199 protein-coding genes, 1 tRNA gene and 2 pseudogenes (2 of these 202 cut by a window edge) are annotated in these 230,686 nt (G+C 30.9%); 76 read left to right on the top strand and 126 right to left on the bottom strand.

Annotated features, from left to right (window positions below):
* The 6 genes from A8C32_RS03810 to A8C32_RS03785 all read left to right on the top strand — a co-directional run.
* Positions 1–917, top strand: partial view of a beta-ketoacyl-ACP synthase III gene (locus A8C32_RS03810; RefSeq protein WP_069829107.1) — the 3' portion only. It extends 85 nt beyond the left edge of the window; 917 of the gene's 1,002 nt are visible here — the last part of the coding sequence; its start codon lies beyond the left edge, outside the window; the stop codon is at positions 915–917.
* A 26-nt stretch (positions 918–943) separates the two neighbouring features.
* Positions 944–1,432: an acetyl-CoA carboxylase biotin carboxyl carrier protein gene (gene accB / locus A8C32_RS03805; RefSeq protein WP_069829106.1), complete on the top strand. Its 489-nt coding sequence runs from the start codon at positions 944–946 to the stop codon at positions 1,430–1,432.
* 86 nt (positions 1,433–1,518) lie between these two features.
* Positions 1,519–2,871, top strand: a complete 1,353-nt coding sequence (gene accC, locus A8C32_RS03800) for an acetyl-CoA carboxylase biotin carboxylase subunit (protein WP_069829105.1) — start codon at positions 1,519–1,521, stop codon at positions 2,869–2,871.
* Between the two features lie 260 nt (positions 2,872–3,131).
* Positions 3,132–4,247, top strand: a complete 1,116-nt coding sequence (locus A8C32_RS03795) for an NAD(P)/FAD-dependent oxidoreductase (RefSeq protein ID WP_069829104.1) — start codon at positions 3,132–3,134, stop codon at positions 4,245–4,247.
* A 3-nt stretch (positions 4,248–4,250) separates the two neighbouring features.
* Positions 4,251–4,940, top strand: coding sequence for a monofunctional biosynthetic peptidoglycan transglycosylase (gene mtgA / locus A8C32_RS03790; protein WP_083253230.1), 690 nt, complete (start codon positions 4,251–4,253; stop codon positions 4,938–4,940).
* Positions 4,937–5,386 (top strand): 3-oxoacyl-ACP synthase, encoded by a 450-nt coding sequence (locus tag A8C32_RS03785; protein ID WP_069829102.1) that lies wholly within the window; start codon positions 4,937–4,939, stop codon positions 5,384–5,386. Before mtgA ends, A8C32_RS03785 begins: the two co-directional genes overlap by 4 nt.
* 48 nt (positions 5,387–5,434) lie before the next feature.
* Here the strand turns inward: A8C32_RS03785 and A8C32_RS03780 are convergent, their stop codons facing one another.
* The 6 genes from A8C32_RS03780 to A8C32_RS20170 all read right to left on the bottom strand — a co-directional run bounded on the left by A8C32_RS03780 (position 5,435) and on the right by A8C32_RS20170 (position 12,741).
* Complete coding sequence (locus A8C32_RS03780; RefSeq protein WP_069829101.1) at positions 5,435–6,820, bottom strand: glycosyl hydrolase family 8; 1,386 nt, start codon at positions 6,818–6,820, stop codon at positions 5,435–5,437.
* A gap of 478 nt (positions 6,821–7,298) precedes the next feature.
* The gene (locus A8C32_RS03775) at positions 7,299–7,937 is read right to left on the bottom strand and encodes a hypothetical protein (RefSeq protein ID WP_069829100.1); all 639 of its coding nucleotides are present in this window, start codon (positions 7,935–7,937) and stop codon (positions 7,299–7,301) included.
* Positions 7,938–8,425: 488 nt separating this feature from the next.
* A complete protein-coding gene (locus A8C32_RS03770; RefSeq protein ID WP_069829099.1) occupies positions 8,426–9,088 on the bottom strand; it encodes a response regulator in 663 nt (220 codons plus the stop codon).
* A gap of 1 nt (position 9,089) precedes the next feature.
* The gene (locus A8C32_RS03765) at positions 9,090–11,054 is read right to left on the bottom strand and encodes a tetratricopeptide repeat-containing sensor histidine kinase (protein ID WP_069829098.1); all 1,965 of its coding nucleotides are present in this window, start codon (positions 11,052–11,054) and stop codon (positions 9,090–9,092) included.
* 73 nt (positions 11,055–11,127) lie between these two features.
* Positions 11,128–11,286, bottom strand: coding sequence for a hypothetical protein (locus tag A8C32_RS20500; RefSeq protein WP_165605781.1), 159 nt, complete (start codon positions 11,284–11,286; stop codon positions 11,128–11,130).
* A 1,275-nt stretch (positions 11,287–12,561) separates the two neighbouring features.
* Positions 12,562–12,741: a 3'-5' exonuclease family protein gene (locus A8C32_RS20170; protein ID WP_240491680.1), complete on the bottom strand. Its 180-nt coding sequence runs from the start codon at positions 12,739–12,741 to the stop codon at positions 12,562–12,564.
* A gap of 65 nt (positions 12,742–12,806) precedes the next feature.
* Between A8C32_RS20170 and A8C32_RS03760 the strand changes: the two genes are divergently transcribed.
* Positions 12,807–12,986 carry a hypothetical protein gene (locus A8C32_RS03760; RefSeq protein WP_069829097.1) on the top strand — a complete coding sequence of 60 codons (180 nt, stop codon included), beginning with the start codon at positions 12,807–12,809 and terminating at the stop codon, positions 12,984–12,986.
* Between the two features lie 123 nt (positions 12,987–13,109).
* Complete coding sequence (locus A8C32_RS03755; protein WP_069829096.1) at positions 13,110–16,106, top strand: endonuclease/exonuclease/phosphatase family protein; 2,997 nt, start codon at positions 13,110–13,112, stop codon at positions 16,104–16,106.
* Positions 16,107–16,221: 115 nt separating this feature from the next.
* Here A8C32_RS03755 and A8C32_RS03750 read toward each other — a convergent pair whose 3' ends face one another.
* From A8C32_RS03750 to A8C32_RS03740, 3 genes are all read right to left on the bottom strand, one after another.
* Entirely contained in the window at positions 16,222–16,518 is a 297-nt protein-coding gene (locus A8C32_RS03750) for a hypothetical protein (protein ID WP_069829095.1), read from the bottom strand.
* Positions 16,519–16,616: 98 nt separating this feature from the next.
* Positions 16,617–17,528 carry an ABC transporter ATP-binding protein gene (locus A8C32_RS03745; RefSeq protein WP_069829094.1) on the bottom strand — a complete coding sequence of 304 codons (912 nt, stop codon included), beginning with the start codon at positions 17,526–17,528 and terminating at the stop codon, positions 16,617–16,619.
* Between the two features lie 88 nt (positions 17,529–17,616).
* Positions 17,617–19,752 (bottom strand): prolyl oligopeptidase family serine peptidase, encoded by a 2,136-nt coding sequence (locus A8C32_RS03740; protein WP_069829093.1) that lies wholly within the window; start codon positions 19,750–19,752, stop codon positions 17,617–17,619.
* 166 nt (positions 19,753–19,918) lie between these two features.
* On the opposite strand from A8C32_RS03740, the gene A8C32_RS03735 reads away from it, so the two are divergent.
* Positions 19,919–20,572 carry a hypothetical protein gene (locus tag A8C32_RS03735; protein WP_123803311.1) on the top strand — a complete coding sequence of 218 codons (654 nt, stop codon included), beginning with the start codon at positions 19,919–19,921 and terminating at the stop codon, positions 20,570–20,572.
* 99 nt (positions 20,573–20,671) lie between these two features.
* On the opposite strand, the gene A8C32_RS03730 is transcribed toward A8C32_RS03735, so the two are convergent.
* The 4 genes from A8C32_RS03730 to A8C32_RS03715 form a co-directional block, all read right to left on the bottom strand.
* A complete protein-coding gene (locus A8C32_RS03730) occupies positions 20,672–21,661 on the bottom strand; it encodes an aspartate-semialdehyde dehydrogenase (RefSeq protein ID WP_069829091.1) in 990 nt (329 codons plus the stop codon).
* A gap of 230 nt (positions 21,662–21,891) precedes the next feature.
* Positions 21,892–22,293, bottom strand: a complete 402-nt coding sequence (gene mscL / locus A8C32_RS03725; protein ID WP_069829090.1) for a large conductance mechanosensitive channel protein MscL — start codon at positions 22,291–22,293, stop codon at positions 21,892–21,894.
* A 65-nt stretch (positions 22,294–22,358) separates the two neighbouring features.
* A complete protein-coding gene (alr, locus tag A8C32_RS03720; RefSeq protein ID WP_069829089.1) occupies positions 22,359–23,465 on the bottom strand; it encodes an alanine racemase in 1,107 nt (368 codons plus the stop codon).
* Positions 23,458–24,111: a thymidine kinase gene (locus A8C32_RS03715; protein WP_069829088.1), complete on the bottom strand. Its 654-nt coding sequence runs from the start codon at positions 24,109–24,111 to the stop codon at positions 23,458–23,460. The genes alr and A8C32_RS03715 overlap by 8 nt, the downstream gene beginning before the upstream one ends.
* Before the next feature lie 109 nt (positions 24,112–24,220).
* On the opposite strand from A8C32_RS03715, the gene A8C32_RS03710 reads away from it, so the two are divergent.
* The 5 genes from A8C32_RS03710 to A8C32_RS03690 all read left to right on the top strand — a co-directional run bounded on the left by A8C32_RS03710 (position 24,221) and on the right by A8C32_RS03690 (position 29,718).
* A complete protein-coding gene (locus A8C32_RS03710) occupies positions 24,221–24,964 on the top strand; it encodes a DUF8457 domain-containing protein (RefSeq protein WP_069829087.1) in 744 nt (247 codons plus the stop codon).
* Positions 24,965–25,120: 156 nt separating this feature from the next.
* Positions 25,121–25,807, top strand: a complete 687-nt coding sequence (gene rsmI / locus A8C32_RS03705) for a 16S rRNA (cytidine(1402)-2'-O)-methyltransferase (protein ID WP_069829086.1) — start codon at positions 25,121–25,123, stop codon at positions 25,805–25,807.
* Between the two features lie 14 nt (positions 25,808–25,821).
* Entirely contained in the window at positions 25,822–26,166 is a 345-nt protein-coding gene (locus tag A8C32_RS03700) for a HopJ type III effector protein (RefSeq protein ID WP_069829085.1), read from the top strand.
* A 330-nt stretch (positions 26,167–26,496) separates the two neighbouring features.
* Positions 26,497–27,072, top strand: a complete 576-nt coding sequence (locus A8C32_RS03695) for a uracil-DNA glycosylase family protein (RefSeq protein WP_069829084.1) — start codon at positions 26,497–26,499, stop codon at positions 27,070–27,072.
* Between the two features lie 189 nt (positions 27,073–27,261).
* Positions 27,262–29,718: a hypothetical protein gene (locus tag A8C32_RS03690; protein ID WP_165605780.1), complete on the top strand. Its 2,457-nt coding sequence runs from the start codon at positions 27,262–27,264 to the stop codon at positions 29,716–29,718.
* 13 nt (positions 29,719–29,731) lie between these two features.
* Here A8C32_RS03690 and A8C32_RS03685 read toward each other — a convergent pair whose 3' ends face one another.
* Positions 29,732–30,949 carry a sensor histidine kinase gene (locus tag A8C32_RS03685; protein WP_069829082.1) on the bottom strand — a complete coding sequence of 406 codons (1,218 nt, stop codon included), beginning with the start codon at positions 30,947–30,949 and terminating at the stop codon, positions 29,732–29,734.
* Between the two features lie 190 nt (positions 30,950–31,139).
* Positions 31,140–31,730 (bottom strand): carboxymuconolactone decarboxylase family protein, encoded by a 591-nt coding sequence (locus A8C32_RS03680; protein WP_069829179.1) that lies wholly within the window; start codon positions 31,728–31,730, stop codon positions 31,140–31,142.
* Positions 31,731–31,790: 60 nt separating this feature from the next.
* Between A8C32_RS03680 and A8C32_RS03675 the strand changes: the two genes are divergently transcribed.
* From A8C32_RS03675 to A8C32_RS03665, 3 genes are read left to right on the top strand one after another with little or no spacing between them, the layout of a single operon-like run.
* Positions 31,791–32,213 carry an OsmC family protein gene (locus A8C32_RS03675; protein WP_069829081.1) on the top strand — a complete coding sequence of 141 codons (423 nt, stop codon included), beginning with the start codon at positions 31,791–31,793 and terminating at the stop codon, positions 32,211–32,213.
* Positions 32,214–32,269: 56 nt separating this feature from the next.
* Positions 32,270–33,964, top strand: a complete 1,695-nt coding sequence (gene recJ, locus A8C32_RS03670) for a single-stranded-DNA-specific exonuclease RecJ (RefSeq protein WP_069829080.1) — start codon at positions 32,270–32,272, stop codon at positions 33,962–33,964.
* A gap of 5 nt (positions 33,965–33,969) precedes the next feature.
* Positions 33,970–35,244, top strand: coding sequence for an MFS transporter (locus A8C32_RS03665; protein WP_069829079.1), 1,275 nt, complete (start codon positions 33,970–33,972; stop codon positions 35,242–35,244).
* A gap of 379 nt (positions 35,245–35,623) precedes the next feature.
* On the opposite strand, the gene A8C32_RS03660 is transcribed toward A8C32_RS03665, so the two are convergent.
* The 3 genes from A8C32_RS03660 to A8C32_RS03650 form a co-directional block, all read right to left on the bottom strand.
* The gene (locus A8C32_RS03660; RefSeq protein WP_069829078.1) at positions 35,624–36,376 is read right to left on the bottom strand and encodes a UDP-2,3-diacylglucosamine diphosphatase; all 753 of its coding nucleotides are present in this window, start codon (positions 36,374–36,376) and stop codon (positions 35,624–35,626) included.
* A 310-nt stretch (positions 36,377–36,686) separates the two neighbouring features.
* Complete coding sequence (locus A8C32_RS03655) at positions 36,687–37,142, bottom strand: 6-pyruvoyl trahydropterin synthase family protein (RefSeq protein WP_069829077.1); 456 nt, start codon at positions 37,140–37,142, stop codon at positions 36,687–36,689.
* 132 nt (positions 37,143–37,274) lie between these two features.
* A complete protein-coding gene (locus tag A8C32_RS03650; RefSeq protein ID WP_069829178.1) occupies positions 37,275–38,609 on the bottom strand; it encodes an MATE family efflux transporter in 1,335 nt (444 codons plus the stop codon).
* 86 nt (positions 38,610–38,695) lie between these two features.
* On the opposite strand from A8C32_RS03650, the gene A8C32_RS03645 reads away from it, so the two are divergent.
* The gene (locus A8C32_RS03645) at positions 38,696–39,490 is read left to right on the top strand and encodes a universal stress protein (RefSeq protein ID WP_069829076.1); all 795 of its coding nucleotides are present in this window, start codon (positions 38,696–38,698) and stop codon (positions 39,488–39,490) included.
* A gap of 38 nt (positions 39,491–39,528) precedes the next feature.
* On the opposite strand, the gene A8C32_RS03640 is transcribed toward A8C32_RS03645, so the two are convergent.
* Positions 39,529–40,404, bottom strand: a complete 876-nt coding sequence (locus A8C32_RS03640) for an AraC family transcriptional regulator (RefSeq protein ID WP_069829075.1) — start codon at positions 40,402–40,404, stop codon at positions 39,529–39,531.
* Positions 40,405–40,509: 105 nt separating this feature from the next.
* Here A8C32_RS03640 and A8C32_RS03635 point away from each other — a divergent pair, with 105 nt between their 5' ends.
* On the top strand, positions 40,510–40,869 hold the full coding sequence (locus tag A8C32_RS03635; protein ID WP_069829074.1) for a DUF983 domain-containing protein: 360 nt from the start codon (positions 40,510–40,512) through the stop codon (positions 40,867–40,869).
* Between the two features lie 43 nt (positions 40,870–40,912).
* Here A8C32_RS03635 and flxY read toward each other — a convergent pair whose 3' ends face one another.
* The 33 genes from flxY to flxA all read right to left on the bottom strand — a co-directional run bounded on the left by flxY (position 40,913) and on the right by flxA (position 72,566).
* Positions 40,913–42,205, bottom strand: coding sequence for a flexirubin biosynthesis putative acyl-CoA ligase FlxY (flxY, locus tag A8C32_RS03630; RefSeq protein ID WP_069829073.1), 1,293 nt, complete (start codon positions 42,203–42,205; stop codon positions 40,913–40,915).
* Positions 42,202–43,860 (bottom strand): C45 family autoproteolytic acyltransferase/hydrolase, encoded by a 1,659-nt coding sequence (locus tag A8C32_RS03625; RefSeq protein ID WP_083253229.1) that lies wholly within the window; start codon positions 43,858–43,860, stop codon positions 42,202–42,204. The genes flxY and A8C32_RS03625 overlap by 4 nt, the downstream gene beginning before the upstream one ends.
* Before the next feature lie 42 nt (positions 43,861–43,902).
* Positions 43,903–45,453: a phytoene desaturase family protein gene (locus A8C32_RS03620; protein ID WP_069829071.1), complete on the bottom strand. Its 1,551-nt coding sequence runs from the start codon at positions 45,451–45,453 to the stop codon at positions 43,903–43,905.
* A gap of 7 nt (positions 45,454–45,460) precedes the next feature.
* Positions 45,461–49,141: an MMPL family transporter gene (locus A8C32_RS03615; protein WP_069829070.1), complete on the bottom strand. Its 3,681-nt coding sequence runs from the start codon at positions 49,139–49,141 to the stop codon at positions 45,461–45,463.
* Positions 49,134–50,327 (bottom strand): DUF2062 domain-containing protein, encoded by a 1,194-nt coding sequence (locus tag A8C32_RS03610; protein ID WP_069829069.1) that lies wholly within the window; start codon positions 50,325–50,327, stop codon positions 49,134–49,136. Before A8C32_RS03610 ends, A8C32_RS03615 begins: the two co-directional genes overlap by 8 nt.
* A gap of 20 nt (positions 50,328–50,347) precedes the next feature.
* A complete protein-coding gene (locus A8C32_RS03605) occupies positions 50,348–50,845 on the bottom strand; it encodes a hypothetical protein (protein ID WP_069829068.1) in 498 nt (165 codons plus the stop codon).
* A 7-nt stretch (positions 50,846–50,852) separates the two neighbouring features.
* Positions 50,853–51,215 (bottom strand): ApeI family dehydratase, encoded by a 363-nt coding sequence (locus A8C32_RS03600; RefSeq protein ID WP_069829067.1) that lies wholly within the window; start codon positions 51,213–51,215, stop codon positions 50,853–50,855.
* Positions 51,216–51,221: 6 nt separating this feature from the next.
* Positions 51,222–51,818 (bottom strand): outer membrane beta-barrel protein, encoded by a 597-nt coding sequence (locus A8C32_RS03595; protein ID WP_069829066.1) that lies wholly within the window; start codon positions 51,816–51,818, stop codon positions 51,222–51,224.
* A 40-nt stretch (positions 51,819–51,858) separates the two neighbouring features.
* Positions 51,859–52,443 (bottom strand): outer membrane beta-barrel protein, encoded by a 585-nt coding sequence (locus A8C32_RS03590; protein WP_069829065.1) that lies wholly within the window; start codon positions 52,441–52,443, stop codon positions 51,859–51,861.
* Entirely contained in the window at positions 52,444–53,049 is a 606-nt protein-coding gene (gene lolB2 / locus A8C32_RS03585; protein WP_083253228.1) for a flexirubin biosynthesis protein LolB2, read from the bottom strand.
* On the bottom strand, positions 53,030–53,647 hold the full coding sequence (gene lolA2, locus A8C32_RS03580) for a flexirubin biosynthesis/transport protein LolA2 (RefSeq protein ID WP_069829063.1): 618 nt from the start codon (positions 53,645–53,647) through the stop codon (positions 53,030–53,032). Before lolA2 ends, lolB2 begins: the two co-directional genes overlap by 20 nt.
* Positions 53,640–54,374, bottom strand: coding sequence for a polysaccharide deacetylase family protein (locus A8C32_RS03575; RefSeq protein WP_240491679.1), 735 nt, complete (start codon positions 54,372–54,374; stop codon positions 53,640–53,642). Before A8C32_RS03575 ends, lolA2 begins: the two co-directional genes overlap by 8 nt.
* Positions 54,375–54,409: 35 nt before the next feature.
* Positions 54,410–55,474 (bottom strand): beta-ketoacyl synthase N-terminal-like domain-containing protein, encoded by a 1,065-nt coding sequence (locus A8C32_RS03570; RefSeq protein ID WP_069829061.1) that lies wholly within the window; start codon positions 55,472–55,474, stop codon positions 54,410–54,412.
* Positions 55,471–56,673 (bottom strand): beta-ketoacyl-[acyl-carrier-protein] synthase family protein, encoded by a 1,203-nt coding sequence (locus A8C32_RS03565; RefSeq protein ID WP_069829060.1) that lies wholly within the window; start codon positions 56,671–56,673, stop codon positions 55,471–55,473. Before A8C32_RS03565 ends, A8C32_RS03570 begins: the two co-directional genes overlap by 4 nt.
* Before the next feature lie 159 nt (positions 56,674–56,832).
* The gene (locus A8C32_RS03560) at positions 56,833–57,090 is read right to left on the bottom strand and encodes a phosphopantetheine-binding protein (RefSeq protein ID WP_069829059.1); all 258 of its coding nucleotides are present in this window, start codon (positions 57,088–57,090) and stop codon (positions 56,833–56,835) included.
* 1 nt (position 57,091) lies between these two features.
* Entirely contained in the window at positions 57,092–57,709 is a 618-nt protein-coding gene (locus A8C32_RS03555) for a 3-oxoacyl-ACP synthase (protein WP_069829058.1), read from the bottom strand.
* Positions 57,710–57,716: 7 nt separating this feature from the next.
* Positions 57,717–58,778 (bottom strand): methyltransferase, encoded by a 1,062-nt coding sequence (locus A8C32_RS03550; protein WP_069829057.1) that lies wholly within the window; start codon positions 58,776–58,778, stop codon positions 57,717–57,719.
* A gap of 9 nt (positions 58,779–58,787) precedes the next feature.
* Positions 58,788–59,939 carry a beta-ketoacyl synthase N-terminal-like domain-containing protein gene (locus A8C32_RS03545; RefSeq protein ID WP_069829056.1) on the bottom strand — a complete coding sequence of 384 codons (1,152 nt, stop codon included), beginning with the start codon at positions 59,937–59,939 and terminating at the stop codon, positions 58,788–58,790.
* Entirely contained in the window at positions 59,932–60,375 is a 444-nt protein-coding gene (locus tag A8C32_RS03540) for an acyl-CoA thioesterase (protein ID WP_432416485.1), read from the bottom strand. The genes A8C32_RS03545 and A8C32_RS03540 overlap by 8 nt, the downstream gene beginning before the upstream one ends.
* Complete coding sequence (locus A8C32_RS03535) at positions 60,365–61,639, bottom strand: ABC transporter permease (protein WP_069829054.1); 1,275 nt, start codon at positions 61,637–61,639, stop codon at positions 60,365–60,367. Before A8C32_RS03535 ends, A8C32_RS03540 begins: the two co-directional genes overlap by 11 nt.
* The gene (locus A8C32_RS03530; protein ID WP_069829053.1) at positions 61,632–62,375 is read right to left on the bottom strand and encodes an ABC transporter ATP-binding protein; all 744 of its coding nucleotides are present in this window, start codon (positions 62,373–62,375) and stop codon (positions 61,632–61,634) included. The genes A8C32_RS03535 and A8C32_RS03530 overlap by 8 nt, the downstream gene beginning before the upstream one ends.
* Before the next feature lie 9 nt (positions 62,376–62,384).
* The gene (darH, locus tag A8C32_RS03525) at positions 62,385–63,380 is read right to left on the bottom strand and encodes a BtrH-related acyltransferase DarH (RefSeq protein WP_069829052.1); all 996 of its coding nucleotides are present in this window, start codon (positions 63,378–63,380) and stop codon (positions 62,385–62,387) included.
* Positions 63,370–63,777 (bottom strand): flexirubin biosynthesis protein DarG, encoded by a 408-nt coding sequence (gene DarG, locus A8C32_RS03520; RefSeq protein ID WP_069829051.1) that lies wholly within the window; start codon positions 63,775–63,777, stop codon positions 63,370–63,372. The genes darH and DarG overlap by 11 nt, the downstream gene beginning before the upstream one ends.
* Positions 63,774–64,238: a hotdog family protein gene (locus A8C32_RS03515; protein ID WP_069829050.1), complete on the bottom strand. Its 465-nt coding sequence runs from the start codon at positions 64,236–64,238 to the stop codon at positions 63,774–63,776. Before A8C32_RS03515 ends, DarG begins: the two co-directional genes overlap by 4 nt.
* Complete coding sequence (locus A8C32_RS03510) at positions 64,238–64,669, bottom strand: hotdog family protein (protein ID WP_069829049.1); 432 nt, start codon at positions 64,667–64,669, stop codon at positions 64,238–64,240. Before A8C32_RS03510 ends, A8C32_RS03515 begins: the two co-directional genes overlap by 1 nt.
* Before the next feature lies 1 nt (position 64,670).
* Entirely contained in the window at positions 64,671–65,807 is a 1,137-nt protein-coding gene (darB, locus tag A8C32_RS03505) for a dialkylresorcinol biosynthesis protein DarB (protein WP_069829048.1), read from the bottom strand.
* 11 nt (positions 65,808–65,818) lie between these two features.
* Positions 65,819–66,742 (bottom strand): hypothetical protein, encoded by a 924-nt coding sequence (locus tag A8C32_RS03500; protein WP_069829177.1) that lies wholly within the window; start codon positions 66,740–66,742, stop codon positions 65,819–65,821.
* Between the two features lies 1 nt (position 66,743).
* Positions 66,744–67,631, bottom strand: a complete 888-nt coding sequence (locus tag A8C32_RS03495; protein WP_069829047.1) for a lysophospholipid acyltransferase family protein — start codon at positions 67,629–67,631, stop codon at positions 66,744–66,746.
* Between the two features lie 16 nt (positions 67,632–67,647).
* Complete coding sequence (locus A8C32_RS03490) at positions 67,648–67,890, bottom strand: acyl carrier protein (RefSeq protein WP_069829046.1); 243 nt, start codon at positions 67,888–67,890, stop codon at positions 67,648–67,650.
* Entirely contained in the window at positions 67,883–69,115 is a 1,233-nt protein-coding gene (locus tag A8C32_RS03485; protein WP_069829045.1) for a beta-ketoacyl-[acyl-carrier-protein] synthase family protein, read from the bottom strand. The genes A8C32_RS03490 and A8C32_RS03485 overlap by 8 nt, the downstream gene beginning before the upstream one ends.
* A 12-nt stretch (positions 69,116–69,127) precedes the next feature.
* Complete coding sequence (gene flxB, locus A8C32_RS03480) at positions 69,128–69,877, bottom strand: flexirubin biosynthesis SDR family reductase FlxB (protein WP_069829044.1); 750 nt, start codon at positions 69,875–69,877, stop codon at positions 69,128–69,130.
* A gap of 14 nt (positions 69,878–69,891) precedes the next feature.
* Positions 69,892–71,031, bottom strand: a complete 1,140-nt coding sequence (locus tag A8C32_RS03475) for a WG repeat-containing protein (RefSeq protein WP_069829043.1) — start codon at positions 71,029–71,031, stop codon at positions 69,892–69,894.
* Complete coding sequence (flxA, locus tag A8C32_RS03470) at positions 71,031–72,566, bottom strand: flexirubin biosynthesis tyrosine ammonia-lyase FlxA (RefSeq protein ID WP_069829042.1); 1,536 nt, start codon at positions 72,564–72,566, stop codon at positions 71,031–71,033. Before flxA ends, A8C32_RS03475 begins: the two co-directional genes overlap by 1 nt.
* Positions 72,567–72,672: 106 nt before the next feature.
* Between flxA and A8C32_RS03465 the strand changes: the two genes are divergently transcribed.
* The gene (locus tag A8C32_RS03465) at positions 72,673–73,920 is read left to right on the top strand and encodes an NAD(P)/FAD-dependent oxidoreductase (RefSeq protein WP_069829176.1); all 1,248 of its coding nucleotides are present in this window, start codon (positions 72,673–72,675) and stop codon (positions 73,918–73,920) included.
* Between the two features lie 90 nt (positions 73,921–74,010).
* Here the strand turns inward: A8C32_RS03465 and A8C32_RS03460 are convergent, their stop codons facing one another.
* From A8C32_RS03460 to A8C32_RS03390, 15 genes are all read right to left on the bottom strand, one after another.
* Complete coding sequence (locus tag A8C32_RS03460; RefSeq protein ID WP_069829041.1) at positions 74,011–74,616, bottom strand: hypothetical protein; 606 nt, start codon at positions 74,614–74,616, stop codon at positions 74,011–74,013.
* 147 nt (positions 74,617–74,763) lie between these two features.
* Positions 74,764–76,443, bottom strand: coding sequence for a hypothetical protein (locus A8C32_RS03455; RefSeq protein WP_069829040.1), 1,680 nt, complete (start codon positions 76,441–76,443; stop codon positions 74,764–74,766).
* 270 nt (positions 76,444–76,713) lie between these two features.
* Positions 76,714–80,031 (bottom strand): VCBS repeat-containing protein, encoded by a 3,318-nt coding sequence (locus A8C32_RS03450; protein WP_069829039.1) that lies wholly within the window; start codon positions 80,029–80,031, stop codon positions 76,714–76,716.
* A gap of 16 nt (positions 80,032–80,047) precedes the next feature.
* Positions 80,048–81,739, bottom strand: coding sequence for a glycerol-3-phosphate dehydrogenase/oxidase (locus tag A8C32_RS20495; RefSeq protein ID WP_240491678.1), 1,692 nt, complete (start codon positions 81,737–81,739; stop codon positions 80,048–80,050).
* Positions 81,736–83,217, bottom strand: a complete 1,482-nt coding sequence (glpK, locus tag A8C32_RS20490) for a glycerol kinase GlpK (RefSeq protein WP_069829038.1) — start codon at positions 83,215–83,217, stop codon at positions 81,736–81,738. The genes A8C32_RS20495 and glpK overlap by 4 nt, the downstream gene beginning before the upstream one ends.
* A gap of 17 nt (positions 83,218–83,234) precedes the next feature.
* Entirely contained in the window at positions 83,235–84,890 is a 1,656-nt protein-coding gene (locus A8C32_RS03435) for a solute:sodium symporter family transporter (RefSeq protein WP_069829037.1), read from the bottom strand.
* Between the two features lie 6 nt (positions 84,891–84,896).
* Positions 84,897–86,666, bottom strand: a complete 1,770-nt coding sequence (locus A8C32_RS03430) for a glycoside hydrolase family 36 protein (protein ID WP_069829036.1) — start codon at positions 86,664–86,666, stop codon at positions 84,897–84,899.
* Between the two features lie 149 nt (positions 86,667–86,815).
* The gene (locus A8C32_RS03425; protein WP_069829035.1) at positions 86,816–88,426 is read right to left on the bottom strand and encodes a RagB/SusD family nutrient uptake outer membrane protein; all 1,611 of its coding nucleotides are present in this window, start codon (positions 88,424–88,426) and stop codon (positions 86,816–86,818) included.
* A 15-nt stretch (positions 88,427–88,441) separates the two neighbouring features.
* Positions 88,442–91,456 (bottom strand): SusC/RagA family TonB-linked outer membrane protein, encoded by a 3,015-nt coding sequence (locus tag A8C32_RS03420; protein ID WP_069829034.1) that lies wholly within the window; start codon positions 91,454–91,456, stop codon positions 88,442–88,444.
* A 176-nt stretch (positions 91,457–91,632) separates the two neighbouring features.
* Positions 91,633–92,649 carry a GntR family transcriptional regulator gene (locus A8C32_RS03415; RefSeq protein WP_069829033.1) on the bottom strand — a complete coding sequence of 339 codons (1,017 nt, stop codon included), beginning with the start codon at positions 92,647–92,649 and terminating at the stop codon, positions 91,633–91,635.
* 57 nt (positions 92,650–92,706) lie between these two features.
* A complete protein-coding gene (locus tag A8C32_RS03410) occupies positions 92,707–93,549 on the bottom strand; it encodes an alpha/beta hydrolase family protein (RefSeq protein ID WP_069829032.1) in 843 nt (280 codons plus the stop codon).
* Position 93,550: 1 nt separating this feature from the next.
* Positions 93,551–96,310, bottom strand: a complete 2,760-nt coding sequence (locus A8C32_RS03405; RefSeq protein ID WP_069829031.1) for a PD-(D/E)XK nuclease family protein — start codon at positions 96,308–96,310, stop codon at positions 93,551–93,553.
* Positions 96,311–96,455: 145 nt separating this feature from the next.
* Complete coding sequence (locus A8C32_RS03400) at positions 96,456–97,832, bottom strand: OmpA family protein (protein WP_069829030.1); 1,377 nt, start codon at positions 97,830–97,832, stop codon at positions 96,456–96,458.
* Between the two features lie 123 nt (positions 97,833–97,955).
* Positions 97,956–99,149, bottom strand: coding sequence for a glycine C-acetyltransferase (gene kbl / locus A8C32_RS03395; RefSeq protein WP_069829029.1), 1,194 nt, complete (start codon positions 99,147–99,149; stop codon positions 97,956–97,958).
* Positions 99,150–99,170: 21 nt separating this feature from the next.
* Positions 99,171–102,302, bottom strand: a complete 3,132-nt coding sequence (locus tag A8C32_RS03390; protein WP_069829028.1) for a UvrD-helicase domain-containing protein — start codon at positions 102,300–102,302, stop codon at positions 99,171–99,173.
* 124 nt (positions 102,303–102,426) lie between these two features.
* Here A8C32_RS03390 and A8C32_RS03385 point away from each other — a divergent pair, with 124 nt between their 5' ends.
* Positions 102,427–103,035: a superoxide dismutase gene (locus tag A8C32_RS03385; protein ID WP_069829027.1), complete on the top strand. Its 609-nt coding sequence runs from the start codon at positions 102,427–102,429 to the stop codon at positions 103,033–103,035.
* A gap of 892 nt (positions 103,036–103,927) precedes the next feature.
* On the opposite strand, the gene A8C32_RS03375 is transcribed toward A8C32_RS03385, so the two are convergent.
* From A8C32_RS03375 to purN, 6 genes are all read right to left on the bottom strand, one after another.
* The gene (locus tag A8C32_RS03375) at positions 103,928–105,826 is read right to left on the bottom strand and encodes an amidophosphoribosyltransferase (RefSeq protein WP_069829025.1); all 1,899 of its coding nucleotides are present in this window, start codon (positions 105,824–105,826) and stop codon (positions 103,928–103,930) included.
* A 134-nt stretch (positions 105,827–105,960) separates the two neighbouring features.
* Positions 105,961–106,887 carry a PfkB family carbohydrate kinase gene (locus A8C32_RS03370; RefSeq protein ID WP_069829024.1) on the bottom strand — a complete coding sequence of 309 codons (927 nt, stop codon included), beginning with the start codon at positions 106,885–106,887 and terminating at the stop codon, positions 105,961–105,963.
* A gap of 76 nt (positions 106,888–106,963) precedes the next feature.
* Positions 106,964–107,569, bottom strand: coding sequence for an START domain-containing protein (locus A8C32_RS03365; RefSeq protein WP_069829023.1), 606 nt, complete (start codon positions 107,567–107,569; stop codon positions 106,964–106,966).
* Between the two features lie 72 nt (positions 107,570–107,641).
* A complete protein-coding gene (locus A8C32_RS03360) occupies positions 107,642–108,283 on the bottom strand; it encodes a ribonuclease H1 domain-containing protein (protein ID WP_069829022.1) in 642 nt (213 codons plus the stop codon).
* A 128-nt stretch (positions 108,284–108,411) separates the two neighbouring features.
* A complete protein-coding gene (locus A8C32_RS03355; protein WP_069829021.1) occupies positions 108,412–108,975 on the bottom strand; it encodes a hypothetical protein in 564 nt (187 codons plus the stop codon).
* 13 nt (positions 108,976–108,988) lie between these two features.
* Positions 108,989–109,555, bottom strand: a complete 567-nt coding sequence (gene purN / locus A8C32_RS03350) for a phosphoribosylglycinamide formyltransferase (protein ID WP_069829020.1) — start codon at positions 109,553–109,555, stop codon at positions 108,989–108,991.
* A gap of 184 nt (positions 109,556–109,739) precedes the next feature.
* On the opposite strand from purN, the gene A8C32_RS03345 reads away from it, so the two are divergent.
* The 5 genes from A8C32_RS03345 (at position 109,740) to pyk (ending at position 114,029) form a co-directional block, all read left to right on the top strand.
* Entirely contained in the window at positions 109,740–109,973 is a 234-nt protein-coding gene (locus A8C32_RS03345) for an acyl carrier protein (protein ID WP_007647141.1), read from the top strand.
* Positions 109,974–109,983: 10 nt separating this feature from the next.
* Positions 109,984–111,234 carry a beta-ketoacyl-ACP synthase II gene (gene fabF / locus A8C32_RS03340; RefSeq protein WP_069829019.1) on the top strand — a complete coding sequence of 417 codons (1,251 nt, stop codon included), beginning with the start codon at positions 109,984–109,986 and terminating at the stop codon, positions 111,232–111,234.
* 7 nt (positions 111,235–111,241) lie between these two features.
* A complete protein-coding gene (gene rnc, locus A8C32_RS03335) occupies positions 111,242–111,982 on the top strand; it encodes a ribonuclease III (RefSeq protein ID WP_069829018.1) in 741 nt (246 codons plus the stop codon).
* Positions 111,983–112,101: 119 nt separating this feature from the next.
* Positions 112,102–112,587: an IPExxxVDY family protein gene (locus A8C32_RS03330; RefSeq protein WP_069829017.1), complete on the top strand. Its 486-nt coding sequence runs from the start codon at positions 112,102–112,104 to the stop codon at positions 112,585–112,587.
* Positions 112,587–114,029: a pyruvate kinase gene (gene pyk, locus A8C32_RS03325; RefSeq protein WP_069829016.1), complete on the top strand. Its 1,443-nt coding sequence runs from the start codon at positions 112,587–112,589 to the stop codon at positions 114,027–114,029. The genes A8C32_RS03330 and pyk overlap by 1 nt, the downstream gene beginning before the upstream one ends.
* Positions 114,030–114,174: 145 nt before the next feature.
* Here pyk and dinB read toward each other — a convergent pair whose 3' ends face one another.
* Positions 114,175–115,272 (bottom strand): DNA polymerase IV, encoded by a 1,098-nt coding sequence (gene dinB, locus A8C32_RS03320; protein ID WP_069829015.1) that lies wholly within the window; start codon positions 115,270–115,272, stop codon positions 114,175–114,177.
* Positions 115,273–115,332: 60 nt separating this feature from the next.
* Here dinB and A8C32_RS03315 point away from each other — a divergent pair, with 60 nt between their 5' ends.
* From A8C32_RS03315 to A8C32_RS03305, 3 genes are read left to right on the top strand one after another with little or no spacing between them, the layout of a single operon-like run.
* Complete coding sequence (locus tag A8C32_RS03315) at positions 115,333–115,800, top strand: CYTH domain-containing protein (RefSeq protein ID WP_069829014.1); 468 nt, start codon at positions 115,333–115,335, stop codon at positions 115,798–115,800.
* 19 nt (positions 115,801–115,819) lie between these two features.
* Positions 115,820–116,368 (top strand): YciI family protein, encoded by a 549-nt coding sequence (locus A8C32_RS03310; protein WP_069829013.1) that lies wholly within the window; start codon positions 115,820–115,822, stop codon positions 116,366–116,368.
* Positions 116,368–117,243, top strand: a complete 876-nt coding sequence (locus tag A8C32_RS03305) for an endonuclease/exonuclease/phosphatase family protein (protein ID WP_069829012.1) — start codon at positions 116,368–116,370, stop codon at positions 117,241–117,243. The genes A8C32_RS03310 and A8C32_RS03305 overlap by 1 nt, the downstream gene beginning before the upstream one ends.
* 40 nt (positions 117,244–117,283) lie before the next feature.
* Here A8C32_RS03305 and pbpC read toward each other — a convergent pair whose 3' ends face one another.
* The gene (pbpC, locus tag A8C32_RS03300) at positions 117,284–119,632 is read right to left on the bottom strand and encodes a penicillin-binding protein 1C (RefSeq protein WP_069829011.1); all 2,349 of its coding nucleotides are present in this window, start codon (positions 119,630–119,632) and stop codon (positions 117,284–117,286) included.
* Positions 119,633–120,030: 398 nt separating this feature from the next.
* Here pbpC and A8C32_RS03295 point away from each other — a divergent pair, with 398 nt between their 5' ends.
* Positions 120,031–122,301 carry a T9SS type B sorting domain-containing protein gene (locus A8C32_RS03295; RefSeq protein ID WP_165605779.1) on the top strand — a complete coding sequence of 757 codons (2,271 nt, stop codon included), beginning with the start codon at positions 120,031–120,033 and terminating at the stop codon, positions 122,299–122,301.
* A 40-nt stretch (positions 122,302–122,341) separates the two neighbouring features.
* On the opposite strand, the gene A8C32_RS03290 is transcribed toward A8C32_RS03295, so the two are convergent.
* The 9 genes from A8C32_RS03290 to A8C32_RS03250 form a co-directional block, all read right to left on the bottom strand.
* Complete coding sequence (locus A8C32_RS03290; RefSeq protein WP_069829009.1) at positions 122,342–122,797, bottom strand: Fur family transcriptional regulator; 456 nt, start codon at positions 122,795–122,797, stop codon at positions 122,342–122,344.
* A gap of 17 nt (positions 122,798–122,814) precedes the next feature.
* The gene (locus tag A8C32_RS03285; protein ID WP_069829008.1) at positions 122,815–123,171 is read right to left on the bottom strand and encodes a hypothetical protein; all 357 of its coding nucleotides are present in this window, start codon (positions 123,169–123,171) and stop codon (positions 122,815–122,817) included.
* A gap of 6 nt (positions 123,172–123,177) precedes the next feature.
* Entirely contained in the window at positions 123,178–123,534 is a 357-nt protein-coding gene (locus tag A8C32_RS03280) for a DUF6686 family protein (protein ID WP_069829007.1), read from the bottom strand.
* A gap of 10 nt (positions 123,535–123,544) precedes the next feature.
* The gene (locus A8C32_RS03275) at positions 123,545–125,728 is read right to left on the bottom strand and encodes a PepSY domain-containing protein (protein ID WP_069829006.1); all 2,184 of its coding nucleotides are present in this window, start codon (positions 125,726–125,728) and stop codon (positions 123,545–123,547) included.
* 20 nt (positions 125,729–125,748) lie between these two features.
* Positions 125,749–127,128 carry a DUF4374 domain-containing protein gene (locus A8C32_RS03270; protein ID WP_069829005.1) on the bottom strand — a complete coding sequence of 460 codons (1,380 nt, stop codon included), beginning with the start codon at positions 127,126–127,128 and terminating at the stop codon, positions 125,749–125,751.
* 18 nt (positions 127,129–127,146) lie between these two features.
* Positions 127,147–129,570, bottom strand: a complete 2,424-nt coding sequence (locus tag A8C32_RS03265; protein WP_069829004.1) for a TonB-dependent receptor plug domain-containing protein — start codon at positions 129,568–129,570, stop codon at positions 127,147–127,149.
* 141 nt (positions 129,571–129,711) lie between these two features.
* Positions 129,712–130,215 carry a DUF2271 domain-containing protein gene (locus A8C32_RS03260; RefSeq protein WP_069829003.1) on the bottom strand — a complete coding sequence of 168 codons (504 nt, stop codon included), beginning with the start codon at positions 130,213–130,215 and terminating at the stop codon, positions 129,712–129,714.
* Between the two features lie 3 nt (positions 130,216–130,218).
* On the bottom strand, positions 130,219–131,706 hold the full coding sequence (locus tag A8C32_RS03255; protein WP_069829002.1) for an ankyrin repeat domain-containing protein: 1,488 nt from the start codon (positions 131,704–131,706) through the stop codon (positions 130,219–130,221).
* A 33-nt stretch (positions 131,707–131,739) separates the two neighbouring features.
* On the bottom strand, positions 131,740–132,645 hold the full coding sequence (locus A8C32_RS03250; protein WP_069829001.1) for a DUF6607 family protein: 906 nt from the start codon (positions 132,643–132,645) through the stop codon (positions 131,740–131,742).
* A 158-nt stretch (positions 132,646–132,803) separates the two neighbouring features.
* Between A8C32_RS03250 and A8C32_RS03245 the strand changes: the two genes are divergently transcribed.
* The 4 genes from A8C32_RS03245 (at position 132,804) to A8C32_RS03230 (ending at position 138,102) form a co-directional block, all read left to right on the top strand.
* On the top strand, positions 132,804–134,882 hold the full coding sequence (locus A8C32_RS03245; RefSeq protein ID WP_240491677.1) for a TonB-dependent receptor plug domain-containing protein: 2,079 nt from the start codon (positions 132,804–132,806) through the stop codon (positions 134,880–134,882).
* A 12-nt stretch (positions 134,883–134,894) separates the two neighbouring features.
* Positions 134,895–135,983 (top strand): HmuY family protein, encoded by a 1,089-nt coding sequence (locus A8C32_RS03240; RefSeq protein ID WP_069828999.1) that lies wholly within the window; start codon positions 134,895–134,897, stop codon positions 135,981–135,983.
* A 426-nt stretch (positions 135,984–136,409) separates the two neighbouring features.
* A complete protein-coding gene (locus A8C32_RS03235) occupies positions 136,410–137,150 on the top strand; it encodes a metallophosphoesterase family protein (protein WP_069828998.1) in 741 nt (246 codons plus the stop codon).
* 277 nt (positions 137,151–137,427) lie between these two features.
* Positions 137,428–138,102, top strand: a complete 675-nt coding sequence (locus tag A8C32_RS03230; protein WP_069828997.1) for an ankyrin repeat domain-containing protein — start codon at positions 137,428–137,430, stop codon at positions 138,100–138,102.
* A gap of 77 nt (positions 138,103–138,179) precedes the next feature.
* On the opposite strand, the gene A8C32_RS03225 is transcribed toward A8C32_RS03230, so the two are convergent.
* A complete protein-coding gene (locus tag A8C32_RS03225) occupies positions 138,180–139,154 on the bottom strand; it encodes a hypothetical protein (RefSeq protein ID WP_069828996.1) in 975 nt (324 codons plus the stop codon).
* A 208-nt stretch (positions 139,155–139,362) separates the two neighbouring features.
* Between A8C32_RS03225 and A8C32_RS03220 the strand changes: the two genes are divergently transcribed.
* The 7 genes from A8C32_RS03220 (at position 139,363) to A8C32_RS03190 (ending at position 145,514) form a co-directional block, all read left to right on the top strand.
* A complete protein-coding gene (locus A8C32_RS03220) occupies positions 139,363–140,442 on the top strand; it encodes a sensor histidine kinase (protein ID WP_083253227.1) in 1,080 nt (359 codons plus the stop codon).
* A gap of 17 nt (positions 140,443–140,459) precedes the next feature.
* Entirely contained in the window at positions 140,460–141,152 is a 693-nt protein-coding gene (locus A8C32_RS03215) for a LytR/AlgR family response regulator transcription factor (protein ID WP_069828995.1), read from the top strand.
* Positions 141,153–141,245: 93 nt separating this feature from the next.
* Positions 141,246–143,048 carry a serine hydrolase domain-containing protein gene (locus A8C32_RS03210; RefSeq protein WP_083253226.1) on the top strand — a complete coding sequence of 601 codons (1,803 nt, stop codon included), beginning with the start codon at positions 141,246–141,248 and terminating at the stop codon, positions 143,046–143,048.
* 25 nt (positions 143,049–143,073) lie between these two features.
* A complete protein-coding gene (locus A8C32_RS03205; protein ID WP_083253225.1) occupies positions 143,074–143,925 on the top strand; it encodes a helix-turn-helix domain-containing protein in 852 nt (283 codons plus the stop codon).
* A 66-nt stretch (positions 143,926–143,991) separates the two neighbouring features.
* Complete coding sequence (locus tag A8C32_RS03200; RefSeq protein WP_069828992.1) at positions 143,992–144,405, top strand: DUF6326 family protein; 414 nt, start codon at positions 143,992–143,994, stop codon at positions 144,403–144,405.
* A 276-nt stretch (positions 144,406–144,681) separates the two neighbouring features.
* A complete protein-coding gene (locus A8C32_RS03195) occupies positions 144,682–145,083 on the top strand; it encodes a DUF695 domain-containing protein (RefSeq protein WP_069828991.1) in 402 nt (133 codons plus the stop codon).
* 77 nt (positions 145,084–145,160) lie between these two features.
* Positions 145,161–145,514 carry a DUF4386 domain-containing protein gene (locus tag A8C32_RS03190; RefSeq protein WP_069828990.1) on the top strand — a complete coding sequence of 118 codons (354 nt, stop codon included), beginning with the start codon at positions 145,161–145,163 and terminating at the stop codon, positions 145,512–145,514.
* Positions 145,515–146,000: 486 nt separating this feature from the next.
* Here the strand turns inward: A8C32_RS03190 and A8C32_RS03185 are convergent, their stop codons facing one another.
* Positions 146,001–151,577: an alpha-2-macroglobulin family protein gene (locus A8C32_RS03185; protein WP_069828989.1), complete on the bottom strand. Its 5,577-nt coding sequence runs from the start codon at positions 151,575–151,577 to the stop codon at positions 146,001–146,003.
* Between the two features lie 169 nt (positions 151,578–151,746).
* Positions 151,747–152,787 (bottom strand): isoaspartyl peptidase/L-asparaginase family protein, encoded by a 1,041-nt coding sequence (locus tag A8C32_RS03180; protein WP_069828988.1) that lies wholly within the window; start codon positions 152,785–152,787, stop codon positions 151,747–151,749.
* Between the two features lie 133 nt (positions 152,788–152,920).
* On the opposite strand from A8C32_RS03180, the gene amaB reads away from it, so the two are divergent.
* The 7 genes from amaB (at position 152,921) to A8C32_RS20485 (ending at position 159,007) form a co-directional block, all read left to right on the top strand.
* Complete coding sequence (gene amaB, locus A8C32_RS03175) at positions 152,921–154,462, top strand: L-piperidine-6-carboxylate dehydrogenase (protein WP_069828987.1); 1,542 nt, start codon at positions 152,921–152,923, stop codon at positions 154,460–154,462.
* Between the two features lie 138 nt (positions 154,463–154,600).
* Entirely contained in the window at positions 154,601–155,206 is a 606-nt protein-coding gene (locus A8C32_RS03170) for an OmpA family protein (protein WP_083253223.1), read from the top strand.
* A gap of 16 nt (positions 155,207–155,222) precedes the next feature.
* Entirely contained in the window at positions 155,223–155,456 is a 234-nt protein-coding gene (locus A8C32_RS21425) for an OmpA family protein (protein ID WP_083253240.1), read from the top strand.
* 81 nt (positions 155,457–155,537) lie between these two features.
* Positions 155,538–156,038 carry a hypothetical protein gene (locus A8C32_RS03165; RefSeq protein WP_069828986.1) on the top strand — a complete coding sequence of 167 codons (501 nt, stop codon included), beginning with the start codon at positions 155,538–155,540 and terminating at the stop codon, positions 156,036–156,038.
* Between the two features lie 220 nt (positions 156,039–156,258).
* Positions 156,259–157,644, top strand: a complete 1,386-nt coding sequence (locus tag A8C32_RS03160) for a DUF1800 domain-containing protein (protein WP_069828985.1) — start codon at positions 156,259–156,261, stop codon at positions 157,642–157,644.
* Positions 157,645–157,646: 2 nt separating this feature from the next.
* A complete protein-coding gene (locus A8C32_RS03155) occupies positions 157,647–158,837 on the top strand; it encodes a DUF1501 domain-containing protein (protein ID WP_069828984.1) in 1,191 nt (396 codons plus the stop codon).
* Positions 158,838–158,851: 14 nt separating this feature from the next.
* The gene (locus A8C32_RS20485) at positions 158,852–159,007 is read left to right on the top strand and encodes a hypothetical protein (protein ID WP_165605778.1); all 156 of its coding nucleotides are present in this window, start codon (positions 158,852–158,854) and stop codon (positions 159,005–159,007) included.
* A 688-nt stretch (positions 159,008–159,695) separates the two neighbouring features.
* On the opposite strand, the gene A8C32_RS03150 is transcribed toward A8C32_RS20485, so the two are convergent.
* The 3 genes from A8C32_RS03150 to A8C32_RS03140 all read right to left on the bottom strand — a co-directional run bounded on the left by A8C32_RS03150 (position 159,696) and on the right by A8C32_RS03140 (position 162,265).
* Positions 159,696–160,829, bottom strand: a complete 1,134-nt coding sequence (locus A8C32_RS03150) for an ATP-binding protein (RefSeq protein ID WP_069828983.1) — start codon at positions 160,827–160,829, stop codon at positions 159,696–159,698.
* A gap of 195 nt (positions 160,830–161,024) precedes the next feature.
* Entirely contained in the window at positions 161,025–161,489 is a 465-nt protein-coding gene (locus tag A8C32_RS03145) for an HD domain-containing protein (protein WP_240491676.1), read from the bottom strand.
* 14 nt (positions 161,490–161,503) lie between these two features.
* Entirely contained in the window at positions 161,504–162,265 is a 762-nt protein-coding gene (locus A8C32_RS03140; RefSeq protein ID WP_069828982.1) for an SDR family NAD(P)-dependent oxidoreductase, read from the bottom strand.
* Between the two features lie 477 nt (positions 162,266–162,742).
* On the opposite strand from A8C32_RS03140, the gene A8C32_RS03135 reads away from it, so the two are divergent.
* The 16 genes and pseudogenes from A8C32_RS03135 (at position 162,743) to A8C32_RS03070 (ending at position 178,779) form a co-directional block, all read left to right on the top strand.
* Entirely contained in the window at positions 162,743–163,744 is a 1,002-nt protein-coding gene (locus tag A8C32_RS03135; RefSeq protein ID WP_069828981.1) for an AAA family ATPase, read from the top strand.
* Positions 163,745–163,822: 78 nt separating this feature from the next.
* Positions 163,823–164,689: a DUF58 domain-containing protein gene (locus A8C32_RS03130; RefSeq protein ID WP_069828980.1), complete on the top strand. Its 867-nt coding sequence runs from the start codon at positions 163,823–163,825 to the stop codon at positions 164,687–164,689.
* A gap of 15 nt (positions 164,690–164,704) precedes the next feature.
* A complete protein-coding gene (locus A8C32_RS03125; protein ID WP_240491675.1) occupies positions 164,705–166,390 on the top strand; it encodes a BatD family protein in 1,686 nt (561 codons plus the stop codon).
* Positions 166,390–167,394 carry a vWA domain-containing protein gene (locus A8C32_RS03120; protein ID WP_069828979.1) on the top strand — a complete coding sequence of 335 codons (1,005 nt, stop codon included), beginning with the start codon at positions 166,390–166,392 and terminating at the stop codon, positions 167,392–167,394. Before A8C32_RS03125 ends, A8C32_RS03120 begins: the two co-directional genes overlap by 1 nt.
* Before the next feature lie 26 nt (positions 167,395–167,420).
* Positions 167,421–168,461 (top strand): vWA domain-containing protein, encoded by a 1,041-nt coding sequence (locus A8C32_RS03115; protein ID WP_069828978.1) that lies wholly within the window; start codon positions 167,421–167,423, stop codon positions 168,459–168,461.
* Positions 168,462–168,539: 78 nt separating this feature from the next.
* The gene (locus A8C32_RS03110) at positions 168,540–169,385 is read left to right on the top strand and encodes a tetratricopeptide repeat protein (protein ID WP_069828977.1); all 846 of its coding nucleotides are present in this window, start codon (positions 168,540–168,542) and stop codon (positions 169,383–169,385) included.
* A 120-nt stretch (positions 169,386–169,505) separates the two neighbouring features.
* Positions 169,506–171,278, top strand: coding sequence for a BatD family protein (locus A8C32_RS03105; RefSeq protein WP_069828976.1), 1,773 nt, complete (start codon positions 169,506–169,508; stop codon positions 171,276–171,278).
* Between the two features lies 1 nt (position 171,279).
* Positions 171,280–172,038: a tetratricopeptide repeat protein gene (locus tag A8C32_RS03100; RefSeq protein WP_069828975.1), complete on the top strand. Its 759-nt coding sequence runs from the start codon at positions 171,280–171,282 to the stop codon at positions 172,036–172,038.
* Positions 172,039–172,091: 53 nt separating this feature from the next.
* The gene (locus tag A8C32_RS03095; protein WP_069828974.1) at positions 172,092–172,397 is read left to right on the top strand and encodes a hypothetical protein; all 306 of its coding nucleotides are present in this window, start codon (positions 172,092–172,094) and stop codon (positions 172,395–172,397) included.
* Positions 172,398–172,479: 82 nt separating this feature from the next.
* Positions 172,480–174,069: a SulP family inorganic anion transporter gene (locus tag A8C32_RS03090; protein ID WP_069828973.1), complete on the top strand. Its 1,590-nt coding sequence runs from the start codon at positions 172,480–172,482 to the stop codon at positions 174,067–174,069.
* Positions 174,070–174,090: 21 nt separating this feature from the next.
* Positions 174,091–174,720, top strand: coding sequence for a carbonic anhydrase family protein (locus A8C32_RS03085; RefSeq protein WP_069828972.1), 630 nt, complete (start codon positions 174,091–174,093; stop codon positions 174,718–174,720).
* 11 nt (positions 174,721–174,731) lie between these two features.
* Positions 174,732–175,409 (top strand): DUF2490 domain-containing protein, encoded by a 678-nt coding sequence (locus tag A8C32_RS03080; RefSeq protein WP_083253222.1) that lies wholly within the window; start codon positions 174,732–174,734, stop codon positions 175,407–175,409.
* 96 nt (positions 175,410–175,505) lie between these two features.
* The gene (locus A8C32_RS03075) at positions 175,506–177,374 is read left to right on the top strand and encodes a SulP family inorganic anion transporter (protein WP_069828971.1); all 1,869 of its coding nucleotides are present in this window, start codon (positions 175,506–175,508) and stop codon (positions 177,372–177,374) included.
* Between the two features lie 745 nt (positions 177,375–178,119).
* On the top strand, positions 178,120–178,194 hold the full coding sequence (locus A8C32_RS21420; RefSeq protein WP_432416487.1) for a DUF6686 family protein: 75 nt from the start codon (positions 178,120–178,122) through the stop codon (positions 178,192–178,194).
* 22 nt (positions 178,195–178,216) lie between these two features.
* A pseudogene (locus A8C32_RS21415) lies at positions 178,217–178,294 on the top strand (DUF6686 family protein); the annotation flags it as partial.
* 137 nt (positions 178,295–178,431) lie between these two features.
* Positions 178,432–178,779, top strand: coding sequence for a hypothetical protein (locus tag A8C32_RS03070; RefSeq protein ID WP_069828970.1), 348 nt, complete (start codon positions 178,432–178,434; stop codon positions 178,777–178,779).
* Between the two features lie 3 nt (positions 178,780–178,782).
* Here the strand turns inward: A8C32_RS03070 and A8C32_RS03065 are convergent, their stop codons facing one another.
* On the bottom strand, positions 178,783–179,298 hold the full coding sequence (locus tag A8C32_RS03065) for a CvpA family protein (RefSeq protein ID WP_069828969.1): 516 nt from the start codon (positions 179,296–179,298) through the stop codon (positions 178,783–178,785).
* A 168-nt stretch (positions 179,299–179,466) separates the two neighbouring features.
* Here A8C32_RS03065 and A8C32_RS03060 point away from each other — a divergent pair, with 168 nt between their 5' ends.
* From A8C32_RS03060 to A8C32_RS03050, 3 genes are all read left to right on the top strand, one after another.
* Positions 179,467–179,823: a hypothetical protein gene (locus A8C32_RS03060; RefSeq protein WP_069828968.1), complete on the top strand. Its 357-nt coding sequence runs from the start codon at positions 179,467–179,469 to the stop codon at positions 179,821–179,823.
* A gap of 168 nt (positions 179,824–179,991) precedes the next feature.
* Positions 179,992–181,011: a phenylalanine--tRNA ligase subunit alpha gene (gene pheS, locus A8C32_RS03055; protein WP_069828967.1), complete on the top strand. Its 1,020-nt coding sequence runs from the start codon at positions 179,992–179,994 to the stop codon at positions 181,009–181,011.
* 239 nt (positions 181,012–181,250) lie between these two features.
* Positions 181,251–182,462 carry a CapA family protein gene (locus A8C32_RS03050; RefSeq protein WP_083253220.1) on the top strand — a complete coding sequence of 404 codons (1,212 nt, stop codon included), beginning with the start codon at positions 181,251–181,253 and terminating at the stop codon, positions 182,460–182,462.
* A gap of 11 nt (positions 182,463–182,473) precedes the next feature.
* Here the strand turns inward: A8C32_RS03050 and A8C32_RS03045 are convergent, their stop codons facing one another.
* The 6 genes from A8C32_RS03045 to A8C32_RS03020 form a co-directional block, all read right to left on the bottom strand.
* The gene (locus tag A8C32_RS03045; protein ID WP_069828966.1) at positions 182,474–183,061 is read right to left on the bottom strand and encodes an alpha-ketoglutarate-dependent dioxygenase AlkB; all 588 of its coding nucleotides are present in this window, start codon (positions 183,059–183,061) and stop codon (positions 182,474–182,476) included.
* Positions 183,062–183,091: 30 nt separating this feature from the next.
* A complete protein-coding gene (locus A8C32_RS03040) occupies positions 183,092–184,090 on the bottom strand; it encodes an SAM-dependent methyltransferase (protein WP_069828965.1) in 999 nt (332 codons plus the stop codon).
* Between the two features lie 320 nt (positions 184,091–184,410).
* A complete protein-coding gene (locus A8C32_RS03035; protein WP_123803305.1) occupies positions 184,411–184,998 on the bottom strand; it encodes a hypothetical protein in 588 nt (195 codons plus the stop codon).
* A gap of 230 nt (positions 184,999–185,228) precedes the next feature.
* On the bottom strand, positions 185,229–185,690 hold the full coding sequence (locus A8C32_RS03030; RefSeq protein WP_069828963.1) for a hypothetical protein: 462 nt from the start codon (positions 185,688–185,690) through the stop codon (positions 185,229–185,231).
* A 113-nt stretch (positions 185,691–185,803) separates the two neighbouring features.
* On the bottom strand, positions 185,804–186,937 hold the full coding sequence (locus A8C32_RS03025; protein WP_069828962.1) for a hypothetical protein: 1,134 nt from the start codon (positions 186,935–186,937) through the stop codon (positions 185,804–185,806).
* Positions 186,938–186,956: 19 nt separating this feature from the next.
* Positions 186,957–187,739 (bottom strand): hypothetical protein, encoded by a 783-nt coding sequence (locus A8C32_RS03020; RefSeq protein ID WP_069828961.1) that lies wholly within the window; start codon positions 187,737–187,739, stop codon positions 186,957–186,959.
* Positions 187,740–187,867: 128 nt separating this feature from the next.
* Here A8C32_RS03020 and A8C32_RS03015 point away from each other — a divergent pair, with 128 nt between their 5' ends.
* On the top strand, positions 187,868–188,263 hold the full coding sequence (locus tag A8C32_RS03015) for a hypothetical protein (RefSeq protein ID WP_069828960.1): 396 nt from the start codon (positions 187,868–187,870) through the stop codon (positions 188,261–188,263).
* Positions 188,264–188,405: 142 nt separating this feature from the next.
* Here the strand turns inward: A8C32_RS03015 and A8C32_RS03010 are convergent, their stop codons facing one another.
* Both A8C32_RS03010 and A8C32_RS03005 read right to left on the bottom strand, forming a co-directional pair.
* Positions 188,406–188,657 (bottom strand): hypothetical protein, encoded by a 252-nt coding sequence (locus tag A8C32_RS03010; RefSeq protein WP_069828959.1) that lies wholly within the window; start codon positions 188,655–188,657, stop codon positions 188,406–188,408.
* Positions 188,658–188,777: 120 nt separating this feature from the next.
* Positions 188,778–189,779 carry an NAD(P)H-dependent glycerol-3-phosphate dehydrogenase gene (locus A8C32_RS03005; RefSeq protein WP_069829170.1) on the bottom strand — a complete coding sequence of 334 codons (1,002 nt, stop codon included), beginning with the start codon at positions 189,777–189,779 and terminating at the stop codon, positions 188,778–188,780.
* Positions 189,780–189,911: 132 nt separating this feature from the next.
* Here A8C32_RS03005 and A8C32_RS03000 point away from each other — a divergent pair, with 132 nt between their 5' ends.
* Positions 189,912–190,847, top strand: a complete 936-nt coding sequence (locus A8C32_RS03000) for a nicotinic acid mononucleotide adenyltransferase (protein ID WP_069828958.1) — start codon at positions 189,912–189,914, stop codon at positions 190,845–190,847.
* Between the two features lie 530 nt (positions 190,848–191,377).
* Here A8C32_RS03000 and nadD read toward each other — a convergent pair.
* From nadD to A8C32_RS02985, 3 genes are read right to left on the bottom strand one after another with little or no spacing between them, the layout of a single operon-like run.
* On the bottom strand, positions 191,378–191,956 hold the full coding sequence (gene nadD, locus A8C32_RS02995; RefSeq protein WP_069828957.1) for a nicotinate (nicotinamide) nucleotide adenylyltransferase: 579 nt from the start codon (positions 191,954–191,956) through the stop codon (positions 191,378–191,380).
* Positions 191,957–191,962: 6 nt separating this feature from the next.
* Positions 191,963–192,550, bottom strand: coding sequence for a guanylate kinase (gmk, locus tag A8C32_RS02990; RefSeq protein WP_069828956.1), 588 nt, complete (start codon positions 192,548–192,550; stop codon positions 191,963–191,965).
* 40 nt (positions 192,551–192,590) lie between these two features.
* A complete protein-coding gene (locus A8C32_RS02985) occupies positions 192,591–193,448 on the bottom strand; it encodes a YicC/YloC family endoribonuclease (protein ID WP_069828955.1) in 858 nt (285 codons plus the stop codon).
* 144 nt (positions 193,449–193,592) lie between these two features.
* Between A8C32_RS02985 and A8C32_RS02980 the strand changes: the two genes are divergently transcribed.
* Positions 193,593–194,729 carry a formylglycine-generating enzyme family protein gene (locus A8C32_RS02980; protein ID WP_069828954.1) on the top strand — a complete coding sequence of 379 codons (1,137 nt, stop codon included), beginning with the start codon at positions 193,593–193,595 and terminating at the stop codon, positions 194,727–194,729.
* A gap of 161 nt (positions 194,730–194,890) precedes the next feature.
* Here A8C32_RS02980 and A8C32_RS20885 read toward each other — a convergent pair whose 3' ends face one another.
* From A8C32_RS20885 to A8C32_RS20480, 14 genes are all read right to left on the bottom strand, one after another.
* A complete protein-coding gene (locus tag A8C32_RS20885) occupies positions 194,891–195,262 on the bottom strand; it encodes a hypothetical protein (RefSeq protein ID WP_069828953.1) in 372 nt (123 codons plus the stop codon).
* Positions 195,263–195,265: 3 nt separating this feature from the next.
* On the bottom strand, positions 195,266–195,724 hold the full coding sequence (locus A8C32_RS02970) for a thermonuclease family protein (RefSeq protein ID WP_069828952.1): 459 nt from the start codon (positions 195,722–195,724) through the stop codon (positions 195,266–195,268).
* Positions 195,725–195,802: 78 nt separating this feature from the next.
* The gene (locus tag A8C32_RS02965; protein WP_083253218.1) at positions 195,803–196,708 is read right to left on the bottom strand and encodes a hypothetical protein; all 906 of its coding nucleotides are present in this window, start codon (positions 196,706–196,708) and stop codon (positions 195,803–195,805) included.
* 5 nt (positions 196,709–196,713) lie between these two features.
* On the bottom strand, positions 196,714–197,976 hold the full coding sequence (locus A8C32_RS02960) for a hypothetical protein (RefSeq protein WP_069828950.1): 1,263 nt from the start codon (positions 197,974–197,976) through the stop codon (positions 196,714–196,716).
* A 2-nt stretch (positions 197,977–197,978) separates the two neighbouring features.
* Complete coding sequence (locus A8C32_RS02955; protein ID WP_240491674.1) at positions 197,979–198,326, bottom strand: hypothetical protein; 348 nt, start codon at positions 198,324–198,326, stop codon at positions 197,979–197,981.
* A 210-nt stretch (positions 198,327–198,536) separates the two neighbouring features.
* The gene (locus tag A8C32_RS02950) at positions 198,537–198,785 is read right to left on the bottom strand and encodes a DUF4236 domain-containing protein (RefSeq protein WP_069828948.1); all 249 of its coding nucleotides are present in this window, start codon (positions 198,783–198,785) and stop codon (positions 198,537–198,539) included.
* Positions 198,786–198,795: 10 nt separating this feature from the next.
* Positions 198,796–199,038: a hypothetical protein gene (locus A8C32_RS20235; RefSeq protein WP_123803303.1), complete on the bottom strand. Its 243-nt coding sequence runs from the start codon at positions 199,036–199,038 to the stop codon at positions 198,796–198,798.
* A gap of 6 nt (positions 199,039–199,044) precedes the next feature.
* Positions 199,045–199,320 (bottom strand): membrane protein insertion efficiency factor YidD, encoded by a 276-nt coding sequence (gene yidD, locus A8C32_RS19745; protein ID WP_083253217.1) that lies wholly within the window; start codon positions 199,318–199,320, stop codon positions 199,045–199,047.
* The gene (locus tag A8C32_RS02945) at positions 199,317–199,553 is read right to left on the bottom strand and encodes a hypothetical protein (protein WP_069829169.1); all 237 of its coding nucleotides are present in this window, start codon (positions 199,551–199,553) and stop codon (positions 199,317–199,319) included. The genes yidD and A8C32_RS02945 overlap by 4 nt, the downstream gene beginning before the upstream one ends.
* A gap of 4 nt (positions 199,554–199,557) precedes the next feature.
* Positions 199,558–199,875 (bottom strand): GIY-YIG nuclease family protein, encoded by a 318-nt coding sequence (locus tag A8C32_RS02940; RefSeq protein WP_069828947.1) that lies wholly within the window; start codon positions 199,873–199,875, stop codon positions 199,558–199,560.
* A 99-nt stretch (positions 199,876–199,974) separates the two neighbouring features.
* The gene (locus A8C32_RS02935; protein WP_069828946.1) at positions 199,975–200,157 is read right to left on the bottom strand and encodes a YegP family protein; all 183 of its coding nucleotides are present in this window, start codon (positions 200,155–200,157) and stop codon (positions 199,975–199,977) included.
* Between the two features lie 159 nt (positions 200,158–200,316).
* Positions 200,317–200,982 (bottom strand): response regulator, encoded by a 666-nt coding sequence (locus A8C32_RS02930; RefSeq protein WP_069828945.1) that lies wholly within the window; start codon positions 200,980–200,982, stop codon positions 200,317–200,319.
* Between the two features lie 2 nt (positions 200,983–200,984).
* Complete coding sequence (locus A8C32_RS02925) at positions 200,985–202,595, bottom strand: tetratricopeptide repeat-containing sensor histidine kinase (RefSeq protein WP_069828944.1); 1,611 nt, start codon at positions 202,593–202,595, stop codon at positions 200,985–200,987.
* A 104-nt stretch (positions 202,596–202,699) separates the two neighbouring features.
* Positions 202,700–202,852, bottom strand: a complete 153-nt coding sequence (locus tag A8C32_RS20480) for a hypothetical protein (RefSeq protein WP_165605777.1) — start codon at positions 202,850–202,852, stop codon at positions 202,700–202,702.
* A 370-nt stretch (positions 202,853–203,222) separates the two neighbouring features.
* Here A8C32_RS20480 and A8C32_RS02920 point away from each other — a divergent pair, with 370 nt between their 5' ends.
* Positions 203,223–203,912, top strand: coding sequence for a hypothetical protein (locus tag A8C32_RS02920; protein ID WP_069828943.1), 690 nt, complete (start codon positions 203,223–203,225; stop codon positions 203,910–203,912).
* Between the two features lie 16 nt (positions 203,913–203,928).
* Here the strand turns inward: A8C32_RS02920 and A8C32_RS02915 are convergent, their stop codons facing one another.
* From A8C32_RS02915 to A8C32_RS02900, 4 genes are all read right to left on the bottom strand, one after another.
* On the bottom strand, positions 203,929–207,276 hold the full coding sequence (locus A8C32_RS02915) for a VCBS repeat-containing protein (protein ID WP_069828942.1): 3,348 nt from the start codon (positions 207,274–207,276) through the stop codon (positions 203,929–203,931).
* A 14-nt stretch (positions 207,277–207,290) separates the two neighbouring features.
* Complete coding sequence (locus A8C32_RS02910) at positions 207,291–210,620, bottom strand: VCBS repeat-containing protein (RefSeq protein WP_069828941.1); 3,330 nt, start codon at positions 210,618–210,620, stop codon at positions 207,291–207,293.
* A 105-nt stretch (positions 210,621–210,725) separates the two neighbouring features.
* Entirely contained in the window at positions 210,726–212,141 is a 1,416-nt protein-coding gene (locus A8C32_RS02905) for a RagB/SusD family nutrient uptake outer membrane protein (RefSeq protein WP_069828940.1), read from the bottom strand.
* A gap of 18 nt (positions 212,142–212,159) precedes the next feature.
* A complete protein-coding gene (locus A8C32_RS02900) occupies positions 212,160–215,171 on the bottom strand; it encodes a SusC/RagA family TonB-linked outer membrane protein (RefSeq protein ID WP_069828939.1) in 3,012 nt (1,003 codons plus the stop codon).
* Positions 215,172–215,384: 213 nt separating this feature from the next.
* Between A8C32_RS02900 and A8C32_RS02895 the strand changes: the two genes are divergently transcribed.
* Together A8C32_RS02895 and bglX are read left to right on the top strand one after the other, a co-directional pair.
* Positions 215,385–216,260: an AraC family transcriptional regulator gene (locus A8C32_RS02895; RefSeq protein WP_069828938.1), complete on the top strand. Its 876-nt coding sequence runs from the start codon at positions 215,385–215,387 to the stop codon at positions 216,258–216,260.
* Positions 216,261–216,701: 441 nt separating this feature from the next.
* A complete protein-coding gene (bglX, locus tag A8C32_RS02890) occupies positions 216,702–219,008 on the top strand; it encodes a beta-glucosidase BglX (RefSeq protein WP_069829168.1) in 2,307 nt (768 codons plus the stop codon).
* Positions 219,009–219,340: 332 nt separating this feature from the next.
* On the opposite strand, the gene A8C32_RS02885 is transcribed toward bglX, so the two are convergent.
* The 3 genes and pseudogenes from A8C32_RS02885 to A8C32_RS02875 all read right to left on the bottom strand — a co-directional run bounded on the left by A8C32_RS02885 (position 219,341) and on the right by A8C32_RS02875 (position 222,281).
* Positions 219,341–220,951 (bottom strand): MFS transporter, encoded by a 1,611-nt coding sequence (locus A8C32_RS02885; RefSeq protein WP_069828937.1) that lies wholly within the window; start codon positions 220,949–220,951, stop codon positions 219,341–219,343.
* Positions 220,952–221,067: 116 nt separating this feature from the next.
* Positions 221,068–221,852 (bottom strand): annotated as a pseudogene (locus A8C32_RS02880) (SMP-30/gluconolactonase/LRE family protein).
* 347 nt (positions 221,853–222,199) lie between these two features.
* A tRNA-Leu gene (locus tag A8C32_RS02875) sits at positions 222,200–222,281 on the bottom strand.
* Positions 222,282–222,428: 147 nt separating this feature from the next.
* Between A8C32_RS02875 and A8C32_RS02870 the strand changes: the two genes are divergently transcribed.
* From A8C32_RS02870 to pth, 3 genes are all read left to right on the top strand, one after another.
* Entirely contained in the window at positions 222,429–223,370 is a 942-nt protein-coding gene (locus A8C32_RS02870) for a ribose-phosphate pyrophosphokinase (protein WP_069828936.1), read from the top strand.
* Between the two features lie 60 nt (positions 223,371–223,430).
* Positions 223,431–224,054 carry a 50S ribosomal protein L25/general stress protein Ctc gene (locus A8C32_RS02865; RefSeq protein WP_069828935.1) on the top strand — a complete coding sequence of 208 codons (624 nt, stop codon included), beginning with the start codon at positions 223,431–223,433 and terminating at the stop codon, positions 224,052–224,054.
* A 126-nt stretch (positions 224,055–224,180) separates the two neighbouring features.
* The gene (gene pth / locus A8C32_RS02860) at positions 224,181–224,747 is read left to right on the top strand and encodes an aminoacyl-tRNA hydrolase (RefSeq protein WP_069828934.1); all 567 of its coding nucleotides are present in this window, start codon (positions 224,181–224,183) and stop codon (positions 224,745–224,747) included.
* A 36-nt stretch (positions 224,748–224,783) separates the two neighbouring features.
* Here the strand turns inward: pth and A8C32_RS02855 are convergent, their stop codons facing one another.
* The 3 genes from A8C32_RS02855 to A8C32_RS02845 all read right to left on the bottom strand — a co-directional run.
* Entirely contained in the window at positions 224,784–225,281 is a 498-nt protein-coding gene (locus tag A8C32_RS02855; RefSeq protein ID WP_069828933.1) for a cysteine hydrolase family protein, read from the bottom strand.
* 256 nt (positions 225,282–225,537) lie between these two features.
* Complete coding sequence (locus A8C32_RS02850) at positions 225,538–228,594, bottom strand: zinc-dependent metalloprotease (protein WP_069828932.1); 3,057 nt, start codon at positions 228,592–228,594, stop codon at positions 225,538–225,540.
* Between the two features lie 66 nt (positions 228,595–228,660).
* Positions 228,661–230,686: the 3' portion of a zinc-dependent metalloprotease gene (locus tag A8C32_RS02845; protein ID WP_069828931.1), read on the bottom strand. Its footprint extends 1,046 nt past the window's final position; 2,026 of the gene's 3,072 nt are visible here — the last part of the coding sequence; its start codon lies off the right edge, out of view; it ends in the stop codon at positions 228,661–228,663.

Raw genomic sequence — 230,686 nt, 5'->3', positions numbered from 1 at the left:
TTGATACCAATGACGAATGGATTACTAGTAGAACAGGAATCAAAGAACGTCGAATTCTTAAAGATGAAGGAAAAGGAACCTCTTTTCTTGCAATCAATGCAGCCCAAGATCTTATAAAGAAAAAAGGACTTAACCCCAAAGACATAGAACTTGTTATTGTTGCTACAGCAACTCCAGATATGAAAGCTGCTTCTACAGCATCATATACGGCTTCAAAAATAGGGGCGGTAAATGCATTTTCATTTGATATGGATGCAGCCTGTTCAAGTTTTTTATATGGAATGTCTGTTGCGGCTAGCTATATTGAATCTGGAAGATATAAAAATGTATTACTCATAGGAGCAGATAAAATGTCTTCTATTGTTAATTATAAAGATAGAGCAACTTGTATCATCTTTGGCGATGGTGCTGGTGCTGTATTATTCGAGCCTACAGAGGAGAACTTAGGACTTCAAGATGAATATTTAAGAAGCGATGGTACAGGAAGAGAATTTTTGCAAGCCACTTACGGAGGCTCTTCATTCTCTTTAACTCCTGAAGTTTTAGAAAAAGGAGGTCAGTATGCTTTTCAAGAAGGTAGAACAGTGTTTAAAAATGCCGTATTTAATATGGCAGATGCAACATCTAAAATATTAGATCGAAATAATTTAACTAAAGATAATGTTGATTGGCTTGCTGCACATCAAGCAAATAAGCGTATTATAGATGCAACAGCACAACGTATAAATTTAGAAGAAGAAAAAGTGATGATGAATATTGAAAAGTATGGGAATACAACATCGGCAACGATACCATTACTTTTAAATGATTATGAATTACAACTTAAAAAAGGAGATAATGTAATATTTGCCGCTTTTGGAGGCGGATTTAATTGGGGGTCTATTTATTTAAAATGGGCATATAATTCAGTAAAATAACCACATAACTAATTAATAGCAAAATTATGGATATAAAAGAAATTCAAAATTTAATCAAGTTTGTTGCTAAATCAGGAGCAAGTGAGGTTAAATTAGAAATGGATGACATAAAGATTACCATTAAAACAGGCTCAGAATCAGAAACAACTATTGTACACCAAGTTCCTGCAAATCAAATGCCTCAGATGTCTCAACCAGTAGCTGCTCAACCTGTTGTAGCAGAAGTAGCAACTCCGGCAAGTCAACCAGCAGCTCCCGCTAATGAAGACTCAAAATATATCACTATTAAATCACCAATAATAGGTACCTTCTATAGAAAGCCATCTCCAGATAAACCATTATTTGTTGAGGTAGGACAAACTATAGCAGAGGGTGATGTACTTTGTATTATAGAAGCTATGAAACTTTTTAATGAAATAGAATCTGAAGTTTCAGGAAAAGTTGTTAAAATATTAGTTGATGATTCTTCTCCAGTAGAATTTGATCAACCATTATTTTTAGTAGATCCGTCATAACATATTAAAAATTCCAATATACAAATCTCAGAATCCAGTATTTGGAATTTGGCGATTGGAATTTGTAATTTTTAATTCAAAAAGTTATGTTTAAAAAAATATTGATTGCCAATAGAGGGGAAATAGCACTACGAGTTATTAGAACCTGTAAAGAAATGGGTATTAAAACAGTAGCTGTATATTCTACTGTTGATGAAGAAAGTCTGCATGTAAAATTTGCAGACGAAGCAGTATGTATAGGACCTGCAGCAAGTAGCGAATCGTACTTAAAAATGTCTAATGTTATAGCAGCAGCAGAAATAACAAATGCAGATGCTATTCATCCAGGATATGGTTTTTTATCTGAAAACGCTAAGTTTTCAAAAATCTGTGAAGAACACGGAATAAAATTCATAGGCGCTTCAGCAGAGATGATTGACAGAATGGGAGACAAGGCTAATGCCAAGGAAACCATGAAGGCAGCTGGAGTACCATGTGTACCAGGAAGTGACGGTATCATTAAAGATTTTGAAGAATGCGAAAAACTAGCTGTAGAAACAGGTTACCCTGTTATGCTTAAAGCTTCTGCAGGCGGTGGTGGAAAAGGTATGCGCGCCGTATGGAAACCAGAAGAGCTTAAAGATGCTTGGGATTCTGCAAGACAAGAATCTAAAGCAGCATTTGGAAATGACGATATGTATATGGAAAAGCTTATTGAAGAGCCAAGACATATTGAAATTCAAATTGTAGGAGATTCTAAAGGGAAAGCATGCCACCTTTCAGAAAGAGATTGTTCTGTACAAAGACGTCATCAAAAATTAACAGAAGAAGTACCTTCTCCATTTATGACGACAGCTTTACGTAAAAAAATGGGTGAAGCAGCAGTAAAAGCAGCAGAATTTATTAAATACGAAGGCGCAGGAACTGTAGAATTTCTAGTAGATAAGCATAGAAATTTCTATTTCATGGAAATGAATACGCGTATTCAAGTAGAGCATCCAATTACCGAACAAGTAATAGATTTCGATTTAATACGTGAGCAAATATTAGTGGCTTCAGGAGTACTAATTTCGGGTAAAAACTACAATCCAAAATTACACTCTATAGAATGTCGTATTAATGCTGAAGATCCATTTAATGGCTTTAGACCATCTCCAGGAAAAATAACAACACTACATGCACCAGGAGGCCATGGAGTACGTTTAGATACGCATGTATACGCAGGATATACAATTCCGGCAAATTACGATTCTATGATCGCTAAGTTAATTACGACAGCACAAACTAGAGAAGAAGCTATCAGTAAAATGAAGCGCGCATTAGATGAGTTTGTTATAGAAGGTATAAAAACAACCATTCCTTTCCACAGACAGTTAATGGATCATCCAGATTATATAGCCGGAGATTACACTACGAAGTTTATGGAAGACTTTGAAATGCAAAAACAAATAGAAGAATAATAAAAAACTCCGAAAGTAATTTCGGAGTTTTTTATTTTGGTATTTAATACAGTTTAGATTTACTTCAATGTCGTTTATGGTGTTACTTTTGCAAAAAAGCAAAAGTCAGGCTTTCGCAAGTCGCTTTTTTGCGTTGTTAATTAAGTGAATTACATTTATTTTGACAATTTTGAATATAACAAGATTACGGTTATTTATTAAGGAAAAAAAGAGCTCCAACAATTGCTCTATCCTTAACACGAAAATAGTAACTTCGTAATATGAGCTTATCTTATTGGGAAATAAAATCTTGGTTATCTAATATAGACTATACCATAATAGGAAGTGGTATTGTAGGACTTAATTGTGCTTTGCAATTAAAAAAACAAGCTCCTAAAGCTAATATACTAGTGTTGGAAAAGGGAGTATTGCCACAAGGAGCAAGTACCAAAAATGCAGGATTTACTTGTTTTGGAAGTTTAAGCGAAATAATAGACGATTTAAAATATCATAGTGAAGAAGAAGTCTTAACATTAGTACAGCAGCGGGTAAAAGGATTAGACTTGTTAAGGAAAACATTAGGAGATAAAGCTATTAATTATAAATGTTTAGGAGGTTACGAGTTATTTGGAGAGAAGGACGATATGTTTTTTAATAGCTGTATTTCTCAAAAACAATATATAAACAATATGCTAAAACCATTATTTAATGAAACCGTTTTTAGTTTAAGACCAAATCATTTTAATTTTAAAACTATAAAGAATCAACTTGTTTTCAATTCATTTGAAGGACAAATTGATACAGGAAAAATGATGGAAAACTTGCTTTTAAAAGTGCAATCAAAAGGCATTAAAATTTTAAACAATGTTACAGTTAATGAGTTTTTTGAAGACGGTAATTCGGTTAAAATAAAAACGAATGATTTTGAATTCTCAACCTCAAAGCTATTAATAGCAACTAACGGTTTTACATCACAGCTTTTAAATGAAAAAGTAAAACCAGCAAGAGCTCAGGTAATTATAACAAAACCAATTAAAAATTTGCATATAAAAGGGACATTTCATTTAGATAAAGGTTATTACTATTTTAGAAATATAGATGATAGAATTTTACTTGGAGGAGGTAGAAACCTTGATTTTAAAACAGAAGAAACAATAATATTAGGAGAAACAGAAATGATACAAAATAAGCTGGAAATACTTTTAAAAACTGTTATTTTGCCAGATATACCTTTTCAAATAGAACATAAATGGAGTGGGATTATGGGAGTAGGTATCCAGAAAAAACCAATAGTAAAACCAATAAGTAACCATGTTTTTTGTGGTGTGCGTTTAGGAGGAATGGGTATTGCTCTTGGGAGTTTAGTAGGGAAATCATTAGCAGATTTAGTAGCGTAAATAATGAAGAGATTTTTTCGTTTTATATTTAAATTATTATTTTGGATTGTTGTTTTATCTATAGGCTTAGTTGTCTTATTTAAATATGTTCCAGTACCAATAACACCATTAATGGTGATTAGGTATTTTGAAAATGAAACAGCTCATAAAAAGAATAACTTCCAGCACGATTGGGTGCCAATAGATAAAATTTCAAAAAAAATACAATTAGCGGTAATTTGTAGTGAAGATCAGAAATTTAAAAAGCATAACGGTTTTGATATAGCAGCTATCGAAAGAGCTTATAAAAATAATAAAACAGGGAAAAGAATAAAAGGAGGAAGTACTATTAGTCAGCAAACAGCAAAAAACGTTTTTTTATGGCCAGAACGTAGTTGGTTACGCAAAGGTCTAGAAACTTATTTCACTTTTTTAATTGAAAAAATTTGGACTAAAGAACGTATTCTAGAAGTTTATTTAAATAGTATTGAAATGGGAGATGGTATTTATGGAGCCGAAGCCGCATCTCAATATTGGTTTAATAAGCCAGCTGTAAAATTAACGGCTTATGAAGCTGCGGCTATTGCTTCTATATTACCAAACCCAAGAAGGTATCGTGCTAATCCAGCTTCAGTTTATATTCAAAAGCGAAAAGAATGGATTGTATCTCAGATGCATTTTTATGGGACATTAGAATTTAAAGCTCAAAAATGAATATAAAACAAAACTTGTATAACCAATGTCTTGAGTTTATAGATAATCGTCTTAAAACGGTTCAAAAAACGATGCAAGAAATTCAAGAATCCTTACTTTCCGAAACTAAAAGTAGTGCTGGAGATAAACATGAAACAGGTAGAGCCATGTTGCAATTAGAACGCGAAAAAGCAGGGAATCAATTAGCAGAAATTAATAAAATAAAAGAGAATTTTTCTAAAATTGACATAGAAAAATTCTCTAATATTATTGGTTTAGGTACCGTAGTTTATACGTCTCAAGCAAATTATTTTATAGCTATAAGTGCAGGTGAATTAAAAGTAAATAAAGACACCTTTTATGCTATTTCTCCAAATACACCTATTGGACAGTTGTTAATAGGTAAAAATATTAATGATATTGTTGTATTTAGAGAACAAAAGTTTAAAGTAATTAATATCGATTAATGTTTTAGTGTATTCAATCAAAAGTTTAAATTTCTAAAAGCTTAATATTTATTGTTTAATCAATTTGTATTTGATATTATTTATAGAAATAAAATAAAGCCCTCTGCTTAAATTTTCAATATCTAATGTCGAAGACTTTATATTATATTCATATTTAGAGACTAATTTTCCATTTATATTATAAATTTTAACTTGATTATCCTGTGGAGTTTCAAAGGTCATTTTTATTTCTCTTCTAGCAGGATTAGGATAAAATGGATTATTTTGTTGGTTAACATTAAAATTAGAAGTTCCTAATACTGATAAATCTTCGGGGTTATAGAAGTTACCACTCATAGCTAATAAGTAAAGTACACGAAGTGTAGATCCAAAATAGGCATTAGTAGTCATATTTACAACTTGACTATAAGCAGAGTTAACAAAATTTTGATCTGTAGATGCCATTGCAGCAACAGCATAAGCGCCTGTAAATGTAATATCTTTATAATTTACATCTCCTAGTTGTGTGCCATCAAGATTGTATCCTGCATATATATTGTCTAAACCTCCTTTGTCATTAATAAAATCGATAGATTTATTAGAGTATGTTAACGCAGCATTATTTCCATACCATAAATAATCTACAGCGATTCTCCATGGTGTTCTTGCTGCATCATAAGAATAAGTTTTACCTTGGTTTTTTGCCCAACCGACTTCAGAAGAAAATCCTCCATTTGCATTACACCAATCTGAAACTAAATTATGAACGGCATTGTTTACAGATTGATTTAAATTGATAATCTCATAACTTTTTGAGGCTATAGCAGCCCAATTAGAATCATTAGTGTAAGATCCGTAGGCTCTATAATATCCTGGAGAATAATATGATATATTGGTTGTTTGAGAACCGCCCCATGCATCACCAGGCTTTAATACATTTGTTCCAGATTCTACCTCGTGAGTTTTAATAATATCTATTAAATTAGTAGCGGCTGTACCATAATTAATAGTTCCAGTATTTCCCCATCTACGTTCTGCTACCATTAAGGCAATAGCAGCGTCTAGTTCGGCATCTGTGGCTCCGTTCTGTCCATCAACAGATGAACACCCATTAATTTTCCAGTTCATCACTCCATTTCCATTTAAAAAATTGATGTAATATTTCCAAAGACCATCTAATAAAGTTTGGTCTCCTGCATAGGCAGCAATTAACATTCCATAACCAATACCTTCAGATACTGTTTGGGCTGGATTGTCAAATTTCACACGTATGCGATCGTCTCCACAACTTTCTGTGAATTTTGTTTTCCACGTTGTGTAAGCTGAAGTAACATCAGTTGGTTTTAAATTTGTTGGAAGTGTTCCATGTTTATAATTAAGATTTAATAGTGATTGTGCATCATTAAAGTTTATGCATAGTAATACTAAGATAACGGCTAAGTTGATTTTTTTCATGAATGAATTTTTTTAGGCTAAGTTTTTAAAGTGAAATATATATACGATATTTTTTACTGAACCAGATGTTGTGTTGTCTGAAAAAACATAATCACTTGTAATTAATTATTCTTATAGTTTTGTTTTTATGTAATTTTTCATTCTTTAAGGACGTTGAGGAGAAGAGTCTTATATATTAATGAAATGTTTATGTACTTGAATAGTATACTTATGTCAGTGAAATAAAGGGTTGATTCTTTGACTGGATGAACACTTTAAGTTAATGAGTTAGCTAAGAAAGATTGATATAAATTCTTTTCTTTCTGAAGAAGTTGCTAATATAATAGTTTATAATTGAAATTAATAAAATAAAAACTCTCTAATGTTATTGGATTATACTAATTGGTAAAAGGCTAATGCTTTTTAAATAACTTGTTGTTTGCGTTAAGTTTTTATAGAGTTTTTAATTAGATGTTATTTTATAATAATCAATTCGAATTTAATGAAGCGTTTTAAGTTTAGATGTAATCTTAAAACGTAATCTATTAATTTCATTTTGTTTAATTATAGATTTAATAATTTTTCCTTTATTTAACAATAGGTAAATTGTGTTGCGTTTTTTTAATTCATTTAAAGATTTGGTAAAATGGCTATGGTATTCGTCAAGTACCATATTGATTTTTGTATCTGTTTTTATTTCTACTTTTTCATAAGCTTCATGAATACTTCTTATGGTATTTTGGTATTGACTTTTTGTAGTAAGATACTTTTGCTTCCAGTCTTCAGCGTCAAAAGGAACAACATTTTGTTTTATACTTTTAGCACTAAGTGTTATTTCCTCAATGCATTCTGGGGTAAAGCCTTCTTTTAAAACAGCGATATCTAATAAATCATTACTATCAATAAATATTTTTAATGCTGTTTTATTTAGTAATTCATATTTATATGGAATTTGAAATTCAAAATCCTGTGTTTTAATAATGTATTCAAGGTGTTTAGAACTTGTAAAATTCTGTAGGTCTATAAGGTCTACAACTAAGTGTGAAAATTCATTTTTATAAATTTTAAAAACGAGTTTTAGGTTGTTGTCCTTTAATTCAAAGCTCTTAAGTTTTATAATTCTGCTTGTAAAATTCATTTCTCATGGTAAAAAGTAATTTATTGATCTTTTCAAGATTTGTTTTTTTAATTAAACTTGAATTACCATAAATTACAAAGGTTTTTTATGTTTCCTTTAAGCACCAATTTAAAATTTTAGCAATGTTATTAGTAATGTCTATTCCTTTAGAGTATCCGGATAAACATAGTATATAAAACACTGTTAGGTTTTTAGTGTGATACTTATATTTGTCTAATACCGACTTAAGTATAAAATGTCATATTAAAGACGATTCCATTTTATAATTAAATTGTTATAGTAGCTAGAATGTTATGTTGTATCAAAATCACATTCTGTTTTTTACCTGTTGTACTTTTTGAGAATTTATCCTGATGGTATATGTTTTTGAGTCATAATAAATTTTTAAAAACTAATAATAGCTCAACAAACTTAACGACATTACATATTAATCCTTTACGGATATCTGTAAAGAGGTGAGATTTTTTTAGAAAATACTATAATTATTTTTATAAAACCCCTATTTTAATAAGTTTAGAGATAAGATGTGTGGTATTTTTTGCTTCAAAATGATCAAAAAGCTTACTTATTTTTTTGTCTATCGTACTTTCACTATTTGGAGTAATATTTTGTTCTTTAAATTTTTGAACAATTTCTTTTTTGTTAAACCCGTTAGCAAGTTCTTTTAAAATTGATAAGTCAAAATTGTCTAATTCGAATACATCATTATCTACAAGGTTTATTTGAGGAGAGAGATATGTTTTATTTTGATAGATGTTATATATGGCACTTATAAGTTCTGTTAGTCCGTGACGTCCTTTACAAACATAGCCATTAATGTTTTGCTCTTTAAAAAGGGTATTTATTTGGGTAACATTATCTACCATAGAATACACAATAACTTTTATTTTAGGCTGTATAAGTTTTATAGCATTTATAAGTTCAATTCCAGAAGAGAGTTTTCTAGAGACTAGACTTTCTTTAAAATGTAAATCTGTAATTAATAACTCAAAAGGAATATTATTTGTCTCAGCAATTTTAAACCTGTTGTATGCTTTATCGCAATATAGTTCGTTTTGTATTTCTACACCTTTTAATTTTTCTGTAAGTGTTTGAATAATACCAAGATTTTCTCCTCCAAAATCTTCTGCGACTAATATTTTTTTAAACATGTTAATTGGGGATTTGTATTTGGGCTTTAAAGCCTTTTCCTTTTTCTGAGTCAAATATAATAGTTCCTCCAATAGCTTTAATACGGTTTTCTGTATTCTTAAGTCCGTTTATATTGGTTAAATGATCTAAAGAAACTCCAATGCCATCGTCTGAGTAATTGATTTTTAATAGATTATCCTCGTTTTTAAAAATAATAGAAATTATGGTGGCTTTACTATGTTTTTTCATGTTAATCATTAACTCCTGTAACACTTTATATAGCGAAGTCTTTTCTAAGTCTTTTACGGTAGACCAGTTTATATCTTTTAACCCTGTAATGTAAAGTTGTGTTGTAACAGGTTTTAGTGTGCGCATCATTCCTAAAAGTTCGTCTTTATAGTTTGGTCCCGTATTAACTTCGTTTATTTCTCTAGAAAAATTTCTACTTTGGTTGTATAAGCCTTCTAGTTTATCGAGTACAGTGGTTTTGTTGGTGTTGTTTTCTATTAACATCATGGCTTGATTAATAATGCCTCCAAAATCGTCATGAACTCTTCTAGATAATGATGCTTCAGTCTCATAAGTCGCCTCAAGTTTCTCTATTTTGTTTTTCTGTGCTAAATAGTCAGCTCTTTTTTTTAGGTTTTTAGTGCGTTGTTTAAAAAAGTAAATAGTAAAGCAGGTTATTAAAAGTGCAATAATTAAAGCAAAAAGAAATAAGAGTTTATAGCTACGCTCTTGTGTTGCTATAACTTCCTTTTCCGCTTTTTCTTTTTGTAAACGCAGTATAGACTCTTGTTTTTGCTTATCATCATATTTATACTTGGCAAATTGCGTTTTAACTTTTAATTCTTGCTCATATAAACTGTCTTGTAAAAAAACATAACGGTCGCGTAATTCAATATTTTTGGGGTAGAGCTGCATTAAAATTTTAATGGCACCTTTTTCTGCTCGAGGCACTTTTATTGCTTTTGATAGGTGAATTACAGAATCAAAATATGACGATGCTTTTTTTATGTTATTTTTAGAATAAAACTCTCCTAAATGAGAATAACTATAAATTTGACCTAATTTATCATTGTTTTTGATTCTTATTTTTAGTGCATTTAATAAAGTGAGTTCGGTATTGTTTTGTCCTGATAGCCACTTAGCATAAGATAAATTATCAATAATCCTAGCATAATTATTATTGTCGTCTCTTGTTAGTGAATCTTTACTAATACTATCTAGTATTGTGATTGCGGTCTTGTATTGTTTGTTTTCTATATAAGCAGTCGCTAAATTATTTTTATATACTAGCTTGTCTTTTTCAGATAATGTGATTTTTATGGCTTTATTGTAGAAATTAAAAGCATCATCATAATTAAGTAAATATCCGTGATTTGTAGCTAAAATATCATACGAAGAAGCAATATATTTAACATCTTCTTTTGGGTGTAAATATTGTAACGCTTCTGTGATAGTTTCTTTGCTGCCAAAAAAATCATTTTGATCTTGTTGAATCATTGCCATAGTTAAAAGGGCTTTTCCTGTCCAACTATGGTTTTTAATTTGTTGAAAATGATTTTTTGAAAGATTATAATTTATAAATGCACTATCAGGAATATGTGCAACCTCATCAAAATAATAAGCTTTTAAATAAAATTGTTTTGCTAAGTTATATTGATCATTACTATATGTTGCATGATTGATTAAAATTTTATCATAAAACAATAGGCTGTCGTATTCTTTCATTGAAAAATGAAGAAAGTTTTTACGATACAAGACGTCAGCTAATAAAGTATCTTTATCTCTGTTTTTTGCTAAATAAAAAGCTTGATTTATGGCTTTAAGTTTTTCTTCTAAACTAAGCGTTTCGTTTTCTGATGCATTGTAATAATATAAAGTATTATTATAAATAGGGTTCTTTAGTTGAGAGCTAAAGTGATCATCGGAGGTACAAGATAAAAACAGAGTTATAGTAAAATATGTTAAAATTTTATTCAATTTAAGTTTTATGTTAAATGTTTTAAAAAAGAGTCATATCATAGAGATATGACTCAAATTAATAATATTTTTATTACTGGAAAGAAGGAGGGGGTTTAATTTTTCCTGTACCTCCATCTGTTGCCTGTACCTGCTCAAAAAGTGCATCTTCTTCAGCAATTGAATCATTAGTACAAGAAAATAAAAATATATTAAAAACGATTACCATTAAGGCTATAATTATTTTTTTCATAGTTTAGAAACTTTAGAATTAAACATAGGGGTGGCTGTCCGGCGGTTTTCCAGATTTGCTTTTTAAGCTATCACCCGTTGTTTTTTTGGAAAGTAAAAATCTTATGCAGTAGTGTTTAACTACTTTCCATTTGGCTAAAAACCAACTGCATTATAGACTTTTGTTAGAACAAATTTTTTAGAATTACTATGTTAGTTTTACATAGTAATTATTTGTTCTACATGAGGTTATTATGGTTTATGTAAATCATATTCATAGGTCTTTGTTTAAATAGGTTAGTATTTGTTTTAAGAGATGCCTTTTTTAGCGTATAAAAACTGACCGGATTGAATAATTGGAATAAAAAATCCGAGCAGTATTTGTCCTCGGATTTTTTCTATAAAATTAATTATAGAAAAAGCCGAAGTTTGTTGTGTGAGTGCGAGTCACAACTAAATTTTTGAAATGCAATTTTATGTATCATGATGTTCTATATAAGTATACTTAAACCTTAAAATGTTACACTTTTTTTAACTTATTTAGTCGTTTAAAGTTCAATATATTAATGCGTTGGCTTTTTATATGCTTTATTATTTATCAGAAATAATATTTTTAAATTAAGACATAAAAAAAGCATCTCTTTTTGGGAGATGCTATATTTAAAGTGCTATATGATTTTAATTAATTCATATATACTTATTCTCCCTTTTTATTAAAATTGCTTGTTCATCAATATGAAGTTGCCCTACGCTTTTTGGCGAACTAAAACAGCTATATAATGACGTATTATGTATTAGGAGATTTTTCATTATTTTTATTTTTCGTTATTATTTTTTGACACTGCAAATATCTAATCGTTTTTTGAATTACACAAGAGAAGTATGATTTATTTTATTGATTATAAGATAGTTATGTTTGTTTTTAGGCAAAGGTATTCCTATCCGTTTTCTACAGATATTTAACATTTTACATAATAAACTGTCTCTTAGTTATTTCTTGTTTCAATGACTCTATTTTACTTTTTTAACTTTTCAAACATTATTTTTAAATTTTTATAAAAAAAACGTCCAATATTAATTGGACGCTTATAATTTATGATGATTTATGTTTAGTTATCTGTTCAATTACCTTTTAAAATCACATAGCATCCGTTTGGTTCAATATAAATTGAACTAAAATCAAGGGAAAAATTCCCAGCATTTTTGCTTTTATGTAATCTTTGCGGTATCATAAATATGCGGCAAAGATCTTCATTATTATTTTATTAGCACTTTATTTTTGTTATAAAATTGTTTTCTAATTTTTTAAACACCAATGAAGAATTTTAGCAATATTATTTGCATCGTCTATTCTTCTATGATGAGTGCCTTCTAAAGGGATATTTAGTAGGCCTAAAGCGCCTTTCATACCTACTTTTCGTTTTAATCCTTTGGTTTCGGAAAATAGTGTTTTTACGTTGATATGATTTTGAGACAAAGGGTATTCTATATCTCGTATTTTACATTGATTTTCATCATATTTAAATCGTATGTTGGCACTCTATGTCATACAATTGCGAAGTTGATTTGGGGGGAATTCAAATTTTAAAACCTTTATTATTACATGTGTCTTCTAAAAACACAAGTGGAAAATATCGTCGTGTTTTACATTTAGAGTTTTCTTCTGTAGAATTATCTAATGAATTAGAGTACGCAGAAAGAGAAAACCTGAAAAATGAGTAAGAATTAATTTCATTATTTACATAAATTTAATACATAACTTTTGGATTATGAGTAGTTTTGAAAACTAACTTATTCTTGAAATAAGAAGAAGTGGTTAATTAATATATAAATATTTTAAATTTTATGAAACAAAAGTTATTTTTCATTTGGGCATGTTTTTCAATATGTTTTGCTTTCTCTCAATCAGTTTTTATTAATGAAGTTGATACAGATACAGAAGGTAGAGATACCGAGGAGTTTATTGAATTATATGATGGAGGTGTAGGAAATACTTCTTTAGACGGTTTGGTTGTTGTACTTTACAATGGAAACAGTAATTTAAGCTATAAAGCTTTTGATTTAAATGGTTTTTCAACTAACGCAGAAGGGTATTTTGTATTAGGAAATACAGGTGTTCCTAATGTGTCATTAGTATTTGGTGGTAACGGGCTTCAAAATGGAGCAGATGCCGTGGCTCTATATAGTGGGAGTGTATCTGAATTTCCTAACAATACAACTATAACTACAGATAACTTAATTGATGCTATAGTTTATGATACTAACGATGCTGATGATGCAGAGCTTTTAGTATTGTTAAATGCAGGTGAAATGCAAGTAAATGAAAATGAACTAGGGGAAAGTGCCTCTCAATCATTACAACGTATTCCTAATGGAGCTGGAGGTTTACGAAATACAAATACATATGCACAAGTAGTACCAACTCCAGGTGTTAAAAATGGTGCTGTTATTGCAATTCCAGGGGAGATAATTAGTATTAAAGAAGCAAGAAATGTTGCCGAAGGAACTGCTGTAACAATAACAGGGGTTTTAACTGTAACCGATAATTTTTCTGGACCTGCATTTATTCAGGATGCTACAGGTGGTATTGCTGTTTTTGATGAGTTAGTTCATGGCGAAGGTGTTTTTACAGTTGGAGATTCTATAACATTAACAGGTTTTAGAGCAGTTTTTAATGACCAAATACAAATAACATCTGTTTTAAATGTTGAAAATAATGGATTACCCATAAAACCAATAGAGCCAGCAACTATCACATTAAGTGAATTAAGTGAGCATTCAGGAGAGTTAGTTAGAGTTGTAAACACGACATTTCCTGAGCCAAGAAATTTATTATTTGGTAACTCTAATTTTATATTAACAGATGCAAGTGGTACAGGGGCGTTACGTATAGATAATGATGTTGCAGAGATTGTTGGGTTAGCGCAACCTGAACAGTGTAGTGAACTTACTGGGGTTATTGGAAGGTTTAGAGACTTCTTTCAATTATTACCAAGATTTCGTAAAGATATTCCTTGTGCGGAAGAGTTTGTTCCTGGCGGCAGCACATCAAATATTCCTAGAGTACAAACTTTAGATGTGGTGACTTGGAATATAGAATGGTTTGGAGATGAGAGGAATTCGCCTGCAGCTGGAAATTCAAATTCTGATGCTATACAACGAGATAGTGTGAAAACGGTTATTAGGAACTTAAAGGCAGACGTTATTGCGGTTCAGGAAATTACAGATGTTGCTTTGTTTACTCAAATGATTAATGAATTAGATGATTACAGTTTTATTTTATCAGAAGGAACGTCTGGAGGACCAAATTCAGAGGGAGCGCAGCATGTAGGGTTTATTTATAAAAACAACACTGTTTCACCAGTATCTTCAAGACCGATGTTTACTTCAATTCACCCGTTGTATAATGGAGGAAATGCTTCTGCATTATTAGATTATCCAAATACACCAAGTCGTTTTTATGCTAGTGGACGTCTTCCTTTTTTAATGACAGCCGATGTGACTATTGAGGGGGTTACAGAACAAGTAGATTTTATAGCATTACACGCTAGGGCTAATAGTAGTAATGGACAGCAATCTAGGTATGATATGAGACGTTATGATGTTGAGGTTTTAAAAGATAGTTTGGATGCTAATTTTGCAGACAGAAAATTTGTTATAGCTGGAGATTTTAATGACGATGTAGATGTAACGGTGGCTAATGTAAATACTACAGAGACATCGTATTTAGAATTTGTAAAAGATATTGAAAATTATAGCATTCCTACTGCTGCTTTAAGTGAAGCAGGGTTAAGGTCTTATGTTTTTAATAATAATGTGATTGATCATATTGTATTATCAAATGAGTTAAGTGACTATTTTGTTGAAGCATCGTCTACAGTACATTTTGAGTTTTTTGATAATGATTATAGTTCAACGACTTCAGATCATTTCCCAGTTTCTGTACGTTTACAATTCGAAAAAGTAGAACCATTAGTTGTAAATATAGAACATGATAATATTACTTGTAATGGGGCAGGAAATGGACAAATTATTGCTATGCCTACTGGAGGAGTAGCTCCGTTTTCTTATTTATGGAGTAATGGGAAAACAACAAAAAGTATATCTAATTTAGCAGCAGGAACATATTATGTTATTGTTACTGACGCTTTGGGAGAAGAAGTAATGTCTGAGGATATTGTAATTTCTCAACCAGAAGCTATTACGTTCGATGTTACTGAAGATCAAAAAATAGTAGTTGGTTATGGAGCTAAAAAGGTTATGATTTTAGAAGTTACAAATATTATAGGAGGTGTTTCAGGGTACACTATGTTATGGAGTACAGGTGATACAGGAGAAAGTATAGAAGTGTCTCCAGAAGAAACAACAGTTTATGCGGTAACGGTAACAGATGCTAGTGGATGTTCTGTGGTAAAAGAAGTTACAGTTAATGTAGAAGATGTTAGTTGTCCTAATTATTTTGGAAAAGGGGTGACTGTTTGTTTTAAAGGGCAGGCGCTTTGTGTCTCTAAATATACAGTGAAATATTTTTTAAGAAAAGGAGCTGTTTTAGGTTCTTGTATGGAGGATATTGAAACACCAGTGGTGGTTAAGGCTAAAGTATTTCCAAACCCTATATATTATAATTATACCAATGTGTTTTTAAGAGCAAGGTTTAATAGTGAGCTAATTTTTAAAATTTATACTAAAGAGGGTGTTTTAGTTGAAATAAAAAAAGCACAAGTTCATAAAGGGTTTAATAGAATACCATTAAAAGTATCTTCGCTAAAAAGAGGTTTATATATTTTAAAAATTATTGATGCTGGTGAGAATATAAACGGCATTCGTATTCTTAAGTTGTAATTAAGTTTTATAAATGCAAGTTGAAAAATAGAAGTGCTCGATTTTATCGGGCATTTTTATTTTTGTTTATGATGTTTTTATTAGAATATATGGTGTTTTTTTTCTTGAATAATGTCTATGACATTGGTAATATCTCTATTACTTTTCCATAAACATGTTTTGTCCAACCGTTAATTCTTCCGTGATTATTACCAATTAATAAGCCACGTTTGTTATTTTTTCCTTTAACAAGATGTGTAAAGCAATTGCCTCTAACTTTACAATAAACAATATCTCCGGGTTTACAATCTTCCCATATAATGGGTTTCAGTTTTACGGGTTGTTTAGATTTTAGTAGAGGTAACATAGAATTACCGGGTTCTTTTGAAATAATAGTTTCCCCATTTTGTAGTTTTTGAATTTTCCAATTCATAATATTTAATTTTAAATGTTATGTAAGTCATTTTTGGCTTACATAGCCTTCAAAATTTTTCAAAAGACTTTCAATGAACTAAGGCAAAGATATATAAATTAATCTATACGTTTTAAAAAGACGGTTTTTCCTTTATCAATATCTACGTGATGTTCGAAAAACACTTTATTTCCATTTAAGTTTCCTTCAACTAAATAATAATTCCCTTTAAAGTAAGATTGCGTTATTGTGGCTTTTAAGGTTGAAGTTTCTACCACTTGTAATTGATTCGCGTAGATAATAGTATTATTAATAATATTAAACTCTCCAAAAAATGAGGCTATTAAAGGTTTTTCAGGGTTACTATATAAATATTGAGGGGTGTTATTAGCATGGATTTTTTTATCATTTAAGACAATCATCTTGTCTGCAAAACCTAAAACATCGTCTTTATCATGAGTAGCAACAATACAAGCAATATTTTTGTCTTTTAGGTATTTAAAAATACTTCTCCGTAGAGATTGTTTTTTAAAATTATCGATATGACTAAAAGGTTCGTCTAATAGGATAATTTCTGGTTGTTTTGCCAAAGCTCTTGCTAATGCGACACGTTGTTTTTGTCCGCCACTTAATATTTTAACTTTAGTTTTTGCAAAAGAAGTGAGTTCTACAACTTCAAGTAATTCTGCGGTACGTTGCTTTTTTTCTTCTGGAAAGAAATTAGAAAGAAATTTACCTACATTTTCTTCTACGCTTATAAACGGCATTAAATCGAATTCTTGAGCGACATATTTCATGAAATCATAGCCAATAACCAGATTATATTTTGGACCTAAAACCTCTTGGTCTTTCCAGAATATTTGTCCGTTATCTAGATCGTATTCACCATATATAACTTTTAATAGTGTGCTTTTTCCAGAGCCACTTTCGCCAATAATAGAAAGATGTTCGCCTTTTTCTACTACAAAAGATATGTCTTCTAAAACAGTTGTTTTATTGTAACTAAAAGTAATGTGCTTTGCTTGTAACATTTTTAATTTTGAAGTGCAAAAATACTATAAAAAAACGCGCTTAATAATCAAGCGCGTTTATAATATTTACTTTTAAGGTGTTATCCTTTTATTTTTCTTCAGTTTTATTTGGTAATACATTAAATCCCATATTGTATAACGTAAATCCAAAAATATCTGCATATTGTTCAATAGTTTTACTTACTGGTGTGCCAGCTCCATGACCAGCATCAGTTTCAATTCTAATAAGTGTTGGATTATTTCCAGATTGTTTACTTTGTAGTTCTGCTGCAAATTTAAAACTATGGGCAGGCACAACTCTATCATCATGATCTCCTGTGGTTACTAAAGTCGATGGATATTCAACTCCCGATTTCACATTGTGGATTGGTGAATAATTTTTAAGATATTCGAACATTTCTTTGTTGTCTTCTGCAGTACCGTAATCGTATGCCCAACCTGCTCCAGCAGTAAAGGTATGATAGCGAAGCATATCTAAAACGCCTACGGCTGGTAATGCTACTTTTGCTAAGTCTGGACGCTGTGTCATGGTTGCTCCGACTAATAAACCACCATTTGATCCTCCTCTAATCGCTAAGTATTCTGTAGATGTATATTTGTTAGCTTTTAAATATTCCGCAGCAGCGATAAAATCATCAAATACATTTTGTTTTCGTAGTTTAGTTCCTGCATCGTGCCAAGCTTTTCCGTATTCACCACCTCCACGTAGGTTGGGAACAGCGTAAACCCCGCCTTGCTCCATCCAAACAGCATTAGTAATGCTAAAGTTTGGTGTTAAGCTAATGTTGAAGCCTCCGTAGCCATATAAAATTGTTGGGTTTTTTCCATTTAGTTCTAGTCCCTTTTTATGGGTAATAATCATAGGAACTTTTGTGCCATCTTTTGATGTGTAAAAGACTTGGTTGCTTTCATATTCATCACTATTGAATGTTATTGATGGTTTCCAATGTAATTCACTTTCACCTGTATCTATATTTAGTTTGTATATGCTAGATGGTGTGTTGTAATTTGTAAACGAAAAGTAATCTGATTTTTCTTCTTTTTTAGCTCCAAAACCATCAGCAGTTCCTAAGCCAGGAAGTTTAATGTCTCTAATAAAATTACCGTTATAATCGTATTGTTTTACTTTAGAAATAGCATCAACCATATAATGTGCTAAAAAATAGCCTCCACTAGTTGATGCTTTTAAAACATGTTTAGTTTCTGGGATAACGTCTATCCAGTTTTCTGGCGTTGGGTTAGTTATATTGGTAGAAACAATTTTTTTATTTGGAGCATTTAAATTTGTGACAAGAAATAATTTACTGCCTTCGTTTTCGATAATTTGGGTATCGCTATCTGTGTGATTTAGAATGGTAATAAATGGACCACTTGGGTTAGAAAGATCTTTTATAAAAAGTTTATTTCCAGAGGTAGATATGCTAGCAGATATTATTAGATATGTATTGTCTTCGGTTACTGCAGCGTATATATAACGATGTTTTTCTTTAGGGGTTCCTCCAAAAATTAAAACATCTTCTTTTTGTGGTGTTCCTAATTTGTGGTAGTATACTTTGTGCTGATCTGTTTTTGCAGAAAGCTCACTGCCCTCAGGTTTATCGTAGCTAGAATAATAGAAACCTTCATTTTTATACCAAGAGATATTACCAAACTTTACATCAATAATGGTGTCTTCAATAATTTCTTTGGTTTCTGTGTTCATGGTTAAAATTTTCCTCCAATCACTTCCACCTTCAGAAATGGAATATGCTAACAGGCTGCCGTCTTTTGAGAAACTCATACCTCCTAAAGAAACCGTTCCGTCTTTTGAAAATGTGTTAGGGTTTAGGAAAATTTCAGGGTCGTCATTATCTATGTTTCTGTAATAAACATTCTGATTTTGAAGCCCGTCATTTTTTGAAAAATAAGTGTATTTGCCTTTGATAAATGGTGCGCCTACTTTTTCGTAATTCCATAAATTAGAAAGACGTTCTTTTAGTTGTTTTCTAAAAGGAATGTTTTCTAAATAATTATTAGTTGTTCTATTTTGGGTTTTTACCCAAGTTTCGGTTTCTGGACTTCTGTCATCTTCTAGCCAGCGATATGGATCTTTTACTTCAACATCAAAATAAGTGTCTTTGGTATCTATGGTTTTGGTCTTCGGGTAATTCACAGTTAACTTGTTTTCTTTCTTGCAGCTTACTAATATGATTAGACATAATAGGCTAAGGATTAATTTTTTCATGATTGAAATTTTGGTTATAAAAATACAGAAAAAGGAGAAGAATTGCTTTTGTATATTTATATAAAGCTTAGATTTGGAATACAAACTAAAATAAGCGCACATCATGAAGTATTGTTTTTTTATTTTCATATTGTTTTTAAGTTTAGAAATGTTTTCTCAAAATTGTATGAATAAAAAGCTTAATGATAGAGATGGTAAAGGGCGGTTAGTTTTTTCTGATGATTTTAATAGAGAAGAAACAGATGATACCAGGGAGGAGTTAGGAAAAGATTGGGTTACTAATAGTTTAAAAAGAGCTAAGGGTATTAAACAAGCAGATTTAAAGGATAATCAATTGCACCTATTTAAGATAAAAGAAGCTAATCATGCTGTTTCTGCTAGGCATAATGCACCATTTAAAAATGGCTTTGTAGAAGTGAAATTTATGATTACAGATAAGAAGGGAATAAATTTTAATTTTAATGATCCTTCTATTAAAGATTTGGCGTGGGCTGGTCATGTCTGTCAAGTTAAAATTACACCAAATGATCAGAAAGAAGGTGTTTTTAAAATGTCGACACATATAAAAAGAAAAGCAGGAGCGAGTAAAGAGGAAGTGAATAAATTGATTAAAGGAACGATTAACAAAGTTAAGAATGAGACTCTTTTTAATACCTGGTATGCTATTAAAATACAATTTACAGAGCATATATTAACGTTATATATTCATGGAAAAGAAATAGGCTTACACACATCTTCTGGTTTTGCGAATATTAAACAGAATATTGCATTTGTAGTTGATAGTTATGCTATTATAGATGATTTAGTAGTTTATAGTTAGAATAGATTGCTCATTTTAATATAAAGTGAGTTAAATCTAAAAAAAGCCTCTATAGAAATAAATCTATAAAGGCTTTTTATTTACAAAGTAAAGGTGTTTTTATACTAAGTTATTTTCAACTAAATACTCAGCAATTTGAATGGTATTGGTTGCAGCTCCTTTACGTAGGTTATCTGCAACAATCCACATATTTAATGTATTTGGTTGTGTTTCGTCACGACGAATACGTCCTACAAAAACATCATCTTTATCATGTGCATAGATTGGCATTGGGTATGTGTTTGTGTCTGTATTATCTTGAACTACAACACCTGGTGTTTCGCTTAATAGTTTACGAACATCAGATAAATCGAAATCATTTTCAAACTCAACATTTACAGATTCAGAGTGTCCACCAGCTGTAGGAATTCTAACAGCAGTAGCAGATATAGAAAATGTACGATCATTCAATATTTTTTGAGGCTCTCTTGCAAGCTTCATTTCTTCTTTAGTATATCCATTATCTTGAAATACATCACAATGTGGTAATGCGTTTCTACCAATTGGGTAAGGATAAGCCATTTCCCCGTCAATACCAGCGATTTCATTTTCTAATTGTCTTACAGCTTTAACGCCTGTACCAGAAACCGATTGATATGTTGAAACCACCACACGTTTCATTTTATATTTATCATGAAGTGGAGACAATGCCATTACTAATTGAATTGTAGAACAATTTGGATTGGCTATAATTTTATCGTCTTTTGTTAATTCATTTGCATTAATTTCTGGAACGACTAATTTTTTAGTAGGATCCATTCTCCATGCAGAAGAATTATCAACAACTGTAGAGCCTGCTTCAGCAAATTTTGGAGCCCATTCTAAAGATGTGTCTCCGCCTGCTGAAAACAATGCGATATCTGGACGCATAGAAACAGCAGTATCTAAACCTACTACTTTGAAATCTGTGCCTTTATATGTAATTATCTTTCCAATAGATCTTTCTGAAGCTACAGGAATTAATTCAGTTATAGGAAAATTACGTTCTTCAAGAACTTTTAGCATCACTTCGCCAACCATACCAGTGGCACCAACTACAGCTACTTTCATCTGTGTTATATTTAATGTTATTTAATTTTATGACGTAATATCCATGTTAATATTTGATAGTTAATGACTAAGCTAATTAGTATGGATATGTCATCTTAATTTTTATTTAATCAAATTCTATGGCAAAACTAAGTATTAATTCTTTTTTAGAATCTAAAAAAAGCCCTCATTTTATAAAAACAAGGGCTTTTTAACAACAAATAACACTGTGTTGTTTATTTTACAATTTGTTATTTTTTTAACAAATCTCTTATTTCTGCAAGTAAATCTTCTTGAGAAGGCCCTGTAGGAGCTGCAGGAGCAGGTTCTTCTTTCTTTTTTAACTTATTAACACCTTTTACAATTAAGAACATAACAAAAGCAACAATAATAAAATCAATAACGTTGGTTAAGAATGCTCCCCAAAGTACAGATACTTCACCTTGTATAATACCATCTGCATTGGCAACACCTTCTTTAATAACATATTTTAAATCTTTGAAATTTGCATTGAATATTAATCCAATAAGAGGAGAAACTATGCCTCCTGTAAAAGCGGTGACTACTTCTTTAAAGGCTGCACCCATAACAAAACCAACAGCAATGTCTACAAGGTTGCCCTTCATTGCAAATTCCTTAAACTCTTTTAACATGATTTTTAAATTTTAGTTAGTGAAATACTAAAATAATCAAAAAAAATTAACATGTGGTAGGTTTCTTATTTTAAGAATGAGCGTTTAACTCTCTGAGAAATAGATGTTATAAGCTCGTAAGAAATGGTTTTAGCGCTTTTTGCTAAGTGTTCTGCTGTTTGGTTTCTGTCAAAAACAATAACTTCATCACCTTCTTTACAATTAATATTAGTAATATCAACCATTATCATATCCATACAAACATTACCTATAATATAAGCCTTTTGTCCATTAATAGTCACAAAGCTATTACCGTTTCCGTATTGTCTGCCAATACCATCTGCATGACCAATAGGAAGTGTTGCTGTTTTTTGAAAAGAATGACTTTTAAAAGCTCTATTGTAACCAACAGATTCACCTTTTTTAATGTTATGAATTTGAGAAATTATGGTTTTTAATGAGGCAATAGGCTTTAAATGTGTATTTTCTTTTTCAGAATTTCCAAAACCATATAAACCAATGCCTGTTCTAACCATATCAAAATGTGCTTCGGGATAGTTTAAAATACCAGATGTGTTACAGATATGTAATATGGGTTTGTAACCAATAGTTTTTATAAAATGATTACTTATAGTTTTAAAGGTTTCAATTTGATTTAAAGTAAATATTCTTTCGTTTAAATCTTCACTAGCTGCCAAATGCGAAAATATTGAAGTTACTTTTACTGCGTTAGTTCCTTTAAGTTTGTGAGTTATTAAATGAACATCATTTTCAGAAAAACCAAGTCGGTTCAACCCTGTGTTAAACTTAATATGGATAGGATAGTCTGTTTGTTTTTCCACGGAAGCGATAGTAATAAATTCATTTAGAATCTTAGTGTTATATAAACTAGGTTCTAAAGTATATGCTATAAGCTTTTTAAAGTTTTTTGCTAAAGGGTGTAATACTAAAATGGGTTTGGTGATACCAGCTTCTCTAAGTGTAATGCCTTCATTAATATACGCTACAGCAAAATAATCCACACCTTGTTCTTGTAGATAGGTAGCTGTTTCTGCGGAATCACTACCGTAAGCATATGCTTTAACTACTGCTAAAAATTTTGTATTGTTTTGTAATTTAGATTTAAGGTGCTGGTAATTATGGTTAAGTGCTTTTAAATCTATTTCAAGCACGGTTTCTTGTGCTTTAAGCATTGGAATCTTTAGGTTTAGAGTTGGCTTCTTCTTTGGCGGCTTCCTTAGCTTTCTTACGTCTATCTTTGTCACGCATCATAGCCTTGTAATAAGCAGCTCTACTTAAAGGTTCGTATTCGTCAACTTCGCCTATTAGGACTAGATCATCGCTTTTTGCTTTTCGGTAACTATATTGTGCTAAGTTCCCTGTTCTTGTGCAAACAGCGTGTACTTTAGTAACATAATCTGCTGTAGCCATTAAGAAAGGCATGGGGCCAAAAGGGTTACCTTTAAAATCCATGTCTAATCCAGCTACAATAACACGTATACCTTTGTTTGCTAAATCGTTACAGATGCGTACAATTTCATCATCAAAAAATTGAGCTTCATCTATGCCAACAACATCACAGCCATCTGCTAAAATAGGAATGTTAGCAGCGGCAGGAACTGGTGTAGAGCGTATTTCGTTATCGTCATGAGAGACTACCATATCTTCATTATAACGTACATCTATAGTAGGCTTAAAAATTTCGACGCGTTGCTTGGCAAATTGAGCGCGTTTAAGTCTTCGGATTAATTCTTCGGTTTTTCCAGAAAACATAGAGCCACAGATAACTTCTATCCATCCAAATTGTTCTTTATGATTTACTGTATTTTCAAGAAACATTTCGTAATTTTAACACTAAAATAAAGCTATTATTGATTTGTATAAAGGTGACGTAAATTTATTAAAAATCAAAAGCCTAAATAGCAATAATTAATAAAATTATAAATAAATGAAGAAGAAGTTAGAATCTGAACTCATTAGTATAGCCCATAGAATTCTGAAATTGAAGGGTAAAGAGGATGTTGTAAAGATGCATGCAGAAGTATCTGTTCTTTATGAAAGATTGTCTGTGTTGAAGTTTGCGTATGAAAATTATGAAGGAGATGCACCAACTATTGGGAGTGATTCTTCTTTTTTTGGAATGCTAGATAGTGCTTTTAATAATAAAGTTAGCGATAATATTGAGGTTGAAGATAAAATATATGTTAATCTTGATGAGGTTGAGGATGAGGCTATTATGGAGCCTGTGATGGAGAAAATTAAAGATATGGTAGCGCAAATGCCTCAAGAAGCAGAGATTGTTGATACCATTTTTGAAGAAGCTGTTCCTAAAAGTATACCTCAGAAAACGGATTTAGAAGATCTTACAGCTGGATTTAAGGATATGCCTATTTTTGAGCCTGCTTCTAAAATACAGAACGGGATTTCAAATGATAAAAAATCATTGAATGATAAACTAAAAAGTGGCGGGCTTAATATAGGACTTAATGATAAGATCGCTTTTATAAAGCATTTGTTTGATGGTAAAAGTGAAGATTATGATCGCGTATTATCACAATTAAACACTTTTGTTTCTCATGATAATGCAGTAAACTTTATTAAAGATATTGTAAAGCCAGATTATAATAATTGGGAAGGAAAAGAAGAGTTTGAAGTGCGTTTAATGGAAATTATAGGAAGTAAGTTTCTTTAATTAGAGTGTTTTAACACTAAAAAAGGGTTGTACTTTACTTATGATTATTATATTCTTAGGTTAAGAAACTTATTAATAGTTTCATTACTTGCTTTTTTAAAAAACCCTCAAAACTTATTGTTAAATCACTAATAATATAGGAGTAATTAGTAATAAATGAGTAAACTCTACATTGTACCAACGCCAATAGGTAATTTAAAAGACATGACCTTTAGAGCGGTTGAAGCTTTAAAAGATGTCGATTTAATTCTTGCTGAAGACACCCGAACATCGGGGAAATTATTAAAACATTTTGAAATTTCAACCCATATGCAATCTCACCATATGCATAATGAACATAAAACGGTTGATGCAATTATACAAAAACTAAAAAGCGGAACAACCGTTGCGCTTATTAGTGATGCAGGGACACCTGCTATTTCAGATCCAGGATTTTTATTAACGCGTGCTTGTATTGAAAATAATATAGAAGTTGATTGTTTACCAGGAGCTACAGCATTTGTACCTGCTTTGGTTAATTCTGGTTTGCCTAACGATAAATTTGTGTTTGAAGGTTTTTTACCTGTTAAAAAAGGACGACAAACACGACTATTATTACTAGCAGAAGAAACGCGAACCATTATTTTCTATGAAAGTCCGCATAAATTGGTAAAAACCTTAGGGCATTTTTGTGAATATTTTGGTGAAGACAGGCAAGTGTCGGTATCGCGAGAATTAACAAAGCTGTTTGAAGAAACGATTCGTGGTACAGCAAAAGAAGTGTTAGATTATTATACCAATAAACCACCAAAAGGTGAAATAGTTGTTATTGTTGGTGGTAAAAATAAACCCCTAAAGGGTTAGTTAAAAAATATAAAATGAATTTAGAAGTATTTAAAAATAAATTAAAAAACAATCCAAAGGATATTGATTTTTCTGAAACAATGAGTACTATTGAAGCTAATTACGAGTTTACTCCAACAGCTTTTACTAATGGAACATTGATTAATGGAGTAGGAGAAAATTCAGGATCATGTAAATTATTTGCATTTGCAAAAGTTCAAGGTTTTACAAAAGATGAAACGTTAGCTTGTTTTGGTAAGTTTTATTTTGACGATGTTTTAAATAATCCTAATGGAGCTGGACACCAAAACATTAGAAATTTTATGAATACTGGTTTTGATGGTTTAGCTTTTGATGGTGAACCGTTAACGGAAAAGTAAATATTATTTTGAGGATAGTGAAAGTTCTCTAAAAAGTTAAATACACGGCTGTTATTAAGGAGGTAAAACTAAGAGGATGTGTCGAATAGTAGTTTTATAATTAATGTTTTTGTTAAGCAATAGGCAGATTGCTACGCCGCTAAAAAAAGTGTCTCGCAATGACTAAACTATAATGTTTTGGTGATTAAGGGGGTGCGACTGAAGTAACCTGTTAGATGATAGGCCTTAGTTAAAAGGTGTTCTTTTATTAACACTTTTGGTAAGTAATAAACAGATTGTCATGTTGCAAAAAAGAGCTTTAAAGTAACAGTATACATAACTATTTTTATCATGCAAGATTTACTTAAAAGTATAAAACAATGCACCATTTGCGAAAAACATTTGCTTTTAGGTCCTCGCCCTGTAGTATCTGCACATCCAGAATCTAAAATTGTGATTATAGGTCAAGCTCCAGGAACCAAAGTGCATGAATCCGGAATTCCTTGGGATGATGCCAGTGGTAAACAATTGCGAAAATGGTTAAACGTATCTGAAGAAGATTTTTACGATATAACTAAATTTGCTATAATCCCTATGGGGTTTTGTTACCCTGGAAAAGGTAAAACAGGTGACCTGCCGCCTAGACCAGAATGTGCACCTCAATGGCATAAATTATTACTGGAAAAATTACAAAATGTAGAATTGATACTTTTAATTGGCATGTATGCCCAAAAATACTATTTAGGTAAAACAGCTAAGAAAACATTAACAGAAACAGTAGCAAATTATAAAGAATATCTTCCTAAATATTTGCCCTTACCACATCCGTCGCCTAGAAATCGTTTTTGGTTAACAAAGAACCCTTGGTTTGAAGTTGAAGTCTTGCCAGAGTTAAGGGAACGAGTTTTCAAAGTTTATATAAATTAAATTTCAATGTTAGAAACATTTAATTACTTGAATTAAATGATGATTTTACTTATATATACATTTTATTTACTAGAGACTATAAAACACCTTGATAACTGTTTTAAATTTATTCTTCTATAGAGGTTAATTTACTTTATAAAATAGATTTTGTATTTAGTAAAGTAGGTTAAAGGTTAAATTTGAAAAATGATGATGAAGTATATTAATAATGTTATTTGTTTGTTTCTGTTTCTAAATGTAAGCTGTCAGAATAGTATAAAAAATAGTGTATTAGAAAATAGTTTGGTTAAAGTAGATTTTAACGGATTTACAGGAAATTATTCAGTATACGATAAAAGAGACGGTAGTTTGGTTATTAGTAATGCTTCATTTTCTGTAAATGAAAATGTATCTACAGATGGATATCAGTTCACTTTTTCAAAAAATAAAGTTAACGATATTATTGGTAAAGGTGAGATGTTAGTGATAAAGGGGGCTAAAAAAGGTGCGTCCTCACTAATTTTAGAACTGTCTCTTTTTAAAGATAAAACCTTTTTAGTACTAAATCAAGGTATAGAAAATAATGAAGATAGCGCTTTAGTGGTCAAAAAATTTACACCTATTAATGGAGTAGCGTTTAGCAATTTTTCTTTTGAAAATTATAAGACTTTAGATGGTGATAATGGACAAAAACTAACTCAGGTTACCAGTGGTAAAAGTTTAAAATCTTCAAACAATATCTTAGTTACTTTTGGTAAAAAAGGCGCTAGAAAGCATGCTTTAGTTTTTGGTGGCTTAACGTATAATGAATTTCAGAAGTTTGCAGAAGTCGATAAGCTAGATAAATATTTGAATATTAAATTAAAAGCTTCAGATCCTGTAGGGAAATTGGTTGATGCACATACTTCTTATGTATTTAAAGATAAGTTTTATTTAGATTTTGCTACAGATAACCGCTTTGAGGCTCTTGATAAATATGGTAAAACATTAAAGATTGCTAATCATGTAGACTTACGAGGTATAGATTATCCAGTACTTAATTTCTGGTATTGTTATAAAGATTTTTTTGGAAATGGAAAGTTTCGTAATAATTCTTTAGGAGTGATTGAAGAGTTAGAGGAAATTAAAAAAACAGGTTTTTTAAAGTATGGTCCAATTGCGCTACGATTAGAACCAGACGATTATGCAAACCCTAATAATCAACAAGGTTGGTGGGATGATAAACACTGGCAGATGTACAAAGGCGGACAATTGTTAAAGCCTTTAGAAACTATAAAAAAATGGGGAGAGAAAGTACAAGAACTAGGAGGTATTCCTTATTTCTATTGTCAGACTGCGAGAAGATCAAACGATTATTGTACAACCTATCCAGAGCATACTTTATTTAATAATCCATTAGCCAAAAGGTCTAATGGAGGTGGTTTTGGTAAGAATAAAAAAGGCTTTTGGTCTTACGATTTTACCGATAAAGGTTTTATTAGTCATATGAACGATGTATACGCTAATTTAAAAAGCGGAGGCTTAAAAGGAATTAAGTTTGATTACCCTTTTACAGGATGGGCTTATGATGGTGGTTTCGAAGATAAATACGCTACAACAACGTCTGCTTACAGGAATATCTATAGGTTGGCTTACGAAGGCTTAGGCAATGGTAGCGATGTGCAAGAGCGAATTCCTCCTTTTGGAGATGTAACCTTAGGGCTTTCTACAACACAACGAACCGAAGGCGATTGCGATTGGGTATATCCTGGTAGAATTACCAAAACAGGTTTAAGGTGGTATAAAAATAGGGTGGTAACCAATTACGATCACGATCCTATAAATCCATACCATATATATCCAGCAAATACAGATCGTGGTTGGCAAACAGCAATTACTATGACTTATCTAACAAGTGGACGTTTGGAAGTTGGGAAGTATTTAGAAGAAATGACCGACAAGATGCGTTACGATTTATCGCGTGCAGTACCTTTGTTTACCGAAGAAAAAAGCCCAAGACCTTTAGATGCTTTTTCAGGAGGTATGTATCCTTCTATTTATGATTTAGAATTAACGCCCTCATGGCATATTTTAACGTTTTATAATCATAAAATAGAAAAACAGAAATGGCCTAAAAACTCATATCATTATGGACATATAGCTAAAGATCCTAATAAAAAGCAATTTGAGCCTAATAAATTATTACCTAACACTGTTTCTGTATTACTTAGTGATAAAACTGATGACGGAGGATTAGGGTTAGATGCTTCAAAAAAATATCATATCTATGATTTCTGGAATTGGAAGTACTTAGGGAATCACGATGCGAATTCTAAATTTAGTCAAATATTAGAGCCTGGAGAAGCCAGAATTATGGCTGTTCATGAAGTGAAAAATCGCCCTCAGTTTTTATCAACGAATAGACATTTGTTACAAGGATATTTAGATATGGAAAAACAGCCCTCTTGGAGAGAAAATAATAAAACTTTATCTGGAGCTTCAAAGTTAATTGGTGGAGAGGACTATAAAATTATTATAGCAAGTAATGGTTTTAATTTAAAAATGATAGACATTAAAAATGCAACTTATAAAATAAACAAAAAGGAAACTTTAAGTGAATTATTGTATGAAGTTGTGTTGCATTCTAAAGTGAATAATACTATTTCATGGCATGCTGTTTTTGAATAAGCACTAGCAAGAATTATTTAGGCAATCTAAACTTTTTAGATAACGAAAATTGAAAAATACTACCTTCTCCCATAATAGAAGATACAGTGATTTTTCCTCCAAGGTTTTCAACTATTTTTTTAACAGTAGCTAATCCAATACCAGTACCAATATTTCCGTCTTTATCTGGAACGCCTACAACAGAGAAAAGTTCGAATATTTTGTTAAGGTGCTCTTTTGGGATGCCATCTCCATTGTCTTTTACAGTGAACTCGTAAAAATTATCTATTTCTAATAAGTTTATATTTATAACTTTTTTAGGTTTCGAATTGTATTTTATAGCATTAGTAATAAGGTTTATTAGTATTTGCATTAAAGCAGCTTTGTTGGTGAAAAACACATCAATTTCTGAATGTAAATTGAGAACTGTATTAATACTTATGTTAGTAATCATTTTTACTTCTTGCAACAATGATTTAATATTTGTTTTTTCCTGCTTTTGTAATAATAAATCGTCACTATTATAGAATCTTAAAAGACCATCTATATAGTTTTTTAAAGAGTTAGATGAGGTTTTTAAATATTCTATATACTGTAAAGATTCTTCATTAAGAAACCCTTGGTTTTCTTCTTCTAATAGTTCGGTTAATGAAATAATATTAGATAAAGGAGATTTAAGGTCATGAGAAACTATACGTGCAAATGTTTTTAGGTTTTCGTTTCTTTTCCTAAGTCTTTCTTGATATTGTAATAGTTTTAAGTTTTGGTAGCGTTGTTCAAATAAACTAACAACTTGTTTAGACATAGATATTAATGCTTTTATTTGTTGCTTAGTTAATTGTCTTGGTTTGTGGTCGTAAACACATAATGTGCCTAGTTTATAGCCATCTGAATCGACAAGAGGAGCTCCTGCGTAAAAGATGGCTTTATATTCACTTACTAAGGGATTATCTATAAATCTAATGTCTTCTCTAGCATCTTTTATAATTGTAATTGGAGATTCTGAATTTATAGCATGACCGCAAAACGAAATATCTCTAGGAGATTCATTAAAAGGAATGCCATAGTGTGATTTTAAAAAATTACGCTTTTTATCTAAAAGGGTAATTAATGATATTGGAGCATCACATATATAAGACATAAGTGTTGTAATGTTATCATAATTATCTTCTGGTAAAGTGTCTAATAATTGATATTTTTCAACAGCATTTTGTCTATACTTTTCATTTTCAGGATATTGTGGTGATATCATAGTTTAGTTTAGTAGAATTTAAATAATAAATAACTACATATTTAGATATCGCAAGGTACTAAAAATAATGTTTAATCGTAATAATTATATTTTATAATAATCTGATATAGAGTGTATTATGATGTGGTAGAATCTCTTTTTTGTTTGTTGGTCTTTTAAACATTTTCTGTAGGTTAGGTTTTATGTAAATTTAAATATGTTTTCCTTTTCCCCAACCATGTTTGCCTAAATATTGGTTGCCACTTTCTACGGCTCCATTTTCAATAGAAGTTCCCATACTATCATTCCATCTATTTAAGTAGCCAAATAAAGAAATAACACCTAGCATTTCAACAATTTCACCCTCATTCCAGTGTTCATATAGACGTTTTTTTATGGTTTCATCAACCCCATTTGGTACTTGAGATGCTTGTAATGAAAAATCTAATGCAGCACGTTCGGCTTCACTAAATGCAGGATGTGTTCTGTATTCCCAAATATTATCTAATTGCTCTTGTTCGGCGCCATAACGTTCTGCTGCTCTAATAGCATGAGCTTGACAATACCTGCAACCTGTAGAGTTACTACTTACCCAAGCAATCATGCGTTTTAAAGCAGATGTTACACGTCCTTCATTAGCCATAACAGCTTTGTTTAAATTAATAAAAGCCTTGCTAATGGCAGGACGACGTTGCATGGTTAATACAGAGTTTGGACAAAAGCCAAGGGTTTCGTTAAAAAACGTTGCTAGTTCTTTTGTTTCTAAATCATGATCAGCAGATAAAGGTGTTACTAAAGGCATAGTTTTATTTTTTAGTGGTATTTTTGAAGTTACAAGAAACGAAAAATAATTCATAGAAAGATGACAAATCATATTACAACAACTTGGTTGGGAGACATGAAGTTTGAAAGTACTAACCCATCAGGACATAATTTATTTATTGATGCGGGCGAAGAAAATGGAGGTAAAGGTGAAGGGTATCGTCCTAAAGCTTTGATGCTTTCGGGTTTAGCGGGTTGTTCAGGATTGGATGTGGCTGCTTTAATAAAAAAGATGAAGCTAAATGTTGATAGTTTTAAGATAGATACTGAAGCTAATCTTACAGAGGAACATCCTAAGTTTTACGATAAAGTAGCTATGCGTTTTCATTTTTATGGTGATGATTTAAATGAAAAAAAATTACAACGCGCTGTTGATTTATCAATAGAAAAATATTGTGGTGTTATGGAAATGTTTCGTCAGTTTGCAAAATTAAGCATAGAAACTCACTTTCATAAAAAGTAATGCCTCTTTTGGAATTTCAAAATCAAATATTTTAAGATTTATTTCTGAAATAAACTATGCGTTGGACTATAGAACCAAAACCGAAAACTAAAAAAATTGAAGCATTACAAAAAGCACTTCAAGTAGATACCATTACAGCAACATTGTTAGTGAAACGAGGTATTGAGACTTATGAAGCAGCTAAACGTTTCTTTAGACCTAGTTATAGCGATTTACATGACCCTTTCTTGATGAAAGATATGGATAAGGCTACAGCACGTATTGAGAAAGCAATTTCAAATAATGAAAATATTTTAGTGTATGGCGATTATGATGTAGATGGTACGACTTCAGTAGCGCTTATGTCTTCGTATTTAAAAACAATTCATCCTAATATTGCTACTTATATTCCAGATCGCTATGATGAAGGTTATGGCGTGTCTTATAAAGGGATAGATTTTGCTAATGATAATGGTTTTTCGCTTATTATTACTTTGGATTGTGGTATTAAAGCTATTGAAAAAGTGGCTTATGCCAAAGAGCAAGGAGTCGATTTTATTATTTGTGATCACCACAGGCCTGGAAATGAAATACCAGAAGCTGTTGCTGTTTTAGATCCTAAACGAGAGGATTGCGATTATCCTTATAAAGAATTATGTGGTTGTGGTGTTGGCTTTAAGCTTATACAAGCATTAGCTTCAAAAGAAGGAAAAACAGCCGAAGATTTAACGAGTTATTTAGATTTGGTGGCTACTGCAATTGGTGCAGATATTGTTCCAATTGATGGAGAAAACAGAGCGTTAGCTTATTTTGGATTACAAGTTGTAAATACTAATCCAAGACCAGGGATAAAAGCTATTCTCGATCAAGTAAAAAAAACAGAATTTACTATTACTGATGTTGTTTTTATTGTAGCACCTCGTATTAATGCCGCTGGACGAATGAAACACGGTAATTATGCGGTAACGTTATTAACAGAAACAGACAATAATTTAGCAGTAAAATATGCTGCTGAAATTAATAATTATAATCTTGATAGGCGTGAAACAGATAAACGAATTACAGAAGAAGCTCTTAAGCAAATTGAAGAACAAAAAGAACAGGAACGCTTTACTACTGTTGTTTATCATGAAACTTGGCATAAAGGTGTTATTGGTATTGTGGCTTCTAGATTAATTGAAACCTATTATAGGCCTACTTTAGTTTTTACTATGAGTGGAGATAAATTAGCGGCTTCGGCAAGGTCTGTTAAAGGGTTTGATGTGTATAATGCTTTAGAGGCGTGTAGTGACCATATTGAGCAGTTTGGAGGACATAAATATGCTGCTGGTTTAACACTTAAAAAAGAAAATTACGAAGCTTTTAAACAGGCTTTTGAAGATGTTGTTTCTAAAACAATTGATAGCGATTTATTAACTCCAGAAATTAAGATAGATGATAAAATAGATTTAAAGGATATCACTCCTAAGTTTTATAGAATTTTAAAGCAATTTGCGCCTTTTGGTCCAAGTAATATGACGCCTATTTTTGTTACTGAAAATTTAACAGATACAGGTTATGGCAAATGTGTAGGAGCAGATAAAACGCATTTAAGATTAACGGTAACTCAACCAGAGTCATCAAGTAATTTTGTTGGTATTGGTTTTGGTATGGGAGATAAAATAGATGTCATTTCTAATGGTAAACCTTTTAATGCTGCTTACTCTATTGATGAAAATGAATGGCAAGGCAATGTGAGTTTACAATTAAAATTAAGAGATATTAAAGTTTAATAAATATGACCAAAAAAGACCCATATGCTGCTCTAAGATTTAAAGAATTTAATATATTTTTATTAGTTCGTTTTTTGTTAGTTTTTGGGTGGTCTATGCAATTTATTATCATAGAATGGCAGGTGTATAGTATAACCAAAGATCCGTTATCTTTAGGAGTAATTGGACTAATGGAGATAATCCCTGCATTTACTATGGCTTTGTTTGCAGGACATATTGTAGACCAAAAAGAGAAACGAAACCTTTTAGCATTATGTATTGCTGCGTTTTCATTAATTAGCTTAGGCTTGTTTTTATTAACATGGCCAGAAATGGTAGCAGGTTGGGCAACAAAAACGATATTATACTCTATTTATGCATTAGTATTTTTTGGTGGTTTTTTGCGTTCTTTTTTTGGACCAACTATATTTTCGTTAGTTGCTTTAATAGTTCCTAAAAAAGTATATCCAAATGCTGCTACTTGGAATAGTTCCACATGGCAAATGGCAGGTGTATTAGGTCCTGCTTTTGGTGGTTTTTGTATTGGTTGGTTTGATGATAATGTACATTGGCCTCTTTGTATTGTTTTTGGCTTGGTAATGTTATCATTAATTGTTTTATTTCAGATAAAAAAGAAACCTATTTTAAATCCTAAAATAGGAGAATCTGTAAAGGAAAGTTTAAAAGAAGGTGTTCGTTTTGTGTTTAAAACAAAAGCTATTTTAGGCGCTATGACTTTAGATATGGTGGCAGTTTTATTTGGAGGAGCCATTGCTCTATTACCTGTTTTTGCACAAGATATTTTAAAGGTAGGGAGTGAAGGTTTTGGAGTTTTAAGAGCTGCACCTGCTGTTGGTGCATTTATAACTATGTTAATTACGGCTTATATACCTATAAGTAAAAATGCAGGAATGAAATTATTAGCAGCAATATTTGGTTTTGGAGTTTGTATTGTTGTTTTTGGACTGTCTTCTGTGTTTTGGATATCATTACTGGCATTGTTTTTTAGTGGTATGACCGACGGGGTTTCGATGGTAATACGTCAAACTATTTTACAACTTAAAACACCAGATGAAATGCGCGGTCGTGTATCTTCTGTAAACTCTATGTTTGTTGGTTCTTCGAACGAACTAGGAGCTTTTGAAAGTGGTTTAACTGCAAAACTTATGGGAGCAGCTACAGCTGTTGTTTTTGGAGGTACGATGACTTTGATTACGGTAGTTACTACAGGCTTAGTTTCTCCGTCATTTAGGAAATTAGATTTAACCAAAGACATGGAAGCTCACGAAAACGAAGAATAATTGATGGTCTGTTTTAGAGGCTTTTTGAGTTGTAATTGGTATTGTAGGGTTGCCGTTTTATTTTGTTGGTAATTTGGTTTATTTCGAATTTACACAGCATTATATTTGTCCAAAATTGTTAAGAATTCCAGCGTGTTATATTATTATGTGCTTTATAATCCCTCTTATTACTCATCTTTTTAATAAGAGTCAATTAGTATATTTTATTTTTTACAGGATTAGCTTTTATAGTTGCTTTAGTGGCAAGTATTATGGAATTTACAGATTTAGGTGAATGCCCAAAAACAGTAGGAGGAGCGCCTATGTGTTATTATTCCTTGTTGCTTTTTACTAGTTTGATAGTGGTTAAAGGGTTGCTAATTAAAAGAAATGGTAGAAATTAATATGCTTTAAGTGCTATGTTTTCTCCATCAAATATGCCGTAGGTATAATATTGGATCCAATCGCCTAGATTGATATATTTCGAGTTTTTGTTGAGGTCGATGTTTAATGGTAAATGCCTATGTCCAAAAATAAAATAATCGCGGTGTTTGTCTTCTAGTTTTCGTTTACAGTATTGTACTAACCATTCGTTGTCTTCTCCTAAAAACTGAGCATCGTCATCGCCAGAAATAAGTTTATTTTTTACAGATAAATGCTGTGCCATTCGTACGCCTAAATCTGGGTGTAACCATCTAAAAAGCCATTTACAAAAGGGGTTTGTAAATACTTTTTTCATGCGTTTATAGCCTTTGTCTCCTGGTCCTAAACCGTCTCCGTGGCCTATTAAAAACGTTTTGTTGTTGAATATGAATTCTTTTGGTTTATGGTATACGGGAATGTTAAGTTCTTCTTCGAAGTAACCATTCATCCAAAGGTCATGATTGCCAACAAAGTAATAAATAGGGATTCCAGAATCACTAATTTCGGCAAGTTTACCCAAGGTTCTTGTGAATCCTTTTGGAACTACGGTTTTAAATTCCATCCAAAAATCAAACATATCTCCTAAAAGAAAAATTGCTGCTGCATCTTGTTTTACTTCATCTAACCATGCTACAAACTTTTTTTCGCGTGGTCGAGAAGCTTCTGCTGTTGGTGCGCCTAAGTGATTATCTGAAGCGAAATATATATTTTTTCCTTTGGGAATTTGCATGTTGTAAATATAGTATTTTTTTAGTGAGAAGTTTAAATACCGAAGTTGGTGGTTAGTTAATTGTATATGATTTTTATGAAACGGATTTCACGAATTAATACCAGTTATAAATTAAATGCTAGTATGGTTGCATTCTAAATTTTTGATCGTTATTTCGCAAAGTTTTACAAAGAATCCATGGTGTTTTATAGAGAAAAAAGAACATGCTTTTTATACTGAAGTTTGTTGATCAATGCGTTAGGGATAGAGGTATTGTTGGAGCTCCTCGCAGAGAGCGACTACCGAAAGCCCGACCTGATAAGGTAACGCTCTAATTATTTTCGTAAGCAAACCATTCGGCAAAAGAACTCTCTGTTTCTTGAAGTTTTAAGGAGTGTAAATTAATGTGTTTTGGTAAACGTGTTTTTATTTTTTTTGCAAAGTCGATGACCATCATTTCACTGGTTGGTTGATAATCTACTAATAGTACATTGTGGTCGCGATCTTGTAGTTCTTTTGCAAGTTCAACATGCGGTGTGTTTTTATTAAAAACGGTAGCATGGTCGAAGACATCTACAATTTCTTCTGTGACTATTTTTTTTAAATCACTAAAATCTATCACCATTCCAAATTTTACATTGGTGTTGTCGGTAATGGGTTGTCCTATAACGGTTACAGATAGTTTGTAACTATGACCGTGTACGTTTTTACATTTTCCGTCGTATCCATAAAGAGCGTGGCCAGTTTCGAAAGAGAATTGTTTTGTGATGCGTATGTTATTGCTCATTACCTTCTTTTTCTTTTATTTACAAAGTAAACAATTACTAGTACTAAGCCTAGTACTAGAAACAATCCGCTACCACTTATAAAACTTAATATTTCCATAAATATAATTAAATATGCATTATCTGGCGCAAAGTTAAGTCTTTTGAGTAAGGGGTAAAAATAGTTGTCGGAATTTTATAATTAATGGTATGCCTCTGGCAATAATCCAAAAGGTTAAAGCAATAAAAATAGCATACAGTTTATAATCAAGGCCATCTAGTAAAAATAGGACAGGTATAAAGATTAAAAAAGTTGAAAATAATAAGACATTGCGTAAATACCCCATTTTGCCTAGTCCTTTAAAAATACCATCAAAAATAAAAGCTAACGCGCACAAGGGTTGCATGAGTAATACGATATAAAATACGGAATAGAAAGAGTCCAGTACTTCGGGATCTTTGGAGAAAATGGTTCCTAATGGATAGTAAAAAATAGCTCCCAAAAGGGCGGTAATAATGCCTACTATAATGCCATATTTAATGAGTTTGTTGCTTAGTGTAATAAGTAATGGGTATTGTTTTGCTCCCAATAGTTTTCCTGATAAAATATTACCTGCACTGGCATAACCATCTATAATAAAAGCGCCAAGAAACCATAAATTAATGGCAATGGTATAAGCTGCAATATAGTTTGCACCATAACTGGTTGCAAAAGCACTGGCAAAATATAGTGTAACGTTTAAAGCAATGGTTCTTACAAAGAGGTTAAGAACCATTAAAATGAATTTGTTGATTTCTTTATTAAAAGGAAAGCTTGGTTTTAATGGGATAGATGTTTTTTTAAGCAGATAAAAAGCGGAAAGTAATGCCATTAAAATTTGAGCTATAACACTTGCGTAAGCGGCTCCTTTTATATGCATTGGGTTAATGTAGCCTTCGATGCCATAGACTAATATGTAGTCTAAAATAATATTTGATAAGGCTCCAATTATAGCAATTAACATGGGGTAATATGTGTTTTGTAAACCTCTAAATACGCCAAAAATGGCTATGGTAAATAGGGTGAACGGAAAACCAAAAACGCGTATTTTATAATAATCTACACTGTATTCTAAAATTAAATTTGTTGCATTATAAAGTTTGAAAATACTTTGGGCAAAAGGGTAGGTGCTTAATATAATTAAGAGGCTTAAAGATGTTATAATAAAAATAGCTTGTGCTGGTAGGTTTTTAATATTATCTAATTGATCTGCTCCCAGATATTGCGATACTATTGAGGAAATGGCACTTCTTGTTTGCCCTAACACCCAAATAAGCATGGAGAGAAATGTTGTAACAATACCAACCGCTGCTAGGGACTCGGTAGCATTAGTTGGAATATTACCTACTATTGCAGCATCTGTTAGTGATAAAACGGGTTCTGATATTCCTGCTATTAATGCGGGTATAGCTAGTTTGTTTATTTGTTTTAGGCTAATTGAGTTTTTCAAATTTTTAGTTGTAAAGACAATAAAGTGTTTATTATAAATTACTTTTGTGCAATAATTTGTAAATTTAGTTTTAATAACCTTTATATATGAAAAATATTTTAGTTCCTGTTGGTTCCTCAAATAATGCTATTAGTCATTTACAATATGCTGTAGATTTTGCTCAAGCAGTTGGTGCTAAGCTTTATGTTATACAGGTGTATAATGTGTTTACTAAAGCAGGAACAATGATTAAGATTGATGAGATTATTGAACGCGAAAGTTTGCAGTTTTTAAAGGACTTGGTGTCTAAAGTTGATACTAAAACAGTCGATGTTGTTGTAAAAACCTTAAAAGGTGGTTTAGTTGATACATTAGAATTAATTAGTAAAAAAATAGATATCGATTTAATTTTAGTTGAGCCTAGAACGAACTCCATTAAAGATGAAGTGTTTTTAGGGAAAACATCGGGTAAAATAATTAAACAGACAAAAATACCAGCTCTTATAGTTCCTGAAGGTTATATTTTTAAACCAGTTAAAACAATTTTAATGGCTGTAAAATCTGCTATTTTTAAAAAGAAGAATGCTTTATTACCATTACAGATTGTTCAAGAAAAATTTAAGTCTGCTGTAAATTTATTATTAGTTAAAACGGCGCGTTATAAGGAAGGTGATTTTAATGTTACTGATGATTTATCCGAGCTTGTAACGAGTACGACGACTACAGAAAATGCTACCACATTTCAAGGAGTTTTAGAGCATTTTAGGTCTAATAATCCAGATATGTTATGTGTGGTTAGACGTAAACGTGGATTTTTTATTAAAAAATGGGAAAAGAATACGATTCTAAAAAAAGACTTTCATAGTACCATTCCTGTTTTAGTACTTAGTGGGTTAAAATAATTAAAAAGTAATATTGGTCAAGATAAATTCAGAAAACTTTATTTATAACTGTTCTTAAACTCTAATGGTGTCGTTTTTGTTTTTAATTTAAAGACTCTAGAAAAGTAGGCGTAATCTTGATAGCCTAAACTCTCGGAAATAGTAAATAGTGAATTGTTTGAGTGAACGATTAAGCGTTTTGATTCTAGAATAACACGATCGGTAATTAAATCGGTTGTTGTTTTTCCTAAGGTTGTTTTTATAATTCTATTTAAATGTTTGGGCGTAATATTTAACGCGTTTGCATAAAATTTTGCCGATTTTTCCGTTTTGTAATAATTGTCAATAATTTGCTCTAAAGCACGTAAAGTTTCTATATAAGTAGCAGATGTTGTGTTTTCAATAGTTTTAAATGAATTATAATGTCTAGCAAGGTTTATGTATATTACATTTATAATACTAGATATTTTTTGTTTTTTATAAGGTAGGTCTTCGTAATATTCATCATTAACCTCTTTGAATTTTGATTCTAAAAGTTTAATCTTACTAGGAGATAAATTGAGTATTGGGGTGTTTTTATGGGAATAATAAAACGGAAATTGTTCAAGTTTACTTTTTGAAAAATGAAGCTCATAAAAATCTTGAGTATGAAAGAAAATATAGCCTTCTGGAGTGTTGTAGAATTTCCAATAATGGGTTTGTCCTGGTTTTAAAAAGAAGATACTTCCAGGCTTTACATTATATGTATTAAAGTCTATTTCATGAATACCAGAGCCTTTAGAGAATAAAACACAAAGAAAAAAATCATGTTTATGAGGTTTGTGAAAAAAATCTTTGTTTTTCTCTAAATGACTTTTTAAATCGTTGCTATAAAAGTCGGATATGGGAACTTCTTGCTCAAACTGTTGAATATTTAAAATTGGAATAATCTTCATAAAACAAGTATATGTCTTAAAAGTACAAAAAATGGCGAATAATTTATGAGTTATAATTTTAAGATGTAAATTAAATTTGCACAGTAAATCTTAAATTGTGAAAAGATGAAGTTAATCTCAATTATAAGAGGTAAATGTCCGCAGTGTGAAAAAAGCAACATTTTTGAATCTCGTGGTAATTTGTTGTTATTTAAAATTCCGCAAATGCATGCGAACTGTGAAAGGTGTCATTATAAATTTGAAAAGGAACCTGGGTTTTTCTTTGGAGCTATGTTTGTAAGTTATGCCATAGCTGCAGCTCAATTTATTCCATTTTTTCTGATTTCTTATTTTCTTTTAGGGGCATCTCCTTTGTTTTCTTTTTTAGGAGTAATAGTTATTGCAATTTTGTCTAGTACAATGAATTTTAGACTGTCAAGAATAATTTGGATATATCTTTTTTCTAAAACTAAAAAGGAAGTTTAGAAAAAAGGTATGTTGTTTTGTGCTAGTCCGTATTTAAAAGGACTTACGATGCTCTTTTATCAATAACCATGATAGGCTTTCTACTCATTTTTGGAAATTGAAGTTTTAAGATCGCTTTTCTATCGTCAAATTCTATTTTTGGTAGGACTCTTAGTTTGGCTCTAAAATGATCTTTGATTTTTTGTAATAAATCATCAGAAGGCAAAGATGTTGCGATTTTTATTAGGATTTCGTCTGTCCCTATATCGTTATGAGAGATTTCAATAACATAACATTCAACTTCATTAAAGTGGTTTAAAATATTATGCATTGCTGGAGGATATAAAGTGGTACCTTTATATTTAATCATTTGTTTTTTTCTTCCAATTACAGGTCCAAGACGTACTGTATTTCTACCACATTCACACTTTTCCTCGTTTGCTTTTACAATGTCACCTGTTTTAAAACGTAGTAAAGGCATGCCTTCAACCCCTAAAGTTGTAATGGTTAATTCTCCAGATTCTCCTTTTGCAACAGGCTTGTTATTGTCGTCTAAAATTTCGGTAATTATTAATTCAGGATGTTGATGTCCTCCTTTTTGTGCTTCACATTCTGTAAATGCGGTATTCATTTCTGTAGAAGCATAGGTGGAATATAACTCGATATTCCATTGAGATTTTATTTTTTGAGACAATGTGTTTAGCGAGAAATCTTGTTCGCGAAGTGGTTCGCCAATGCAAATAGCGCCTTTAATTCCCGATGTGTTAAGATCTATATCGTGTTGTTGTGCATATTCAATCAGTTTTAATAAGAAAGAAGGTATGGCGATAATGTATGTTGGTTTAAATTTTAAGATAGAATCCCATTGTAATTCTGGAATTCCGTTACCAACACGAATAATGCCCGCTCCAAGTTCTCTAGCTCCTAAAAAATAGGCTAATCCTGCCATAAACCTTCTGTCCATAGTGGTCATTAGTTGTATGGTGTCGTTGGAATTTACTCCTGCACAAGCAAAAGAGATGGCTTCATTATAGGCTAAACGTTTTAAATCATTATCTGTTAATGCAAAAATTACAGGTTCTCCTAATGTACCAGATGTCGTTACATAATCGATAATGTCTTTTTTAGGAACACAAATAAAATCGTCGTTGTATTTCTGTAAATCATCTTTTGATGTTGTTGGAATATTAGTTAAATCTTCTAACGTATTTATGGTATTAATATCAACATGATGCTTTTCAAACAAACGTTTATAATAAGTTGAATGCTTGCTTAAATTAACTAAAAGAAGTTTTAATTGATTTTCTTGAAATGCTTTTATCTCCTCGGTCGAGGCTTTCTCTATATCTGGAATCATAGTCCTAACTTCCTTTTTAATTTTTTAATATACAAGTCAACTTCTCTTTTATCGGGAACAGTTGTGACTTCTTTAGTTTTCGCTTTTTGAAATGCATTTAAAGCGGCTGTATAATAACCTTTATTATAGTAATATTTACCCTTTAAATAGTATGTTTCCCAAAAATCTGGGTTGGTTATAATTAATTCTGAAATTATTGAAGGTTCTATATCTTTTTTATTTGCTATTAAAGATTGAACTTGAGATTTTAATTCTCTATAAGTTTCATAGTTTTTATAAGCTTTAGAAAATTGAAAATCATCTTTTTCTATATTCAGGTTTGTGTTAGATAGCGTTCTCTTTTTAGGGTTATTAAAAACGTCGTTCAAGTTGTAAGCGACAAACTCTCCTAATTGATATGGGCTTGAAGAAACCCAAACGAGTCGTTGTTCTGGTTTAAAAACTATAGCATGGTGTGCTAATAACTGGTTAAGCGCTTTTTCGTTGCCATAGCCAATAGATTCATTTTGTAAACCTTCTTTATTTCGCAAAATATCTACTGCTATTTTAGGAGTTAGCTTTGAGTGTTCTTCCAAAAGTTCTTCCATACGTTGGTAACGATAGAGAGAATGACTTTCTGCTTTGTGCTTTAGGTTTTTTTTATCATTTGCATAAGCTTGGCTTTGAAAATGATTTGAGCATATTAATTGGTTAGAGTTTGAAACCTCATAAACGCCAAAGTTATCAGGAGAGACTTCAATGGTGATGGCCTTTTTATCTTTAGCACTTCCAATAAATATAGATTCGGAAACAAATACTTTTCTCTTTTTTGCTATAGCAATTGCTTCCTCTATGGTTGATGCGTATTGTAAAATTTCTCTATTTAAAATTGAAATAGGTGTTTTGGCAATTAAAGGAATTTTTGATTTTCCTGCATTAATTGTAACGGTAAGTCCATGCTCATTCATTCCAGAAACGACACCAACCATGCCTCCCCAGGTTACAGACATAAATTTATGTCCTTTAGTAGGATTTACAAAAGCTATAATTTTTTCTTTAGCAAAATCATCTCCTGCATAAAAATCAAAATTTCTACCTATAATAAGACTACCATCCTCGGTTTTATTTCCCCATGCAGCAAACGAAGAGCAACCAACTAAGGCTAAATCTTGTAAAGCATGACCTATGTCGTGAGCACCATGTAAATAAAGGACTCTTAAATATGGTTCTGCTATGTTGTTATACTTGGATGAAGCATATTTTGAAAGCCCATAAATTTCGGTTTTATACTCTTCGGGAATATGTAGATACATTTTTCTATTAAACCAAGCTAAAAACTTGCGTAGTAAGGCTTGCTTTGTCTTTGAAGGAACGAGATCGTTAACTTTAGATAGAAAAACATGTTCTTGGTTGTTGAATAGTTCTTTTGTTAAGCTTCCAATAATTAGACCTCTTTGGTATGGATCACCTTCTACATAAAGCTCCCATAAACCTTGTTTGTTTTTGTTAAGCGTATTATTTGCTAAAAGAAAAGTGGAATCGGATGTTTTAACTCTTTCAGGTACAACTGCATTATATGTGCTTATATCTGGAACATCTTTAAGGGATTTAGAGACGCCACATGATGATACTAAAAGTAGAAGCGCAAAAAAGCAAAACCACTTTACTATTTTCATCTTCTTTAGATACATGTAATTGAAGTTACTTTAAAGTGTTCGTTATACATTGTTTTCACTTATTTCCTGTTCTTTATTGGCTTTTAATATTTTATTTAATAAATAGTCTTTACCTAAAATTTCGGAGCACGTTGTTACAGCACTTATTGTGACTCCCAAGATACCATGCATGTTTAGGCTTTGACCTGTAAACATTAAATTTTTAATTTTTGTTCTTGGAGATAAAAAAGATTGCATGGGCTTATTAACATCTTTAACATAACCATACATAGAACCTCTATTACTACCTATATAATCCCTATAAGATAGTGGCGTAGAAGTGTACATTTCTTGAATGCAATCTCTAATATTTGGAAATTTAAGTTCTAATTCTTTTATCAGTTTTTCGGCTTTTTCTTCTTTAAACTGTTCGTAGGTTTGACCTCTTTCATTTTTATGGGAAACAGTATTAAATGTATCTACCCAAGGTTTAACTTCGTCATAATGCATGTAGGTCATTACCGTTATATTATCTCCATAATCGTTCATATTTTTCTTAATTGACATGGACATCATGTACCCTCCTGGCCAACTTTCCTGCGTGTATTTGTGAACATCCCAAACATTATCAGGGTTTTTAAAATGATAGAAGTTTTTATTTTCGTATTTAAATGAATTTGGTTTTAAAACAATGTATAAACTAAACGCAGCAATGGTACTTTCAATTTTATTAACTCTATTGGTATAGGACTTCCTAAATTTATCTTCGCCAACAAGCTTTAAAGTAAGTTTAGGTTCAATATTAGAGATAAACATATCGCCTTTTATTTCTTTTCCGTTTGAGCAAATAGCTGAAGTAATTTTACCATTATCAAAACCAAATTTAACAACGTCATGATGTTTGTATGTTTCTCCACCGTGTTTTTTTAATGTTTTAATTAATGCTTTAGTTATTTGGCTGCCCCCATTAATGCATCTATAAGCGCTTTCTATATAGGAATTTATTGTTAAAGCATGAACATAAAATGGTGTACGCTCACCATCACCAGCATATAAAAAATTTGTTCCTGCAAGTACCGCTTGCAATTTTTTATTATTTGTAAGTGAATTGATGTACTCTTTTGCCTGAAGCTGAAAAATGGCAGGATTATCATGGTAAGCTTTACCTTGTTTTAAGTTATACAACGGAAAATTATCACAGGTTTCCTTCAACTTATTGCAATAAGTTATTATGGCAGGTTCTTCTTCGGGAAACTGTTCTACTAAAACTTCAATGAATTTTTCATAACCTTGTGCATGCTTATATTCGATGGGATCATTATCGAAAGTAACGATATCAAACCCTTTTTCGTCTAGTTTTTTAAGGGATAAATCATCTATAATGTCAATATATTTAAAGTATTGATATAGATTTTGCCCTTTATCTAGTCCACCAATATAATGTACTCCAGTATCAAATATGGTTTTGTTTCTTACAAAAGTTTGTAAATTACCACCATATTGATTGTTTTTTTCAAGTACACAAACACTATAACCTTCTTTTGCTAAAATAATAGCAGAAGCCAAGCCTCCTAATCCACTTCCAACTATTACAATATCATAGTGTGTTTTCATCTATTTTTTATCGTTTAAAAATAATAAGGTTTTCATTTTCATAATACGTCTTAAACCCTAAATCATTAATTGTTTCAGAATATAAATTTCGACTTTCTTTTAATAAAATTAAAAGACTAATATGACTATTCAAAATATTGTTTATTTGCTCTAGAGAGATCCCATTTATATTGATTATTAATACGTTTGCGTGATTTTTAAGGGCTTCATCAATAGTGTTTTCAAAATTAATACGGTTATGCTTATTTGTAATAAAACTATTTTGAAGGATCATGTTAACAGCAACATCTTCAATATAAGAAATTATTTTTCTGTCGATAGCATTTAAAGATAATAGAAAATCCAGTTGTCCATAATCTTTTGAGAGATGAAGGATTGTATCTTTTTTATCAATCGTATTTAAAATAGTACTATAAGTTTCTTTATATGTTTTAAGGTCTTTTTTAACCGTTTTGTATAATGCATCACCTTTATATTTATAGTCATCTAATACTATTTCATGAAAGTAAGTATCGTGTTCAATGTCCTGTCTTAAATCATTAAATTGCTGCTTAAAATCTGCACTTATATTTTTTGTACGTTGTTTATAGCTCTCCCCATATGATTTATTTTCAATAGAAATTCTCTCCAATATTTTTACAGTAAGACTTCCATTTCTAATAAGAAAACTACCTTTTGGGTTAACCTCCGAATTACCATGAATAAGTACTGGAATAATATCTAAATTTAATTTTTCTGCTAAATAAAAAGCCCCTTTATGAAAGCGTTTCATTTTATTTGTTAAAGCTCTTGTTCCTTCTGGGAAAGCCATTAACGAATAGCCTTGATTAACTTTTTCCTGAAGGTGAGATACTCCTTTTTCTATGCCACTGGAAACAGGGTAAAATCCGGCTGCTTGAACAGCTTTACCAAAAACAGGCGAATTGTAAACCCAATCGCTTACCAAAAATATAATTTTTGGATGTAACATACCAACGGCTAAAATGTCTAAAAAAGAGGTGTGATTCGCAATAATTATTGAGGGCTTTTCAAAAGTTTCATTACTAAGGTTTATAACGTTCTTTTTTAGAAAAGGGTTTGTGTATAAAACCGATTTCATATACTTTGAAACTGTTTTATGAAACCATTTCATCTTCGCTTTTTTGCTAACAGGAAGCATTTTTAACAACGTTACACTAAACAAAGAAATTAGAAGCCCTCCTAACCCAAAATACCCAAACGATAGAATGGAGTGGATTAATAACCTTAATGATGTGGGACGTTTCGTTTTACTACCAATAAATAACTTAAACAATAAAGGTTGAAGTGTAAATGAAATGATGAGCGCAGATAAGATCCCAATAATAGAAACTAAAGAAATAGAATACAAAGCAGGATGCTTGGCAAATATTAAAACACCTACTCCTAAAATTGTAGTGATTACAGATAAAATAATGGATGTTTTATGAGTTACTAAAGCTTTTTCTCCTGTTTTATATTCGTGTAATAAACCATTGGTAATAAAAATGCTGTAGTCTATTCCCAAGCCAAAAATAAAAGTGGAAATAATAATATTGAAAATATTGAATTCAATATGGAATAGTCCCATAATTCCAATAGTTAACAACCAGGTTAATGCTATAGGAATACTTGTTACCAAGGTTAATGAAAAGCTTCTGTAAAATATAAAAAGAAGAAGCAACACAACAGCTAGTGAATAAATAACTAGACTATTGAAGTCGTTTTTTAGATTCCCTAAAAAAGTTTCATTCATTTGTCGTCTGTCAATAACAAGTGTTTGTGGGTTATTTTTAAAAGTATCTATTAGTTTTTGTGTATTTTCATCTTGAACTTTAACCAATGTAGTTACCGTAGTAAAATTATTTTTAGAAGTAATATAATCTTCGGTTGAAATCGTTTTTAAAGTTTTATAATCTTCTGTTTTTAGAGGTTTAAAACCAGTGTTTAAAAGAGTATAGAAGGAATGAAATGTATTAGGTTTAAAACCGAATGCACTACCGCTTTCAATAAGGTTATTTTTAGTGTTTGCAATGGTTTCATTATCCCAAAATTCATTCCATTTTGCAATACTTTGTTTTTGAGATTTTTCTGAATTTATTAAAGTTCCAATAGAACTAAAATTTATAATTTGATTTTCTGTTTTAAGCCCTTGTAGTTTTTTATAAATAGCATCATTTACTTGTAGTGCATCTTTTTCTGAAGTTTCATAAGCTACTAAATATACAGACTTTGATGCTATATTGGTTAATGCATCTAAACGTATTTGAGCTTCTTTAAGATGCTGTGGCTCATAATTTAACTTTGTGATATCTTTATTAAAAACAACCGTATTATAAGTGAAAAAGCTAATACCAAATGCGATAATAAGTATTATAAAACCCCACTTTTTTTTATGAAATTGAAACCCAGCAAAGTTATCTATTAAGGTGTGTTTATTTGTCTTTTTTGCTGAATCTTTATATACTAATGGGATAAAAAACAATGCAAAAATAGAAGCCCCCAATACACTTATTGAGGCAAAAACACCTAAATCCTGTAAAGCTTGTGAGTTTAAAAACAGTAAACACAAAAATGCCAAAGCAGTTGTTATACTACTCATTAATAATGGCTTTGTTACTTCTTTATACAAGGCTTTTACATTGTTATTACTTCGTATATGAGTTAATATATGAAGTGAATAATCTAAAGTCACACCAAGTAAGACAGAACCAATACCCAGAGAGATTGCTGATATTTTTACGCGAATTAGATATAGCAAAGCAACTGCTAATAAACCTCCAAATAGTGTAGGAACAAATAAGACAATTGGAATGCTTAGTTTTTTATAAAAAACAATAAGAATAATAAGTAAAATACTCATTGCAATACTAACCGTAAGTTGAATGTCTTGTTTGATTTGTTTTGCATTTGCAACAGCAATTAAAACACCTCCAAAATATTCACTTTGCGCTCTGTTTTTAAATGTGTTATTAAGTTGAGCATTTATTTTATATAAATTTTCTGCAAATTTTGCATTTTCGGCAGTTTCACTAGAGCCTAAAGTTGGAGTTATAAATAGCAAGACATGATTTTTATCTTTACTAATTAAAAAGCCATTGTGAAACGTAAAATCATCACCAAAGCCAAGTTGTTGTAGTTTTTTTAAGGCAATAAACGATAAACCTAAAGGATCTTTTAATATGCTTTCTTTGGCAATAAATCCAGAAGGAGACACCAAAGTCTTATAATTGTTGTTTGTTATGGCATCGATGCTATCTTTTCCTATCTTGTTTTCAATGATTTTATAATCGCTTTCATCTAAAAAGAGAGGCAGGTTTTTATAAACAAAATCTAAAGTTTCAAGAATATCTTCATCTTCAATTTTTCCCTGAATTTGTTTAACATATTTACTGGACGTTATATTTATGCTGTCCATTAATTGTGATGCGTACTGCGTGATATCATCAACAGAACCATCGGGTTTCTTTGTGATATTTACAATAATTTTATCAGCAAAATTTACGGTTTTTAAAACCTTTTGTGCTTCAGAAGTTTTGTCATTAGATGGAATGAGTTTAGTAATATCCTCTTCAAATTCAATTTTAGAAGCTACATATACCAGCGATAAAATTAATAGAAGCAAAGCGATAAAACTTAATAGTTTTTTAGCTACAATTTTTTTATATATGTTATAAAAAACTCTATCCATTATTGAGTACCGCTTTTTTATTTAAAATTAAAAAAAGGAAATAACTTAAAATACCAAAACTGGTTGCAGCTATGATTGCTAAAGAAAAACTACCAACAATATATGTTTTAAGATGTTTTAAAACTTCAAAATTTTCGATCATTTCTTCTCTTGTGTATTCTAATTCTACTCTTAAAATATATTGACCTATTCTTGAGCTGGCATAAAGTATAAAAGGAATAAAAGGAGGGATGCTTATATTCGAAAAAATAAAAGCGATTGTTTTATTTAATTTAAAAATTAAAGCTAAAAAAATAACAAGTGCTGTTTGAAGCCCCCAAAAAGGAGATATACCAATAAAAAGACCTAAAGCTATAGATAATGCTTTTTTAGAAGCCTTATCCTCTGTTCCTAATAAGGTTTCATTAAAAAACCGTTTAAATCCTTTTTTTTTTAATTTTCTAAAAAAATCTCGTGGTTTAATGTATAAAAGAGTAAGTATTACAAGCCATGTGTTTAAAATACTTATTCGTGTAAAATCTTTGAATGGTCTAAAATGAGAAACGCGCTCATTTTCATCATATAACACGCGAACAGGGATGTTTTTAACTGCGACTCCAGACCAAGCAGACTTTACAATAACTTCGATTTCAAATTCAAATTTAGATGTATATAATTTAAGCTTTTTTAATGCTTTTAAAGGATATAACCTAAATCCAGATTGTGTGTCTTGAAGCTTAATTCCAGTTTCCGCCCAAAACCAAAAGTTTGAAAATTTATTACCAAAACTACTTTTTTTAGGCACATCTTTTTGACTCATATTTCGTGCGCCAATAAGTAATATATCTTTGTTGTTACTTTTTTCAAGCTCATTAACAAAAACTGGAATGTCTTCTGTAAAGTGTTGATCATCAGAATCTATGGTAATGGCAAAGTGATACCCTAAAGTTTCGGCATGTTTAAACCCCATGCGTAACGCATTACCTTTGCCTTTGTTTTTTTCTATATGAATTTGTTGAAGTTGTGAATATTCTTCAAGAATTTGTAATGTATTATCTGTAGATCCATCATTAATGATAATAATGTGTTGTGTAAATTGTAAAACGCCATCGATAACTCGCTTTAATGTACGATCGTTATTGTATGTTGGGATTAACACACATACGCTTAAATCGGTAATTTTTTGGTTGGTTAGGTTAATATTCACTTTATTGAAACCTTAAAGCATTATTGGCTCGAAATTACTGTTTTTTCTTCATCACTAAAAGCTTTAGACTGTAAAATATAATCTTTAATGTAACGCTTTAAATTAAGAGACGTAATGCCTTTAAAATGTTTTAAAATGAAGCGTTTGTCTTCTTCAATATTATCTTTATATTTTAAGAGCTTTGGCGTGTTTTCTTGAATCCCTAATCGAACAAAACGAACTTCTATGTTATTTGATGATTTTTCAATGGCATGCTCCACATATGAAACCCCTTCTATAAACAGTGCTTTTTTGTCTTTAATTTTTTTTTCTTGTTTAGCTAACAAAGCAATTGCTGCACCTTTGTAAGCTACTAGGGCTGCTTTATCTTTTTTAGTTATTTTTAAAAGTAGGTTATTAAAAGTCTCTATTTTGTTATGGTCGTGGGCAGCTTCTTTATATGCTTTTCTAACGGTATTAATATCTATTGATAAAATATTTATACTTATTGCCGATATGAGAACCATTAAAAATTTCATATATAAATTATTTTACTATAAAATTTGTCGTAGCTTTTAAAGCTACGGTATCTTCAAATTTAGAAATGTTTTTTACTTTATAGCCTTCATCTGTTTCAGAAATATCCAGTTTTAACTCCAATTTTGGCGTAATAAAAGGGTTAATTATTGCCATGAATTTAATATTACTTGCAGACCGTGTAAATAATTTTTTCTCAACAATACTTTCGGTAATTTCTTTAATAATTTGCATCATGCATACACCAGGCATCACTGGGTTATCAGGGAAGTGTCCTTTAAAAATAACATGGTCTTTATTAATAGTAATATTAGCAGTTATTGAATTATCAATAGCCTCTAAATTATTTATTTTATATAAGTTTTCTAACATATTTTTTTAAAAATTGAATTTATAAAATAACCCCAATTGAAATACGGTATTATGTTGAATCTCATTTTCATAAAGCTCAGAATCAAAATTATGCCAACTACCAGAAAAAACATCTACCAATCCTTGTTTGTATCTAGCTTCTATACCTAATCCGTTTTTAAACTCTATACCAATACCAACGTTAAAAGTAACATCGATAAAGGTGATATCATTTCCTTCGTTATTATTTGAGAGTCCAATAATAGTATCATCTACGTCAAAATCTAACCCTGGACCAATTAAGAAATGAAATCCGGAATCTTTTACAAAGAATTTATTTATTGCCGAGAATGAAATATAATATATTTCAATGTCATCAATAGCTGAAGTGTTTTTAACACTTCCTCCTTGATTGGAATATCCTATTTCTGGTTGAAGAGCATATAAATCTGAAAATTTAAAATGCCCAAAAACACTAAAATATCCACTTGTTTTTTGATCTAAGTCTGCATTAGAAAGATTAGAAAGGTTAATACCACCACGTATTCCAAATGATTTTTTTGTTTGCGAATAGGAGCTTGTAAAAATTCCAAATGCGACTAAAATGACTAAAATATTTTTCATAATTTTTTATTTATTGATTCAAGGCAGGTCATTTATTAATTTAAAAATCGAATTTATAAGTTGCTCCTATTTGAAAAACTTTATTTAATATTAAATTGTCTACATTGTTATTTCTATTAGTGTTGTTAACATTACTTCCATATATGTCAACTAATCCAATATTATATCTAGCTTCAATGCCTAAACCGAAAGGGAGATCGTAACCTAGACCACCAAAAATTAAAAAATCAAAACCTTCTAAATTTTCATCAAAATTATTCTCTATATTATCGCCTACTTTAATGTTTATACTAGGGCCAACAATGGCGTGTAAACCAATGGCTTTAAAAGGATAAAATTTGTTCGTTAAAGCGACACCTAAATACTGGGTCTCAAAATCATCAAATCCAGAAATTATAGATTTGCCTCCTTGTCTTGAATAATTTATTTCTGGTTGCAATGCATAAAAGTTAACAAATTTAATTTTGACAAATGCTCCAATATAAAAATCTGTTTTATCATCTAAATTGGTGTTAGTTAAATTCGAGAAATTAGCACCAGCTCTAACTCCTGGCTTAATTTTTATTTGAGAAAAGGTAACTGTGCTTAGTAAGATTAACACTAATGTTATAAATGATTTTTTCATTTAATTAATTGATTTTAAATTAATTTTTAGTTTAATATTTGAGTGTGAAATTTTAATTTGATTTGCAATGATATTATTAATTTCTAAAAATAAAAAGATGACTTTTTCTTTTCCATTTTTTACACGTGTGATTTTGTTTAACTGTTGTGTTTCAAAATAAAAATGTTTTTTGTTTTCTAAAGCAGTTTCATAAACTAAAGTATCTTGTAATGAATACGATTTAATAACAGGTAATTCCTCTTGTACAAGTGTTTTAAAGTCTTTTTTTAAGATGTTAATTAAAATGGCTTTATCGATATCTTCGATAATGAAATTAACCTTAAAAGTATCATTCAAAAAAGAAAAATCGAAAATTTTATTTCCCATTTCTGTTGTAAATACTATGCGATGGTTAGCTTCTCCTAGTTTTTTTACTATAAAAATGCCACTAAAATGATTATTATAAACAGTAATGTTTGCTTTATAAACATAATCTTTTTTTTCATTTGAAAAGTATGGATTATGAATTGTTTTATTTGATGTTGTCTGTATTTGAAAATTATTCTTTTTAGAATACGAACCACATGCCATAAAAAGCAAACAGAAGCTACTGATTAAATATCGCATCTGGTAGTTTTGTATTTACTGTTCGATTACTAAAAACAATTTTTGTATAATCTTCTGATGGTTCTATCATTTTCAACTCTACAACATCACCATTTTCATTAAATATTATCTGAAATTTTTTTATGTATTTCGAGAATTTTTTGTCTTTTGGACTAAAGTAAACTTCACTATTCGTACCATTTTTAAAATATGTAATATCAAATTCATTTTCATCAAATAAATCTCCTTTTACACTATTTATAATTAGGGTGTTTAGCTGTTTAAACATCTTGTTTGATCCAATATCTATATTGCTTTTTTTACCTTCATTATTAATAAAAAGCGTTTCGTTTTTAAATAACACAGCATATTTATAAGGCGTTATATATTCCCATTTTACCATACTGGGAGATTTAAACGATAGTTTACCTGAAGTTATAATATCGTTAGATAAAAAACCTAAATGTTTATATTGTGTAAAGTCACTTAATAAGGTGTTTATTGTAGAGGCTTTTGCTTTTACTTTTGCTTTTAAAGTGGCAGACTCTGCTGTATCCATTTTGGTTTGCGCATGTAATGCAGCACCCATAAAAAATACTATATAAATAATATTACGCATATGCTTTTATGTTGAATAGAGAATCTATAGTAACAGATTCCATATTTTGTTGTTGTAAAAATAACAATAACCGTTCCAATACTGTAATTGTTTTTAAACTTGTATCGTGAAGCAAGATAACATCGCCTTTTGAAAGTTTTTTTGTGATACGATTAAATATCATTTTGTGAGTTCTTGAAGTTGTATCTAAAGAACGAATATTCCATCCTATTGGTTGTAATCCAATTAATTTTATTGCTTTCTTTATTCTTGGGTTTGTTACACCAAAAGCTGGTCGGTATAATTGCATTGTGAATCCTTCGATCTGTTTAGCAACAGCGTTTGTTTTTTGTAATTCATCAATTACCTTTTTAGTTTTAAAAAAGCCAAAATTATTTGCATGTGTATAGGTGTGATTACCAACAGTATGTCCTTGGTTTATGATTTCTTTGAAGATATTTGGATATGCATCAATGTGCTTACCAACACAAAAAAAAGTCGCTTTGGCATTGTACTTTTTTAAAAGTTCTAAAACTTTGGGTGTGAATTCTGGATGTGGACCATCATCAAAAGTAATTGCGATTCTATTTTCTTTAATTATTTTATTAGAATGGAGTGATTTAATATGATAGTTCCATTTTATAAAAAAAGAACCAGCAGTAGTAATCAAAAACCAGATAATTACCAATATAATTAATGGCCATAAAGACCATTTATAATAGTAGCTTGTAAATAATGAAACAAGCATAGCTATAATTGTAATTATATTTACCGATTTATAATTTAGCATCTACGCAATAAAGTGAAGCTATGGTTTTCTCCTCTATATTGATTATAAAGTAAAACAGTTTTATAATTTGAAGGTTGAATATTGTTAAGTTTTACTTGTTCTGGAAGTTTTTGAGTTTTCAAAATTTTAGATGCCAGCCACACACCAAACGATGATGCTGTGTTAAACTCACCACACAAATGTTTGTAATAAACTTGTTGTGTGTTTTTAAAAATTCCAGCACTTAATTCATTATAAAAACCGTCATACCTGACATCTCCATTGTTCCCTAAAATCAAAAGGTCTATAACTTCAGTATTTAAGTTATTCTCTTTTAAGAAAGCACTGGCAGTATCAGTAATACTTGTATTTCCAAGTGTGTTATATGTTCTTATTTCTACAATTTGAGCATAGCTAGATTCTTGCTTAAGATTAGATAACACAAAGAAATTTGCCCCTTCACTAAAAACAGCTCCCTCTGTTTTAGAACGCAATAAATCTGTGGAATTTACTTTTTCTTTTTTTATATGATTAACAAGCTTATGTAAGGAGCAAGTATAATCTTCTATTTCATCTACACCTCCAACTAAAATAGTGTTGGCTTCATTGTTTTCTAGCATTAACTTAGCGTCTAGTACTGCAGACTCAAAAGATATACTTGCATGTACATAGGTGAAATTATAACCTTTACATTGCAGGCCAAGAGCTATTTGTCCTCCAACGGTGTTATGTGTAGATTGTATAAAAGATGTTGGTGTTAAAAACTGTTCATCATTATTTATAATAGCGCTTAAAAATTTCTCGGAATCTTTAAGACAACCCATTCCTGTTCCTGTAATTATAGCATCTACTGTTTCTAAATTTGCTTCATTTAGAGCTATTTTAGAAGCAACAACGCCCATTTTAACTCCTTTTGCCATTCTACGAGAATTTGCTGGAGAAATATAGTCTTTGTAGTTTGGGTCTACTGCTAAAATGATATGGTCTTCGTAAGAAATGATTTCATCTAAAAATGATGAATTATCAAACGTTTTTTGGCATGAAATTGAACCAAGACTATTTATATAAACGGGTTTCATTGTTTTTTTGAAAAAATAACGGTTGAACAATTACCTCCAAACCCTAATGAATTTGATAATACCGTATGCAATTCTTTTTCTTTAAGTTCTAATTGCGGTGTCATACTAAATTCCTTCATTTGGGTTTTAAAATTCAAATTGGGATAAATCACATTATTCTGAAGTGCCAAAACGGAATATACGGCTTCAATAGCTCCAGCAGCAGCAAGCGTATGTCCAGTATATGCCTTTGTTGAACTAAAATCTGGAACATGCTTATCAAACACTCTTAAAATGGCACGTCCTTCGGATAAATCATTATTTCCAGTCGCTGTGCCATGCGCGTTAATATAATCGATATCACTTGAAGATAAATCGGCTATCTTTAGCGCTTTTTGCATGGCTAGTGTTGCGCCATCCCCATTTTCAGATGATGCCGTTTGATGATAAGCATCATTGGCATTACCATATCCTTTTACATAAGCTAAAACAGGTTTGTTTTCTGCTTGTACAACCTTATCAGATTCCAGCACCAAAAAGGCAGCGGCTTCACCTAAATTTAATCCTTTTCTGTTTTCATCGAAAGGTGTATTGTACGTATCTGATAAAATCATTAAGGTTTTAAAACCATTTATGGTGAATTTTGATAAGCAGTCCGACCCTCCAACAATAACTCTGTCCAATTGTCCAGATTTTATTAATCTGGCGCCAAGCATAATCGCATTTGCAGCAGAAGAACAAGCTGTACTTATTGTTGTTACTAAACTTTGTTCTATCCCTAATTGTTCTGCGATTTTTTGAGTAGAATCTCCTGCATGATGCCCTGCTATATACTTTTGAGTTGCTTTGTCCTTAAAATAATCATGATAATGTATTTCGGTCTTATCCATTCCACCTACACTTGTTGCAGATATTAATCCAGTTTTATACGTGTTTATATTAGAAATTCCTGCGTTGTTAATAGCTTGTTTTGCTGCTATTGCACCCAGTAATGCTGTTCGGGAATAATCATTATCTGGTGTTAGGCCAAGTTGTTGTTCTAATTCTTGATTTGTAAAAGCAATTTCACCAACCATAATATGATCCTTATGAATGGTTTTAATTTTTGAAATTCTTGTAATTCCAGTTTTACCTTCTATAAGTGATCTGTAATTCTCTTCTACATTGTTTCCTATAGAAGAAATAATTCCCATTCCGGTAATAGCTATGCCTTTACTCATATTTTATCATTCCTGTGAAGGTAGGAAGTTTATTTGTTAAACTAGTTAGAGATTAAACAACAATCGATAACCATTTCTGAATTTATGATGGTGTTTTATGAACGGTTTGACAATTTCTAGTTTGAGAGGTAATAGGTACTCGTAAAAATACTAAATAGTTTACTTTGTTCTATTCTCAAAAATATATTTAGCCATGACATTTATAGATTCGAAAATAGCACGTCCTTCTTTTGGATCTGTTAATTTAATACCATAATTTTTATCTAGCATCACAATAAGTTCTAATGCATCAATTGAGTCTAAACCTAAACCATCTCCAAATAACATATCGTTGTCATCTATATCTTCTACCGCTATATCCTCAAGGTTTAGTTGCTCTACAATATTTTCTTTTAGTTCTTGTTTTAAATCCTCCATATTATGTATTATATAATTTTAATATATTTTGTTTATTGTGTGTTATTGATCCCTCATTAGTAACTAAATATAAAAAAGCTTCATAGTGATCTCCATCTAATTCAACCCAACCACAAAGTACTTTTTCTGTTTTATTTGTTGCTAATAAGCTATTGGTGTAGTCCAGTAAATGTTGCGCGTTGAAAGCATCAAAGATAAAAAAACTATTTTCAGAAAACAGCTTGTATTTTATACTAATTTCTCCAATGCAAATATTGGGTAATGTGTAAACAAAAATAGCTGGGCTCGGAAAGTAATCTTCTTTATTTTGAATGGAATTTTGGTGCTTTCGGTCTGTATCTATACTTGATGCTTTGTTTGAAAATACAATAGCTATATTGTTTTCTTCTTCTTGTTTTAAACCTTCGTTTTTTAATAAAATATCTGCAGCTAAAAATGCTAATTTGCTCAAAGCATCCATTTTGAAAAATTTCGCATAATCTGTTTCAAAAGATTTATACGCTGCTTTTATAAATTCTAAAAAATCATTGTTTTCATCATTATAAATCACAGAACCATTTAAGGATACCGTATTGTTTTTAATGTTACAAAAAGAGGTTATATGATATTGAGAATTCATTAGTTTATTACTTTTTTTTACAAACTAATATAGTATGATACTCTCCAATACTAATATCTTCTTTAATAACGAGTCCTACTCTATCTATTAGTTTTAAAAATACTTTAGCTGGATACATTTTACTATTTCCATTTGCTAATACCGTAAAATAAAGAGAGGTTGCTTCTAAAATAAATTTAGCGTTATCAAATTTCTGTCTATCCGTAAAAGTTTCCATAATTAATAGTTCTGTTTCATCACTCATAGATTTAACAGAAGCTGTTAATATTTTAAGAATTTCTTCTTCAGAAAAACAATCTAAAAATTGACTCATCCATATAGTATCTGCACCATTTGGAATTTTAGGGTTATCTTTTAACCAATCTATTTCATGGCCAGAAACTCTTTTTTCAAAGCCTTTCTTTTTAACATTAGCAAGTGCTTTATTTAATTGTCCTGGTAAATCAATTATTTTTATAGAGACATCTTTATTATAATTACAAGAACTTATTGCAAATTTTCCTGTATTACCTCCAATATCAAATATGGTATTTGGGCTATTTCTAAAAACTATTTTTAAAGCATCACTAAATACAGCATCAGAATAATGATGATCAAATTCAAACCAAGATTTTTGAACTTCAGGAGTTAGTTGAGATAATCCTTCATAAACCGTATCCCAATTACCAAGTTCTTTTAAGCCTGTTGGTTTTCCTGTTTTTATAGATTCATTTAAATGGAATAGTCCTTTATAGCAAACATCATTAGTAAAGTTTATATTAACGTTTACAGTCTCATTATAATTTAAAAAATAGCCTGTAGTGGTTAATTGATAGTTACCTGTATCGTCTTTGGTAACAATACTAGAACTTTCTGCTATTTCTAATAAAACACCTATACCATAAGTACTAATTGACAATTCTTTAGAAATGTCATCTATTGTAATTCCTCCTTTTTTTCTTCTGTCAAAAATTAAGCTAAGAACACCTAGCTTTCTTAATGAAACTGTTGCTTGAAATACAAAAGGTGCAAAAGCAATTTTTTGTGCTTCTTGAATAGCGTCAATAGCCCTTATTGAGGTGTTTTCCATAATTAATTTTTATAAGTTGTTCACTTTTTTAAATATTACTGCTGTATTACTGCCACCAAAACCTGACGCTGTTTTAAGGAAAAAGTTCATTTTTTTAGGTGTCATTTTAGTAATGACATTAATTGGTTGTGTAACACCTAATGTTTCAAAACCTAAAGAGGCGTATAAGGTGTTATTAGAGAGTGAATGCATGCCAACAATAGTTTCTAATAGACCAGAGGCGCCTAAAGTGTGTCCGAAATAGCCTTTTAAACTATTTATAGGAACATCTTGCAGGCCTAATCTATTAAACGCAATGGCCTCCATTTCGTCATTATATTGTGTTGCTGTTCCATGAGCAGAAATATAATCGATACTTTCATGCGATATATTAGCTTCTTTAAAGGCCGATTTTATGCTTCTATATAAGCCTTCTCCTGTTCGGGAAGGTCCCGAAATATGATTAGCATCATTACAAGAACCTTCGCCTAAAACGGCAACAGCTTCTTTTGCCAGATTTGTTTTATCATTAGTTACCAATATACTTGCAGCAACTTCACCAATGTTGATCCCAGTACGATTTTTACAGTAGGGTTTACAAGGCGCATTACTTAATGCCTGAAATGAATTGAATCCAGACAAAATAAATTCTGTAACGATATCTCCACTTACAATAAATACATGATCATAAACGCCTTGATTGATATAACGTTTTGCAACGGCAACGGCTAAAATCCCTGAAACACAAGCATTAGAAATAACAATAGCATCGTTTTTAAATTTAAAAAAATCTTTTATTTTTTTCCCTAAAACACTTAAATAAGCACGTTCTTTAGGGAATTCATTGTTTTTATCTAAAACATCAATATTTCCTTTTGTAGTCGAAATAATTAAACCAACATTTTTGTTTAAAGGAATTTTAGATGATTGAATAACACTATTTAGCGATGTTATCATCATCTGTTCTAAGCGAGTAAAATGGTCTTCGTTTTTTAAAGATTTAAAACTTTTACTTAAGGCCTTTGTATCTATTATTGATGAATAAAAAGGTTGAGGTAATAGATTTTTATCGTTAATTAATTGTAACCCGGAAATTTGATTATGAATATTGTCCACAACAGTTTCACTATCAAACCCGAGTGATGAGGTTATATTATTATATGATAGGTAAACATTAGTCATTTAAAAGTCCTACTTTTTGTTTCCATTTCTTAAAAAACTCTGGAATTGTTAAAGATAGATCACCTTGACCTGTATGGTCTACAAAAACTTGAACTGTTTCACCAGTGCAAACAAGTTGATTTTCCTGATTAAAAATTTCATATCTAAAAATCATTTTTGCAGCTGGACTGTCTACATATATTGTTTTTATTGTGGCAACATCTCCATAACGCAATGGTAATTTGTGCTCGCTACTTGATTTAACAATTGGTGTTGCATAACCAAAATCTTTTTGATTTAAATATGAAATACCATGGTGTCTGCCAAAAGCTTCTCGACCATCTTCGAAGTACTGTATATAATTACCATGCCAAACAATTCCTAAAGGATCTGTTTCTACAAATCGAACCCTGACCTTGCTAATAAAGCTAATTTCTTTATTGCTTTTAGACTGCATTTTTCTTTTCATTATAAACTATAGCAATTAGGGTTGTGATGATAAAAAACAAAAATAGTAATGTTATTTCTGGAACGATCTCTAAAAGGCTAGAATTCCTTAAAAAGACATCGTAAAATGCATTTAACCCCCAATTCATAGGGGAAATCTTAGATAGAGTCTGCATAAATTCTGGCATAATAAACACTGGAACCCAAACGCCTCCTAAAGCAGCTAAAATAACTACAAAAGTTGCTCCAAATGGAGCGGATTGTTCTTGAGTTTTAGCAATAGTGCCCAGAAGTAAGCCTAACCCAATAGCTGCTAAACCAGCAAAAAGGGCGACTAAAAATAAAAGAGGAAATTTTCCTGAAACATTTAGCGTTGGCAATCCTATGGCTGGGAATAAGTAAATTCCAATAAGCAACATTAGCATAAACTGAATTAAACAAACTATTAAATAGATGACCGTTTTCCCTCCAAGTACTGTTAAATAAGATACAGGGTTTGTTCTTAGACGTACAAAAGTTCCTTGGCTTTTTTCTTTTACAATATTAATTGATAAGGGTACAATAATAAAGAATATGGCAAAAAGCGTCCAAGCTGGAACATTATGTTGTACAGAGTTTGGTAAGATATTTTCGTCCTTATTTTTTGGTAGTATTTCTTTAAAGCTTATAAAATTTTCTGTTTCAAAAATGATTTCTGAAGGATCATCTGTTATTTGTTTTTGAAATGCATTATAAATAGATTGGGTTTCTATTCTAGAAATCATTTTATCCACCTCATTTTTTACTGAGTTTTTAAAAGAAAACTGTGTTGCGGGATCAAAATATAATTTGACTTCTTTTGCTAAAAAGACTTTTTTTGGTTGATTTTCTACTATAACTTCTTCATCTAAACCAAATTTATTTAAAATACCTTCAACATTTTGATTTATTTTGTTTTCAAGGTCTGAAGATAAGTTTTCAGGAATTACGATAGCTAATTGATTTTTTCCTTTAAAAACCAAATTCTTAGCGTCTTCTTCAATATTAATTTTAATAACTTCAAATATATTGGACTCTTCAAGCCCTTTAACGATCGTTTCAGAAACAGATCCTTTATCGTTATCTACTAAAAGTATAGGGATTTTAGTTTCACTTACAGTTTTAAATGTACTATCCTGAATTATAGTAATAGTAACTATTAATACTAAAGGCATAATGAATAATATGGCAATCCCGCCAATATCTCTGGTGAGTAATAAAAACTCTTTGTATGTAGATGCTAGTAATTTATGCATGATCTCTTAAGGCATGTCCGGTTAGAGCTAAAAATATATCTTCAAGATTATTAGCATTTTTTTGATCATTAATTAAGCTTTTTGGAGGGCCTTGTGTTATTATTTTTCCATGATCTATTATAGCAACTTTAGTACAAAAGGCTTCTGCTTCATTTAGATGATGTGATGTGTAAATTATTGTAGTTCCTTTTTTGTTAAGCTCTTTTAAGTAATTTATAATTACGTTTTTAGATTGAACATCGACTCCAACAGTTGGTTCGTCCAAAAACAGCACTTTTGGATCGTGTAGAATACTTGCAATTAAATTGATTCGACGTTTCATCCCGCCAGAAAAAGTATTTATTTTTTTATTTGAGAATTGTGACAATCCTAGAGTTTGCAATGCAGCCTTTATTTTTATTTTTAATTTGTTTCCTTTTAAACCATACATACTTCCAAAATACATGAGGTTTTCAAAAGCGGTTAAAGTTGGATATAAAGCATATTCTTGGGGGACTATACCTATAAGTTGTTTTAATTGATTTTTGTTTTTTTTATAAGTAAGACCGTTAATAACAAATGAGCCAGAAGTTGGTTTAATTAATGAGCATAACAGCGAAATTAATGTTGTTTTTCCTGCTCCATTTGGACCTAACAGCCCAAAAATGTCCTTTTCAGAAATACTCAAGTCTAAATTGGACACAGAGAATATATCTGCCCCTTTATACTTTTTAGATAATTGTTTAATTTCAATCATGTATCATTCTTATATGGCTTTTCTTAATTCTTTAAAGAAGGTTTCTTCCTTGTCTGCAATGGTTTCTAATTGTGATGCTACATGATTATAAGCATCATCTTTAGCACTTCTGCTTTTATAAATACGAGATGCATCTAAAGCAAAATCTCTCCATAAATCGCCAATAATTGTCATTTCTTTGGATAGTTCTGCTAATTTGTTATTATTTAATATTTTACTAGATTCTTGTAAAAAAGCAGCATAAATATATCTAAATCCACCACCGCCTGTTCCAATCTCTTCTTGCATTCTAACAATTTGCCCTAAATAATGGTTAGCAACTTTAATACCTTTTTTCTTGGGCCATTTGCGTATTAATTTTGCTGTATACCTTATACCTTTAACACCTATAATTGGCATTGGAGCAAGCATATCTTTACAGGTGTTTTTTATTCCTTTAATAATAGCCTCTTTTATCTTTAGCTCTTTAGGGAAATTTACAGGATAATACATGTGTCCATTTGGAGCAAAAGCACCTTTAGCAAAACGTACTTTTTCTAACTCTTTGCTGGTTAAAGTTGTAACCGTTTCCATAACTGGATCACTAATTAAATAATTTTCATCTTGTTTGCCATATACAATTAAATTATGTGCATTAAAATGAAAACGATATTCGTCTGGAAAATATACTAAATTATAAACACCAACTTGAAGACCAACAGGATTGTTTTTTTTTAAATTCTTATCTAATACTGCCTCAGCTTCCTTTGGGTTTTTAAATTTTTCTTTTTTAATTTTTATTCCTACACGTTTAGCAAATCGTTTAAAAATTTGACCAGGCATTGTTCTATATGATATTGCTGGGGCATGATTTACTTTTAGAAATGGAATATAACAAAACATTAAGCCAGAACCTATGCCAAATACCATGGGTTCACTTACATTAAAGCCATTATACTTCATTAAATTTGAAACTACTCCATTTTCACAGTGGGCAGTTTGGTGATGAGTAAAATTAATTTCCATAATTAATATCCTTTAATTCATTCATCGAGATTTCGAAGACATTAGCGTATTTTTCTAATGTTTTTTTAGATAATTTATTGAATCTTTTCAATTTAAAATGCCTTTTTACTTGCCATTTAAAGAGTCCTACATAACCTGCTAAAATACCAATATCCATTTTATGAAGTTCCATATAGTATTCAATAGGGCTGGTTTCATTATTTAGCACTTTTTCTTTTGCTTTTGCTATACGTTCATTAATTTCCTGTATGGCATTGTTTAAGGCAATTGTTTTAGGTTTCCAACCAGTGCTTTGAGCTGTAGTGTATTCCCCTTTATCATCAACGGCATAACAAAGCTCTTTGTGTTTGCCTGTTTCTAAACTGCTTTTGTCTTGGGGGATATCACTTTTTTTCATAGAGCTATTTTTAAATCTTTAATAACGAGATTCATCACACAAGATAATAATAGGGTTTCCTCTTCATAAATATTACATTCTAAAGAACAGATACTATAATTATTAGTGTCATACCTTGATGTTAATTTTGCTTTGGATATTATAGTGTTACCAACTATAGGACAAGAAAATATGGTTACTTTTTTAATGGCACTTATAAAACCAATTAGATTAGCACCTTCTCCTTTAATATCATCATCATTAAAAAAACTTTTGCCTACTATTGAAGAGCAAGTTTGCGCTGCATTTTCTACTAGTCCTATTTCGTTAAAATAATTATTTTCAATAAAAAGATTGTCTTCTTTAATTTTAAATAGCGTAGAGACTTGTTCATCATTAAGAGTTAGAACTTTGTCTACCATTAAAAATGGAGGACGATGCGGTAAAAAATTAGAGACATCTATTTTATCAAGATCAATCATTAATTTACAATAACAGTTTTCATTATACTTGAAGCAATTTTTTCTTTTTTGGTATTAAAAACAGTTATTTCCACTAAAGTCACTCCCATAAATTCATGTAAAATGTGAGCTTCTGTTTTTATAGTTTCATTTAGTTGTGGTAATGATGAAATTTCTATTTTTTTAATAGATCCTATATATCCTGTTGGAGCAGGGACTCCTTTTAAAAAATAATCGTATCCCGTATGAAGTGCTACTGTTTGTGCCATATTTTCTACTAATCCAGATTCAGATAGTGTCTTGTTTTCACAAAGAATATTGGTTTCTAAAACTTTTAATGAGGATACCACATTTGTTTCGGAAAAACCTAATAAACTATCTACCATTACAAAAGGTGTCTTTTGCGGAATTAAGTGTTCAATATTCGTAATAGGTTTTTGTAATAAAATCATTTCAACAAACAGTTAAATGGGCATAAGCATAAGAAAATCTTCCACTTTCTGGAACGGATAGCATTATTTTGTCTCCTTTTTTTAACTTTCCAGAATACATTAATTCTTCTAGCATTAAGTAAATTGAAGCAGAGCCAACATTACCTACTCTATCTAAATTGGTAAACCAACTACTTTCGGGAATTTGCAACCCTTTTTCTTTAATGCTAGTTTTTAATTTTTCGGCAAAATAATTAGATGATAAATGAGGTAGAAAATAGTCAATATCCGAAGGATCTTTATCATGTTTTTTAAAGACCAGATCCATACTTTCGACGCCTTTATTAATCACATGCTTTTCTAAAATTTTAACATCTTGTTTTACAGAAAAAATAGATTTTTCTAACCATTCTTTAGAGGTGTATTCTGTCCAAGGTTTAATAGAGCCGTTAGCAAGTTTTTCTCCGCCAGAATACATACAGGTTTCCAATTCATGTGCGTATGAATAGGCTTCCATCCAATCTACTTTTAAAGAGATCCCTGTTTCATTTTTTTTGTTTTCTAATAGTATTGCACCTGCTCCATCCGATAACATCCAACGTAGAAAATCTTTTTTAAATGCTATTATAGGCTGATCTTCTAAAGATGAAAGCGACTTTGCTTCTTCATTAAACATATTTGCCTGCATTCGTGTAGAAGATCTTTCTGATCCCGTACAAACTGCATTGTTTGAATTTCCAGACTTTACAGATAAAAAACCAAACTTTAAAGAGCTCATGCCTGCACAGCAAATACCAGATGCTGAGTTTATTTCTAGATTTTTATTAGCTAATAAACCATGAACCATGGATGCATGAGAGGGCAATAATTGGTCTGGAGAAGAAGTTCCACAGCATAATAATTCCATAGAATTTTGAGTAAACGAATTATCAAATAACTTTGTAATAGCTTCTTGAGTTAATTCTGCATTGGAATGAGTAATTTCACCCTGACTATTCATGGCATAATAACGTTCCTTTATGCCATTATTTCTTAATACTATTCTTTTTGCTCTAGAAGGCTTCCCATTAATTTGACCTAAAATGCTTTCCATTTCATCATTATTAATAGGTTTATTTGGTAAAAATTTTGATATTCTTGTTATGTAAACGTCTTTCATTTAATCCCTTTCTATTTAATTTCTACAGATGAATAATATTTTTTATTCTTTTTTATCACTCCAGATAAAGGCAAATAAGTAAGCAAAAATAAAATAAAAACTATGGGAGCAATAACCCAAATGGCAAATAATAAATAATAGTTAAACATTTTTATCCAAATTGTTCGCTTATCTGTATTTACGCTTCCTTTAGAATAAATAAGTTTTGCCCATTTATTAAATAAAATATTAGCTCGTTTATCTGCTAAAACTAAAAAAGGTTTTACTATTACAGCTTTTTCTTTTACTAGGTTTTTTTGAAGATCTTCGAGATTATTATTATTTATATGATTTAATATGGTATTACCAAACCTTGAAGATTCGTCAATATCTTTTTGAGACACGCCTGGTTTAGGGAATATGCCTAAATACTTCTTTTTCTCTCCTGTAAACATCCATTGTACTATGGTGATTACGCTAATATGATTTATGTGCCTATCTACTAAGGCAATGTTACCCACTAATTTTGAATGACATGCCTTAAGTAAACCTTTCACTTTTTCTTGAGCCATTATCCACATATTTCTACAGCCAATAACTGTAATTACTGGTGTATTTGCCAGTAACTGTTTGGCTTCTTGGGTACGTAAGAAAGAACTTGTTGGAATTGATGGGCTCAAATACCAAACGGAATACCCTAAAATGACTAAATCGAATTTTTGATTTAGAATGGCTTCAGGGATGGGTTTTATTTTTGAAGGGATTTGAAGAAAAGATTCTGGAAATGCATTTAAAAAGTCTTTTTTTTTCCATGGAAATGCAAAAGGTGTTTCCATTTCTATTTGATGGTGAACAATATTTATGTTTTTGGAATTATTAAGAGGCATCGCTATATTATTTACAATTTCTGTTAATTGACCAGATTGAGAATAATGCACAACTAGAATGTTCTTCATTTTATTTCTTATTGTTTGCATTCCAAAAATCAAAATAATTAAACCATTGTAATGGGTATTTTTCAATCATCGATTCTAAGCTTTGCGTATATTCTTTTAATAATGCTTTAGCATCTCTATGCTTTGTTTTAGCTGTTCTAGCATACAGGTGGTAGTGTTTTTTGGTTTCTTTCAATACATATACAAAAAGCACAGGAACTTGTAGCCGCGAGCTTATAAGAAATGGACCAGCTGGAAACTTAGTTTTTTTGCCCAATAATTCTTGTTCTAAATATTTTGAATTTTTAATGTAGCGGTCTCCTGTTATACAAACAATTTCATTTCTTGCTAATGCTGCATTAATTTCAAAGATATGAGAGAGATCTTCTTTAATAAGAATAATTTTTATGTTAGGCTTTTTTGTAACACTATCGAGGTAATCTTTTATAGCTGTATGTTCAATGTTAGTCGTAAGTAAGCTTATGCATTCATTTTCTTCTAATTCTCCAAAAAAATGCTGAGCAATTTCAAAATTGCCCATGTGACCACTTATAAGAATACCTCCTTTTTTTTGTTTTAGTATTTCTTTTATACGATCTATACCATCATAATCATATGTGAATTTAGATTTTAACCCAGAAGAAATAGCGATTTTGTCTATTATTGTTTGCCCAAAAACAAAATAACTTTTGTAAATACTTATTATACTTTTAAATTTGGAATAGTTTAGTCTTTTATTAAAATAATAGTAAGTAGACCTTGTACTGTCGAAGGCAAAAAAACAGAAATAGGCAGCAACAAAATATAAAATAAAATAGGCCGAAGGCAATCCCAGTTTTCTAATACAAAATATAAATATTTTGTAGCCTAGAACTGTTCCTCTGGACTTTCCTTTCCATTCAGCAGCCATATATATTTGGGTAAAATTATTTTAATTTGTTTTCAATAAGATTGTAAAAATCTTGAAGTGTAACAACATTTATAAAATCTTCTCCTACTAATTTAACGCCAAAATTAGAGTCAATAGATACAACAAGGTCTACAAAATCTAAACTATCGAGTTCAAGAGTTTCTTTTAAGTTAGCTTCAGGTGAAATATCATCATTTTCAACTTCAAATTCATCTATAAGAAAGTCGTTTATTTTTTCAATAATAACTTCTTTATTCATCTTTGTGCTTTATTTTTTTTATTAGTAACGCAGAATTTGTCCCTCCAAATCCAAAAGAGTTAGACAAAAATACATCAATTTTTTTATCTATTGTTTTGCTCACTAAATTTAATTTAGCGGCATCTTCATCTGGATTTTCTAAATTTATATTAGGAGCAATAAAAGAATGCTGCATCATAAGCATGGAATATATAACTTCACTAGCTCCAGCCATCCAACATTCATGTCCTGTCATCGATTTTGTAGAGCTTACATAGGGGCCGTTTTCTCCAAAAACATCGAATATTGCTTTAGCTTCATTGGCATCTCCAACGGGCGTTGAAGTGGCATGTGCATTAACATAGTCAATACTGTCAATGGGAATACTTGCTTGCGAAATAGCTTTATTCATAGCGCGAGAAGGACCATCGACATTTGGTGTTGAAATATGTTCTCCGTTTGATGAAAATCCATAGCCTATAATCTCACCTAAAATAGGAGCTCCTCTATTTATAGCAGATTCGTAACTTTCTAATACTAAGGTTGCTCCGCCGCCACTAGGAATAAGACCGTCTCGATTTTTATCGAATGGGCGTGATGCTTTTGCTGGTTGTTCTTCGTTTGCAGAAAATACACCCAAACCATCAAAACTTGCCATAGCAAGTTCGTTAATTTCTTGCGCTCCACCACATATGATACAATCTTGAAGTCCACTTTTTATAAGTTGATATGCCATACCTATAGCGTGAGAACCACTTGCGCAGGCAGCACTTATAGTAAAATTAACACCTGTTAATTTAAAAATGGTAGAGAGGTTCATGGTTACAGTAGAGTTCATGCCTTTAAAAATAGACCCCGAACCTACTAAAGTGGTGTCTTTCTTTTCTCTAACTTTATCAACAGATTCTATAACAGACTTTGCTGTGCTATCGTTACCGTAAAGAATGCCTACTTCGTTAGCGTTTATAAATTCTTGAGTGATTTTTGCATTTCCTAAGGCTTCAATGGTTGCCATATATGCATATGTACCTTCTTCCCCTAAACTAATACGTTGTCTTCTTGTAAGGAGTTTTTTAAGGTCAGGCGTCTCTACCATGCCTGTTAAGCTCGAACGGTATCCAAAGGGTTTTCTTTTTTCATCAGATATAATTCCAGAGGTTCCGTTATAGAGAGAAGTTTTTACTTCTTCTAAATTTTTACCAATGCAGGAATAAATTCCCATACCAGTTATAACAACTCTTCTCATCTTTCAAATTATTTATGAATAAATACCTCCATTTATATTTATAACTTCTCCTGTAATGTAAGATGCTTTTTCTGAAGCTAAAAAAGATACCAAATGTGCCACTTCTTCTGGGTCTCCAAAACGATTTGCAGGGACTTGTTTTTTTAATTCTTTTTCATCTAAATCTCCAGTCATATCTGTTTTAATAAATCCTGGAGCTACCGCGTTTACAGTAATCTTACGTTTAGCTATTTCTTGAGCTAAAGCTTTAGTCGCTCCTATTACTGCTCCTTTTGCTGCTGAGTAATTAGTTTGACCTGGCGTGCCTTTAAGTCCAGATAATGAAACGATGTTAATAATGCGTCCATATTTTTGAACCAACAACTTTTGAATTAAGTGATTTGTTACGTTAAAGAAGCCATTAAGACTAGTGTTAACAACATTATTCCAGTCTTCAGAAGTCATCCACATAAATAAACCGTCTTTTGTTATTCCAGCATTATTAACTATCACTTCAATAACAGCGTCTTTATTGTTTTCGTGCCAGTTATCTAAAACAGATTTCACTTCTTCATTATCAACTACATTAAATTGTAATAATTCACCTGTGCCACCAGCATCTTTAACACTTTCTAAAGTCTCTAAGGCAGCTTGTTTATTGCTTTGATAATTAATTAAAATGTGATAATTAGTGTCTTTAGCTAGTTGAATACAGATGGCTTTTCCGATCCCTCTTGACCCACCAGTTACTAAAGCATATTTTGTAATACTATTTTTGTCCATTTTTAGAATGAGAGTTAGGGGTTAGTTTTTTTTGAAAAAAGTTCAGCATTTTGATACCATTTACCGCCTAATGCTTCACCTTTAGTATTTATAAACCCCCATTGTTTACCTTTTTTTACGCGAGCTAATCCGTTATGAAACCCTTTAATGGCGTTTTTACTAAATAAAGAGAATCCGCCAGCAGTAATTTGATATTCAGCTGGAATGACCATTTTTCCGGATTTATTAATGAAACCCCATAGTTTTTTTTCTTTCACAGGAGCTAAACCATCAGCAGAGAAAGTTTCAGCATCTCTAAAGTTGAGTGCGATTACTTCTTCTCCTTTTTCATTAATATAACCCCAGAATTTGTTTTTAAAAACAGGAGCCAACCCATTATTAAAGGCTCTTGCTTTTTCAAATGAAGGTTTAATTACCCATTCTCCAGAATTATTTATAAACCCAATTTTTTTATTACTTCTTGCATAAGTTAATTTAGAATTGTCATTAAAATCCCAGATTTTATCAATTCCAACAGTCGTATTAAATTTATTGTTGCTTATTACTCCAAAAGTTTCACCTTTTTTTGCCCAAACACCTTGTTTATTATAGCTTCCTATTTCATTATATTCCATAGGTATAAAAACCTTCCCTTGCTTATCAATCATACCCCAAAAGTCTCCTTTTCGTGCTTTAGCATAACCATTAACAAATGGTTTAATGATATCGTATGTTGGTTCTAAAATAAGTTTCCCATCTGTTCCAAGAAGTCCTATTTTTTTAGCTTTTCTAAAAAAAGCTACATTATCATTAAAATCATAGTACTTTTCTGTGGTAGGAGTGTTTAATACTTTTCCTGAAGCATTTATATAATTCCATTGATCATTTTGAAGTGCTAATACGTAACCAGAATTAAAACGTTTTATTCTATCGAATTCAGGTTTAACTACCCATTCTCCAGATGTATTAATTAAACCCCATTTATCGTCTTTAATAGCTGCAGCATAGCCTTCAGAAAAGTTTCCTGCTTTTTTAAATTGAGGTTTAATAATGTATTTTCCAGAAGTGTTAATGTAGCCAAAAAGATTATTCTCTCTCACTAATGCTAATTCTTGACCGTTAATAAATAGTAGGTTTAAAAATAACGTGAAAAATAAAACGTAATAAGTTTTCATTATACAATATTGTTTTCGTGGTTGATAATAAAGTCTTTAACTTTATTTACGTAAGGATACATGACAATGTCTTCTGTAAATATAGGAACTAAATGTCGTATGGCATCATACATTTTTTTAGTTTTACTGGATATTTTATCTTGTGTTTTAAGATATTCAATAGCTTGTACTATAGTTATCATTTCAATAGCAACTACTTCAAAAGCATTTTCAATAACTTTTTTTGTAATTAATGCAGCATTGGTTCCCATACTAACAATGTCTTGATTATCATTGTTATTTGGGATACTATGAACATACATAGGGTTGGATAACATTTGATTTTCTGCTGTGGTAGATGTTGCTGTAAATTGAACACCTTGCATACCAAAGTTTAAACCTAAAGTTCCAAGGTTTACAAATGCAGGAAGAATATTATTAAGGCTAGGGTTTAGCAAGTAATTGAGTTGCCGCTCTGCTAGCATACTCATTTTGGTTACAACTAATTTTAATTTATCCATTTCTAGCGACACATAGTCTCCATGAAAATTTCCACCATGATATACATGCTGTTTTTCTACACTAACTATAGGGTTGTCGTTTGCAGAATTTATTTCTTCAATTAATATGTTTTCTATATTATTTAAAGTATCTAAAACTGGACCTAATACTTGAGGAACACATCGTAAAGAATAGTATTCTTGTACTTTTTCTTCAAAAACAGTTACTTCTGGGTTTTTATTATATAAAAATTCCTCACGTTTTCTGGTTAATTTACTGTCTCTTAAATGAGTTCTCATTTGTTTAGCAACTTCTCGCTGTCCTTTATGTTTTTTTGACTGGTTTAACTCAAAGGATAAGTGATCATCGTATGCTTGAACGATTTCATTAATTGCAGAAGAACACAAGATTACCCAATTAAGTAATCGCCTTGTGTTTATTGTGTTTACAATACCAATACCAGTCATTACAGAAGTGCCATTCATTAAAGCCAACCCTTCTCGTAAAGCAACAGTGATAGGTTTTAAGTTTTCTATTTCAAAAACTTCTTTTGTAGGTTTTAATTCATTTTTGTAAAAAACTTCGCCTTCACCAATTAAAACAAGCGCTAAATGAGCTAATTGAACTAAATCACCACTTGCACCAACACCACCATGTTCATAAATTAACGGAATGATATCTCTGTTAATTAATGCACTCATTAATTCTATTACCGATTTATGTACTCCAGAATGACCTAATGATAATGTATTTAATCGCGCTAACATTGCTGCTTTTACATACATAGGGTCAATAATATTTCCTGTGCCAGAAGCATGACTTCTAATTAAATTGTATTGCAACTTTTTACGATCGGTATCGGCAATTTTATATTGCGCCATGGGACCAAATCCTGTGTTAACGCCGTATATAGTTTTGTTTTCCGAAAAGGTTTTTAAAAAATTAAAACTATTTTCAATAGTTTCAAAAACCGTTTTATCAATTTCAATAGGATTGTTTTTAAAAATAATTTTATAAAAATCTTCAATGCCTAAAGTTCCATTCAGTTTTAACATTTATGTTGTATTGGTAATATTTAAAATTTTATTTTAATAACTAAAGATAAAATAGTTATTTTGGAATGCAAATTTAGAATAATAAATGATTCAAATTACAAAGATTATGGACGAAGAGAGTATTGACGTACTAATTATAGGTGCAGGACCGTCAGGATGTGTCGCAGCGTCTTATTTGTACGACAAAAAATGTAGGGTAAAAGTGATAGAGAAAAGCAAATTTCCAAGATTTGTTATAGGAGAAAGTTTGTTGCCTAGGTGTATGGATCATTTTGAAGAAGTAGGCTTGTTAGATAGTTTAAAAGCATGTGAATTTGAAGTTAAAAAAGGGGCACGATTTATTAGGGGAGAAGAGGTATGTAATTTCGATTTTAGTAAGAAACATACAGAAGGTTGGGATTGGACTTGGCAAGCGCCGCGAGCAGATTTTGATAATGTACTTGCAAATGAACTTATAAAACGAGGTGTAGATATTGCTTTTCAACATGAGGTAATTGATGTTGTTATTGATGAGGATGGAACTTCTGTAACAACTATTAAAAATGAGGATGGACAAAATTATACTGTTAAAGCAAAATATATTATTGATTCTAGTGGTTATGGTAGAGTTTTGCCAAGGCTTTTAAATTTAGAAAAACCATCAAAACTTCTTAATCAGTCTTCAATATTTACACATGTAAAAGATATAAAGCGTCCAGAAGGCTGGGAAGGTACGCGTATAACATTTGATGTTATAGATAGGCGAGTATGGTTATGGGTTATTCCGTTTTCTGATGATACGACGAGTATTGGTTATGTTGGATCAACGGAATTTATAGAGTCTTTTGAGGGAACGCCAACTGAAAAGTTAGCAAAAATGCTCAAACTTTCAGATTATTATAGTGATAGGTTTGATGGTGTTGATTTTCTATTCAATCCAGTTGAAATAAAAAATTACTCTAAATCTGTGACTCAACTTTACGGTAAAGGATATGTACTTACAGGTAATAGTGCCGAATTTTTAGATCCTGTATTTTCTTCTGGAGTTACATTTGCAACAGAGTCAGCTTTACTTGCTGCAAAGTTAATTACTAAAGAATTGCAGGATACTGAGGTTGATTGGGAAGTAGAGTATTCAGATTATATTAAGAAAGGTGTTAATGTTTTTGCTACATATGTAAAGGAATGGTATACTGGAAATTTACAAAAAATATTTTTCCACAAACCAGAAAACCCTGAGATAAAAAAACAAATATGTGCTGTTTTAGCAGGATATGTTTGGGACGAAACCAATCCTTTTGTGAAAAATCATGATAGGTTAGTTAAGACTGTTGCTCATATTATAGATTTGGAAACAGAAAAAGCGAATAATTAGGAAATTATTCGCTTTTTCTGTTTATCTAAAGAATCCCTCGCAGCTTGCTGTGAGGGTGATTTATCTTATTATTCGTTTTACGAATCTTAATTATTTTAGAGCTTTCTTCTTTAGGTTTTTAGCAAATTCTTTGGCAAGTTTAGCATAAGCTTCAGATATACGGTATCCAGAATTATAGTCATTACCCATAGCTCCATAGCCTTCTACTTTAGTGTAATCTGCTGAAAATAAAATAGTATCAGGAGTTTTAGTTTCAAATACAATTAAGGTGGCCTCTATTTTTGAGTTTTGTCTCACGATACCTACATTATAACCTGCGTACATCATAGTGGTTTTTATAAGTAAAGTGTATTTTGCGTTAGTGTTTTGAGTTACCTTTACTTTACCATCATCAAATCTTTTGTTAAATGATTCTATAAATTTTGGTTCATATCGGTCTTTTCTATCTGCAAACCATGACGCTTTAAATTTTTCTCCAGCACCAGCTTTCTTATCTTCTCTTTTTTTCATTTTATCTTTAAGAAAATCTTCTTCAGAATCGTATTTTGGGATTTTTAAATCTGAGTACTCAAATTGTAAGCTGTATTCTTTAATTTCTTTTAAGTTTTTAAAACCACCTGCTTTAACTTTGACCTTTTGAGAGTAGGTTAGGCACGTACAAAATAAAATTAGAATAAATGTTAGTTGTTTTTTCATAATAATATTTGATGTTTAAAATATTGGTAATCAAATATAAAAGAAATTATTGAAATGTAAAATAGCAGTTTTTTAAAGAAAAAATAAAGCCACCTGAAATTCACTTTTCAGATGGCTTTATTTGTGGTTTTTTAAATAAAAGTAGTTCTATTTTTTAGCGCTAACTTTTACAAGAAAGTCTTTATTACGTCCCTCAAAGCCTTCAATTAATATTTCAGAATCAGAAAGAGGTAAAATTTTATCAGTATCAAAATGTTCTAATTCAGTGTCGTTAAAATCACGCGTATTGAAGATCGCTTCTTTTTTAACTTCTCCAGTTTTGTCATTAATAATATATGCCGTAAAATAACCTCCTTTTCCATCAGTATGGACATAAGGAACTTTATCTTCAGGTAGATTGAGATTTTTTACATTGTCTAGATATAATAAGTAGTGGTTGTTTCCTGCAAACATATGAGTGAACGACATTGTGCCTTGACCACGTTTTCCTATTTGTCGTTTAGGAAGTTTTTGCATCCAAGCTAGTGTTCCGTCGGCATTAATTTTAGTGGCTAAAATATCTCTGTAATAGTATGTTATAGTAGTTCTCTGTTTTCCAGTAGAACTATAACTTGTGCGTATCACTGTGTATCTTTGTTCTCCTAAGATAAGAAAACTGCCGTCATTATTTAGAACAATAGAGTTGATTTTAAGTTCTCTTAATCCTGGTTTTTCGTCTTCCTCTTTACTTATTTTCTTATTTTTCTTTTTTTCCTTTTTTGTAGCATATTTTTTCAACAGTTCTAGAGGGAAATCATAATTTTTAAAAGAACTAACAGCTCCATTTTCATTTAATTTCATTGTAAATACACCAGTGGCTAAGCCTTTTTCTTTGGTAGAGAAGAATACTCTTGATTTTCCTTTATCTGGATTTTTAGAAGTTCCTGTAATTACTATATTTCCTTCAACATCTTCATATAGCATAACCTCATCGATAAATTTATCTCCAAGTTTGATTTCATTTTTAATAATAGTATTTGTGTTCTTTTTAACTTTAAAAAGTTCTAAATGGTAATTAGCTCCTTCTTTCTTTTTCTTTTTTTCATCTGTACTATCATCTTCATATACAGAGGCTAACATGTAAAAATCTCCGTGTTTATCTATCGCATAATCTTCATTATTCATCTTCTTCTCTGTATAAGGCATTTCAACTTGACCTTTCCAGTCTAATTCTAAATTTTCATTGAAGACATTGATGGAAATTCTATCGTAACTTTTAGAATCATCTCTAAACTTTGGTTTGAGCCTGTATTCGATCAATAATGTTTTCTCATCAAAAGATGTTTTGTATGAAAATTTATCTACAGTTCCTATTTTGGTGATAAAAAAGCTGTTTCCTGTCACTCTAAAAGATCCAGCTATTTTCCCTTCTTGTCTAATGATTTCTTTTTGTTTTCCAATTTTGAGGTTATCTAAAGAAATTATTTGAGCTTCCAGAGATTCTATCTGTGTTTTGCGATTCCATTTTGCATAGAATAATATGACATTATCCCCAATGCGCATTATCTTTTCGAAACCATGTTTTTCTTTGTTCTTGAAAAATTTTTCGTGCTCTATGCGATCTACTTCTTTAAGGGTGATTGGGTCAAATCTCTGAATTATTAGATGATCTTTGTGACGGTTTATTGCCACCACCTTATTATTATACTTAAAAAAGCTTTTAAATTTACCATCTGTTTCTCCGTATTCTTCTCCAACTTCTACAGTGAAGTTGTCAGATAGTTTTGGGTCTTGAGCAAATATGTTGATGGAGAACAGTAATAGTACAAACAAAAATTTATTAGTCATTGTTATATGTGTAAGTGGTTAATTAGTTAAAAATTTGAAGGGGCTAATTAACACAAAAAACCAGAGAAAATACAACTTTTAGGCGGCTATTTTTTTTAATTTATAAAATGGATAAAATTCTAATTCAGAAAAGGTTGTAGAGGTTCATATGACCAGAAATGAAAGGATTAAAATTAACAGAAGGATATTACTTTAATTAAGATGTCTTAATTAGTACTTTAAAAGGTTTTATGTGTAGCAAACTGTAATTCAGTGTTTTTTTTGAGAGTGCTACTTTAAGTTAACTTTTATAATTTGTAAGCTATCATTATTTTTTACAGCTATTATGTGTTTTTTGTTTTTTACAACAATAGTTTCTAAGTCTTTCACATCGCCAGAAATAAACAACCCACTTTTAGAAGGAGGTAAGGCTTGAAACGAACCTGTGTTATTTCCTTTTAAAAATAAACCATATCCTCCATCATTTCTAGGTGTTTCTACTTCAGACATAAATAAGTTTCCTGCAATTAAGGCGTCAAGAGCACCGTCTTTATCATAGTCATCAATTAGAATTTTATTGATACTCGACATTTGAGCTTCAATAGGTAATTCATGTATTATAAACTGTCCATCTTTGTTTTCCAAATAAATACTAGCAAAGGATTTTACTTGATAGTGTAAGGCAGATTCTAAAGATTTTTCTTCATAAACATCCACGAGTGTAGCTTCAGAAAAGCTTTCATAATTTTTAAATTTATCTTTAATCTGTGGTATTTGTTGAGATGAGCATTCACGACCTCTTACGGGGTATTGCTTCCCTTCGTTGTAGTAGCTTAGTACGATGTCTTTTTTACTGTCGTGGTCAAAATCATTTACATAAATATCGAATGTTTCGTCCTTAGTTGCCTTGTATTTATAGTTTAAACCATTGTTTCCAACAATGTAATCCATATCTCCATCATTATCAAAATCACCTTCATTGATGCTCCACCACCAGCCAGTTGAATCTTCATTAAGTCCCATTTTCTTAGAGACTTCTTCGAAGCCTGTTTTGGTGTTTTCAAAAACTCGAATAGGCATCCATTCACCTACAATAATAATATCTTCCCAGCCATCTTTATTAAAGTCTGTGATAATTGCGCTGGTTGCCATTCCTAAGTTTTTAAATGCTTTGGCTAAAGTACTAGTGACATCATCAAATTTTAATTTGCCATTTTTACTTTTATTTTCTAATAGAAAACTATTAGCAGGAGCAGGGTAGTTTCCAGGGATTTGTCTTCCTAATACTAATATATCTTGTTTGCCGTCTTTATTAAAATCAAGCTTATAAGCTTTAGATCCGCTGGAGATCATTTCTGGTAAAATAGATTCATTTGCTTTTGCAAAATCACCTTTTCCATTATTAATATAAAGTCTGTCTTGTAACATTTTAGATTTTGATGAAAACTCATAACCTCCGCTAACTACATATAAATCATTATCACCATCATTATCGGCATCAAAAATTAAGGCTCCAATATCTTCGCTTAACTTATCGGTTTCAAAAACAGTATTTTCTTGCTTTTTAAAACTATTTTCATTTTGAAAAAATAGAGTACCTGTTCTGTTAAAAGCTCCTCCAATAAAATAATCGTCAAGACCATCGTTATTTAAGTCTCCTACTGCAAGAGCAGGACCAAATGTTGACATTTTGTGAGGTAATAAAACTTGATATTTAAAATCATCAAACTTATTTTCTTCGTGTTTGTATTTAGGAAAAACATCTGTTACGTTTGAATTAAAAAGAGGCGTTTCTATAGAGATGTTTTCTTTGTTTTCTTCATTAGCATTAATGTGCTTAAAGAGATGTATTTGATTTACAGGAACGTTCTTTTGAATTTCGGTACTACCATCGGCCCAAACAACTTTTAGTTTATCAATTTTTAGAGATTGTCCTAGTCCAAAATGTAATTCTGGTGCTACAGATGATTGGAAACCGCGGGTTAACGTAAGTTCTTGCATTTGTGTTTCACCACCGGTTGTAATATAAACACGATTACCTAAACCAAACTTGTTTTTTGAGGGTCCTTCAAATTTTATGGTAATATGATTATTTGTTTTAGAACTGTTATTCTCAAAAATAGAAGCTTTGTCATCAATATTATTGGTTATAATTTCTAAGTCACCATCATTATCTAAATCTGCGTAGGCGACACCATTGGAAAAGCCTTTAAATTCAATACCCCAGTCTTTATTATTTTGTTTGAAGTTTAAATTACCGTTGTTTTTAAATATGAAATTATCAATTTTTTCTGAAGGTATTTTTAAACTCATTTCAAGTGTTTTATCACTTTCAATAGTGAAATCTTTATCAATATTATTGAAGAAATCTCGGTTGTTAACTTCACGGCGTGTGCCATTAGAAACAAAGAGGTCTTTTAAACCATCATTATCGAAATCGGCAAAAAGAGGCCCCCAACTCCAATCTGTAGAGGAGACTCCTGTTAGTCGAGATATGTTTGAGAAAAAAGGATTATCATCATTAAAAACGCCTGTGTTTAATTGTAAACAATTCTGCATGTATTGGTAGTGAAAACCAGCATTTACAACACCCCAAAACAATTCTGGATTCATGCCCGCCATATTCGCTTTTTTGCGTTTATTGGTTTTGGCATCCATATCTACTTGGAAAACATCTAAGTTTCCATCGTTATTAAAGTCTGCAATATCTACGCCCATGCCGTAAAAAGCAGTATGTGAGGTGGCTTGTTTTGTAACTTCTCTAAATGTACCATCTTGATTGTTTATGTATAGGTAATCTGGTGAAGCAAAATCGTTAGAGATATATAAATCTGGCCAGGAATCATTATTTAAATCACCAATTGTTGCACTTAGTGTTAATCCAAAACTTTTTACGTTAGCAGCTTCTGTTACGTTGGTAAAAGTATTACCATCATTTCTGTATAAATGATCTGTTTCTATAGTGTTAACATTGGCCATTTTTTGCGAGTATACATATACCGATGCATTAAATTTTGTGGGTGGGTAGTTGGCAACATAAACATCTAAATCTCCATCTTTATCATAATCGAAAAAAGTAGCTTGTACACTATTGCCAATATCTGCCAATCCATAAGCTTTGGCTTTTTCTGTAAAAGTACCATCTTGATTATTGATGTATAATTGATTTTCTTTAGGTATAAATTTTCCGCCAACAGAGCAGTAAATATCTAAGTAACCATCTGCATTTACATCGGCCATAGTAACACCTGTGTACCATCGGTTATCTCCAGAAATACCTGCTTTTTTGGTAATGTCTTCAAATTGAAGATTTCCTTTGTTGAGGTATAATTTATTTGAAACTTGATTTCCTGTGAAGAAAATATCTTTTAACCCATCATTATTAATATCTCCTACAGAAACACCGCCTCCCATGTATAAATATGAGTAAGTAAAATAGTTTAAGCTATCATTCTCGGTGAGATTGTTTGAGAAATTTACTCCAGAAATTGAAGCTTCAAGATTTTTGAATATTTTAGTTTCTTTAATTGTCTCTGATGGTTTAGTACAACTAAAAATAAGCACTAAAAGCATTAGAGAGTACACTATTTTTAATGTTGAACATTTCATGTATTAAAAGATTATTTTATTTAAAGTCTTCGTTATAATAAGTTGTGGCGTCTTGAATAAGTAAATTTAGTTTTTCTCTTTCTGAATTTATACGTTCTTGATTCCAATTTAAATAATTAGCAAAATCTTCCAATATTACTTGTTGGTGCTTTTTTACACTAGGAAGATTGAAATATAAACGGCCAGTTCGTCTAACAAAAAAATCGGCTAAACTGTTAGTCATTTCATGATGAATGCCATACCAAAGTTCCGCTCTAATTAAGCGTTCTGAAGGAAAAGCATTTTTAAAATCCTTAGATTTATTAATAATAATTTCAGACTGTTTACCATAAGTTGTACATAAATACCAGGCATGATAAGTGTCTTTTATATGTAATTCGTTTAGTAGTTTGTTTTCTATTTCTGTTTGATAATGATTGACTTCATCTGTTGATAGAAGTGGAGGATTAACTAATGGAATCGTTTTGGTAGATGATTTTTTGAATTTTGATTTGCGTTTATCGCTCATGGTTTTTAAAACTGCATCAATAACACGATGTGCCATTTTACGATATCCTGTTAGTTTTCCGCCTGCGATAGAAATTAAGCCACTTTCGGAAATGAATATTTCGTCTTTTCTCGATAATTCGGAAGGGTCTTTATCTTCTTCATGAATAAGAGGTCTTAAGCCAGCCCAATTGGATTCTATGTCATCCATGGTTACATGAACCGTAGGGAATGTGTTATTTACAGCTTCTAATAAATATTCTGCATCGTTTTTAGTTGCAATAACACGTTCCAGATTTCCTGAATAATTTGTGTCTGTTGTGCCTACATAAGTGACACGCCCTCTTGGAATAGCGAAAATCATTCTGCCATCTGGGACATCGAAATATACGGATTGTTTTATAGGTAATTTTTCGAAAGGAAACACAATATGTACACCTTTAGTTAGATGTAAATATTTATTATTCATAGAGTGATCTTTAGTACGTAATAAATCTACCCATGGACCTGCTGCCGAAACATAGTTTCGCGCTTTTATATTTATCTTTTTTCCTGTATTGTAATCAATACAATTAAGGTTTTTAATTTTGGAGTTATCATCATAATTAAATGATTCCATTTCACAATAGTTTACTATTGTTGCTCCAAAAGAGACTGCTTTTTTTAAAATCTCGAGTGTTAATCGAGCATCATCTGTTCTGTATTCTGCATAAAGTCCTCCACCTAAAACAACATCTTTATTTAATAAAGATTCTTTATTTAAGGTTTCTTCTTTGTCTAACATACGACGTCTATCGTCTCCTTTAACATCAGCTAAAAAATCATAAACCTTAAGACCTATAGAGGTCATCACTTTTCCGTAAGTACCACCTTCAACTAAAGGTAATAACATTTTTTCTGGAATAACTAAGTGTGGTGCTAGTTTGTGAACAATAGCACGTTCGGATCCAGATTCTCTTACTAAACCAATTTCTAACTGTTTTAAATAACGTAAACCACCATGAATTAATTTAGTCGATTTATTGCTGGTTCCTGAAGCAAAATCATTTTTTTCTATGAGGCATACTTTTAAACCTCTTGATGCGGCATCTAAAGCAATGCCTGCGCCAGTTACGCCACCTCCAATAATAGCTAAATCAAATTTTTTAGTGTGTAACTTTTCAAGTTGTTGTACTCTGTTTAAAACCGAAAAAGGTGCTGCTTCCATCACATTCATATTCATTTTCTTTTTGTTCGTTTTATAGCTTTTTTCCAGCCTTTATAATTTTGTTTTCTTGTTTTTTTGCTCATTTCAGGATTGAAGATGGTATCTACTTCTCTTATTGAAGCAATATCGCTTTTCCTCCATAAGCCTGCTTTTATTCCTGCTAATAATGCAGCGCCAAAAGCGGTAACTTCAATCATTTTTGGTCTATCTACATTCACGTTTAATAGGTCTGATTGAAATTGCATTAAGTAATTATTTGCGCTTGCTCCTCCATCAACTTTTAGTGTTGTTATTTTTTTGCCATTATCTTTTTCCATGGCACCAATAACATCTTTAGTTTGATATGCTAAAGCTTCTACTGTAGCTTTAATGACTTCGTTTTTTCCAGTATCTAAAGTCATACCGTAAATACTTCCTTTTGCTTTAGAGTCCCAATGTGGTGCTCCTAAACCAGCAAAAGCAGGAACTACGTATATGTTTTTTAATGGTGGGGTGCTTTTACAAATAGCTTCTGTGTCGCTAGCTTTTTCAATAAGTTGCATACGATCTCTTAACCACTGTATAGAGGCGCCTCCTGCAAAAACGCTTCCCTCTAAAGCATAATTTACGGATTCTGAATCTAAACTACAAGTTAATGTGGTGAGTAATCCTTTTTTTGAGATTACTTGCTTATTTCCTGTATTAAGTAAAATGAAACACCCTGTTCCATAGGTGCTTTTTGCTATTCCAGATTCAAACCCTCCTTGACCAAATAAAGAGGCTTGTTGGTCTCCTGCTACGCCATAAATTGGTATTTCAATGCCGTTATAATTAATACTACCAAAATCTGATGATGAATTTTCTACTGAGGGTAGCATTGATTTAGGTATATTTAATGCATTAAGTAGCTTGTCGTCCCAGCACAATTCTTTTATATTGTATATCATGGTTCGAGAAGCATTAGTATGGTCTGTTACGTGTTTTTTGCCTTTAGTGAATTTGTAAATTAACCAGCTATCAATAGTTCCAAAGAGCAATTTGCCTTGCTCTGCCTTTTCTTGAGCGCCTTTAACATGATCTAATATCCATTTTAGTTTAGTGCCTGAGAAATATGAATCTATTACGAGCCCTGTGTTTTTTTTAATATAGCTAGAGAGTCCTTGTTGTTTTAGTTTTTTACAAATTTCTATAGTTCGTTTATCTAACCAAACAATAGCATTATGTATAGGCTCACCTGTGTCTTTATCCCAAACTACGGTGGTTTCTCTTTGATTAGTAATACCAATAGCGGCAATTTCTTCAGGGTTAATTCCTGAATCTGAAAGTGCTGTATTAAAAGTTTCTAATTGATCATTGTATATTTCGAGAGGATCATGTTCTACCCAGCCAGATTGTGGATAATGTTGTGTTAATTCTTTTTGAGAAATAGCAATAATACTGCCTTTTTCATCAAAAACAATAGTTCTAGTGCTGGTTGTGCCTTGGTCAAATGCTATAACATACTTCTTTTTCATTTTCAGCTATATTTTATTTAAAAAATAAAGTAAGTACTTAAAACTAATAGGGTTATTAAAATGCCCACTACCTTGGCATATTTCCAAGGTGTAATATCTATTTGATCTGTGATTTTTGGAGTATAAATATTCTTATTAGGGTATAATTTGCCCATTAATAACATAAACCCAACATTGATTACAAATAGAATTCCCATAATATGTAAAAAATGAGGGTATGCTTTTGCTTTTATAATACCTAGTTCTTTTGTGTTTGTTATTCCATTAGCTGCAGCTTCGGTAAGTGCGGTGTCAATAAAATAGGGGCTTAGTACAAATTGACTAATTAAGTACATTAGTACACCAACTGTTAAAACGATTTTTGCCCCCAAAGCAGGTACATTTTTAGTAATTATTCCAACAGTTACAACGGCTAGTATTGGAACACTTAAACTTCCTAAAGATTCTTGAATATAGGAAAACAATCCATCTGGTGCATTTGCAATAAATGGTGAAATACTCATTGAGATTATTGCTAGTAAGAGACCGAATATTTTTCCTGCTTTTACCATTTTTATTTCAGAGGCATCTTTATCAAAATATTGACGATATAAATCGACTCCAAATAAGGTGGAACTACTATTTAGTAAACTATTAAATGAACTTAAAACAGCGCCAAATAAAACAGCAGCGAAGAATCCTAAAAAGGCTCCGGGTAAAACTTTACGAACAAGCGCAGGGTATGCTTGATCTGCGTTTTCTAAGTTACCTTCAAACAAATGCCAAGCAATAATACCAGGTAATACAACTATGATTGGAATTAAGAATTTCACAAAACCTGCGAGTATCATTCCTTTTTGTCCTTCTTTTAGGCTTTTAGCTCCAAAAACACGCTGTAAAATGGATTGATTGGTTCCCCAATAATACATTTGAGCAATCATCATACCTGTAAAAATAGTGCTAAATGGAATGAATGAGTCTATCTCGCCTTTGGCATTAAATTTTTCAGGGTTGGCTTCCCATAGGGAGCTTATACCGTTTGATACGCTGCCGTCACCTATAAGCATTAAACCAAAAATAGGAATTAAAAGCCCTCCAATTAATAAGCCTATGGCATTCACTAAATCTGAAACGGCAACTGCTTTTAAACCACCAAAAATGGCATAAATAGAACCAATGATACCTATGGACCATACGCATACCCAAATTACTGTAGGTTGAGAGACTCCTAATAATTCAGGCAAATCAAACATGGTGCTAAATGCTAAAGAACCAGAATATAAAATTGTTGGTAGTAATACGATACCAAAAGCTATTAAAAAAAGAATGGATAATATCGATTTGGTTTGTGCATCAAAGCGTTCTTGAATAAATTCAGGAATAGTTGTGATCCCAGATCTCATATATTTAGGTAATAAATAAATGGCGGTAACAATCATAGAGATGGCAGCTAGTGTTTCCCAAGCCATAACTAATACGCCTTGTGCAAAAGATTGTCCGTTAAGACCAACTATTTGCTCTGCGGAAAGGTTTGTTAGTAGTAAGGAACCTGCAATGGTTATGGCTCCAAGGCTTCTTCCTCCAAGGTAGTAGCCATCGGCTGATTTCTCATCTGTTTTACGTGTTGCGTACCAGGCTATAAAGGCTACCAATAATGTAAAACCAATGAATGAAATAATCGATAACGTACCCATAGTTTATTATTTTTTTATAGTTAGTTGAATTAAGCCACATGCGGGAATATTGAATTCCATTAAGCCTTTGTTTAATTTCGAATGGTCTTGATTAACAAGATTTCCCTTGCAATTAAATATACGGTAATTATAATTACCTAAATCTGTATTGGTTTTAAGAATGAGACTAGTTGATAGTTTTGCATTTAAAATATCTATATTTTCAAAGGTTTCATCAATTTGAACAACATGGTCGTCATGTAAGCCGATAATAATTTTATTATCATTGATTACTGTTTGAATAGGATAATTAGCAAGAGGTTTAAAAGGTGTGAAATGTCCTTTTGTAATAAGGTTTTTGTTTGTATTCCAATATTTGGTATAAAATTCAACCATTTTTAAATGCTCTTTAGGAATGTCTTTTAAAACGACTGAAATTTGAGGTACGCCAAAGAGAGTGTTTACCATTTGAAGTGCTGCTACCTCTAGGGTTTCATCATTATGCCATGTTATCATATCTGAATGTACTGCTGTATTGCCTGCTAACATTTTAATATCTGCTATTCTTATTCGGTTCATAGTCGCATCTCCAGGGCAATCAAAGGCACGAAACATGTTACCGTATTTACGCATGGCTGGACCTGTATATTTTTGTCTGAATTCGATAAAAATTTCGGGATTTATATGTCGTAATGTTGTTATTACGTCTGTTAATAATCGATCTACTGCTGTATTAATAGAGTGAAAATCCATATCTGGATTTACTTTAGGTGTATCACTATATAATCTGAAATCGTCTATAAAATCTAATTTGAATCCATCTAGATTCCAATCTATTAAAGCATTTTTATAAATATTTATAAGATACTCTCTAACTTCTGGATATCGTGGATCAAAAACAGGAGCCCATCGGTGGTTTTCAGTTAGAAATCGTCCTTTAAATTTTTTATAAGCGTTAGATTTTTTTCCACAAAAAGGAACAGAGTACCAAAAACCAATTTTCATTCCAGTGGCGTGAACATTGTCAACAAATTCTTTTGTTTTTGAAATACGGTCTGGTTGCCAATCTCCAGTAAAATCGTAACCTCTATTATCGTCATTGGTTTGCCAGCCGTCATCAATTATGATGGCTTTGTATCCTAGATTATATGCTGTTTTACATTCTTCAATTAATACATCTTCTTCTAGATTTTGGTGAAATTGATACCATGTAGAGTATAAGGGGGTTAAAGCAATATCTGGAACAGGGGTTGGTTTTAGATCATCAAAGGTTTCCCACCATTTTGAAACCTCTTTTAGGGCTTCAGAAAAGTGTTTTTTACCTTGATCAATTCTAATTTGAATATCAAAATCTGTAAGTTTAGATTGTTGTTCTAAAAATAAGGAGACATGACAATAAAAATGATCGTCTTCTTCACGAATCTCTGCATTAAGTTCTAATTTATTTATGGCATTAGAACAGGCAAAAGTATGTGAATTACTATCATCATGACCAAATAAGCTAATTACTGGAGCGTCAATAGAAATACGAGATTCCATATGTTTCATTTCCCAGTCTGCTTGTATGCGTTTTGAAAAGTCTGTGGTTGGTTTCCAAACACCTTTAATGTTATGTGCTGGAATTTTCCATTTTAATGTTATAGGTTTTGGTGTTTCTGGGGATTTAGCTGTGATTTTAAAGTTGAATAAAGAAACCTCTGTATTGCTGGAAATAGTGGTTAATTCAGTTTTAAAATTAGTTGAATCTCCTTTAATTTGTATGTCTTTTTCAGAAATTATATAATTCTCTTTTATCATTATCGTTTGTATTAATGGAGAAAACAATGAGTTGGTTTTATTATAGTTATGTATGCATTATTAGTTGGGATTGATAAAAGTCGAGCAGTTAATTATGGGAGTCTCGACTTTTATTCAATCCATCAACAAACTAAAAAATAAATTATATATTAATTATACCCAGGATTTTGTCCAAGTTCTGGGTTTGAATCTCGTTCTGAGTTTGGTATCCAAATTAACTCATGCTTTCCTGTTTGAAAAATACCGCCACTTAAAGATTTAGGATGTGCTCCGTGTAAAGATGATGCGCCTAAATAATCGTCGGCTAAGCCCCATCTTACTAGGTCAAAGAAACGATGTCCTTCTCCTGCTAGTTCCATAGCACGTTCATCGATAATAGCTTTAGCCATATCTGCTTGATTTATACCAGGGTTTGTGTCTGCTATTAATGATAAATTTGCTCTATCTCTCACCATATCTACATACTGAATGGCTTGAGAAGTCATGCCATCTTCGTTTAAAGCTTCAGCAAGCATTAATAAAACATCTGCATAACGGATTACTCTCCAGTTGTTTCCAACGTTGGTTCCTAAGAAATCAACATCTCCTCTAGCTCCTATGTCCATACCTGAATATTTTTTAGAGAAAATAGGTTCTACTCCTGCGTCTATTGCTATTTGAGCATCTGGAGTTATTGGATTGTTATCATCGTCAAGTCTAGGGGTAACAAAATCTTCATTGAATGATAAGCCGCCATAACCTGTTGCTCCTGGGTAATCGTATACTAAAGTTTCATTTCTACGTACTATGTCGTTGTTTGATTCAAATAAATCTTTTAACCATGGATTTACTACATGACCCTTATCTGGAGATTTAGCTGGTGGTGCATAGTCTATATGAAAATTACCCATACTGCCAGTACCTGGTATATCTGATCCCCAAACAAAAGTATCTTGTCCTAAGAACTGTAATTCGAATACAGATTCGCTATTGTTTTCATTTGTAGCTGAAAAGTTATGACTAAATTGAGTAGCAGGTAATAAGCTATATCTTCCTATTAAGCTGCTCAATGCTGTTGCGGCAGGGCCAAATTGTTTCATGTATAAATAGCTCTTTCCTTTTAAGGCTGTTGCAGCTCCAGATGTAGGTCTTCCTAAATCATCTCCTGTCCAACTAGGTGGAAGCATAGTTTCGGCCATTTCTAAATCTGAAATTATTTGGTTCCACACAGCTTCTTGACTAGCTTGTTTTACTAATAAGTTGTCTAGGTCTGGTAATTCTATAACTAAAGGTACATTACCATAAAGATTTACTAAATACCAATAATCAAAAGCTCTTAAAAAATAAGCTTGTCCAACTAAATTTTCTCTAGTTGTTGTGTCTGGAATACCTTCTTCTGAGGTGTTGATAATAATGTTATTACATCTAGCTATAGATTTGTATAGCTCTTGCCAAGGTTCTGTAGCCCAACGGTCTCCAGGGTTTCCTAAAAAAGTAGACATGGCTGTATTAGAACCAAAAGGGAATACGTTAAACTCGTCTGAACGTAATAAAGCTCCAGTATGTATAATTCTTCCCCAGAAAAATGTACCAGTTATAGGGTGAAAGGCTCCATTTATAGCAGATTTTACTTGATCTACAGATGTTCCAAAATTTGCTGTTGAGGTCGCATTATTGTTGTTTTGATCTAGAATATCATCTGAACAAGCAACAACAAAAATCATTAATAACGAAAAAGCTATTATGCCTAGTGAGGACTTTAATTTTATTATTTTTTTCATAATTTATTTTTTAGTTTAAAACTTTGCTCGTAAACCGAACGTAAATGTTCTTGCATTTGGATATGCTCTTTGGTCTAAACCTCTTCCTAATAAAGGATTTACGTTCGATCTTACTCCTGGTACTCCAGAATTAAGATTAGCTCTACCGCTATTTGTTGATGCTACATCTGGATCGTAACCTGTATAGTCTGTTATTACAAAAACATTTTGAACGTTTAATGATAATCTTACGCTTTTAATCCAGTCTACACCAAGTGCATTCTCTCCTAAATTATATCCAATTTCTAAGTTTTTTAACCTGAAATAAGATCCATTTTCTACAAAGAAAGAAGAAGGTTCTTTATTTCCTGCTTCATCATCAACAGTGACTCTAGGGATGCTAGTATCTGTATTTGAAGGTGTCCAAGAGTTTAGTACGTCTGTTAATTTACCTCCGTCTTGCCATAATATATTGTAGTATCTACTTAGGTTGTAAATTTCGTTACCAGAAACACCATTAAAGTTTAATGAAAAATCAAATTTTTTGTATTTCCCGTTGAAATTAAGACCGTAAGTGAAATCTGGAGTAGGATCTCCAATAATGGTCTGGTCATCTGATGTTATTCCTGCAACACCATCTGTATCAACTCTTATGAAATCTCCTGTATTAGGGTCTACTTTATCTTCTACTACCCAACCGTAAAATGCTCCAACTGGTCCGTTAGCTTCTGTTCTGTTTACTACACGTAAATCTTCATCAATTCCTGGCCCTAATATTGTTGCAGGGATATCTTTGGCTTCGTTTTTAATGTTGAAAGAGAAATTTGTTCCTACACTATAAGTAAAATCACCTTCAGATTTTTTGTATGTAACATCAAATTCAAAACCATTATTAACAAGTGTTCCTGCATTTCTAACTACTGGTAAACTAACTCCAGCTGTAGAGGGAATGCTAATTGGTACTAAAGCATCTTCAACATCTTTTGAATAGTAATCTGCTGAAAAGGTGATAGCGCTATTTAAGAATGACATGTCTACACCAACATCAAATGTTTTTGTAGTTTCCCAAACTAGATCTTTATCGGCTAATGTTGTTTGTGCTAATCCGTTTGCGATACCGTCACCAAAACTTGTGTTAGATTGGTTTGCTAGGAAAACTGCTTGTGTTGGGTAAAATACATCTGGATAAGATCCTAATTCTCCATAAGACATTCTTAATTTAAAAAAGTTAATTGTTTCAGAATTCCAAAATTCTTCATTACTAATGTTCCATGCTCCAGATACAGAAGGGAAATAGCCTACTTGATTTTTTTCAGCAAATCTTGATGACGCATCTCTTCTTATTGTTCCAGAAAAAATATAGCGATCATCATAGTTGTAGTTTAATCGTCCAAAATAAGATATTAAAGCAGCTTCATTATCTTGACCTAAAAGAATATTTTGATCGTTAGAAGGTAGGGCGCCTACAACTTGAATACTATTGGCTGGTGTGCCTTGCCCATAAATACCATTACTGTTTTGTGTTTCTATAAAACGGGTGTAACCTACTACAGCAGATATTTTATGTATATCGTTAAATGTTTTATTATAAGATAATGTAGGTTCGAATAATAGGTTTATATCTTCTTGTCTAAAATCTGTAAGGTCGTTTAGAAGATTTACATTTCTTACTGCATCAACATTACTCATAAAGTATGTTGGTGTAAATTGAAAACGTTTTTGACTTGTGTAATCTACACCTACATTTACAGAGGCTTTTAAGTCTTCGGTAATATTGTAATCTAATTTTAAACTAGCAAATAAAGTACGGGTTGTTTCTAGGTTGTTTTCTAGGGTTGCTAAGGCGTATTGGTTTACACCACCTGGGCCTTGAACATCTGTTGATGGTGCTTCAAAACCACCGTCGTTACTTGCGTTTGATAATGCTACAGTTGGTGCTGTTGTTCCATCAAAACCGTACCAGTTGTTTTCTTGAAGTTTACCTTCTGCTAATCCTAAAGATTGTGATAATTTAAATTTACCAAATTCATGATTGCTGTTAAATCTTGCGTTTAGTCTTTTAAAACCAGATCCTACTAATATACCATCTTGATTAAAGTAGTTGATTGAAGAGTAGTAAGATGATTTTTCTCCTCCACCAGATATTGAGAATCCGTAATCTTCAACAATACCGCTTTGTAAATTTTCGTCTTGCCAATCTGTACTTACACCATTGTGAGTTACTCTTGTTGAGCTTCCATCGTTAATGAATCGTTGGTTTAAGTAATCTGTATATTGTTGTCCGTTTATAAAGTCTAGTTTTTTGCTAGGCGTATCAAAACCTATTCTTGAGTTAAAGGTTACTTCTAGAGCTTTGTTTTTTCTACCGTGATTTGTTTTAATTAAAACGACACCATTGGCAGCTCTTGAACCGTAAATAGCGGCAGCTGCTGCGTCTTTTAATACAGATATGTTTTCTACGTCTAGTGGGTTTACGTAGCTCATATCGTCAACAAATAAACCATCTACTATGTATAAGGGATCTGCATTACTTAAAGAGTTTACACCTCTAATAAAAACATTTCCTTTTGCTCCAGGTTTACCTCCAGGGTTTTCTACTTGAATACCTGTAAGTTTACCTTGTAATGCAGAAGTTGGGTTACCTGCTACTGTGGTTGCTAAGGCTTCACCTTTTACTATACCTACAGATCCTGTAAGTTCTCTTTTATTTGAAGTACCGTAACCTACTATGACTACTTCATCTAATGCAGCGGCGTCTTCTATTAATATAACGCTCAGGGTTGTTTTGTTATTAACAGAAACCTCTTGAGTTTTATAACCAACATAGCTAAATACAAGAATAGCATTTGGTGCAATATCGCTCATAGTGAATTTTCCATCAAAATCTGTGGTGGTTCCATTTGATGTGTTTTTAACTATAATATTAACTCCTGGAAGAGGAAATTCATCGTCTGTAACTGTCCCCGAAACAGTTATCCCTTGTGCACTAGCACTAATTCCCATAAGGGAAAATACTAGGCCAAATAATAGTCTTAGTACGTTTTTTTTCATAAGTCGTTATTTAAGTTAGTTTTTAAAGTGTGATACAGTATGCTACTTTAGTTGTTTAAACTGTGATACACTGTGCTACTTTGCAAATATATAAAAAAAAACCAAAAATGTTAAGAATATCTAAAAAAACATGAGGATATATTTGTTATATGCTATTTAAAACCACTATTTTGCTACTATAGTGAGTTTCTTTGAATAAGTTTTGAGGGGATTATTTTGCGTATGGGTTCTTTAAATTTTAAATAATTAGCAGATTCTTGAGCCATTTTTTTAAAATCAATGGATATAGTCGTTATACCTCCAAAAATTATTTCTTTAATGCCATTATCATTATGTGCCAAAATGCCAAAATCTTCTCCAATAGTATAGTTTTTAGGTTTACTGTCTTTGAGTATTTTCCATAAAGAACTATCGCCAATAAAGAAGTATAGTGTGTTTTTGGAGATGCTGTCTTTTATATATCTTTCTTCTACTTTGGCATTAATATTATGCGTTTTTACAAATTTATTGAACGCATTTAAAATACCAATTGGATAATCTGAATCGCCTTTAAAGAAGAGAATAAATTTTTTGTACTTTTTTATTTGAGGAAGTAATTTTTCTAATTGATTATAAGTAGAGTCTTCAAATTCTTGAGTGATATACGAATACTCTTGAGGGAGTGGAATATGCCTATCTATAACCAATAGTTTATCGTACTGAATTTTTTGTAGTATTAAACTAACCTCTGGGGATTGAATAGGGGCTACAACATACATGCCATATCTTCCAGAAATTCTGGCAACGATATCTTTAAAAACATCTAAGTTATTGTGATGAAAAAATACATTTATAATATATTTTTTCCCTAATTCTTCTCTAAAGCTATTGTAGAAATCTTCTTGAAAAGAATGAAAAGCAAAGAGTAGAAGTGCTACTCTAAGTTTTGTTTTTGTATTAACATCGGCGATGTAATATCCTTTAAAGTTTTTAGATTCTACAATGCCTCTTCCTTTTAAATCTTCGTAGGCTTTAACAATCGTTTTACGTGCAAAACCTACTTCTGCAACCATTTTATTTATAGATGGTAAGCGATCTCCTTTTTTTAATTCTTTGGATTCAATTTTACTAATTATTGCGTTAACTATTTGCTCATGTTTTGTGAGCGGTGTAATAAGTTTTAAATCGTTTATTTTATCAAAGAGTACCTCCATTAAGAAAAATGCTTAATGCTCAAAATACATTTTTAATTTTATATAGAAAAGAAAATATTAGTTTTCTAAAAAAGATAAAGTTGTTTGTAGGGCTTTTTTTAAGTGATCTGGTAGGTCTTCTTTTTTCCAAGGATGTTGTGTGCCAAAGACATGGTTTGCATTGTTAATAATCTCTAAAAGACTCTTTGTATTCCATTGATGGAGCTGGTTGGCTTCATCTATAAAAACGCTAGTATCTGCGTTTCCATGAATAATTAAATAAGGTATTTTTAAGTTAGAAACTGCTCGTTTTATGGTAAGTCTATTTTCGTTTGTAATAAAGTCTTCATAGAATTGATAAAAGTGTGGCATTTGTTGTTTTGTTCTTCCGTTTAGAACATATTTAACACCATCTTTTTTCCATTGATCTAGATTTCCTATGGTAGCAGTTCTTTTTCCAAAATCTGATACACCAGCTAAACTAATTACTTTTTTTATTCGGTTGTCTTCTTCTGCTTTTATGGTTACAATACCTCCAGCTCTACTATGTCCAATCAAGATTATGTTATTTATATCTGCATCTTTTTTTAATACAGTATTTGTGTAAATCCAATCAATTACAGATTGTAAATCATCTAGTTCTTTAGTGTAATTATTATTTCCAAAAGCTTCTAAGTCTGGAAAATCTATAGGTTGTTCAATACTTCCTCCGTTGTGTGAGAAATTGAATTTTATAAAGAAATTACCTGCTTTAGCAAATGCCTTAGCCATTAAATCCCACGCACCCCAATCTTTAAAACCTTTATAGCCATGACAAAATATAATAATGGGTTTTGCTTTGTTGTTTTCTTTGTAAAAAACATCGGTTAGTATGGGTTTATTATGCTTTCCATGAATAATTATGTTTTTTGATATTTTCATTTTAAAGTTCTTTTTCTGTAAAATTGATATTGGAATTACAGATTTCTATAATAAGTGCTTTTAGTTGAATGCTAAAGTTATTAATAGTTTCTTGAGTAATCAAAGTTTCTTTTTTTGCATAACTACCAGGTTTGTCTTTTTTTGCAAATTTTAAAAAACCTGAACTTAAATTTTTAAATGAAATTATACCGGCTTCAATAGGCGGTTTTATAGTTTTTGAAGAATGCATCATATAGGCATAGGCTAGTATTTGAAAACTTTTACTGTATTTTTTGTAATCTGTATTAATGTCTTCCCAATTTACTATTTCAACTTGATTTTGTTGTACGTTTCCTGTTTTGTAATCGATAATTCGAGTTATGCCATTGCATTCATCTATTCGGTCTACTTTTCCTTTAATTTTAATAGGGAAATCAAGTTCTGGAATGTTAATTGAAATGTTATTATCGGCTTCAATAGCTAAGATTTTTATTTCATTGCCAGTTTTTAAAGCTCTAGTTTCTAAATCTAAAAAATTGGATACATATCGTTTTGCTATTTCAAAAATAATTAAGTTTTTGCCTTTGGTTATATCACCTTCTTTGTATTCGTTTTTAAAGTGAAAAGTTACTTTGTTTTCAATTTCTCCTTTTAATTTTTTAATTATATCTGTAGTTAAAAAATGACCAATTAATGGTTTGTAAAAATCTTCAAGTGTATTATGTACCACGGTGCCTAAGGTGTTAGCTGCAACGGTTTCTTCAACATCATTATGTTGTTTTATTTTTAATATACTTTGATAATAAAAATCTATAGGGTTTCTTATGTAGTTGGTTAGTGAAGATGGAGAAAACCCTTGTTCTGCAACGCGAATAATTTGCTTTTTTAAGTCTTCTGTTTTCTCCACAACATTTAATGAGGTTTCAATAATTGGGACTTGAGGAGCTATTATTTGATGATTAATAGGGTGGATGTTTTCTAATTGTAATTGCGTAATGAACCTGCTTTTTTCACCTCCAGTCAATACATCTGCTTCTGTATTATATAATATAAAAACATTTTTGGCACGTTGTAAAAGCCTGTAAAAATGATAGGTATATACGGCATCTTTTTCTTTATATGTGGGAAGCTTGTTTTCGATTTTAACATCAAATGGGATAAAGGAATTATTACTTTTTCCTGAGGGTAGTACACCTTCATTTACGGAGGAAATAATAACTGTTTCGAAATCTAAAACACGGGATTCTAGCATACCCATAATTTGTAGCCCTTGCAAGGGTTCACCTTGAAAGTCTAAGGTTTCAGAGCTTAATAATTCTTTATAAACATTATATAGTGTTGAGATGTCTTTTATATGGTGATAATCTTTATTTAATCTGATTATTTCATTAAATAGTTCGTTAAAACGGAATAAGTATTCTAATGAAAGTAAATTAGATGTTTTATCTTCATTCAAATAATTTTTAATGACTAATATTAATTGTGAACATTTATTTAAGGCTGTATCAATTGATTTATCCCAATTAGAAAATAGTAAATCAATTATGCCGCTAGTTTTCCCTGCTATTTGTTTTAAGCGTTCTTTTTCTAGGTATACAAGGTTGTTGGTGTCAATGGTTTCAATAAGTTTGGAAGCATAATCGATATTTTCAAAATTGAATAGAGGTCTTATAAATTGGTGTGATACGATTTTGATAACATCTTTATAATAAAAGGAACTAGTTGATATTTTATGTAAATGAAATAAGTCTTCAAAAAGGGATGCTAATGGTATAGATTTTAAAGGAAATCCCATTGTTATGTTCAATGCTGCAATGCTGGAAGGGAGCGAATTTAATACTGGAATTAGTAGGTTTTCATCACCTAGAACAACAGCTGTATTTTGTAGTGATGGATTTTCCTTTTGTAAATTGTTTAGTAGTGACCCTATGTATTTTGCTTGTCCTATGTTTTTGGGAATTCCAAATACAGATATGTTTTTTTCTTTAGAATAATTTGTAGTTATCCAGTTAAAAGGATTATTTTTTAAAAAAGCCCAATTGTTTTTGTGTTGCCTAGTAAATAGAGCTGCATCATGTTTTGGGTTGTTTAGGAATACAGAATCGATATCCCAATAAATTTTTGCTGACCCATTTTGAAGTAATTCTTGTATAATTGTTTCTTCAGATGTATTTAAGGCGTTAAATCCTAGGAAAATGTATTCTTTTTTAGGGTTATTTTGAATATAAGTTTTTAGGTTTTTAGCAGCTTCTCTATAAATTAAACCTTGATAGCCTATGTTTTTATTTAAAAGACTCTTAGTAAAATGATCATAATAGCTATAAAGTTTATTCCAAAAGGATAAATAGTTTTTAACGAAATCTGTTTTATTGTCTTCCAAGGACCAGTGTTTTAGATCTTGAATAGCACTTAAGTAGTTGAAAATATTTTCTTGAGGAATAAGGTAACGATCTATTTCATTAAAATCTTGAAGTAGTATTTGTGCCCATTTAGAAAATAACTCAAAGGAGTCTTTATTTTTTTCTTTTGTTAGATGGATATATGAGTTGTAAAACTCAAAAAGGAGTTCGGCATTTGAAATACTTTTTAGATGTGATAGTTCTTCGACAAATTCTTCAATACTAATAATTGAAGGAGAAAATATGGTTTGTTTCGTTAGTATTGATAATTGATGCTTTAAAAAGAGGCCGGCTCTTTTACTTGGTAGAATAAAGGTTAATTCAGAAAGGTTTGCGTTATTGTTTTCTAAATCTTTTAGAACATCAAAAATAAAGGTTGTCATACCAATTGAATTTTACAATTATGCATTAGTAAATAGCATTGTTTTTAAGGATAATAGATCTGTATGATATAAAAATAAAAAACGCTTCGGATATCCGAAGCGTTTTTCAAGCTTATTTGTTTTATTGTTGTTTAAAACTAACTTATTATTTTACTAAGTTAATTTCAACACGTCTGTTATTTGCTCTACCAGCTCTAGTTTTGTTAGAGTCGATTGGCTTATCTTCTCCATAACCAAGAGATGATAACCTAAATGCATCGATACCATGACTAACTAAGTATTCTTTTACAGAATTAGCTCTAGAATCAGATAATCTTTGGTTTAATTTAGCAGAACCTACACTATCAGTATGACCTTCAACTGCAAATTTAGCTGTTGGGTATTCTTTAAGAATGTTAACGATGTCGTTTAAAACAGTTTCAGATTGAGATTTGATAGTTGCTCTACCGGTATCAAATAAGATTGTTTTAGCGTACTCATTTAAAGTTTTTTGTATTTCTTCGGTTACTTCAGGACAACCGTTGTTTGCAACAGTACCTTTAACCTCAGGACATTTATCATCTTTGTCTAATACACCATCGTTATCAGTATCTGGCCAAGGGCAACCTTTGTTTGCAGCAGGACCACTAACTTTAGGACAAGCATCATCACTATCAGTTATACCATCACCATCAGCATCTGGACAACCATTTAAAGCTTTTAATCCAGCAACAGAAGGACATTTATCATCTTTATCAGCAATACCATCACCGTCAGTATCAGGACATCCATTAAGTTCAGCTAAACCAGCTTCGTTAGGACAATCATCTTTGCTGTCTTCAATACCATCACCATCAGTATCTGGACAACCTTTGAAAGCTTCTAAACCAGGAACGTCTGGACAAGCATCATCTTTGTCGTATATACCATCACCATCAGTATCAGCTCCACCAAATTTGATAGAAATACCAGCGGTGTGTTGGAAATGTGTATTTAAATAATCTTCGAAAGCATGTTTATATGAAGATTGTAGCGTTAAACCAACATTTTCGTTAAACCATACGTTAAGACCTAAAGTTCCGTTTAAAGTTCCAGCACCTACTTCATCAATCCAAGTGTAACCACCACCAACTCCTACGTATGGATCTAATGTTTTCCATTCTAATACTTCTCCAATACTATATTTAACAGTTCCATCTGCAGCATAGTAAGATAGATCATCTACTTTAAGAGCATCTCCATTTGCATCTTCTCCCCAGTTTTCTATTTTATTAAGAGAACCAGCTACTCCAATAGAAAATCCATTACCTACGTATTTAGATACAGAGATAGTTGATAGGGAAGGCAAGATATTCCAGTTATCTAGATCAACATACTTGCTAAAGATAGTTTCGCTAAAAGGAACACCATCTCCAGAAGGGTATGCATCAACTGCGTTTGCCCCAATAGTAATTTGCCAAGGGTTGTTCTTGTCTTGCGCATTAGCGTTGCTATAACCAAGTACAAGCAACATAGCGAACAATAATCTGCTAAGATTTTTCATATTTAAAAAGTTTAATTTTAAGTGTTAATTGTAAACAAATGTAAGTTGTTAAATTTTATTAACAAAGACAAATATATAAAAAAATAGTAGATAGGGTTTGTGTTTTGGTTGTTCAGAACGATTTTAGATAATGTTTAAAATTTTCCCAATCTTAATGAAAGCAATTATAGCCTTGTCTAAATGCTGTTTAGTGTGTGCTGCAGAAATTTGTAAGCGTATTCTTGCTTTTTCTTTTGGAACTACTGGAAAAAAGAATCCAATAACATAAATTCCTTCTTTTAAAAGTAGATTTGCCATGGTTTGAGATAGCTTTGCATCGTATAGCATAACAGGGACAATTGCAGAGTCACCATCAATAATATCAAAGCCAGCTTCTTTCATTCCTTTTTTAAAATAATTTGTATTCCACTCTAATGTATCTCTAAGTTGGGTATTATTAGAGAGCATATCAAATACTTTAATGGATGCTCCAACAATTGCAGGAGCCAATGAGTTTGAAAACAGGTATGGTCTAGAGCTTTGGCGAAGCATATCAATAATTTCCTTTTTTCCAGTTGTATATCCGCCCATGGCTCCACCTAAAGCTTTACCTAAAGTACCAGTAATAATATCAATTCGGTTTAAAACGTTTTTTTCTTCCAAGGTGCCACGTCCAGTTTTTCCAATAAAACCAGCAGCATGGCATTCATCAATCATGACTAAGGCATCATATTTATCAGCTAAATCGCAAATTTTGTCTAGAGGGGCTACTAGTCCATCCATTGAGAAAACACCATCGGTTACTATAATTTTAAAACGAGTACCATTATCGTTAGCAGTGATAAGTTGTTTTTCCAAATCTACCATATCGTTATTTTTATAGCGATATCTAGCGGCTTTACATAAGCGAACACCGTCTATTATGGAGGCATGATTTAATGCATCTGAAATGATAGCATCTTCTGCTCCAAGCAAGGGTTCAAAAACACCTCCATTTGCATCAAAGGCGGCTGCATATAATATAGTGTCTTCGGTTTCATAAAAATCGGCTATTTTTTGTTCTAATGTTTTGTGAATATCTTGGGTGCCACAGATAAAACGAACAGATGACATGCCAAAACCATGAGTGTCCATAGCATCTTTAGCTGCCTGAATAACATCTGGGTGTGACGATAGACCTAAATAATTATTAGCACAAAAATTTAAAACGGTTTCTCCTGTGTTTAAAGTTATTTCTGCTCCTTGTGCGGAGGTGATGATGCGTTCTTCTTTATAAAGTCCGTTATCTTTTATGTTTTGAAGCTCTTCTTTTAGGTGTTTTTTCAGTTTTCCGTACATATTTTTGCGTTTTTAGCAAAATTAAACATCTTTTACCTTTATATCATTATTTGTGTATACAAGAATTTTCTTTTTAACTTTTATTTTCATGTCTTCTAAAACGTCTTGATATAATTGTAACTGTTGTTGATGTTTTTTGTCTTCAACACCTGTTTTATAATCTATAATTACGGCTTCATTTCTAGTATTTATAACAATCCTATCTGGTCTTAAAATAAGACCTTCTTTAGTGATAATATCACGTTCATTATATATCGTGTGATTTGAAGTGTAATAATTTTTGAGTTCTGGGTGTTCAATAATTTGTATAACCATAGATTTTAGTGTAGCTGCTTGCACTGTATTAATTATAGAAGTATTTATAAAATCGCTTACAACAGAATCAATATCGTCTTTAGTTTTTATTTGAGACATTATATCATGAATTAGGTTTCCTTTTTCAATGGCTTCCTTTTGATTTGTGTCCCATAAATATGCAGATTTTGTTATTACTTTTATATTGTGGTTTTCTTTAGCTGTTGAAATAAATTCATGTTGAACTGTAACTTCTTTTGTAGTTGATAATTTTTCTGAAGTTTTTTCAGGGTTTCCAAAACTATATGTTAATTGAGATTCATCCCATAAACTTAGATGTTGTATGTAGTTGATGAACATTCCAGAGTATTTTTTATTATTTACCTCTCCTTTTGCTGAAATATCTTTTTTTGAAATAATAAACAACTGTTCTACAGGTCTGGTTAGGGTAACATATAATAAGTTAATGTTGTCTAGTTCCTGTTCAGATTGATGTTTGTTATATATATATTGTCCTTCTTCTCCGTAATGTTCAAAATCCTTATTGTAGTTTAGAAGTGTATGTGAAAAACCAGTATATTTTCCTTCATTTAATTTAAACCACTCTTTAGGTTCTAGTTCTCTGTAAATATCTAAATCGGCATAAGGAAATATAACCACTGGGAATTCTAAACCTTTAGATTTATGAATGGTCATAATTTGAACTGCATTTTGACCTTTAGGAGATATAATATTTAGGCTTTCTTTTTTCTTTTCGAAGTAATCTAGGAATCCAGAAATATCAGATCCTTTTTTTTGTGAAAAATCTAGGACAATATCCAGATAAAACTGAATGTAGGCATTAGATGTTTCAACTAAATTAAAACTTCTTACAATGGTTTCTGCTAAATCGTAAAGCGGAAGTTGTAATAGTGTATCACTATTTATAAAAATATTGAAAGCTTCTAAACTTTTAAAAAGCTCTAATAATGGTATATTTAAATGATTTATAAAAAAATCATGTTTGTCTTCAATATTAAAAAGTGTGGTTAAATAATTTAAAAACTTAATTTTTATTTCGTTGTTTTTAGGCTGAATTAAAAGGGCTAACAAATCATTAATAAAAATGACTTCTGAAGCATTGTAAATTAATAATGTTTCTGAAGATATTACAGGGATATGTTGTTGGCTTAAATAGTTTGCAATCGCGACACCTTCCTTTTTTTTACGCACTAAAACACAAATATCTTCATATTTATAGCCTTTTTCTAAGCAAATCTTAATGGTGTTTAAAACCTGTTCTGAATACAGCTCGTCTCTGTCATCATCTTTATCAATATCTAAAAAAGATAATTCAACATAGCCACTTTGCTCTTGTGTTATGTCTTGATGCGCGTTTTCATAAAGGTTTTTATAATCATTATTATTAAATACTTGATTTGCTAAAAAATTAAAAAAGCCATTGTTAAAATTTACAATTTCTTTAAAACTTCTGTAGTTGGCAGGTAGGTTTTCGACATATTTTTCAATATAAAATGGATTATCGTTTCCAAACAAACCAATAAATTGTTCTGCTTTTCCGCCACGCCAACGATAAATGGCTTGTTTAGCATCGCCTACTAGCATGGTGCTTCCCGTTTCTGTCGATAGGGAGTTTTCTAATAAAGGAATTAGGTTTCCCCACTGCATTACAGAGGTGTCTTGAAACTCATCTATAAAATAGTGTTTGAATTTTTCGCCTATACGTTCGTAAATAAAAGGCGTGGGTTGTTCTCTAATTTCTTTACTAATAATGGTATTGAATTCTGAAATCAACATTTTATTTTGATCTTCTTTTAAGATTTTCAATTCATTATTAATAGCGTTTAAAACGGATAGCGGGGTGATGTTTTTATAGAAAGCTTTTAAGAATTTTAGATGAAAAATACATTGTTTAGTTTCATTAAAACTTGATGCTATTTGTGGCTGTATTTGTTCTATTGTAGAAGCAACTTCTGCTGTAACACGTTTGGGATATAGGGTTTTTGTTTCAATGTCTTCTTGCCATTTCGTTCCAAAAGTAACATTGAAATTTTTGTCTGCTAACTTTTTTAGGTGCTTTGGTAGATAGCTTCCAGAAAAATCATTAAACTCTAAACCAGCTTCTTCAATTAATGTTAACGCGTCTTGTGATTGTTCAATAATACGAGTTTCTAATGTAGATATTTCTTTTTTTAACTGTGTTTTAAGTATTTTAAAATCGTCTAGCGTTTTATCTTTTAAAGAATCTATAAAAGGAATGTCGTTTTCATTAACTAATAGTTTTGCTATTTTATTAAAGTCAAAAGAGACATCCCAACTTTTGTCATCATCTGCTTTTTCTATAGCAAAATCTACTAGAATGTTTGTGAGTTTTTCGTTTGTTCCTGCTTTAGATATTAAACTATCTACAGCTTCGTTTAAAAGTGCATCTTGATCAAGTTCTACTTCAAAGTTTAAAGGCAGTTTTAAATCGTAAGCAAAAGTTCTAATGAGTTTATGGGTAAACCCGTCTATAGTTGAAATATCAAAAGCAGCATAGTTATGTATAATGGTGTTTAATAGTTTTTCAGATTTTTTATGGAGTGCATCTGGTTTTATTTGTAGCTCTTCGCAAATAGTTTTAAACATACCATCTGGATTTTCTAGAATAGAAATATTAGAAAACTGCTTTAAAGTTTCTATAATACGTTCTTTCATTTCGGCAACAGCCTTATTGGTAAACGTAATGGCTAATATTCTTTTAAATTGCTCAGAATTATTAGATTGAAATAGAATTTTTAAATATTCTTTTACAAGCGTATACGTTTTTCCGCTGCCTGCAGAAGCATTATATATTGTAAAAGGGTGCGGCTGTTGCATAAACAAGAATTTGGATACAAGATAAAAACTATCGATGAGTTGATAGTCATTTATTATTTTTAATTGCCCTGTTTTATGTGTAAATTTGAAGAAACTAATAAATTAATATTTAAAAAATAAAATTATGGCTTTTGAATTACCAGAATTAGGATATGCTTACGATGCTTTAGAGCCTCATTTAGATGCTAGAACAATGGAGATACATCATTCTAAGCATCACCAAGGATATACAAATAATTTAAACAATGCTATTGCTGGAACAGATTTAGAAGGAAAATCTATTGAAGATATTCTTGCAAATTTAGATATGAATAATGGTGCCGTAAGAAATAATGGAGGTGGGTTTTATAACCACTCATTATTTTGGAGTATAATGAATCCTGAAGGAAAAGGACGTTTATCTGGTGAGTTAAAAGATGCTATCGAAGCAGCTTATGGTTCTGCCGATGGTTTTAAAGAAGCTTTTAGTAAAGCTGCAGCAACACGGTTTGGTTCTGGTTGGGCTTGGTTATGTGTACATAAAGGTGGTAAGGTAGAGATTTGCTCTACACCAAACCAAGATAACCCATTAATGCCAGGAGTAACTTGTGGTGGTACGCCAATTTTAGGTCTTGATGTTTGGGAACACGCTTATTATTTAAATTACCAAAACAGACGTCCAGATTATATTAATGCCTTTTTTAGTGTTATTAACTGGAACGAAGTTGAAAAACGTTACGCTGAAGCTAAATAATACGTTTTTTATAACAACATATATTGAAAGCTGCTTTATGAAAATAGAGTAGCTTTTTTTGTAGCCTTCCCTTTCTCTTATTAATTAAATTCCTTCTCATAACAAAAAAAGTAATTATAATTAAAGCTGAAATTATAACTAACATTATGAAAATTTTATTTTTTGAGATGACCTTATTACTATTTAACTGTTTAATTAATTGATTTTTTTCTAATAGGAGCTCAGGTGTTTCATGTTCTTTAATAAGTTTGTTTTTAACATACTTATAATTCTTATCCAGAATGCTATCAAATTTAATCAATGAGTTGATGTATTTAATTTGGAGTTTGAGCTTTTTTTTGCATCTTCAATGAGATAGTTATATGAATCTAGTAATTCTGAAGTTATATCTCTATTTGTGTTTAATAAAGAGTCTACCTTTTTAAAATATAAAAGGCTTTCTACTTGAATGATATGGAAGATTTCTAATAGGTGCTTTTTATTTTAAAACGAATAAAATAAAAAAGGTGAACAGAAGTTCACCTTTTTTGCCCCAAATCTACCATGAACTTAACCTACTTATGTTATGGTGAGGCAAATATACAGTGCTAAAAAGAGTTGATAAAATATTTTAGTTAAACGACTAATAAATAGGCTTAAAGGAAAATTGCTTTTTAAAAGCAAAACATAGTATTACAGTAAGAAAATTAAAACTAATTAAATCCATAAAAAAAGGCGAACAGAAGTTCACCTTTTTTTGCCCCAAATCTACCATGAACTTAACCTACTTATGTTATGGTGATACTAATTTATGTGTATTTTAGATATTACGAATTATTTTTTAGATGAAAAGCATATTTATCTGATAAAGTGCGTTTCTAGTAAGTATTAAGTATAATAAAATATCTAAAGCTTAATAAGCTCGTTCTTTGTTACCTTCAAAGAAATTGATGAAAGCTCTATTTACAACTCTATTTCCTCCTGCTGTAGGATAATTTCCTGTAAAGTACCAATCTCCTAAATGGTTTGGACATGCTTTATGTAAATTATCAACCGATTGAAAAATAATTTTAACTTCTGCATTTATAGATTCATCACTTAAGAGTTCTGATATTTTATCTGAAATTTGCTCATCTGTAAAAGGATCATAAAGTTCTTTAACAAAGTTTTTAACATGTTTGTCATCTATGTCAGTCTGTTTAATGCACTTATTGTAAACTTCTTCTACAATATCATATTTATTGGTGTCTTTTAATAATTCTAAAGCAGCTCTAAATGCTACTAAGCTTTCAAGATTAGCCATGTCAATACCATAGCAATCAGGATAACGAATTTGAGGAGCAGAGGACACTACAATAATTTTTTTAGGATTTAAGCGATCAAGCATTTTAAGGATACTCTTTTTTAAAGTGGTACCTCTTACGATACTATCGTCTATAATTACTAAATTATCATTAGGTTTAATAACGCCATAAGTGACATCGTAAACATGCGCTACTAAATCATCTCTACTGCTATCTTCTGTAATAAACGTTCTAAGTTTTACATCTTTAATAGCGATTTTTTCTATTCGTGTTCGTTCAGATAAAATTTCAGTGACTTTTGCTGCAGATAACGAACGTTGCCCGTTTAAAATGGCTTTTGTTTTAGTTTCGTTAATAAAAGCCTCTGCACTTTCTATCATGCCATAAAAAGATGTTTCAGCAGTATTTGGAATATAAGAGAATACGGTGTTTTTTGTATCATTATTAATAGCTTCAAGTACTTTAGGTATTAATAATTTACCCAATGTTTTACGTTCTTGGTAAATTTCGGCATCACTACCTCTAGAGAAATAAATGCGTTCAAAAGAACACGATTTTTTTTCTAAAGGTTCTAATATTTGCTTAAGTCTAACTTCTCCAGATTTTTTTGTAATTATAGCTTGTCCTGGATCTAGTTCTTTTACATCTTCAAATTTAACATTGAAAACAGTTTGAATTACTGGACGCTCTGATGCTACAACAACAATTTCGTCATCTTTATAATAATAAGCTGGTCTAATTCCAGCAGGGTCTCTTAAAACAAAAGCATCTCCATGGCCAATAAGTCCAGCCATAGCATAACCACCATCCCAGTTTTTTGCAGCACGTTTTAAAATTTTTGCAACTTTAATACGTTCGGCAATAAGAGGTGATGCATTTCTTTTATTATAGCCTTCTTTTTTTAAATCTTTATATATTTTGCTAACAGCATCATCTAAAAAATGACCAATTTTCTCCATAATAGTTATGGTATCGGTATATTCTTTTGGATGCTGTCCTAATTCAATAAGATTACCAAACAGTTCTTTAACATTAGTCATGTTAAAGTTTCCTGCCATTATTAAATTTCTGTGCATCCAGTTGTTTTGCCTTAAAAAAGGATGTACACTTTCTACACTATTTTTACCAAATGTACCATATCTAACGTGACCTAATAAAACTTCACCAATATATGGGATGTTCTTTTTTTGAGCAGTAACATCATCTGCATATTCAGGATGTTCAACAAACTCTTTATTAACTCGATCATTAATTTGAGCAAAAATATCTTGAATAGGTTGTTGCGCTATAGAGCGTACTCTACTTATGTAGCGCTCACCTGGTTTAGTGTCTAATTTTATACTTGCAAACCCAGCACCGTCTTGACCACGATTGTGCTGTTTTTCCATCATTAAATACATTTTATTTACACCGTAAAATGCAGTTCCATATTTTTCTTTGTAATACTCTAATGGTTTTAACAGTCTAATAACAGCTATTCCACATTCGTGTTTTAATGCATCACTCATATCTAAATGTTTTTTTCGCTCCTATTCTGCCTAAAAGCAGATTCGCGGAAATGAAAAATCTTTGGCTCTAAAATGATATTATTTTAGAATTCTTTATTTAATTAAAAACGCACTCTATTTTAGAGCGCGTTAGTTTATGTTAATTCTATTTCAAATTGTGTTAGCTTTTTAAACGTCAGCAAACGCTCATGGACTTCATCTTTTGATAAATTCTGTATACGTTCGGTTCCAAATTTCTCAACACAAAATGACGCTAATGCAGAACCATATATAATGGCATTTTTCATGTTTTCAAAAGAAATGTCACCAGTTTGCGCAAGGTAACCAGCAAATCCTCCAGCAAAAGTATCTCCTGCTCCAGTTGGATCAAAAACTTCAGCTAACGGTAATGCTGGTGCCGAGAAAATATTGTCGTTATGAAATAATAAAGCACCATGCTCCCCTTTCTTAATTACAACGTATTTAGGTCCCATTTTATGAATTTTTTGTGCAGCAACAACTAAAGAATATTCTCCTGTTAATTGTCTTGCTTCTTCGTCATTTATAGTAATTACATCTATACGTTTAATCACATTGTGTAAATCTTCAAGTGCACTGTCCATCCAAAAATTCATAGTGTCTAAAATCACTAGTTTTGGTTTGGTAGTCATTTGATCTAAAACACTGGATTGTACAATAGGGTGTAAATTCCCTAGCATAACTATTTCTGCGTCTCTATAGTTTTCAGGAACTATTGGATTAAAATCAGCAAGAGTGTTTAATTCTGTTATTAAAGTATCTCTGGAGTTCATGTCGTTATGATATAAACCACTCCAAAAGAATGTTTTTCCATCTTTAATAATTTCAATACCAGAAAGATCAATATTTTTATTTGACAATAGGTCTAGATACTCTTGAGGGAATTCACCTCCAACAACAGATACTATAGAAGAATCTACATTAAAATGAGAAGCAGATAAACCTATATATGTTGCAGCTCCGCCAAGAATTTTATCGGTTTTCCCGAATGGTGTCTCTATAGCATCAAATGCCACACTACCAACTATTACTAATTTACTCATAAATGAAGTATGATAATTTTTTGCAAATATAATACGATTAATTACAAACTAACGCCTTTTATCTTTTGAAAATCATTTAAGAAGCCTTTTTATTAATATAATGTAATTGTGAAAATGTCCTGTATGGACCTTTAATTAAAAGTGTATTCACAATGAAAGGAGGTAAACTACCTTCAGGGTCTAGAAATAATTGTTGAGTGATTTTTGTCTTTTCATCATTACTTTCTTCTAAAAGCCAATGTCCCATCAATATTTTAATTCTTATTGTTTTATCCTTTTTAGGAATTTCGTTAGGCAGGCTTTCTAAGGTAAGTTTTATTTTTTTGTCCGAAATTTTTTTTACCGTTAATAAGGTGACAATATCCCTGTTTTTAATTGGCCAAGGGAATTCTTTATGTGCATAAAATACGTGTTTATTACCTCCAATAGGTTTTATATAATGACTAATTCCTGAGGGGCAATTTTCATAGTATTTAGGAGCATCGAGAAGTTCGGTTAAAACATCATTTATAGGGGTATTGACTAATGTTGTTGCTTTGTACTCATCAAAAGCAAAATCTTTTTGATGCCTCGTATAGATTTTAATATTATTAGTATTCTTTTTTAAAACCCATTCTTCTTGAGTAAAACAGCTAAAACTTATGCAAACTGTTGCAATAAAAATAAATATACTCTTCAACATAACAACCTTTTAGGGTTCTTAGTTGTTAAAAAGAAAGATTCATTACAAAACTATATTAAGCATTATTGTTTGTTACTTTCTCCCAAAATCTGCAGGGATTTCTCCCCAAGCTTTGGTTTCCCATTTCACAATAGTTGTAGTGTATTCATTATTTTTAAGCCAAAGAATTGCGCGATCTACTAAGTCGAAAAGAGCTTTGTTTTTGGCATTACGTTCTAATTTAGAGTTGCATGTTTTTTTGCGTACCCAGCTCATTGCTGTTTTGGAGTCTGTATATAAAATACGATCGCTATTGTGTTTTTTTAGAAAACTTAAACCATGTACTAAGGCTAAAAACTCACCAATATTATTGGTGCCTTGTTGAAAGGGTCCTTGACTGAATAATTGTTTTTTACTTCTGGTGTCTACACCACGATATTCCATAATACCTGGGTTTCCACTAGAAGCAGCATCAACAGAAATTGAGTTGTAATTTGGTTGTCCTATTTTTTGAAGTTGGAGAGTACTAAGCCCACTTTTAGAGGTTTTGTTTTTTCTTATAAAATCAAAATAATTGCCTTCTAAAGCTTTTTTTGCGGCATCTAAAGAGTCGAAAGATTTATATTGAGCACCTTGAAAATCTTTAATTTGTTTTTTGCAAATATTCCAAGTCTCAAAAACTCCAGTTTTATGACCTTTCCAAACGGTATAATATTTCTTTTTTTTCTTCGACATTTTTATTTCTGCATTTTCAACTTCGCTAAAAATAAACTATTAAACTCATTTTGACTTTTTGTTTTAACCTAAAATGATTTAAAATGAGTTCGTTAAGTAGAACTTGTGTTCGTTTTGGTTTAGAATATTTATTGTAATTTCATTTTTCTTTCAATTTCTTTATAAATACCAGACATGTACCAGCCTCCAGAAAGAATGTAATATATTCTATTATCTTCTAAAAACATTGAATTAGGTGATTTACTTACATGAATCCATATACTTTTATCTTTCCTTAGTTCATTAAGTTGTTCGAATGTTTTTAAAGCGTCTTCTTCTGTGTTGAATATATATTCAACAATTGTAGCTCTAGGATAAGTGTCGCCTTTAGAAATAATGGTTTTAGTACCTTTTACAAAACATTGACGTGTTTCGTAGACACTATTTTTTATTTTTTTTATGTTAAGGCTTTTAATTTCTTTAGGGGTAAACTCAAATTCAGATAAGTTTTCCAGCTGTCCAATGAGTATAGAATTTTTAATTTTAATTAATTTAATGTTTTTTAAAATGTAGTTAGATTTTAAGCTAGATAACCTTTGGACTTTATTATTTAACCTTGATTTTAAATCGATAACTTGATTATTGTTTTCTTGCTTGGCAGAAATACAGACAACAAATGTTAATGAAAATATTAATAATTTAAGGGGTTTCATATTATAAGTGTGATTATTTTAATAATAATTGTTCAACCACTTTTGGGAAATGTTTCATTTCTAATTCATGAATTTTAGCAGCAATGTCTTTAACCGAATCATTTATGTTTACTTCGCATTTAGCTTGAAAAATAATTCCGCCTTCATCATAATGTTCGTTTACATAATGAATGGTAATACCAGTTTCAGTTTCTTTATTAGCAGAAACAGCTTCGTGCACATGCATGCCATACATGCCTTTGCCTCCATATTTTGGTAATAATGCAGGGTGTACATTAATAACTTTATTGGGAAAGTGGTTTAAAATAAATTCAGGAAATTTCCAAAGGAACCCAGCTAGTATTATAAGATCTGGGTTTGATGCTTTTAATATATTAAGTACATCATCTGTTTTTGTAAATGCTGTTCTGTTAAAAGATAAAGCGCTAACTTTAAGTGTTTTTGCACGGTCTAAGACTTTGGCATGAGGATTGTTAGTGAGTACTTGAATAACAGATGCATTATCTCTGTTGTGAAAAAACTTAATTAAATTTTCAGCATTACTTCCACTTCCGGACGCAAAAATTACGATACGTTTCATTTTACAGATTATAATGTTAAGATTATTCGAACAAAAAAAAGAATAAATATTAACAATTAAGGGGTAAAATAGAAATACTTAAAAGGAATTTATTAAATTAGAAACACATTTTTAAACTAATGGCGTGTTTTAAAATAAAGTTTTTTATTTTTGCGACTTAATTAAAACTTAAAATTAAAAGATTATGTCAGACATTGCATCAAGAGTAAAAGCGATTATCGTAGACAAATTAGGTGTAGACGAGAATGAAGTTGTTACTGAAGCAAGCTTCACAAACGATTTAGGAGCAGACTCACTAGATACAGTAGAATTAATTATGGAATTCGAAAAAGAATTTGATATTCAAATTCCAGATGATCAAGCAGAGAACATTGCAACAGTTGGTCAAGCTATATCATACATTGAAGCTGCAAAATAAGTAGGGTTTTATGGAATTAAAGAGAGTTGTAGTCACAGGATTAGGAGCTTTAACACCAATAGGCAATACCAAAGACGAATACTGGGAAGGCTTAATAAGTGGTAAAAGTGGTGCTGCGCCTATAACATATTATGACACCGAAAAGTTTAAGACAAAATTCGCATGCGAATTAAAAAACTTTAATGTAACCGATTTTATTAATAGAAAAGAAGCCCGTAAAATGGACAGGTTTGCTCAATACGCTATGGTTGCAGCAGATGAAGCTATTGCAGATGCTAAACTAAATCTAGATTCGGTTAATAAATTACGTGTTGGTGTTATATGGGGAGCAGGAATTGGTGGTATTGAAACTTTTCAGCAAGAAGTTTTAAATTTTGCGGAAGGAGATGGAACACCAAGGTTTAACCCTTTCTTTATTCCTAAAATGATTGCTGATATTGCACCAGCAAATATCTCTATAAAACATGGTTTTATGGGGCCCAATTATACAACGGTTTCTGCATGTGCATCTTCGGCTAATGCTATGTTTGATGCCTTAAACACGATACGTTTAGGACATTGTGATGTGGTTGTTACAGGAGGTAGTGAAGCAGCGGTTACTATTGCAGGAATGGGTGGTTTTAATGCTATGCATGCATTGTCAACTAGGAATGAAAGTCCAGAAACAGCTTCTCGTCCATTTGATGGTACAAGAGATGGTTTTGTTCTAGGTGAGGGCGCAGGAGCGTTAATTCTAGAAGAATATGAGCATGCAAAAGCAAGAGGTGCAAAAATTTATGCAGAGTTTGTTGGAGGAGGTTTATCTTCTGATGCTTATCATATGACTGCACCACATCCAGACGGTATTGGTGTTATAGCTGTAATGAAAAATTGTTTAGAAAATGCCGGATTAAAACCTGAGGATGTAGATCATATTAATACACATGGTACTTCAACACCTTTAGGAGATGTTGCTGAACTTAAAGCAATTTCAGAGATATTTGGAAGTCACGCTAAAAACATAAATATTAATTCAACAAAATCAATGACAGGGCACTTATTAGGTGCTGCTGGAGCTATAGAGGCTATATCTACTATTTTGGCTATGGAGCACAGCATTGTGCCTCCTACAATTAACCATACAACGGTAGATGAAAAAATTGATCCTGAATTAAATTTAACCTTAAATAAGGCTCAAAAGCGAGATGTAAAAGTAGCAATGAGTAATACATTTGGATTTGGCGGACACAACGCTTGTGTATTATTTAAAAAAATAGATTAAATCCCGAATGAAAAACATTCGTAACATATTAAATTCCCGTTTTAAAGGCAACGGGAATTTTTTTATGGAATTAACTAAAATTCTTGGTTTTAAACCTAAACATGTTAAATACTACCAAAAAGCCTTTACTCATAGGTCAATGAACATAAAAGATAGCAAAGGAAATGCTGTTAATTATGAGCGCTTAGAATTTCTAGGTGATGCCATGTTAAGTTCTGTTATTGCTTCTCATTTATATCTTGAAGTGCCTAGTGGAGATGAAGGGTATTTAACTAAAATGCGATCTAAAATAGTGAGTAGAGAGCATTTAAATGAGTTGGGTAAGGAATTGAAACTTATAGATTTAGTGGAGAGTAAAATACCAGCAGGTCAATTTGGAGATAATATTCATGGTAATTTGTTTGAAGCTCTAATAGGAGCTATTTTTTTAGATAGGAGCTATAAGTACTGTGAAAAGTTTATTTATAAACGTGTTATTATACCTTATGTAGACATTGAAACTTTAGAAGGTAAAGTTATTAGTTATAAAAGTTTACTTATTGAGTGGTGCCAAAAAGAAAAGAAAACCTTTGGGTATAATGTATATGAGGATACTGGAAATGATAATGTTAGGCATTTTTCGGTAAAATTATCAATTGATAACAAGGTGGTATCTAAAGCTAGAGCAACTTCAAAGAAAAAAGCTGAAGAAAAAGCTTCTAAACGTGCCTTTTTTGCATTTCAAAGTAGTATGTCTAAGATGAAATGATTCTTTTAATTAGAAAGAATTAACTATAACGTTTTAGTAGTGTTTCTTGTCAAGATTATAACAATCTTGTTACAACTCAATTTAATAAATACTATATTTACGGCGTTTTAATATAAATCATGGCTGTTCACAAACTTGTTCTTGATGATGCTTTTGATGAGGTGTTATATACTTTAATTGCAATTCATTGTACACTTGAAGATTATCGTTTAGCGTATCTTCTAAATAAAAATTTAGGTATTGCACTTGCTAGAAAGGAATCTGATTTAGATTACAATGAAGGGAATGTCTCTCACTCGATTTATGATTGGGAAGATGAAAAACAATTAATAACATGGAGTTTGGTTTCTAATATTTGTAAAACCGAAACAATTCAAAAAATAGATTACAAGTCGTTATTCGACACTCAAGAAAAAATAACAAAAACATATTATTTGTTACCAGAATACAAAACTGTCAATTATTTTTTAAAAATAGAGAGTGAATTCAGTTTCAGTAAAGAGAAGCACATTTTAAACGATGTGTTAAAAATACCTCAAATTGTTACCGCTTACAGTATTGATTCTAGTCAATTAAAATCAAAAGAAAATTTAATTTTTAGCTAATGTCAACAACAAAGAAAACCAAAATAGTAGCTACACTAGGTCCTGCTACAAGCACAAAAGAAGTTTTAAAGGGAATGCTAGAAGAAGGCGTTAACGTATTTAGAATTAATTTTTCTCATGCAGATTACAGTGATGTATCAGAACGTATAAAAATGATACGTGACCTTAACGAAGAGTATGGTTTTACTGCTGCAATTTTAGGTGATTTACAAGGGCCAAAACTTCGTGTTGGGGTAATGAAAGAAGAAGTTGTTGTGAACCCTGATGATGAAATAATTTTTGCAACAGGAGAACGTTTTGAAGGAACAAAAGAGCGTGTTTACATGACCTACGATAGGTTTCCTCAAGATGCTAAACCAGGAGAGCGCATCCTTTTAGATGATGGGAAATTAATTTTTGAAGTTGTTTCTTCAGATAATAAAAAAGAAGTAAAAGCCAAAGTTATTCAAGGTGGACCATTAAAATCTAAAAAAGGAGTTAACCTTCCTAATACAGATATTTCACAACCAGCATTAACAGAAAAGGATATTGAAGATGCTATTTTTGCGATTAGTCAAAATGTAGATTGGATTGCTTTATCTTTTGTTCGTCATGCTGAAGATTTAATGGAATTAAGAGATTTAATTGCGAAGCATAGCGATCATAAAATTCCTATTATAGCTAAGATTGAAAAACCAGAAGCTGTAGAAAATATAGATAAAATTGTTGCACACTGTGATGGTTTAATGGTAGCTCGTGGTGATCTAGGTGTTGAGGTTCCTGCAGAAGAAGTACCTCTTATACAAAAGCAATTAGTGTTAAGAGCTAAAAAAGCTAGAATTCCAGTAATTATAGCTACTCAAATGATGGAAACTATGATTTCTAGTTTAACGCCAACTAGAGCAGAAGTAAACGATGTTGCAAACTCAGTTATGGACGGGGCAGATGCAGTAATGCTTTCTGGTGAAACATCTGTAGGTAGTTATCCAGTACAGGTAATTAAGCAAATGTCTGATATCTTAAAAAGTGTTGAGAGCTCAGAATTAATAAAAGTACCTCAGTTACCACCACACATTCGTACTAACCGTTATATTACAAAATCAATTTGTTATCATGCTGCTAATATGGCAAATGAAATTGATGCAAAAGCAATTTCAACATTAACAAATAGTGGATATACTGCTTTTCAAATTTCAGCTTGGAGACCATCATGTCATATATTAGTTTTCACTTCTAATAAACGTATTTTAACAAGGTTAAGTTTGTTATGGGGTGTTCGTGCTTTTTACTATGATAAGTTTGTAAGTACAGACGAAACTATTGAAGATGTAAACAAGATTGCTTGTAAAAAAGGATATTTAAAAGAAGGAGATATGCTAATTAGTTTAGCCGCTATGCCAATTCAAGAAAAAGGTATGGTAAATACATTACGTGTTACTGAAATTAAGAGTTGTAACTTTTAATAAAAGTACACTTTCAATTATAAATAAAAAAAACGTTACCTGCTCAAAAAAGTAAGTAACGTTTTTTTGTTTATAAGTTGAATGAGTAGAAGTAAAGAGGTTTTGATTTTTTAAGAAGTTAATAATTTTTTAAAAGCATATTCTATTAGAAGTCTAATTTTAATTGAACACTAACACTTTTTTGCATAGGTGTTTTTTGGGTTTCCGTATTTAAATTAGATAAAGAAATACCTAATAGACGTACTGAGTTATTTAATTTTTCTTGATACAATAAATCTTTAGCTGTTTCTAAAATAATATCTTTATCACTAACATAATATAGCAAAGTCTTACTTCTAGTTTGTAATGTAAAATCGCTATATTTTATTTTTAAAGTAATTGTTTTTCCAGCTACTTTACTTTTAGTTAATCGTCGCGAGACTTCTTCTGCAATATGCTTTAGTTTTTCTAGCATAAAGATTTCAGAAGATAAATTTTCACTAAATGTGCGTTCCGCAGCTAAACTTTTTCGTGCCCTATGTGGCTTTACTTCGCTATTATGAATACCTCTAACTATATAATAATAGTAACGACCAGACTTTCCAAAGTGAGTATTTAGAAATTCTAAAGATTTTGATTTTAAATCTAAACCTGTAAAGATGCCTTTTTGGTACATTTTTTCGGCAGTTACTTTGCCTACACCATAAAATTTCCGAATATCTAATTGTTCTAAAAAAGGAATGACCTCTTCTGGATTTACTGTTTTTTGTCCGTTAGGTTTGTTATAATCACTAGCTACTTTAGCAACAAACTTGTTTATAGAAATTCCTGCGGATGCAGTTAGACCTACTTCATTTAAAATACGTTCGCGAATCTCTTTTGCAATTAAAGAAGCGCTTGGATTACCTTTTTTGTTTTCGGTAACATCTAAATAAGCTTCATCGAGAGATAAAGGCTCTACTATATCTGTATAATCATAAAAGATACTTCTAATTTTTTTTGAAATCTCAGTATATCTTTCAAAGTGGGGTTTAACAAAAATGAGTTCTGGACATAATTTAATAGCTAAAGTTCCAGACATGGCACTTTTTACACCAAATTTTCGAGCTTCATAACTAGCAGCACTAACAACACCACGTTTACCACCTCCACCAACAGCAATAGCTTTGCCTTTTAAGTCTGGGTTGTCCATTTGTTCGACAGATGCATAAAAGGCATCCATATCGACATGAATAATTTTTCGTATTGGTAAATCGTTATACATACCGTAAATTTATGCATTAAATGGTTTATTTATTATAGCATTTTTTAATATAGAAATTTAATGATAGAAATAGAACGAAAATTTTTAATAACTTCTGAAGTTTTTAAGCAGGAGGCTTTTAAAGAAACAAGAATTATTCAAGGGTTTTTAAATACTGATAAAGCGCGTACTGTTCGTATTCGCTTAAAAGGAGATGTAGGCTATATAAGCGTTAAAGGGAAGTCTACAGATAATGGGTTATCAAGATTTGAATGGGAGAAGGAAATTTCTAAATCTGAAGCAGAAGCACTCCTTAAACTTTGTGAAAAAGGGGTGATAGATAAAATACGATATGAGGTAAAACAAGATCATCATATATTTGAAGTTGATGAGTTTTTTGGAGATAATCAAGGTTTAATCGTTGCAGAAGTGGAACTAAAGCATGAAAATGAAGCCTTTAATAAACCTGATTGGTTAGGAGAAGAAGTCACTGGACAGGTGAAATATTATAATTCGAAGTTGAGTAAGCAACCTTATATGAGTTGGTAACAGTTTAAAAACAAATAACATGAAGACATCATTTTTATCATTTTTGATATTACTTCTTTTTTTAGCTTGTAAAGAGGAATCAAAAGAACCTATATTAGAATCTAAAGTAGTGTTTAAAGAGGTTTTAGAAAAATCATTAGATACTATAATTAGAGAAGAGGTTGAAAGTCCTATTAAAAAATCCGTATTTGAGTTAAAACAGAATTTGACAAGAAAAGGTTTTAAAGTTCTTGATTATGTTGATGAGAAAACAAAGGATACAGTATTAATGCAACAGTATTTTATAGTATTTTTAAAGAAGGGAGATATTCGAGGGCAAAATGAAGAAGAAACAGCTATTTTACAAAAAGAGCATTTAGCACATTTAACTAAAATGTATGAGTTGGGATATGCAGATATTTCTGGACCCTTTGGAGATGATGGAGATATTCGAGGCATTACCATTTATAATGTACCAACATTAAAAATAGCAGATAGTTTAGCAAACTCAGACCCGATGGTTAAATCTGGAAGATTACATGTTGAGGTTCACCCTTGGTGGGCTGAAAAAGGAATGCCTTTACGATAATGATAAACATTTTAAGGGGTGTTTACTTAGTTATCAATATTGCAATAGTTATTGGGTTGTTGACTATCCATTTTGTGATTAAAGAAAGTAGTTATAAAAGCTCATTGTTTTTTTATACTTTTCCTTTACCTATTATTATACTTATAGTTTTAATTCTCTCAATTCTTCTTAAGAAAAAAATAAGGAGGTATAATTTAATAATAGCAGGATTATTATTTATTGTTTGGTTATTGAGAAGTTTTAGAGTTAGTATAGTTGGAACTATTAAAGAAACAGATTTAGAAGTTGTCTTTTGGAATGCATCTCATGATAGAGATTTTGAAGAGGCTTTTAATGAAAACAATGGTATTCCTGATGTTTTGGCAATGGTTGAACATGGAGATTATAATATTGAAAGTGTTCGGTTAAAATATCCTGATTATTATTTTTATAGGTCAATAATGGGGATTAGTATTTTCTCAAAAACACCTTTACAAATTTTAAAAGAAACAACATCAAACTATAAAACAAACATTATTAAGTTTGAAACTAATAATCTTGACTTTTATGTTGTAGATGTTTCTGCTAGTATGGATGTACCACGTGAGTGGGAATTAAGGTTTGTTGATGAGTTGATTGAGATAAATGAAAATACGATTCTTTTAGGTGATTTTAATGTGCCTTATGAGTCTATGTATCTAAATAATATAAAGACGCATTTTAATCATGCGTTTTCTGAAAAAGGTAATGGGTTTAGAGAAACTTGGTTTTGGAATATGCCATTACTTTCTTTAGATCATATTTGGGTTTCTAAAGATTTAAATATTCTTAAAACTAAAAAAATTGTAACATTTAAAAGTGATCATAGTATGTTGAAAACTTATATTGAACTTTAATTTTTATTATAAAAAAGCTACACATATTCTTTATGAAGTTTTATTTAGAAATGGTTATTTTTTGTTGATTTTCATTTCCAAACTCATCAATTACGGTAATAGTGTGTTTACCGTGCTGGGGTATAATGGCTAATTCGTGAATGTTTTTAGTATTAGCAACAAAAGTTTCATCAATATACCAAAATACGGTGCTTTCTGGTTTTGAATGTGCTATTTTTAAAATTAAAGGATTCGTTTTTTTATCAAAATCTTTAGGTAAAAAGATAGTGTTATTTTCTTTAGGATAAATAAAATCTATTGATACTGTACGTTCTCCCAAGCAATCCTCTCTAAATTTTGGTAATGGTTTATAAAATGGGTTTTTAGTTTTATAGTAGTGAGCCATTAAAGGAGGTAAAATAAACCATGATTTATGAGTTATATTGTCTAAATCTTCACAGGAAGAATTCACTTGAAAGGTTTCGTTTTTGTCTAGATGAATTAAAATATGATATGGGCAAGGTTTTGTTTTTAATCCACTTACTTGAATGAGTTTTTCTTCAACCTCATTACAGTTTTGAGATGCTCTATGTCCACTTTGTTTACAAATATCTACTTTCTGCATGTTATCATAAGGTATAGGAAACCAAGTGCTACTTGGTAATAAATCAAAAATATTAAATAGAATAGGAGCAGCAGCTTGAACACCAACCAATCCTGGTCTTCCTTCTCCATCTGCATTACCAACCCATACGCCTACAACATAATTTTTTGTGCTCCCAATTGCCCATGCATCACGAAAGCCAAAACTTGTACCTGTTTTCCAAGATATTTGTTTAGAATTATCAAAAAACTCCCAATTTTCATTGCTTTCGGGTCTGTTTACTTCTTTTAAACTTTCATAAGTTAAATAAATAGAAGCGGCGTTAAATAGGGTTTTGTCGTTTATCTTTTTACCGAAGTCAACCTTTTCCGAAGCTAAAAATATAGGTTCACAGAATTCATTTGAGAAATATTCACTAGATGTTTCGGAATAATGGTTTAATGTTGAAGATAGGGCAGCATAACTTTTGGATAAATCCCATAAATTACTTTCGGCGCCACCCAAGATTAAAGATAACCCATAATGGTTTGCATTATATTTTAAATCTTTTAGCTTCAGATTTTTTAGATAATGATGAAATCTGTCTAAACCATATTGTTGTAACATTCTAACAGCAGGAACATTTAAAGAGCGGGATAAGGCTCTACTTGCAGGTACTGCACCATCGTAGGTCTTATTATAATTTTCAGGGTTGTAGCTGCCAAATTGAGTTGGTACATCTGTAACTAAAGTTTTAGGAAGTAAATCTCCGCTATCTAACATGGCTGTATATAAAAAAGGTTTTAAAATACTTCCGGTGCTTCTGGGTTTGTCTATGATATCTACATCTTTTTGATGGGCTTTATCTGTAGGTGAGTTGCCTATATAGGTTAAAACCTGTCTTGTTTTTACATCTAAAACTAATACAGCTATATTGTATATCTTATTTTGACTTAATTGATTATAGTGATTCTGTACAATATGATTGGCGCGTTCTTGAAGTTTAATATTAATGGTTGTTTGTATATGTTCTCCATGATGTGTTTTAGCTATTTTTTGTAATAAATGAGGAGCTATTCGAGGTAATGGATATGGTTTTTGTGGTAAATTTTCAGCAATAGAAAGTTGATAGGTAAGGGTATCAATAATAGTGTTTTCTAAAAGCTTTTTTAGAAGACGATTTCGTTTTTTTAATAAATATTTTTGATTTTTTCCAGGATAAATTAAACTAGGAGCATTTGGTAATACGGCAAGAGTAGCAGTTTCTCCCCATGAGAGGTCATTAGCATTTCTTTTAAAATAACGCCAAGAAGCAGCGTCTAAGCCAACTACGTTACCTCCAAAAGGCGCATGACTACTATAGTATGCCAGTATTTTATCTTTAGATTCCCGAAGCTCTAATCGAGTAGCGAGTACAATTTCTTTTAGCTTTTCGAAATAAGTTCTAGACTTTCCTTTTCTAGAAAGTCGAATAACTTGTTGTGTTAATGTACTACCACCACGTTTAACAGATTTAGATTTTATATTATCTCGTAAAGCTTTAAAGATGGATATGGGGTTAAATCCTGGGTGCTTATAAAAATACTCATCTTCAAATTGAATAATACATGTTTTGAATTTTTTAGGGATGCTATCATTTTTAGGGAATCTCCATTGACCATCTTTAGCAATTTGAGCACCTAATAATTCATTATTAGAACTTGTAATAATAGTTGCCGTTGGATCTTTAAAAAGATGTTTAGGTAGACAGAAGTAATAGGCAATCGTAAGTATAAGAATGATTATTGATTTCTTTTTATTTCTCTTTATGTAGTTTATTATAGTCACTTAAATAGTATATTCTAAACTTTCTTGTTTGGATTAGTTTTAAGTAAAATTTACTCTAAATTAGAAACTTAAATTTTTTGTATAAACAAATACTTTGTTGAATACTTTTAATCCTTTGTACGAAGATGTGAAATTATAATAAAAAAAGCTACAGTTTTACTTTTCTTTTATTCCAAGTTAATAAAGGTCTGTGACTTTTTTCTTTTAATATATTTTTTGCTTTTATTTTTGTAGGATATTACACATAAGAATCGTATAGTTGTTATTAAATTAAATTTTAACTTGTTTAGGTTAAGTCATTAATTTAATTTTTCAGAATATTTTGTTGGTAAATTAGTTGTAAATTTTTGTATTCAATGTTAAAAAATAAATTCTTGGTAGTTATTATTATACTTTTTTTGATTACAAAAGTTAATGCACAATTGGGGTTTTGTTTAGGTAATTCAGGTGATCCTATTTTTACTGAAGATTTTGGAACAGCTTCCGGTACAGGAGTGGAGCATACACCATTGCCTTTACCTGGACAAACTAGTTATACGTTTTTAGGGTTTACAGTGTTTGGAGATGGGAAGTATACGGTAACTAATTTAAATTATCAACAGTGGAATTGGTTTATGGTAGATGATCATACTGTTGGTGATACTAATGGAAGAATGTTAATTGTGAATGCAAGTTTTACTCCTGGAGAATTTTTTAGAATTCCTATTACTGGGCTTTGCGAAAATACAACTTATGAGTTTTCATCATGGCTTATGAATTTAACGCCTAGAGATTTACTAAGTGCTGGACGAACTCCAAACCCTTGTAATGTTAGATTTGAAATTTGGGATAGCTTGGACACAACACTTTTGAAATCGGGAGATACTGGAGATTTTTTAGGAAACCTAAGTACCGAAACAGGAGCGTGGAGAGATTTTGGTTTAGTTTTTCAAACCTTAGTAGGGCAAACGTCTGTAATTTTAAAGATGGTAAATAATGGAACAGGTGGTTATGGAAATGATTTAGCTATTGATGATATTGTTTTTAAAAGTTGCGGAGATGCTATAACAGTTTCCGATGGTTCTTCTAATAATATAACGATTTGTAGTTCGCAAACACCTTATGCAACAACGTTATCTGCAAATCCAGATGGTGCTGTATTTGGATCACATTTTTATCAATGGCAACAAAGTTCAGATGGGAATACTTGGATTAATATTGCTGGAGAAACCAATCAAAATATTATGATTTCTGGTATTAATGCCACAAGCTATTATAGAACAAAAGTAGCTGAATTTTCTGGTAATTTATCAAATTCACAATGTAATACACTTTCTGATGTTTTTCAGGTTAGGGTAAATCAAGCTTCAGTTGCGCCAAATATTAATTGTTGGGAAACTGCCAAATTAAATGAAAATACTTGTACTTGGGATGTTACGGGTATACAACCATTGGCACCTACAGGTTTAGAGTGTTGGGAGACTGTAACGTTTGATACTACTAGCTGCTCTTGGCAAGTTACAGGCACACAACCAATGACTCCTACAGGTTTAGAGTGTTGGGAAACTCTAGTATTTAATACAACTAGTTGTTCTTGGAGTGTTGGAGGAACACAACCTGTTCAGCCAGCTATAGATTGTTGGGAGACTGTAACGTTTGATACTACTAGCTGCTCTTGGGAAGTTGCAGGTACGCAACCAATGGCACCTACAGGTTTAGAGTGTTGGGAAACTCCAGTATTTAATAAGGTTAGTTGTTCTTGGGAAGTCACAGGCACTCAGCCTACTCAGCCTGTTATCAATTGTTGGCAAACAACTGCTTTTAATACAACCACTTGTATTTGGGAAACGTCAGGTGTGAAACCTATAGAACCAGTTAGAGAATGTTGGGAGACTGTAACGTTTAATACAATTAGTTGCTCTTGGGGTATTACTGGAACGCAACCCGTTGTACCAACAGGATTGCAATGTTGGCAAATTGCAACATTCGACAATGCAAGCTGTACATGGAATGTATCTGGGATACAACCTGTAGATGAATTAAATATTAGTTTTTGCGAAAATGAAAATGTTGTTTTAGAACCAATTACAGGAGCTACTAATCCAACGTATCTATGGAGTACAGGTGAAACTACAGAAATTATAACCGTTGATATTGTAGGTGTATACGAAGTAGAAGTAACAGATAATAGTGGTTGTTTAGTTATTAAAAGGGCTTATACAGTAACGCAAAAAGACAATCCTATTATAGAAAGTATTAAATCCGATGGTAACGATATTGTAATAAGAACGGCTAATACAGGTAATTTTCTGTATTCTATTGATGGTAGCATATTTCAGCTAAGTAATATATTTGAAAATATTGAAGGAGGAGAATATACCATTTATGTAAAAGAACAGAGTTGTGGCAAAATTGTATCAGGTTCATTTATCCATTTTTATATTCCTAAGTTTTTTACACCAAATAATGATGGTGTGCATGATACTTTTGATTTAAAAGGGGTTGAGCTTTATGAGGTGTCTCAAGTATCTATTTTTGATCGTTATGGTAAATTATTAAAAAGTGCTGTTAACTCTTCATTTTCATGGAATGGATCTTTTAATAATAAACTATTACCTACAGGAGACTACTGGTATATTATTATTATAGATAATCAAAAAATGACTGGTCACTTTACTTTAAAGCGGTAATTATAACTTTATTTGCGAATGCTTAACTTAATTAAAACCTTTATTCTTTGCTGTCTCGCTTTACTCCACGAGTACCATAAAAATACATAGAGTGTTTATTAATTTCAATATTAAAAATGTCTTCTATAGTTTTTTTAATTTCCTGAAGGCGTGGGTCACAAAACTCTAAAACCTCTCCCGTATCGGTTAGAATGACATGGTCATGTTGCCTATTGAAATATGATTTTTCATATTGTGCTAAGTTCTTCCCAAATTGATGTTTTCTTACTAATTTAATTTCAATTAAAAGCTCAATGGTATTATACAAAGTAGCACGACTTACTCTATAATTTTTAGCCTTCATTTTTTCATATAATTCATCAATTCCAAAATGGTCTTCAAGACTATAAATCTCTTCTAGTATAGCAAAGCGTTCAGGAGTTTTTCTATGTTTCTTTTTTTCTAAAAAGTCTTCAAATACACTTTTTACAATGTCGTAGCTTTTGTTAGTTTTCATTATTTATCAACTTATAATTATATTAAAATGCACTTATCATCACTTATAGCGCTATCTATACCCAATTCAAGTAAAGTACCTTCTACTAGATTTTTAAGATGAGTTAAATTTTCATAATTCAGAACTAAACTTAATTGAGGTATTGGGGTTTCTACATACACAAGGTTATCAAAAGGTGTTGTATTCATATTTTGAATAAGTCGACTAAATGATTTATCAATTAATTTATTGAAGACTAAAACTTCTGGTTCATTTAAATGTAATGCATTTTTATCAAAAACAAAATTTATCTTCTTATGGTGCTCTATTGAGCAACGTCTCCAACGAAATGCTATTCCAAAATCGTTTTTGTTTATTATAACGATATCTTCCATCTTAGCTTAGTTTAAAATGAATTTATAGTCGATTTCAGCTATATTTAAACAGGAATTGAATACATCTTTAGTTGATGTAGTAAGTAGCATTTGCAACTCTCTTATTTCTTGATTTTTAAACATTAAAACAAGGTTTTGTTGCATGGACGGAATGGGTATTTTGCGTTTTAATTTTGCCATTGCATATCTATGCTCCCAATAATCCATTTCAATATCAAGAATGTAAGCTTTAAATTGCTCAAATTCTTTTCTACTAAATTCAAAATAAATATTGTTGAACTCAAGGTGATAAATACCACACTGACAACAAAAAGATAATTCTCCACTCTTTACTTTTGACAAGGTTTTTATACTGTGACACATAGCTTTCTATTTAATAACAATCTGATTTTATTTGACTCATCCTTAAAGGCCTTTCTAACTTTGTAATAGAAATTGCTTCCAATGTTTCTAAAACACTTTTTTTCATGGCAAGCGACCCGCAAATCATAATAGAACCATTATTCTTCATAACCCGAGCAACTAAATCTTCTTTGTCTAGTAATGCATTTTGAACGTATTTCTTTTGGCTTTCTTCCTTAGAAAAACTCAAATACATTTCAGATAATTTTTCATTATAAAATGCTTTGTCAATTTGTTTTGAATACATCTGATAAGATGATTTTGTACGCCCACCCCAAAATAAATAGGTTTTGGTATTGTTAATATTTTCATCATTAATCATTCCTAAAAACGGTGCCATACCTGTACCATTGGCAATCATTAAGACTTCTTTTGCTGAGGTAGGGAAATGAAAATGAGTATTGGTTTTTATATCTGCTGAAATCATGGTATTTGGTTTAAGTGTGCTTAGGTATCTTGAGCATGCACCATACGGATGCTTTTTAATACTTAGTAAGATGTTATTATTTACTTTTCCTATAGAATATAAACGTTCTACGGTGTCTTCTTCTGGTAGAATACTCAACAAGTCTCCTGAATAAAATTCGGTTTTTTGAGTAGGTTTTAATTCTATCAAAAATGAGCTATCTGTATTTATTTCAGACCGATTTATAACCTCAAATAATTTTGATTTATGAGCAGATAAAGGTTTTTTAACTGAGAGGTTTAAGTTATTACTCTTTTCCCAAAGTTTTACCCATTTTTTAAAGGTATCAAAAGATTGGTTATGTATTTTTTGAAGTTTGAGATTAGGAACAAATTTTGGGCTAAATCGTAATAAGGTATTCACTATAATGGCATATTGACAATAGTTTTTATAAGCTAAAGACCCAAACCCAACGACTGAATATTGAAGTGTATTTGATTGTTGGACAGTATGTAATAACTTTTGAAAGTTCTTAGCATTTACAGGTGCTTCGCCATCTCCATAAGTTGAAGTAAATACTACTAAATGTTTTGCTTGGTTATAATTTGTATAGCTATTTAATTCTGAAGTGAAAACCGATTTACCTTGCGCTATCAAAGCATCATATAAAGCCTTTGCAAATTGAAATGTACTTCCTGTTTCAGAGCCAACTAGAATAATATATTCAGCAGTATCTTTATTGAATTTGTTTGTGAATTTAGTGGTGTTCTTTCTTCGTTTTAAAGTCATTACAAATCCAGAATACATAAAAAACAAAAGAGCAAAACAGGTTAATAATAAAATAACAGACCACAATATGGAACCTTGACCCGTATGTAATACAGAGCTCCAATTAGAAGCTAGCTCAATAGCCCCATTTTTGGTTTCGCTCATTACTGTGCCGTTAAATTGATTTATCCGTAGTGCTTTGTCATTCAGCATTAAAACAAAATAATCTTCGGCATCATCAGAAAAAGGGAATTCAAGACGTTCAACCTCACTAAGACGAGTAGATTTAAATATATTGAAATCAGTTATATTTCTTTTTATGGTATCATCTGGAGTAGCTTCATTTAAAACAGGAATAGTAGTATTAGAAGGTAATAATGAAAATTTTTCAAGAGATAGATAAACACCTGTAATTGTAATAATAATTATAGGAATTAATGCATATCTACCAATACTTACATGGTAAAAAGACTCATTACTTTCTTTAATAACCTTTGAAAAGAAATGTTTATAACCACCTTGACGTTTTGTAATTAAAATGATTCCTGTAACCGCCATTAGAAACAATAAAAAGGACACAATACCTACTATAGTTCTCCCTGTAGATTTTAAAAATAACGACCTATGTAAATTCGTGGCAAATTTGAAAATTGGCGCTTTTTCAATAACACGTCCTATCTTTTTTGCTGTAAACGGATTAATGTAAAAGGTTTCGTTTTTTCCTTCTTTTGTAACAACCGAGGTTTGAATAAAATCATTTTTATCAATTTCTATACGTATAACTTCATCATATACGTTCTCTAAACTTTCAATAGTTTGAGAGAGCAATAGTGTATCAGCATTTTTAACAGCATAAGGTTTTAGCTGATTTGAAATGGGCTCAAATGCTAAAATTACACCTGTTAAAGTAGCTAATAAGATGAAAAGAGAAGAAGATATAGCTAAAGCTAAATGACTATATCTCCATATAGAAATGGTCATTAAAACGACATATTTTTAACTTAGTAAATACCGATGTATGTTCCTTCTGCTAAGTTGATTAATTTAGCACCAACTTCATACCCATTAGGATCTGTAGATGTTGTATCAAAAATGTATATATTTCCATCAGCTCCAGTTGGTGTAATAGCCATATAAAACTTACCATCTTTTACAACAGCGCTTTGATACTGAGTTAACCATAAATTATCTGGTACATTTAAATCTACAACTGTTTTATTGTATAAATCTACTCTAGCCACACCCCAAACAGAATCACTAAACCAATTATCACTTTCATCTGTATTTGCATAAGGTACATAACCGATGCCATTACCGGCGTAAAACCATCCATTGGTTGCTACATTAAAGCCTAAAAGGTTTGAAATATTAAAGTCATAATTATCGTCATAAGCACCATTGCTTATTTTTAGAATCTTTGTATCATAATCTTTATTAGGAACGGATATAATTTGGTAAACATCATTAGATTCGTCTACATAAGATACTGGTGTTCTATAACCATTAGTAGCTCCTTTAGCAATATCTGTAGATATTATCTGTGGGTTTGTTAGTGATGGATAATCTAAAACTAGAGTTTCAACGTTACTGTAAATTGCTCGAGGACAACCTCTTCCTGAACAAGGATTTGCAGGATTGTAAGCACTTTTAGATATACCGTAGTATATTTTATTTCCTGCAATAACTGGCGCATCTACTCTACCTACGTAATTGTAAATATCATAGTCTGTCCCATCAATATTCATAGTATAAGGTTTTAAATCTGTATCGCTTACAGGTATTGTAATTTCTTCGATAGAACCAAAAGCTAGATTATCTAAGCCAACACTCATTATTCTTAATTTCACATCAGATCTTATAAATTTAGTAGGATCATTTTCGTCAAAAACACGAGTAGCATTTCTGCCATCTGCATAATGAATAGATGCAGAAGCTTCACTTGCTTTTGTCCATCTTGGATATGCAGTACCTATTGCAAATTCTACATTTTTCTCATGTTTTAGGCTATAAGTTTCTCCGCCATCAACAGAGAATTTATAAATTCTTCCTCCGCCGTAATCAAGATTAAATAAAGATTTTCCGTTAGCTGAAGCAAAAATTCTTGCAGTTCGAGTTGATGGCATTTCAAAACCTTTACCATCATAACTTACCGTTACAGCATCGCTTACGTCTGTTAAGGTCTGGGTATATACTTTTGTTTCTCCAGTAGGACTTGCTGATAAAGCAAGTGTAAATTTTTCACGTCCCTCAACAGATTCTTTTTTTTCCTGTTCTTCAGGTCCTGAGTCGTCATTACTACATGAAGTAGCTATTAAGCATAATGAAAAGATACTCAAAACTATCAGTTTTTGAATAGACCATTTATAATTAATGTTAATCATAATAAATTGTTATTTAAATTAAAAAATTGAATAGATTATTTTCATATAATAAGCACGTCCTGGTTTTTGTAAAGCATAATTATCAAAAACCTGAGCGTTAAATAAATTTCTAACATCTAGTGCTAGTGTAATTTTTTTGTTTGGAAATGTGTTTGTAATACTAAAATCACTAACTAATTGTGTAGGTATAATATCTTTGCCTGTTCCTCCTAGAGATTCCCAATCTCTATAAAACCAATGTACATATGCTAAATTGGTAGAAAACACTATTTGAGATTTTTTTTTAAACAGGTTAGTAACGTTGTATGCAAGATTACCATTGGCAGTGAAAAACGGTGCGTTTCTTTCGCGGTCGCGGTACCAATTAAAAGGTAAACCTGTTTCGTCAAATTCTGTATTAAATCTTGAGTTGAATATGGATATATTACCATTAAAATCTAGTTTTCTGTTGTAAGAGTAAAATACATCAACATCAAACCCTTTACTTATATAACTATCATCATTAAGAAACTCTGTTGTTTCATCTGTAGCATCCTGTCTTACATTTAGTTTTATTTTATCTCTAGTATCTCTAATAAAAGTATTTACTCTTATTCTGGCTTCATGTTTTCCAAAATTAAATGTTCCGAATGTTGCACCCAGATTAAGATTTTTACTTTTTTCAGGTTCTAAATTAAAATTAGCTTCAAGATTTTCGGCTAGGTTTCCAAACAACTCTCTTGCTACTGGTAATCTAAACGAGTTTTCGCCTGATACTTGTATAAGCACTTTTGGTAATAAGTGATAAGCGATAGTAAACCCAAATCCATTGGCATCTACAGTTCTATCTACATCGTTAAGTTCTATTGCAGTTGAATTATCATTTCGTTTATATTCAATAATCCGAATGTTTTGATTAAAGTATTTATAAAATATTGATGTTTTTAATTTGTTATCTAATGCTTTAATTTCATAATTTATACCTAAGATACTTCGGTTAGAAAATCGTGTATCATCAAGGTTTCTAATATCTACATGCCTTAAAGGGTCTTCATTATCTCTCGTAAATCTGGTGTGTAAAATATTTGTAGATATGGTATTGTTATTGTTAATATCATAGTTTGATGTAATACGACCTACATAAATTTTTTCAATACTTTCCTGTAATGTTGGAGCTCCAGCTTCGGCTCCAGAAGCATATTCATAATAACCTATAAAGTTCCCATCAGCATCAAAACGTTCTTTTCTTTTACCATCCCAATCATAAATAAATGGGTTAATGTCTGTTATATTTCTTCTTAAATGGGAATATGAGGAAAAGGCATCAATACTTAATTTATTATTAGATAAAAAACTTTCATCTTTATAGGTTATACCAATTAAATTGGTTTGTTGAGATGCTTTTCTTTCTCCATAAACCGATTCTAATGTTGCACCATGTTGTATGTCTTTATCTAAATCTGAATAGATTACACCTAACATTAGTTTATCTGCCCATTTTTTATTTGAAAAACCTACATCTACCTTAAAACCTTTTGAAATATAAGTGTCATGAAATCGTTCGGCGGTAACATAGGTAATGTCGCCAGTAGTAGGATTAGTAGTATATACTTGATTTCCCCATACTTTATAATTGTTATCAGAATAGTTATAAAACCCAGAACCTAAAACCGTAAAACCTGTTTTTTTATTAAAATAATTACCCGACATAGATGCTTGATGCGTATTGAATGACCCAAAAGAATAGGATAGATCTACATTATTTTTACCAAACGCTTCCTTTAAAACAACATTTATAGCACCTCCTAAGGCATCTCCTGCCAAATGAATTGACACAACACCTTTATACACTTCAACGCGTTTAATTAAATTTGTTGGAATACTATTTAGTGAGAATGAGGGACCAAATGACTCTATTGGAGATCCATTAATGAATACACGAATAGCGTTACCTGAAAGTCCATTAATGTTATAGTGTATACGAGAACCTAAACCACCATTTTGTCGAATCCTTACTCCTGAAGACCGGTCTAAAACATCATTAGCTTGTATAGATTGAAGGGAAGCCCTTTTCATACTAATAGCGTTTACCGCAAACCCTTTTGTTTCTATTTTGGCTTCTTTTGTTTTTCCTTTTACAACAACTTCTGATAATTTATTAGAAGCATTAAAACTTAGTTTGTAAATTATATGGGCTTCTTTACCATTTAAATTAACAGGTACAGTTTCGATAGTTTTACCAAAGTATTTTATACTTAATACATGCTGTCCATATGGAATTTGGGTAAGAGTAAAATCTCCGTTTTCATCAGTGTAAGCATGTTTTGAAATAGTCTCAATAAAAACCAAAGCTAAATCTAAAGGTGTGCCGTCTTTAAAAGCAATGTTTCCTTTAATTGTACCAGATTGCGCATATAAAGACGTGCTTAAAATGAAAAAAAATGTCTTATAGAAAAACTTCATGTTTTTAAAAAAATTAGATACAAAAATAACCTCTTATTTTTATTTAGACTAATTATAAATAAAATACTTATAAAAAGAAATTACTATTATAGTATTGCTATAATTGTATTATTCTAAAAAAAAGGTGCTATCTATTAACCTTTATTTAGCTTGGGGCATCATGCGTACATAACGTATAAAACCATGCCCTTCTACTTTACTTTTAATCGATTCTGAAGTGAGTTCAAACTCTACATCATTTTTGTAATATTCTTGGTCTTCAACAGCCGATTCGAAACGAATTTTATATCCCATATCTATTTTATTATTTGGAATTTGAATGACTGAAATAGCACGTTCTCCACCACTTATGGTTGCACCCGTAATGGCATCAATATCTGTTCGTACCTTACCATGAAATTGCCACCATTCTGTAATATCAGAATACCACTCATCGTCATCACCTTGAACATAAAGTGTTTTTTCATAATCTCCATCAGGGTTTAATAATGAAATTACAATATAGGCGCCTTCGCCTGAATAGTTGGTCATTTGTATCATACATTTGTATGCTGCTGAATCAGCAGACTTATTTACAAATCCTGATAAAGTAAATAGCACTAAGGCGAGTAAAGACACTATTTTAAAAACTTGGGTATTTTTCATCTCTTATCTTAAAAAGTTAATATTCGTTTGTGTTAACATTTCGTTTTCTCTAGCTAAATCGTACACGGTTTCTTCAAAATCTGTTTTTATGGTTTTATCAGCTCCAACGGATAATAGGTGTTTTAAAACGCTTGTGTTTTTAGCTGTCATAGCCGCTAAATGTAATGGTGTGTAGCCTTCATTATTCCTTTTATTAACAGGAACTTCAAGAGTTTCTAATTTTTCTAATAAATCAATACTATGTTGTTTTACTGCAAGATGCCAAATAGTATTACCTTTAGATTGAAGCCCTTTAAAATCTAGTTCATGATTCTGAAGTAACTTGAATTTTTCTTCAAATTCTTTTAAATTTTTAGGGGTATATGATTTTAATAAATAATATACTAGAGAATTTCCACTAGCATCTAAAGTTTGAGGATTTGCCCCCTTTTCTAATAAAAAAGCTACCACTTTACTGTTATTACTTTGTAGAGCTCTCATTAAAGGCGATATCCCCTTTTTATTCTGAATATTAAAGTTCTTGGTATGTAATGCTAGATATTCAACGCTTTTTAAATCATTTCTGTAAGCGGCATTTATAAATGGGGTATTCCCATTAATATCTGGTTGGTTTACATCACCACCTTTTTCAATAAAGTAGTTAAAAATATCAATATCTGTATTCTTATAAGCTAAAGCGTGTAATGGTGTAAATCCATTATCTGTGATGATGTTTGGTTGTAAACCCATTTTTTCTAGGTATTTATAGGTTTCTAATGAATTTGAATGGTTTCTAGTACCTTTAGTTGCAAATATAAAGGCGTTGCCTCCTTGTTTATTTAGGGACTTGTATGCAACGCCTTTTTCTATAAGTAGATTTAGTAAATTTGTATTACCCTTTCGGGCTGCATAATTAAAGATACTATTACCATCAGCATCTTTATCATGAATACTTAAGCCTTTGGATGTAAAATAATCAATCAGTGTTTCGTCTTCTAAATAGGGAGCTATTAGTAATAATGCATTAGCTCCATGTTCATCTTTATCTGTCTTAACATCTATACCGTTTTGTATGCACAAATCGTAAACAGCTGTGTTGGTTACACCTGCAGCCGCCGCAAAGGTTAATACTGAAAACTGATGCGAATCTTTTAAATCCATTTTTGCACCTTTAGCAATGAGGTGTTTCATTAAATCCAAATTATTTTTATATGCTGCCCAAAACACATAAGTCCTTTTGTCGTGGGTTAATTTATTGACTTCGTTATCTGATTTAGTTAATAAATACTCTATGATTTTATTTGAAGTGCCATTTAAAATAGAATACGCTATCGCATCAAATCCATTAGTATTTAATGCTGTTGCACTGTTACCTTCTATAATTTTTTGTTCAACAATTTCTAGAGTTGGATTTGTTTTCCAAAAAGATCTTTCCCAAAAGATATTTTTAGATTGCGCCTTCAAAATATTAACAAAGAGAAGGAATAGTATTAATGATTTTATAGTTTTCATTTTATATGAAATTAATGATAGCTTTGATTTTTGCTATTTGATGACAAATAATTCTATAACCTTATCAATAGCATCAGCTTTGGTATAATCTTCAGAAAACAAGTATTTGTAAAGTTGTTTATTATCTACTTTGGCATGTAAGGCTAGATTGTGATTTCTGCCGTAAACATCACCCCACTTGGTTCTCACCAAAGCCCATTTATCTTGATGTTTTTGCCACCAATCTTGAGCAGCTTTACATCTACTATCATCAACCTTTACATAGGTGTTATAGCCTTTTTCTTTTGCTAAAAGCACATCGTCTTTTCCACTTTCACGAATTACTTTTAAGTTATTTTGGTCATGCACCCAACCATAATCAGTAATTTCATGTCTATTGCCTCTAACGGTAACATTATAATCGCTACGTTTAGTATACTCTCGTCTTGGTAGAGGCGCATCAGTAGTATTCTCCCAATAACTTTTTCCGTCTACGTGTACCCAAGTTGCAGACCCTTCATAACGCGGACTATCATCTACCTGATATACCTTTTGAGTCCACTGTCCTTTAACATCTTGTTTTGGCTTTATAGTGTAGTTCCAAGTGTTATCGCCATTAAACATATAAAAATCTGTATTCTGGAATAACCAATCTTGACGCCAATGTTTAATTATGTGAGGTTTTGAAGGGTCTCCAACTTGTAACAAGTGTTGAATAGATATTTTATTCTTATCATCTTCTACCAATTGAGCCCACTCTAAACCTTTATCAATCTTAGTTTTTGAAGGCTTGTAAAGTGAATCTTTGCTATAGTTAAATGTTTCTGCAAAATTGAAGGTTACCTCATAACAGCCGCACATTTTTTTAATGGCTTCGGCATCCTGCTTTTTCTTGCCTTGAGCATTTCCATGTGTTAAAAACGTTAATGCTAATAAAGTAATAATTGCTAAGTGATTCATTTTAAGTTATTTATTTGTATTGATCAAAAAATATTCAAAATTTATTTATTCTTATTTAGACTGAATTAAAATAAGATATATATTTGCTGCAAATTTAATTAAGAATGGTTCTAAATAAAAAATATTTAAGCATTTATTTTTCACTTTTTTTTTCAAGCTTGATATTCTCTCAAGAAGTAAAACAAGATCCTGTAAAGGTTAATAACTTAGATGAGGTTATTGTAACTGGTCAGTATAACCCACAATCTATAAAGAAGTCCGTTCACAATGTTATTGTTATTAAAAGAGAACAAATCGAGAATCAAGCAGCTAATAATTTAGCAGACCTATTAAATTTCAATTTAAATCTTACGGTTATTCCTAATGCGCAAACTGGTAAATCAACGATATCTTTTTTTGGTTTAGACTCACAGTACTTCAATATTTTAATAGATAATATTCCTTTAGTAAGCGATAATGGACTTGGAAACAATATAGATTTAACACAAATAAATCTTGATAATGTAGAGCGTATTGAGATTGTAGAAGGTGCTATGGGGGTAGAGTATGGGGCTAATGCGGTTTCTGGTGTTATTAATATAATTACTAAAAAAACGATTGATAGTACATGGAAAATTCAAACGCTTTTACAAGAGGAAACAGTAAGTAATGAATATGCATGGTTTGATGAAGGTAGACATATACAGGGTCTAAACATTGGTCATAACGTCAATAAAAATTGGTTTGCAAGAGCTGGTATTAATAGAAACCAATTTGCTGGTTTTTACAACGATAGACAAGGAGAAAGTTATTTTGAAAATGACGGTTTAAGAGGTTATGATTGGTTACCAAAAACGCAAATAAACACGAATGCATTATTAAGTTATAGAAAAGAAAATTTTAATCTGCTATACAAATTTGAATATTTCAATGAAGTTATAAATTACTACGATGCCGCGGTTAGAGCTAATATAGATGTCCAATCTCAAACGAGTAACCCTTCTGCTACAGATAGAATTTTTACAACGAATAGGTTTGTAAACAATCTAAACATAAATGGAAAATTAGACTCTGGTGCTAATTATGATGTTTCATTGTCTTACCAACAACAAAAGCGCCGTTTAAATGAATTCAATTATTTTATAATTACTGAAGAAAAAAGTAACGAAACTGATGAAGTTTATCAATCAAGCAACGTATTTTTTTCAAAAGGGAGCATCAATAATCTGGTTAAAAATGACGTTTACAATTTTCAATTAGGTTATGAAACTCGTTTAATAAAAGGCTTTGATACACAAGCTTCAGGTGATGTTACACAACAAGACAAGGAACAATCTCAAAATAATTATGCCCTATTTGGTTCATCTGAAATAAATCTTTCTGATAAATTTTTATTGCGTCCGGGTTTACGTTATGAATACAATTCACTATTTCAATCTAAACTTCTGACATCAATAAGTGCACGATACTTAATGAAAAATGGTTTTGAGTTACGGGGGAACATAGGTACATCATACCGAACACCAAATTTTGAAGAGCTTTATTATTATTTCGTAGATAGCAATCATGATGTACAAGGCAATGAAAATTTAAATCCCGAGAGTGGTTTTACAGCTTTTGTAAACTTAAAAAAACGGAGTTGGATTAATGATATTTCATTATTGAATATCATTAAAGTTAGCTATATCGATATTCAAGATAAGATTGATTTAGCCATAGTTAACAATACGCCTCTACAATTTCAATACATTAATATTGATGCCTATAAACTATGGGGCATCACCTCAGAAAACAGTTTAAAAACAGATAATTGGACGTTTAATTTAGGTGCAACACTACAAGGTATTTCACAGATTGCTAATGATGAAGTAAACTCTGAAGATGACTTTCTTTACGCCATACAACTTAATGCAAGCAGTACCTATCAAATTAAAAAATGGCAAACGGCATTAACGATACTTTTAAAACACAATGGCAAACAACAAAATTATACTGCTACTGGTACGGATGTTAACGGAAACTCTTTGTTTTCAAAAACAACAACTGATGCCTATAGTTGGTTAGATGCCTCTATAAAAAAATCTTTTTTCAATAATACAATTCAAGCCACACTTGGAGGTAGAAATCTACTAGATGTTACTAATGTAAATGTTAGTAATTCAGCAAACGGAGGTATTCACTCTCCCAATAACAATGGGCTTTTATTGGGTTACGGACGTTCGTATTACTTAAAACTATTATATAATCTTAAATTTTAAAAATTAATTACCATGACAAACAAATTATTCACTTTTATTTTATGTGCTGCAACATTAGCTTTTGCTAGTTGTAGCAGCAACGATGATGGACCAACAGAGCCTATTAAAGTTGTCATTGAAGGCGCATCTGTATCTCCAAATGTTGGAGGTCCTAACCAACAAAACCAAGTTTATGTTGATTTAAGTAGCAACACTTCCACTACGATACAAAGAGATACATGGGATTTAGGTTTTTATTCTGGTACAGATTTTAGAGTTGTAATTAACGGCTCCATTTATATGGCAGCAGCTAAACTTTCTGTAACAGATATAGATGCTATAAATTCAACTTCTACAGAGATACAAGAGTTACAGCCCCAAGTAGCTGTTGGTACTTTTGATGAAGCAAACAAAGCCTTTGTAGATGCTCCAGATGGCACAATTACCAATACTGCGATTGACGAAATCTCAAATACTGAAGCCAATAATAATGTATATTTAGTTAACTTAGGTTTTGAAGTAGGAACAGAAACACCATCTACTGGAAGTGTGGCTATCTCAGGAAACTCAAGAGGTTGGAAAAAAATTAGAGTTCTAAAAAACGGAAACGACTATGTACTACAATATGCCGATTTAGACGACAGAACTCACAAAGAAATTACCTTTTCTAAAGATTCAGATTATAATTTCACATTCTTTAGTTTCGATACAGAAGACATCGTAAATGTTGAACCTAAAAAAGAAGCTTGGGATTTGAATTTTACTGTTTTTACTAATGAAATTGAAGGCTTTGGTGCATACGGATATTCAGATTTTGTAGTTAACAATATAAAAGGAGATGCTAAAGTTTATATGGTAGACACTGAAGTTGATAACACATTAACTTATGCCGATTTTAAGTTAGCTGATGTTATTGAATCTAATTTCACTTCAGACCAACGTAGTATTGGAAGTAGTTGGAGAAATGGCGGAGGACTAGGAAGTTTACCTTCTTTAAAAACAAATGTATTTTATATTATTAGTGATACCGATGGTAATCTATACAAATTACAATTTTTAGCTTTAACAAACGCAGACGGAGAACGTGGATACCCTGAGTTTGTTTATAGTTTATTGAAGTAAAAAATATTTTGGTAAAACAAAGTTTAAAAGTCTAACAGGTAATGTTAGACTTTTGCTTTTTAGTAAACTTAATTAAGTTCATCAAGGAAATTGGGTTATATATTACAAAAATCACTTAACCCCAATTAAAAATAATTTAACATATAATATTATCCGAGGTTATAATGGAAGGTATTCTCATAACCATGAAATATCAGCTTATGCAATTGATTTTGACTTAAAGATATGTGATATTACAATTGTGATAAATTATTTTATTTAAAGGATTGGATGTCAAAGGATGTACCTGTATGAGAGAAATATATTAGAAAAAAAAGCTATATTAACAAAGCCATTAAAGCTTATCAAAAAAGCTATTAATTTAAACCAAAAAAACACTAATGCTACAGCAATGATTAAAAAATTGAAATCATAAAATAGGCATAAATGAATACAGAAAAAATAGCCATAATATCTGATATACATGCAAACTCTTGGGCTCTTAAAGAAGTTTTAAGAGATATAGAAACCAAAAAAATTGACACAGTATTAAATCTTGGAGATAGCCTTTATGGGCCTTTAGACCCAAAAGGAACATTTGAGTTATTATTAGAGAATAACACTAAAAGTATCTCAGGAAATCAAGATAGGTTTATTATTGAAAATGTTCATAACACCACAAACATATCAACATTAGAATATGTTAAAAGTTCTTTAGGTAATGATTCTATCAATTGGTTAAAAGAATTACCATTTGACTTAACACATAATAATATATATTGCTGTCACGGAAATCCTGTAAATGACTCCATTTCGCTATTAGAAAGAATTAATACGGATTATGTAGGTGTTCAAACAAATGATGAGATAGAAATTACGTTATCCAATATCAAAGAGAATATTGTTGTTTGTGGGCATAGTCATTTAGCGCGAATGGTAAAAACTAAAAATAAGACTATTATAAACCCTAGAAGCATTGGTTTACCAGCTTATAATGATGATTTGCCCATTCCACATAAAATGGAAAGTCTTAGTCCACATGCAAAATATGCTATACTGAAAATTAATACCAATGAAATAAATGTTGAATTAATTTCTGTAGACTACGATTTTGAAGCTGCTGCTAGGGCTGCTGAAAAAAATAATAGAAACGATTGGGCTAAATGGATAAGAACAGGTCGCGTGTAATTAATAAAAACCGAACACGGATTTATTAGTTAACAAATTTGAAAAATTAGCCGTTGCATTTATTTTAACATTAATTTCTTGTCAACATAAAAACAATGGTCAGCACAAAAATGAAAAAGAATTTAAAAAAAAGAATGACGCGCTTATAACAGATTACTTAGTTTATACAAAAACTAAATAAATTAAGACCGTACCTAGCAACGTATACAAAAATAGGCATCATTAAAATTTAAAACGCCCTTTGGTTAATTATAAAAATTATTTAAATTGTGAAGAAATGAAAATTCTATTTATAATTTTACTTACAACTATGATTTTTCCTTTTAATTTATTCTCTCAAAAAAAATGTAGTGAAGAAATTCAAATTGCTATAAACAATGGTGATTTAGAATTGGTTAAAAAAATGATTAAGAATGGAGAAAATATTGATTGTATAGGCGAGTGGAAACAAACTTTACTAATGAAAGCAATTCAAGCTGGGAAAGAAAATATTGCTCTTTATTTAATCAATAAAAATGCTGACATAACAAAAGTGGACGAAGACAACAGCAGTGCATTCTTCAAAACAAGTTTTTATGGACTTACAAATATTGCCAAAATATTACTTGACAAAGGCGTTGACATAAATCAAAAAGGTTATAGAGAAATGACAACCTTAATGATGGCTTCAAGCCGAAATCAATTAGATTTAGTTAAATTTTTGATTAAAAAAGGCGCAAAAATAAACGTACAATGCAATAGTGGGTATACTGCATTAACATACGCATCAAATCCTGAAATATTCTCTTTTTTATTGAAGAATAATGCTAATGTAAATCTAAGAAATTTTGAAGGATTAAACACTATAGAACAGTTTAAGGCAAGCCATGAAGAAGCTAAAGGTTTTGAAAATCAAGAACTGATTGATAATTATGAAAAAATTATTTCTATCCTTGAAAATGAAAAACATTAAGCTACTAGGTGTATGAAATCCCATTTTAACAGTTTGTAAACTAACAAATAAGGTATCTCCTTCAGAACTTTCACCTTTCAATCATTCTCATAAAGATAAACAGCTGCTGCTTTAGCCATTTTTCTTTGGTTATGACCAACATTAGGAATCACCTTTAATGTCCAATTGAATTTATTTTTATGGTCTTTTGAAATTTTCAAACCATACTGATAAAAGTATTTTCCTCTAGCTAATCTATGTAACCCCTGTTTGTCGGTAGTTATAGACCTTAAGAGTATGCCGCCATTTTCGTTTGCGTTATCCAATTCTCCTAAAAACAGTACTAAACGTTTTTTAAATGCCTTTTTTAAGTCTAAGTGATTCACGTTTTTAATGCCGCATGGGTAATTCGTTTCCATGTCTGGCAGTGTATACGAACCTGCATTTGATGCTAAAATTCGGTCTGCTTTAGAATTAGGGTGCATTAAAACAAAACGATGTAATATTTGCCCGCCAGCAGAATGTCCAAACATATCGTATTTCTTTTGTTGTGATTTAACCCTATTTTTAACAAGATTGAAAATACGGTCAAAATCAGGATAAATCCATTGTCTTGCATCATCATTATATTCAAATATGGCTTTTTCTTCATCCATAATAACTTGATTAGAATTTTTTACAAAAGTAAAAGCATTTTTAATATCTCTATCTTTAGCAATACCTCCCAAATGATACCCTAAATATGAATAATCTTTTTTGGCGTAAGCTGGAGAAAGAATTAAAACACTATGTTTTTCAGATGTTTTTATCCAAGAATCACGATAACTATCTCCGTTCCTGCCAGAACCTGGAATAATCATTAAAACCTTAGACTTTGGAGTGAAATTTTTAGGTTTATGGTAATAAACAGTAATCGTATCATTTTCATGACCCGCACCTCCAGTTATTTGAAAAGAGCCAGAGCCTTCAATAATTTTCATGATCCCTATTGGACTGTTTTGTGCAAACAAATTAATAAAGCAAGAGCATACTAAAATTAATGTAGTCGATATTAGAAAAACATTTTTTTTCATTTTTTATATTTTCGGATTGATACCTCAAAAATCATTTTAAAAACATAGCTTATTTTAAGCTATAGACCAATACAAGGTTGCTATATACAGATAAGGGTTAGTGCTTGATAAGTTTAATTCGTCCTGAAAAAAATCAAGTTCATGGGTTTTTAATACAGATTGGGCAACATTTAATACATCTCGTTATGATTCTGTGTATTTTTAAAACATGAAAGACTATTTCTTACATATTATAGACTATGTACAAAACCGACGATGGCTAGAGCATGTGCTTTTTTGGCTAACCATTTATTTACTTCAAGTTTCAGGACTCCATTCAGATTTTAGATATTTTGATGGGGTGTTTCTGCATAAATTAATTATGTTGAGTACTAAAATTGTGGTCACATATGCTTTTATCTACTACCAAGTACCCAAATTATTATATAAGAAAAAATATATTCTATTCATAGTTTCTATAATAATTACTAGCTACGTTTTTTGTGTTTTAGATAGAGTTTTAGTAGTACACATAGCAGAACCCTTTTTAAGAAAAGGGACGTTTGAACAAGAACCAGTTATTGAAATTTTATTGGATATTAAAAAATTATATTCAAGCTATTTTCTGAGCTTGTACTTCCCTACATTAATATTTTTCACTTTAAAATTAATTAAAGAAAAATTTATTGAAATAAGCCAAATAGAGCAACTCAAAAGAGAGAAGTCTTTAGCTGAGTTAAATTTTCTAAAAGCGCAAATTCATCCACATTTTTTATTCAACACCTTAAATAACCTATATGTATTAACGCTTCAAAAATCAGAAAAAGCACCAGAAACGGTTTTAAAACTTTCCCAGATTCTAGATTATATGCTGTATCAATGCAACGATAAACATGTTACTATTGAAAAAGAATTAGAATTAATACAGAATTATATTGATTTAGAAAAACTTCGTTATGGAGAACGATTAGAATTAATACTCAATAAAAATATTGATAATCCTCAAACTAAAATTGCGCCTTTAATTCTAATATCTATTATAGAAAATGCTTTTAAACACGGTATTAGTAACACCATTGATAAAACGATTGTTAAAATAGACTTTAAAGTTCAAAATAAAACACTAAATTTTAATGTGTTTAATACAAAATCTAAATTAGTACAAAAAGATATTACTAAATATAGAGATGGTATTGGGCAAAAAAATATTGAAAAGCAATTGAAATTAATTTATCCTGATAAATTTCAATTTGAAATACATGAAGAAGACATATCTTATACTGTAAAACTTAATATAGATTTAAGCTAGTTAAAACCCAATGTCTAATAATTGATGACAAACCTTTAGCATGTGCTTTAATTGCTAATTATGTTTCTAAAATTCCACAATTAGAAGTTTTAGCGACTTGCCATAATGCGCTTGAAGCTTTTGAAATTTTAAAAGTTAAACATGTAGACTTGCTTTTTCTAGACATTCAAATGCCAACACTTACGGGTATAGATTTTTTAAAATCATTAAGCAATCCGCCTAAGGTTATTTTAACCACAGCTTATAGAGAATATGCGTTAGAAAGTTACGAACTGGAAGTGCTTGATTATTTATTAAAACCCATTCCGTTTGATCGTTTTTTTAAAGCTATAGACAAATATTTTAAGTCGGTTTCAACTCTAAATTCGCAATCATCACGTATAGAATCTACTGAAGACATACCTAATTATTTACAGGTAAATATGAATAAAAAACATTATAGAGTTTTATTTAATGATATTATATATGCTGAAAGTTTAAAAGATTATGTTAGAATTCATACTTATGAAGAAACTATCACTACCAAAGAAAAAATAAGTGTTTTTGAAAACATGCTTCCTCCTTTTTTCATTCGCACACACCGTTCTTATATTGTTAATTCTAAAAAAATAACAGCCTTTACAAATCAAGATGTTGAGCTTGATGATATTGAAATACCCATAGGAATTAGTTACAAACAACGTGTTTTTGAATTGTTAAAAAAGACATGATTTTATAAAAAAAAGGCACGTAAAAAATCCATAATAAACTACTAATTTGTAACAAACAATAAAAAGAATCGTCATCATTCAAAACAAGTTATTATGTTTAAATATTTTTTTTTAGCTCTTATTTTATGTTCAAATTTCTTGTTAAACGCGCAACAAGATATAATTCTTGAAAAAGAATTAGAACAAACACTTATAAGTCAAGGTTTAACTGGAGCAGTATGGTCTACAGTCTTAAACGGTGAAATTACAACTGGAGCAGTAGGTCTAAAAAATATTGTTTCTAAAGAAAAACTGAGTAGTACTGATAAAGTACAAGTTGGCTCGATAACAAAAACACTTATTGCATTAGGTATTCTTCGATTATCTAGTCAAAATAAGTTAACTATTGATGCACCCGTAAATACTATTGTGCCTAATCTGCAGTTGAATAATCCTTGGGCAACAACAAATCCCATTACCGTAAGGGATTTACTAAATCATACTTCTGGATTACAAGACGCAAAATTATGGCAAATATTTAGCACAAAAATAACCTCAACCACACCTCTAAAATCTATTGTTTCTGAAGATATATCGGTATTAAAAGTCCGAACCAAACCAGGCACACGATTTTCTTACTCTAATATTGGATACACTATTTTAGGGATAATTATAGAGGAAATTACAGGAGAATCCTATGAAAGCTATTTACATAAAAACCTTTTAGCCCCCTTAGGAATGAAACATAGTACTTTTCAATTTACTTCTCAAACTACGGAAAATGCAGATGAAAGTTTAGCTATGGGACATTTTGAAGATGGAAGCACTCAAGAAAATGTACCTATGCATATTAGAGCAGCGGGACAGTTTACTACAACCGCACATGATATGGCTTTATTGGCTAAGTTTTTATTGGGTAATGGAAGTATCAATGAAAAACCATTCATAAAAAAAGAACTATTAAACCAAATGGGGGAACCAACAACAACAGACGCTAATAAACATGGTTTAAGTGGAGGTTATCAATTTGGATTTAACCACACAGACAGACATGGTGTTTTGGGGTATTACCATAGTGGAAACATAATTGGCTATAGAGCAACATTTCATGTATTTCCAAAAGAGAAAAAGGCCTTTTTTATCAGTTTTAATATGGATAGCGAAATAGCTAACTATCAAAAATTCAACAAAATTTTCATTGATTATTTAAAAATTGAAAAGCCCAAAAAACAAGAAATCCAAAACAGTTTACCAAATAATATTGAAGATTATTATGGTTTTTACAGACTAAACCCTGTTCGATTTGAGGTATCGGCTTACTTTGATTTACTTTTTAATTCCATAAAAGTAGATGCCGTTGATAATAAACTAAAAATAGCGTCACTTCAAAAGAAAAGCTACTACCTTTTACCTGTAGGTGAAAATTTGTTTAAAGTAAAAAATAAGGTGAAAGCTTCTCACGTTTTATATGAAGACAATAAAAACCAAATTATTAGTAATGGTTTAGTAACGTATGAAAAAGTAAGTATTCTTTATTTAAGCATGCTATGGTTTAGTTTTACACTTGGCCTTGTAGGCATCATATTGGTAATAAGCCGAGGTTTTTATCTTCTAATTCAAAACAAATTATTTAAGAAAAATCAAATACTAACAGTTCCATTTAGTGCTATAGCTTGTTTATTAATTCCAATACCTTTTCTTTTAACGCAGTCCATCCTTAATTTAGGTGATATGACCATGGGAAATGTTTTATTGACTATAGTTACTGGAATAATCCCTTTAGCAATGATTTTTGGGTTGATTAAAGCAAGAAAGAATAAACCATTAAAAATTGATGTTATTGCAATTCTATTTATTCTTCAATGGTCAATAATATTAGCCTATTGGAACTTAATTCCTTTTAAGTTATGGGCTTAAAAAACATATTTTAATTTAGCTGAAAATGATAAAATCTCATGAAACGATAACCCTGTTTGACTGCCCTTTATTTACAAAAATAAGTCTAACAACACCTATGGAAGAAACGCTTCCGTTGCCAAATGAAGCTTGCTTTGTTTACATCTTAAAAGGAGAAGGACAGCCGTTATCTGAATCTGAAAACATTGTTGCAAAACCAGAACAAGTCATTCTTTCGCTCTGCGGATTAACTGCAGGCTCAATGATTTCTAAACAACCAAAAGGGATTATAGATTCAATAATTGTACACTTTGGTAAAGATTTATTGCATCAAGTTTTTCAAGGAACTAAACCTGAACTTTGGGAGGATTTAGAAACTCCTGTAACTCAATATGTTGTTCAGTCTGCTTCTAAAAGCTTTGTAAAACATTATTTTGATGGGGTTTTACAATTGTTTAAAAATAAAGAAGCCTTAACAGAAAACATTTTAAAACTGAAATTAAAAGAAATCATTCTTCTATTACTTCAAAGTGAAAATGCTGAGGATATTAAACAAATTATAAAAAGCCTTTTTTCAGAAAGAACCTTTACTTTCAAAGAATTAATAGATGCTCATATTAATACAACATCATCTATTGAAAACTTAGCAATGGTAACTAATTGCAGTATATCAACCTTCAATCGAAGGTTTAAAGAAGTTTATAAAACAACGCCTAATGCTTACATCGTAGACAAAAAAATAGAAAAGGTAGCTACTCTATTAAAAGTATCTCAAGACTCTATTAGTAATATTGGATACGAGTGTGGTTTTAGTAGCCCCGAGCATTTATCTAGAGCTTTTAAGAAAAAATATAGCGTTAGCCCTACTATTTATAGAATGAATTTTTCAGTCAAGTAATTGACTTTATTAATCAAGCCATGTTTTTTTTATCAACTCATTTTTGTATTACAAAAAAATATAATAATGAAAACAGAAAAGAAAAATTTACCTATTGAAAGTAAAATAGTATTATCAACACTTTGGATATTTGTACTTATTAATATGATATATGCCGATATTATGGGTATGCTAAGACCTGGGTATCTAGAATTATTGGAACAAGCTAGTAAGGAACTAACCTCTGGAGTAGTACTTACCTTTTCTATTTTATTAGAAATACCCATTATTTTAATTTTATTATCAAGAATATTATCCAGAAAATGGAATAGAATATGCAATTTTATTGCTGTTCCAATTTCTATTATTTATGTCATCTTTGGAGGGCTTACTAATCCTCCTATCTCATATATATTTTTCGCAACAATAGAAATAATCGCTTTGTTAATAATATTTTATATAGCTTGCAAATGGCCTAAACACGACATGATTCAAGGATAGGTGTTTTAAAAATAATATTTATAATAAATTCTTCTATGTTTTTATATATGCAGAAACTATCTTTCAAAAGCTTTAAATTAGCATACCATATTGGTTTACATCCATTAAAAAAACAGATATATTGGTGTGTTTATTCCATTGTTGGTAACGAGCAGAAAAAACAATGAAACACAAAATTTTAATACTGACAATGGGGTTCTTACATGACTATTTGGATACGGACAAAATAAAAATTCGGCATCAGACAAAACATTTCCTGAAGAAAAATTTTCGATATTGGAAGCTACACTTGAAAACGGAAATCCAGTCGTTGGTTCGTTTAATATGGCATATAAAAATTATGATAAGAAATCGAAATTCCCTTGGTGTTTAAGTATTTCAATTGGACTTAAACTAGAAAATTGTAAAGAAAACGGACTTCCAGAATCGGAAGAAATCCCTATTGCCAACCGATTTGAAGATGAACTTCTTAAAAAAATAAAAGAAATAACAACAGCTCATTACGTTGGACATTTATTTAGTGACACTTTTTTGGATGTTTACATTTATCTTGATGACCCTGAAAAAGTTCATCAATGGCTACAAACTCAAATAAATAAAGAAGGATTAATTAGAGGTTTCGGATATGAAATAAATCAAGACCCTAAATGGGAAACTGTAAACAATTACATGAATTAAAAATGTACCGAATTCAAAATGGGTAACGCACGATAAAGATTCACAAGGAGAAATAAATATTTCGGTTGAACTTGGAGATGGAAGAATTTATTGCCCTGTTCATAGAATATTTAAAGGATACTGAAATTGGCCAAATAAATGATAGTATATTGCTACATATAAAAGCCTTTAGAATTGAAGGCAGTTTTGGGCTAATAATTTTCGGAGTTTATCTAATTCTTCTTGGTTATTTAGTTTATAAAGCAACTTACATCCCAAAACTTTTTGGAGTTTTTTTATTAATTGCTGGTTTAAGTTGGGTGATTGATAATTTTAGTACATTTCTTTTTCCTGAAATAAATACACAATTCTTATTTATTTTTACAATGGGAGAATTAATTTTTATGTTATGGCTTTTAATTAAAGGGTCGAGAATTAAGACTTTTGAATGACATTTAGAAAAAACGAAAGCATAATAAAGAATAGAGTTAAAACCCCACCACTATTTAAATTATTGATTTATAATTGGGGGTTTTATATTAATTCTAGATTCCTAAAAAATCTTAATCCAACTCTATTCGTTTGTCTGTTATTTCTATATATTTATGGAACATGTAGAAATTAATTTAAAAGAACTTATGTATAAAATTGTGTATTTTTCCTATTTTTGGACATCTTTGAATCTGACATTAATTCTATAGCAGATTATACAACCAATTTTAACTTAAGGAGATATTAGAAATCAATGCTATTTAATGAATTGATCTTGTTTTACAGAAGATTTTTATTTCGTTTTTTTGTAAACTACTCTTGTATAGAAATAAAAGAACATTAAAATTAGAACATATAAAGTAAAAATCCCAGAGAGTTGAAACGCTCTGAGATTTAAAATTATACTTAATTGTAACTATTTATTTAACGTTAGATATAAAATATTGTTACTTCTCAACTTCTACCCATTGTCCTTTAGTTCTAACTAAGTACTTATTATCGTACATAGCTTCAGCTTGAACACCTGGTAAATAATAAGTTCCTAAATAAGAGGCGTTCAACATAACATTAAAGGTTTTTGTACCATGAGAACCTTTTTTACTTAAATCGAAATAGAAATTAACACGATCATCTCTAATATCTGTAAACCTTGCTTGACTTGAGGTACTATCTCCAAAAGCTGTAAATCTAGTATTGACTATTTCCCAACCTGATGGGAAAATTTGTGTTAAGGCTACATCTTTAACGGCAGCATTTTTTAAATTACTAACGCTTACAGTGGCTACAAAATCTTGCCCTTGTTGTAATTTAGAAACATTAATTCTGTTGCCTTTTAGGTCTTTGTATTGTATGGAAATGCTTAAACCACGTTGTTCTACTAATTCTTGGTCCAATGGTAATTTTCCAGAATTTAAAACACGTACATATACAATATTACTTATGTTATTTGTAAACGAAAGTTGGTTGTTACCATCTAGAACTTTAAGTTCGCGTTGAGCGACGGCACTTTTGGTGTCTATAGTTTCCGTTTTTCCGTTTATGCTATAATTTAATTTTAAAGCTTTTCCGCCATTAGCGTTTACCATTTTTGCCATGGCTAATAAACTGTATGCAGCAGTTTGCGTACTCATCCAACGTGTGCTAGATAAATCTTTTGCTATATATTTGGCAAGGTCACGCATTTTAGAATTTTTAGTAAGTACCATGGTTTCTAAAGCCATAGCACGATTTCTATCTACCGACCCATAAGTGTAATAATTATAACGAACAGGTTTAAATTCAATATTTGCAGACTGTGAAATTTGCAGGCTTGCTTCTTTTTGACCTGCTAATGCATAAGCAGCTGCTAATCGCCATTTAGCTTCATTAGAAATTTCGCTAAACTCTCTAAGTCTATTCATGCTTGCTAAATCTGGACTTCCTGCTAATGCTAATGTATATAATCTATAAGCTTGAGCTAAGTCAGAATTGTAACTCCTATAACTTGGTCTCCAATCTCTAGCTGCTTGTTTTTGGTACGAAATCCAGTTGCTTTTAAAGGTGAGTGGTAATACAAAACCTTTCCTTTCGGCTTCAATCATAAAATGACCCGAATAACTGGTTCCCCAATCGTTAGCTGAATGTTCTCCAATCCAATAGCTCATTCCGCCGTTAGGTCTTTGAAAATGTCCTAGGCGTTTAATACCATTTTCAATATTGGTTTGAATTTGTTTTTTTTTATCGTGAGTTAAATCGAAAATATCATTTAAAAATAATTGCGGAAATACGCTAGATGTTGTTTGCTCTACACAGCCGTGAGGATACTGGATTAAATATTGTAATCTGCGTGAAAAATCCATAGGAGGCAAAGTAGAAAACTCAATTGTTGCAGTATTGGTTCCAGAAACTCCAAAGGTTGAAAATGTTATAGTTTGATTTGCGTTAGCTTCTAAAGTATTATCAATAACTTTTGATGATATTGGATTTGGATTTACAACATCTAACTCAACTTTATAGTTTGATTTTTCACCATTTCCTGTTGCAATCACTTCAACTGTACTAATGCCTTTTGCTTTGCTAACATCTAATTCAAAATAAGCCATTTGCTCATCTGGTCTTGCAAAGCTTAAGTATTTTTTACTATCTCCAACAATAGAAATACCGTTGCTTAGCTTCAGGCTAATAGTAACGTTTTTTACTTTAGGCTCCATAGCAAAAACGGTAACAGGAAGTGTTACTTTTTCACCAGGGCTTAATTTCCGCGGAAGCGTTGCTAAAACCATAAGCGGTTTTTTGACTTCTACAGATTTATCGATGCTTCCATAAGCTTCATTTGTTTTGTCTCCGGCAACTACCATGGTACGTACCGAGCCAATATAATTTGGTAATTTAATTTTATGAACACTACTTTTTCCTGCTTTTAAAGAAAAAGGTCCTAAATAGGTTACAACAGGCTTAAAACGGTTTGCTTTTTTGTTTTTTCCTTTTGCAGCACTTCCATCTCCTCCTATAGCGAATACTTGATCAATACTACCTGAATATGCACCAATAACATCATCAAAAATATCCCATGTTTTTACGCCTAAAGCTTCACGTTTATAAAATTCATGCCATGCGTTTGGAGTTTTAAAACGGGTTAAGTCTAATAAACCTTCTTCAACCACAGCAATAGTATAGGTTATTGCTTTATTATTTTTTTCTGAAATTTTAACTTCAAATGTTTGTTCTGGACGCAGTACATCTGGCATTTTTAATTCTGGTTGAAGTTTAGTGCTTGGGTCTTCAACCATTATAGGAATGATACCATAAAGTCTTATTGGTAAATTGTTAGTAGTTATGGCATGTGGTTGTAAAAGAGAAATGTTAATAAATATATTTGGTGCCATTTCAGAAGTTATTGGAATATCAACGACAGTTTCACCTTGTGTTGTTTTTATCCAACTATTATCTAAAACTTCAGTACCATTTTCAATACTTATTAATGCGCGACCTTCACTTCCAGAAGCAAAAGTAATTTTAGCAGTTTCGCCTACATTATATTTGTCTTTATCTGAAGAGAATACTAGCATTTTTGCCGCTTCCTTATCGCTTGATGGGGCTTTTTGCCACCAGTTTTTATAAAAGTAAGCTGTTCTTCCAGTGGCATGACCACTTATTGGATCAACAATCCTAATAAGGTAACGTCCTCTATCGTTATCTGGAATTTTTATATTGAAATTGGCCTTGCCATTAGCATCTGTATTTATTTTAGAGATTGTATAAGGCCTATGATAGCTACTGGAAACATAGCTAGATAAATTATCGTAAGAAGAATTCCACCACCAACGCCATTCAATTTTATAAACTTTTACCTCTAGGTTATTTCGTTTTACTGGTTTTCCATTGGCATCAACCACCGCAATATCAAAATTCTGATTTTCATCTGTAAAAAATGAACCATAAGCATTTCCTTTAGGTGAGCGTAAACCAACGAAAGATTCGTAGGGCGCGTATTGTTTAGTAAAGGCATCCATAGAGAAATCACCTCCGTTTTCGAAAGCACGTACAAGAAACTGAACATTTAACATGCCAGGAGCATTTTTACCAACTGCTAATTTGTTATTTATGTCTGCTAAACCTTCCTCGTTAACAGAGCCTTCGAAAATATTAATTTCTTCTGTTTGAAAAGTACGAGTAGGGTCATTAAATGTATAATTTTTGTAATTTTTAAAAGAGGTGTAAGAGCTGCTAAACTTAGCTTTAATTTCTGCTTTTAAATTTTTACCTAGCGCTCCGTGAAGCCATTTTACGTCTAGCGTTCCTTTTAAAGGTTTGGTATTTGTAAGAATATCGTTTTCAAAATCTACTTTAATTTTTAAACGATTAGGCTTTACTGTTTCAATTTTTAAATCTTTATAAAAGGTAGCGCCTCCAACAGATACTTTAGCGTTATAATTTCCTGTTTTGTATTCGGTAGCTGTAGTAACAGTAAAATTATAAAAGTTGTTAAGGTTATTGCTTGTAACGTTTTTGTATACTAATTTTCCATTAGGATCTGTGATTTCCATTTTCACAGGGTGTGCTTTAGGGAGTTTGTTAGCTTTGTCATTTAATATGAAAGTTAAATGTAAAGTGTCTCCTGGTCTCCAAACACCACGTTCTCCATAAATATAGCCTTTTATACCTCGTTGTAAACGGTGTCCTGAGACATCAAATTTACTTAGAGATAAAGAGTTGCCGTCGTTAAGTTTTATGTAAGTAGTGTTTTTTCCTTTAGATATTATAGCAAATGCGGCATGTTTATCTAAATCGACTAAGGTTAATCCGTCTTTGTCTGTAGTGGCGTTTGCTATTTCTTGTTGTTGGAAATTATATAATTTAACTTTAGCATTAGCTTCGGGATTGGTATTTAGAATATTGGTAACTGCAAAGTAATATGAGTTACTTGTGCCTCTTTTTACAATGGCACCAAGGTTAGAAGCTAGTAAATTTTGAGATACTATTTTGTTTTCGCCATAGTAAGCATCATGACAAGGATTGTTTTCTTCACGCCAGTTGTATGCGTAGTTTTTGTATCTGTAGGTAAGGTTATCCCAATAGGCTTCTTCTCGTAATTCTTGATCTTCAATAGAAATATCTGCATTGTCTTCTTGATAATAATCTTCTTCGTAGTAGTCATCATACTCGTCATCATCGTTACTTGTAACTTTAGCGTTAGAGCTACAATCGTATAATGAATAGCTTTTTTCGTAGCTCAACTCTATGCGGTAAATAGCGCCTGCATCTGCCTTGAAAAATTTAGATAAATCAATACTGTATGCTTTCCATTTCCCTGTGTTTTCTGCCTTGGTTTGCAATGGAATGGTTTGCTTAGCTATTCGGCGTCCAACTTTTTTAATATCATATCTATTCGTACTGTTTAGGTTGTTGTCTTGTAAAAACTGTAGTACATTGTCTTCAAAAATTTTAATAACTCTAACATCAACAGCGCTTAAATTAACAGCTTCAAAATTGAATTTTAGTTCTTCAGAATTTGGTAGAATAGTACCATTGCTAATTAGTTTTACTTGAGGTTTTATATCTTCAAAAGCAATTGTTTCAGAAAATGGTTTTTTTAGTTTAAAGCCATAGGTGTTTTTTATGCCTTGAAAAATATCTACTTGAATATTACCAACTAATTTACTACCGGGGTATACTTTTAATACGTTGCCATTAACTACATATTTTGGATTTTTAACTTTTTGAAGTGTAACTAATCCATCAAAATTTTGTTGTTTTTTTATGGGATCGGAAAAGTTGATAGATAGGTATTGTTCTGGCGATTGTATTACTTCTGTTTCAACAATAGTAAAATTATTTATTCCCGGAATATTAATTTTATTTTCACCTTTATTATTTGCATTAATAGGTTTGCCATTCCATGTTATGAGAATATCACTATCGTCAATTAATCTATTAATACTATCAATTTTAAATTCAAAAACCTTAGCATGTTTGTAGGCTTCATTAAATACTAATGATAGTTTTTTGCCTTTTTGTGTAGCTTCAACTAGAGTTTTAGCATTATTAAGCGAAATAATATCTGCAGATTTAATTGTACCTTCAAGATACTGCCATTTTTTGCTATAAGACTGTAGATTGTTTGTTATAACATTAAAGTTTGGAGCAATGGTTTTAAATTGAAATGTATAGTCTTTATAACCATTAGGTATATTATTGTATATGTTGCCAAGTTTTACAACAACACTGTATTCTGTGTCGGGTTCTAAGTGTTCGTCTGGAGTAAAAATTAAAGTGTGTTTATTTCCAGCGGTTAGTTTCCCTTCAACATGGGGTTTTATGCTTAAAAGTTCTTTTGTAATGTCTTGTCCCATTTCCCAGTCTTCTACTTCTGTGGCTAGGTTAATTTGAATAGGACTTGCTATAGATGTTCTTCCAGATGTTGTATAGCTAATGTAGTCTCTAAATTTGAATAAGTTATCTGTTTCTACAACTTTTTTTTTACATGATATAGCTAGAGTTATAGCAAGAACAAGTAATAAGTTTAAGTATTTTTTTAATGGCATAGGTTAGTAGGTTTAATATTTAGATAAGCTAAAATTAGTATCTAGGTGTTTCTTGTTTAGAAAGTTACGGTTAAATTTTGTGTATTGTGTTTAAGAGTTATGTTAAATTACTCAAAAAGTTAATGTTAAAGCGAAATTACGATGCAATTTGGCTAGAAACTAATATTATTTAATCTTTAAACATGCCAATATAAAGTGCGCCTTTATCATCCATTGTAGCTCTAAACATGCCTTGAGTATTAAATTCCATAACCATATTTCCTTTTTTATCAATTGCAATAATACCTCCATTACCACCAAGTTTAGTTAATTTTTTTTGGATTACTGTATGAGCTGCTTCTTTTAAAGAGAAGTCTTTATATGCCATAAGTGCAGAAATATCGTGGGCTACCATGCCTCTAATAAAAAATTCTCCCCAACCTGTGCTTGAAACTGCACATGTATTATTATTGGCATAAGTACCTGCTCCAATAATAGGAGAATCTCCAATACGTCCCCAACGTTTGTTTGTCATGCCTCCTGTAGAAGTTCCTGCGGCTAAATTTCCATGTTTATCAAGGGCAGCACAACCTACTGTTCCAAATTTAGAATCGTTAATTTCTGGATCGTAGAATGAAACCATTTTGTTTTTTTTAGAGGCTTTGACTTTTTCTAGAGCTTTCATCTTTTTTTCAGTAAAAAAGTAACTAGGGTCTACTATTTTTAGGTTTTGTTCTTTAGCAAAAGTTTCAGCGCCATTACCAGAAAGCATAACGTGAGGAGAATTATCCATTACAGCTCGAGCTAAATTAATAGGGTTTCTAACGGTTTTTGTTCCTGCAGAAGCACCTGCATTTAATGTTTTTCCATCCATTATGGAAGCATCGTGCTCGTTTATACCTTCGTGTGTGAAAACAGCACCTTTTCCTGCATTAAATAATGGAGAGTTTTCTAAAACGTTAATTGTTTTTTGTACAGCATCTAAACTAGTGCCTCCATTTTTTAAAATGTTGTAACCAATGCGTATGGCTTCTTCTAGTTTTTGATGGTATTCAGCTTCTTTTTCTTTCGACATATTATTTTTATTAATGCTACCAGCACCTCCATGAATAATTATGGAAAATTCAGCTTTTTTAAATTCTTTTTGCTTGTTTTGGGTGTTTGTTTCTATTTCATTTTTACATGAAGTTATTAAGGTTAAAGCAAACCATAGGTAAATAAATTTTTTCATGAAGGTTAGAGTTTTAATCTTTTAAATTTAAGGACTTTAGTTATGATAAACTTTAATGGAATGACTGAATTTTATTGCTATATTCGTAAAAAAAACGATATAACTAATAAATCAATAATTTAAAGGTGTGATAATGACTGATTTTGGTATAGATAAAGCGCTTAAAACTCTTGGTGTAAAAGCTATAAATAAAGGAACTTCAACAGGTTTGAATAATTTTTCTAATGGAAATGTTATTGAAAGTTTTTCGCCTGTAGATGGTCAATTAATAGGTAAAGTAGAAACGACAACTCATGCAGATTATGAAAAAGTAATGGATGCTGCTACAAGTGCATTTAAAGCATGGCGAATAATGCCTGCACCTCAACGTGGTGAAATAGTGCGTCAATTTGGCGAAAAGTTACGTGAAAAAAAGGAAGCTTTAGGGAAATTGGTGTCTTATGAAATGGGGAAGAGTTACCAAGAAGGTTTAGGAGAAGTACAAGAAATGATAGATATATGCGATTTTGCTGTAGGCTTATCTCGTCAGCTTCATGGATTAACCATGCATTCGGAAAGACCGGGGCATCGTATGTATGAGCAATATCATTCACTTGGTGTAGTTGGAATTATTTCGGCATTTAATTTTCCTGTTGCTGTTTGGGCGTGGAATACGGCTTTAGCTTGGATTTGTGGCGATGTATGTATTTGGAAGCCTTCAGAAAAAACACCAATTTGCGGTATAGCTTGTCAAAATATAGCTGCAGAGGTTTTTACCGAAAATAACTTGCCAGAAGGTATTTCTTGTTTAATAAATGGAGATTATAAGGTTGGAGAGTTTGTAACTAAAGATGTTAGAGTGCCTTTAATTTCGGCAACAGGTTCAACAAGAATGGGTAAAATAGTTGCTCAAGAAGTGGCGGCTCGTTTAGGGAAATCGTTATTAGAGTTAGGAGGTAATAATGCTATTATTGTAACTCCAGATGCAGATATAAAAATGACTGTTATAGGAGCTGTTTTTGGAGCTGTTGGAACTGCAGGACAGCGTTGTACTTCTACACGTAGGTTAATTATTCACGATTCTATATACAACCAAGTAAAAAATGCTATAACTGATGCTTACAAGCAATTACGAATAGGTAATCCTTTAGATGAAAATAATCATGTAGGCCCACTAATTGATACAGATGCGGTAAAAATGTATGAAACTGCTTTAGAAAAAGTAATTGAAGAAGGCGGAAATATAATTGTTGAAGGCGCCGTGCTTTCTGGTGAAGGCTATGAAAGTGGGTGCTATGTCAAACCTGCTATTGCTGAGGCTAAATCTCATTTTAAAATTGTACAACATGAAACTTTTGCACCCGTTTTGTATTTGCTAAAATATACAGGTGATGTTGAAAACGCTATAGATATTCAAAATGAGGTAGCTCAAGGTTTAAGCTCTGCTATAATGACTAATAATTTACGTGAAGCTGAACGTTTCCTATCGGTTTCTGGAAGTGATTGTGGTATTGCAAATGTTAATATTGGTACTTCTGGAGCTGAAATTGGTGGTGCCTTTGGAGGTGAAAAAGAAACAGGTGGAGGAAGAGAGTCTGGTAGTGATGCATGGAAAGTATATATGCGTAGACAAACCAATACCATAAATTATACTACCGAGTTACCTTTAGCTCAAGGTATAAAATTTGATTTATAAAAACATTTATTTCCTTTTAGATTTTTTTGTTTCAAGAATATTTTATAGTGACTTTTTTAGGTATCTGTTTCTTATTTAGGAGTTTAAGTGTTAAATTTATAAACACCTAATTTTTAAATAATTAAAAACTGAAACCAAATGAGTAAAAAAACATCCTATCTTTTAGGTATTCTATTTTCTATTATTCTTGGTACTATTTTGCACTATTTTTTGTGTTGTAATAAAGAATCAACCGAGTACAAAGAAAATGAAGATAAAGAAAAAGTAGTATCAGAAATTAAAAAAGCTACAAGGAATGCATTTATAATTGCAGATGCTAGTATTGATGAAAATGATAGTTTTAATTTTAAAGTATCAAATTTTTCAATATTGGGTCCAGTTTCAGAAAGTGTTACTAATAGTGTGTTGAAACTGAAAGATTTTCTTTTAGAGCAACCTTTAAAAATAGTTGATATATCAGGGTTTTATAAAGGCGATGAGTTAAATAATTCAGCTTATCCAAATTTAGGAATAGCAAGAGCTAATGCTGTAAAAAACTATTTGGTGTCTCAGGGCATTTCTTCAAAACAAATAGATACTAAAGGGCAATTAAATGATGAGATTAATTCAGATGAAAATAACACATTATTTGGACCAGTAGATTTTAGTATATTAACTATAGGAGCATCAAATACTACTGCTATGAATACTTTAAAGGAAGCATGTAGTAAATTAAAAACCGACCCATTAGTTATTTCATTTTAAAACGGGTCAAGCTGCTATAAATTTAACCGCAGAGCAGCGTCAAAAAATAACAGATATTTCGCATTGCGTAGATAAACTGGGAGTTAAAGTTCAAGTTGTTGGACATACTGATAATACAGGAGATGCTGCAACAAATATTGTTTTAGGACAACAACGTGCGGATTTTGTTAAAAGCTATTTAATTAGGAATGGTATTTTATCAAATAATATTGAAGCGATATCTAAAAGGGCAAACGGAGTTTATTGCTGATAACGATACCGAAGCAGGGAAAACAAAAAATAGAAGAACAATCATAACCATTAATTAACTAATAACTTAAAATATTAAATTATGAATTTGTGTATATTAATTCCATTATTAGTAGGAGTAATTTGTGCGTTTTTAGGATATCTATTAGGTAAACTTTTAAATAGCGGAAATCATAATGACTGTTATGCTAAAATAGAAAGGCTTGAAGCAGAATTGGAAGCATGTAAGTCTAGTAAAACGTCATTAACATCACCTTTAGCTGCAAGTACTAGTGTGCCTTTAATTGCTTTTAATGCAGATGCAGCTAAAGCTGTTTTTGGTAAAAAAATAAAAGAAAATGATTTAACAATTGTAGAGGGAATAGGTCCAAAAATAAAGGAGTTGTTTCATAATCATGATGTGAAAACATGGAAAGCCTTATCGGAATGTTCTGTTGAGAAATGCCAGAATGTATTGGATAGTGGAGGTGATCGTTTTAAAATTCATAAACCGGGTACATGGTCTAAGCAAGCTCAATTAGCTTACGAAGGTAAATGGGAAGAATTGTTAAAATGGCAAGATAAATTAGACAGAGGGAAGTAATTCTTTTCTAAAAAATTGATATTAAAACTGTTCTCTAATATTTTTTAGAGAAGCGGTTTTTTATGTTATTATATTAATACTGGTTATTATTTGGTTTTAATTTAAAAAAGATAATGTTTTATTGCGGTAAATTTAGTTAATTGGGGTTTTAGAGTTAAACTTTTTTGTTTAATGATAGTCTAAAGGATTACAGAGTAAACAATAAAATAAGAAAGAATAGATGAAACGTAAACATATTCAACATCTTTATTGGCGTATTGGTTTTGGCATTTTACCAGCAGAACTTGAGAGGTTATCTAAAAAAAGTAAGCGACAGATTATTGATGATCTTATTGGTACTTCAAAAAAAATGAGTCCTTTGAAAATAGATACTAAGGAAATTGAAAACTTAATGGTTGGCACGTTTGAGGAAGTAAAAAAGAACATTATGGAGATTCAAAAGTTAAGTAGAAAAAAGACTATTGAATTGAATGTGGCTTGGATAGATAGACTTGCTAAACCTGAAGCGTTATTACGAGAAAAAATGACACTGTTTTGGGCTAATCATTTCGTTTGTGAAGACAATAATTTTGTATTTACACAGCAGTTTCATAATACATTACGAACACATGCTCTTGGGAACTTTAAGGATTTTGTTGTTGCCATTTCTAAAGAAGCAGCAATGACTAAATACTTAAATACAAAACAAAATCGTAAGCAGAGGCCTAATGAGAATTTTGCTAGAGAGCTTATGGAGTTGTTTACATTAGGAGTAGGTCATTATACCGAACAAGATATTAAAGAAAGCGCAAAAGCGTTTACGGGTTATAGTCATAATATGCAAGGCGAATTTGTTTTTAAAAAACATCAACATGATGAAGGGACAAAAACATTTTTTGGAAAAACAGGCCATTTTACTGGAGATGATATTATTGATATAATTCTTAAAAATAAGCAATGTGCAAGATATATTTGTGAAAAAATCTATTGCTATTTTGTTAACGATATTGTTGTTGAAAGTCATGTAAACGGCATGGTAAATGTTTTTTATGAGGATTATAATATAGAAAAACTGATGCGTTTTATGCTGCTATCCAATTGGTTTTATGATGAGAATAATATAGGAACAAAAATAAAATCACCTATTGAATTTCTGGTAGGTTTAAAAACAGTAGTTCCTGTAGATTTTAAAAAACCTAAGCAGTTACTATATATTCAAAAATTATTAGGACAAGTTTTATTAAACCCACCTAATGTAGCTGGTTGGAAAGGTGGGAAAAGCTGGATAGATAGTAATACCATAGTTTTGAGATTAAAATTACCATCTATTCTTTTAAATAGTGCTTTTATTTCTAAGGTTGAAAAAGGAGTATCAATTGATGCTGAGTTTATAGCTAATAAAAAAGAAGTCTTAAGAAACGGGTTGGGTAAGAGGTTTAAAACAGAAAGTAATTGGGTATATTTTAATAGAATGTTTAAAGGTGTTGAAATAAGTGATTTAGAAAATCACTTATTACTTTGTGATATAAATGAAAGTACGAGTTTATATTTAAACTCCTTGAAGAAAGTATCCAAACGTGAATATTGTATACAACTTATGTCATTACCTGAATATCAAATGTGTTAATTATGGACAGAAGAAAATTTTTAAAACAGTCGTCTTTAGCTAGTAGTTTATTTTTTGTTCCTAGCTTTGTAAAAGCTTTTGAGGAAGTAGCAACTGGTAGTTTAGGTTATAAAAGGTTAGTGATTATACAGTTGTCTGGGGGTAACGATGGTTTGAATACTGTTATTCCATTTAGGAATGATTTATATTATAAAGAGCGCCCTTCTTTAAGTATTCCTAAAAATCAAATTTTTAAACTTACAGACGATGTTGGTTTGCATAAAAGCTTATTTCCTTTAAAACGTTTATATGATAATGGGAATTTATCTATTATAAACAATGTAGGGTATCCAAATCCAGTAAGGTCACATTTTAGATCTATGGATATTTGGCAAACCGCTACAGATTCAGATAAGTATTTGCAAAGTGGGTGGTTAGGTCGTTATTTAGATAATTATGGAGCGCATCCTTATAACGCTATTGAGATAGATGAAAGCTTGTCCTTAGCTATGAAAGGTGATACCATGAATGCTATTGCAACTCAAGATGCTAGAATATTACATAATTTATCTAAAGATCCATATTTTAAGAATGTTAATAAGTATCAAAACGATGCGCATTTAAGTGAGCATAACTTGGGGTATTTGTATAAATCTATGATCGCCGCAGAATCTTCGGCTAAGTATATTTATGAAACGAGTAAAACTGCTACAAGTAATAAAGAATATCCTAATAATGCTTTTGGGAAACAGTTAAAGACAATGGCTCAATTTATTAATTCAGGTTTAAAAACAAAAGTGTTTTATGGTTCTTTAGGAGGGTTTGATACTCATGTAAATCAGTTAAATAAACAAAAAAAACTGTTGGAAGTTTATGCTAATGGTATAGAGGCTTTTGTTCAAGATTTAAAAGAGAATGATATGTTTAAAGACACTTTAATTTTAACTTTTTCTGAATTTGGAAGACGTGTAAAGCAAAATGCAAATATAGGTACAGATCATGGTACAGCTAATAATGTATTTATTATTGGAGATAAATTAAAGAAGCAAGGTTTGTATAATGATATGGCAAGTTTAAGTGATTTAGATGATAATGGTGATTTAAAATTTGAAATAGATTTTAGAACAATCTATGCTACAGTTTTAAATAAATGGTTAGAAGTGAATGATGAGAAGGTTTTAAATAAGACGTTTAATAAATTAAATTTTATTTAAGAGTTGTCTTTGTTTTGTTTGCTTCATTAGTATTTACCTCTTGTAATAGTGATGATGATTCAGGAGATGCTGGCTCATCAGCTTCAGGTGTAGAAATGATTACAGATTCTGATGGTCTTGCAATTAAATTTGTTTTGGATTGTTTATGGTTTTACCAAACCATAAACTGATGCAGATTTGGATTTTTTAGTGTATAATATAGATAATGAGGTGGTTGTGTTTTCTGAAAGAGAAGGTGTGTTTGAAAGTGGAGAATTTGCATCGTTTTAGTAGATGGAACATACAGAGTAACTATTGATAATTTATTAGAAAAAGGAACAGCTCAATATGCTTAATTGTTGTTGGTCTTAATGGAGTTGATTCTCGTATTATTACAGGTTCTGTTTCGGGTAATCCTGATGCAGATACTGAAATAACAGCAATGACAATAGAAAAAACTAGTACGATGTTTGTTTTTAAATAAAGTTTTTAATTATTAGATTATTTATTTAATATATTAAGAATAATAAAAGCCCATTAAACTTAGATTTAATGAGCTTTTATTTTGAATGTGAAACTCATTTGTATTCAATAAAAAACCTTGTCTCAAATATCAATTTTGCAATTGAATAGAAACAAGGTTTATATCTTAAAAAGATTAATAGCAATGCTAATGTAGTATTTTTTCAGCTAAGAAAAAAGTTTTGATTTTTAACTATGTATTATTTTTGTTAAATTATTGAAAATTCTTTGTATAAAATACCTAATTATTTGCTGTAGTTCTTGTTTTTTAAGAGCTATTAGGTGTTTAATCGAATATTGTGGTCTTTTATGAATTAATATAGCCTTGAATATTCTTCTTTTATAAGAATAAAAGTTTTAGCTGTACTTTACTTTTCTTAAAATTCTTAAAGCTTCCTTATGTAAACCATATAATTGCTTGCCGTAATTTTTTAAATAAGGTTTAGCTTCATTAAGTTTATAAATGGCTTCATGAAATAAATTAAGGTAACATATTAAGTAGGTTGCAGGTAAGTTTTTTAAATCTGTTTCCTCACTTTTGGTAAGAGGTATTCCTTTTTTTAGTTTTTCTAAAATAGCATTATTGGTGTTGTAAATATGATGCAGTACTTTTTTATCAAATTGAGGGGGTTGAAATAAAAGAGTGGTTTCTATATTGTAATTAGCATTATCTTCAAACTTAATTAAGGTTTCTTCTAAAGGATAATATTTGTTAGAATCTTGAAGCCCTAGATTTACATATTCAATAATTTTAAAACTATTGTTGTCGAAAGAAATAGAGACTTCGTCTAAAGCAGAAAAGAATAAACGAACTTGCTCGTTTATTAATTCAATATCTACTCTGGAAAAGAAAATTTCATCTTTAACTACTTTTTTTTGTCCAGCCCAACAGACTACAAAATATTCTTTAAATACTTTGTATTGAGCATTGTAGTCTTTACGAGTGTTCATGAAATCAAATACGCCGTTAAGTGTGTGCTCTATATTGTTTTGAGCATTATTTTCAATAGCTTCAACAATTTTAGAATTAACGTCTTTTATTTCAATATCAAAAACTTTTGGCATGCTTATACTGCCATCTCTTAAAAATACAGAGCCTCCGTAATACTTCCAAATATTCTTTCTTAAAGATGTTATTTCGTCAATAGGTCTAATAGTTACTAAGCCAACAACTTTGTCGTCTGGCAAGTGTGGAAATGGAATGTTTTCATACTGTACTATGGGAGGGTTTGTTAAATAAGCATTAATTAGATTTTGTATTTTGCTATCATCAAAAAAATCTACACCAATAATATTGTTGTCTTCATCTTCAACACCAATAACTATAAAAGAGTTGTTTTTAGGGTTACTGTTAGATAGTGCGCAAATATGCTTTAAAAATTTGGCTTTACCTTCTTTTTGACCAATATCGATTTTTCGTTTTTTGTCATAAAAACTATTCTCATCATTATGAGCTAAAAGGTGTTTTATAAGTAAACGTTTATTAATCATAGCAATTTCCTGTTAAGACAAGAATATTATTTTATAATAACTCTATTTCTTTTAAAATGTTTTCTCTTGCCTGTGCTTCAAAATTAGTTTGATAAGTCTCAGTGAAATATAATGTTTTTCGTTCTAAAAAATGTTGTAAAACCTTCTTTCTTCCTTTGTTATAAATAAAATCTGGGTATATAGCGTACTCTTTTCTTATGCTATTAGTGTATTTTTATAAGTGTCGTAATTACTTCCTAAGATAGATAAATCAATGTCTAGTAAATACGCATTATCATTATTATTGGTTAGGATTATTTCATGTTTTTGTGTGGAAATAATTAGATTTTGAATGGTTTCTAATGCTTTTTCTTCAACATTTAGTGTTTTAAGTTTGTTTTTGGCTAAAAGTGCGCTTTTTTCTTCGTTATTGTTTTTACTAGGTTTATAGATGATGTCATGATACCAGATAGCTAATAAAAAAGTGTCATAATCTACAATAGATTCTTTTAAGGTTTCCGCTTGACGGAACATGTTGGCTAGATGTAATAGATTGTGGTAATGGCGTATTTTAAGGGTGTACTGTTTTTCTATTTCTTCCCATAGTTGATTGATGATAGATTGGTCTGAGCTAAATTTTATTGCTAATTGTTGCCATGTTTCTTTTAGGTGATTAGTCATGGTGTTTATTCGTTTTAAAAATCTTTTTTAACAGTGGTGCTATTTGCCTGTGCAGTTGGGAATACTAATAAATCGGCAATGTTTACATGAGGAGGTCTTGATACAGCAAAATAAATTATTTCGGCAATATCACTAGCCTGTAAAGCTTTAAATCCTGTATAAACAGAGTCTGCAATAGCATCACCCTTAAAACGAACTTGAGAAAATTCGGTTTCAACCAAACTAGGATTTATAGAACCTACTTTTATGCCAAATGGATTTAAATCTAAGCGCATGCCTTCTGTAATTGCTAAAACAGCATGCTTGCTGGCGCAATACACATTGCCTTTTGGGTATACTTCTTTTCCTGCTGAAGAACCAATGTTAATAATGTGTCCAGATTGGTGCTCTGTCATTTGCGGAATAATAGCTTTGCTTACATAAAGTAATCCTTTTACATTTATGTCCATCATAGCATCCCAGTCATCAATATTACCTTCGTTTATAGAATCTAATCCATGGGCGTTTCCAGCATTGTTTATAAGTATGTCTATCTTTTTAAATTTCTCAGGAAGAGATTCTATAGCTTGAAAAGTCTTTGTTTTATCTCGTATATCAAAGTTTAAAATATGAACATTAACTAATTGTTCTAAGGCTTTCTGTATAGTATTTAAACGTTCTAGCCTTCTGCCGCATAAAACTAAATTAATGCCTTGTTTTGCGAATTCATAGGCAGCTGCTTCACCTATTCCGCTTGTTGCTCCAGTGATTAAAGCTATTTTGTTTGTTTTTTTCAATGTAATTAAAGTGTTATGTTGATAGTTTTTAAAAGTTGTGCGTTTTTACAAATCAAGTATAAAAATACTTAAAAACAGGTTTAATATGATGTTAATAATTTTAAATTGTGATTGATGTGTGTTTATTGAATAGTAAAGGTTGATTTTTGTAGTTTTAGATTAGAAATCAGGATTATAAGATTAAAAAAAAAGTGATTTTTAATGAATTAATTTGATGGGTATGTCTTTTGTTTTTTCAACATGGAAATCCTTTTGAAATATTGCATTTTAATATATTTAGGTACTTTTAAAGAAGCATGAAAACGATAAAAGGTAATATTTAAGAATAACTTATAATAAATATTTGTTAAATACTATGTTTGTTGAGGTTGGTATATATTTTTAACCAATCTTTAACAGCTTTTGAATAAAATTTTTTACAATTTGCATTGCTCGAATAAGGGTGTTATATTCGGGGTTTTAATTAAATAAAAAATGATGGAAGAAACAGGTACAATTGATATTAAGGCAATTAATGAGAAAATTGAAAAGGAAAGTGCTTTTGTTGATTTACTGATGCTAGAGATGAATAAAGTCATCGTTGGGCAAAAGCATATGGTAGAACGTTTGCTTATAGGTCTATTAGGGCAAGGGCATATTTTGCTAGAAGGTGTGCCCGGGTTAGCAAAAACATTAGCTATTAATACATTATCACAAGCTGTAGATGGTAGTTTTAGCAGGATACAGTTTACTCCAGATTTATTGCCAGCAGATGTAACAGGAACATTAATTTACAATATGAAGGTTAATGATTTCTCTATAAAAAAAGGGCCAATTTTCGCAAACTTTGTTTTGGCAGATGAGATTAATAGAGCGCCAGCAAAAGTGCAGTCTGCTCTATTAGAGGCTATGCAAGAAAAGCAGGTGACAATTGGTGACGAAACATTTAAATTAGATAAGCCGTTTTTAGTAATGGCAACTCAAAATCCTGTAGAACAAGAAGGAACTTACCCATTGCCAGAAGCGCAGGTAGACCGTTTTATGTTAAAAACGGTTATAGACTACCCGAAAATTGATGAGGAACAACTTATTATGAGAGCCAATCTTAAAGGTTCTTGGGATAAAGTAAATCCTGTCGTTTCTGTAGACCAAATATTAAAAGCTCAAAAGGCTGTTAAGGAGGTTTACATGGATGAAAAAATAGAAAAGTATATCCTTGATATTATATTCGCTACACGTTATCCTGAAAAATATAAACTTGCCGATTTAAAACCGCTAATTTCTTTTGGAGCATCACCACGTGGAAGTATCAATTTAGCAACCGCAGCAAAATGTTATGCATTTATTAAGCGTAGAGGTTATGTGATTCCAGAAGATGTTCGCGCAATTGTTTACGATGTATTACGTCATAGAATAGGTATTACATATGAAGCAGAAGCCGAAAATGTAACATCACTAGATATTATAAATAAAATTGTAAACGAAATAGAAGTGCCTTAATAGTTTATATGTTTAACTGTTTATTCGGTTAAGCAGAAAACGATTAAACGATTTAATAATTCAACATTTCAACAACAATTGGATACCAAAGAATTACTAAAAAAAGTACGAAAAATAGAGATTAAGACACGTCGGTTGTCTGATCATATTTTTGGAGGAGAATACCATTCTACTTTCAAAGGACGTGGTATGACTTTTAGTGAAGTGCGTCAGTATCAATTTGGAGATGATGTGCGTAGTATAGACTGGAACGTTACAGCACGTTACAACGAGCCTTATGTTAAGGTTTTCGAAGAAGAACGAGAACTTACTATGATGCTCATGGTAGATATTTCTGGTTCCGAATTATTTGGTACAGAACAACAGTTCAAAAATGAAGTAGTTACCGAAATTGCAGCAACACTAGCATTTTCAGCAACTCAAAATAATGATAAAATAGGACTTATTCTGTTTTCAGATAAAGTAGAACTATTCATTCCTCCTAAAAAAGGACGATCGCATGTACTGCGTATTATTAGAGAGTTAATAGAGTTTGAGCCAGAAAGTAAACAAACTAATTTGGTTGAAGCTTTAAAGTTTTTATCCAATGTGATGAAGAAAAAAGCGATTGTATTTGTGTTGTCCGATTTTATAGCAGATGATTATCATCAAACTATGAAAATTGTTTCAGGTAAGCACGATGTAACAGGAATACGAGTTTATGATAAGCGAGAAGAAGAGATACCCAATTTAGGTATGGTACAAATGCAGGATGAAGAAACAGGCGAGCTTATGTTAGTAAATACATCTTCGAAAAAAGTACGCCTTAATTACGGTAAATTCTATCATGAAAAAGTAGAATATTATAAAGATAGTTTTAAAAAGGCAGGAGCAGGAACTATAGATTGTATGGTAGGCGAAAGTTATGTAAAAAAACTATTAGGTTATTTTAAACGTAGAGGATAAAACGATTTTAGATTTATGATTAATGATTTTAGATATAAGAAATTAAAAAAAGAACATAAGAATATAGAGAGATTTAGATTTCCGTCTTCTGCCTTATGTCTTCCGTCTATTCTCTTTTTTCTTTTTTCTTTTTTCTCATTCGCACAAGTAAAGTCATCAATAGAAACTAACTCTATTAAAATTGGTGAGCAAATTACGTACGAAATTCAAGTAGAGGCAGATGCAAATAGTTTAGTTGTTTTTCCAGAAGGACAAACCTTTGCGCCTCTAGAAATGATAGAATCTTATCAAATAGATACTACTAAAAATAATGACAAGTATAACCTTATAAAAAGGTATGGTTTAACACAATTCGATTCTGGAGCATATACCATTCCAAGACAAAAAATAATTATTGGAGATAAAACCTTTTTTACAGACTCATTAAAAGTTGAGGTTAATGAAATTATAGTAGATACTACAAAACAGGGGCTCTATGATATTAAACCCATTGTAGAAGTTAAAAAAACAGGTAGCGATTGGTGGAAATATATGCTGCTAATATTTTTAATAATTGGAGCCGTAGCCTTTTTATTATATTGGTTTATTTGGAGAAAAAAACCTTTAACAGAAGAGGAGCAAATAGCTTTATTACCTCCTTATGATAGAGCTAAATTGGCATTAAAAAAATTAGACGAAAGTCATTATTTAGAGCAAGAAGAATTAAAAGATTACTATTCCGAATTAACATTAATTATTAGGAAATACTTAGATGAGAAAGTTTATGACCGGGCTTTAGAAAGTACCACAGATGAACTTATTAATAGACTTAATTTACTTAAAGATGGTAATCAAATAGATTTAAGTAAAGAAGATATTAAAAAATTAGAGAGTATTTTAAAACGTGCAGATTTAGTAAAGTTTGCAAAATCTGCTCCAGATGTAGAGTTAGCAAAATTAGATAGAAATACTATTGATATTGAAATAGATCAAGTAAAAGAAGCTTTGCCAGAACCTACTGAAGAGGAAAAACTTTTAGATCAAAAATATAAAGAAGAACAAGAGCGTAAAAAGAAGCGAAATAAAATAATAATAACCGTAGTTATAAGTATCTTTTTGTTAATAGCAACATTTACTGGTTTTTCAATAAAATACGGTTTTAATTATGTGAAAGATACCATTTTTGGTCATGAGAGTAAAGAACTTCTAGAAGGAGAAGATTGGGTAACTAGTGCCTATGGTATTCCTCCAATAACAATTACAACACCAGAGGTTTTAAAAAGAATGAGTCCTAAGTTGCCAGAACAATTAGCGCAACAAATAGACTTAACCCAGTTTGGTTATGGTACTTTAGCAAGTAAACTTAATATTATAGTAGCTACAACTAAGGTTAAAAATTTAGGAGAAAATAAATTAGAAGCCCAACAAGCTGTAGATGGTAGTTTGAAAATTTTAGAAGAAGCTGGCGCTAAAAATATTATTACAATGAGTGATAAATTTGTTACACCAAATGGAGCTGAAGGTTTAAAAATATATGGAACTTTAGAAATACCTATTCCAAATTCTGATAAAATTGAAAAAGGAAATTATACTATTTTAGGGTTTGTAGCTGAAAATGTGGTGCAACAAATCTTGATTTCATGGAAAAAAAATGATGTTTATGCAGACCAAATGGCAGAGCGAATTTTAAATTCAGTTGAACTTAAAAATGATGAAGAATAATGTTTGATGGCATTCAATTTTTAAATAAAGAATTTTTTTGGTTATTACTAGTACTTCCGTTAGCAATAGTCTGGTATGTGTTTAAACACAAAAGCCAAACAGCAGAACTAAAAATATCAAGTTTAAAAGGGTTTAAAATTACTAATTCTTGGTTGCCTAAATTAAGACACTTATTATTTGTTTTGCGTTTAGTAGCATTAGGTTTATTAATTGTAGCTATAGCTAGACCCCAATCTGTTGATGTATCAACAAAAACAAAAACAACAAGAGGTATAGATATTGTTATGGCAATAGATGTATCTGCAAGTATGCTGGCAAAAGACTTATCTCCAAATAGATTAGAAGCCTTAAAAAAAGTAGCAGCAGAATTTATAAAAGGAAGACCAAATGATAGAATTGGTTTAGTCGAATATGCAGGAGAAAGCTATACAAAAACACCTATTACTAGTGATAAATCTATAGTAATACGATCTTTAAGAAGTATTAAGTATAATAATATTATCGAAGGAGGTACTGCTATAGGTATGGGTTTAGCGACTTCTGTAAATAGATTAAAAGATAGTAAAGCAACTAGTAAAGTTATTATTTTATTAACAGATGGTGTAAATAATTCTGGCTTTATAGATCCAAAAATAGCAAGTGAATTAGCGGTTGAGTATGGTATAAAAACATACACTATTGGTTTAGGAACTAATGGAATGGCTTTATCTCCTATTGGTATATTACCAAACGGTACTTTTCAATATGGACGTGTACAAGTAGAAATTGATGAAGTATTACTTAAAGAAATCGCACAAGTAACAGGCGGGAAGTATTTTAGAGCTACTAATAATAAAAAGTTAGAAGACATATATAAAGAGATTAACAAACTAGAAAAAACAGAAGTAGAAGAATTTAAGTTTTATAATTACGAAGAAAAGTATCGAATTTTAGTGATTTTAGCGGGGTTATTGCTGTGCGTTGAATTGCTATTACGTTTTACGATTTTTAGAAGTTTTGTATAAAATTTAATAATTGAAGATTAATAAATATGTTTGATTTATTAGAAGAAAAAATATGGTTTTGGGCATTATTAATCATTCCAGTGATAGTAGTGTTCTTTCTGTTGCTTCAAATTTGGAAAAGAAGTACCCAAAAGAAGTTTGCAAATAAAGAAATGATAAATAGGTTAAGCCCTAACAAATCAGTTTTTAAATCGGTATTAAAAATATTAATGTTTTGCTTAGCATTTGCTTGTTTAGTAATAGCATTAGTAAACCCTAAAAATGGTACAAAATTAGAGACTGTTAAAAGAGAAGGTGTCGATATTGTTTTTGCAATAGATGTTTCTAAAAGTATGTTGGCAGAAGATATTGCTCCAAATCGATTAGAAAAATCGAAACAATTAGTAACACAAATAGTAAATAATTTAGCAAGTGATCGTATTGGTATAATTGCTTATGCAGCCAAAGCATTTCCTCAATTACCTATAACAACAGATTATGCTTCTGCAAAAATGTTTTTGCAAGGCATGAATACAGATATGCTATCATCTCAAGGAACTGCTATTAATGAAGCTATCAAATTGGCGAAAACTTATTTTGATGATGAAGAGCAAACTAACCGTGTGCTTATTATTATCTCGGATGGAGAAGATCATAGTGAAGAAGCTGCATTAGTAGCCGAAGAAGCCAATAAAGAAGGCATTAGAATTTTTACAATTGGTGTTGGAGATGTAAAAGGAGGTCCCATTCCAGAAAAACGAAATGGGGTTATCTTAAATTATAAAAAAGATCGTCAAGGAGAAACTGTCATTACGCGTTTAAATGAAAAAACCCTTAAAAGTATTGCCGAAGAAGCCAATGGCGCTTATATAAATGGAAAAAACACGCATGATGTTGTAGAGAAGATTCGTGAAATTTTAAACAAAATGGATAAAACGGAATTTGAAGCGAAACAATTTGCCGATTTTAAAGATCAATTCCAATGGTTTTTAGGGTTTGGTATTTTCTTTTTGCTTTTAGATGTATTTTTATTAGACCGAAAAACAGGATGGTTGAAAAAGTTAAACCTATTCAATGAAAACTTTTAAGTTTTCTATAAAAAGACCATTATTTTATAAATTTTTTAACGAATAAAAATCATTAGGTTTTTTATATTAGAAATAAAAATGAAACAATTAGTAGCTTTAATATTAGTATGTATATCAGCATTTTCTTTTGCACAAGAAAAAGAAGAGTTATTAGCTTTAAAAAAAGCAAATAATCATGTGTATAAAGCAAATACTTTGATAAATGGAGATGATTTTGTTTCTGCAGAAATGGAATACAGAAAAGCAATTTCAAAACAGCCTAATAGTGTTGCTGGAATGTATAATTTAGGTAATTCGTATTATAATAAAGAGAATTATGAAGCGGCCTTATATAGGCATCAACAAGCAGCTAAAAGTGCAACTTCAAAAGAAGAAAAACATAAAGCATTTCATAATATAGGAAATACTTTAATGAAAAATAAGAATTATAAAGAAGCTATTGAAGCTTATAAAGATGCCCTAAGAAATAATTCTACAGATGAGGAGACTCGTTATAATTTAGCCTTAGCTAAGAAAAAGCAAAAAGAAGAAGAGAAAAAGCAAGACCAAAATAAGGACGATAAAAAGGACGACAAGGATAAGAAAGACGAAAATAAAGACAATAAAGATAAAAAAGACGATAAAGAAAACAACGACAAAGAAAAGGATAATAAGGAAGGAGACGATAAAGAAGACAAAAAGGATAAAGGAGACGAAGAGAAAAAAGAAGATGATAAGAAAGATAAGCCTAAGGATAAAAAAGATGATAAAGGTAAAGGAGATGAAAAAGAGAAACAACAACCTAAGCCCCAACCTGGGCAGCTATCTCCTCAACAAATAAAGAGTTTATTAGAAGCCATGAATAATCAAGAGCAGAAAGTTCAAGAAAAAATGAATGCTGAAAAGCAAAAAGGCGTAAAAGTGAAAACTGAAAAAGATTGGTAGTTTGAAGAAAGCTTTAGATGGAAACAACCAATTAATATTCAATTTTTTGAAGTAGCATTAAAACATCGAAAAGTAATAAATCAAATACTAAAAATCATTAGTCGTTGTTCATTAATTATTATGAAACTAATAAAATACATATACATATTACTATTCATACTTACAGCAAGTATAACATCAGCGCAAGTAAAATTTGAGGCAAAAATAAGTAAGCAAAAATTAGGAGTAAATGAGCGTTTACGTATTGATTTTGATATGAATCAAGACGGAGATAATTTTAATCCACCAGATTTTGCAAACTTTACAGTTGTAGGAGGTCCAAATCAATCTGTTAGTAACTCTTGGATAAACGGGGTTAGATCTTATAAGAAAACATATAGTTATTTTTTAGCTCCAAAAAAACGAGGGAACTTTACAATTTCTCAAGCTACTATAAATATTAAGGGAGAAATTTATAAAACGCAACCCAAAAAAATTCAAGTCACAGCTGCGGTAGATATTCCAAAAGATCCTAACGACCCAAAATACTTAGCTTCAGAAAACATTCATTTAGTTGCAGAAGTTTCTAAAAGTAACCCTTATTTAAATGAAGCTATTACTGTCGTTTATAAACTGTATGTTTCTCCTAAAATAGCTGTAGATAATTGGAATGAAATAGACAGTCCAAGATATAATGATTTTTGGAGTCAGAGCATAAATACTAGAGGACAAAAAGTTCAAAATGGTACCTATAATGGAGAAGAATATCGATATTTAGTTTTAAGAAAAACCGTATTATATCCTCAAAAAACAGGAAAATTAAATATAGAACCACTAAGTTTAGATATAGCATTACGTGTACCAACAAACAGACGTGATATTTTTGGGAGCTTCTTAATGACCAGAGTTAATAAAACGATATCTGCAGGTAATAAAACAATTAATGTAAAACCATTACCAGAGAAAGGTAAACCAGTTGATTTTACAGGTGCAGTTGGTATTTTTAGTTTTGATGTAGCATCATCTAAAACAGAATTAGATGCATCAGAGTCTTTACAATTAAAAGTAGAAGTAAAAGGTAATGGTAATTTAAAACTGTTTAAACTACCAAAAATATCATTACCAAGTTCTTTAGAGGTTTATGAGCCTGAACATAAGGAAAATGTGAAAACCAATTTATCTGGTATGCAAGGAAGTATTTCAGATAGTTATACTGTAGTACCTCAATATAAAGGCAAATATCCAATACCAAGTATTTCGTTTTCATATTTTGATTTAAAAACAGAAAGCTATAAGCGATTATCTTCAGATGAGTTATTGATTAATGTTTTAAATGGACCGAATAGTAAAAGTGCTAATGGAGATAATACAACCTCAAACAATAACAAGCAAACAGTAGTTTTTAATAACGATCAATTCGCTTTTATAAAAACAAAAACAAGTTTTTTTAATATAAAACAGAGTTATTTTTTTAAAAGTAGCTTGTTTTGGTCTTTACTATTTTTGCCCTTTTTAGCAATTCCTTTAGTTATTTTAGTTAGAAAGAAAAAAGCTATTAGAGATGCAGACGTATCTGGAAATAGAATACGAAAAGCAGATAAATTGGCAAGAAAATATTTAAGTAGCGCAAAAAAATCTTTAGGTAAAAAAGAAGATTTTTATATCGCTTTAGAGAAAGCATTGCATAACTATTTAAAGGCGAAATTACATATTGAAACTAGTGATTTAAGTAAAGATAAAATCAATAACCTACTAGAAGAAAGACAGGTTGATACTGCCGTTATTAAAAGTTTTATAAGTATTGTAGGAAATTGTGATTTAGCACGTTACACGCCTATAGATACTGTGACTATGCAAGAAGATTATGATAAAGCAGCAAAAACAATTTCTTTAATTGATAAACAAGCACGTTAAGATGAAAAAGGTAATATACATACTATCATTTTTGTTAAGTTTTGGTGTTTTTGCAGAAAATGATATTTTATTTAAAAAAGCGAATGCATTATATAACCAGGGTAAATATGCTGAAGCTATAGAAAAATATGATAATATTTTAGAAACAGGAAAACATTCTGCCGACTTATATTTTAATTTGGCAAATGCACATTATAAACTTAATAACATAGCACCAAGTATTTATTTTTATGAGAAAGCGTTGCATTTGGCTCCTAATGATAGCGACATAAAAAACAATATAGCTTTTGCTAGAAATATGACTGTTGATGATATTGATGTGATTCCAGAAGTAGGATTTTCGAAAATTATAAAAAGTATTTCAAACAAGATGTCTTTTGATGCTTGGGCAAAGGTAGCTGTTGGTTTCGTTTTCTGTTTTGTTATATTATTTTTAGCATATTATTTTGTGTATTCAACATTAAATAAAAGATTAGCATTTATTGGTAGTACACTATCATTACTACTATTGTTTGTTGCTTTATTCTTTGCTTTTCATAAATATAATATAGATAAAAAGGATAACCCTGCTATTATATTTGCTCAGGAAAGTAAAGTTAAAAGTGAACCAAATATAAGAAGTGAAGAATCTTTTAGACTTCATGAAGGAACAAAAGTTCAAGTTATAGACGACGTTAATAATTGGAAAAAAATAAAGCTTTCTGATGAGAAAACAGGTTGGGTTTCTTCTAAAGATGTTAAATTGTTGAACAACTATTAATTATTCTGTAACAAAAGAAATGGTATATTTGCTTTATTAAAATCTCGAATTTAATGACAAAAAACATAGTTTCGTTAATCTTATCACTAATATTTGTTGCTTTTTTAGTAGCACCTACTATTATTGTTATGGTTGATGATTCTGTTGATATATCTTTCTTTTATGATTCCTCTGACGAAGAAGAAAAAGGAAACGAAAAAAATAAGGATATAGAAATATTAGTTTTTAAAGATTTTCATTGCGAAGCAGATTTTGATTCCTTGGAAGAAGAAAACATTTTAGAGTATTTTTTTAAAAACTACCCTAAACCTCATTTAAATCTTATTTCTCCTCCACCAGAACACATATTATATATTTAATTTATTGGCTTATTATTAAAGCCCCTTATTTATTTTAATTGCTTTTGGTTTATTTAACCAAAGGCCAAAACTTTATTATAATATGTTTAAAACAATTAAAAATGACTTGCCAGCGAGTATAGTTGTATTTTTTGTCGCATTACCTTTATGTTTAGGTATTGCTTTAGCAAGTGGTGCGCCACTTTTTTCAGGTTTAATTTCAGGAATTATTGGAGGTGTAGTTGTAGGTGCCTTAAGTGGGTCTAAAATTGGAGTGAGTGGTCCTGCAGCTGGATTAGCAGCTATTGTTCTTGTTTCTATAAATTCATTAGGTTACGAAAAATTTTTAGTAGCTGTAGTAATTGGAGGTATAATTCAAATATTGTTCGGTGCATTAAGGTTGGGGATAATTGGTTACTATTTTCCTTCATCAGTAATAAAAGGGATGCTAACAGGAATAGGGATTATTATTATTTTAAAAGAGATTCCATATTTTTTTGGGATGGATAAAAATCCACAAGGAGATTTTGCCTTTCTTCAACTAGATGGTGAAAATACAATCTCAGGATTATTAAATGCGATAAATGCATTATTAAGCGGGAATATTAGTATTGGATCCACTTTTATTGCATTAGTAGCAATAGGAATATTAATTTTATGGTCTAATGTTTTATCAAAAAAAGGAAGAATATTCCAGTTAGTTCAAGGGCCTTTAGTTGCAGTATTAATAGGGATTATATTTTATATTTTAACTAAAGATGGCACATTTAATATTATCAAGGATAATCTTGTGTCTGTTCCTGTTCCAGAAAATTTTAATAGTTTTTTAGGTCAATTTAGTTTTCCTAATTTTGAAGCTATAGGTAATTCTGAAGTTTGGGTTACTGGTTTTACGATAGCGTTAGTAGCTTCACTTGAAACACTGCTTTGTGTTGAAGCAACAGATAAACTAGACCCGCACAAAAACGTGACACCCACCAATAGAGAATTATTTGCTCAAGGAACAGGAAATATACTTTCTGGTTTAATAGGAGGTTTACCTATTACACAAGTAATCGTAAGAAGTTCTGCGAATATACAATCTGGAGGCGTATCAAAATTATCGGCTATTATGCATGGATTTTTCTTATTAATTTCAGTGATTTTAATTCCTAAATTATTAAATATGATTCCTTTGTCTGTATTGGCAGCCGTATTGTTTATAGTAGGATACAAACTTGCTAAACCCTCAACATTCAAAAAAATGTTTAGTTTAGGTTGGAAACAATGGATTCCTTTTATGGTTACAGTGCTAGGAATTGTATTTATTGATTTACTCTGGGGAATTGGTTTAGGTTTAGTAGTAGGTATTGTCGTAATTCTTATTAAAAGTTACCAAAACTCACACTTTTTACATATTGAAGACAAGAGTAATGGAAAGCATAAAATTAAAATGACTTTAGCAGAAGAAGTAACTTTCTTTAATAAAGGAGCCATTTTAAAAGAATTAGATAGTTTGCCAATAGACACCGATTTGGAATTGGATGTTAGAAAAACTAGATATTTAGATAATGATATTATTGAAATTCTTGATGATTTTGCATTAAAAGCCAAAGAAAGAAATATTGATATTCATTTAGTATCAGAAAGAGGTACGGTTGAAAACCCGTCTAGTTTTATAGAGTTTTTTAAACTACGCCCAAAAACGGCATAATTAATTAAAAAAACGTAAAAAATGAAAGCACATACAAGAGAAACACAAGCAACAATGACTCCAGAAAAGTCATTACAATATTTAAAAGAAGGAAATGTTAGATTTCAGAAAAATTTAAAAGCAAATAGAAACCTATTAGAACAAGTTAATGATACTAGCGAAGGACAATTTCCGTTTGCAACCATTTTAAGTTGTATAGATTCTAGAGTATCGGCAGAGTTAGTTTTCGATCAAGGTTTAGGTGATATCTTTAGTGTGAGAATTGCAGGGAATTTTGTGAATGAAGATATTTTAGGAAGCATGGAGTTTGCGTGTAAACTAGCAGGAACAAAACTTATTGTAGTTTTAGGACATACAAGTTGTGGTGCTGTTAAAGGTGCTTGTGATGATGCTAAATTAGGTAACTTAACAGCGATGTTAGATAAAATTAAACCGGCGGTAAAGACTGTAGTAACTCCAGAAGACCCAAATTTAAGGAACTCATCAAATATAGAGTTTGTAAACGATGTTGCAGAAAAAAATGTTCTTTTAACTATAGATAGAATAAAGAAAGAGAGTAGCGTATTAGCAGAAATGCAAAATAAAGGAGAGATAAAAATTATTGGAGCCATGTACGATATTCATTCTGGAGCAGTAGCATTTTACGAATAAACGCCTTAGTAATGGGGAAAAAAAAGATGGAGAAGAAAGTAAATATAGTAGCATTAATATTCGCGTTAATGCTACCTATATTTGTACAAAGTCAAGATAGTAATTTGGGGAATTGGTTAATATATATTGGTAATAAAAAGCTAAACTCAAAATGGAATGTTCATAATGAGGTGCAATACAGGAATTATGATGCTATTGGAGATCTAGAACAATTACTTTTAAGGACAGGTTTAGGTTACACTTTTAATGAAAAGAAAAGTAATATTTTATTAGGTTACGGTTATATTAAATCTGAAAATTATACAGGAACCACTAATAATAAAGTATCGGTTAACGAACATAGAATTTTCCAACAATTTATTTCAGGACAAAAAGTTGGTAATGTTAAATTAAGCCATCGTTATAGATTTGAGCAACGTTTTGTTGAAGATGATTTTAAGTTAAGATTCAGGTATTTTTTAGGCTTAAAAATACCGTTAAGCAATAAGGAAAAGAATAAATATTACTTATCTGCTTACAATGAAATATTTTTAAATAGTAAAACAGCTATATTCGATAGAAATAGGGTTTATGGAGGACTTGGTTATAATCTAAATAAAAATATAAGATTTGAATTTGGGTACATGAATCAGTTTTTTGAAACAGCCAGCAGAGATCAATTAAATATGATCGCATTTGTTACATTTTAAAACCTTAATAATATAGATTGAAAGTGAATACTTAAAGTATTCGCTTTTTTTTTGATCTAATATAAGTTAACTTAGGTCTTTTAAAAAACATGTAAAATGAAAAATCTTTTCTCAAACATAAAAGGAGATGCCTTTGGAGGTATAACAGCAGGAATTGTAGCTCTGCCATTAGCTTTAGCATTTGGTGTATCATCTGGGTTAGGACCTACAGCAGGGCTTTATGGTGCTATTTTTATAAGTTTTTTTGCTGCACTTTTTGGAGGAACAGATACACAAATATCTGGACCAACAGCGCCTATGACAGCAGTAAGTATGATTGTTATAGCAGGTATTATTGCTACTAACGATGGAGATGTTAATAAAGCATTACCAGTAATTCTTACAGTGTTTTTATTAGCAGGATTAATGCAAGTTGGTTTAGGAATACTAGGTTTAGGAAAGTACATTAGATATATTCCTTATCCAGTAGTATCTGGTTTTATGACAGCTATAGGTCTTATTATAATATTAACTCAAATATCGCCTTCTGTTGGATATTACCCTAACCAAGATATTGAGTTTGTAAATACATTTAAACCTAAGGCAGAAAATGTTATTCTTAAAAGTATTCTAGAAGAAGAAGTAGAAGAAGGGATACTTGTTTTAGAAGATTTTAAAGAAACAATAAAGAGAGCAGAAGAAATAACGGAAGTAGATATATTAGAAGAGTCGAAAACATTAGCAGTAAAAGAGACATCAGGAGCTTTAGGAGCTGTAAAGTCTTTACCAAGAGCTTTGCAAAATATTAATTGGTTAGAATTATTTTTAACTTTAGGTACAGTCTTTATTATTTATGGGTTTAAACGTATAAGTAGAGTAGTACCAAGTAGTTTAGTGGCTTTAATAGTCATGTCTGGGATAGCTTATGGTTTTAAGTTACAGTATATCCCTATTGACGAAATTCCAAGTGGATTACCTATTCCTAATTTAGAAATCTTCACTAATTTTAAAATCAATAGTATAACTCCATATGTTTTTACAGCACTTACTTTAGCTTTACTAGGGGCTATAGATTCTTTGTTGACTAGTGTCGTGGCAGATAATATGACAAAAACAAAACATAAACCTAATAAAGAATTAGTAGGTCAAGGCATAGGTAATAGTATTGCAGCCGTTTTTGGAGGGATTCCAGGAGCAGGCGCAACCATTAGAACAGTTGTAAATATTAATTCTGGAGGAAAAACAAAATTATCTGGAATGATTGCAGGTGTTTTGTTATTACTAATGTTACTTGTTTTAGGTCCAGTAGCCTCAAAAATACCATCTGCAGTTTTAGCTGGTATTTTAATAACAGTAGGAATAGGAGTTATGGATTATAAAGGTTTAAAAGCGATACCGAGTTTGCCAAAGGATATGAAGTTAGGACCTTTAAAATTAAGTTCGGAAGTTTTAATTATGATCATTGTACTTTTATTATCAACGTTTTGGGATTTAATTTATGCAGTAGGTATTGGTTTGGTTATAGCATCCCTAATGTTCATGAAAAAAATAGGCGATTTAACAGCAAAACGTAGTGATGTTAAACCTTTAAAAGAAGAGGCTTGGGCAGATGAAATAAATTTCCCTGAAGGTTTAAAAGAAGAAGTCTTTATAAAACATATTAAAGGACCATTATTTTTTGGGTCTACCAGCGATTTTCAGCAATTAGTAGCACAAATACCAGATACAGCAAGTACGGTTATTATACGCTTAGGACGTATGCAGTATATGGATCAATCTGGACTATATGCTATGGAAGATATGCTTCAAGAATTAAATAAAAAGAGCATAGAAGTGCTGTTTGTTGGTTTGCTAGATCAGCCTAAATACATGATGGAGCGTATTGATATTATTCCAGACTTAATTCCTAAAGAACACATATTTAAAGAGTTTAAAGAGTGTTTAAGTTGGATAAAAAACAATATTAAAAATGAGCACAAAACTTAAAATGTTGTCATTTTTACCTAGTTTTTTAATCTAAAGGATTTATTGAGGCTTGCATCGGGGTAAAAGAAGAAAGTTTGAAAACCTTAGGTTTTTCATCAATCTAAAAATGTTTTTTTCTCTTAATACCTCGTCAACTTGCTGGGAGATATTTATTTATATATGCTCCTGTTTTAATATTAAAGAGGTCTATCATTTATTTGGTTCCAGTTAATGTTTTTCTTTAGACTCACAATTAAGTTCTAATTTACAATACTTTTTTTAGAAAAAACAGAATCATTATTAGCTTATCTAAAAATTCACATGATCGTTTCTTTTAAAATAATTGCTCAGGTTCATTAATTATTAGGTAGTATTCAGTTTTTTATTTCAATAAATCGTTCTTTTTATCTTTACTATTGGATCTTTTTCGGGGACTATAATGTCCATTTTGTGCAGAAAGAATTTTTCCATTTTTTTGTGTATTTTTTGAATAGAGAATTCTCCTCCTCGCTTTGGATTTCAGGAAGATATTTTTACTCTATAAAAACCTTTTCTGTCAATAATGGTTATAAGTATAGAGGTTTGATGGCCCTTTTTTTAAACAATAGGATTAATCTTGGCTGATTTTAAAATAAATTGAATAGATTTAAGGCTTCAGGAGTTGGATGATAACACTACTAGTTTTACCATCATTATTAACACTGTGTGGAATTTTCAAAAATATGTGCGCAACTATAAAAACAATATCTAAAGAAAAAAGTTATCTATATGTCAGCAATGTTACGTATATCATTTAGAGTTTAATAATATCTATCTGGAATTTAATCGAAAAAGAGCTTGAACAATTTTGAAACTATGTTTTAAGTATAGAAATGGATTATTGGGAGTATAAATATGTCTCTGCAAAAGTGGAAAGAAAAATCCCTATTCCTTGTATGTAAGAAAATTTGGTTTTAATGTTTAAAAGGCAAGAACTAAAAGAACTAAAAAGACTTTTAATTATACAATAAAGGATGTTTTCCGAATCCAGATTAGGTATTAATGACATAGACTATACTTTAATTTTAAATTAATGATCATGAATGATATTAACACCATTTATTATAATAATTTTGGTATTGCTTTTCAATGGAAAAGAGGTATCGTTAAAGATTTAAAAAAAACGCAACTAGTTTTTAGAAATACAGGATTGTTTCTAACTCAAAAAGAGCTCATCCAGTTTTCATATAATATAAAGAAATGTGTAGAAAGTTGCAGTTTAGGTAGTGATCCATGTGAGTTATTATTCTTAGAAACTCTAAATCCTCAAATAACTTTTGCAATGAGTCATACAGAACTAAAAGACATGCAAGACCTTATAAAAGGCACTTTGTTTCAATTAGGCTTAACAAAAATACTAGAAGAATTCACAATAAATAAAAAATAGTATTTATATCTCCTCATTTTCAGGAGTAGTGTCTTCTTCAGTAGCCAAAATATCAGGAAAAATCATGGGAACTAAAGATTTTACAGGTTTGTAAAGTATCGAATTCCCCACGTTTTCTTCATCAACAAAAGTAATGGTGTTATTAAGTTTATCAAAAACAATTAAAATAACACTTAAAATAAGACCAATTTTAAGTGCTCCAAAAACACCGCCAAGAATTTTATTTAAAATTCCAAGGGCAGCAAAATCGGCTAATTTAGTAAGTGCTTTTCCCGCTAAAGCAATCGCTAAAACAATAATAACAAAAGTTATAGCAAAGGCAGTAATGTTAATGGTTTTTTCGTTCCATTCGGTTTTAGTTTGCAAAAAATCGGCAGCAAAATTACTAAAATGGATAGCGCCATAAACACCAGCAATCAAAGCTCCTAGAGATGCAACTTCAACAAAAAGCCCTTTCATAAAACCGCGAACAAGTCCAAATAAAATTAAAGCCCCTAAAACAATATCAATAACACCCATGCAACTAATCTTTTTGTAAATATATAATTTTTAAAAATTATAGACCACTACACTATTAGATTATAAGGGTAAAGACCAATAATACCAATTTAAACAACAGATTATCTAAAGTAACGACGAGGTTCACTAACTTTGAACTTTCAATTTTAAACTTTTTTAATTTTACAAATGTCCAGAGACGAACAATTAAAAGAACGCTGGGAATTGGTAGTAGAAAAACTATCCAATCAATTTGCAGATGGAGATCCTTTAGATCTTGATGCCATTATCTATTTAATAGGTGTACAAGAGCTAGGGCAATTAGAGAGAACTTTTAAAAAAGACCAAAAATTAGATCTTATGCATATTGCTATATGTAAACTACTTACTCCCTATGGGTATTACGAGTTAGAATTTGTAGATAAGGATGGTTGGCCACACTACAAAACTCTAGAAGCATTACCACATTTAAAAGCAGGAGAACAAAGTATTTTAATGAAAGAAGCTATTGTAAATTACTTTATAGAAACAGAGTATATTAATTAGTTTTTTGGCGTTACTACACACCTTTTACAAGGTTTTTAATAACCTCGTAAAGGCGCTTGGGTCAGGCTTTCGGCAGTCGCTCTCTGCGAGGAGCTCCAACAATGCCTCTATCCTTAACGCAAATCTCGATAAATTGATTAAATTTGCATTCATTTTTGAAATGACGCCATGATAGATAAGATAAAAGAACTTATAGGAGAAGCCGAAACCTTTAAAGCACAAACAAAAGAGGAAGTAGAAGCATTCCGTATTAAATATTTAGGTAAAAAAGGATTGTTAAACGACTTTTTTGCCGAATTTAAAAATGTAGCAAGCGACCAGAAAAAAGAATTTGGTCAAACTATAAATAAGCTTAAAAAAACTGCTGAAGAAAAAGTAAACGCTTTAAAAGCAGACCTAGAAAGTAAAGAAGAGGTAAAAGGTCTTTATGGTGATTTATCACGCCCAGGAGCACCTATTCAAATAGGAGCTCGTCACCCTATATCTATAGTAAAAAATCAAATTATAGATATCTTTTCACGTATAGGTTTTAATGTAAGTGAAGGTCCCGAAATAGAAGATGATTGGCATAACTTTACAGCGCTTAACTTACCAGAATACCATCCAGCACGTGATATGCAGGATACATTTTTTATACAAACCAATCCAGATATATTATTACGTACGCACACAAGTTCTGTACAAGTACGTTACATGGAAAATAACCAACCGCCTATTCGTACCATATCACCAGGTAGAGTGTATAGAAACGAAGCAATATCAGCACGTTCTCACTGTTTTTTCCATCAATTAGAAGGATTATATATAGATAAAGACGTTAGTTTTGCAGATCTTAAGCAAACTTTACAACATTTTACAACCGAAATGTTTGGGAAATCTAAAATACGTTTACGACCATCATATTTTCCATTTACAGAACCAAGTGCAGAGATTGATGTGTATTGGGGCTTAGAAACAGAAACCGATTATAAAATAACCAAAGGAACAGGTTGGTTAGAAATAGGAGGTTGTGGTATGGTAGACCCTAATGTGTTAGAAAATTGTAAAATAGACTCTAAAGAGTATTCAGGTTTTGCTTTTGGTGTAGGTATAGATCGTATAGCGATGCTACTACATCAAATAGGAGACATTCGTTTATTAAGTGAAAACGATGTTAGATTTTTAGAGCAATTTAAAAGTGCATTATAAGCTTTAATAAAAAGTATAAATTTAAAAGACCTCAAAGGCATTGAATGCTTTTGAGGTCTTTTATATTAATAACATGAATACTTCTGTTTAAAAAACTTTTTCTATAAATTAGTGAACTCATTTAAACTTTTTTATAGAAGTAAAAAATAGATATTTGTCCTAAAGAAAAAGTACGCTCTAGAGCGAATAGAAAAACTAAAATGAGTCCAGTATACCAAAATTCAATTTAACAAAATACAATGAGGTTAAGATCAGTAAAAATTTTAGTAATAATAGCATTAGCCTATCTTGCTTGTGGAGCACCTAAAGAAAGTAAAGTAGAAAAACCAGTAGAACCTCAAGTTGTAAAGGAGGAAATACCTGTTGTTATTCCAAAATTTGTTCCAGAACCTGAGAAAGTTTTAGAACCAAAAACCTTAAGCTTATTGTTTATAGGAGACTTTATGGGGCATATGGATCAAATTAAAGCAGCTTATAATAAAGAGACAAAAACATACGAGTATGATGCTTGTTTTTCTAAAATAAAACCGATATTAAGTGATGCCGATGTTACTCTAGGAAATATAGAAGTAACCTTAGGAGTAAAGCCTTATTCAGGTTATCCACAATTTAGCTCGCCAGCAAGTTATGCAGCAGCTATAAAAAGAGCAGGCGTAGATGTGCTTACAACAGCGAATAATCACTCTTGCGATAAAAGAAAAAAAGGTGTAGAGCGTACCATAGAAATTTTAGATTCTTTACAAATAGGTCATACTGGAACTTTTATTAATTCAGAAGAAAAAATAAAGAATCCAGCATATATCATTGAAAAGAATGATTTTAAAATTGCCATTATAAACTATACTTATGGGACTAACGAGATAAAACCAACACCTCCAAATGTGGTGAATTATCTAGATAAAGAAACTATAAAAGCAGATATAGAAAGCGTTAATGCAACTTCTAAACCAGATGAAATTATAGCTTTTGTACATTGGGGTTACCAGTATAAAGATTTACCTAATAAGGCACAAAAAGAAATGTTCGCTTATTTTAAATCTTTAGGTGTTAATATCGTTATTGGAGCGCATCCGCATGTATTACAACCTATGGAGTGGCAAAAAGCCGACGATAACAACCCAACCGAAAGTTTGGTGGTTTATTCTTTGGGTAATTTTGTATCACATCAAAGAACATTTCCAAGAGATGGAGGTGCTGTGTTTAAACTTCTATTAGAAAAGGATAATGAAACAAAAAAGGTGAAAATTAAAGATGCCGATTATTTTTTAACCTGGGTTCATGAGCCTGTTGTTAAAGGTAAAAAGGAATATTATGTATTACCTGCCAATAAATTTTCTAAAGATACAACGTACTTTAAACAAACTAAGGACTACGATAAGATGATGCGTTTTGTTAAGCACGCCAGAACCTTATTGGGAGAACATAATGTTAATATTGACGAATACCATTAATTAACATCACATTATTTAAAGTCTGGTTCTCGAAAAGTGATATTGATCCTGCCATTTTTATGTGCAGGATTTTTTAGTAGACTATGCGTGTACCGTTCTTGAGAATAGTCTTTCATAACTAATAAGCTTCCATGAGCTAAATCCAATGAAAAGCTTTCTTGACTATCATTTTTTTTGAAACTAAATTGACGAACTTCACCAAGGCTAATCGATGGTAAAATAGTTTTATATCCAGAGGTTTCTTGATCAAAATGATAAGGTGCAAAATAATTTCCATTAGGATAATATAAGCACATAGCAAGTTCAAAGGTTTTACCTGTATATTTTTCTACGAGTGTTTTTAAATTAGCCATAGCTCCTGACCATGCAAATGATTTTCCGTGAATGTTTTCTGGATGACTATTTAGTTTGATTAACCTTTCTGTAGTAAATAATATCTTAAAACTATCGGTTATTATTCTTTTATTCTCTACGGTAACAACAAGTTGGTTTTTGTGTATTTCATATTCATTAATTAAGATGTTATAAAGCGCTTCAGCTTCATTTTTAGTTAAAAAATCAGCTATATATTCCACAGAGCAATCTAAAGGTAATTTCATATATCAACTTAATTTTATTTACCAGTTTTATTAGTCAAATTTGCAAGTTAGCTCTATATCTGGTTCCATTTGATAAGAAAAAGTAATAGTATCATTATTAAAAGGTTGTTGTAATACCATTTCTAAAGGTAGTGTTAAAGATGATTCATCTCTATACAACCAAATATCGTTATACACATGAACCTGAGTGTCTAATAACATAAGGTTGTAACGGTTCATATTTAGTGTTGTTAAGTCAATTGTTTTACTTTGTAAATGTGTTGGAATAGGCTGATTAATAGTGTGTAATGCCACTGCTTCACGTACATTTAAAATATGACCTATATCATGTTCTTTATAATCAGGAGTTGTTATAGAATGAGTTAACAACGTTAGGTTTAATAGTACATTTTCTGGAATTAATGTAATGTCTTCATTAAATTGAGGAAGCAGATTATATAGTATAGGAACGTAGCATTCTCGATATAATAAAGCGTCTAATGTTTCACTAAAAAGAAGGTGAAATTTATTCGCATTAGGAACTTTAAAGGTGACAGCATCTGCTAAATGATAGTCTTGAATGTAATTGATTAAATCTAGTGCTTGAATTAATTTTTTTGCAGATTCAAGTGAAGCTTTATTTATTTCTAATAATGTAAACTGCACATTTTTTGGAGTGAAAAGAGGCGCTATTAAAGTTATAAATGGGGCATAGGGACCGCATCCAGCATAAAATATATGAATTACTTCATTGGGGTAATTTTTTTGTTTTTCATGAATAGCAGAAATAATGGCTTTTAAAAATTTTACAGTTCTTTTATAATCCAATAAGCACTGCGCAGCATGATTTAAACCTAAAGCTTTTCCTTTTGCCGAAGGAACAGCAGCTAGATACTCAATTTTATGATCGAATCCAGTAATTTTAGTGAGTTCTTGAAAATGAGCATGAATTTCATTAAGTTTTTTTTCAACCTCAGTTTGGTTAAAGGATACTTCTAGTAGAGATAAGGTTATCTTTTTAATACTAGAGACTATTATTTTTTCACTCATTTTAGTTTAGGTTGTGTGTAAATAAACTAATTTAATAAAAAGAAAATAAATAAGAAGTAAAATCTTACCTTTTAAATATGCAAAAACTAAGAATAAGTAACTAGTCGTTGGTTCCTGCGATTTGGCCTTATTGTAAATGGATTAAGAAAAAAATTAGACATGAAATGGCATATTTAAATATCAAGTCTTCATTAAAAGTGAACGAGTTTAAAAGGTGTTTTATAAACATATAATGGAATGGCATTCTATTACGATTAATAAGTAAGAATGCCATTATACTCCTATAAATAAAGCAGAGCTAGCGTTTAATTTATATATTATTACTCTACTAATTCCTTTGCTTTATTCCAGAGGCTTTCTCCAGTTTTCTTCAAATTGTCTGTACTGGAATATTTATTCAAATTCTCAATAAATTCTTTAAGAACTTCAATAGTTTTAAACATGTCTTCTGTATGAGGAACATTTTGTTCTTTTAGTACTTTTTTCCAGTCTACTTGAGATAGAATTGAAAACATATATTTTGTAGCGATTTTACTTAAAAAATATTTATCGTAAATGCCGTTTAATACTTTTCCAGATTTTCTGTTTTTTAGATATTCAATAGATTCATCTATTTTCTCTTTTTCATTAGAAGAAAGTAACTTGCTGGTTTTTAATTTAGATAAAGAAGCAACAGCTTTTTCATTTTCTTCGTTTTTCAAATACAGATAGGTTTCAATCGACCAAATAATTTCATTGTCTAATCCTATTTCTTTAGCATCTTTTAGAAATATTTCAAAATCTTCTAAGGCACGTTTTTCATCAATATCTCTTTCCATCATTAATCTGTCGAAGCCTCTAAATAAATGATTTAAAGAGTGAAACCCTAAATGGGTTTGTTGGTTGTTTAGATTGTTCCATCGAAACATAAACCGAGTATATGGTAAATCAATATCTTTATTTTTGTTTAGCCAGTCGATATTTTTTGAAATTTCATCTTCAGATAAATAATATAGACCTTTTTCAAAAAATAAGAAGCCTCTAAAGTACTGTAGTAAGGTTTTAATTTCCGAATCGGGAAGTAATTCAGGTTTTGTTTTACTACATTCATAAAGAGATACTTCTTTCCCTAAATCTTTACTTAAAATAACAATAGCACTTAAAACAGAATGTTCAATATTTTGGACATATTCTTTCTTTTTTCAGTAAAATATTCTTTTCTCTTATTAATGGAATCTCCATAGGCCACATTAAAAGCATCAACTAGTGTTGGGAAAATATCTTCATCGGTTTTCATTATAAAATCTTCCATTCTTTTATAATCACGATATATTGAAATATAGTCTAATACCGATAGGCTTTCTGTATTGTATTTTACTGCTTTATTGAAAATTCTATCAAGATCGGATTTAAAAGATGCAAATTCAGATGAGATTGTGTCTTTTTCAGCAGATGCTCTAATTAGAATTTTACCAAATTTATAAGAGGATACCTTATAGGAATCTAAATTTTCTACTAGTTCTTTTTTGTCTTTTTCTAATAGTTCATTATCAGTTTTGTTTTTGGTAGAACAGCTAATAGTTATAGCTGTTAATAACAGAATGGGGATTATTTTATTCATACTTAGATTTCAAGGGAAATTATTAATAAACGCAATAAATACGTTTATTAATAATTTATTTTAGAGAGACTTTATATAATTTATTAAGTGTAGTGTGCTAAAATAGTTGGTCTTTAGCTTAAGGTAATTTCATAAATAGCTTCATTATCTAAAGAATAATTTCCTGAGATGTCTTCAATTTTCTTCTCATTATTCTCATCAAAATAAGTGATTCTAAATTGTTTAATTTGATCTTCAGGGTATGAGTTAATTTCTAAATCTATAATGCCATTAGCATCAGCAGTTTTACTGGCTTTAAATTTATATTCTGTTAAAACATCTACAGTAAGCTTTAGTGGCTTATCATTTAAATTTAAAAATTGAGCTTTAAAACGTTGCGATATTTTTTCTGGCTCTTCAACATAATTTTGATGCTGTTGGTTTGTATTTTGATGCTTGTTTCTGTAAAATCCTAAATGAATATTATTAGAAACATCATCTAGAAATGTATTATAATTTTTCTTTTCAGCATCATCAAAATATTTACAAGATTCACTAGTATGTAATCTGGTAAACTCAACTTCTTTACTATATTTTTTTCTGTTCCTCCAATTAGAAATAGCTACTACAGAACGTTTAAATAAATAGAACACAAATAAACCTGAAAGAACTTCCAGTACATAAAATAATACAGGAAGAATATCCTGTATTCCAAAAGCAGACTCGCGAATTCCTGCTGCAAGTTCTCTAGCAACACGTTCTTTAGAGAAGTAAAATATAGCAGCTCCAATAGCACTAAAAAGAATAAACCCTAAAATAGCTTGACCTTTAGCGTGTTTTAATACACCTTTTGTAATATCTGAGTCTGGTTTTGAGTTATTAGATGGAATTTTCTTTTCTTCGAAGAAGCGTTTATTTCTTATGTGAGAACTTAAAATGCCCACAAGTAATTCGGCAATAACTATGGAAATAAATATAATTCCTACGCCTATAACCCACGGAGCTTGAGGTAAAATATCTCTATATATTTCTCTACTAAAATAGTACTCAAGAATACAAATAACTACAAAAGCAATAGTAAAAGGAACAACATAAGCATTAGACATTATTTTGTCCCATTGCTTTAGTTTTTCTTCGTTAGGTTTTAAAATTTCGAAAGTATCTCTTGCGCGTTTTGATGCAGAATTTGCTCGTGAAGCAACTTCATCGGAAATAGTATATAGGTTTTCAGACTCGTCTGAAGAAGGCTGGTTCCAGTTAATAATCATAGGTTAGTGTATTTATTTTTTATAAACATTCAAAATCTTCAATAAAGCTAAAGAAGCCCTCTTTACCTTCAAATTCATTAATTTCAATACCTCCAAAAATAGAAGTGTCTTTCCAGCCTACTAAATGTAACTCAGCATTATCGGGAAGCATTAATTCATTTTTAATAGTTTGAATTTTACCAGAACGTACAGGTTCGTTTACACCATCTGTAAATAATACAACCATAATTTTATCATAGTCGTCAATACCTGGTTCTTTTAGTAACTTATTAATGTGTTCAAAAGCAAGGTCTATATTTGTAATGTCCTTATTTTTGTATGGTTTGTAAGCTAAAATGTTTTTTTGTAAGGTTTGAGATAAAAAGGTGTTTATTCGACTTTTATTCTTCTTTACTATTTTTTCATTTTTAAGCTTGATTTTTTCATCCACCTTTTTTTGTTTAGCTTGTTCTGTAAGCGTTGGGTTGTCCGATGTTAATATGTTTTTGTAAGGTTTTTGAGCACTTATTTTAACTCGAAAAATTTCTTTAGATCCAGGAGCAGGATTACCAATAATGGTAGAGGCAAAATAACCATTTCCATTTTCTGAAATAACATTTATTATGGTTTCATAGTCTTCCTTATTTAATTTTTGAATACTCTCGGATGAGCCACTTCTATCATCACCAAGAATAACCATAATTTTACAATCTGGAATGTCTTCTTCAGCAGTTGCCGTATGTGCTTTAGAAGGCGCATCGACACATGAGAAAGTAAATAAAGAAATAAGGCTGGCTAAGAAAAAGAGTTGGCGTGTAATCATTTTTGGTTGTAAGTTTTTGCTAATATATAATATATGTAATAAAAAGTGGCTGAATGTTACAGGATTTAGTGATAAACGAAGTGGTTTAAAAAAGAAGTTCTTCTTATTTTTGTGTAAAATAAAATGAAATGAAAAAAGATATAGATATTCCAAAAGTAGAAGATGTTTACATTGCTGTTGTAAATGAGTATAACGATATCTATAAAACTCAAGATTGGAATGCCTATATTATTAACGATAAAGAAGTTGATTTAGATATGGTGCTTATTGTTACTAGCGGTTATTCTGAAAATAAAACAACATCTGTTTTTAGAAAAAAATTAGATAAACTTCCTAAAAAAAGTTATGCTAAAATAGAGTTGATGCAGGAAGAACTTTTTGCAATAAACAATACCTTTAAAGTCTCTTTTTTTGAAGGGAGTAAGATGTTTGATAAAACGTATTTGTTTAGAAAAAATACTATTAATTTAAAAGCTTTGCAACCCGTACCTTTAATGGCAGTGAAAGGCATTTTGGTGAAGTAATACTCCTATGCAATGTTAAGGGGTTTTTAATTATACCAAATAAACTTCAAATTTATTATCAATCATTTTGAAGTTTATTTGTAACACATCTTGACTTTTTGTTTTAACAGAAAATGAGTTCTTGGTATAAAACTAAAATAGATTAGTTTACGTAAGCTGTATTTTTATCTGTTTTTGGTTTTTTCCATAACAAAAGGCATATACCTCCCCATAATAATACTATAATAATCAATCCTATAAAAAGTATATCTCTTCCTTCGTCACCGCGGTCAATCGAGTAGCCAGCTATTCCAAAAAGGTAATAAGCTAAAATAGCCATAAATATAACTTGGCCTACGAAATATGCGATTACGCCTTTTTTTGTTAAGTGTTTTAAGAATAACCTGTCTAACATAATTTTAGTTCTATTTTATAATTTATAAATATGTGATGATTTGGGTTTATCACGTAGTTTGTTTTAGGCCTTTTGGCTGCGTTCGAGATAAACTGTAAGGCCTATATAAGTCAAGAATTATTAATCTAACTTGTCCGTTAACTTTTTAAATACTTTTTTAGGATTTTTATTTTCGTATAAAATATCATAAACCGCATTTATAATAGGAAGTTGTGTTTTCTTTTTGTTTTTTTCGTTTAGTAAATGTGCGCTTTTAGTAGCGTAATAGCCCTCTGCAACCATATTCATTTCCATTTGAGCAGATTTTACAGTGTAGCCCTTACCAATCATATTCCCAAACATGCGGTTTCTAGAAAAGACAGAGTACCCCGTAACTAATAAGTCGCCCAAGTAAGCCGAATTATTAATATTACGTTTCATTTTATGCATCTTTTTTATAAAACGTTTCATTTCTCGAATTGCATTACTCATAAGTACGCTTTGGAAATTATCTCCATAGCCTAAGCCATGAGCAATACCTGCAGCAATAGCATAAATATTTTTAAGCATTACAGCATATTCAACACCAATAATGTCGTCGCTAATTTTTGTTTTTATATAATCGCTAGATAAATTTTTAGCAATATGATTTGCTTTTACAGTATCTGAACATGAAATAGTTAAATACGATAAGCGCTCTAAAGCAACTTCCTCTGCATGGCAAGGGCCAGCAATAACCGCGATATTGTCATAAGGGATCTTATAAACTTCATGGAAATGTTCTCCAACTAGAAGTCCTGTTTCTGGCATAATGCCTTTAACTGCAGATACGATGGTTTTTTTTGAGATATCAATATTTAATTTTTGTAACTCACTATGAATGAAAGCAGAAGGAATTACAAAAATTAAAACATCTGCATATTCTGCAATTTCATTTATATCATTACTTAATTTTAATTGTTCTAAATGAAACTCAACAGAACTTAAATAATTGGGGTTGTGCTGTTCTTTAAGTAAATGCTCTTTGGTATAAACGCTACGCATGTACCAACCAACTTCATTTAAATTTTCACAAAGCATTTTCACAATAGCTGTAGCCCAACTTCCTGCTCCAAAAACCGCGTATTTTAAAGGTTTATCCATAGATGTTAAAACATTTGATGCTTCAAAAATACATAAAATATTAATCAATGCTATATCAACAAAATATTGATGATGTCTTTTTTGGCACGTGTTTTGAATCTTCAATAATAACGAACCCTAAAATATTTGATTATGAAGACTCTGAAATTAATATTAAGCTTTACATTAATAACAACATTATTTACATCATGTTATACGGAAGTGAATCATATAGATGAAGAACCATCAATTTCGTTAAATCAATTATTAGGTTCAAATGAGATTTGGTATGTAGATATTAATGCAACTAAAGGTTTTGGGGAAACTGCGTTTTTACAAAGAGCATTTACTTTATCGTTTAGAAATGGTGTATTGCATGCAAACAATAATATTGTTGGTATTGGTGATAATGGTGGTGGTTTTGGTATTGATGTTGGTGAGTATGAAGTTTATGATATGGTTTTGGATATTCAACATGATATTGATGGTTTTGAAACTTTTGATGTTTTTCAAATAGATAGTAATACTATTGAATTATATAATCCTAATAATGATACGTCTTATTTTTTAGAGGGGTATCAGCGTAGTAATTTTGATTATGATTTTGTGTTTTATGATAATATACATTACTTCTTACAGGAATATGAAGCTTGGGAAAAAACATATACTAGTGAATTTGGTGCTATAAATGAATTTGATAATGAAAACTATTTACAATTTATAGCTGGAGGTAATGATGCTACATTTAGAAGTTCACAAGATGTTAATGGGACAGTAATCAATAATTTAATATGGGATTATACAGGTGTTTATGGTGTGAACGATGTAAATGGAAATGAGAACTTAAAAATTTTAACATTAGATTATGATTTTTTTAGCAATGAACATTTTGAATTAACCGTTATTAATGATGGAGAGATAGAGTTGTATCACCCAACTTCTGAAACAGTTTATAGATTTATAGGAAGAGAGTATATACAGTTTTTAAAGAATGGTGATAAAAAAGCAAAAGCACCTAATTCAAGAAATAAAAAGCGTAAGCACAGAAAAAATAAAGTAGATAACCCAAGAGAGCGTACTAGGGTTTAATCTAGAGAATAAAATAAAGTGAGGTTAGTTTAACTAATTAAGTTAAATGACACTAAGAATTTTGGTTGGTTATTTAGTTAAGAAACCGTTTAAAGTGTTAAGTTTTAATCGGTTTCTTTTTTTGATTAATTTTGAAAGGAAATGTGACGTATTAAATGTCTTGGTGTCTTATATGTAGGTATCAATATTAACCTTTATATTAAAGACATAACAATGAATTTAAAAGATGCGTGGACTAAAATATTTGAAAAAGGAAAAAGATCTAAAGATTACATTTTACAAGCGGTAAAAAAATAAAGAGCTCTTAATAAGAAACTAGGTGAACCAATAATAGATATAGAAGTTGAATTTTAATCCAGGTTATTGTTTTATAAACAATATTACTATGAAGTGTTTATTTGAAATTCAAATCCCCTCAAGACTAGAACTTAATTAAATAGTTCATTCTGTTCTATAAAAGCCAACTTGAATAGAGTTGGCTTTTTTTAATTGTGTTTTATAGTTAAATTGGTATTAAAGCTGAAAAAAACTTATTTGTAAAAATTCATTTCATCTATATACTCCCATACATTTTGAGGTAACATAGGCTTAACGTTTTTTCCTGTTTTAATGCTTTTACGAATAAATGTGGAAGATAATTCCATGATTGGGGCATCTATAGTATGTATTTTTTTGTGCTCCTCAAATTGTGTTTCTATTTTGTTTTTTGAAACTCTAGGATATACGTAAATATGATGGTTTTCAAGAATGAGTTCATAATTTTTCCATTTATGGAACCCTTTTAAATTATCCCCACCCATAATTAAAGCAAATTCATTTTTTGGATATTTTTCTTGTAAATAAACTAAGGTGTTTATGGTGTAATTAGGTTGAGGTAGGTTGAACTCAATATTGCTAGGTTCTAATTTAATATAATCTTTGGTGGCAAGATGCACCATTTCTAATCGTTGGTAATTGTCTAATAAGGTACTTTTCTTTTTAAAAGGACTATGAGGTGTTACAACAAACCACACTTGATCTAAATCACTATGTTCTGCAATATGATTGGCAATAACTAAATGTCCAATGTGTATGGGATTAAAAGAACCAAAATATAAACCTATTTTCATTAGTCGCTATATAGAATTTACAAAATTACTAACAAGTTTTTCGGCTTCGACTAATGCTTTGTCTAATTCATCATTTATAACGATAACATCAAATAAAGGCGCTGTAGCTAATTCTGCAGAAGCTTTTGCAACACGCATATTAATTTTGTCTTCACTTTCAGTTTTGCGTTTTTTTAAACGAATTTTTAATTCATCCACACTAGGAGGTTTTACAAAAACAGCTAAAGTTTGATCTGGGAATTTTCTTTTTATACGTAAACCACCAGAAACATCTATGTCAAAAATTACATTTTTTCCTTTAGCCCAAATACGCTCAACTTCAGTTTTTAAAGTCCCATAAAAATTATCACGATAGACTTCTTCCCATTCTAAAAACTCACTGTTTTTAATTTTATTTTTGAATTCATCGGCAGATAAGAAATAATAATCTTTTCCGTCTACTTCTGTGCCTCGTTTTGTCCTTGATGCTGCAGATATTGAGAATTCTAAGTTTAAATTGTCTATACCTAGCAAATGTCTTACAATGGTAGTTTTTCCAGATCCAGATGGCGCTGAAAAAACGATGAGTTTACCTTGTTTACTATTTTTATTCATACTTTATTGAAAACTAATTTTGGTTTATTTAGAGGGTTAATTAAAGAACATTCAATAATTGCTCTTTAATCTTTTCTAATTCATCTTTCATTTGAACTACTAATTGTTGCATAGGAGCATAATTACTTTTAGAGCCAATGGTGTTTATCTCTCTTCCCATTTCTTGACCAATGAAGCCTAATTTTTTTCCGTTAGAATCTTTTGAGTTTATAGATTCTGTAAAGTAGTTTAAATGGTTTTTTAGACGCACCTTTTCTTCGGTAATATCAAATTTTTCAATATAGTATACAAGTTCTTGCTCAAACCTGTTTTCGTCGTATTTTTCTCTTAATTCTTCAACGCCTTTTAATAAACGTTCGCGAACTCCTTTAACACGTTCAGGATCCATCGTTATAACTTGGTTAAGCAATGCTTCGATAGCAATAATACGCTTGTTGAAATCTTGTTCAAGTACTTTGCCTTCGTCTAATCTATGGTTAATTAAATCGTTTACAGCTGTATTAATTTCTTGTTCAATAGCCTTCCATTCGTTGTTGTCAATTTCTTCGCGTACAGTATTTGTTGCATCAGGGAAACGAACAGCCATTTTAAGAAGTTCAATGTCATCGCCATTTACCACATTTTTTAATTGCTCCATATACTGTTTTACAACAGGCGTGTTTATTTGTGTCGATGAGTCTTCTGCAGTTGCTTCCACATAAATAGAGAAGTCTATTTTTCCACGTGTAAGCTTGTTGGCAAGAAGTTTCCTTACAGTGAGTTCTTTTTCTCTGTAAATAGACGGCATTCTTGTGTTTAAATCTAAATTCTTACTATTTAAAGATTTTAGTTCTATTGTTATTTTTTTAGTTGGCAATTGCAAAACAGATTTTCCGTAACCTGTCATTGAATATATCATAGACTCTTGTGTTTAGTTGTGCAAAGGTAGTTAAAACCTAAGGTATAGAAAATTGAATAAAAATATGTAAAAAACTTTAAAATTGAATAAATGGGTTTTAAAGTAATTAATAAATACTTTTGTAAAAAAAAATATATAATATTAATGAAGAATATAAAGCGTATAAGTTTTGTAGTTATTGTGTTTTCAATGGTGTTAAGTTGTAAACAAGCATCTGAAACAAAAAATGCAAACGATGAAAATAAAGAGGTTATTGCTAAACAAGAAGTAGTAGATGTGAAAATTTCTCAAGAAGCTCTAGACAAAATGATTGCTAACCCTCCAAATGGTATGTTATGGATTCCTGCAGGATCTTTTATGCAGGGAGCGGTTCCTCAAGATCAAATGGCAATGAAGCATGAGAAACCGCAACACCCTGTTACTGTAGATGGTTTTTTTATGGATATACATGAAGTTACTAATGCTGAGTTTGCAAAATTTGTAAAAGAAACAGGATACGTTACTATTGCAGAACGAGAAATTGACTGGGAAGAAATGAAAAAACAACTTCCAGAAGGTACACCAAAACCTCACGATAGTATTATGCAACCAGGATCTTTATTGTTTAAAAAATCAAAGTCTTCACTTGCTAATTTATACGATTTCTCACAATGGTGGAGGTGGTCTATTGGTGTAAATTGGAGGCACCCTAGTGGACCAGAAAGTAATATCGAAGGCAAAGAGAGCTACCCAGTAGTACATGTTAGTTTTCAAGATGCTCAAGCTTATTGTAAATGGGCAGGAAAGCGTTTGCCTACTGAGGCTGAATGGGAGTATGCAGCCAGAGGAAATAAAAATGGAACGACGTATTTATGGGGAGACGATAGATCGCATCTTTCTAAGATGGTAAATAGTTGGGAAGGTGAATTTCCTGTTAGTAATACATTGGAAGATGGTTTTGAACGTACTGCCCCTGTAAAAACATATCCACCAAATGGTTTTGGGCTTTACGATATGGCTGGAAATGTTTGGGAGTATACATCAGATTGGTATAATGTAAACTATTATAAAGATCTTGCAGCTGGCAATAAATCGGCAATAAATCCGCAAGGACCAGAAAAACCATACAACCCAAGTAATCCTTATTTAGAGGAAAAAGTAATAAAAGGAGGTTCTTTTTTATGTAGTGATTCTTATTGTGCTAGTTATAGAATTTCTTCAAGAATGGGGACAAGTTTAGATTCTTCGGCAGAGCATATTGGTTTTAGAACAGTTGCAACACCTAAGATGTTGGTAAAGTAAGTTATAGAAATATAAAATAAAAAAAAGGCTTTAACATTTTTGTTAAAGCCTTTTTTTGTGGCTAATAAAAGGTTAATATTAAATTAGGTTAAACATAATATTAGCTTTCTTTAAAGTTTTTTTGAGTTGTAGTTTTGTGCCATATCATTTATAATTTGAAATTATTGATGTTGATAACATTTCGTATTGGCATTTTTTGTTTTGCGTTTACATCTTGAGCCAGATTTTGTTTTTCCTGTACATTGAGAAGTAACATTTTTTTTTGTTTTAGTATTAGGTATTGTTAGCTTAGAGTGAAGTAATAGCTTTGATTTTGTAGAAGCTGTTTTGTTTTTTGTAACAGGTTTACAAATGGAACATGCTTGATATCCAAACGAAACTGCTTTTTCTATAGTTAATTCTTTTTTTGAGTATTTCAAGTATCTACAATTGCTTTTATGATACTTTTCTCCTGTTTTAGTGGTGTAAACCGTTTGTGCCGCAATATTAAAGGAAAATGCTACAGATATTATAAAAAGAATTATTCTATACATTCTTTATTTTTTTGTTTTTTTACGAGCTCGCCATTCCCAAGGGGATATGGCATTTTTATCTTGCCATAAACCTCTTTTTGCCAATTTTGATAGGTCTTCTAAGTCTTGTAAGTATTTGTCTTTTGAATACTTAATATAATGCCATGCAAGCCCCTGTTTTAAGAGTTCTTGATTTAAATTTAGGGAATTATTGTAAATAACATTTGCAATATAGCGTCTGTATCTGTCTTTTTTTAACACATTTAGCGTTACTATTTTATTAAAAACAGCATCAGATACAAATTGTTTTGCTTTTTTGGAGAAAGGTTGTTTTTTTTCAGGACAATCAATATTAGCTAGTCGAACTCTAATTAATGTAGAGTCTTGAGTTAAGAGTTTAAACGTGTCACCATCAATTATAGAAACTACTTTGCCTGTAATGATTTTTTGAGAAAAAGACAAAGAAGGTAAAAATAGGAGCATAATAAAAAATACTTTTTTCAATTGATAAGGGGTATTGATTGTTATAAAGATAAACTTTAATTAGACATTAGAATAATGCTATTTTTTTAGAATATAATCTTTAATAATTTTATCCATATTAGCAGGTAAAATGGCAGTTTTAATTTGAAAGTTTTTTATTTTCATACTGTTTAACCAATTTTTCCAGTATTGAAGAATAACATCTTGTTCATATGGATTTTTAGGGTTTGGATTAATACCTAAAATGAGTACTTCTAAATCTTGTAAACTATCTTTAGTGCTTATAAAACCATAGTTTTTAGTTTCTATTGTTGTTTTCCAATTTGAAGTATTTAATTTGAAATTTTTAATATCTTGAGGTCTTAAATAGGATGTTTGATTTTTTTCTCTCAATTTAGAGTCTTTATGGTATAAATAGCCATCGGTTAATATTACTAATATATTACGGTGATTTTTTTCAATACAAAAATCTTCGACATTAGTTTTAAAAAAACTCCATAAATCGGATCCAATATAGTTATTGTCATTGATTGCAGATTTATAGATTAATCTTGAAATACTATCATATAGTACAGATGTTTGCATTATATATTCTCTTTTAGCATTGTTCTTTGTAAATGTCATATCTAAAAGTTCTATCTTTTCGTTTAAGTTACTATCAGAAGGTTCTGGATCGATATATAGATGAATATGGTCGTTAATTTTATTGGTTCTTTTGCTTCTTATGTGTAATTCAAAACTTTTTGCAATAGAGTTGATATAACCTAAATCTCTTTCAAAATATTCCATTGTTGGATTTGGATATTTTTTTGGATTAATTCTATCAGAAAGATCTAATAAGATACTAATGTTTAAATCGGGCTTTTTTGAGGATAATTTAATTGTTTCAATATTTTTTGAATCTATTTGAGTAGGTGCTTTTTGCTTATCGTCTTTACAAGCTACTAGAAACAAAATTGCTATAATTATAAATCTACTTTTCATGGTTATTAGTTTATAAGTTTATATAATCTTCCTTCATAATCTTCATTGTTTATATGGTGTTTTATCAAATGACTTTTTTCAATTTCAACACATTTAGAAAGTAATTCGTCACGACGTTTTAAGGCTTCAAAATTATCTGTAATAGCCAAAAACCAGCCTTTAACATATTCTGAGTGATAGGTTAAGTAATGTTTGTTTGAAAATACAAATCCGTCAATAGTCCGTTGAAGGTCATTTATTTTTCCTTCGATTCCAGATATTTCTTCTTTAATAGGATTAAGCTTTTGTATAATCTTAGATATATTGATTTCGCAATTTTCAACATCTTCTCTCTTGGTTCTAATAAATGACTTTATTTTATCAAAGTTGTCATATTCCTTCATTATGAAATCAAAAACTAACCCCCAGATAATATAAACAATAAAGCCAGCGAAAATGATTCCCCAAAATTCAACTGAAGAGAATGCAATTCCTATATCGAAAGGAAGAGAATCTGGGGTTTTTTGAATTTCATAAATTTTCTTTTCTATTTGATAAGCAAGAATAGCATCAAAAATAAAAGTCACTATAAATAATATAGTTATTTTAATATAGGAGATCCAATCTTTATGTTTTTGAAACATATGTACTAAATAGCCTAAACCCATAAAAGCAAATGGTATAGTTGCTATAAATATACCTTCTAGCCAACCACCATCTATAGCTTTTTTAAGAGCATTACCATCAAATATAGCTGAGGTTAATTCTTCTGAATCAAAATTTTTGAAAAAAGCGGAAAAAGAAGCAGACATATAGAAAACCAATAAATAAAAGGTTATTGGTATTAATACTGTTAATCCTAAATAAAACTGCGCTTTTGGTTTTTTATCAACTTCAAGACCGTATTTTTCTGGTTCCCTTTTTACTTCAACCATGTCATTTTTAAATAGCACAATCTTTTCTTCCAAATTACTAATGGATTCTTCTAATAAACCCAGAGCCGTTTTCCTTTTTTTAAGCTCTGTTTCGTGCTTTCCTTTTTCTTCAACGTAGGGTGATTTTAATTCCTTTTGTAAGTTCTCATCTTCTCTACATTTGCCTTTATAATCCATATAGACATCTTCTAAACAAGCTTTAAAAACAATATCATTTCCTTCTGCTTGTTTAGAAGAACCGTATCCACTTTCAAAAAAGGTTAGCTTTATTTTTTTAATGTCTTCTTTTTGATCAGTATCAATTTTTTGAGGTTCTTTGTTTTTTAGTGCAAATATTTTTTTTAAAGGACTCATAGCTATTCGTTTATAAGTTTAATTAAGTCTTCTTTGGGAAGATTGTTTTTGGCATGTTTCAATAGAAATTGAGTTAATTCACCAATATTTTCTTCCAAAAACCCAAATTTTAAAGCGTATTTTTTGAGCGCTGTTTTTTCGTCATCAGTGACTATATTGTCTGCCCAAATCATAATAGCGAGATCATATAGGTACTCTATTTTTTTATCTAGGTCTTCAGGAATAAATGTTTCATGAGAAGGCTGCAATAATATAGTGTTCAATTGTTCTTTGTTTACACCTCGCTCTTCAGCAAACTTATAAAGCATTTGCATTTCTAAAACATCAAAATTATCATCAGAAAATGCCATTAGGTATAATCTTAGAAAATGACTTTTTAGTTCGGTTGATATCATAATTGATTAATTAAATATGTTGTAATAATTAAGGTGAATAGTATTAGAATTGTACTAGTGCACCCTTTTCTTTTCTTGTTTAAATAAGATTTACTTCTGGATTTAGTGTAGTGCCCTTGTACATAGGCTCCATTTTTTTTGTAATACCCTTTTCTATACCTCATATTATAGTTGTGCTATAATTGTTAAGCTTCCTAATATTAAAAAGACCATTAAAATAACTAAACAACCATTGTTTTTAGATTTAGAAAACCCTTTTCTATAAGTTAGTCCAGAGATTCCAGTTTTAATTGAATAACCTTTGGTGCTTATGGAGCCTTTTTTAGATCTATAGCTTGGAGTAACACCAGATTTACTAATGTTTATGCCAATGTTTTTACCTAATTTAATTCGTTTTTGAAATTTAAAACCCATCGTAAAATAATTAACAATTACATTCGGATCGATCTACATAGGTTTTATTATTATTACTGTTGTAGTAATAGCAGCCACCTTTAGGGCCTGTCCATAAAGATTTTCCGTTATGGGTTCCGCATCTCCATTCAGTGCTTGACGTATTCTCAGAATTAATGGTTTCTGAATCTGAACTTGGGGTTTCTTCTGAATCACAAGAAATTAAGTATATAAAACAGATTAGAAGCGTAAAAATTAGAGTTGGTTTTTTCATGGTTTTTTAATTTAGTATAGTTTCACTAATTTCACTTTGTTTAAAAATATTATTAGAGTTTGTTATTAAAAGTTTTTCTCCATGAACTTCAATCAAATTATAATTTGGATGACAATTATTAATTCTGATTTTTAATGCTTTTAGTCCATGTAATAATCCTTTGGATTCTGTTACTTCGTACACGTAATTAGAACATGATTTTTTGAACAAACACTTTCTTCGTTTGGATTCTGGTATGAATTTCCAGTAAAGTTTAATTATAATAATAAGTAAATGTTTCATGGTTGTTTATTGAATACGATCATTTGTCTAGAGGTAGTATACCCTGGTTTAGCTCCAATACCAAAACAGCCTGCGTTCGGTTGAACAAATGTTGAAACACTTTCTAATCTAATGTAGTTCCATCCTTGATTTGAATGGTGTTTAATTATTTCTTCGAGTTGATTGGCAACATGTGTAGAGTTCCCTTTTTTAGAGTCAATTGATGCTACGAATGGTATGACTTTATATTCCATGATGTTAGTTGTTTGTTTCATTACAAGAGAAGTCATAATTACATAAAATGTCCTTTTCAATAGTTTCTCTTTCTTCTTTTGAAGAACTTAGATGAACAGAGATACAATTTGCATTATGTTTATCAAAACAATCTTGTTTGTGATGGTTATTAAATCTTGTAGATAGATCTTCAGTGATTCCTAAGTAAATTCTAGTATGTGTCTTATCTTGTCGTTTACTAATAAAATAAATTGCTCCCAATGTGTTAAAAGCTGTTTCTATTGAATAAATATCAAAGCTATAAGTCTTTCCTGAGCATCCTTGAAGTGATACTTTTGGCATATTTTTAAATTTTAAAGTTTAACAATTCAAACTTAAACCTATTAAAAAACAAAGCCTTACGGGATTCCGCAAGGCTCAGAGAATTAATTTAAATTACTATTAAGATTGGTCGTCTATTTCTGCGATCGGAGCATTAGTTTTTACCGATTCAATTCCATTTTTGCAACCATCTTTAGATTCATACATTTCACTTGTTGCAATAATTTTAGCATTTGTAGCATGAAGGTTGAAATAGTATTTGTCGTTACTACTTTTCTTAATAATAAATTTTGGATAACCCATTTTATAAATTTTAAAGATTAATAATCCCACAAACCTAAAATCATTATAGACGATTACCTTACGGTAACCCGCATGCTCTAAAAACAAAAAGCACGCTTTTAAAAAAAGACGTGCTGATTAAATTCTATTTTTTTATGAAAATCTATAAAGAAGAAAAACTTAAAGCAATCCTAAGTCTTTAATTATAGAAACTAAGTGTATGGCGTTATTTGCTTTAAATAGGTCTTTGAGTTTGTTGAGCCGTTTTTCTACAGAACTTAAGCTGCTTGGAGTAATGTGATGTTGCTCAAAATGTTTACTAATTTCAGTTTGAGACAAACCTAGGGAAAGTTGTTTTATAAGTTCAATATCGTAATCATCAATTTCTGAATCTGATTTTGAGCTTAAAGCATTTTTTACCTGAGGAGATAAAAATAGTTTTTTATTGTATACAGCCTCTATGGCTTGAGATAGTTCTAAAGAGCCTTTACGGTCTTTACATACATATGCATTAATGTGGTGTTTATTAATTAACGTTCTTACTTTTTGCAAGAGGCTATTCATAGAATATACGATGATTGGTAATTCTGGATATTCAATTTTTAATGTAGCAATAAGTTCTTCTCCGGAAGAAATTTTGCACTCACGGTGGTCTTTTTTAAAGGATAAATCGGTGATTAATAAATCAAAATTTTGACCGTCAAAAACTGCTTTTTTAACTTTTAAATGTGCATCATCACAGTACTGTGCGTTTTGTATCGTTTCAATATTAAAAGTATTTAGAATATTTAAAACACCATTATTAATATCGTCATGATCATCAACTATTAAAACCTTTTTAAACATATTTATACTGTTATTTTTGCTTTAAACCCTTTGTTAATTTCTGTTTCAAAAATAATGGTTCCGTTAATAGATTGCATACGGTTTTCCACATTATGTATACCTGTTCCTTTTTTAATAGCTGCTCCAATACCATTATCATTATAATTAATGGTTATTTTATGGCGTTCTTGATTGAAGTTTAATACGACTAATGATGCCCTACTGTGTTTTTTCATATTAATCATTAATTCTTGAAGTACTCTGTAAAGTGTTGTTTTTTTTATGTCTTCAACTGCATCCCAATCTATTTTAGATATATTTTTGGTAAGAATGTTTACCTTATCATTTTTAAAGCTTATTAGTAGATCTTTTAATAGATCGCCATAATCTTCTTTAACTTCAATAATGCTATTTTCTTTAGATATATCTCGGGTTCTTATATAAATGTCACTTATGTCGTCTAAAATGTTTTCTTGTATATTAGGATTGCTTTGTAGTTTTGTGAGTAGATGATACATGTCGTTAGAGACTTCATCATGAACCTTTTTAGAAATGCGTGTTTCGGTATTGTAAACTTGTTGGATTTTGTCTTTTTTGTGTTTTGACTTTAAGATTAGAATTAGGAAAAATGACATTAATAAAATAGAAAGTCCTATGAATAAATAAACTAATTTTAGTTTTGTTTCTTTTTCCTTTTCAAGTTCAGTAGACTTTAACATTAACTCTCTTTCATTAATTATTTTTTCCTTTTCTTTTACATTATATTTAATAGCTGCATATTTATTTTCTTGAATTTGTTTAGCTTTTTTTAAGCTATCTTCTATTGTTTTATATTCTATTATGTTTTTATCATTTTTTAGATTAAGTAACATTGATAGGGCATTTTCTTTGTGTTTTATGTTTTTTGTGAAATTCGCTATTTTTAAAGCCTTTTTTGCATAAAAAAGAGCTTTTTCGTTATTTTTTTCATCTTTATAATATTCAGAGATATGGAGGTAACTAGTGAAAATTCCAGAAGTATGGTTTGCGTTTTTTCTCATACTTAAAGCTCTTTCAAGATTTGTTAGAGCGTCAGGGTTTTGGGTTTTAGATTGGACAATTCCAATATTGTCTAGGGCTCTCGCTGCTTTAATGATATTGCCTTGTTTGGTGTAGAATGAAAAAGCTTTTTGAAATTCATTAATTGCTTGTGTGTAATTTCTTTGGTATTTAAAAACATTAGCTTTATTATTATTGATTTGAGCTATATTATTTGGGTCTTTTGTTATTTCTAGAACCTTATTGTAGTATTCTAAAGATTTATCATAATCTTCAAATTGTCTGTAAATCATTCCTAATTGATTGTAAATACCAATTCTTGGTTCTATTAGAGTGTCTACTCCTTTTATGTTATCTAAATAACTCATAGCAGTCACTATTGAGTTTTCACTATCATATAATGCCCCTAATTTGTTTTGTATTACTGCAATGTATCTTAAATTAAGTATGATCTTTAAAGTGTCTTTTTTAATTAGACTTTGGTTTTTGTGTTTTTCAAAGAAAACATATGCATTGGTGAGATCGTTGTGATTTCTAGGTTTTAGAATGAAATTATAATAATATAGCGAGCTATCAATTGCTTTCTGAGAATGCAAAAAATTGCAGGATATTGTTGAAAGGTAAATAATTAAAAAAAAGAGGAATGAAGTTTTTAATGGTTTCATTCCTCTAATGTAATAACTAACTTTTTATTAAGCAATTAATCCTTAGTTGGAGGAGGGATAATAGGTCCTTCTTCATCACAACATAGTTGTTCTTGTGGATTATTATTTTCTGTAACAGTTTCAGGTGAACAAGAAAAAAGTCCAACATTAAGGAAAACCGTAAGTATTATTAAAGTTATTTTCTTCATTTTATATAATTTTTAAAATTGAGCAATAGTTTGGCTGTCCGAGTTTTTCTCGGATGCTCTATTGCTTTAGCATGGTGCTAAAAGTGAGAAGGCGCCTTTCTCGTTTTTTTGGGAAGTGTGAAAGGCAGAAGTAAAGAAGTATGATCACTTCCCAGAAATTATAAACTTTACTCTGCTATTCTTGTTTAGAATTAAAAGCCGTAAGTCTTATTACAAGTAAGACCGTTATTAATTCTGAAGCAAATAAAATGAGATTTGAAAGAAATTGGTGGAAAAGGATAGGAAGTGTTATGGAAAGGTTTAGGAATACTATTTCCAAATTTATTCCAAAAAAATAATTAAATTTAAACCACATAAAACCAACCGTTTAATGTATAAGGAACTAATTATTGAAGCTTTTGTTAAAGCTAAAAATCAAAGAGAAAAAAGAGGGGAAAAATCACCGTCGGTAGTTGCTATAGCAGAAGACCTTTCGGAATATATATCTGAAAAAGAAGGTTTTAGTTTGGGGGAAAGAAGTTTTCGTGATTACAAAAAAGAAGCTGAAAAACTAGCTAATAAGCTTGAGGATATTAATATAAAACAGTTTAAAGTTGTTATTGGATTATGTAAATATTTAGGGTATAATGATTATGAAGACTTTGTATCTAGAAATACATCTAAAATAAAGAAGCGCTTTAATTTATTTAAAAAGAATATTATATCAGTTTCGGTAGTTGGGATTTCTGTTCTTGTTTTGTTTGTAATTAATTCTGTTGAGGAGGAGCGATGGATGATGTGGAAAGAAGATCATTATATTAAAGTAGGATTTGATAAAGAAAAGTATGATTCAGGAGTGCTTATGCTGTACGATGAAAGTCGTCTTAAGCTTTTAAGAATAAAGGCTGATTGTAATACAGCGTTTTTTGATTTACAAGGGAGACCTATGGTGTGGTATGGGAAAAATGTTAAGAAAGAATTGCAGTTTTTTTCTGCATATGGACTTCATCCAGAGACAGGCAAGAGCTTAAATCCAATAACTAGATATATGATACGAAAATATATTTGTAAAGATTATTGAAGAATATTTAGAAATTCTACTCCCTCTCCAACAACACCAGCCCACCATTATTCACACCTACTATAATACCTTTAACACTGTTTGAAAGTTTACCTAGCTTAATAGATTTAAGTGTTTTTACATTGTTAGGTAAAAATATACCACTTGCATTTGGTGGTATGGAATTGAATTTAAAGTTGCTTTCTTGCTTTAAGAACACGCCTATAGATGCATCTGCTCTGGTGGTTTCTATTTCTACATTAAATTTATTTCCAGCAAGTAGAATATCTTGTTTCCCATCTTTAGTGAAGTCGTCTAGAATTACTGCTTGAACTGTTGAGTATTGCGCTTGACTAGGAAGTTTTTTAATCTCTAAAATCCCGTTATTATTAATTAAAACTACGGATTGAAACATACAGACTTCGTGTTTTTGTGATGTTAAATTTTTATCATCCAAGATAGTGCCTAAATCGGCATTTGCAAATTCACTATAGGTTGGGAATTTTTTAGATAAGTCAGGTAATTGTTCTGTGGAACATTCTTTTCCGCGGATAGGTACAATCTTATTTTTATAATTTTTGGCAAGAAAAATATCGTTTGTGCCATTTTTATCATAATCTGAAGAGAATACATAAAATGGTTTTTCTTCGCTTGCTTTAAATTTATAATTCTCGCCTAAATTACCTAGAACAAAATCGATATCTCCATCTAGATCGATGTCACTTGCTTCAATAGTATTCCACCAACCATTGGTTTTATTTAAACTAGGCATTTCAAGCTTTTTAAATAAACCTTTTTCTAATTGGAATACATGTATAGCCATCCATTCACCAACAATTAATAATTCGTTTTTTGAATCGCCATTTATGTCTTGCCATGTTGCAGCTGTAATCATGCCTATGTTTTGTAGGTTTTTAGCGAATTGAGAGGTCACATTGGTAAAAATACCAGAGTCATTTTTTAACAAATAACTTTTAGGAGCACTTGGGTACTGGTTTGGAACTAAGCGTCCTCCAATAAATAAATCTAAGTCGCCATCATTATCAAAATCTAAAGGAGTGACACAGCCTCCACTTGAATTGATTTGAGGTAGGTTATTCGATTTAATAAACGATCCTTTTCCATTGTTTAAGTATAATCTGTCTTGATATTGTATCGCATTTTCTAAAAACTCATTGCCACCACTAACCACATATAAATCTAAAAATCCATCACCATTAGCGTCAAAAAAAGATGCAGCAGTATCTTCATGTATTTTATCTTTTAATAAATTGGGTTGCGATGTTTTTATGAACTTGTAATTTGCTTTTTGAATGTAGATAGCTCCACTTTGTCCTGTGGATCCTCCAATAAAAAAATCTTCATAACCATCATTATTAATATCTCCAACTTCAATACAAGGACCTTCTGTAGATAGTTTATGAGGTAATAATATTTGATTTTTAAAATCGTTGTATTCGTTTTCTTGATGTAAAAAAGGCTTTCCTGAAAATGCTGTTTTAGTGATATTTTTAAAAATAGGTCTGGTTAGCTTGGTTTTTTTAGCTTTTATAATATTGGCCTTTTTATAGTCAATAGTTTGAGTCGTATTGTTATTAACGTGAGTTATGAGGTTTGTTTTTTTGTCTGGCCAAATAACTTTTATAGAATCGACAGTATTCGATTTTCCTAAACCAAAATGAGCAATAGGATCTACAGATGATAGGTAACCACGAACATTTTTTAATTCGTGATATTGAATGCCTTTATTTGTATATACTGTGATTTTGGCACCTAAACCTAAAGAGTTGTTTTTAGGGCCTTGAAGTTTTACTTTTATAAAACTATTTCCCGATTTTTCTGAGTTATTTTTATATACAAATGCAGCATCATTTATATTGTTAACTACTAAGTCTAAATCGCCATCGTTATCTAGGTCGCCTACAGCAGCACCATTAGAAAAGCTAATGGTTTCCAATCCCCAGTTTTTTACTTGATTTGAAAATTTTAAATCGCCATCATTTTTATAAATATAGTTAGAGATTTTGTTTTCATTAAAAAGGTTGACAATATGGTTAACATTTTCACTTTTAGAACGTTGTTTCTTTTCTTTAGAATCGACATATTTTAAAAATTTATTGGTCGCATCTTTATCGAAAATATCACGTCTAAATCCGTTAGAAACAAATAAATCTCGTAAACCATCATTATCGAAATCGCTTCCTAGACACGACCAACTCCAATCGGTTTTGTCTATACCTGCAAACTGACTGATTTCACTAAAAAAACCATTGCCGTTATTAATTTGGAGCATATTGTGCATGTATTGGTAATGGTTTCCTTGATTTAAAATACGATTATAAGCATCTACATTCATAGTTGCCATGGTTGTTTTGGCACGAACGTGGTCTGATGGTGTCATGTCGAGTTCTACTAAATCTTCAAATCCATCGTTATTAAAATCGACAACATCTACTCCCATACCATAGAATGCTACATGATTGGTCATGGATTGTATGTTTTGAGAAAAGGTTTTATTGCCTTTGTTTTGGAAGAAATAATCACTTTCAAAATAATCGTTAGCAACATAAATATCACTAAACCCATCATGATTTAAGTCTGAAGTGGATAGTCCTAAACCATAGGCATAGGTTTGATTTATTCCAGAAGTTATTCCAATGTCTTTAAAAACACCATTTACGTTTTCATAAAGCTTATCTCTGTGTAATGGGCTTTGTTCTTCCTTTCCTTTTGAAATAGCATCGTTCGATAGAAAAAAGCGTTTGGGACGATTTATAAGATACATATCCAGATCGTTATCATTATCCATATCGAAAAACGAAGCCATCATAGAATATCCGTTATCATTGATATTGTAGGCTTGAGCTTGTTCTGTAAAGGTGTTATCTCCATTATTTATGTAAAGAAGGTTAGTGCGTTCTAGATCTGTATCATGCCATCCGCCTCGACATACATAAATATCTAGTAATTTATCTCCATTAATGTCGACCATAACTACGCCGTTATCCCAGCCTGTTCCTCCTGTAACGCCAGCGATATTTGTAATGTCTTCAAATTGAAAATTTCCCTTGTTTAAATACAGTTTGTTGTCGACTTGATTTCCTGTAAAAAAGATGTCCGATAGTCCGTCGTTATTAATATCACCTATAGCAACGCCACCCCCATTGTAAGCATAATTGTATACTATAAAAAAGTTTTTTGGGTCTTCCTTTATTTCATTGCTAAATGAAATGCCTGTTTGGTTGGCAGGTAAACTTTGAAATAAAGTCTCTTTTTTAACACTAGTTTTTGCTTCTTCTTTTTGCTCTTTTTTGCAATTTAAAATTAGTAACAAACTAAAAAGAGAGCAGTATAAATATATAGAAGTGATTTTATTTTGAGACATAGTTATGAAGAATCTTAATTTGCTTTAACTTCAATAAATTTTAAAAAATCATTGTTATTTGAAGCTATAATCATTTGTTTTTTGCCTACGGTAATTAAGGCTAAGTCTTTAACGTCTTTTGGAGTATAAAAACCACTTTTAGAAATTGATAATGGTTTAAATTTTCCTTTACCATTTCCTGCTAAAAATAGTCCAGTACCAGCATCGTTTCTTGGCGTTTCGATTTCCGAACCATATAAATTTCCAGAGGCAACAAAATCAAGATTTCCATCATTATTGAAGTCTTTAACTAAAATTTGATTAATGCTTGATAATTGAATTTCATTAGGGAGTTTGTGTAAAACAAATGTGTCGCCTTTATTTTCGATGTAGGTTGTTGCAAAAGTATTTACTTGATAGTGCAAAGCGTTTTCTAGCTCTTCTTCACCGTAAACATCTACCAAAGTAGCTTCGGCAAATTCATTATAGGTTTTAAACTTGTTTTTAATATTGCTTATTTGTGATGATGAGCATGAACGCCCGCGAACAGGGTATTTTTTTCCTTCGTTATAATAGCTTAAAACAATGTCTTTTTTGTTATTGTTGTCGAAATCGTTGAAATAAATATCAAAAGTTTCATCTTCATGAGACTTATATTTGTAGTTTAAGCCTAGGTTTCCTGCTATAAAATCTATATCTCCATCTTTGTCAAAATCACCGCTAGCAATACTAAACCACCACCCTGTTGTTTTTTCTAAGCCCAAATGATTGGAGTTTTCTGTAAATCCTTCGCCTTGATTGTTGTTAAACACACGTATAGGCATCCATTCTCCAACGGCAATAATATCTTGCCATCCATCATTGTTTATGTCCTCAAGACTAACAGCAGTGGTTAAACCAAGCTTATCAAACTCAGGAATTAAGTTTTGTGTAACGTCAAGAAATTTAACAGTAGTAGTGGTACTTACATTCTCTAAAAGATATGTTTTTGCAGGAGCAGGGTAGTTACCAGGGATGAGTCTGCCACAAACTAAAAGATCTAGATCTCCATCTTTATCGAAATCAAAACTATAAACTCTAGATCCACTGGTAAGCATCTCTGGTAAGGCATTTTTAGATAAAGATAAATTCCCATGACCATCATTTATGTAAAGTCTGTCTTGAAGTAGTTTAGAGTTTGGCTCAAACTCATTGCCGCCACTAACTACATATAAGTCTAGATCATTATCATTGTCGGCATCAAACATTAATGAACCCATATCTTCCTGGATGCTATTTTCTTTTAGGGGAAATTCTTTTTTGTCAAATAATCCTTTTTTATTTTGATAAAATAATCCGCCAGTTTGTTTGGAAGCGCCACCTATATATAAATCGTCTAATCCATCATTATTTAAATCTCCAACAGAAAGATATGGACCAAAAGTAGATGTTTTGTGCGGTAATAGAATTTCCTTTTTATAGTCGTTATATGGATTTTCTTTGTGTTTAAATAATGAATCTAAAGCTATGTTTTTTGAGTTGAAAATTTTATTGGAGTGTGGTGTTTTATTCGTTTCAGTAAAAATGGCATTAGAATAATTTACAGTTATTTTTTTATTTACGGAGAGGTTGGTTTGTATTTGAGTTTTTCCATTAGGCCATTTAATGTGTAGGGTATCAATTGTAGTTTCTTTTCCTAGTCCAAAATGGAGTATTGGTGCCATAGAAGAAATATAACCGTGTTCTAAACTTAACTCTTGAAATTGTTTTTTTCCATTTGAAATGATAGTGCATTTGGTACCTATACCTTTTACATTTAATTTTTCGCCATGGAATTGAATAGCTAAATAATTATAGTTATGACTATTATTGTTTTCGAAGATAACTGCCTTGTCGTCAATATTGTTTAATATAATTTCCAGATCTCCATCATTGTCTAAATCGGCATAAGCTACGCCGTTAGAAAAACCATCATACTGTAACCCCCATTCTTTATTTATTTTTTCGAAAGTTAAATCTTTAGAATTTTTAAAAACAAAATTATCTGTTTTTTCAGAGGGCATTTTTAAAGCATTTTGTAGACCATCAGTTTTTTTATTTTTACCAAAAGGGTTCTTAGTTTTTTTAATAGCATTAAAAAAATCGGTATTATTAATTTCTCTTCGTGTCCCATTGGAAACATATAAATCTTTCCAGCCATCATTGTCTAAATCTGCAAAAATAGGTCCCCAACTCCAGTCTGTACTGGAGGTGTTTGAAATTCTAGATATGTTATTAAATAGTGGACTTTTATCATCATTTAAAATGCCAGTATTTAATTGTAGGCAGTTATGCATATATTGATAGTAAAGTCCAGAATTGTATGTGTCCCAAAATACTTGAGGGTTCATACTAGCCATATTTGCTTTGGAGCGTTTGTTCGTAGAGGCATCCATGTCTGCTTGAAAAATATCTAGAAAGCCATCGTTATTAAAATCGGCAATGTCTGTACCCATACCATATAAAGCGGTATGTTTTACAGACTGCTCTAGTGTGTTTTTAAATGTGCCATCGCCGTTATTTATATAGCAAAAATCTGCGCTGGCAAAATCGTTACTAACGTAAATATCTTTAAATCCATCATTATTTAAATCGCTTATAGTTGCACTTAAAGATAGACTGTATGATTGTAAGCCCGATGCTTTGGTAATGTCTGTAAACGTATTGTCTCCATTATTTTTATATAAATGGTTGGAGTGTTGAGGTAACGCATGACGAACATGGTTTTTAAAAATATATGGACTTGTTTTAAAGGGGGTTATGGGGTAGTTGGCGACATATAAATCTAAATCGCCATCATTGTCATAGTCAAAAAAAGTACTCTGTGTACTGTGTCCTTTATCTGCAATACCATATTTATTAGCTTCCTCTTTAAAGGTTATATAGCCATTTGCGTTTAGCCCCTGATTTACCAAAAGCTTATTTGGACAATGTTCATTTTTCCCCGATACACTTAAATAAATGTCTAACCAGCCATCGTTATTAATATCTACAGTTGTTGCTCCCAAAAACCAGTCATTACCTAATCCTGCATTAGCTTTTTCTGTAACGTCTTCAAAAATTAAATGACCTTTATTTAAATATAGTGCGTTTTGCACCATGTTACCTGTAAAATAGAGATCCTGTAAGTTGTCATTATTAAAATCGCCAACGGTAATTCCGCCTCCCATATATATATATGGGTAGTTGAAATAATTTAAGCTGTCGGACTCCGTTAGTGTATTAGTGAATTCAATTTTTGAGTGATTAGAATCTAGTAATGTAAATTGCTTTTTCTTGACATTACTAGTACTTTTTGAGCAAGAAATAATGAAAATTAATAAGAAAAGGAATTTAAATAATTTCATGGAACAAATTTTATTGAAGATAAACAAATATATAAATAATCCTACATAGTAAGTTGCTATGTAGGATTATCAAATTCAAATAATAAAAAACTAAACTATGGGGGGTTATAAATTTGTATTTCCTTGTAATTCAATATTAGGAATAGGCATTAAGTAGCTAAAATTGTCAAATCTTTGTAAGTCTAAATATCGAGATTGTTCACCAGCTAGCTCCACCCATCTTTCGTGTTTAATGGCATCTAAAATTGCTGATGTTCCTACTGCTACTACAGGTGGTAGGGAAACAGATGGTCTAGCACGAACTTCGTTTATGTATCCCAAGGCAATAGATTCAGATCCGCCAGAGCGTATTTCTGCTTCAGCTTTCATTAGTAAAACATCTGCATAGCGAATAACTCTTGCGTTAATACCACTGTTTATTGTTTCACTTTCTCTATTGTCTAAGTTTTGGTATTTTCTCCAAGCAGGGTTATCGTCTGGTCCTATGCCTCCAGAAATAAAAGTAAGTTCTCCATTATTGTATGTATTGGTCATTGTTCCATTATCGCTAGCGTCTATTGAATAAAAAGAGTCTGCATAACGGGAGTCTCCATTTTCAAATTCATCTAATAAAGCTTGGCTTGGTTTTACATTATACCATCCAGAGTATTCTTGGGCTCTAAAGGATGTTTCTGAGTTGCCTCTTCCGTCTTGATTCCAAGAGTCACCATCGCCCGATGATTCATCATAATGAACTTCGAAAACAGATTCATTATTGTGTTCTCCTTCTACAGTAAAATTATCTCTGTAATTATCTGCTAAGCCGTAGCCTGTTACATTTGCTAAAGCCGTTTTTGCTGCAGCTGCATTATTATTTTGTAATTGTACTTTGCCAAGTAATGCCCATGCTGCTCCAGACGTGGCTCTACCTACTTCTTGGTTTTCTTTTGTTGGTAGGTTTGTTGTAGCGAATTCTAAATCTGTAACGATAGCTTCATAAATTTTAGATATAGAGGATTTTGGTCTGCCGCCTGGTACAGTTTTTAAATCAAGAACTAAAGGGATTTCTCCATATTTAGTAACTAAATTGAAATAATACAACGCTCTTAAAAAACGAACTTCCCCTAATCTGGCTGAGATTTCTGATGCAGATATATTTTTAAAGTTAACTTCATTTTCTATTACAAAATTACATCTTCCAATACCTTGATAATTATGTTGCCAATATTGGTTGTTTCCATTGTTAGCTTCATCTACTTGTAGGTTTATCATTTGTACTTTGTCTGCTTCTAAATTTCCTGCAGCATAGTTTTCACCAGCAATATTATCGTTAATATAAAACTGATATCTGCCATAGTTTCCAACGTCTTGAAGGTATGCGTAGCCTGCGGTTACCGCAGATTCTAGTTCTACGCTTGACTTGAAAAATGTTTCAAGTGGTAATTGATTTGGATTACTTAATTCTATATCTGATTCATTGCAGGAAATTAATATCCCAGTTATTGCAATAATACCAGCAAAAAAGGTTTTAAATTTTTTCATATTTTTTAGATTACTATATTAAAATGCTAATTGCACGCCAAGAATAAAAGATCTAGGTTGTGGGTATTGACCTCTATCTATACCAACACCAGCTGCTGAAGATTGTTGTCCAGGAGTTACTGTTGTGCTTCCTCCAACTTCAGGGTCGTATCCAGAATAATCTGTAATTGTAAATAGGTTTTGTCCTGTTACATATACTCTAAATTTAGATAACATTCCATTTGCAAAAGACGATAGTGTGTTATCTGTTAAGCTGTAGCCTAATGTTAAGTTTCTAAGTTTGGCGTATGCCCCATTCTCTACAAAACGATCTGAGCGGTTTACATTATCCGAATGGTCTGCTGTGTATCTTGGTATAGAAGTGTTTGTATTAGTTGGCGTCCATCTATCTAAAACAGTAGTTCCAGCGTTAAATAAGCGGGTCATGCCTTCTAAATCGTATAGATTTGTATTGTATATATCGTTTCCAGAGACGCCATTAAGGAATAATGTAGCATCAAAGTTTTTATAGTTTGCAGAGAGGTTTAGGCCGTAAGTGAAGTCTGGAAATGGGTCGCCAATTTTTACATTATCCTTACTGTCAATCTTGCCGTCGACATTCTGATCAACAAAACGAATATCACCAGGAGCAGCATTGGGCTGGTTACTAGTGTCATCTCCTATTTGGAATATACCATCTGTTTCGTATCCATAAAAATAAAATAAAGTTTCGCCAGCTGTTACTCTTGATATGTTTTCACCTTCAAAAATTGAGCTTTCAAAAAATGATAAATCATCACTTAATCTTGTAGCTTTATTTTTAGCTGTTCCTAAATTTAAATTTGCAGACCAGTTAAAATATTTTCCATTGTTGTGATTGTATCCAATATTTAACTCAAAACCTTTTGTATTACTTGAAGCTCCATTACGTTGTGTGAATAACTCGCCTAAACCTTCGGATGATATATTAGGTATTGGAACAATAAGGTCTTCTACGTCATTATTATAGTATTCAAAAGATATGTTAAGTGAGTTATTAAAAAGCCCTAAATCTAGACCAATATTGGTCATAGTTGCTTCTTCCCATTTGAGGTCTGGGTTTGGACTTCCGAAATTAGAAACACCAACGTTGTTATTAAAACCTGAATAGTTGTAAGTGCCAATTAGTCCAGATTGGAAAGCGTATTCTACAGATCCATCATTACCAGTTACACCCCAAGAACCTCTAAGTTTTAAGTTGCTAATGGTGTTGGAATTATTAAGGAAGCTTTCTTCGCTTAAAACCCATCCTAAAGATACGGCTGGGAAATTAGCCCATTTTTTACCATTTCCAAAACGAGAGGTTCCGTCTCTACGAATCGATGCCGAGATTAAGTATTTTTTGTTGTAATTATAATTAAGTCTACCAACATAAGAAATTAATCCGTATTCGTTTAAAGTGTTAGTAACCTGTGCATCTCCTTGAATAATTTCGACTTCATTTGTTAGTGGGTTTGCTGCTTGAGAACGGTTAGATCTATTTGTTGTTTCGAATTTTTCAATTACAGCTAATAAATCTAAGTTATGTGCTTCGTTAAGTGTTTTAGAGTATGTAAGTGAATTGGTGTAGGTGTTTGAATTGAAAACGCTTGCGGTTTGATCTAGTTCTGCAGCAGTACGCTCATTTATGCCTTCGTCAAAAGAAGGGCGATGGATGTTTTTTGATGTGTTGGCTCTTTCGAAACCATATTGAAACTTATAATCAAGTTCATTTGTAATTTCGTAAGAAGCATATAAAGAACCTAATATTTTGATTATATCTGTGGTGTTATTGCTTATGGTCTGTAGTCTTACAGGGTTTTCTGCATCAGAGCCATTATCTAGTGTGGTATCAGTTCCTCCAAAACCACCTGGGTTGTTAGCGTTGTAAACCGGAGTGTAAGGTAGTGATTTTATGGTGTGTTCTAATAGGGTTCTGTCTCCATTTTCTTCTTCATTTTTCATTTCAGAATCTGCTATAGATAATGTTTCTCCTATTTTAAATTTACTACCTATTTTAAATTCACTATTTAATCTAAGTGCTGTTCTGTTAAATCCTGTATTGATAATAATACCTTCTTGGTCAATGTAGCCTAAAGACATATTGAAAATTGCGGTATCAGAACCTCCAGATAAACCTAAATTAGTATTGTGTAATATTGCAGATTGAAATACTTCATCTTGCCAGTCTGTATTTAATTGTGTAGATGCCGGATCTACAGTATATCGGTTAGGTAAACCAAAAGTTTCATCTGCAAACTGTCTAAATTGATTAGAATCTAATAAGTCTAATTTTTTAGGTACCATTTGAGATGATAAATAAGAATCTAGAGTAATTTTGGTTTTTCCAGATCTCCCTTTTTTTGTTGTTATAATTACTACACCATTAGATGCTCTTGAACCATAAATAGCAGCGGTAGAAGCATCTTTTAAAACGTCCATGGTTTCAATGTCGTTAGGGTTAATTTCGTTTAGCCCACCTGAAACTATGCCATCAATAACATATAAAGGTTTGCTGTTGCCAAAAGTTCCTAAACCACGTATTTGTACTTGTGGAGATGTTCCTGGAGAACCAGAATTAAGTACTGTTACACCAGGAGCTTGACCTTGTAAGGCTTGATCTGCCGAAATTACAGGGGTTCTGTTAATGTCCTCCGATTTTACAGAAGATATTGCTCCAGTTACTAAGCGTCTTGATGTTTTACCGTAGCCGACAACTACAATTTCATTTAGTTGACTGGCGTCTTCTGTTAGTGTTACGTCAATTTTTGTTTGGTTGCCAACTAGTACCTCTTGTGTTTTGTATCCTATATAGCTAAAAACTAATATAGCATTAGAGCTTACATTTGTAAGACTGTATTTACCATCAAAGTCTGCTGTAGCTCCTGTAGTGGAGCCTTTAACTATTACATTCGCTCCAGTTAATGGACCATTTTCATCAGAAATAGTACCAGTTACATTTTGTGCATACGTGAATATGCTTGTAATAAAAACTACTAAGAAGAGTAATTTTTTAAATAATTTTTGTTTCATAAGGTGTTAATAATTAGTCTATTAAAAAAGAAATCTTCAATAGTTTTATTAAAAAAATAAGTTTGTTTCAAAAAAATAATATAATTTTATATTATTTAATAATTAGTTATTGTTTGTTGTAGATACAAATCTAACAGCATAATTATCATATATATAATATAATTTCATCAATTATTAATATATATTTTTCACAATATCATAAAAACAACATGTATGTTAGATAATATTCATAGAGAAATCACACAATTAACACCTGAAGATAGTTTTCTTGTGTTTGATAGGGTTAAAGATGATTTTGATTTTCCGATTCATTTTCATCCAGAGTACGAGTTGAATTTTATCCAAAATGGTAAAGGGGTGAGGAGAATTGTAGGAGACAATATTGAGGAGATTGGTGATATTGAATTGGTTTTTGTTGGATCAAATTTAATACATGGTTGGGAGTTGCATAAGTGTGAATCAAAAAAAATACATGAAATAACAATACATATAAATCATGATCTTTTAGGGGAAAAAATGTTAGCAAGAAATATATTTAAGCCTATAAAAGACATGTTTGATAAATCTACATATGGTATTTTGTTTTCCGAAAAAGTTTCTATGGAAATGGTTCCAAGGCTTATAAACCTTACTAAAATAGATGGTATAGATTATTACTTAGAGTTTATTTCTATATTATATGATTTGGCTAATTCTAGAAATCAGAGAATGTTGTCAACAACATTCTCTCAGAAAAGGAATTTTGAGAATAGTTCGAAAATTAAAAAAGTTTATGAGTATATCCAGAATAATTTCGATAAAAAAATATCATTAAAAGAAATATCTGAACTGGTGAATATGAGCCCTGTGTCTTTTAATAGATTTATAAAAAAACGTACAGGAAAAACGTTTGTAGTTTATGTAAATACGACTCGTATTAGTCAAGCTAGTAAGATGCTTTTGGAAACAGATTTGAGTGTTGCTGAAATAAGTTTTAAGTGTGGATTTAATAATATAGCAAACTTTAATAGAATATTCAAAAAAGAAAAAAATGCTACTCCTAGTGAATTTAGAGCCGAATTTAATGGTTGTATAAAAAGAGTTTTGTAGATGAAATGATACAAAAAATAAGTCGTAAGTAAGAATAAATAATCTTCTTTGTAAAAAAATTTTTCATTAAACAATATTTTTTGATATTATGTAATAGTTAAAATAATATCATTATTTGATCGTATAAGATAATTAAATGTGTCTTGTTAGATATATTTTTGTCCTTTATAGATCTGATAAAAATTGTTTTAGTTTTTTTTGAAATCACAAAATAATAATGAATATAGAACTATACAGAGTTTTTAATGAATTTTTACAAGACATTTTTTTTGTAAAACAATATTTTTATTAATAAAATTCATTTGATTAAATAGTATTGTTAAATGATAATATTGTATTGCTTTTAAATAAAATTGTATTAAAAATACTTAATGGTTTGTTTTTAATAAGTTTGTAATTTGTTGAAAAACAGTGATTTTGATGATAAATAAAATAGTTATTATGAGTAATAAGGTTAAACATATTATTTACACAATTGTAATTACAACATTTATGACATGTAATACCCAGCACGCAGAGAGTAATAAAGTTTCTTTAAATGTAAAAGATGTAAGTGAAAAGGTTGATTTTCTTTTAGGGAAAATGACTATAAAAGAAAAGATTGGTCAAATGAATCAATATAATGGGTTCTGGGATGCAACTGGACCTGTTCCTGATGGCGGTGATGCCGAAGAAAAGTATGAACACTTAAAAAATGGGCTTGTTGGTTCTATGCTATCTGTAAGAGGAGTGGAGGCTGTTAGAGCTGTTCAAAAAATTGTGGTAGAAGAGTCTAGATTAGGAATTCCTTTAATAATAGGTTTCGACGTTATACATGGATATAAAACATTAAGCCCTATTCCTTTAGCTGAAGCTGCTAGTTGGGATTTAAAAGCGATTGAGAAATCTGCTCAAGTTGCAGCAGCTGAGGCGTCAGCATCTGGAATAAATTGGACATTTGCACCAATGGTTGATATTTCTAGAGATCCTCGTTGGGGACGTGTTATGGAGGGTGCGGGAGAAGATCCGTTTTTGGGAAGTAAAATAGCAGTAGCTCGAGTTAAAGGGTTTCAAGGAGATGATTTATCTGCGGTAAATACGATAGCAGCTTGTGCTAAACATTTTGCAGCCTATGGCTTTTCGGAAGCGGGAAAAGAATATAATACTGTAGATATTGGGCGGTCAACATTGCATAATATTGTATTACCTCCTTTTAAGGCAGCTGTAGATGCAGATGTAAAAACTTTAATGAATGCTTTTAATGAATTGGATGGTGTACCAGCAACAGGAAACGCCTATTTACAGAGAGATATTTTAAAAGGAAAATGGGGTTTTAAAGGCTTTGTTGTTTCAGATTGGGCTTCTATAAAAGAATTAGTTGTTTGGGGTTACGCTAAGGGTAATAAAGATGCTGCTAAAATGGCGGTTCTTGCAGGTTCAGATATGGATATGGAATCACATATATATATTGCAGAATTGGAGGGGCTTGTTAAAGAAGGAGTCGTAGATGAAACTATTATAGATGATGCTGTTCGCAGAATTTTAACCGTTAAGTATGAGTTGGGGTTATTTGAAGATCCATATAAATATTGTAATGAGGCTCGTGAAAAAGAAGTGATAAATTGTCAAAAACATCATGATGCTGTTTTAGATGTTGCTAAAAAATCGATTGTATTACTTAAAAATGAAAATAAACTTCTTCCTCTTAAAAAGAAAGGTCAAAATATTGCTTTAATTGGAGCTTTAGCTAATGAGAAAAATAGTCCATTAGGAAGTTGGAGAATTGCTTCAAAAGATAGTACAGGTGTTTCTGTTTTAGAAGGTATGCAAAATTATAAAGGGAATAACTTAGTCTATAAAAAAGGAGCTGATGTGTCTGTAGGAGAGACTCGTTTTATAAATGAAATAAAAATAAATACTACCGATAGAAGTGAATTTAAAGAAGCTATAGAGGAAGCGAAAAAGGCAGATGTTGTTGTTATGGTTTTGGGAGAGCATGGTTTTCAAAGTGGAGAGGCTAGAAGTAGGACAGAAATAGATTTGTCTAAAATTCAACAAGAATTACTAGAAGAGGTTTATAAGGTGAATAAAAAAATAGTTTTGGTTCTTAATAATGGTAGACCTTTAACTATTAATTGGGCAGACGAGCATGTACCTGCAATTGTTGAAGCATGGCAATTAGGTACTCAGGCAGGAAATGCTATAGCTCAAGTACTTTATGGGGATTATAACCCTAGTGGAAAACTGCCAATGACTTTCCCAAGAAATATAGGACAAATTCCAATATACTATAATTATAAAAATACAGGTAGACCAACATCAGATAAAGAAAATCCAAATTTAGTTTTTTGGTCGCATTACAGTGATGTGGAAAGTACACCTTTATATCCGTTTGGTCATGGTTTGAGTTATACAACATTTGCGTATGAGAACTTAAGTCTTAATAAAAAAGTGTTTCATGTAAATGAAGATGTTATTATATCTGTAGATGTTAAGAATACTGGAGATTTATATGGTAAAGAAGTTGTTCAGCTATATATACGGGATTTGGTTGCTAGCACAACAAGACCAGTAAAAGAGTTAAAGGGGTTTGAGTTAATAGAGCTTGAGGCTGGTGCATCTAAAACAGTTGTGTTTAAATTAGATAAAGATGCTTTAGGGTTTTATGATAATAATGGAACGTTTACTATTGAGGCTGGAGATTTTGAAATATTTGTTGGAGGGAGTTCGTATACAGATTTAAATACAAGTTTTGAAATAAAAGAATAGTTGGTTTTTTTGGGATGTTTTTTTGAAAAAAGGCTGATAGCAATATGTTATCAGCTCTTTTTTTTGTGTAACCAATTTAGGGTTTTGTAAATGGTTACAAAAATTGTTCTTTATTTTATGAAATTTATTTGAAGCTTACTTTATAGAGAGACTATTTAGGGTAATTTTGTATAGTGTTTAAGTATTATTAAAATAAAAAAGAAGCATAATAATTTGAAAACTTGTCAAGTCATTAATGCTTTTTATAATTCATTTATTTTTTCTGAAGTGAAAACAGTGTTTTATAGTTAATTAGAAAACCTTAAATGAGTTCTATTATAAAAACGATCTAGTTAAGTGTTTTCTTTTCTTCTAGTATTCAATTCTAATGTAATCTCGTCTAATTTTTTTTGGTTTAATGGATATAGTATCATTAAAAATGCAGCAATGCAGGTGATAATTGTTGGTATCCAGCTCATTAACATAATAATTCCAGGAATAGCTCCGCTTATAGATGCAGAATCTTGACCATTGTAGTTAAATGCTGCTAGAACAAAACCTATTATGGCTCCTGCAATTCCTCCTCCAAATTTTGTGGCAAAAGACCCAGCAGAATATATAAGTCCAGTAGCTCTTCTTTCGTTTTTAAATTCTGAATAATCAGCCGCATCACCTAGCATTGCGAAAAATAATGTTGGAAAAATAGCTGCGGAAAATTCAGAAATGATACCAATTGTAAAAATAGCTTCTACATCATTAGGTCTACAAAAAACAAGTAAAGCATTTACTAATCCAGAAAAAATTAAAGCATAAATAAATAATTTACGTTTACCTAGTTTTTTTCCAAGTGGAGCGGTTATCATAGCCCCTGCAATTGAAGCTAGCATTAGTCCAACTAAAAAACTGGCTGCCAGAAGTTGATTGTTTAAATAGTGTGTAAAATAAATAATAACAATACCTTGTTTAATAGAGTTGTATATGTTAAATAATAAACCTACAGCAAGTAAAACTAGCCAAGGCTTATTGGCTATTAAATCTTTTAGGTCTTTCGTTAAATTACTTTTTTGGCTTTTAGGAGGAGTAATCCTTTCCTTTGTCGAGTAAAATGTAACGAACATGAATAAAGCTAAAAAAGCAGATAATAAATACATTGAGTTGCTGTAGCCTTGTTTTTGATCTATAATTGAAATATCATTGGCGGTAATATTTTTTTCACCAGTAACAATAAATCTATATTTTTTATTAGATTCTATAGAGAAACTTTTTCCATGCGTTGGTGTATTGTCTTGCGAATTAATATTCATATCTCCACTCCATGAAAAAAGAGCAATGCCATTAATGGTTTTAATATTAGCATTTGCAACATCAGAAGGAGTAGATACTTCTACTATAAATTTTTCATCAGCTAATTTATCGACTATAACTGTAGGGTTTACATTTCCAAAATAAGCCACTAAAAAGAGCAAGGCACCTTGTACTAACATGCCACCAGCAAAAGCACCAACCATTCTATACGATCCTAAGCTTGTGCGCTCTTTGTCGTCTCCAGTCATAACAGCCATTAATGCTCCGTAAGGGATGTTGTTAGCTGTGTAAATAAGTGTGAATAAAATATAAGTGCAGTAGGCGTATATAATTTTACCTGTAGAATTAAGATCTGGACTGGTAAATAATAGAGATAAAATAGCGCCTAAAGGAATTGCCGTCCATAAAATCCAAGGCCTAAATTTTCCATATTTAGATTTGGTTCTATCGCTAATAATTCCCATTAAAATATCGCTAATGCCATCGCTAAATCTAGCTACTAAAAATAATAAACCAACTGTTGCAGGGTTTAGTCCAAAAATATCTGTGTAGAAAATGAATAAAAATGTAGCTACACCTCTCCAGGCAATATTTGCGGCGCCATCTCCTAATGCGTATCCTATTTTTTCTTTAATTGAGAGTTTGTTAGTGTTAGACATATTTGTTTTTTATGTTTATAAGTTATTTAATTTTGAAAAAAGTATTCTCTACGTCTTTAAGGCCAGGCATAATTTTAAATATAGAGACAGGTAACGGGGTTTTTTTTAATTCTTTATTAGTCATTGCCTTGTTTTGCTGTTGTTGTAAAAAGAGTGCCTAAGTGTATTTCTCCAAAAGCACAAGATGTAACGTTTAAAACGGGGATGTTAATTTTAGAAATGAGTTTTCCTGTAATAGGATTGAAATTAATAACAGCTTTGTTGTTCCACATACCTACCCAAAGTGTGTTATTTTCATCAATTGCATGCCATCAGGAAATCCTAATTTTTTTGGTATTTCGACTGCAATTCTTTTATTTGAAATTGTGGCATTTTCAATATTATAACTGTAAGCTATCATTTTATTTGTAGGGGTGTCAATATAATACATGGTTGTTTTGTTTTTTGTCCAGACAATACCGTTAGATGTGGTTATGTTGTAAAGCATTTTGTGGGCTTTTCCATTTTTATTTACTTTATATAAATAGGCTTGGTGTTTTTTGTTTTTTAAACTCATTGAGCTAACCCATAGATTTCCTAGAGGATCGTATTTTCCATCATTAAACCTATTGGTAGTTATTGTGTTTTCAATTTCTGAAAACAATATTGTTTTGCCAGAATTTGTATCTATAATATAAATGCCGTTTTCAAGAGCAATAATGGCGCTTTCATTATCTATAGGTACAACAGTTCCTATTCTAGATGATGTTTCTAGAGATTTATTAATCTTAGTCTTTGGTTTGTAAATATGAAGTTTTTTATTTTCTATATCTATCCAGTAAAGTTCTTGGGTTTTGTAATTCCAAAAGGCTCCTTCTCCTAATTTGGAGTAGGTTTTGTATTCTAATTCACATGTAATCAATCGTGTTGGTTTTTTTGTTTTAAAAGGAGAATATCAAAAAATGCAATATATAATTTGTTGCCTTTTATTTGGTGTCTCTTATTTATATAAATATAGGATTAATTTTAGGTTAAATTAAGCTTTCTTTTAAGGATGTACTTATACTTTTTTTGTGAATTTAGATATTATTCAATCAATTTTATTAGAATTTAGATTGATGCTTAAAATCTGCTGCAATTTTTAATTACTTATTTAAAAACAATTACTATAAATAAGTAGTCTTATAACTAAAGATAGTAATGCTATATATTTTTTTCTAAAACGGGAACAAATAAAAAAGGCTTTAACAGAAATGTTAAAGCCTTTAGTACTCAAGGTGGGAATCGAACCCACACTCCCGAAAGAACTGGATTTTGAATCCAGCGCGTCTACCAATTCCGCCACTTGAGCATATAGTGAGCAGCAAAAATATATATTTTTTCTATAATAATCGCAAAAATACTAGTCAATATACTTTTTAGGTTAAAATAAATGCATAAATTTGCACCTTGTTAAAAATCACGTGGTGCTTGCGCACTCTAAAACAATAAGTTAACTATGCCAAACGTTATTCCTGAAGCTAAAATTTTTGCATGTACGCAGAGTGAAATTCTTGGTGAAAAAATTGCTAAAGCATTTGGAGCAGAATTAGGTAATGTAATTACTTCAACTTATAGCGATGGTGAATTCCAACCTTCATATGAAGAATCTATAAGAGGAACACGAATTTTTATTATTGGTTCAACCAACCCTGGTCCAGAAAATTTAATGGAGATGCTGTTAATGATTGATGCAGCAAAACGTGCTTCAGCAAGACATATTACAGCTGTATTGCCATATTTTGGTTGGGCTAGACAAGATAGAAAAGATAAACCAAGAGTACCAATAGCTGCAAAATTAGTGGCTAAAATGTTAGAGGCAGCAGGAGCAACTCGTATTATAACGATGGATTTGCATGCAGACCAAATTCAAGGCTTTTTTGAAAAACCAGTAGATCACCTATTTGCATCTACTATATTCTTGCCATATTTAAGAAGTTTAAATTTAGATAATTTAACGATTGCTTCTCCAGATATGGGGGGATCTAAAAGAGCCTATGCATATTCTAAAGCATTAAAAAGTGATGTAGTAATTTGTTATAAGCAACGTGCTAAAGCGAATGTAATTTCACATATGGAACTTATTGGTGATGTTACAGGTAAAAATGTAGTATTGGTTGATGATATGGTTGATACTGCTGGAACTTTAACAAAAGCAGCAGATTTAATGATGGAACGTGGTGCATTAAGTGTAAGGGCTATTTGTACACACCCTATATTATCTGGGAATGCTTATGAAAAATTAGAAAACTCAAAATTAGAAGAATTAATAGTAACAGACTCAATTCCTTTATCTCAAAAAAGTGATAAAATTAGAGTTTTGGGCTGTGCAGATTTATTTGCACAGGTTATGGATAATGTCCATAACAATAAATCTATTAGTTCTACATTTGTAATGTAAGTTGCTCTTTTTTAAGAGAAACAAAAACAAAGAATATTAATTAAATATATATAAACAAAAATGAAATCAATTACAATTAACGGATCTCAAAGAGAAAGCGTAGGTAAAAAAGCAACAAAAGCCTTACGTAATGCTGGTCAGGTTCCTTGCGTATTATACGGAGGAGATAAGCCAGTGCATTTTTCAGCACCAGAATTAGCTTTTTCTAAACTAGTATACACGCCTAATGCGCATACAGTTGTGATTAATTTAGATAATGGAGAAACTTTAAATGCAGTACTTCAAGATATTCAATTTCACCCAGTAACAGATAAAATATTACACATAGATTTCTATCAATTATTTGAAGATAAAGAAATCGCTTTAAATATACCTGTTAATCTTGTAGGTAACTCCAAAGGTGTTAAAAACGGTGGGGTTTTAAGAAAAAATAACAGAAAATTACGTATTAAAGCACTTCCTGCTAATTTACCTGATTTTATAGAAATAGATATTACGCCATTAAAAATTGGAGGTAAAGTTGCTGTTGGAGATTTACCAAGTGAAAACTACACGTTCTTACATTCAGATAATACAGTAGTTTGTCAAGTTAGAACATCTAGAACAGCTGTTCTAGATGAAGAAGATGAAGAAGAAACAGTAGAAGGAGCAGAAGCACCTGCAGCTGAGGCTACTCAAGAATAGAACATATTCTTATTAAATATAAAAAGCATTCTGTATTATTCAGGATGCTTTTTTATTTTTACAGAAATAAATTTTATAGTTAAATTATTTGTTTAAGAAAAAAACGATGTTGAAGAAAAGGATCCTATGAAGAAATATTTAATAGTTGGTTTAGGGAATATTGGCGAGAAGTATGCTGAAACACGTCATAATATAGGGTTTAAGATTTTAGATTATTTAGCAAAAGAAGAAAGTTTAACTTTTGAGACTCAAAAATTAGGAGATATTACAACCTATAAATTAAAAGGGAGAACATTTATACTACTCAAGCCTAATACCTATATGAATTTAAGCGGAAAAGCTGTTTTGTATTGGCTTACTAAAGAGAAGGTTCCTTTAGAAAATGTATTGGTTATTACTGATGATTTAAATTTACCTTTTGGGAGTATACGAGTTAAGATAAAAGGAAGTGATGGAGGTCATAATGGTTTAAAGGATATTCAAGATAAATTGAATACCACTAAATATAATCGATTTAGATTTGGAATAAGTGATGCTTTTACTAAAGGAAGACAAGTAGAATATGTTTTAGGAGAGTGGACAGAAGAAGAAAACAAGAATCTAATAGAACGTCTAGATAAATCCGTAGCACTTATTAAATCTTTTGGATTAGCAGGTATGAATAATACAATGAACGAGTTTAATGGTAAATAAAAGCTTTTTGTATTAATATAAGGTTGATCTGTTATTTTAAATTCCTTCAACTATTTTTTTTAGAAAAGAAATAGATACGGTGTCATTATTTATTACCACTTCGTTAATATCTTCTTGAGATCCTGCTGCAATACCTTGTTTAAGAATAGCTGCCGTAAAACCATTTTTTAGAGCACCTTTATACGAGGATAACACGCAGTAATCTGCACAAAAACCAGAAATGATAACAGTGTTGATACCCTGCTGATTTAATATATCTACACAGTTGGTATTGGTAAAACAATCTAAGTTTTGTTTATGTATAGTATGTTTAATTTCATTGGAATTTAAGCAATCAATAAGTTCAAAGCCTTCTGTCCCAGGAATAGCACCCTCTTTTTTGTTAACATCCTGTACCCATATAATAGGTAGGTTTTGTTGTTTAAAATAAGAAATAGCATCGTTAATAACAGAGGAGGCAGTTTTCATAGATGTTTTACAACGACCTTTAAAAAAAGCCTTTTGCATATCGATGATTATAAGAGCTGGTTTCATTTGAAGTGATTACGTTATTATAAGACTTACTTTTATTAAACTGACAATAGTAAGTAAATTTATTGAGAAAATGAATGTGTTTAAATTGGTATTATTTATATTCTTAGTATTTCATGTTGAAATATAACTGAAAAAGAAACCTATTGAACTTGATATTTTTATGTTTTTTTTGGTGCTGAATAAAAAAGCTGCCCTAAAATAATATTAGAACAGCTTTTTAATATTTTGAGTATTTCTACTTAATTTATAATTGGTATTATTTAATAATAATTTTTCTAGTTGATGTTCTTGAGTCATCGCTAACCTTTAATAAATATAAACCAGAAGTAACATTATTTAGTTTAATCTCTTCATTAAAGTTTGCAGATTTTTGATATGTATTTTTATAAATAATACGGCCTCTTATATCAAATACTTCAAGATTAATTTTGCTCGAAGCGTCATTTAACTTCACTGTAAATGTCCCTTTATTAGGGTTAGGAGAGACATTAAAGTTATTAAATTCAAAAGATTCGGTTGATAAAGATTCTTTAATATTAATAGTGTAGTCTTCCCATTCTCCGTCAGCGTCTGTATCATCACAAGCAAATATGTGATTGTCATCACCATAATAAGCTCCTGTACCTATTCTCATTACAGTAGCACCTAAGGCTGACTCTTCTGGAATTGTTATTGATAGTGGTGCACTAGCAGGAGGACCATTGGGTGTGTTATTTGCTAAGCCTAAATCATAAAATTCACCTGGATCATCGAAATCACAATCTTTATTCCAGTCGATCCATGCATAGACTTCAGCATCATAAGGGCCATCTGTATTGGCATGTACATTTAAATCATATGAATTACCTTGGTTTACATTTGTGGAAATTTTATGATAACTTGTATATCCACCTAATTTACCAGATGGATTATTAATTGTGTTAAATTGAACTAATGTTGTAGCTGTTTTAAAATCAGAATCGTTATCTCCAGAAGAGGCACAATGTTTAAAAATTGATAATTCAGTAGGGAAGTTTTTAGTAACAGAAGTTGATGTGCCACTTACAACAAGATCGTATAAACCATGAGCATCAATATTGTCTATAGTCATAGTGAATGATCCTGAGCTAGACATACTCGTTGGGTTAAATACTGCAGAGCTACCTGTTGGTATTCCAGAAACGCTAAATACTGTATTTTCTGAAAAACCATTATCCGTTGTGAAATTGAAAGAATAGGTTGCTGATGTGGTTGAACAAGCAACGTTAGTAACATTTGTTTGGTTTACAAAAAAACTAGGGGCATTGCTAATAGAAAAATTAAAATCTGAGACATCATAAAAAATATTATCAGCTGCTTCTATTAATAGTCTTGCTGAAGATGTATCAGGAATAGCAGGAACTGTGTAACTATAAGAACCATCATTAGGTGTATTGCTTGCAATGGTAGTTGAAAATGTAGCACCTCCATCTGTGGATAATTTGATGTTTACATTTTGGCAATTAATGGAGCTATTAGTTGTTTGTCCTACATGCCATTCTATGGTTTGATTAGAGCCTTGCCCCCATGATACAGGATTAGTCACAGTAAAAGGAACGGTGTTTTCTACGGTTATTTTCATAGTATCGAAACTACTTTGTCCGCCAGTAGCGTTAGCAGGCGCCCTGTCTCTAACGGTTAATGCCCAATTCAAGCTTCTTGCAATTGTAGCTACAGTTTCCCAGTCGCTACCAATAGTTGGATTAGTTTGAGTGGTATTACCAGCTAAAACACTACTAAATCTAGGAATGTATCTGTTTGGTGAATTTGAAGGAGGTAATGACCTGTTCATCGGTGCCGTAGCTAATGTTGGACCAAAATTATCTGAGTTCGAAACTTCTCTTCTGCTTGAGCTATCGGTTTGTTCCCAGCAATACGTTAAGTTTCCTGTCCCATCAATGTCTGTTACGGCGCCTTTTAAGACATAAGCAGTCCCTGCAGGAATGTTATAGTCGTTACCAGCGTTTGCTAATGGAGGATTATTAGTAATGTTACCAGGGTTATTTGTTTGCCAGCATGTTGCTTGGTTGGTAACAACGTTCATAATTTGTCTAATACTATGGTAATGAAAATAAGGATCGCTTTCTAATTGAATATCGTCAGATCCTGTTGCACCTGCATATCCCATAATCGTGCTTCCACTACCTGGTTCAGAATTAACACCGTAACCTTCAGAATTATCACCTGTTGTATGATTTGCTCCCATTTGATGCCCTATTTCATGGGCAACATAACTAATATCATAGGCATCACCTTCTGGGATACCATTAACAGACCCAGTAAAAGCAGAACCTTTGTATGGAGCTCCATCCTTTTCGTCATCCTCACATACGCAAGCAATGCATCCAGCACTAGAAATAGCTTCACTACGTGTAAATAAGTGCCCAATGTCATAAGCATCATTTCCTAAAACACTAGTTAAAGTCTCTTGTACTTCACCATTTAAATCAAACCCTTGTGAATAAGGGTCTGTTGAAGAGTTGTTATATATTAACTGTGTTGCATCAACAAGCTCGAAGGTAATAGCCATATCGGTTTCGTAAACTTGGTTTACTCTTGTTAATGTAGCATTTATTGCAGCTAAGGCATCGGCAATAGCATCGCCATTACTGTTATTTCCATCATCATGATAAGCAGTGTATTCAGAAGTAGTTGATACGGCTATTCTATACTTTCTTAAAGTTTGATCGTTAGCACCACCTTCATTAATTAAGATTTTACTAGTTAGTTGTTTTTTAGAGGCTCTATCTGATTTATGAGTTGTGCCGCATTTAAAATCGTCTCGATGCTTGCGTTTTGCATTTTTATCATATAAAACATATTGGTTAGAGCCTTTATAGGTAGGCTGTATAAATTGGGTTGGCTTATCCGTGTTAGAAATCATAGCTTGAATGCCTTGTGGGGATATGCTCATTCTTAACCTTGTTCCAAAACGGTCTGTACTATAGCCTACATAGGATTTAATATTTGGATATTTAGCAGCGAGTTCTGGAGAAAAGACAGCAGCTTCATATACTTCAAAAGATTGTGTTTTGCCATTACTTTGAGGTATTTGAATGATTGTTTTTTTGCTCTTATTAGGAGATCTTCTTGATGTTGCTGAAGATAAATTTTGTTTTAAAGAAGATACATTAAGTTCAAATGTTTGAACTTTATTCTCATCTAAATGAAATTTATCTAAAGACTTAGAATTGGCTATACGTTTCGTTTTTTTCCATATAGGATTTTGGGCTATAGTTATGAATGTACACAAAAATATAGCCGTCATTAATACATGGCGAAGTGGAGTTTCCATATTTTTAATTTGTTAGTTGCCTGCAAATTAAAAAAAAGAAATTGATTATACGTGGACTAAATATTATTATTTAACTATAATCTTTTTAAGAGATTTTTTTATACCATCATTTATTTTTAGGATATACATACCAGATTTTATACCATTAAGGGTTATTTTTTCATTAAACTCTCCTGTATCTTGGTATGTTTGCTCATAAATAATACGTCCTCTTAAGTCAAAAACAGATATATTAATAACACTTGATAAGGCGCTGCTAAGTTTGATATTGAACACCCCTCCTTCGCTTGGGTTAGGAAATACTGATAAATTTGTAATTCCAAAAGGTTTTACATCTAAATTAGTTAATACATTTAGTGTGTAATCTTCAACCTCTCCATCAAAACCATTATCACAAGAAGTAGGTAAACCATCATCCTTATATTTAGTAGTAACCCTCATAATTGTTTCACCTAAATTAGCATTTGAAGGGATGGTTATTGTAAAAGGAGATCTGTCGGTAGGATCATTAGTAACCTGTGTAGCATCACCTAAATTATATTCCTCTCCAGGATCATTAAAACTACAGTTTTGATTCCAATCTATCCATACTTTAGTTGCTGTTGTAAAATTTCCATCTGTATTAACATTAACACTTAAGTTATAGATGCGATCTCTATTTACGTTAGTAACAATTGCTGTATAGTCGGAATAACCAGAAGGCTTGGTAGAAGCATTATTTATAGTATTGAACTTAACTAATGTTGTTCCTGTATTGAACTCTGTTGTCCCAGCAGAAAGACAGAGCGTATTAAATAAAGGTAATTCTAAATTCTTAATCTTTGTAATAGAAGGAGATGTTCCTGTTATAGTTATTGAGTAATTACCTTGAGTAACAGTGTTTAGATTACTAATAGTCATAACAACGCTTCCATCAGTATTTAAGCTTGCAGGAGTGAATATAGCCATAGCTCCAGTTGGAATTCCAGAAGCACTAAAAACAGTATTTTCAGAAAAACTGTTCACGGTAGCGTAATTGAAATGAAAAATAGCCGTATCATCTTTACAAGTTATAGGTTCTAATGTTTCTTCTATTAAGAAAAATTCAGGAGTATTTGAAATTGAGAAATCAAAGTTAGATACATCGTAGAATATATTGTCTGCAGCTTCTATTAATATTCTAGCAGTTGTTGTATTAGGAATTACAGGAACTGTATAATCAAAAGAGCCATCATTAGCTGTATTCGATGCTATAGTAATTGGAAATGTTAATCCACTATCTGTAGACAGTTTAATATTTACATTTTGACAATTTATTGTAGCATTATTTGTAGATCCAACTTCCCATGTTATTGTTTGTACAGAACTTTGTGACCAAGATAATGGATTGGTGACGGTAAATGGAATTGCATCTTCAACAGTAATTCTCATGGTATCATAACTTGTTTGCCCACCCAAAGCAGATGCTGTAGTTCTATCTCTTACAGTTAGTGCCCAATTTAAATTTCTTGCAACAGTAGAAACAGTTTCCCAATCACTAGTTAAAGTAGGGTTTTTTTGAGTTGTTTTCCCTGCTAATACACTGCTAAATCTAGGAATGTATCTATTTGGTGAATTAGAAGGACGAAGCGATCTGTTTGTTGAGCCAGAAGCTAAATCTGAACCAAAATTTAGGTAATCTGTAATACCATAGTCTATTTGTTCCCAGCAATAAGTAAGATTATCTCCTCCATCTGCGTCTGTTGCTGCTCCTTTTAAAATATAAGCAGTTCCTTTAGGTATGTTATAATCATTTCCTGCATTGGCAATAGGTGGATTATTAGAAATAGCTTCGGTAGTTTGACAGCTTGTCGTATTTATATTATCTAGTATTTGTCTTATACTATGATAATGAAAGTAATCGTCACTATTGAGTTCTACATTATTGAGTCGCTCAAGCCCAGCATATGCCATTATGGTTGATCCGCTACCAGGTTCAGAGTTAACGCCAGTACCTTCGCTATCAAATGCCCATGTGTGATTGGCTCCCATTTGATGTCCAATTTCATGAGCAACAAAGTCAATATCAAAGGTGTCAGATTCTGGACCTCCGCTTGAAGGAGAAGTGAATCCA

It is taken from the genome of Flavivirga aquatica (assembly GCF_001747085.1).
Classification (GTDB): Bacteria; Bacteroidota; Bacteroidia; order Flavobacteriales; family Flavobacteriaceae; genus Algibacter_C; species Algibacter_C aquatica.
The sequence above is the reverse complement of the archived record's forward strand: the minus strand, read 5'-3'. Positions and strand labels throughout refer to the sequence as shown.

What these genes read in the sequence shown, in the direction of transcription:
- A8C32_RS02905 (WP_069828940.1), bottom strand. Translation starts at nt 212,141, where the DNA reads ATGAAAAAATTTAAAACCTTTTTTGCTGGTATTATTGCAATAACTGGG.
- A8C32_RS02850 (WP_069828932.1), bottom strand. Translation starts at nt 228,594, where the DNA reads ATGGAAACTCCACTTCGCCATGTATTAATGACGGCTATATTTTTGTGT.
- A8C32_RS03435 (WP_069829037.1), bottom strand. Translation starts at nt 84,890, where the DNA reads ATGGGTACGTTATCGATTATTTCATTCATTGGTTTTACATTATTGGTA.
- amaB (WP_069828987.1), top strand. Translation starts at nt 152,921, where the DNA reads ATGACTGATTTTGGTATAGATAAAGCGCTTAAAACTCTTGGTGTAAAA.
- A8C32_RS03605 (WP_069829068.1), bottom strand. Translation starts at nt 50,845, where the DNA reads ATGAAATTTTTAATGGTTCTCATATCGGCAATAAGTATAAATATTTTA.
- A8C32_RS03625 (WP_083253229.1), bottom strand. Translation starts at nt 43,860, where the DNA reads ATGAAAATAGTAAAGTGGTTTTGCTTTTTTGCGCTTCTACTTTTAGTA.
- A8C32_RS03415 (WP_069829033.1), bottom strand. Translation starts at nt 92,649, where the DNA reads ATGGAGGTACTCTTTGATAAAATAAACGATTTAAAACTTATTACACCG.
- A8C32_RS20500 (WP_165605781.1), bottom strand. Translation starts at nt 11,286, where the DNA reads ATGAAAAAAATAATTATAGCCTTAATGGTAATCGTTTTTAATATATTT.
- A8C32_RS03755 (WP_069829096.1), top strand. Translation starts at nt 13,110, where the DNA reads ATGAAACAAAAGTTATTTTTCATTTGGGCATGTTTTTCAATATGTTTT.
- A8C32_RS03165 (WP_069828986.1), top strand. Translation starts at nt 155,538, where the DNA reads ATGAATTTGTGTATATTAATTCCATTATTAGTAGGAGTAATTTGTGCG.
- A8C32_RS03280 (WP_069829007.1), bottom strand. Translation starts at nt 123,534, where the DNA reads ATGTGTCACAGTATAAAAACCTTGTCAAAAGTAAAGAGTGGAGAATTA.
- A8C32_RS03190 (WP_069828990.1), top strand. Translation starts at nt 145,161, where the DNA reads ATGGAAGAATTTATTGCCCTGTTCATAGAATATTTAAAGGATACTGAA.
- nadD (WP_069828957.1), bottom strand. Translation starts at nt 191,956, where the DNA reads ATGAAAATAGGTTTATATTTTGGTTCTTTTAATCCCATACACATTGGA.
- A8C32_RS02900 (WP_069828939.1), bottom strand. Translation starts at nt 215,171, where the DNA reads ATGAAACAAAAATTATTTAAAAAATTACTCTTCTTAGTAGTTTTTATT.
- A8C32_RS03070 (WP_069828970.1), top strand. Translation starts at nt 178,432, where the DNA reads ATGAATGATATTAACACCATTTATTATAATAATTTTGGTATTGCTTTT.
- A8C32_RS03225 (WP_069828996.1), bottom strand. Translation starts at nt 139,154, where the DNA reads ATGAAAAAAAATGTTTTTCTAATATCGACTACATTAATTTTAGTATGC.
- A8C32_RS02940 (WP_069828947.1), bottom strand. Translation starts at nt 199,875, where the DNA reads ATGCCAAAAGTATCACTTCAAGGATGCTCAGGAAAGACTTATAGCTTT.
- A8C32_RS03115 (WP_069828978.1), top strand. Translation starts at nt 167,421, where the DNA reads ATGTTTGATTTATTAGAAGAAAAAATATGGTTTTGGGCATTATTAATC.
- A8C32_RS02965 (WP_083253218.1), bottom strand. Translation starts at nt 196,708, where the DNA reads ATGAAAAGTAGATTTATAATTATAGCAATTTTGTTTCTAGTAGCTTGT.
- A8C32_RS03710 (WP_069829087.1), top strand. Translation starts at nt 24,221, where the DNA reads ATGAAGAAGAAGTTAGAATCTGAACTCATTAGTATAGCCCATAGAATT.
- A8C32_RS03775 (WP_069829100.1), bottom strand. Translation starts at nt 7,937, where the DNA reads ATGAATTTTACAAGCAGAATTATAAAACTTAAGAGCTTTGAATTAAAG.
- A8C32_RS03200 (WP_069828992.1), top strand. Translation starts at nt 143,992, where the DNA reads ATGAAAACAGAAAAGAAAAATTTACCTATTGAAAGTAAAATAGTATTA.
- A8C32_RS03715 (WP_069829088.1), bottom strand. Translation starts at nt 24,111, where the DNA reads ATGTTTCTTGAAAATACAGTAAATCATAAAGAACAATTTGGATGGATA.
- bglX (WP_069829168.1), top strand. Translation starts at nt 216,702, where the DNA reads ATGAGTAATAAGGTTAAACATATTATTTACACAATTGTAATTACAACA.
- A8C32_RS03160 (WP_069828985.1), top strand. Translation starts at nt 156,259, where the DNA reads ATGAAACGTAAACATATTCAACATCTTTATTGGCGTATTGGTTTTGGC.
- A8C32_RS03460 (WP_069829041.1), bottom strand. Translation starts at nt 74,616, where the DNA reads ATGAAAAAACAACTAACATTTATTCTAATTTTATTTTGTACGTGCCTA.
- A8C32_RS03405 (WP_069829031.1), bottom strand. Translation starts at nt 96,310, where the DNA reads ATGACAACCTTTATTTTTGATGTTCTAAAAGATTTAGAAAACAATAAC.
- A8C32_RS03635 (WP_069829074.1), top strand. Translation starts at nt 40,510, where the DNA reads ATGAAGTTAATCTCAATTATAAGAGGTAAATGTCCGCAGTGTGAAAAA.
- A8C32_RS03010 (WP_069828959.1), bottom strand. Translation starts at nt 188,657, where the DNA reads ATGTTAGACAGGTTATTCTTAAAACACTTAACAAAAAAAGGCGTAATC.
- A8C32_RS03030 (WP_069828963.1), bottom strand. Translation starts at nt 185,690, where the DNA reads ATGAATAAAATAATCCCCATTCTGTTATTAACAGCTATAACTATTAGC.
- A8C32_RS03110 (WP_069828977.1), top strand. Translation starts at nt 168,540, where the DNA reads ATGAAACAATTAGTAGCTTTAATATTAGTATGTATATCAGCATTTTCT.
- A8C32_RS03770 (WP_069829099.1), bottom strand. Translation starts at nt 9,088, where the DNA reads ATGTTTAAAAAAATATTAGTCGCAGAAGATTTTGGAGGAGAAAATCTT.
- pheS (WP_069828967.1), top strand. Translation starts at nt 179,992, where the DNA reads ATGATAGATAAGATAAAAGAACTTATAGGAGAAGCCGAAACCTTTAAA.
- A8C32_RS03230 (WP_069828997.1), top strand. Translation starts at nt 137,428, where the DNA reads ATGAAAATTCTATTTATAATTTTACTTACAACTATGATTTTTCCTTTT.
- A8C32_RS03740 (WP_069829093.1), bottom strand. Translation starts at nt 19,752, where the DNA reads ATGAAAAAATTAATCCTTAGCCTATTATGTCTAATCATATTAGTAAGC.
- A8C32_RS03465 (WP_069829176.1), top strand. Translation starts at nt 72,673, where the DNA reads ATGGACGAAGAGAGTATTGACGTACTAATTATAGGTGCAGGACCGTCA.
- A8C32_RS03035 (WP_123803305.1), bottom strand. Translation starts at nt 184,998, where the DNA reads ATGTTTCGATGGAACAATCTAAACAACCAACAAACCCATTTAGGGTTT.
- alr (WP_069829089.1), bottom strand. Translation starts at nt 23,465, where the DNA reads ATGCTTAAAGCACAAGAAACCGTGCTTGAAATAGATTTAAAAGCACTT.
- A8C32_RS03360 (WP_069829022.1), bottom strand. Translation starts at nt 108,283, where the DNA reads ATGTCGAAGAAAAAAAAGAAATATTATACCGTTTGGAAAGGTCATAAA.
- A8C32_RS03690 (WP_165605780.1), top strand. Translation starts at nt 27,262, where the DNA reads ATGATGAAGTATATTAATAATGTTATTTGTTTGTTTCTGTTTCTAAAT.
- A8C32_RS20885 (WP_069828953.1), bottom strand. Translation starts at nt 195,262, where the DNA reads ATGTATAGAATAATTCTTTTTATAATATCTGTAGCATTTTCCTTTAAT.
- yidD (WP_083253217.1), bottom strand. Translation starts at nt 199,320, where the DNA reads ATGAAACATTTACTTATTATTATAATTAAACTTTACTGGAAATTCATA.
- A8C32_RS03000 (WP_069828958.1), top strand. Translation starts at nt 189,912, where the DNA reads ATGAAGACTCTGAAATTAATATTAAGCTTTACATTAATAACAACATTA.
- A8C32_RS03400 (WP_069829030.1), bottom strand. Translation starts at nt 97,832, where the DNA reads ATGAAAAATCTTAGCAGATTATTGTTCGCTATGTTGCTTGTACTTGGT.
- A8C32_RS02985 (WP_069828955.1), bottom strand. Translation starts at nt 193,448, where the DNA reads ATGATATATTCAATGACAGGTTACGGAAAATCTGTTTTGCAATTGCCA.
- A8C32_RS03540 (WP_432416485.1), bottom strand. Translation starts at nt 60,375, where the DNA reads ATGCAGTCTAAAAGCAATAAAGAAATTAGCTTTATTAGCAAGGTCAGG.
- pth (WP_069828934.1), top strand. Translation starts at nt 224,181, where the DNA reads ATGAAGAAATATTTAATAGTTGGTTTAGGGAATATTGGCGAGAAGTAT.
- purN (WP_069829020.1), bottom strand. Translation starts at nt 109,555, where the DNA reads ATGAAACGTATCGTAATTTTTGCGTCCGGAAGTGGAAGTAATGCTGAA.
- A8C32_RS02950 (WP_069828948.1), bottom strand. Translation starts at nt 198,785, where the DNA reads ATGGGTTTTAAATTTCAAAAACGAATTAAATTAGGTAAAAACATTGGC.
- flxB (WP_069829044.1), bottom strand. Translation starts at nt 69,877, where the DNA reads ATGGACAAAAATAGTATTACAAAATATGCTTTAGTAACTGGTGGGTCA.
- A8C32_RS03290 (WP_069829009.1), bottom strand. Translation starts at nt 122,797, where the DNA reads ATGAAAACTAACAAAAGCTACGACATTGTAAAAAGTGTATTTGAAGAC.
- kbl (WP_069829029.1), bottom strand. Translation starts at nt 99,149, where the DNA reads ATGTACGGAAAACTGAAAAAACACCTAAAAGAAGAGCTTCAAAACATA.
- A8C32_RS03535 (WP_069829054.1), bottom strand. Translation starts at nt 61,639, where the DNA reads ATGCATAAATTACTAGCATCTACATACAAAGAGTTTTTATTACTCACC.
- A8C32_RS03500 (WP_069829177.1), bottom strand. Translation starts at nt 66,742, where the DNA reads ATGAAGAACATTCTAGTTGTGCATTATTCTCAATCTGGTCAATTAACA.
- A8C32_RS03590 (WP_069829065.1), bottom strand. Translation starts at nt 52,443, where the DNA reads ATGAAAAAATCATTTATAACATTAGTGTTAATCTTACTAAGCACAGTT.
- A8C32_RS03250 (WP_069829001.1), bottom strand. Translation starts at nt 132,645, where the DNA reads ATGAATCACTTAGCAATTATTACTTTATTAGCATTAACGTTTTTAACA.
- A8C32_RS03570 (WP_069829061.1), bottom strand. Translation starts at nt 55,474, where the DNA reads ATGAAACCCGTTTATATAAATAGTCTTGGTTCAATTTCATGCCAAAAA.
- A8C32_RS03085 (WP_069828972.1), top strand. Translation starts at nt 174,091, where the DNA reads ATGAAAGCACATACAAGAGAAACACAAGCAACAATGACTCCAGAAAAG.
- A8C32_RS03430 (WP_069829036.1), bottom strand. Translation starts at nt 86,666, where the DNA reads ATGATAAAAGAGAATTATATAATTTCTGAAAAAGACATACAAATTAAA.
- darB (WP_069829048.1), bottom strand. Translation starts at nt 65,807, where the DNA reads ATGAAAGACGTTTACATAACAAGAATATCAAAATTTTTACCAAATAAA.
- lolB2 (WP_083253228.1), bottom strand. Translation starts at nt 53,049, where the DNA reads ATGCGATATTTAATCAGTAGCTTCTGTTTGCTTTTTATGGCATGTGGT.
- A8C32_RS03780 (WP_069829101.1), bottom strand. Translation starts at nt 6,820, where the DNA reads ATGAAAAAAATCAACTTAGCCGTTATCTTAGTATTACTATGCATAAAC.
- A8C32_RS03155 (WP_069828984.1), top strand. Translation starts at nt 157,647, where the DNA reads ATGGACAGAAGAAAATTTTTAAAACAGTCGTCTTTAGCTAGTAGTTTA.
- A8C32_RS03275 (WP_069829006.1), bottom strand. Translation starts at nt 125,728, where the DNA reads ATGACCATTTCTATATGGAGATATAGTCATTTAGCTTTAGCTATATCT.
- A8C32_RS03100 (WP_069828975.1), top strand. Translation starts at nt 171,280, where the DNA reads ATGAAAAAGGTAATATACATACTATCATTTTTGTTAAGTTTTGGTGTT.
- A8C32_RS03125 (WP_240491675.1), top strand. Translation starts at nt 164,705, where the DNA reads ATGATTAATGATTTTAGATATAAGAAATTAAAAAAAGAACATAAGAAT.
- mscL (WP_069829090.1), bottom strand. Translation starts at nt 22,293, where the DNA reads ATGTTAAAAGAGTTTAAGGAATTTGCAATGAAGGGCAACCTTGTAGAC.
- A8C32_RS03095 (WP_069828974.1), top strand. Translation starts at nt 172,092, where the DNA reads ATGACAAAAAACATAGTTTCGTTAATCTTATCACTAATATTTGTTGCT.
- A8C32_RS03235 (WP_069828998.1), top strand. Translation starts at nt 136,410, where the DNA reads ATGAATACAGAAAAAATAGCCATAATATCTGATATACATGCAAACTCT.
- A8C32_RS03455 (WP_069829040.1), bottom strand. Translation starts at nt 76,443, where the DNA reads ATGACTAATAAATTTTTGTTTGTACTATTACTGTTCTCCATCAACATA.
- accB (WP_069829106.1), top strand. Translation starts at nt 944, where the DNA reads ATGGATATAAAAGAAATTCAAAATTTAATCAAGTTTGTTGCTAAATCA.
- A8C32_RS03425 (WP_069829035.1), bottom strand. Translation starts at nt 88,426, where the DNA reads ATGAAAAAAATAATAAAATTAAAGTCCTCACTAGGCATAATAGCTTTT.
- A8C32_RS03675 (WP_069829081.1), top strand. Translation starts at nt 31,791, where the DNA reads ATGACAAATCATATTACAACAACTTGGTTGGGAGACATGAAGTTTGAA.
- recJ (WP_069829080.1), top strand. Translation starts at nt 32,270, where the DNA reads ATGCGTTGGACTATAGAACCAAAACCGAAAACTAAAAAAATTGAAGCA.
- lolA2 (WP_069829063.1), bottom strand. Translation starts at nt 53,647, where the DNA reads ATGCGTAATATTATTTATATAGTATTTTTTATGGGTGCTGCATTACAT.
- A8C32_RS02970 (WP_069828952.1), bottom strand. Translation starts at nt 195,724, where the DNA reads ATGCTCCTATTTTTACCTTCTTTGTCTTTTTCTCAAAAAATCATTACA.
- A8C32_RS03205 (WP_083253225.1), top strand. Translation starts at nt 143,074, where the DNA reads ATGATAAAATCTCATGAAACGATAACCCTGTTTGACTGCCCTTTATTT.
- flxA (WP_069829042.1), bottom strand. Translation starts at nt 72,566, where the DNA reads ATGTTAAAACTGAATGGAACTTTAGGCATTGAAGATTTTTATAAAATT.
- A8C32_RS03310 (WP_069829013.1), top strand. Translation starts at nt 115,820, where the DNA reads ATGAAGACATCATTTTTATCATTTTTGATATTACTTCTTTTTTTAGCT.
- A8C32_RS03090 (WP_069828973.1), top strand. Translation starts at nt 172,480, where the DNA reads ATGTTTAAAACAATTAAAAATGACTTGCCAGCGAGTATAGTTGTATTT.
- A8C32_RS20480 (WP_165605777.1), bottom strand. Translation starts at nt 202,852, where the DNA reads ATGAAGAAAATAACTTTAATAATACTTACGGTTTTCCTTAATGTTGGA.
- A8C32_RS03075 (WP_069828971.1), top strand. Translation starts at nt 175,506, where the DNA reads ATGAAAAATCTTTTCTCAAACATAAAAGGAGATGCCTTTGGAGGTATA.
- A8C32_RS03315 (WP_069829014.1), top strand. Translation starts at nt 115,333, where the DNA reads ATGATAGAAATAGAACGAAAATTTTTAATAACTTCTGAAGTTTTTAAG.
- A8C32_RS03265 (WP_069829004.1), bottom strand. Translation starts at nt 129,570, where the DNA reads ATGAAGTTTTTCTATAAGACATTTTTTTTCATTTTAAGCACGTCTTTA.
- A8C32_RS02915 (WP_069828942.1), bottom strand. Translation starts at nt 207,276, where the DNA reads ATGTCTCAAAATAAAATCACTTCTATATATTTATACTGCTCTCTTTTT.
- A8C32_RS03020 (WP_069828961.1), bottom strand. Translation starts at nt 187,739, where the DNA reads ATGATTACACGCCAACTCTTTTTCTTAGCCAGCCTTATTTCTTTATTT.
- accC (WP_069829105.1), top strand. Translation starts at nt 1,519, where the DNA reads ATGTTTAAAAAAATATTGATTGCCAATAGAGGGGAAATAGCACTACGA.
- A8C32_RS03025 (WP_069828962.1), bottom strand. Translation starts at nt 186,937, where the DNA reads ATGATTATTAACTGGAACCAGCCTTCTTCAGACGAGTCTGAAAACCTA.
- A8C32_RS03345 (WP_007647141.1), top strand. Translation starts at nt 109,740, where the DNA reads ATGTCAGACATTGCATCAAGAGTAAAAGCGATTATCGTAGACAAATTA.
- A8C32_RS03485 (WP_069829045.1), bottom strand. Translation starts at nt 69,115, where the DNA reads ATGAGAAGAGTTGTTATAACTGGTATGGGAATTTATTCCTGCATTGGT.
- A8C32_RS03745 (WP_069829094.1), bottom strand. Translation starts at nt 17,528, where the DNA reads ATGTTACAAGCAAAGCACATTACTTTTAGTTACAATAAAACAACTGTT.
- A8C32_RS03240 (WP_069828999.1), top strand. Translation starts at nt 134,895, where the DNA reads ATGACAAACAAATTATTCACTTTTATTTTATGTGCTGCAACATTAGCT.
- A8C32_RS03760 (WP_069829097.1), top strand. Translation starts at nt 12,807, where the DNA reads ATGTCATACAATTGCGAAGTTGATTTGGGGGGAATTCAAATTTTAAAA.
- A8C32_RS03615 (WP_069829070.1), bottom strand. Translation starts at nt 49,141, where the DNA reads ATGGATAGAGTTTTTTATAACATATATAAAAAAATTGTAGCTAAAAAA.
- A8C32_RS03015 (WP_069828960.1), top strand. Translation starts at nt 187,868, where the DNA reads ATGAAAAAAGATATAGATATTCCAAAAGTAGAAGATGTTTACATTGCT.
- A8C32_RS03080 (WP_083253222.1), top strand. Translation starts at nt 174,732, where the DNA reads ATGGGGAAAAAAAAGATGGAGAAGAAAGTAAATATAGTAGCATTAATA.
- A8C32_RS03735 (WP_123803311.1), top strand. Translation starts at nt 19,919, where the DNA reads ATGAATAAAAAGCTTAATGATAGAGATGGTAAAGGGCGGTTAGTTTTT.
- rsmI (WP_069829086.1), top strand. Translation starts at nt 25,121, where the DNA reads ATGAGTAAACTCTACATTGTACCAACGCCAATAGGTAATTTAAAAGAC.
- A8C32_RS03135 (WP_069828981.1), top strand. Translation starts at nt 162,743, where the DNA reads ATGGAAGAAACAGGTACAATTGATATTAAGGCAATTAATGAGAAAATT.
- A8C32_RS03390 (WP_069829028.1), bottom strand. Translation starts at nt 102,302, where the DNA reads ATGCAACAGCCGCACCCTTTTACAATATATAATGCTTCTGCAGGCAGC.
- A8C32_RS03210 (WP_083253226.1), top strand. Translation starts at nt 141,246, where the DNA reads ATGTTTAAATATTTTTTTTTAGCTCTTATTTTATGTTCAAATTTCTTG.
- A8C32_RS03700 (WP_069829085.1), top strand. Translation starts at nt 25,822, where the DNA reads ATGAATTTAGAAGTATTTAAAAATAAATTAAAAAACAATCCAAAGGAT.
- A8C32_RS03795 (WP_069829104.1), top strand. Translation starts at nt 3,132, where the DNA reads ATGAGCTTATCTTATTGGGAAATAAAATCTTGGTTATCTAATATAGAC.
- A8C32_RS03730 (WP_069829091.1), bottom strand. Translation starts at nt 21,661, where the DNA reads ATGAAAGTAGCTGTAGTTGGTGCCACTGGTATGGTTGGCGAAGTGATG.
- A8C32_RS03660 (WP_069829078.1), bottom strand. Translation starts at nt 36,376, where the DNA reads ATGCAAATTCCCAAAGGAAAAAATATATATTTCGCTTCAGATAATCAC.
- A8C32_RS03060 (WP_069828968.1), top strand. Translation starts at nt 179,467, where the DNA reads ATGTCCAGAGACGAACAATTAAAAGAACGCTGGGAATTGGTAGTAGAA.
- A8C32_RS03695 (WP_069829084.1), top strand. Translation starts at nt 26,497, where the DNA reads ATGCAAGATTTACTTAAAAGTATAAAACAATGCACCATTTGCGAAAAA.
- A8C32_RS03515 (WP_069829050.1), bottom strand. Translation starts at nt 64,238, where the DNA reads ATGATTGATCTTGATAAAATAGATGTCTCTAATTTTTTACCGCATCGT.
- DarG (WP_069829051.1), bottom strand. Translation starts at nt 63,777, where the DNA reads ATGAAAAAAAGTGATATCCCCCAAGACAAAAGCAGTTTAGAAACAGGC.
- A8C32_RS03285 (WP_069829008.1), bottom strand. Translation starts at nt 123,171, where the DNA reads ATGGAAGATATCGTTATAATAAACAAAAACGATTTTGGAATAGCATTT.
- A8C32_RS03560 (WP_069829059.1), bottom strand. Translation starts at nt 57,090, where the DNA reads ATGGAGGATTTAAAACAAGAACTAAAAGAAAATATTGTAGAGCAACTA.
- A8C32_RS20235 (WP_123803303.1), bottom strand. Translation starts at nt 199,038, where the DNA reads ATGAAAAAACCAACTCTAATTTTTACGCTTCTAATCTGTTTTATATAC.
- A8C32_RS03370 (WP_069829024.1), bottom strand. Translation starts at nt 106,887, where the DNA reads ATGAGTAAATTAGTAATAGTTGGTAGTGTGGCATTTGATGCTATAGAG.
- A8C32_RS03550 (WP_069829057.1), bottom strand. Translation starts at nt 58,778, where the DNA reads ATGGAAAACACCTCAATAAGGGCTATTGACGCTATTCAAGAAGCACAA.
- glpK (WP_069829038.1), bottom strand. Translation starts at nt 83,217, where the DNA reads ATGAAAAAGAAGTATGTTATAGCATTTGACCAAGGCACAACCAGCACT.
- A8C32_RS03045 (WP_069828966.1), bottom strand. Translation starts at nt 183,061, where the DNA reads ATGAAATTACCTTTAGATTGCTCTGTGGAATATATAGCTGATTTTTTA.
- A8C32_RS02920 (WP_069828943.1), top strand. Translation starts at nt 203,223, where the DNA reads ATGTATAAGGAACTAATTATTGAAGCTTTTGTTAAAGCTAAAAATCAA.
- darH (WP_069829052.1), bottom strand. Translation starts at nt 63,380, where the DNA reads ATGGAAATTAATTTTACTCATCACCAAACTGCCCACTGTGAAAATGGA.
- A8C32_RS03185 (WP_069828989.1), bottom strand. Translation starts at nt 151,577, where the DNA reads ATGCCATTAAAAAAATACTTAAACTTATTACTTGTTCTTGCTATAACT.
- A8C32_RS02910 (WP_069828941.1), bottom strand. Translation starts at nt 210,620, where the DNA reads ATGAAATTATTTAAATTCCTTTTCTTATTAATTTTCATTATTTCTTGC.
- A8C32_RS03665 (WP_069829079.1), top strand. Translation starts at nt 33,970, where the DNA reads ATGACCAAAAAAGACCCATATGCTGCTCTAAGATTTAAAGAATTTAAT.
- A8C32_RS03490 (WP_069829046.1), bottom strand. Translation starts at nt 67,890, where the DNA reads ATGAATAAAGAAGTTATTATTGAAAAAATAAACGACTTTCTTATAGAT.
- A8C32_RS03375 (WP_069829025.1), bottom strand. Translation starts at nt 105,826, where the DNA reads ATGAGTGATGCATTAAAACACGAATGTGGAATAGCTGTTATTAGACTG.
- fabF (WP_069829019.1), top strand. Translation starts at nt 109,984, where the DNA reads ATGGAATTAAAGAGAGTTGTAGTCACAGGATTAGGAGCTTTAACACCA.
- A8C32_RS02855 (WP_069828933.1), bottom strand. Translation starts at nt 225,281, where the DNA reads ATGAAACCAGCTCTTATAATCATCGATATGCAAAAGGCTTTTTTTAAA.
- A8C32_RS03270 (WP_069829005.1), bottom strand. Translation starts at nt 127,128, where the DNA reads ATGATTAACATTAATTATAAATGGTCTATTCAAAAACTGATAGTTTTG.
- A8C32_RS03655 (WP_069829077.1), bottom strand. Translation starts at nt 37,142, where the DNA reads ATGAGCAATAACATACGCATCACAAAACAATTCTCTTTCGAAACTGGC.
- A8C32_RS03170 (WP_083253223.1), top strand. Translation starts at nt 154,601, where the DNA reads ATGAGTAAAAAAACATCCTATCTTTTAGGTATTCTATTTTCTATTATT.
- gmk (WP_069828956.1), bottom strand. Translation starts at nt 192,550, where the DNA reads ATGAATAAAAATAGTAAACAAGGTAAACTCATCGTTTTTTCAGCGCCA.
- A8C32_RS03105 (WP_069828976.1), top strand. Translation starts at nt 169,506, where the DNA reads ATGAAACTAATAAAATACATATACATATTACTATTCATACTTACAGCA.
- A8C32_RS02935 (WP_069828946.1), bottom strand. Translation starts at nt 200,157, where the DNA reads ATGGGTTATCCAAAATTTATTATTAAGAAAAGTAGTAACGACAAATAC.
- A8C32_RS03150 (WP_069828983.1), bottom strand. Translation starts at nt 160,829, where the DNA reads ATGATTAATAAACGTTTACTTATAAAACACCTTTTAGCTCATAATGAT.
- rnc (WP_069829018.1), top strand. Translation starts at nt 111,242, where the DNA reads ATGAAAAACATTCGTAACATATTAAATTCCCGTTTTAAAGGCAACGGG.
- A8C32_RS03640 (WP_069829075.1), bottom strand. Translation starts at nt 40,404, where the DNA reads ATGAAGATTATTCCAATTTTAAATATTCAACAGTTTGAGCAAGAAGTT.
- A8C32_RS03180 (WP_069828988.1), bottom strand. Translation starts at nt 152,787, where the DNA reads ATGAAAAAATTTATTTACCTATGGTTTGCTTTAACCTTAATAACTTCA.
- A8C32_RS03005 (WP_069829170.1), bottom strand. Translation starts at nt 189,779, where the DNA reads ATGGATAAACCTTTAAAATACGCGGTTTTTGGAGCAGGAAGTTGGGCT.
- mtgA (WP_083253230.1), top strand. Translation starts at nt 4,251, where the DNA reads ATGAAGAGATTTTTTCGTTTTATATTTAAATTATTATTTTGGATTGTT.
- A8C32_RS03750 (WP_069829095.1), bottom strand. Translation starts at nt 16,518, where the DNA reads ATGAATTGGAAAATTCAAAAACTACAAAATGGGGAAACTATTATTTCA.
- A8C32_RS03065 (WP_069828969.1), bottom strand. Translation starts at nt 179,298, where the DNA reads ATGGGTGTTATTGATATTGTTTTAGGGGCTTTAATTTTATTTGGACTT.
- A8C32_RS02960 (WP_069828950.1), bottom strand. Translation starts at nt 197,976, where the DNA reads ATGAGTCCTTTAAAAAAAATATTTGCACTAAAAAACAAAGAACCTCAA.
- A8C32_RS03645 (WP_069829076.1), top strand. Translation starts at nt 38,696, where the DNA reads ATGAAAAATATTTTAGTTCCTGTTGGTTCCTCAAATAATGCTATTAGT.
- A8C32_RS02885 (WP_069828937.1), bottom strand. Translation starts at nt 220,951, where the DNA reads ATGTCTAACACTAACAAACTCTCAATTAAAGAAAAAATAGGATACGCA.
- A8C32_RS03530 (WP_069829053.1), bottom strand. Translation starts at nt 62,375, where the DNA reads ATGATTGAAATTAAACAATTATCTAAAAAGTATAAAGGGGCAGATATA.
- A8C32_RS03565 (WP_069829060.1), bottom strand. Translation starts at nt 56,673, where the DNA reads ATGAGTAAAGGCATAGCTATTACCGGAATGGGAATTATTTCTTCTATA.
- A8C32_RS03680 (WP_069829179.1), bottom strand. Translation starts at nt 31,730, where the DNA reads ATGCCTTTAGTAACACCTTTATCTGCTGATCATGATTTAGAAACAAAA.
- dinB (WP_069829015.1), bottom strand. Translation starts at nt 115,272, where the DNA reads ATGTATAACGATTTACCAATACGAAAAATTATTCATGTCGATATGGAT.
- A8C32_RS03305 (WP_069829012.1), top strand. Translation starts at nt 116,368, where the DNA reads ATGATAAACATTTTAAGGGGTGTTTACTTAGTTATCAATATTGCAATA.
- A8C32_RS03510 (WP_069829049.1), bottom strand. Translation starts at nt 64,669, where the DNA reads ATGATTTTATTACAAAAACCTATTACGAATATTGAACACTTAATTCCG.
- A8C32_RS03475 (WP_069829043.1), bottom strand. Translation starts at nt 71,031, where the DNA reads ATGAAAACTTATTACGTTTTATTTTTCACGTTATTTTTAAACCTACTA.
- A8C32_RS03420 (WP_069829034.1), bottom strand. Translation starts at nt 91,456, where the DNA reads ATGAAAAAAAACGTACTAAGACTATTATTTGGCCTAGTATTTTCCCTT.
- A8C32_RS02870 (WP_069828936.1), top strand. Translation starts at nt 222,429, where the DNA reads ATGCCAAACGTTATTCCTGAAGCTAAAATTTTTGCATGTACGCAGAGT.
- A8C32_RS02895 (WP_069828938.1), top strand. Translation starts at nt 215,385, where the DNA reads ATGTTAGATAATATTCATAGAGAAATCACACAATTAACACCTGAAGAT.
- A8C32_RS03600 (WP_069829067.1), bottom strand. Translation starts at nt 51,215, where the DNA reads ATGTTAGAAAACTTATATAAAATAAATAATTTAGAGGCTATTGATAAT.
- A8C32_RS20495 (WP_240491678.1), bottom strand. Translation starts at nt 81,739, where the DNA reads ATGAATATGAATGTGATGGAAGCAGCACCTTTTTCGGTTTTAAACAGA.
- A8C32_RS02955 (WP_240491674.1), bottom strand. Translation starts at nt 198,326, where the DNA reads ATGGCATTTTCTGATGATAATTTTGATGTTTTAGAAATGCAAATGCTT.
- A8C32_RS03255 (WP_069829002.1), bottom strand. Translation starts at nt 131,706, where the DNA reads ATGAAAACTATAAAATCATTAATACTATTCCTTCTCTTTGTTAATATT.
- flxY (WP_069829073.1), bottom strand. Translation starts at nt 42,205, where the DNA reads ATGATTCCAGATATAGAGAAAGCCTCGACCGAGGAGATAAAAGCATTT.
- A8C32_RS03450 (WP_069829039.1), bottom strand. Translation starts at nt 80,031, where the DNA reads ATGAAATGTTCAACATTAAAAATAGTGTACTCTCTAATGCTTTTAGTG.
- A8C32_RS03355 (WP_069829021.1), bottom strand. Translation starts at nt 108,975, where the DNA reads ATGAAACCCCTTAAATTATTAATATTTTCATTAACATTTGTTGTCTGT.
- A8C32_RS02945 (WP_069829169.1), bottom strand. Translation starts at nt 199,553, where the DNA reads ATGGAATATAAAGTCATACCATTCGTAGCATCAATTGACTCTAAAAAA.
- A8C32_RS03545 (WP_069829056.1), bottom strand. Translation starts at nt 59,939, where the DNA reads ATGACTAATGTTTACCTATCATATAATAATATAACCTCATCACTCGGG.
- A8C32_RS03330 (WP_069829017.1), top strand. Translation starts at nt 112,102, where the DNA reads ATGGCTGTTCACAAACTTGTTCTTGATGATGCTTTTGATGAGGTGTTA.
- pyk (WP_069829016.1), top strand. Translation starts at nt 112,587, where the DNA reads ATGTCAACAACAAAGAAAACCAAAATAGTAGCTACACTAGGTCCTGCT.
- A8C32_RS02930 (WP_069828945.1), bottom strand. Translation starts at nt 200,982, where the DNA reads ATGTTTAAAAAGGTTTTAATAGTTGATGATCATGACGATATTAATAAT.
- A8C32_RS02865 (WP_069828935.1), top strand. Translation starts at nt 223,431, where the DNA reads ATGAAATCAATTACAATTAACGGATCTCAAAGAGAAAGCGTAGGTAAA.
- A8C32_RS03260 (WP_069829003.1), bottom strand. Translation starts at nt 130,215, where the DNA reads ATGAAAAATACCCAAGTTTTTAAAATAGTGTCTTTACTCGCCTTAGTG.
- A8C32_RS03385 (WP_069829027.1), top strand. Translation starts at nt 102,427, where the DNA reads ATGGCTTTTGAATTACCAGAATTAGGATATGCTTACGATGCTTTAGAG.
- A8C32_RS03410 (WP_069829032.1), bottom strand. Translation starts at nt 93,549, where the DNA reads ATGAAAATATCAAAAAACATAATTATTCATGGAAAGCATAATAAACCC.
- A8C32_RS03365 (WP_069829023.1), bottom strand. Translation starts at nt 107,569, where the DNA reads ATGTTGAAGAGTATATTTATTTTTATTGCAACAGTTTGCATAAGTTTT.
- A8C32_RS02980 (WP_069828954.1), top strand. Translation starts at nt 193,593, where the DNA reads ATGAAGAATATAAAGCGTATAAGTTTTGTAGTTATTGTGTTTTCAATG.
- A8C32_RS03555 (WP_069829058.1), bottom strand. Translation starts at nt 57,709, where the DNA reads ATGAATTCTCAATATCATATAACCTCTTTTTGTAACATTAAAAACAAT.
- A8C32_RS03785 (WP_069829102.1), top strand. Translation starts at nt 4,937, where the DNA reads ATGAATATAAAACAAAACTTGTATAACCAATGTCTTGAGTTTATAGAT.
- A8C32_RS03120 (WP_069828979.1), top strand. Translation starts at nt 166,390, where the DNA reads ATGTTTGATGGCATTCAATTTTTAAATAAAGAATTTTTTTGGTTATTA.
- A8C32_RS03595 (WP_069829066.1), bottom strand. Translation starts at nt 51,818, where the DNA reads ATGAAAAATATTTTAGTCATTTTAGTCGCATTTGGAATTTTTACAAGC.
- A8C32_RS03685 (WP_069829082.1), bottom strand. Translation starts at nt 30,949, where the DNA reads ATGATATCACCACAATATCCTGAAAATGAAAAGTATAGACAAAATGCT.
- A8C32_RS03575 (WP_240491679.1), bottom strand. Translation starts at nt 54,374, where the DNA reads ATGCTTGTTTCATTATTTACAAGCTACTATTATAAATGGTCTTTATGG.
- A8C32_RS03495 (WP_069829047.1), bottom strand. Translation starts at nt 67,631, where the DNA reads ATGGCTGCTGAATGGAAAGGAAAGTCCAGAGGAACAGTTCTAGGCTAC.
- A8C32_RS03040 (WP_069828965.1), bottom strand. Translation starts at nt 184,090, where the DNA reads ATGAGTGAAAAAATAATAGTCTCTAGTATTAAAAAGATAACCTTATCT.
- A8C32_RS03620 (WP_069829071.1), bottom strand. Translation starts at nt 45,453, where the DNA reads ATGAAAACACACTATGATATTGTAATAGTTGGAAGTGGATTAGGAGGC.
- A8C32_RS03145 (WP_240491676.1), bottom strand. Translation starts at nt 161,489, where the DNA reads ATGACTAATCACCTAAAAGAAACATGGCAACAATTAGCAATAAAATTT.
- A8C32_RS03220 (WP_083253227.1), top strand. Translation starts at nt 139,363, where the DNA reads ATGAAAGACTATTTCTTACATATTATAGACTATGTACAAAACCGACGA.
- A8C32_RS03050 (WP_083253220.1), top strand. Translation starts at nt 181,251, where the DNA reads ATGAGGTTAAGATCAGTAAAAATTTTAGTAATAATAGCATTAGCCTAT.